Annotated in this window: 213 protein-coding genes, 2 tRNA genes, 1 pseudogene and 1 riboswitch (1 of these 217 running past the window's edge); of the genes and pseudogenes, 130 read left to right on the forward strand and 86 right to left on the reverse strand. The window is 71.2% G+C overall.

Annotation, left to right across the window (positions count from 1 at the left end; all coding sequences use genetic code 11):
• The 3 genes from purF to ACT26F_RS15435 all read left to right on the forward strand — a co-directional run.
• Positions 1-587 carry the 3' end of an amidophosphoribosyltransferase gene (gene purF / locus ACT26F_RS15425; protein ID WP_471671432.1) on the forward strand. It extends 910 nt beyond the left edge of the window, so 587 of the gene's 1,497 nt are visible here — the last part of the coding sequence; its start codon lies off the left edge, out of view; its stop codon occupies positions 585-587.
• Positions 584-1,627 carry a phosphoribosylformylglycinamidine cyclo-ligase gene (purM, locus tag ACT26F_RS15430; protein ID WP_471671433.1) on the forward strand — a complete coding sequence of 348 codons (1,044 nt, stop codon included), beginning with the start codon at positions 584-586 and terminating at the stop codon, positions 1,625-1,627. The genes purF and purM overlap by 4 nt, the downstream gene beginning before the upstream one ends.
• A 128-nt stretch (positions 1,628-1,755) precedes the next feature.
• Positions 1,756-1,932 carry a DUF3073 domain-containing protein gene (locus ACT26F_RS15435; RefSeq protein WP_471671434.1) on the forward strand — a complete coding sequence of 59 codons (177 nt, stop codon included), beginning with the start codon at positions 1,756-1,758 and terminating at the stop codon, positions 1,930-1,932.
• 93 nt (positions 1,933-2,025) lie between these two features.
• Here ACT26F_RS15435 and ACT26F_RS15440 read toward each other — a convergent pair whose 3' ends face one another.
• Together ACT26F_RS15440 and ACT26F_RS15445 are read right to left on the reverse strand one after the other, a co-directional pair.
• The gene (locus tag ACT26F_RS15440) at positions 2,026-3,105 is read right to left on the reverse strand and encodes a Glu/Leu/Phe/Val dehydrogenase dimerization domain-containing protein (RefSeq protein WP_471671435.1); all 1,080 of its coding nucleotides are present in this window, start codon (positions 3,103-3,105) and stop codon (positions 2,026-2,028) included.
• Positions 3,106-3,193: 88 nt separating this feature from the next.
• Entirely contained in the window at positions 3,194-5,275 is a 2,082-nt protein-coding gene (locus tag ACT26F_RS15445; RefSeq protein ID WP_471671436.1) for an MMPL family transporter, read from the reverse strand.
• Between the two features lie 23 nt (positions 5,276-5,298).
• On the opposite strand from ACT26F_RS15445, the gene ACT26F_RS15450 reads away from it, so the two are divergent.
• Positions 5,299-5,763 (forward strand): MarR family winged helix-turn-helix transcriptional regulator, encoded by a 465-nt coding sequence (locus tag ACT26F_RS15450; protein WP_471671437.1) that lies wholly within the window; start codon positions 5,299-5,301, stop codon positions 5,761-5,763.
• A 9-nt stretch (positions 5,764-5,772) separates the two neighbouring features.
• On the opposite strand, the gene ACT26F_RS15455 is transcribed toward ACT26F_RS15450, so the two are convergent.
• Entirely contained in the window at positions 5,773-6,606 is an 834-nt protein-coding gene (locus ACT26F_RS15455; protein WP_471671438.1) for an SDR family NAD(P)-dependent oxidoreductase, read from the reverse strand.
• A gap of 42 nt (positions 6,607-6,648) precedes the next feature.
• Here ACT26F_RS15455 and ACT26F_RS15460 point away from each other — a divergent pair, with 42 nt between their 5' ends.
• A complete protein-coding gene (locus tag ACT26F_RS15460; RefSeq protein WP_471671439.1) occupies positions 6,649-7,542 on the forward strand; it encodes a sterol desaturase family protein in 894 nt (297 codons plus the stop codon).
• Position 7,543: 1 nt separating this feature from the next.
• Here ACT26F_RS15460 and ACT26F_RS15465 read toward each other — a convergent pair whose 3' ends face one another.
• Complete coding sequence (locus ACT26F_RS15465) at positions 7,544-8,299, reverse strand: SDR family oxidoreductase (protein ID WP_471671440.1); 756 nt, start codon at positions 8,297-8,299, stop codon at positions 7,544-7,546.
• Between the two features lie 72 nt (positions 8,300-8,371).
• Here ACT26F_RS15465 and ACT26F_RS15470 point away from each other — a divergent pair, with 72 nt between their 5' ends.
• Complete coding sequence (locus ACT26F_RS15470) at positions 8,372-9,007, forward strand: hypothetical protein (protein ID WP_471671441.1); 636 nt, start codon at positions 8,372-8,374, stop codon at positions 9,005-9,007.
• Positions 9,008-9,062: 55 nt separating this feature from the next.
• Here ACT26F_RS15470 and ACT26F_RS15475 read toward each other — a convergent pair whose 3' ends face one another.
• Entirely contained in the window at positions 9,063-9,803 is a 741-nt protein-coding gene (locus ACT26F_RS15475; protein ID WP_471671442.1) for an SDR family NAD(P)-dependent oxidoreductase, read from the reverse strand.
• Between the two features lie 26 nt (positions 9,804-9,829).
• On the opposite strand from ACT26F_RS15475, the gene mshA reads away from it, so the two are divergent.
• From mshA to ACT26F_RS15495, 4 genes are read left to right on the forward strand one after another with little or no spacing between them, the layout of a single operon-like run.
• Positions 9,830-11,056: a D-inositol-3-phosphate glycosyltransferase gene (mshA, locus tag ACT26F_RS15480; RefSeq protein ID WP_471671443.1), complete on the forward strand. Its 1,227-nt coding sequence runs from the start codon at positions 9,830-9,832 to the stop codon at positions 11,054-11,056.
• Entirely contained in the window at positions 11,053-11,538 is a 486-nt protein-coding gene (locus tag ACT26F_RS15485; RefSeq protein ID WP_471671444.1) for a type III secretion system chaperone family protein, read from the forward strand. The genes mshA and ACT26F_RS15485 overlap by 4 nt, the downstream gene beginning before the upstream one ends.
• 21 nt (positions 11,539-11,559) lie before the next feature.
• The gene (locus ACT26F_RS15490) at positions 11,560-12,132 is read left to right on the forward strand and encodes a DsbA family oxidoreductase (protein ID WP_471671445.1); all 573 of its coding nucleotides are present in this window, start codon (positions 11,560-11,562) and stop codon (positions 12,130-12,132) included.
• Positions 12,133-12,141: 9 nt separating this feature from the next.
• On the forward strand, positions 12,142-12,885 hold the full coding sequence (locus ACT26F_RS15495) for a phosphoglyceromutase (RefSeq protein WP_471671446.1): 744 nt from the start codon (positions 12,142-12,144) through the stop codon (positions 12,883-12,885).
• A gap of 22 nt (positions 12,886-12,907) precedes the next feature.
• Here ACT26F_RS15495 and ACT26F_RS15500 read toward each other — a convergent pair whose 3' ends face one another.
• Positions 12,908-13,585, reverse strand: a complete 678-nt coding sequence (locus tag ACT26F_RS15500; protein WP_471671447.1) for a response regulator — start codon at positions 13,583-13,585, stop codon at positions 12,908-12,910.
• Entirely contained in the window at positions 13,582-14,712 is a 1,131-nt protein-coding gene (locus ACT26F_RS15505; protein ID WP_471671448.1) for a sensor histidine kinase, read from the reverse strand. Before ACT26F_RS15505 ends, ACT26F_RS15500 begins: the two co-directional genes overlap by 4 nt.
• A 133-nt stretch (positions 14,713-14,845) precedes the next feature.
• Between ACT26F_RS15505 and phoU the strand changes: the two genes are divergently transcribed.
• Entirely contained in the window at positions 14,846-15,493 is a 648-nt protein-coding gene (phoU, locus tag ACT26F_RS15510; RefSeq protein ID WP_471671449.1) for a phosphate signaling complex protein PhoU, read from the forward strand.
• A gap of 58 nt (positions 15,494-15,551) precedes the next feature.
• Here the strand turns inward: phoU and ACT26F_RS15515 are convergent, their stop codons facing one another.
• Positions 15,552-16,079: a hypothetical protein gene (locus ACT26F_RS15515; protein WP_471671450.1), complete on the reverse strand. Its 528-nt coding sequence runs from the start codon at positions 16,077-16,079 to the stop codon at positions 15,552-15,554.
• Positions 16,080-16,175: 96 nt separating this feature from the next.
• Here ACT26F_RS15515 and ACT26F_RS15520 point away from each other — a divergent pair, with 96 nt between their 5' ends.
• On the forward strand, positions 16,176-16,661 hold the full coding sequence (locus tag ACT26F_RS15520; protein WP_471671451.1) for a CarD family transcriptional regulator: 486 nt from the start codon (positions 16,176-16,178) through the stop codon (positions 16,659-16,661).
• A 48-nt stretch (positions 16,662-16,709) separates the two neighbouring features.
• Here the strand turns inward: ACT26F_RS15520 and ACT26F_RS15525 are convergent, their stop codons facing one another.
• A complete protein-coding gene (locus tag ACT26F_RS15525; RefSeq protein ID WP_471671452.1) occupies positions 16,710-17,321 on the reverse strand; it encodes a TetR/AcrR family transcriptional regulator in 612 nt (203 codons plus the stop codon).
• 44 nt (positions 17,322-17,365) lie between these two features.
• On the opposite strand from ACT26F_RS15525, the gene ACT26F_RS15530 reads away from it, so the two are divergent.
• Positions 17,366-18,556 carry an oxygenase MpaB family protein gene (locus ACT26F_RS15530; protein ID WP_471671453.1) on the forward strand — a complete coding sequence of 397 codons (1,191 nt, stop codon included), beginning with the start codon at positions 17,366-17,368 and terminating at the stop codon, positions 18,554-18,556.
• Positions 18,557-18,563: 7 nt separating this feature from the next.
• Here the strand turns inward: ACT26F_RS15530 and ispF are convergent, their stop codons facing one another.
• The 3 genes from ispF to ACT26F_RS15545 all read right to left on the reverse strand — a co-directional run bounded on the left by ispF (position 18,564) and on the right by ACT26F_RS15545 (position 20,815).
• A complete protein-coding gene (ispF, locus tag ACT26F_RS15535; protein ID WP_471671454.1) occupies positions 18,564-19,034 on the reverse strand; it encodes a 2-C-methyl-D-erythritol 2,4-cyclodiphosphate synthase in 471 nt (156 codons plus the stop codon).
• 2 nt (positions 19,035-19,036) lie between these two features.
• Positions 19,037-20,185: a C39 family peptidase gene (locus ACT26F_RS15540; protein ID WP_471671455.1), complete on the reverse strand. Its 1,149-nt coding sequence runs from the start codon at positions 20,183-20,185 to the stop codon at positions 19,037-19,039.
• Between the two features lie 63 nt (positions 20,186-20,248).
• Positions 20,249-20,815, reverse strand: coding sequence for a TetR/AcrR family transcriptional regulator (locus ACT26F_RS15545; RefSeq protein WP_471671456.1), 567 nt, complete (start codon positions 20,813-20,815; stop codon positions 20,249-20,251).
• Positions 20,816-20,867: 52 nt separating this feature from the next.
• Between ACT26F_RS15545 and ACT26F_RS15550 the strand changes: the two genes are divergently transcribed.
• The 3 genes from ACT26F_RS15550 to rlmB are packed head-to-tail and all read left to right on the forward strand — an operon-like array spanning position 20,868 to position 23,783.
• Positions 20,868-21,362 carry an FBP domain-containing protein gene (locus ACT26F_RS15550; protein ID WP_471671457.1) on the forward strand — a complete coding sequence of 165 codons (495 nt, stop codon included), beginning with the start codon at positions 20,868-20,870 and terminating at the stop codon, positions 21,360-21,362.
• Positions 21,363-21,417: 55 nt separating this feature from the next.
• Positions 21,418-22,827: a cysteine--tRNA ligase gene (gene cysS / locus ACT26F_RS15555; RefSeq protein ID WP_471671458.1), complete on the forward strand. Its 1,410-nt coding sequence runs from the start codon at positions 21,418-21,420 to the stop codon at positions 22,825-22,827.
• A complete protein-coding gene (rlmB, locus tag ACT26F_RS15560) occupies positions 22,827-23,783 on the forward strand; it encodes a 23S rRNA (guanosine(2251)-2'-O)-methyltransferase RlmB (protein ID WP_471671459.1) in 957 nt (318 codons plus the stop codon). Before cysS ends, rlmB begins: the two co-directional genes overlap by 1 nt.
• Before the next feature lie 69 nt (positions 23,784-23,852).
• On the opposite strand, the gene ACT26F_RS15565 is transcribed toward rlmB, so the two are convergent.
• Complete coding sequence (locus tag ACT26F_RS15565) at positions 23,853-25,133, reverse strand: D-arabinono-1,4-lactone oxidase (protein WP_471671460.1); 1,281 nt, start codon at positions 25,131-25,133, stop codon at positions 23,853-23,855.
• Positions 25,130-26,308: an amino acid deaminase/aldolase gene (locus ACT26F_RS15570; RefSeq protein WP_471671461.1), complete on the reverse strand. Its 1,179-nt coding sequence runs from the start codon at positions 26,306-26,308 to the stop codon at positions 25,130-25,132. Before ACT26F_RS15570 ends, ACT26F_RS15565 begins: the two co-directional genes overlap by 4 nt.
• Before the next feature lie 24 nt (positions 26,309-26,332).
• On the opposite strand from ACT26F_RS15570, the gene ACT26F_RS15575 reads away from it, so the two are divergent.
• The 6 genes from ACT26F_RS15575 (at position 26,333) to purU (ending at position 29,797) form a co-directional block, all read left to right on the forward strand.
• Positions 26,333-27,106, forward strand: coding sequence for a hypothetical protein (locus ACT26F_RS15575; protein WP_471671462.1), 774 nt, complete (start codon positions 26,333-26,335; stop codon positions 27,104-27,106).
• Positions 27,107-27,131: 25 nt separating this feature from the next.
• Positions 27,132-27,204: transfer RNA gene (locus ACT26F_RS15580), tRNA-Thr, on the forward strand.
• 47 nt (positions 27,205-27,251) lie between these two features.
• Entirely contained in the window at positions 27,252-27,587 is a 336-nt protein-coding gene (locus ACT26F_RS15585; protein ID WP_471671463.1) for a cupin domain-containing protein, read from the forward strand.
• Complete coding sequence (locus ACT26F_RS15590) at positions 27,584-27,946, forward strand: DUF488 domain-containing protein (RefSeq protein ID WP_471671464.1); 363 nt, start codon at positions 27,584-27,586, stop codon at positions 27,944-27,946. The genes ACT26F_RS15585 and ACT26F_RS15590 overlap by 4 nt, the downstream gene beginning before the upstream one ends.
• A 10-nt stretch (positions 27,947-27,956) precedes the next feature.
• On the forward strand, positions 27,957-28,895 hold the full coding sequence (locus tag ACT26F_RS15595) for a calcium/sodium antiporter (RefSeq protein ID WP_471671465.1): 939 nt from the start codon (positions 27,957-27,959) through the stop codon (positions 28,893-28,895).
• Positions 28,896-28,930: 35 nt separating this feature from the next.
• Positions 28,931-29,797: a formyltetrahydrofolate deformylase gene (purU, locus tag ACT26F_RS15600; protein WP_471671466.1), complete on the forward strand. Its 867-nt coding sequence runs from the start codon at positions 28,931-28,933 to the stop codon at positions 29,795-29,797.
• Between the two features lie 5 nt (positions 29,798-29,802).
• Here purU and ACT26F_RS15605 read toward each other — a convergent pair whose 3' ends face one another.
• From ACT26F_RS15605 to ACT26F_RS15615, 3 genes are read right to left on the reverse strand one after another with little or no spacing between them, the layout of a single operon-like run.
• Entirely contained in the window at positions 29,803-30,975 is a 1,173-nt protein-coding gene (locus tag ACT26F_RS15605; protein ID WP_471671467.1) for an AI-2E family transporter, read from the reverse strand.
• Positions 30,976-30,984: 9 nt separating this feature from the next.
• A complete protein-coding gene (locus ACT26F_RS15610) occupies positions 30,985-31,656 on the reverse strand; it encodes a uracil-DNA glycosylase (RefSeq protein WP_471671468.1) in 672 nt (223 codons plus the stop codon).
• Positions 31,653-32,798, reverse strand: a complete 1,146-nt coding sequence (locus ACT26F_RS15615) for an MFS transporter (RefSeq protein WP_471671469.1) — start codon at positions 32,796-32,798, stop codon at positions 31,653-31,655. The genes ACT26F_RS15610 and ACT26F_RS15615 overlap by 4 nt, the downstream gene beginning before the upstream one ends.
• A gap of 262 nt (positions 32,799-33,060) precedes the next feature.
• Between ACT26F_RS15615 and ACT26F_RS15620 the strand changes: the two genes are divergently transcribed.
• Entirely contained in the window at positions 33,061-34,311 is a 1,251-nt protein-coding gene (locus ACT26F_RS15620) for an MFS transporter (RefSeq protein ID WP_471671470.1), read from the forward strand.
• A 7-nt stretch (positions 34,312-34,318) separates the two neighbouring features.
• On the opposite strand, the gene ACT26F_RS15625 is transcribed toward ACT26F_RS15620, so the two are convergent.
• The 5 genes from ACT26F_RS15625 to ACT26F_RS15645 all read right to left on the reverse strand — a co-directional run bounded on the left by ACT26F_RS15625 (position 34,319) and on the right by ACT26F_RS15645 (position 39,625).
• Entirely contained in the window at positions 34,319-34,915 is a 597-nt protein-coding gene (locus tag ACT26F_RS15625) for a GNAT family N-acetyltransferase (protein WP_471671698.1), read from the reverse strand.
• Between the two features lie 5 nt (positions 34,916-34,920).
• Positions 34,921-35,415, reverse strand: a complete 495-nt coding sequence (locus ACT26F_RS15630; protein ID WP_471671471.1) for an ASCH domain-containing protein — start codon at positions 35,413-35,415, stop codon at positions 34,921-34,923.
• 9 nt (positions 35,416-35,424) lie between these two features.
• Positions 35,425-36,834, reverse strand: coding sequence for a pyridoxal phosphate-dependent decarboxylase family protein (locus ACT26F_RS15635; protein WP_471671472.1), 1,410 nt, complete (start codon positions 36,832-36,834; stop codon positions 35,425-35,427).
• A 67-nt stretch (positions 36,835-36,901) separates the two neighbouring features.
• The gene (locus ACT26F_RS15640; protein ID WP_471671473.1) at positions 36,902-38,200 is read right to left on the reverse strand and encodes an MFS transporter; all 1,299 of its coding nucleotides are present in this window, start codon (positions 38,198-38,200) and stop codon (positions 36,902-36,904) included.
• A 24-nt stretch (positions 38,201-38,224) separates the two neighbouring features.
• On the reverse strand, positions 38,225-39,625 hold the full coding sequence (locus tag ACT26F_RS15645) for an alpha,alpha-trehalose-phosphate synthase (UDP-forming) (RefSeq protein ID WP_471671474.1): 1,401 nt from the start codon (positions 39,623-39,625) through the stop codon (positions 38,225-38,227).
• A gap of 176 nt (positions 39,626-39,801) precedes the next feature.
• On the opposite strand from ACT26F_RS15645, the gene ACT26F_RS15650 reads away from it, so the two are divergent.
• The 14 genes from ACT26F_RS15650 to ACT26F_RS15715 all read left to right on the forward strand — a co-directional run bounded on the left by ACT26F_RS15650 (position 39,802) and on the right by ACT26F_RS15715 (position 52,022).
• Positions 39,802-40,026 (forward strand): DUF3263 domain-containing protein, encoded by a 225-nt coding sequence (locus ACT26F_RS15650; RefSeq protein WP_471671699.1) that lies wholly within the window; start codon positions 39,802-39,804, stop codon positions 40,024-40,026.
• A gap of 1 nt (position 40,027) precedes the next feature.
• The gene (locus tag ACT26F_RS15655) at positions 40,028-40,594 is read left to right on the forward strand and encodes a LytR C-terminal domain-containing protein (protein ID WP_471671475.1); all 567 of its coding nucleotides are present in this window, start codon (positions 40,028-40,030) and stop codon (positions 40,592-40,594) included.
• A 55-nt stretch (positions 40,595-40,649) separates the two neighbouring features.
• Positions 40,650-41,420, forward strand: coding sequence for a trehalose-phosphatase (otsB, locus tag ACT26F_RS15660; RefSeq protein WP_471671476.1), 771 nt, complete (start codon positions 40,650-40,652; stop codon positions 41,418-41,420).
• A gap of 79 nt (positions 41,421-41,499) precedes the next feature.
• Positions 41,500-41,612, forward strand: a riboswitch (SAM riboswitch).
• A gap of 8 nt (positions 41,613-41,620) precedes the next feature.
• A complete protein-coding gene (gene thrC / locus ACT26F_RS15665; protein WP_471671477.1) occupies positions 41,621-42,892 on the forward strand; it encodes a threonine synthase in 1,272 nt (423 codons plus the stop codon).
• Positions 42,893-42,926: 34 nt separating this feature from the next.
• The gene (locus ACT26F_RS15670; protein WP_471671478.1) at positions 42,927-43,208 is read left to right on the forward strand and encodes a MoaD/ThiS family protein; all 282 of its coding nucleotides are present in this window, start codon (positions 42,927-42,929) and stop codon (positions 43,206-43,208) included.
• A gap of 133 nt (positions 43,209-43,341) precedes the next feature.
• The gene (locus ACT26F_RS15675) at positions 43,342-43,545 is read left to right on the forward strand and encodes a cold-shock protein (RefSeq protein ID WP_471671479.1); all 204 of its coding nucleotides are present in this window, start codon (positions 43,342-43,344) and stop codon (positions 43,543-43,545) included.
• Between the two features lie 90 nt (positions 43,546-43,635).
• Positions 43,636-45,465: a hypothetical protein gene (locus ACT26F_RS15680; RefSeq protein ID WP_471671480.1), complete on the forward strand. Its 1,830-nt coding sequence runs from the start codon at positions 43,636-43,638 to the stop codon at positions 45,463-45,465.
• Positions 45,462-45,815, forward strand: coding sequence for a hypothetical protein (locus tag ACT26F_RS15685; protein WP_471671481.1), 354 nt, complete (start codon positions 45,462-45,464; stop codon positions 45,813-45,815). The genes ACT26F_RS15680 and ACT26F_RS15685 overlap by 4 nt, the downstream gene beginning before the upstream one ends.
• Before the next feature lie 4 nt (positions 45,816-45,819).
• Positions 45,820-46,977: a hypothetical protein gene (locus ACT26F_RS15690; protein WP_471671482.1), complete on the forward strand. Its 1,158-nt coding sequence runs from the start codon at positions 45,820-45,822 to the stop codon at positions 46,975-46,977.
• A 9-nt stretch (positions 46,978-46,986) separates the two neighbouring features.
• Entirely contained in the window at positions 46,987-47,148 is a 162-nt protein-coding gene (locus tag ACT26F_RS15695) for a hypothetical protein (protein ID WP_471671483.1), read from the forward strand.
• Positions 47,149-47,225: 77 nt separating this feature from the next.
• The gene (gene groL / locus ACT26F_RS15700) at positions 47,226-48,854 is read left to right on the forward strand and encodes a chaperonin GroEL (protein WP_471671484.1); all 1,629 of its coding nucleotides are present in this window, start codon (positions 47,226-47,228) and stop codon (positions 48,852-48,854) included.
• 115 nt (positions 48,855-48,969) lie between these two features.
• Entirely contained in the window at positions 48,970-49,716 is a 747-nt protein-coding gene (locus tag ACT26F_RS15705) for an acyltransferase (protein WP_471671485.1), read from the forward strand.
• Between the two features lie 414 nt (positions 49,717-50,130).
• Positions 50,131-51,579: an exopolysaccharide biosynthesis polyprenyl glycosylphosphotransferase gene (locus ACT26F_RS15710; RefSeq protein ID WP_471671486.1), complete on the forward strand. Its 1,449-nt coding sequence runs from the start codon at positions 50,131-50,133 to the stop codon at positions 51,577-51,579.
• Entirely contained in the window at positions 51,579-52,022 is a 444-nt protein-coding gene (locus ACT26F_RS15715) for an FAD synthase family protein (protein ID WP_471671487.1), read from the forward strand. Before ACT26F_RS15710 ends, ACT26F_RS15715 begins: the two co-directional genes overlap by 1 nt.
• 177 nt (positions 52,023-52,199) lie before the next feature.
• On the opposite strand, the gene cysN is transcribed toward ACT26F_RS15715, so the two are convergent.
• The gene (gene cysN / locus ACT26F_RS15720) at positions 52,200-53,444 is read right to left on the reverse strand and encodes a sulfate adenylyltransferase subunit CysN (RefSeq protein ID WP_471671488.1); all 1,245 of its coding nucleotides are present in this window, start codon (positions 53,442-53,444) and stop codon (positions 52,200-52,202) included.
• On the reverse strand, positions 53,444-54,364 hold the full coding sequence (gene cysD, locus ACT26F_RS15725; protein WP_471671489.1) for a sulfate adenylyltransferase subunit CysD: 921 nt from the start codon (positions 54,362-54,364) through the stop codon (positions 53,444-53,446). The genes cysN and cysD overlap by 1 nt, the downstream gene beginning before the upstream one ends.
• Positions 54,365-54,508: 144 nt before the next feature.
• Here cysD and cysC point away from each other — a divergent pair, with 144 nt between their 5' ends.
• The 9 genes from cysC to ACT26F_RS15770 all read left to right on the forward strand — a co-directional run bounded on the left by cysC (position 54,509) and on the right by ACT26F_RS15770 (position 63,613).
• Positions 54,509-55,702, forward strand: coding sequence for an adenylyl-sulfate kinase (gene cysC, locus ACT26F_RS15730; protein ID WP_471671490.1), 1,194 nt, complete (start codon positions 54,509-54,511; stop codon positions 55,700-55,702).
• A gap of 54 nt (positions 55,703-55,756) precedes the next feature.
• Entirely contained in the window at positions 55,757-57,055 is a 1,299-nt protein-coding gene (locus tag ACT26F_RS15735; RefSeq protein WP_471671491.1) for a transcriptional regulator, read from the forward strand.
• A gap of 224 nt (positions 57,056-57,279) precedes the next feature.
• Positions 57,280-58,803 (forward strand): acetaldehyde dehydrogenase ExaC, encoded by a 1,524-nt coding sequence (exaC, locus tag ACT26F_RS15740; protein ID WP_471671492.1) that lies wholly within the window; start codon positions 57,280-57,282, stop codon positions 58,801-58,803.
• A 5-nt stretch (positions 58,804-58,808) separates the two neighbouring features.
• Entirely contained in the window at positions 58,809-59,252 is a 444-nt protein-coding gene (locus ACT26F_RS15745; RefSeq protein WP_471671493.1) for a DUF779 domain-containing protein, read from the forward strand.
• 33 nt (positions 59,253-59,285) lie between these two features.
• On the forward strand, positions 59,286-60,890 hold the full coding sequence (locus ACT26F_RS15750; protein WP_471671494.1) for an AMP-binding protein: 1,605 nt from the start codon (positions 59,286-59,288) through the stop codon (positions 60,888-60,890).
• Between the two features lie 10 nt (positions 60,891-60,900).
• Entirely contained in the window at positions 60,901-61,377 is a 477-nt protein-coding gene (locus tag ACT26F_RS15755) for a type II toxin-antitoxin system PemK/MazF family toxin (RefSeq protein ID WP_471671495.1), read from the forward strand.
• Complete coding sequence (locus ACT26F_RS15760) at positions 61,374-62,348, forward strand: YihY/virulence factor BrkB family protein (RefSeq protein WP_471671496.1); 975 nt, start codon at positions 61,374-61,376, stop codon at positions 62,346-62,348. The genes ACT26F_RS15755 and ACT26F_RS15760 overlap by 4 nt, the downstream gene beginning before the upstream one ends.
• Positions 62,349-62,427: 79 nt before the next feature.
• Complete coding sequence (locus tag ACT26F_RS15765) at positions 62,428-62,823, forward strand: cold-shock protein (RefSeq protein WP_471671497.1); 396 nt, start codon at positions 62,428-62,430, stop codon at positions 62,821-62,823.
• A gap of 64 nt (positions 62,824-62,887) precedes the next feature.
• Positions 62,888-63,613 (forward strand): DUF3027 domain-containing protein, encoded by a 726-nt coding sequence (locus tag ACT26F_RS15770; RefSeq protein WP_471671498.1) that lies wholly within the window; start codon positions 62,888-62,890, stop codon positions 63,611-63,613.
• A 35-nt stretch (positions 63,614-63,648) separates the two neighbouring features.
• On the opposite strand, the gene ACT26F_RS15775 is transcribed toward ACT26F_RS15770, so the two are convergent.
• On the reverse strand, positions 63,649-64,005 hold the full coding sequence (locus ACT26F_RS15775) for a DUF2530 domain-containing protein (RefSeq protein WP_471671499.1): 357 nt from the start codon (positions 64,003-64,005) through the stop codon (positions 63,649-63,651).
• Positions 64,006-64,046: 41 nt separating this feature from the next.
• On the opposite strand from ACT26F_RS15775, the gene ACT26F_RS15780 reads away from it, so the two are divergent.
• Together ACT26F_RS15780 and ACT26F_RS15785 are read left to right on the forward strand one after the other, a co-directional pair.
• Complete coding sequence (locus tag ACT26F_RS15780) at positions 64,047-65,057, forward strand: hypothetical protein (RefSeq protein ID WP_471671500.1); 1,011 nt, start codon at positions 64,047-64,049, stop codon at positions 65,055-65,057.
• A 25-nt stretch (positions 65,058-65,082) separates the two neighbouring features.
• Positions 65,083-65,601: a gamma carbonic anhydrase family protein gene (locus ACT26F_RS15785; protein WP_471671501.1), complete on the forward strand. Its 519-nt coding sequence runs from the start codon at positions 65,083-65,085 to the stop codon at positions 65,599-65,601.
• Between the two features lie 27 nt (positions 65,602-65,628).
• Here the strand turns inward: ACT26F_RS15785 and serC are convergent, their stop codons facing one another.
• Positions 65,629-66,741, reverse strand: a complete 1,113-nt coding sequence (gene serC, locus ACT26F_RS15790; RefSeq protein ID WP_471671502.1) for a phosphoserine transaminase — start codon at positions 66,739-66,741, stop codon at positions 65,629-65,631.
• Between the two features lie 155 nt (positions 66,742-66,896).
• Here serC and ACT26F_RS15795 point away from each other — a divergent pair, with 155 nt between their 5' ends.
• The 3 genes and pseudogenes from ACT26F_RS15795 (at position 66,897) to ACT26F_RS15805 (ending at position 72,177) form a co-directional block, all read left to right on the forward strand.
• Positions 66,897-68,684 (forward strand): methylmalonyl-CoA mutase family protein, encoded by a 1,788-nt coding sequence (locus ACT26F_RS15795; RefSeq protein ID WP_471671503.1) that lies wholly within the window; start codon positions 66,897-66,899, stop codon positions 68,682-68,684.
• Between the two features lie 23 nt (positions 68,685-68,707).
• Positions 68,708-70,804: pseudogene (scpA, locus tag ACT26F_RS15800) on the forward strand (methylmalonyl-CoA mutase); the annotation flags it as partial.
• 32 nt (positions 70,805-70,836) lie between these two features.
• Positions 70,837-72,177: a hypothetical protein gene (locus ACT26F_RS15805; RefSeq protein WP_471671504.1), complete on the forward strand. Its 1,341-nt coding sequence runs from the start codon at positions 70,837-70,839 to the stop codon at positions 72,175-72,177.
• A gap of 4 nt (positions 72,178-72,181) precedes the next feature.
• Here ACT26F_RS15805 and ACT26F_RS15810 read toward each other — a convergent pair whose 3' ends face one another.
• Positions 72,182-73,177: a class I SAM-dependent methyltransferase gene (locus ACT26F_RS15810; RefSeq protein WP_471671505.1), complete on the reverse strand. Its 996-nt coding sequence runs from the start codon at positions 73,175-73,177 to the stop codon at positions 72,182-72,184.
• A 70-nt stretch (positions 73,178-73,247) separates the two neighbouring features.
• Between ACT26F_RS15810 and meaB the strand changes: the two genes are divergently transcribed.
• Together meaB and ACT26F_RS15820 are read left to right on the forward strand one after the other, a co-directional pair.
• A complete protein-coding gene (meaB, locus tag ACT26F_RS15815) occupies positions 73,248-74,231 on the forward strand; it encodes a methylmalonyl Co-A mutase-associated GTPase MeaB (protein ID WP_471671506.1) in 984 nt (327 codons plus the stop codon).
• 46 nt (positions 74,232-74,277) lie between these two features.
• Positions 74,278-75,072, forward strand: a complete 795-nt coding sequence (locus ACT26F_RS15820; protein ID WP_471671507.1) for a transglutaminase-like domain-containing protein — start codon at positions 74,278-74,280, stop codon at positions 75,070-75,072.
• 164 nt (positions 75,073-75,236) lie between these two features.
• On the opposite strand, the gene ACT26F_RS15825 is transcribed toward ACT26F_RS15820, so the two are convergent.
• A complete protein-coding gene (locus ACT26F_RS15825; RefSeq protein ID WP_471671508.1) occupies positions 75,237-77,306 on the reverse strand; it encodes an acyltransferase family protein in 2,070 nt (689 codons plus the stop codon).
• A gap of 83 nt (positions 77,307-77,389) precedes the next feature.
• Between ACT26F_RS15825 and ACT26F_RS15830 the strand changes: the two genes are divergently transcribed.
• The 3 genes from ACT26F_RS15830 to ACT26F_RS15840 all read left to right on the forward strand — a co-directional run bounded on the left by ACT26F_RS15830 (position 77,390) and on the right by ACT26F_RS15840 (position 85,228).
• Positions 77,390-79,561: a CDP-glycerol glycerophosphotransferase family protein gene (locus ACT26F_RS15830; RefSeq protein ID WP_471671509.1), complete on the forward strand. Its 2,172-nt coding sequence runs from the start codon at positions 77,390-77,392 to the stop codon at positions 79,559-79,561.
• 178 nt (positions 79,562-79,739) lie between these two features.
• A complete protein-coding gene (locus tag ACT26F_RS15835; protein ID WP_471671510.1) occupies positions 79,740-81,779 on the forward strand; it encodes a hypothetical protein in 2,040 nt (679 codons plus the stop codon).
• Between the two features lie 110 nt (positions 81,780-81,889).
• Complete coding sequence (locus ACT26F_RS15840; protein ID WP_471671511.1) at positions 81,890-85,228, forward strand: CDP-glycerol glycerophosphotransferase family protein; 3,339 nt, start codon at positions 81,890-81,892, stop codon at positions 85,226-85,228.
• 102 nt (positions 85,229-85,330) lie between these two features.
• Here the strand turns inward: ACT26F_RS15840 and ACT26F_RS15845 are convergent, their stop codons facing one another.
• Positions 85,331-86,440 carry a citrate synthase 2 gene (locus ACT26F_RS15845; RefSeq protein WP_471671512.1) on the reverse strand — a complete coding sequence of 370 codons (1,110 nt, stop codon included), beginning with the start codon at positions 86,438-86,440 and terminating at the stop codon, positions 85,331-85,333.
• Between the two features lie 71 nt (positions 86,441-86,511).
• On the opposite strand from ACT26F_RS15845, the gene pdxH reads away from it, so the two are divergent.
• Positions 86,512-87,150: a pyridoxamine 5'-phosphate oxidase gene (gene pdxH / locus ACT26F_RS15850; protein WP_471671513.1), complete on the forward strand. Its 639-nt coding sequence runs from the start codon at positions 86,512-86,514 to the stop codon at positions 87,148-87,150.
• A gap of 66 nt (positions 87,151-87,216) precedes the next feature.
• Positions 87,217-88,482, forward strand: coding sequence for an MFS transporter (locus ACT26F_RS15855; RefSeq protein ID WP_471671514.1), 1,266 nt, complete (start codon positions 87,217-87,219; stop codon positions 88,480-88,482).
• Here the strand turns inward: ACT26F_RS15855 and ACT26F_RS15860 are convergent, their stop codons facing one another.
• Together ACT26F_RS15860 and ACT26F_RS15865 are read right to left on the reverse strand one after the other, a co-directional pair.
• A complete protein-coding gene (locus tag ACT26F_RS15860) occupies positions 88,483-89,202 on the reverse strand; it encodes a hypothetical protein (RefSeq protein ID WP_471671515.1) in 720 nt (239 codons plus the stop codon).
• 10 nt (positions 89,203-89,212) lie between these two features.
• On the reverse strand, positions 89,213-90,559 hold the full coding sequence (locus tag ACT26F_RS15865; RefSeq protein WP_471671516.1) for a cryptochrome/photolyase family protein: 1,347 nt from the start codon (positions 90,557-90,559) through the stop codon (positions 89,213-89,215).
• 112 nt (positions 90,560-90,671) lie between these two features.
• On the opposite strand from ACT26F_RS15865, the gene ACT26F_RS15870 reads away from it, so the two are divergent.
• Entirely contained in the window at positions 90,672-91,361 is a 690-nt protein-coding gene (locus ACT26F_RS15870) for a metal-dependent transcriptional regulator (protein ID WP_471671517.1), read from the forward strand.
• 1 nt (position 91,362) lies between these two features.
• Here ACT26F_RS15870 and ACT26F_RS15875 read toward each other — a convergent pair whose 3' ends face one another.
• Positions 91,363-92,664, reverse strand: a complete 1,302-nt coding sequence (locus tag ACT26F_RS15875; protein ID WP_471671518.1) for a condensation domain-containing protein — start codon at positions 92,662-92,664, stop codon at positions 91,363-91,365.
• A 46-nt stretch (positions 92,665-92,710) separates the two neighbouring features.
• On the opposite strand from ACT26F_RS15875, the gene ACT26F_RS15880 reads away from it, so the two are divergent.
• The 5 genes from ACT26F_RS15880 to ACT26F_RS15900 are packed head-to-tail and all read left to right on the forward strand — an operon-like array spanning position 92,711 to position 97,312.
• Positions 92,711-93,529 carry an alpha/beta fold hydrolase gene (locus ACT26F_RS15880; RefSeq protein WP_471671519.1) on the forward strand — a complete coding sequence of 273 codons (819 nt, stop codon included), beginning with the start codon at positions 92,711-92,713 and terminating at the stop codon, positions 93,527-93,529.
• 45 nt (positions 93,530-93,574) lie between these two features.
• The gene (locus tag ACT26F_RS15885) at positions 93,575-94,018 is read left to right on the forward strand and encodes a PGPGW domain-containing protein (protein WP_471671520.1); all 444 of its coding nucleotides are present in this window, start codon (positions 93,575-93,577) and stop codon (positions 94,016-94,018) included.
• 36 nt (positions 94,019-94,054) lie between these two features.
• Positions 94,055-95,104, forward strand: a complete 1,050-nt coding sequence (locus ACT26F_RS15890) for an LLM class flavin-dependent oxidoreductase (RefSeq protein WP_471671521.1) — start codon at positions 94,055-94,057, stop codon at positions 95,102-95,104.
• The gene (locus tag ACT26F_RS15895; RefSeq protein ID WP_471671522.1) at positions 95,104-95,595 is read left to right on the forward strand and encodes a GNAT family N-acetyltransferase; all 492 of its coding nucleotides are present in this window, start codon (positions 95,104-95,106) and stop codon (positions 95,593-95,595) included. The genes ACT26F_RS15890 and ACT26F_RS15895 overlap by 1 nt, the downstream gene beginning before the upstream one ends.
• Positions 95,596-95,635: 40 nt before the next feature.
• Positions 95,636-97,312 (forward strand): cation:proton antiporter, encoded by a 1,677-nt coding sequence (locus tag ACT26F_RS15900; protein ID WP_471671523.1) that lies wholly within the window; start codon positions 95,636-95,638, stop codon positions 97,310-97,312.
• Between the two features lie 80 nt (positions 97,313-97,392).
• Here ACT26F_RS15900 and ACT26F_RS15905 read toward each other — a convergent pair whose 3' ends face one another.
• The 6 genes from ACT26F_RS15905 to ACT26F_RS15930 all read right to left on the reverse strand — a co-directional run bounded on the left by ACT26F_RS15905 (position 97,393) and on the right by ACT26F_RS15930 (position 102,775).
• Positions 97,393-97,770 carry an SHOCT domain-containing protein gene (locus tag ACT26F_RS15905; RefSeq protein WP_471671524.1) on the reverse strand — a complete coding sequence of 126 codons (378 nt, stop codon included), beginning with the start codon at positions 97,768-97,770 and terminating at the stop codon, positions 97,393-97,395.
• A 135-nt stretch (positions 97,771-97,905) separates the two neighbouring features.
• A complete protein-coding gene (locus ACT26F_RS15910; protein WP_471671525.1) occupies positions 97,906-98,166 on the reverse strand; it encodes a GlsB/YeaQ/YmgE family stress response membrane protein in 261 nt (86 codons plus the stop codon).
• A 269-nt stretch (positions 98,167-98,435) separates the two neighbouring features.
• Complete coding sequence (locus ACT26F_RS15915) at positions 98,436-99,257, reverse strand: alpha/beta fold hydrolase (protein ID WP_471671526.1); 822 nt, start codon at positions 99,255-99,257, stop codon at positions 98,436-98,438.
• 61 nt (positions 99,258-99,318) lie between these two features.
• The gene (locus ACT26F_RS15920; RefSeq protein WP_471671527.1) at positions 99,319-99,981 is read right to left on the reverse strand and encodes a response regulator transcription factor; all 663 of its coding nucleotides are present in this window, start codon (positions 99,979-99,981) and stop codon (positions 99,319-99,321) included.
• A complete protein-coding gene (locus ACT26F_RS15925) occupies positions 99,978-102,008 on the reverse strand; it encodes a sensor histidine kinase (RefSeq protein ID WP_471671528.1) in 2,031 nt (676 codons plus the stop codon). Before ACT26F_RS15925 ends, ACT26F_RS15920 begins: the two co-directional genes overlap by 4 nt.
• 71 nt (positions 102,009-102,079) lie before the next feature.
• On the reverse strand, positions 102,080-102,775 hold the full coding sequence (locus ACT26F_RS15930; protein ID WP_471671529.1) for a hypothetical protein: 696 nt from the start codon (positions 102,773-102,775) through the stop codon (positions 102,080-102,082).
• 197 nt (positions 102,776-102,972) lie between these two features.
• On the opposite strand from ACT26F_RS15930, the gene ACT26F_RS15935 reads away from it, so the two are divergent.
• From ACT26F_RS15935 to ACT26F_RS15950, 4 genes are read left to right on the forward strand one after another with little or no spacing between them, the layout of a single operon-like run.
• Complete coding sequence (locus tag ACT26F_RS15935; protein ID WP_471671530.1) at positions 102,973-104,022, forward strand: ABC transporter substrate-binding protein; 1,050 nt, start codon at positions 102,973-102,975, stop codon at positions 104,020-104,022.
• Entirely contained in the window at positions 104,019-105,062 is a 1,044-nt protein-coding gene (locus ACT26F_RS15940; RefSeq protein WP_471671531.1) for a FecCD family ABC transporter permease, read from the forward strand. Before ACT26F_RS15935 ends, ACT26F_RS15940 begins: the two co-directional genes overlap by 4 nt.
• Positions 105,059-106,084 (forward strand): FecCD family ABC transporter permease, encoded by a 1,026-nt coding sequence (locus ACT26F_RS15945; protein WP_471671532.1) that lies wholly within the window; start codon positions 105,059-105,061, stop codon positions 106,082-106,084. The genes ACT26F_RS15940 and ACT26F_RS15945 overlap by 4 nt, the downstream gene beginning before the upstream one ends.
• Complete coding sequence (locus tag ACT26F_RS15950; protein WP_471671533.1) at positions 106,081-106,860, forward strand: ABC transporter ATP-binding protein; 780 nt, start codon at positions 106,081-106,083, stop codon at positions 106,858-106,860. The genes ACT26F_RS15945 and ACT26F_RS15950 overlap by 4 nt, the downstream gene beginning before the upstream one ends.
• Here the strand turns inward: ACT26F_RS15950 and ACT26F_RS15955 are convergent.
• Positions 106,853-107,413 carry a dihydrofolate reductase family protein gene (locus ACT26F_RS15955; protein WP_471671534.1) on the reverse strand — a complete coding sequence of 187 codons (561 nt, stop codon included), beginning with the start codon at positions 107,411-107,413 and terminating at the stop codon, positions 106,853-106,855. The two genes, ACT26F_RS15950 and ACT26F_RS15955, sit on opposite strands and share 8 nt — an antisense overlap.
• A gap of 35 nt (positions 107,414-107,448) precedes the next feature.
• A tRNA-Arg gene (locus tag ACT26F_RS15960) sits at positions 107,449-107,521 on the reverse strand.
• 113 nt (positions 107,522-107,634) lie between these two features.
• Here ACT26F_RS15960 and ACT26F_RS15965 point away from each other — a divergent pair.
• The gene (locus ACT26F_RS15965; protein WP_471671535.1) at positions 107,635-108,528 is read left to right on the forward strand and encodes an NAD-dependent epimerase/dehydratase family protein; all 894 of its coding nucleotides are present in this window, start codon (positions 107,635-107,637) and stop codon (positions 108,526-108,528) included.
• Positions 108,518-108,733, forward strand: a complete 216-nt coding sequence (locus tag ACT26F_RS15970) for a hypothetical protein (RefSeq protein ID WP_471671536.1) — start codon at positions 108,518-108,520, stop codon at positions 108,731-108,733. The genes ACT26F_RS15965 and ACT26F_RS15970 overlap by 11 nt, the downstream gene beginning before the upstream one ends.
• A 1-nt stretch (position 108,734) precedes the next feature.
• Here the strand turns inward: ACT26F_RS15970 and mscL are convergent, their stop codons facing one another.
• Genes mscL through ACT26F_RS15985 form a run of 3 tightly spaced genes read right to left on the reverse strand, consistent with a single transcriptional unit; the run spans position 108,735 to position 110,146 of the window.
• On the reverse strand, positions 108,735-109,169 hold the full coding sequence (gene mscL, locus ACT26F_RS15975; protein WP_471671537.1) for a large conductance mechanosensitive channel protein MscL: 435 nt from the start codon (positions 109,167-109,169) through the stop codon (positions 108,735-108,737).
• A gap of 56 nt (positions 109,170-109,225) precedes the next feature.
• Positions 109,226-109,804, reverse strand: a complete 579-nt coding sequence (locus ACT26F_RS15980; RefSeq protein ID WP_471671538.1) for an SAF domain-containing protein — start codon at positions 109,802-109,804, stop codon at positions 109,226-109,228.
• Positions 109,805-109,855: 51 nt separating this feature from the next.
• Positions 109,856-110,146: an FmdB family zinc ribbon protein gene (locus ACT26F_RS15985; RefSeq protein WP_471671539.1), complete on the reverse strand. Its 291-nt coding sequence runs from the start codon at positions 110,144-110,146 to the stop codon at positions 109,856-109,858.
• A 75-nt stretch (positions 110,147-110,221) separates the two neighbouring features.
• Between ACT26F_RS15985 and ACT26F_RS15990 the strand changes: the two genes are divergently transcribed.
• The 8 genes from ACT26F_RS15990 (at position 110,222) to ACT26F_RS16025 (ending at position 118,233) form a co-directional block, all read left to right on the forward strand.
• A complete protein-coding gene (locus ACT26F_RS15990; protein ID WP_471671540.1) occupies positions 110,222-111,586 on the forward strand; it encodes a hemolysin family protein in 1,365 nt (454 codons plus the stop codon).
• The gene (locus ACT26F_RS15995) at positions 111,583-112,614 is read left to right on the forward strand and encodes a hemolysin family protein (protein ID WP_471671541.1); all 1,032 of its coding nucleotides are present in this window, start codon (positions 111,583-111,585) and stop codon (positions 112,612-112,614) included. Before ACT26F_RS15990 ends, ACT26F_RS15995 begins: the two co-directional genes overlap by 4 nt.
• Positions 112,615-112,729: 115 nt before the next feature.
• The gene (guaA, locus tag ACT26F_RS16000; protein ID WP_471671542.1) at positions 112,730-114,316 is read left to right on the forward strand and encodes a glutamine-hydrolyzing GMP synthase; all 1,587 of its coding nucleotides are present in this window, start codon (positions 112,730-112,732) and stop codon (positions 114,314-114,316) included.
• Positions 114,317-114,419: 103 nt separating this feature from the next.
• Complete coding sequence (locus ACT26F_RS16005; RefSeq protein ID WP_471671543.1) at positions 114,420-114,839, forward strand: DoxX family protein; 420 nt, start codon at positions 114,420-114,422, stop codon at positions 114,837-114,839.
• Positions 114,840-114,896: 57 nt separating this feature from the next.
• The gene (locus ACT26F_RS16010; protein WP_471671544.1) at positions 114,897-115,265 is read left to right on the forward strand and encodes a YciI family protein; all 369 of its coding nucleotides are present in this window, start codon (positions 114,897-114,899) and stop codon (positions 115,263-115,265) included.
• A gap of 2 nt (positions 115,266-115,267) precedes the next feature.
• Positions 115,268-116,518, forward strand: coding sequence for an RNA polymerase sigma factor (locus ACT26F_RS16015; RefSeq protein ID WP_471671545.1), 1,251 nt, complete (start codon positions 115,268-115,270; stop codon positions 116,516-116,518).
• Positions 116,519-116,527: 9 nt separating this feature from the next.
• Positions 116,528-117,172 carry a hypothetical protein gene (locus ACT26F_RS16020; RefSeq protein WP_471671546.1) on the forward strand — a complete coding sequence of 215 codons (645 nt, stop codon included), beginning with the start codon at positions 116,528-116,530 and terminating at the stop codon, positions 117,170-117,172.
• A 71-nt stretch (positions 117,173-117,243) separates the two neighbouring features.
• The gene (locus ACT26F_RS16025; protein WP_471671547.1) at positions 117,244-118,233 is read left to right on the forward strand and encodes a malate dehydrogenase; all 990 of its coding nucleotides are present in this window, start codon (positions 117,244-117,246) and stop codon (positions 118,231-118,233) included.
• A gap of 62 nt (positions 118,234-118,295) precedes the next feature.
• On the opposite strand, the gene ACT26F_RS16030 is transcribed toward ACT26F_RS16025, so the two are convergent.
• Both ACT26F_RS16030 and ACT26F_RS16035 read right to left on the reverse strand, forming a co-directional pair.
• Positions 118,296-118,571: a DUF3017 domain-containing protein gene (locus ACT26F_RS16030; protein ID WP_471671548.1), complete on the reverse strand. Its 276-nt coding sequence runs from the start codon at positions 118,569-118,571 to the stop codon at positions 118,296-118,298.
• Complete coding sequence (locus ACT26F_RS16035; protein WP_471671549.1) at positions 118,568-119,422, reverse strand: bifunctional methylenetetrahydrofolate dehydrogenase/methenyltetrahydrofolate cyclohydrolase; 855 nt, start codon at positions 119,420-119,422, stop codon at positions 118,568-118,570. Before ACT26F_RS16035 ends, ACT26F_RS16030 begins: the two co-directional genes overlap by 4 nt.
• Positions 119,423-119,488: 66 nt before the next feature.
• Here ACT26F_RS16035 and ACT26F_RS16040 point away from each other — a divergent pair, with 66 nt between their 5' ends.
• Positions 119,489-120,169: a TetR/AcrR family transcriptional regulator gene (locus tag ACT26F_RS16040; RefSeq protein WP_471671550.1), complete on the forward strand. Its 681-nt coding sequence runs from the start codon at positions 119,489-119,491 to the stop codon at positions 120,167-120,169.
• Here ACT26F_RS16040 and purH read toward each other — a convergent pair.
• From purH to ACT26F_RS16055, 3 genes are read right to left on the reverse strand one after another with little or no spacing between them, the layout of a single operon-like run.
• A complete protein-coding gene (purH, locus tag ACT26F_RS16045) occupies positions 120,141-121,697 on the reverse strand; it encodes a bifunctional phosphoribosylaminoimidazolecarboxamide formyltransferase/IMP cyclohydrolase (protein WP_471671551.1) in 1,557 nt (518 codons plus the stop codon). The two genes, ACT26F_RS16040 and purH, sit on opposite strands and share 29 nt — an antisense overlap.
• The gene (purN, locus tag ACT26F_RS16050) at positions 121,694-122,332 is read right to left on the reverse strand and encodes a phosphoribosylglycinamide formyltransferase (RefSeq protein ID WP_471671552.1); all 639 of its coding nucleotides are present in this window, start codon (positions 122,330-122,332) and stop codon (positions 121,694-121,696) included. The genes purH and purN overlap by 4 nt, the downstream gene beginning before the upstream one ends.
• Positions 122,313-123,437: a cell division protein PerM gene (locus tag ACT26F_RS16055; RefSeq protein WP_471671553.1), complete on the reverse strand. Its 1,125-nt coding sequence runs from the start codon at positions 123,435-123,437 to the stop codon at positions 122,313-122,315. Before ACT26F_RS16055 ends, purN begins: the two co-directional genes overlap by 20 nt.
• A 79-nt stretch (positions 123,438-123,516) precedes the next feature.
• Between ACT26F_RS16055 and ACT26F_RS16060 the strand changes: the two genes are divergently transcribed.
• On the forward strand, positions 123,517-125,331 hold the full coding sequence (locus ACT26F_RS16060) for a SigE family RNA polymerase sigma factor (RefSeq protein ID WP_471671554.1): 1,815 nt from the start codon (positions 123,517-123,519) through the stop codon (positions 125,329-125,331).
• 311 nt (positions 125,332-125,642) lie between these two features.
• On the opposite strand, the gene sucD is transcribed toward ACT26F_RS16060, so the two are convergent.
• Complete coding sequence (sucD, locus tag ACT26F_RS16065) at positions 125,643-126,539, reverse strand: succinate--CoA ligase subunit alpha (RefSeq protein WP_471671555.1); 897 nt, start codon at positions 126,537-126,539, stop codon at positions 125,643-125,645.
• 9 nt (positions 126,540-126,548) lie between these two features.
• Complete coding sequence (gene sucC / locus ACT26F_RS16070; RefSeq protein WP_471671556.1) at positions 126,549-127,712, reverse strand: ADP-forming succinate--CoA ligase subunit beta; 1,164 nt, start codon at positions 127,710-127,712, stop codon at positions 126,549-126,551.
• 413 nt (positions 127,713-128,125) lie between these two features.
• Here sucC and ACT26F_RS16075 point away from each other — a divergent pair, with 413 nt between their 5' ends.
• Positions 128,126-129,085, forward strand: coding sequence for a M23 family metallopeptidase (locus ACT26F_RS16075; protein WP_471671557.1), 960 nt, complete (start codon positions 128,126-128,128; stop codon positions 129,083-129,085).
• A 112-nt stretch (positions 129,086-129,197) separates the two neighbouring features.
• Here the strand turns inward: ACT26F_RS16075 and pcrA are convergent, their stop codons facing one another.
• Entirely contained in the window at positions 129,198-131,543 is a 2,346-nt protein-coding gene (gene pcrA, locus ACT26F_RS16080; RefSeq protein ID WP_471671558.1) for a DNA helicase PcrA, read from the reverse strand.
• A 104-nt stretch (positions 131,544-131,647) separates the two neighbouring features.
• Positions 131,648-133,084, reverse strand: coding sequence for a glucose-6-phosphate dehydrogenase (gene zwf, locus ACT26F_RS16085; protein WP_471671559.1), 1,437 nt, complete (start codon positions 133,082-133,084; stop codon positions 131,648-131,650).
• Between the two features lie 179 nt (positions 133,085-133,263).
• On the opposite strand from zwf, the gene ACT26F_RS16090 reads away from it, so the two are divergent.
• Complete coding sequence (locus ACT26F_RS16090; protein ID WP_471671560.1) at positions 133,264-135,408, forward strand: hypothetical protein; 2,145 nt, start codon at positions 133,264-133,266, stop codon at positions 135,406-135,408.
• A gap of 169 nt (positions 135,409-135,577) precedes the next feature.
• The gene (locus tag ACT26F_RS16095; protein ID WP_471671561.1) at positions 135,578-136,729 is read left to right on the forward strand and encodes a N(5)-(carboxyethyl)ornithine synthase; all 1,152 of its coding nucleotides are present in this window, start codon (positions 135,578-135,580) and stop codon (positions 136,727-136,729) included.
• 23 nt (positions 136,730-136,752) lie between these two features.
• On the opposite strand, the gene ACT26F_RS16100 is transcribed toward ACT26F_RS16095, so the two are convergent.
• Both ACT26F_RS16100 and ACT26F_RS16105 read right to left on the reverse strand, forming a co-directional pair.
• Positions 136,753-137,400 carry a LuxR C-terminal-related transcriptional regulator gene (locus ACT26F_RS16100; protein WP_471671562.1) on the reverse strand — a complete coding sequence of 216 codons (648 nt, stop codon included), beginning with the start codon at positions 137,398-137,400 and terminating at the stop codon, positions 136,753-136,755.
• A complete protein-coding gene (locus ACT26F_RS16105; RefSeq protein ID WP_471671563.1) occupies positions 137,397-138,689 on the reverse strand; it encodes an ATP-binding protein in 1,293 nt (430 codons plus the stop codon). Before ACT26F_RS16105 ends, ACT26F_RS16100 begins: the two co-directional genes overlap by 4 nt.
• A gap of 132 nt (positions 138,690-138,821) precedes the next feature.
• Here ACT26F_RS16105 and ACT26F_RS16110 point away from each other — a divergent pair, with 132 nt between their 5' ends.
• The 3 genes from ACT26F_RS16110 to ACT26F_RS16120 are packed head-to-tail and all read left to right on the forward strand — an operon-like array spanning position 138,822 to position 140,496.
• Positions 138,822-140,033: a PspC domain-containing protein gene (locus ACT26F_RS16110; protein ID WP_471671564.1), complete on the forward strand. Its 1,212-nt coding sequence runs from the start codon at positions 138,822-138,824 to the stop codon at positions 140,031-140,033.
• Positions 140,030-140,215 (forward strand): hypothetical protein, encoded by a 186-nt coding sequence (locus ACT26F_RS16115; RefSeq protein WP_471671565.1) that lies wholly within the window; start codon positions 140,030-140,032, stop codon positions 140,213-140,215. The genes ACT26F_RS16110 and ACT26F_RS16115 overlap by 4 nt, the downstream gene beginning before the upstream one ends.
• Positions 140,212-140,496: a PspC domain-containing protein gene (locus ACT26F_RS16120; protein ID WP_471671566.1), complete on the forward strand. Its 285-nt coding sequence runs from the start codon at positions 140,212-140,214 to the stop codon at positions 140,494-140,496. Before ACT26F_RS16115 ends, ACT26F_RS16120 begins: the two co-directional genes overlap by 4 nt.
• Here the strand turns inward: ACT26F_RS16120 and ACT26F_RS16125 are convergent.
• Positions 140,426-141,481, reverse strand: coding sequence for a glycerophosphodiester phosphodiesterase family protein (locus tag ACT26F_RS16125; RefSeq protein ID WP_471671567.1), 1,056 nt, complete (start codon positions 141,479-141,481; stop codon positions 140,426-140,428). The genes ACT26F_RS16120 and ACT26F_RS16125 overlap by 71 nt on opposite strands.
• A 4-nt stretch (positions 141,482-141,485) precedes the next feature.
• Positions 141,486-142,955, reverse strand: coding sequence for a gamma-glutamyltransferase (locus ACT26F_RS16130; RefSeq protein ID WP_471671568.1), 1,470 nt, complete (start codon positions 142,953-142,955; stop codon positions 141,486-141,488).
• A 100-nt stretch (positions 142,956-143,055) separates the two neighbouring features.
• On the opposite strand from ACT26F_RS16130, the gene ACT26F_RS16135 reads away from it, so the two are divergent.
• Both ACT26F_RS16135 and ACT26F_RS16140 read left to right on the forward strand, forming a co-directional pair.
• On the forward strand, positions 143,056-144,249 hold the full coding sequence (locus tag ACT26F_RS16135) for an MFS transporter (RefSeq protein WP_471671569.1): 1,194 nt from the start codon (positions 143,056-143,058) through the stop codon (positions 144,247-144,249).
• Positions 144,250-144,325: 76 nt separating this feature from the next.
• Positions 144,326-146,644 (forward strand): glycoside hydrolase family 31 protein, encoded by a 2,319-nt coding sequence (locus ACT26F_RS16140; protein ID WP_471671570.1) that lies wholly within the window; start codon positions 144,326-144,328, stop codon positions 146,642-146,644.
• On the opposite strand, the gene ACT26F_RS16145 is transcribed toward ACT26F_RS16140, so the two are convergent.
• From ACT26F_RS16145 to ACT26F_RS16165, 5 genes are all read right to left on the reverse strand, one after another.
• Positions 146,645-147,649 carry an esterase/lipase family protein gene (locus ACT26F_RS16145; protein ID WP_471671571.1) on the reverse strand — a complete coding sequence of 335 codons (1,005 nt, stop codon included), beginning with the start codon at positions 147,647-147,649 and terminating at the stop codon, positions 146,645-146,647.
• 140 nt (positions 147,650-147,789) lie between these two features.
• Positions 147,790-148,761 (reverse strand): sulfate/molybdate ABC transporter ATP-binding protein, encoded by a 972-nt coding sequence (locus ACT26F_RS16150; RefSeq protein WP_471671572.1) that lies wholly within the window; start codon positions 148,759-148,761, stop codon positions 147,790-147,792.
• 1 nt (position 148,762) lies between these two features.
• The gene (locus ACT26F_RS16155) at positions 148,763-149,596 is read right to left on the reverse strand and encodes a sulfate ABC transporter permease (protein ID WP_471671573.1); all 834 of its coding nucleotides are present in this window, start codon (positions 149,594-149,596) and stop codon (positions 148,763-148,765) included.
• Positions 149,589-150,437, reverse strand: a complete 849-nt coding sequence (gene cysT, locus ACT26F_RS16160; RefSeq protein ID WP_471671574.1) for a sulfate ABC transporter permease subunit CysT — start codon at positions 150,435-150,437, stop codon at positions 149,589-149,591. Before cysT ends, ACT26F_RS16155 begins: the two co-directional genes overlap by 8 nt.
• Positions 150,434-151,471, reverse strand: a complete 1,038-nt coding sequence (locus tag ACT26F_RS16165; protein ID WP_471671575.1) for a sulfate ABC transporter substrate-binding protein — start codon at positions 151,469-151,471, stop codon at positions 150,434-150,436. Before ACT26F_RS16165 ends, cysT begins: the two co-directional genes overlap by 4 nt.
• Positions 151,472-151,648: 177 nt before the next feature.
• On the opposite strand from ACT26F_RS16165, the gene ACT26F_RS16170 reads away from it, so the two are divergent.
• Positions 151,649-153,880, forward strand: coding sequence for an NADP-dependent isocitrate dehydrogenase (locus tag ACT26F_RS16170; protein WP_471671576.1), 2,232 nt, complete (start codon positions 151,649-151,651; stop codon positions 153,878-153,880).
• A 138-nt stretch (positions 153,881-154,018) separates the two neighbouring features.
• Here the strand turns inward: ACT26F_RS16170 and ACT26F_RS16175 are convergent, their stop codons facing one another.
• The 3 genes from ACT26F_RS16175 to ACT26F_RS16185 all read right to left on the reverse strand — a co-directional run bounded on the left by ACT26F_RS16175 (position 154,019) and on the right by ACT26F_RS16185 (position 157,351).
• Positions 154,019-154,909, reverse strand: a complete 891-nt coding sequence (locus tag ACT26F_RS16175) for a hypothetical protein (RefSeq protein ID WP_471671577.1) — start codon at positions 154,907-154,909, stop codon at positions 154,019-154,021.
• Positions 154,910-155,330: 421 nt separating this feature from the next.
• Positions 155,331-156,806, reverse strand: a complete 1,476-nt coding sequence (locus tag ACT26F_RS16180; protein ID WP_471671578.1) for a DHA2 family efflux MFS transporter permease subunit — start codon at positions 156,804-156,806, stop codon at positions 155,331-155,333.
• A complete protein-coding gene (locus tag ACT26F_RS16185) occupies positions 156,797-157,351 on the reverse strand; it encodes a PadR family transcriptional regulator (RefSeq protein ID WP_471671579.1) in 555 nt (184 codons plus the stop codon). Before ACT26F_RS16185 ends, ACT26F_RS16180 begins: the two co-directional genes overlap by 10 nt.
• A 131-nt stretch (positions 157,352-157,482) precedes the next feature.
• Between ACT26F_RS16185 and ACT26F_RS16190 the strand changes: the two genes are divergently transcribed.
• Positions 157,483-158,226 carry a hypothetical protein gene (locus ACT26F_RS16190; protein ID WP_471671580.1) on the forward strand — a complete coding sequence of 248 codons (744 nt, stop codon included), beginning with the start codon at positions 157,483-157,485 and terminating at the stop codon, positions 158,224-158,226.
• A 4-nt stretch (positions 158,227-158,230) separates the two neighbouring features.
• Here ACT26F_RS16190 and lepB read toward each other — a convergent pair whose 3' ends face one another.
• Positions 158,231-158,863 (reverse strand): signal peptidase I, encoded by a 633-nt coding sequence (gene lepB / locus ACT26F_RS16195; protein WP_471671581.1) that lies wholly within the window; start codon positions 158,861-158,863, stop codon positions 158,231-158,233.
• Between the two features lie 230 nt (positions 158,864-159,093).
• On the opposite strand from lepB, the gene ACT26F_RS16200 reads away from it, so the two are divergent.
• The 10 genes from ACT26F_RS16200 to ACT26F_RS16245 all read left to right on the forward strand — a co-directional run bounded on the left by ACT26F_RS16200 (position 159,094) and on the right by ACT26F_RS16245 (position 167,859).
• Positions 159,094-159,720: a DUF6230 family protein gene (locus ACT26F_RS16200; RefSeq protein ID WP_471671582.1), complete on the forward strand. Its 627-nt coding sequence runs from the start codon at positions 159,094-159,096 to the stop codon at positions 159,718-159,720.
• A gap of 93 nt (positions 159,721-159,813) precedes the next feature.
• Positions 159,814-160,407: a DUF6114 domain-containing protein gene (locus ACT26F_RS16205; RefSeq protein WP_471671583.1), complete on the forward strand. Its 594-nt coding sequence runs from the start codon at positions 159,814-159,816 to the stop codon at positions 160,405-160,407.
• A 59-nt stretch (positions 160,408-160,466) separates the two neighbouring features.
• Positions 160,467-161,372, forward strand: coding sequence for a DUF6230 family protein (locus tag ACT26F_RS16210; RefSeq protein WP_471671584.1), 906 nt, complete (start codon positions 160,467-160,469; stop codon positions 161,370-161,372).
• A 15-nt stretch (positions 161,373-161,387) separates the two neighbouring features.
• Positions 161,388-162,200, forward strand: a complete 813-nt coding sequence (locus ACT26F_RS16215; protein ID WP_471671585.1) for a DUF6230 family protein — start codon at positions 161,388-161,390, stop codon at positions 162,198-162,200.
• A 17-nt stretch (positions 162,201-162,217) separates the two neighbouring features.
• Positions 162,218-162,754: a DUF6114 domain-containing protein gene (locus tag ACT26F_RS16220; RefSeq protein ID WP_471671586.1), complete on the forward strand. Its 537-nt coding sequence runs from the start codon at positions 162,218-162,220 to the stop codon at positions 162,752-162,754.
• 1 nt (position 162,755) lies between these two features.
• Positions 162,756-163,250 carry a DUF6114 domain-containing protein gene (locus tag ACT26F_RS16225; RefSeq protein WP_471671587.1) on the forward strand — a complete coding sequence of 165 codons (495 nt, stop codon included), beginning with the start codon at positions 162,756-162,758 and terminating at the stop codon, positions 163,248-163,250.
• Positions 163,210-164,196: a hypothetical protein gene (locus tag ACT26F_RS16230; protein ID WP_471671588.1), complete on the forward strand. Its 987-nt coding sequence runs from the start codon at positions 163,210-163,212 to the stop codon at positions 164,194-164,196. Before ACT26F_RS16225 ends, ACT26F_RS16230 begins: the two co-directional genes overlap by 41 nt.
• Complete coding sequence (locus ACT26F_RS16235) at positions 164,193-165,020, forward strand: DUF6230 family protein (protein WP_471671589.1); 828 nt, start codon at positions 164,193-164,195, stop codon at positions 165,018-165,020. The genes ACT26F_RS16230 and ACT26F_RS16235 overlap by 4 nt, the downstream gene beginning before the upstream one ends.
• 29 nt (positions 165,021-165,049) lie before the next feature.
• Complete coding sequence (locus tag ACT26F_RS16240) at positions 165,050-166,483, forward strand: hypothetical protein (protein WP_471671590.1); 1,434 nt, start codon at positions 165,050-165,052, stop codon at positions 166,481-166,483.
• On the forward strand, positions 166,480-167,859 hold the full coding sequence (locus tag ACT26F_RS16245; protein WP_471671591.1) for a hypothetical protein: 1,380 nt from the start codon (positions 166,480-166,482) through the stop codon (positions 167,857-167,859). The genes ACT26F_RS16240 and ACT26F_RS16245 overlap by 4 nt, the downstream gene beginning before the upstream one ends.
• On the opposite strand, the gene ACT26F_RS16250 is transcribed toward ACT26F_RS16245, so the two are convergent.
• The 6 genes from ACT26F_RS16250 to ACT26F_RS16275 all read right to left on the reverse strand — a co-directional run bounded on the left by ACT26F_RS16250 (position 167,853) and on the right by ACT26F_RS16275 (position 176,135).
• A complete protein-coding gene (locus tag ACT26F_RS16250; RefSeq protein WP_471671592.1) occupies positions 167,853-170,120 on the reverse strand; it encodes an acyltransferase family protein in 2,268 nt (755 codons plus the stop codon). The genes ACT26F_RS16245 and ACT26F_RS16250 overlap by 7 nt on opposite strands.
• Entirely contained in the window at positions 170,117-172,372 is a 2,256-nt protein-coding gene (locus tag ACT26F_RS16255; RefSeq protein WP_471671593.1) for an acyltransferase family protein, read from the reverse strand. Before ACT26F_RS16255 ends, ACT26F_RS16250 begins: the two co-directional genes overlap by 4 nt.
• 3 nt (positions 172,373-172,375) lie before the next feature.
• Positions 172,376-173,059, reverse strand: a complete 684-nt coding sequence (locus tag ACT26F_RS16260; protein ID WP_471671594.1) for a glycosyltransferase family 2 protein — start codon at positions 173,057-173,059, stop codon at positions 172,376-172,378.
• 157 nt (positions 173,060-173,216) lie between these two features.
• Positions 173,217-174,341 (reverse strand): GNAT family N-acetyltransferase, encoded by a 1,125-nt coding sequence (locus ACT26F_RS16265; protein WP_471671595.1) that lies wholly within the window; start codon positions 174,339-174,341, stop codon positions 173,217-173,219.
• A gap of 7 nt (positions 174,342-174,348) precedes the next feature.
• Positions 174,349-175,179, reverse strand: coding sequence for a prephenate dehydratase (locus ACT26F_RS16270; RefSeq protein WP_471671700.1), 831 nt, complete (start codon positions 175,177-175,179; stop codon positions 174,349-174,351).
• Between the two features lie 95 nt (positions 175,180-175,274).
• Positions 175,275-176,135, reverse strand: coding sequence for a hypothetical protein (locus tag ACT26F_RS16275; RefSeq protein WP_471671596.1), 861 nt, complete (start codon positions 176,133-176,135; stop codon positions 175,275-175,277).
• A 209-nt stretch (positions 176,136-176,344) separates the two neighbouring features.
• On the opposite strand from ACT26F_RS16275, the gene ACT26F_RS16280 reads away from it, so the two are divergent.
• Entirely contained in the window at positions 176,345-179,521 is a 3,177-nt protein-coding gene (locus tag ACT26F_RS16280) for a M4 family metallopeptidase (RefSeq protein WP_471671597.1), read from the forward strand.
• Positions 179,522-179,524: 3 nt separating this feature from the next.
• On the opposite strand, the gene galK is transcribed toward ACT26F_RS16280, so the two are convergent.
• A complete protein-coding gene (gene galK, locus ACT26F_RS16285; RefSeq protein WP_471671598.1) occupies positions 179,525-180,610 on the reverse strand; it encodes a galactokinase in 1,086 nt (361 codons plus the stop codon).
• Between the two features lie 43 nt (positions 180,611-180,653).
• On the opposite strand from galK, the gene trpS reads away from it, so the two are divergent.
• Positions 180,654-181,679 (forward strand): tryptophan--tRNA ligase, encoded by a 1,026-nt coding sequence (gene trpS, locus ACT26F_RS16290; protein WP_471671599.1) that lies wholly within the window; start codon positions 180,654-180,656, stop codon positions 181,677-181,679.
• Positions 181,680-181,692: 13 nt separating this feature from the next.
• Complete coding sequence (locus tag ACT26F_RS16295) at positions 181,693-182,208, forward strand: 2'-5' RNA ligase family protein (RefSeq protein ID WP_471671600.1); 516 nt, start codon at positions 181,693-181,695, stop codon at positions 182,206-182,208.
• A gap of 16 nt (positions 182,209-182,224) precedes the next feature.
• Here ACT26F_RS16295 and ACT26F_RS16300 read toward each other — a convergent pair whose 3' ends face one another.
• A complete protein-coding gene (locus tag ACT26F_RS16300) occupies positions 182,225-183,103 on the reverse strand; it encodes a LysR substrate-binding domain-containing protein (protein ID WP_471671601.1) in 879 nt (292 codons plus the stop codon).
• A gap of 81 nt (positions 183,104-183,184) precedes the next feature.
• Between ACT26F_RS16300 and ACT26F_RS16305 the strand changes: the two genes are divergently transcribed.
• The 6 genes from ACT26F_RS16305 (at position 183,185) to ACT26F_RS16330 (ending at position 190,082) form a co-directional block, all read left to right on the forward strand.
• Positions 183,185-183,901, forward strand: a complete 717-nt coding sequence (locus ACT26F_RS16305) for a succinate dehydrogenase cytochrome b subunit (protein ID WP_471671602.1) — start codon at positions 183,185-183,187, stop codon at positions 183,899-183,901.
• Positions 183,902-183,915: 14 nt separating this feature from the next.
• Positions 183,916-185,868, forward strand: a complete 1,953-nt coding sequence (locus ACT26F_RS16310; RefSeq protein WP_471671603.1) for a fumarate reductase/succinate dehydrogenase flavoprotein subunit — start codon at positions 183,916-183,918, stop codon at positions 185,866-185,868.
• A complete protein-coding gene (locus tag ACT26F_RS16315; RefSeq protein WP_471671604.1) occupies positions 185,865-186,605 on the forward strand; it encodes a succinate dehydrogenase/fumarate reductase iron-sulfur subunit in 741 nt (246 codons plus the stop codon). The genes ACT26F_RS16310 and ACT26F_RS16315 overlap by 4 nt, the downstream gene beginning before the upstream one ends.
• A 203-nt stretch (positions 186,606-186,808) precedes the next feature.
• The gene (locus ACT26F_RS16320) at positions 186,809-188,323 is read left to right on the forward strand and encodes a hypothetical protein (RefSeq protein WP_471671605.1); all 1,515 of its coding nucleotides are present in this window, start codon (positions 186,809-186,811) and stop codon (positions 188,321-188,323) included.
• A 53-nt stretch (positions 188,324-188,376) separates the two neighbouring features.
• Entirely contained in the window at positions 188,377-188,790 is a 414-nt protein-coding gene (locus ACT26F_RS16325; RefSeq protein WP_471671606.1) for a MarR family winged helix-turn-helix transcriptional regulator, read from the forward strand.
• Positions 188,787-190,082, forward strand: a complete 1,296-nt coding sequence (locus ACT26F_RS16330) for an MFS transporter (protein ID WP_471671607.1) — start codon at positions 188,787-188,789, stop codon at positions 190,080-190,082. Before ACT26F_RS16325 ends, ACT26F_RS16330 begins: the two co-directional genes overlap by 4 nt.
• Here ACT26F_RS16330 and ACT26F_RS16335 read toward each other — a convergent pair.
• Positions 190,014-191,027, reverse strand: coding sequence for an EamA family transporter (locus ACT26F_RS16335; protein WP_471671608.1), 1,014 nt, complete (start codon positions 191,025-191,027; stop codon positions 190,014-190,016). The genes ACT26F_RS16330 and ACT26F_RS16335 overlap by 69 nt on opposite strands.
• Positions 191,028-191,066: 39 nt before the next feature.
• Between ACT26F_RS16335 and ACT26F_RS16340 the strand changes: the two genes are divergently transcribed.
• A complete protein-coding gene (locus tag ACT26F_RS16340) occupies positions 191,067-191,597 on the forward strand; it encodes a CGNR zinc finger domain-containing protein (RefSeq protein ID WP_471671609.1) in 531 nt (176 codons plus the stop codon).
• A 58-nt stretch (positions 191,598-191,655) separates the two neighbouring features.
• Positions 191,656-192,822: an amidohydrolase gene (locus tag ACT26F_RS16345; RefSeq protein ID WP_471671610.1), complete on the forward strand. Its 1,167-nt coding sequence runs from the start codon at positions 191,656-191,658 to the stop codon at positions 192,820-192,822.
• Positions 192,823-192,829: 7 nt separating this feature from the next.
• On the opposite strand, the gene ACT26F_RS16350 is transcribed toward ACT26F_RS16345, so the two are convergent.
• Positions 192,830-193,300 carry a universal stress protein gene (locus ACT26F_RS16350; RefSeq protein ID WP_471671611.1) on the reverse strand — a complete coding sequence of 157 codons (471 nt, stop codon included), beginning with the start codon at positions 193,298-193,300 and terminating at the stop codon, positions 192,830-192,832.
• 162 nt (positions 193,301-193,462) lie between these two features.
• Between ACT26F_RS16350 and ACT26F_RS16355 the strand changes: the two genes are divergently transcribed.
• The 9 genes from ACT26F_RS16355 to ACT26F_RS16395 all read left to right on the forward strand — a co-directional run bounded on the left by ACT26F_RS16355 (position 193,463) and on the right by ACT26F_RS16395 (position 202,987).
• Entirely contained in the window at positions 193,463-194,506 is a 1,044-nt protein-coding gene (locus ACT26F_RS16355) for a BMP family lipoprotein (protein ID WP_471671612.1), read from the forward strand.
• A gap of 102 nt (positions 194,507-194,608) precedes the next feature.
• Positions 194,609-196,165: an ABC transporter ATP-binding protein gene (locus ACT26F_RS16360; RefSeq protein WP_471671613.1), complete on the forward strand. Its 1,557-nt coding sequence runs from the start codon at positions 194,609-194,611 to the stop codon at positions 196,163-196,165.
• Positions 196,162-197,262 (forward strand): ABC transporter permease, encoded by a 1,101-nt coding sequence (locus tag ACT26F_RS16365; RefSeq protein ID WP_471671614.1) that lies wholly within the window; start codon positions 196,162-196,164, stop codon positions 197,260-197,262. Before ACT26F_RS16360 ends, ACT26F_RS16365 begins: the two co-directional genes overlap by 4 nt.
• The gene (locus tag ACT26F_RS16370; protein ID WP_471671615.1) at positions 197,259-198,515 is read left to right on the forward strand and encodes an ABC transporter permease; all 1,257 of its coding nucleotides are present in this window, start codon (positions 197,259-197,261) and stop codon (positions 198,513-198,515) included. Before ACT26F_RS16365 ends, ACT26F_RS16370 begins: the two co-directional genes overlap by 4 nt.
• Positions 198,512-198,925: a cytidine deaminase gene (locus tag ACT26F_RS16375; protein ID WP_471671616.1), complete on the forward strand. Its 414-nt coding sequence runs from the start codon at positions 198,512-198,514 to the stop codon at positions 198,923-198,925. The genes ACT26F_RS16370 and ACT26F_RS16375 overlap by 4 nt, the downstream gene beginning before the upstream one ends.
• Complete coding sequence (locus ACT26F_RS16380) at positions 198,922-200,118, forward strand: cytochrome P450 (RefSeq protein ID WP_471671617.1); 1,197 nt, start codon at positions 198,922-198,924, stop codon at positions 200,116-200,118. Before ACT26F_RS16375 ends, ACT26F_RS16380 begins: the two co-directional genes overlap by 4 nt.
• Entirely contained in the window at positions 200,115-201,407 is a 1,293-nt protein-coding gene (locus ACT26F_RS16385; RefSeq protein WP_471671618.1) for a thymidine phosphorylase, read from the forward strand. The genes ACT26F_RS16380 and ACT26F_RS16385 overlap by 4 nt, the downstream gene beginning before the upstream one ends.
• 36 nt (positions 201,408-201,443) lie before the next feature.
• Complete coding sequence (locus ACT26F_RS16390; protein ID WP_471671619.1) at positions 201,444-201,905, forward strand: MaoC family dehydratase; 462 nt, start codon at positions 201,444-201,446, stop codon at positions 201,903-201,905.
• Positions 201,902-202,987 carry an adenosine deaminase gene (locus ACT26F_RS16395; protein WP_471671620.1) on the forward strand — a complete coding sequence of 362 codons (1,086 nt, stop codon included), beginning with the start codon at positions 201,902-201,904 and terminating at the stop codon, positions 202,985-202,987. Before ACT26F_RS16390 ends, ACT26F_RS16395 begins: the two co-directional genes overlap by 4 nt.
• 158 nt (positions 202,988-203,145) lie before the next feature.
• Here ACT26F_RS16395 and ACT26F_RS16400 read toward each other — a convergent pair whose 3' ends face one another.
• The 7 genes from ACT26F_RS16400 to ACT26F_RS16430 all read right to left on the reverse strand — a co-directional run bounded on the left by ACT26F_RS16400 (position 203,146) and on the right by ACT26F_RS16430 (position 211,535).
• Positions 203,146-203,724 carry an ATP-binding protein gene (locus ACT26F_RS16400; RefSeq protein WP_471671621.1) on the reverse strand — a complete coding sequence of 193 codons (579 nt, stop codon included), beginning with the start codon at positions 203,722-203,724 and terminating at the stop codon, positions 203,146-203,148.
• A 90-nt stretch (positions 203,725-203,814) separates the two neighbouring features.
• Entirely contained in the window at positions 203,815-204,669 is an 855-nt protein-coding gene (locus ACT26F_RS16405; RefSeq protein ID WP_471671622.1) for an aldehyde dehydrogenase family protein, read from the reverse strand.
• On the reverse strand, positions 204,666-206,105 hold the full coding sequence (locus tag ACT26F_RS16410; RefSeq protein WP_471671623.1) for an aldehyde dehydrogenase family protein: 1,440 nt from the start codon (positions 206,103-206,105) through the stop codon (positions 204,666-204,668). The genes ACT26F_RS16405 and ACT26F_RS16410 overlap by 4 nt, the downstream gene beginning before the upstream one ends.
• A gap of 5 nt (positions 206,106-206,110) precedes the next feature.
• A complete protein-coding gene (deoC, locus tag ACT26F_RS16415; RefSeq protein ID WP_471671624.1) occupies positions 206,111-207,016 on the reverse strand; it encodes a deoxyribose-phosphate aldolase in 906 nt (301 codons plus the stop codon).
• Positions 207,013-209,094 carry a transketolase family protein gene (locus ACT26F_RS16420; RefSeq protein WP_471671625.1) on the reverse strand — a complete coding sequence of 694 codons (2,082 nt, stop codon included), beginning with the start codon at positions 209,092-209,094 and terminating at the stop codon, positions 207,013-207,015. The genes deoC and ACT26F_RS16420 overlap by 4 nt, the downstream gene beginning before the upstream one ends.
• Positions 209,095-209,127: 33 nt before the next feature.
• Complete coding sequence (locus tag ACT26F_RS16425) at positions 209,128-210,294, reverse strand: ROK family protein (RefSeq protein WP_471671626.1); 1,167 nt, start codon at positions 210,292-210,294, stop codon at positions 209,128-209,130.
• A 56-nt stretch (positions 210,295-210,350) separates the two neighbouring features.
• Positions 210,351-211,535, reverse strand: a complete 1,185-nt coding sequence (locus ACT26F_RS16430) for an ROK family protein (RefSeq protein ID WP_471671627.1) — start codon at positions 211,533-211,535, stop codon at positions 210,351-210,353.
• Positions 211,536-211,702: 167 nt separating this feature from the next.
• On the opposite strand from ACT26F_RS16430, the gene ACT26F_RS16435 reads away from it, so the two are divergent.
• The 6 genes from ACT26F_RS16435 to ACT26F_RS16460 all read left to right on the forward strand — a co-directional run bounded on the left by ACT26F_RS16435 (position 211,703) and on the right by ACT26F_RS16460 (position 217,979).
• Positions 211,703-212,746, forward strand: coding sequence for a substrate-binding domain-containing protein (locus tag ACT26F_RS16435; RefSeq protein WP_471671628.1), 1,044 nt, complete (start codon positions 211,703-211,705; stop codon positions 212,744-212,746).
• Between the two features lie 71 nt (positions 212,747-212,817).
• Entirely contained in the window at positions 212,818-213,795 is a 978-nt protein-coding gene (locus tag ACT26F_RS16440; protein ID WP_471671629.1) for an ABC transporter permease, read from the forward strand.
• Complete coding sequence (locus ACT26F_RS16445; RefSeq protein ID WP_471671630.1) at positions 213,792-214,574, forward strand: ATP-binding cassette domain-containing protein; 783 nt, start codon at positions 213,792-213,794, stop codon at positions 214,572-214,574. The genes ACT26F_RS16440 and ACT26F_RS16445 overlap by 4 nt, the downstream gene beginning before the upstream one ends.
• Complete coding sequence (locus ACT26F_RS16450) at positions 214,571-215,485, forward strand: sugar phosphate isomerase/epimerase family protein (protein ID WP_471671631.1); 915 nt, start codon at positions 214,571-214,573, stop codon at positions 215,483-215,485. Before ACT26F_RS16445 ends, ACT26F_RS16450 begins: the two co-directional genes overlap by 4 nt.
• Positions 215,486-215,490: 5 nt before the next feature.
• A complete protein-coding gene (locus ACT26F_RS16455; protein WP_471671632.1) occupies positions 215,491-216,894 on the forward strand; it encodes a xylulokinase in 1,404 nt (467 codons plus the stop codon).
• Positions 216,891-217,979: a Gfo/Idh/MocA family protein gene (locus tag ACT26F_RS16460; RefSeq protein WP_471671633.1), complete on the forward strand. Its 1,089-nt coding sequence runs from the start codon at positions 216,891-216,893 to the stop codon at positions 217,977-217,979. The genes ACT26F_RS16455 and ACT26F_RS16460 overlap by 4 nt, the downstream gene beginning before the upstream one ends.
• Before the next feature lie 183 nt (positions 217,980-218,162).
• On the opposite strand, the gene ACT26F_RS16465 is transcribed toward ACT26F_RS16460, so the two are convergent.
• Both ACT26F_RS16465 and ACT26F_RS16470 read right to left on the reverse strand, forming a co-directional pair.
• Positions 218,163-219,782, reverse strand: a complete 1,620-nt coding sequence (locus ACT26F_RS16465) for a phospho-sugar mutase (RefSeq protein WP_471671634.1) — start codon at positions 219,780-219,782, stop codon at positions 218,163-218,165.
• Between the two features lie 36 nt (positions 219,783-219,818).
• Positions 219,819-220,610 (reverse strand): purine-nucleoside phosphorylase, encoded by a 792-nt coding sequence (locus ACT26F_RS16470; protein ID WP_471671635.1) that lies wholly within the window; start codon positions 220,608-220,610, stop codon positions 219,819-219,821.
• Positions 220,611-220,689: 79 nt separating this feature from the next.
• Here ACT26F_RS16470 and ACT26F_RS16475 point away from each other — a divergent pair, with 79 nt between their 5' ends.
• From ACT26F_RS16475 to ACT26F_RS16485, 3 genes are read left to right on the forward strand one after another with little or no spacing between them, the layout of a single operon-like run.
• Positions 220,690-221,805: a WD40/YVTN/BNR-like repeat-containing protein gene (locus ACT26F_RS16475; RefSeq protein ID WP_471671636.1), complete on the forward strand. Its 1,116-nt coding sequence runs from the start codon at positions 220,690-220,692 to the stop codon at positions 221,803-221,805.
• Positions 221,802-222,101, forward strand: a complete 300-nt coding sequence (locus tag ACT26F_RS16480; protein ID WP_471671637.1) for a MoaD/ThiS family protein — start codon at positions 221,802-221,804, stop codon at positions 222,099-222,101. The genes ACT26F_RS16475 and ACT26F_RS16480 overlap by 4 nt, the downstream gene beginning before the upstream one ends.
• A 48-nt stretch (positions 222,102-222,149) precedes the next feature.
• A complete protein-coding gene (locus ACT26F_RS16485; RefSeq protein ID WP_471671638.1) occupies positions 222,150-222,713 on the forward strand; it encodes a TetR/AcrR family transcriptional regulator in 564 nt (187 codons plus the stop codon).
• Between the two features lie 18 nt (positions 222,714-222,731).
• Here ACT26F_RS16485 and ACT26F_RS16490 read toward each other — a convergent pair whose 3' ends face one another.
• Complete coding sequence (locus ACT26F_RS16490; protein WP_471671639.1) at positions 222,732-222,884, reverse strand: hypothetical protein; 153 nt, start codon at positions 222,882-222,884, stop codon at positions 222,732-222,734.
• A 12-nt stretch (positions 222,885-222,896) separates the two neighbouring features.
• On the opposite strand from ACT26F_RS16490, the gene ACT26F_RS16495 reads away from it, so the two are divergent.
• Positions 222,897-223,637, forward strand: coding sequence for a hypothetical protein (locus ACT26F_RS16495; RefSeq protein ID WP_471671640.1), 741 nt, complete (start codon positions 222,897-222,899; stop codon positions 223,635-223,637).
• Between the two features lie 56 nt (positions 223,638-223,693).
• Here ACT26F_RS16495 and ACT26F_RS16500 read toward each other — a convergent pair.
• Positions 223,694-224,390: Ig-like domain repeat protein (locus ACT26F_RS16500; RefSeq protein ID WP_471671641.1), on the reverse strand; the 697-nt coding region annotated here is incomplete at its 5' end.

A 224,390-nucleotide genomic window follows, 5' to 3' on the forward strand; every position in this document is an offset into this window, starting at 1 on the left:
TCGTGATCCCGGTCCCGGAGTCCGGGACGCCGGCCGCGATCGGGTACGCCGAGGAGAGCGGCATCCCGTTCGGGCACGGGCTCGTGAAGAACTCCTACGTCGGCCGCACGTTCATCCAGCCGTCGCAGACGATCCGTCAGCTCGGCATCCGGCTCAAGCTCAACCCGCTGCGGGACGTCATCGCGGGCAAGCGACTCGTCGTCGTCGACGACTCGATCGTGCGCGGCAACACCCAGCGCGCGCTCGTGCGGATGCTGCGCGAGTTCGGCGCCGCCGAGGTGCACGTGCGGATCTCCAGTCCGCCGGTCAAGTGGCCCTGCTTCTACGGCATCGACTTCGCCTCGCGCGCCGAGTTGATCGCCAACGGCATCAGCGTCGAGGAGATCTGCCGCTCGATCGGCGCGGACAGCCTGCACTACGTCGAGCTCGACGATCTCGTCGCGGCGACGAACCTGCCGAAGGACAACCTGTGCCGGGCCTGCTTCGACGGCATCTACCCGGTGGCCCTGCCCGAGGACGACCTCATCGGCAAGCATCTGCTGGAGGCGCCCGCCAACGGCACGACACCCCTGAAGGTGGTCCAGTGACGTCCTACGCGTCCGCCGGCGTCTCCATCGAGGAGGGCGACCGCGCCGTCGAGCTCATGAAGCAGTGGGTGGCCAAGGCCTCCCGCCCCGAGGTCGTGGGCGGCATCGGCGGCTTCGCCGGACTCTTCGACGCCTCGGCGCTCAAGGGCTACACGCGGCCGCTGCTCGCGACCAGCGCCGACGGCGTCGGCACCAAGGTCCAGATCGCGCAGCGCATGGACGTGCACGACACGATCGGCTTCGACCTCGTCGGCATGCTCGTCGACGATCTCGTGGTGTGCGGTGCCGAGCCGCTGTTCATGACCGACTACATCGCCACCGGCAAGGTCGTGCCCGAGCGGATCGCCGACATCGTCAAGGGGATCGCCGCAGCGTGCGCCGAGACCGGCACGGCGCTGCTGGGCGGCGAGACCGCCGAGCACCCGGGCCTGCTCGGACCCGACGAGTACGACATCGCCGGCTCGACCACGGGCGTCGTCGAGGCCGATCGCCTGCTCGGCGCCGACCTCGTCCGCGAGGGCGACGTCGTGATCGCGATGGCCTCCTCGGGCCTGCACTCGAACGGCTACTCGCTCGTGCGCAAGGTCTTCTTCGACATCGCCGGCTGGCAGCTCGACCGCGACGTGCCCGAGTTCGGCCGCACGCTCGGCGAGGAGCTGCTCACGCCGACCCGGCTCTACACGAAGCCGTGCCTCGCGCTGGCCGACGCCGTCGAGGTGCACGCCATGTCCCATGTCACCGGCGGTGGCCTGGCGGCGAACCTCGAGCGCGTCGTGCCGGACTCGGTGTCCGTGCGCCTCGACCGCTCGTCCTGGACGCCGGGTCCGGTGTTCTCCCTCGTCGGCGAGCTGGGCGGTGTCGCGCAGGCCGATCTGGACCAGGCCCTCAACATGGGCGTCGGCATGGTGGCGATCGTCGCGGCGGACGCGGTCGATGCCGCGACGGCGCTGCTGACCGCTCAGGGTGTCGACGCGTGGGTGCTCGGCGAGGTCGGTGCCGCGGAGATCTTCGGACCGGGTGGTTCCGTCACCCTCGTCTGACGCGGAAATCTGCTGCGATTCCGGCTCGGTCACACGCCGTGCCGGGGTCGCTTCGCGATTTCTGTGGGCGTTTCGGTAGTCTTGTGGGCACGACATATTGACTACTGAGTGCGAGGGGGTCGAGCCTCATGGGCCGCGGCCGTGCTAAAGCGAAGCAGACCAAGGTTGCTCGCGACTTGAAGTACCGGACCTTAGATACCGACTTCGGCGACCTGGAGCGTGAGCTCCACGGGCCCGAGACGGGTCATGTCCCGGACCAGTACGCAGATCTCGCCGAGAATTTCGAGGATCCCGCCGCCAGTTGAGGCCGGCGGATCCCCCTTCGCGCTGAGTTTCACGTTCCAGCCCAGGCATGGGCCGATTTCGTGTCGGAACGTGAAACCCAGCGAGGGCCGGGGTCAGGGGATCAGGATCTGGCCGAGTCGGCCGATCTCGCGCATACGCTGCTCGGCCTGACGGTCGGCGGCCTCGGCCGTCGTGATGCCGTCGCGCGCGGCGCGCTCGAGCACCGCGAGGGTGGTGTCGAAGATGCCCTCGGCGCGGGCTGCGGCGCGCTCGAACGAGAAGCCGCTCGGATCGAGCTCGTCGGCGACCTGGATCACCCCACCGGAGTTCACGCAGTAGTCGGGCGCGTAGACGATCCCGTGATCGGCGACCAGCTTGGCGATGCCCTCGTGGGCGAGCTGGTTGTTCGCCGCGCCCGCGACGACCTTGGCGCTGAGCGCCTCGACGCTGCGCTCGTCCAGCGCTCCGCCGAGCGCGCACGGGGCGTAGACGTCCAGGTCGGCGGTGATCAGGGACTCGGTCGATGAAGCGACCTCGATGCCCGGGTACTGCTCGACGAGGCGGGCGACGGCCGCGGTGTCGACGTCCGTGACGACGACCTGCGCGTCCTCCTCGACGAGGTGGCCGACGAGGTGCCGGCCGACCTTGCCGACGCCCGCGACGCCCACGCGTCGACCCGCGAGGTCGGGGGAGCCCCACGTGAACTGGGCGGCCGCCCGCATTCCGCGGTGGACGCCCAGCGCCGTCAGGACGCTCGAGTCGCCCGCGCCGCCGTGCTCGACCGTCCGGCCGGTCACGAAGTCGCACTCGCGCGCGATGACGTCCATGTCGACCGAGTACGTGCCGACGTCGCACGCCGTGAAGTAGCGACCGGCGAGCGACTGGACGAAGCGGCCGTACGCGCGCAGCAGCGCCTCGGACTTGTCGGTGTGCGGATCGCCGATGATGACGGCCTTGCCGCCGCCGAGGTCGAGCCCCGCGAGGGCGTTCTTGTAGGCCATCCCCTGGCTGAGGTTGAGCACGTCCGCCAGGGCGTCGGACTCGCTCGCGTACGGGAAGAAGCGGGTGCCGCCGAGGCCGGGACCGAGAGCCGTCGAGTAGAGGGCGATGATCGCCTTGAGGCCGGAGGCCTCGTCGTGACAGAACACGACCTGCTCGTGGTGGGTGCCGAACGGGCTGGGGGCGCTGTCCATGATTCCTGCTCTCCGGCCGTGACGGGGGTGGTGCCGCGACCTGTGCTGGTGTGGGGCCGGCCGGGGGTGGTGGCCGATGCGGCCGATGCTACTCGCGCGGCGCCCCCGATGCGGGCTGCATGCGGCTCAAGCGGCTGGGCCACCAGAATCGGCGCCCGCACACGGCCACCAGCGCCGGGGTGACGACGCCGCGCACGACGACGGTGTCGAGCAGGACGCCGAACCCGACGAGCACCCCCAGTTGCGCCAGCAGGACCAGCGGCAGCACGCCCAGGACCGTGAAGACGGCCGCGAGCAGGACGCCGGCGCTCGTGATGACGCCGCCGGTGACGGCCAGCGCCCTGACGATCGACCCGGTCGCGTCGCCCGTGCGCGCCATCTCCTCGCGCGCCCTGGCGATCAGGAAGATGTTGTAGTCCACCCCCAGTGCGACGAGGAAGATGAACGCCAGCAGGGGCGTGCTGACGTCCATCGCCGACCAGCCCAGCACCTGGTTGAACAGCAGCCAGCCGGCACCCAGCGCCGCGAGGTACGACAGCACGGTCGTGGCGCACAGCACGACGGCGGCGACGACCGACCTGAGCAGGACCAGCAGCATCACGAGCACGATCGCCAGCACGATCGGGACGACCCGCTGGCGGTCCTCGGCCGCTGCCGAGGACTCGTCGAGCGCGCGGGCGTCCGTGCCGCCGACCAGCGCGTCGGGGTCCGCTCCGTGCACGGCCGTCCGGAGCTCGGTGACCGTCGCCAGCGCCGCGTCGCTCTCCGGCTCGGCGGTCAGGACGACCCGGATCTCGGCGACGTCGCCCGCGGCGCCCGCCGCGGTCGCGGACTCGACGCCGTCGACGGCGGACGCGGCCTCGGTGACCTCGGGAGCCTGGTCCGGTGAGGTCGCGATGACCGTGGGTGACGACGTGCCGGCGGGGAACGACGCCTGGAGCGTCTGCTGGGCGCGGATCGACTCGGGGGTGTCGAGGAACTGCTCGCTCTGGCCCAGGCCGGTCTGGATGCCCAGGCAGCCGGCGGCCATGATCGTCAGGGCCAGGAGACCGGCCGTCGCGACCGTGCGCGGCCGCGTGGTGACGGCGCGCCCGACGCGGAACCACCAGCCGCGCTCGCTCGGGTCCGCGTCGCCGACGCGCGGGACGAACGGCCAGAACAGCCAGCGGCCGGGCAGCACCATGGCCGAGGGCAGCACCACGAGGGCGAAGATCACCGCGACGACGATGCCGATCGCGCCGGCCAGGCCGATGCCGCTCACGAACGAGGACTGGGCGATCAGCAGCGACAGGAGGGCCAGCACGACGGTGCCGGAGCTGGACAGGATCGCCGGTGCCGCGGCGCCGACGGCCGCACGCATCGCATCGTGGCGGGAGTCGTGACGCCGCAGCTCCTCGCGGTACCGGGTGATGAGGAGCAGGGCGTAGTTCGTGCCCGCGCCGAACACGAGGACCGACGTGATGCCCGTGATGGACCCGTCGATCGCGAACCCGAACAGCCCGGACGCGCCCTCGAGCACCTTCGCGGCGACCCGGTCGCCGATGCCGATCACGGTGAGCGGGACGATCCAGAGCCACGGGCTGCGGTACGTCACGATGAGCAGCACCGCGACGACGGCCGCGGTGACCAGGAGCAGACGCGTGTCGGCGCCGCTGAACACCGCGCCGAGGTCGGCCTGCACGGCGGGTGCCCCCGTGACCTCGGCGGTGATGCCGTCGGGGAGGTCCTCGTCCGCGGTCGCGCGGATCTGGTCGACGAGGTCGCTGTTCTCGTCGCCCATCAGGTCCGTGGAGACGGGCACGGCGACGATCGCGACGGAGCCGTCCTGCGAGGTGACCGGCGGGCTGACGTCGACGTCGAACTGCGTCGCGAACGCCGTCGAGCGCTCCTCGAGGGCGGTCAGGTCGTCGGCCGTGAGCCCGCCGTCGCGGGAGTAGACGACGATCGCCGGCGCCTCGTCGGCCTTCGGGAGCTCGGCCAGCGCCGCGTCGGCGCGAGCAGACTCCGCCGAGTCCGGCAGGTTCGACCCGGCCTCGGCGCCGGTCGTCGCCTGGGGCGCGAAGGCCAGCACGAGCCCGGAGAGCACGAGCGCGAGCAGCACGACCACGATCGAGCGGCGGTGCCCGACGAGCCGCGCGAGGAAAAAGGTTCGATTATCGAAAGGTTCCACAAGAGAAATGTATGCTGTGGGGTGTGACGACGCACGACCGCCCCCTCCGCGGCCGGCTGGTCAGGCTCGTGCAGGAGCTGTCGACGGCGTCCCTGCACTTCAGCGACCGGGCCGCGGCAGCCCATGGCCTGCACCGCTCGGACCTGCAGGCCCTCCGCGTGCTCGCCTCGGCGAGCGAGGCCGGAGACCCGCCCGTGACGCCATCGGTGCTGGCGCGGGCCCTCACGCTGAGTCCCTCGGCCACGACGGCCCTGGCGGACCGGCTGGAACGAGCCGGCCACGTGAGCCGGGTCCAGGACGTCCACGACCGCCGCCGCGTCGGGCTGGAGATGACGGCGTCCGCCGGGCAGGAGGCCCGGGCCATGTTCGGGCCGTTGGCCGCGCAGCTGGCGACGATGATGGAGGACTTCGACGACGACGAGCTGGCCGTGGTCGAGCGGTTCCTCCTCGCGGCCGTCCGTACCGTGGACGACCAGCCCGGCTCGTAGGAGCGCGGCTCACGGGGTCGAGCGATCGCGCCCTTCCCGGTCGGCCGTCCGCTGGGCCAGCCGGCGGTCCATGTGCCGGAAGAACGGCGCCGTGGCCCGGGTGACGACGCCGGGCAGCAGCGCCATCGAGGTCTCACCCGCGACGCCGAACGCGCTCGTCACGCGCGACGGGCGCGACACGACGGCGCGCTCGATCCAGTGCCCGGCCCGGTCGGCGTCCATCATCGGCATCGCCGCGTAGATCTCGGTGCCGCCGGACATCTCGGTGCGCACCATCGGGAAGTGCACGGTCGTGGCGGTGATGCCGCGGTGGCCGAGCTCGGCCGCGAGCGACCGGACGTACGACTCGAGGGCACTCTTGCTCGCCAGGTACGCCGAGAACAGCGGGATCGGGACCTGCGTCGACATCGTCGAGCTGATGACGACGTGACCGCTGCCGCGCGCGAGCATCGACGGCAGCACGAGCTGGGTCAGCCGGACCGCGGCGAAGTAGTTGATGGCCATGACCCGCTCGTGGTCGTGCAGCCGGTCCAGCGAGTCGGTGATCGACCGCCGGATCGACCGGGCCGCGTTGTTCACGAGGACGTCGACGCGGCCGTGGGTGGCGAGGACCTGCTCGACGACGGCGCGCGTCGCCGCCTCGTCGGTCAGGTCGACGGGGTAGGCCCAGGCGCGGCCGCCCTCGGCGCCGATCTCGTCGACGACCGTCGCGAGCTCGTCGGCGCGCCGGGCGAGCAGGCACACGATCGCCCCGCGGGCGGCGAGCCGTCGGGCCGCGGCGGCACCGATGCCACTCGACGACCCGGTGAGGATGATGACCTGACCGCGCGGATCGACTCCCATGAAGGGTGATCGTAGTCACGGGTCGCGGCGTATCGTTGCAAGGTGCTTGCCGATCTCCTCGACCCCATGAAGAACCCGCTCACGTACGCGGTGCCCTTCTTCGTGCTCAGCATCGCGATCGAGCTGGCCGCCCTGAAATGGCTCGACCACGACGACAACGTCACCGGCTACGCCTTCAAGGACGCGCGGGCGTCGATCTCGATGGGGATCGGCTCGATCTTCTTCCTCACGGTCTTCAAGATCCTCACCTTCTTCGCGTTCGTGTTCGTCTTCGCCCACTTCGCGCTGTTCGAGCTGCCGACCACCGCGTGGTGGTACTGGCCGGCCCTCATCATCGGGCTCGACTTCTGCTACTACTGGCACCACCGGTTCAGCCACCGCGTGCGGATCGGCTGGGCGGGCCACCAGTCGCACCACTCGAGCGAGTTCATGAACTTCGGGACGGCGCTGCGGCAGAAGTGGAACCCGTGGTTCGAGTTCTTCTTCTGGCTGCCGCTGCCGCTCCTGGGCTTCGCACCCTGGACGCTGTTCGCGGCGTTCGCGCTCAACCTGATCTACCAGTTCTTCGTGCACACCGAGATCATCGGGAGGCTGCCCCGACCGATCGAGCTGGTCTTCAACACGCCCTCGCACCACCGCGTGCACCACGGCTCCGACCCGGAGTACCTCGACAAGAACTACGGCGGCATCCTGATCGTCTGGGACCGCATGTTCGGCACGTTCCAGCCCGAGGTGCGCCATCCCACGTACGGGCTCACGCACCACGTCGAGACGTACAACCTGTTGACGCTGCAGTACGGCGACTACAAGCAGATGGTGCGCGACGTGCGCTCGGCGACCTCGTGGCGCGACCGGCTCGGCTACGTCGTGGGTCCGCCCGGGTGGAAGCCGGACGGCACGATCGACCGCGGTCGCACCGAGGCCGGCACGCACTGACTCACAGGCCGCGCCCGATCCCGCCGTCGACGGGCAGCATGACGCCCGTGAGGTAGCCCGCCGCGGGTGAGAGCAGGAACGCGGCGGCGCGACCGAACTCCTCCGGCCGCCCGTAGCGGCGGAGCGGGATCGTCGCCTCGGTTGTCGCCCGTGAGGCCTCGGCGTCCCCGCCGAGGGCATCGAGCTCGCGCACCCGCTCGGTGTCGACGCGACCGGGCAGGAGGCCGTTGACCCGGATGCCACGCGGACCGAGCTCGTCCGCGAGGGTCTTGGCGACCATCGCCAGACCGGGCCGCAGGCCGTTCGAGATCGCGAGCGCGCCGATCGGCTGTCGGACCGACGTCGACAGGACGAAGGCGATCGAGCCGTCGCCCTCGACCGCCGTGGCGACCGCGCGGGCGAGCCGGACGGCACCCAGGAAGACCGTGTCGAAGGAGGCGCGCCACTGCTCGTCGGTCGTGTCCATCACGCTGCCGGCAGGCGGGCCCCCGACGCTGATCAGAGCGCCGTCGAGTCCGCCGAAGGCCTCGCGCGCCGCCGCGATGAGCCGCGACGGCGCCTCGGGATCGCCGTTGTCGACGGTGATCCCGGTGGCGCCGCGACCCAGGTCGCCGACGGTCGCGGTCACCGCAGCCTCGTCGCGCGACGAGACGACGACGTTCGCGCCCTCGGCGACCAAGGCCTCGGCCGTCGCGCGGCCCAGTCCACGCGTGCCGCCGGTGACGAGATATGTCCTGCCCCGCAGCCCCAGATCCATGTCGCCACGATAGGCCGCGCACTCGCCGTAGGCTGATCGCGTCGACGTCGACTCAACGGAGAGGTTCGGACCATGGGCAGGAGCAAGTCCCAGAAGAAGCTCGAGGCGAAGGTCGCCGAACTCAAGACCGAGCTCAAGAAGGCACGCAAGCACGCGCAGAAACAGGTCGGCAAGGCGGAGAAGAAGGCCCGCAAGGCCGCCGAGAAGGCATCGGCCCGCGACATCGAGAAGGCGGCGAAGCAGGCCGGGAAGCAGTTGCGCAAGATCGAGGCGAAGGCCGCGGCCGAGCTGTCCGACCTGCGCGCGTCCGTGTCGCGGCTCGAGTCCGAGCTCGCCGAGCAGCTCCGGGCCGTCAAGCGGACCGCGACGAAGGAGCCGGTCGCCGAGGCGACGCCCGCCCCGAAGGCGCCCGCACCGGTCACGACCGCACCGGCTGCGCCCGCGGCGAGTACGGCACCGGCCACGCCCGCGGCGGCGAAGAAGACGGCCGTGAAGAAGACGCCGGCGAAGAAGACGCCGACGAGGAAGGCGCCCGCCAAGCGCACCACGACGGCCGCGGGCACGGCCGCGAAGAAGGCCCCGGCGAAGCGCACGGCCTCGACCGGCGCCGCTCGTGCGACCACGTCGCGCCGGCCGGCGGCGAAGAAGGCGACCCCGCCCGCCACGCCGCAGAGCCCGGCCGAGGCGGACACCCCCGTCGAGGGCTGACCCGGCTCAGGCGGAGGCGTGGCGCGTCACGGCGCGCGCCTTCGCCGCACGGGCCTCAGCGCGGGTTGCGGTGCACCTTCCACTGCGCCGCCTGCGCGACGGGCTTGATGACCATGAGGTCGATGTCGACGTGCTTCGGCCGGGTGGCGACCCAGCAGATCGCGTCGGCGATGTCCTCGGCGACCAGCGGCTCGTCGACGCCCGCGTAGACCGCCTCGGCCCGCTCGCGGTCGCCGTCGAAGCGGGTCAGGCCGAACTCCTCGGTCTTGACCATGCCCGGAGCGATCTCGGTGACCCGTACGGGCAGGCCGTTGAGCTCGAGGCGCAGCGTCTCGGACACCGCGGCCAGGGCGTGCTTGGCGGCGGTGTAGCCACCGCCTCCCTCGTACGTGATCCGGCCCGCGGTCGAGCCGACGTTGATGATGGCGCCGGCGCCCGAGGCGACGAGGGCCGGGGCGAGGGCCTTCGTGACCGCCACCGTGCCGATCACGTTGGTCTCGAACATCCAGCGCCAGTCGTTCAGGTCGGCCTCGGTGACCGGCTCCATCCCGCGGGCACCGCCGGCGTTGTTGACCAGCACGTCGAGCCGCTCGCCGACCGTGTCGGCCAGCCGCCGCACGTCCTCGGGGACGGTGATGTCGCAGCGCACGGCCGTGCCGCCGATCTCCTGGACGAGGCGTTCGATGCGGTCGGCGCGGCGCGCCGCGACGATGACGGTGAATCCCGCGGCGGCGAGGGCGCGGGCGGTGGCCTCGCCGATCCCGCTGGAGGCTCCGGTGACGACTGCGGTGGGCATGGGACCAGCGTGCCATGATGGGAAACATGGCTGCTCGAGGGATCCGTCGGATCGCGATGCTGTCGGCACACACGTCACCACTCGACCAGCCCGGCACCGGCGACGCCGGCGGCATGAACGTCTACGTGCTCGAGTTGTCGCGCCGGCTCGCCCGGCTCGGCGCCGAGGTCGAGGTCTTCACCCGTGCGACGTCGCGGCACCTCCCGCCCGTCGTCGATGCCGAGCCCGGCATCCGCGTCCACCACGTCGCCGCCGGTCCGTTCGAGGGCCTGGAGAAGGGCGACATGCCGAGCCAGATGTGCTCGTTCGTGCGCGACGTCCTGCGCGTCGAGGCGGCCCACGAGCCGGGCTACTTCGACCTCGTGCACTCGCACTACTGGCTGTCCGGGCAGGTCGGCACCGTCCTGGGCGAGCGCTGGGGCGTGCCGCTCGTGCACTCGATGCACACGATGGCCAAGGTCAAGAACGCCTTCCTCGCCGACGGCGACCGGCCCGAGCCCATCGGTCGCGTCGCCGGCGAGGAGGAGATCGTGCGGTTCGCCGACCGGCTCATCGCCAACACCGACGAGGAGCGGCGCGAGCTGATCGACCTCTACGCGGCGGACCCGCACGCGGTCGAGGTCGTGCACCCCGGCGTCGACCTCGCCGTCTTCGGCGACCGCGCTCCCGACGACGAGCCGCCGCTGATCGTGTTCGCGGGGCGCATCCAGCCGCTCAAGGCCCCCGACGTCGTGCTGCGCGCCTCGGCCCTCATCGACGTGCCGCACCGCGTCGCCGTGATCGGCGGGCCGTCGGGCAGCGGTCTGGACCGGCCCACCGAGCTCGTCGACCTCGCCGCCGAACTCGGCATCGCGGACCGGGTCGACTTCGTGCCCACCGTGACGCAGGCCGAGCTCGCCGAGTGGTACTCGCGGGCCGCCGTCGTGTGCGTCCCCTCGTTCAACGAGTCGTTCGGCCTGGTCGCGATCGAGGCCCAGGCGTGCGGCACGCCGGTCGTCGCGGCCGCGGTCGGCGGCCTCACCACCGCCGTCGCCGACGGTGTCTCCGGCACGCTCGTGGAGGGCCACGACCCGGCCGAGTACGCCCATGCGCTGGAGCGCTACCTCGTCGACCGGCCGTTGCGCGCCGCGACGGGCGCCAAGGCGATCCGCCATGCCGAGTCGTTCGGGTGGGACGCCACCGCCGAGCGCACGCTCGAGGTCTACGAGGACGCCCTGCGCGACCATGCCGCGCGCCAGGAGGAGGCGGGATGACGCAGGTGCACGAGATCGTCGCCGACACGCTGGCCGACTCGGGTCTGGACTACGTGCGGCACGGCGACGACGTGTTCGAGGTCGAGCTGCCCGGCGAGCGCAAGCTCAAGACCACGTGCCGGCTCGAGATCGGCCGCCATGCACTCAGCGTGCACGCGTTCGTCGCCCGCAACCCCGACGAGAACCACGAGACCGTCTACCGCTGGCTGCTCGAACGCAACCTCAAGCTGTTCGGCGTCGCGTTCGCGGTCGACTCGGCGGGCGACATCTACCTCGACGGGCGGCTGCCGCTCGCCTCGGTGTCCCCCGAGGAGCTGGACCGCCTGCTGGGCTCGGTGCTGTCGTACGCGGACGAGTCGTTCAACCCGATCCTCGAGATGGGGTTCGCGTCGTCCATCCGCAAGGAGTGGAGCTGGCGCGAGTCGCGTGGCGAGCCGACGCACAATCTCGAGGCGTTCCGGCACCTTCGCCCCACCGACTGACCTGCCGCTAGCGTGGGCATCGTGAAGGCCATCGTGTTCGCCGACGTCGTGGACGCGTGGTCGTACGTCGGCGCCGTCCGCTTCGAGCGGGCTGCCGCGCTGTTCTCGATCCTGACCGGCGAGGCCGTCGAGATCTCGTACCGTGCCGCGTCGTTCGCGCACCTCGCGCTCGCCGAGGACGCGGTCGCCGCCGCCCGGATCAGCGGCATCGACCTCAACGTGGACGAGATCGTCGAGGCGGACTCGACCGACGCCTGGCGGATGCTGACGTGGGCCGGCGCGGAGGGGGCCGAGACGCAGCGCGACCTGCTGAACCAGCTGTGGCGGGCCCACTTCCTCGAGGGCGCCGACATCGCCGACCCCTTCGTGCTCGCGAGTCGGGCGGCGCTGGTCGGTCTCGACCTCGAGAGCGCGGAGGCGCTGCTCGCGAGCCGGGAGTTCGTCGAGGAGGTCGAGTCCCAGCGTGAGACGGCCGCCTCGGTGGGCGCGAGGACGGCCCCGTTCGTCGTCGTGGAGGCCCTGCACACGATCGCCGGGATGCACTCGCAGGACGACTACCTGCAGGCCCTGCACTCGATCGCCCGGCGGCACTAGGGTGAAGTCATGAGCACCTTGGTCCTGCTGCGGCACGGTCACAGCGAGTGGAACGCCGCCAACCTCTTCACCGGCTGGGTCGACGTCGACCTCAACGAGCAGGGCGTCGAGGAGGCGAACCGCGCTCCCGAGCTGCTGCGCGACGCGGGCGTCCTGCCCGACGTCCTCTACACGTCGCTGCTGCGTCGTGCGATCCGCACCGCCGAGATCGCCCTCAACGGCATCGACCGGCACTGGATCCCCGTCAAGCGCTCGTGGCGGCTCAACGAGCGGCACTACGGGGCGCTGCAGGGCAAGGACAAGAAGGCCACGCTGGAGGAGTTCGGCGAGGAGCAGTTCATGACGTGGCGCCGTTCGTACTCGACGCCGCCGCCGGCGCTGGCCGACGACTCGGAGTTCAGCCAGTCCGCGGACGTCCGCTACGCCGCCCTGCCCAGCGAGCTGCTGCCGCGCACCGAGTGCCTCGCCGACGTCGTCGACCGGCTGCTGCCGTACTGGTACGACGAGATCGTGCCCGACCTGCGCGCCGGCAAGACGGTGCTCGTCACGGCGCACGGCAACTCGCTGCGCGCCCTGGTCAAGCACCTCGACGACATGGACGAGGACTCCATCGTCAGCCTGAACATCCCCACCGGCATCCCGCTCGTCTACGAGCTGGACGACGACCTGAAGCCGACGGTCCGCGGCGGGCAGTACCTCGATCCCGAGGCGGCCGCCGAGGCCATCGCCGCGGTCGCCAACCAGGGCCGCTGACCAGCTGGTCGCTCGCCGGCGCTCAGGCGTACTTGTAGCCCAGGCCGCGGACGGTCGTGAGGATCCGCGGGTTCGCCGGATCGACCTCGACCTTGGCGCGCAGGCGCTTGACGTGCACGTCGAGGGTCTTCGTGTCGCCGACGTAGTCCGATCCCCACACGCGGTCGATGAGCTGACCGCGGGTCAGCACCCGGCCGGGGTTGCGCAGGAAGAACGCGAGCAGCTCGAACTCCTTGAGCGGCAGCTTGACCTCGTCGCCGTCGACCGTCACGAGGTGGCGGTCGACGTCCATGCGCACGCCCATGACCACCAGCACGGAGTCGACCTCGTCGACCTCGGGCACCCCGCGGCGCAGGACCGCCCGGATGCGGGCGACGAGCTCGCGCGGCGAGTAGGGCTTCGTCACGTAGTCGTCGGCGCCCAGCTCGAGGCCCACGACCTTGTCGACCTCGGTGTCCTTCGCGCTGACCATGATGATCGGCACGGAGGAGGTCTGGCGGATCGTGCGGCACACCTCGGTGCCGGACAGGCCCGGCAGCATGAGGTCCAGCAGGACGATGTCGGCACCGCCCCGGTCGAACGCGATGAGCGCGTCCGGACCGGTCTCGGCGACCGCCACGTCGTAGCCCTCCTTGCGCAGGACGTACGACAGGGCCTCGCTGTAGCTGGCCTCGTCCTCGACGATCAGGACCTTGGTCACTCGTTCTCTCCTTCATCGATGTCCCACGCCGGCAGCACCAGCGTGAAGGACGAGCCGAGGCCCGGCTTGCTCCAGACCTCGACGGAGCCGCCGTTGCTGGCGGCGACGTGCTTGACGATCGACAGTCCCAGGCCCGTGCCGCCCGTCGCGCGGGCGCGCGCCGGGTCGACGCGGTAGAACCGCTCGAAGATCCGCTCCTGCTCGTCGTCGGGGATGCCGACGCCGTGGTCCGAGACGGTGATCCGGATGTCGTCGCCGTCGCGCGACGCCGTGACGGCGACCGGGGAGTCCTCGGGGCTGTACGTGACGGCGTTCTCGACGAGATTGCTCACGGCGGCGTGCAGCTGCGCGCGGTCACCCTGGATGTACAGGTCGGGCTCGACGTCGTGCGTGAGGGCGATGGCCCTGGACTCGGCGTCCGTCTGCGAGTGCTCGATCGCCTCGGCCACGAGCTCGCCGACCTTGATGGCCGTGAGGTCGTCGCTCGCGACGTCGGCCTGCAGTCGCGACAGGTCGATGATCTGCTGGACGAGTCGCGTGAGCCGGTCGCTCTCGGTCCGCATGCGCTGCGAGAACCGCACGACCGCCTCCGGGTCGTCCTTCGCCTCGCCGACGGCCTCGGCCAGCAGGTTGATCGCGCCGATCGGGGTCTTGAGCTCGTGGCTGACGTTCGCCACGAAGTCGCGTCGCAGGGTCTCGACCTTCTGCTCGCTCGTGCGATCCTCCACGAGGGCCAGGATCAGGCCGTGCGAGAGCGGGGCGACGCGCGCGCGGACGAAGATCGGTGGGCGCCGACGGATCCGGATCTCGAACTCGGCCTCGCGGACCTCCCCGTCGCGCCGCACCTGCCGGACGAGCTCGAGCAGTCGGTCGCTGCGCAGGTGGTCGGCCGCGACGAGACCGAGCGCGACCGCGGGAGCGGACGCGCGCAGCACCTTCTCCTCCTGGTCCATCACGACGGCGGACGAGCGCAGCACCGACAGGACGGTGTCGATGTCGGGCGGGACGGCGGGCTCGGGGCTCGGCGGGATCACGCTCTGGCTGCGCTCGGAAAAGCCCCACACATAGGTGATGAGCGCCCCGAGCACGATGCCCGCGGCGCCGGCCAGGATCTGGGATACCTCCACGACCCCGATCGTAGGCCGCCGTACGCCGTCTACCGTCATCGCAGGCGTCCTCACGGTCACCCTTTCCGCAGCCGTTCATCCCCCGTTCACCGCAGGTCGCCGGGCATTCATGCGGCACGCCTAGGGTCGGAGCATGCGCGACCAGTACTACGAGCAGCTCGACCAGATCGTCGACGAGCTCGTCATCATCATCGACCGGGTCAGGGCGGCCGTGGCCGGTTCGACCACCGCCCTCCTCGACGCCGACGCCGCGATGGCCGAGCGCGTGATCGCCGCCGAGCCCGGCATCGAGGAGACGATCGACGAGGTCGAGGAGCGAGCGCTCGTGCTGCTCGCGACCCAGCAACCGGTCGCGACCGACCTGCGCCAGCTCGTCTCGACGCTGCGCATGGTCGCCGACCTGCAGCGGATGAGCCACCTGGCCGTCCACGTCTCCAAGATCGCCCGACGCCGGGTGCCCGAGTCGGCCGTCCCGCCGCCCGTGCAGCCGCTCGTCCGCGACATGGCGCAGGTCGCCGACTCGATGATCGGCTCGGCCTCGCGCATCGTCGCCGAGCGCGACCTGGGCGCCGCGGCCCAGCTGGAGATCGAGGACGACGAGATGGACCGGCTGCGCAAGGAGCTGTTCCGGGTCCTGCTCGACGGCGAGTGGGACCACGGCGTCGACACGGCCATCGACCTCGCGCTGCTCGGCCGCTACTACGAGCGCGTCGGCGACCACGCCGTGAACATGGCCCGCCGGGTCGTGTACCTCGTGACGGGCGAGCTGCCCGTCGCCTGACCCTGACGACGACGAACGGCCCGGGCGATCTCGCCCGGGCCGTTCGATGTCTGGGGGACTACTCGCCGGCGGTGTCCTGCTCGGCCGCCTCGGACTCCGACTCGGCCTGGCCACCGGACTTCTTCGCCGAGGTGGCGACGTCGTCGTACTGGGCCGTGCGGGCGACGACGGGCACCTCGACGCTGATGTCGCCGGCGGGGCTGGCTGCGAAGCTGATCGTGACGTACGCACCCTCGGTCACGTCGTCGCTCTCGACGACGATCTCGCCGGCGGGGCCGAGCGTCAGCAGTTCGCCGCCGGTCAGCGCGATCGGCTTGGCGAGCTTGAGCGCGGAGCCGTCGATCGAGACCGACTCGATCGTCTGGTCCTCGTCGGAGAGCAGGGCGCCGGAGAAGGTCGCGGAGCCGTTGCCGTTATCCACGAAGAGGCCGTTGTAGACGTCGACGGGGCCGGTGCGCAGGTTCGAGCCGACACCGGCCTGGTACTGCTGATTGGTCTGGGCGCCGAAACTCGTGCCGCATGCGGACAGCGCGAACGGGGCGGTGACGGCCAGGGCGACGGCGGCGATCGTACGTCGTGTGCTCACGGACGCATCGTATCGGGCTCGTCCACCGCAGTTCCAAGGCGGGAGCGGGCTCGTGTGCTTCTGTTATTCTGGTCACCTAGGAAAGGTGCATTCTCCATGACTTTCAAGGTCGGCGAAACCGTCGTGTACCCCAATCACGGCGCGGCGGTCATCGAAGACATCGAGGTCCGAGCGATCAAGGGCGTGGACCGCTCCTACCTCGTTCTTCGGATCATCGCCCAGAACGATTTGGTCGTCCGCGTGCCGGCCGACAACGTGGACTTGGTGGGGGTGCGGGACGTCGTCGACGAGGCTGGCCTCGAGCGCGTCTTCAGCGTGCTGCGTGCCGAGCACGTCGAGGAGCCGACGAACTGGTCCCGTCGCTACAAGGCCAACCTCGAGAAGCTGCACTCCGGTGACGTGCTCAAGGTGGCCGAGGTAGTCCGCGACCTGTGGCGCCGCGACCACGAGCGTGGCCTCTCGGCCGGTGAGAAGCGGATGCTGGCCAAGGCGCGCCAGATCCTCGTCTCCGAGCTCGCGCTCGCCGAGAACACGAACGAGGACAAGGCCGAGACCCGTCTCGACGAGGTCCTCGCCTCCTGATCCTCGCTGATCGCCCACGACGAACGCCCGGCCCACGCCGGGCGTTCGTCATCTCCGGACGGGTTCGAGCAGCGCGAGGCTGAGCGTGACGAGGTCGTCGACGAGCTCCTCGCGGGTCGCGGGCGGATCGGGATCGAGGACGAAGCGCACCGCGATGTGCTCGACCGCCAGCACGATCAGCCAGGCCGTCCGTGCGGGATCGCGGCGGTGTCGATCGGCCGGCAGCCGACCGCCGAGGTAGGCGCGCAGCACGTCGCGGACCCGGCGCTCGAGCCCGAGCCGGTCGTCGAGGTGCCGGGACGCGGGCAGCTCCTCCCACACGACCCGCAGCAGGGCGGCGTCCTGTTCGAGCGCCCCGAGCAGCGCCTCGGCCGTCGCCCGGCCCATCGCCAGCGCGTCGTCGTGCACGTGGTCGACGAGGGAGGCGACGACCGCCTCGCTCATCGCGTCGACGTAGCGCGTCGTGACCTCGTCGACGAGGGCCGCCTTGTCCGGGAAGTACTGGTAGAGCGAGCCCGGGCTGACGTCCGCGCGGTCCGCGACGCGATTGGTCGTGAAGGCGTCGTAGCCGTCCTGCACGAGCACCTCGCGAGCGGCGTCGACGATCCGCTCCACCATCGCGCGGGAGCGCTGCTGCCGCGGTTGCTTGCGCAGGACCATGACGCGAATTGTATGCGAGTAAATGCTCGTGTCACGCTCGTGGCATGACGACAGCCGTGACCTTCCCGCGCCGCTACCGCGCGGCTCCGGACCGCAACGCGCGACTCGGCCGGGTGCTGCGGCTCGTCGCGGGCGTCGACCGGGTCGACGAGGCGCTCCTGCAGCGGATCGGCGCCGGCTTCGGCGAGCGGGACGAGCTCGGGGCCCGGCTCGCCGAGGCGATGCGGCGGCGCGGCGACGATCCCGAGCGCGTGACGATGGCGCAGTTCCGGACGGCGCTCGACCACGGGGTGGACGCCGTCCCCGCGGCACCGCGCGTCCTGCGCGACTTCTTCGACGTGGTCGAGCAGGAGCCGCCGTGGTTGGACCGCGCGCTCGTCGAGGAGGGGGTGCGGGTCTTCCGCCGCTTCGGCCGCAACGCCGCGGACGTGCTGCTGCAGTTGTCGCTCATCGGCGGCTACCGCTTCGGAGGGCCGCCCGACCTGCTGGTCGCGACGGGAGGGCTCTCCGGCGACAGCACCCGCCGCCGGCTCGCCGAGACCCAGTCGTGGGCCGTCGCGGTGACGACGCCGGGCGGGCTGGAGCGCAGTGGCGAGGGCTGGCGCGCGACCGTGCACGTGCGGGCCATGCACGCCCTCGTGAACCACACGTTCACCCCGCGCTGGGACGTCGAGCGGTGGGGGCTGCCGATCAACCAGGCCGACCAGGCCGGAACGCTCGGCCTGTTCGACGGCACGCTGCTGCTGGGGGTCAGGGCGCTCGGCGTGCCCGTGAGCCGACGCGAGTCCGACGCCGTGATGCACCTGTGGAAGTACGCGGGCTGGCTCATGGGGGTCGGCGACGAGTGGCTCGTCGACACCGAACGCGAGCGACACCGGATCAACTACCACGTCGTGCTGGCCCAGGAGAGCATCACGGACGCCGGTCCGCGGCTGGCCCAGGACATCGTGGCGGTGCTCGGCACGCTGCCGCACGGACGGTGGAAGCGCGAGCGGAACCTCAGCATGCTGAGCACGTTCCTGGGCCGGGAGAGCATGCGCGAGCTCGGTCTGCCGTGGCGGCCGCCGTGGGCCCACGTGATGCTGTGGGCGTCCAACACCGGACGTCATCGGATCCTGCGGCGGCTGCCGGGCGGCCGGGACCGGCTCGAGCGTCGTGGCGCGGCCGAGGCCGACCGCATCCTCGCCGAGTACTACGGCTCCGCCGAGCGCGGCGTCGCGGACCTGCCGCACTGACCCCGCGTCAGGACACGAGGGCGACGGCGATCGCGGCGATGCCCTCGCCACGGCCGGTGAGGCCCAGACCGTCGGTGGTGGTGCCCGAGAGCGAGACGGGTGCCCCGATCGCCTCGGAGAGCACAGCGGTCGCCTCGTCGCGGCGCGTCGACAGCCGCGGCTCGTTGCCGATCAGCTGGACGCTCACGTTGCCGACGGCGAGCCCCGCCTCACGGACGAGGTCCGCGGCGGCGCGCAGGAACTCGGTGCCCGAGGCGCCGGCGTACCGGGGATCGTCGGTGCCGAAGCGGCTGCCGATGTCGCCCAGGCCGGCGGCGGCCAGGACGGCGTCGACGATGGCGTGCGCGACGCAGTCGCCGTCGGAATGACCCTCGAGGCCGCGCTCGGCGTCCGGCCAGTGCAGGCCGGCGACCCACAGGGGACGGCCGGGAACCAGGTGGTGGACGTCGGTGCCGATGCCGACCCGGGGTGCGGTCACGGTCAGAACGCTAGCGCCTTGCTCGTGGGCGCGATGACGTAGGAGACGCCGCCGCTGCCCTTGAGCCAGGCTCGCTCGAACTGCGCGCGATCGTACGTGCGCTTGACCATCGCGTCGTTCCGGCCGGCCGGGTCGTTGACGATGACGTTGCCGGCGGCGGTGAATCCGCGCACGACGATCAGGTGACCCGGCGTCGAGCTGATCGGTGCTCCCGACAGCTCGCCGCGGCCGAACGCCACCGAGACGACCACGGGAACGCCCTTCTTGACGTACGCCTCGACCGAGCGCAGGTCCTTGAGCCGGTGCACGACAGCGTCGGTGCCGTAGCGCGACGCGTACGCCGTGTTGAACGGCCACGTCCCCGTGCCCTCGTAGGCGGTGTCGTACGTGTAGCGGGCGGCGTGGTCGACCCACGGGTCGGCGCCCTTGGCCCACGCGTAGCTCTTCGCCGACGGGCCCAGGCCCCAGTAGCGCAGCACCATGATCGTCGAGGTCGGCGAGCACCACGCCTCCCCGCCTCCGCCGTACTGCGGGTAGTGACCCCGGTGGATCATCTGCGAGTACGCGGGGACCGCGAGGTCGACGGCCTTGCTCATCGTCGTCTTCGACGTGGCGACGGACTTCGTGACGTACGAGGAGACGACCGCCGAGACGCCGGTGACGACGGGACTCTTGACCTTCGCGGTCTTGCGGTACATGCCGACCTGGATCTGCCACGACGAGAAGGTCTTGCCGGTGCGCGTGCGGACGGTGTCCGTGTCGACCCACGCGAGCGAGTCGGTCTGCTTGCCGAACGTCGTCCGCTTGCCGCCGGCCAGTCCGTGGCGCCACATGGCGATCCGCTTCCAGCCGGTCGTGGTCTTCCCGTCCGAGAGCCGCACCCACACCTTGAGCCAGGACCCGTCCGGGATCTTCGAGACGTTCCACGACGGGACCAGGGTCCGGCCCGTCGAGGCCTTCACCCACGGCGAGCGCCACGCCTTGCCGGTCCTGCCGGCCGGGATCGAGGCGTTCGGCTCCCAGCGCGAGAGCTGGGGCGTGGGGTAGGTGGCCGCCTGGGCGGCGGTGGGCGAGACCAGGACGGAGGCGAGCAGGACTGACGCGACGAGACCACTCAGCAGGCCTCCGACGGGGAAGAGTCGGCGGTTCACCGCCTCAGGCTAGGTGAAATGTGAGGCAGAAGATAGGCAAGTGACGCGGTTGCCTGACGGTGATCAGTGCGGCCAGTGCCGCACCACCGTGTCGAGGGCGTCGAGCATGCGCTCCCACGACTCGGCCGGGGGCGGTGCGCTGTGGTCGAAGGCGCCGGCGGCCTCCAGTTCGAGGAATCCGTGCACGGTGCTGCTCACGATCCGCACGGCGTGGACCCGTTCGGTCTCGGGGATCGCGTAGCCGCGCAGCATGGCGGAGGTCAGCGTTCCGATGCGCGGACCGGCGCTCGATCGGGCGGCCGCGGTGTCGACGCGGCGACGCGACGCCGCGTATCGACCAGGATGCTGCGCGGCGTACACGCGGTACGTCGCCGCCCAGGCGCCCAGCGCATCGCGTCCGGCCCGCCCGGACATCGCCTCCGACAGGGCGTCTGCCAGCTCGGCCAGGGCGAGCAGCGTGACGCGGCGCAGCAGGTCCTCGGAGCCGACGACGTGGCCGTAGAGGCTGGCCGGCCTCACGCCGAACTGCCGCGCGACCGCCGAGACGGTCACCGCCTCGAGCCCGCCGCGATCGGCGAGGTCGGCGGCGGCGCGTGTCACGAGGTCGACGGTCAGTCCGGCGCGGGGCATGGCCCCATCCTACGACATGTAGTCCATTTCCTATGGGGCGTAGGATGGACGCATGGAATCCTTCGGCCACGACGCCATCCGGCGTGCCTTCGTGAACTCGTCCAAGAGTCGGGCCGCGGCCATGAACCTGCCCCGGCCCTGGCCCCTGGAGCGCCTCGATGACCTCGACTACCTCGGCTGGGCCGACCCGAAGGCACCCCAGCGCGCCTACCTCGTCGTCGGTCCGCCCGTCGCCGATCGACTCGTGGCGATCGAGCTGCGACTGGGCGAGACGGCCGGCCCGCGGCGGCGCACGATGTGCGACTGGTGCCACACGCAGGACGCCGACGGGGGATCGCGACTCGTGGTGGCACCCCGCGCCGGATCGCGAGGGCGGGCCGGCAACAGCGTCGGCGTCTACGTGTGTGCCGATTTCGGCTGTTCGCTCCGGGCGCGGCAGCCGCTGAAGGCTCACCAGCGTTCAGTCTCGGGCTCGCCGGACCGCCGGGTCGACGACCTGCGCGCGCAGGTGGCGGAGTTCGTCGGGCGCGTCCTCGAGGTCGGCTGAGCGGGGCGCGCTCGCGCGACACCGGCGGTGACGTCCGGGCCGATAGGCTTGGCGGGTGACGCTGCACCTCTACGACTCGGCCACCCGGCAGTCGCGAGCCCTCGACCCGGTCGTCCCCGGCAAGGTCGGCATCTACCACTGCGGCCTCACCGTGCAGGGCCCGCCGCACATCGGCCACATCCGCAAGGAGGTCGTCTTCGACGTCCTGCGTCGCTGGCTGGAGCGCTCGGGACTCGAGGTCACGATCGTCGCGAACGTCACCGACATCGACGACAAGATCCTTGCGAAGGGCGTGGAGAACGACGAGCCGTGGTTCGCCGTCGCGTACCGCAACGAGCGCGCGCTGCACTCGGCCTACGAGGTGCTGGGCTGCCGGCCGCCGACGTACGAGCCGCGCGCGACGGGCCACGTCCCCGAGATGATCGAGATGATGCAGACGCTCATCGAGCGCGGCCACGCCTACGCCGCCGACAACGGCTCGGGCGACGTGTACTTCGACGTGCGGTCGTGGCCCGACTACGGCGAGCTCTCGAACCAGCGCGTCGATGCGATGGAGCCGGCGGCCGACGCTCCCGCCGAGGGCAAGCGCGATCCGCGCGACTTCGCGCTGTGGAAGGGCCACAAGCCCGGCGAGCCCGAGTCCGCGTCGTGGCCGACCCCGTGGGGCCGCGGCCGACCCGGCTGGCACCTCGAGTGCTCGGCGATGGCCGCGAAGTACCTCGGCACCGAGTTCGACATCCACGGCGGCGGCCTCGACCTGCGCTTCCCGCACCACGAGAACGAACTGGCGCAGTCGCGCGCCGCGGGCCAGCAGTTCGCGCGGATCTGGATGCACAACGCGATGCTCAACCTCGGCAACTCCAAGATGAGCAAGAGCGTCGGCAACACGCTCATGGTCAGCGAGGTCGTCAAGCGGGTCCCCGCGATCGCCCTGCGCTACTACCTCGTCGCCGCGCACTACCGCTCGATCATCGAGTTCAGCGAGGAGTCGCTGGCCGAGGCCGCGACGGCCTTCGAGCGCATCGAGGGCTTCTGCCTTCGCGCCGCGGAGCTCGTCGGCGCCGGCGAGCCGGGCGACGTGCCCGCGGCCTTCGCCGCCGCGATGGACGACGACCTGTCCGCACCGGCCGCGCTGGCCGTCCTGCAGGGCACGGTCGGTGAGGGCAACAAGCTGCTCGCGGACGGCGCATCGGAGTCCTTGGCCGAGGTGCTGGCCGCGGTGCGCGGCATGCTCGACGTGCTCGGCCTCGACCCGTTCACCTGGCATCGGGCGGACGGCGCCGTGTCGGGGGCGGCCGAGGCGCTGTCACAACTCGTGGACGTGCTGCTCGCCGAACGCGCGGAGGCCAAGGCCGCGAAGGACTGGGGTCGCGCCGATGCACTGCGCGACCAGCTCACCGCCGTGGGCATCGAGCTCGAGGACACCTCCTCGGGTACCCGTTGGAATCTGAAGGGTGGCCGCTGATGGCCGGGAACAGCCAGCGCCGAGGCGCGATCAAGAAGACCGGGAAGGGCAACCCGACCGCCGGGTCGGGCGGTCGTCGCCGTCAGGGCCTCGAGGGCAAGGGACCCACGCCACGCGCCGAGGACCGCCCGAACCACAAGAAGTACAAGATGGCCAAGGCTGCCGACAAGCGTCAGAGCGGCCGGCCGAAGCGGCGCTCCGAGGACGGTCCCGAGCTCGTCGTCGGGCGCAACTCCGTCGTCGAGCTGCTGCGCGCCAAGGTGCCCGTCGTGGCGCTGCAGGTCGCCGAGGGCATCGACCGCGACGACCGTGTGCGCGAGATCTTCCAACTGGCCGCGGACCATCACGTGCCGCTGCTCGAGGTCGCCCGCGCCGAGCTGGACCGCATCACGTCCGGCGCGGTCCACCAGGGCATCGCCGCCAAGCTCGAGGCCTACGACTACGCCGATCCCGAGGAGCTGCTCGAGCGGGCGGCCGAGCTGGGCCAGCCCCCGCTCATCGTGATCCTCGACTCGATCACCGACCCGCGGAACCTCGGCGCGATCGTGCGCTCGGCCTCCGGCTTCGGGGTGCACGGCGTCGTGATCCCCGAGCGCCGCGCGGCGCACATGACCGCCGCGGCCTGGAAGACCTCGGCCGGCGCGGCGGCCCGCGTGCCCGTGGCCCGGGCCACGAACCTGACGCGGCTGATCAAGTCGTACCAGGAGTCGGGCCTCATGGTGATCGGTCTGGCCGCCGACGGCGATGCCGAGCTGCCGGACGTCGCCGGGTCGCTCGACCTCGCGACGGGTCCGCTCGCGGTCGTCATCGGCAGCGAGGGCAAGGGCCTGTCCCGCCTCGTCGGCGAGAACTGCGACCACCTGGTCTCGATCCCGATGTCCTCCGAGCTGGAGTCGCTCAACGCCTCCGTCGCCGCCAGCATCACGCTCTACGAGATCAGTCGCGCCCGCGCCTGAGCGCTGAGCGTGACGTTCGAGGGCCCGAATCGGTGATTTCGGCCCTCGAACGTCACTGCCAGCGGCCCCTCAGCCCAGGACGCGGTCGAGGTACGCGTTCGTGAACTTGCGCTCGGGATCGAGGCTGTCACGGACCTGCACGAAGTCGTCGAACCTGTCGTAGACCGTGCGGAAGTAGTCGGCCCCGAGGGTGTGCATCTTGCCCCAGTGTGGCCGGCCCTCGTGCGCCGTGAAGATGTCCTGCATCGCCGCGAAGTACGAGGCCGGGTCCGTGCGGTGGTACTGGTGCACCGCGAGATAGACGTTGTCGCGCTCGTGGCCGGTCGAGAGCCAGATGTCGTCGGCCGCCGTGAACCGCACCTCGATCGGGAACGACACGAGCTCGCTGCGCCGGGCGAACCACTTCTGCATCTCACCGATCGCCTCGACGGCGGCGGCCCGCGGCAGCGCGAACTCCGACTCACGGAACCGGACGCGACGCGGCGAGATGAAGACCTCGTGCGACGTGTCGGTGTACTCGCGGGCGCTCAGCATCGATCCGGAGATGCCGTTGATGCGCGGGATGAGGCTCGGTCGCCCCGCGGCCACGCGCTGCACGCGCTCGTAGACCGTGTTCGAGAGGAACTCGTCATCGAGTCGGTGCCGCCACGCCGGGAGCGGCGCCCGGGACGTCCCCTCCGGGACCCGGTTGTTCCGCTTCGTCAGCGCCTTGTCGGTGTGCGGGAAGAAGTAGAACTCGAAGTGGTCGTTGTCGTCCACGAGCGGACCGAGGTCGGCCAGCACGGCCGACAGGGCCATCGGCTCCTCGCGCGCGTGCAGCAGGAACGCCGGGACGCACTGCAGCGTCACCTCGGTGACGATGCCCAGGGCGCCGAGGCCGACGCGCGCCGCGCCGAACAGGTCGTGGTGCTCGTCGATCTCGTGGACCTGACCGTCCGCGGTCACGAGCTGCAGCGCGACGACCGCCTTGGCGATCCCGAACAGCTGTGCGCCCGTGCCGTGGGTGCCCGTGGAGGTGGCGCCGGCGACGGACTGCGGATCGACGTCACCGAGGTTGGGCAGGGCCAGCCCGAGCGCGTCGAGTCGGCGGTTGAGGTCGTGCAGGCTGATGCCGGCCTGCACGCGCACGCGACCCGTGGCGGTGTCGGCCGTCATCACGTGGTTCATCCGGTCGAGGCGCAGCAGGACGCCCTCGGTGGCCGCGATCGGGGTGAACGAGTGGCCCGCACCGACGGCCTTCACGCTGGGATGCGCTGTGACGAGCGCGACGACCTCCTCGGTCGAGGCCGGGTGGGCGACGAGATCCGGTGTCGTGCTGACGTTGCCCGCCCAGTTGGTCCAACTGCTCATCCGAAGTTCTTTCCCTCTCCTCGATACGTGGGCACCAGCGTCGCGTTGCCGCTCGCGTCGACGAGCGCGACCCGGTCGAAGCGCTCGCACATCTCACCGGCCTTGGCGTGCCGGAACAGTACCCTGTCGCCGATCGCCAGCGTCTTGGCGGCCTTGCCGCGCAGCGGCGTCTGCACCTCGCCGGCACCCTCGGCACCGTACAGCTCGAGGCCCTCGGGCCAGACGGGGGCGGGCACGCGCGAGTCGCCGGCGGGGCCGGAGGCGATGTAGCCGCCGCCGAAGCACGTCGCACCGTCGCGCGACGGCTTGCGGACGACCGAGAGCGCGAAGAACGCGGCGGGACGCGGCGTGAAGGAGCGGTAGCCGTCGAACAGGGTCGGCACGAACAGGCCCGATCCGGCCGTGAGCTCCGTGATGTTGCGGTCGTCGCGCCACACGTCGAGGCTGCCGGTGCCGCCCGCGTTGACGATCTCGAGATCGGTGAGCTGGCGGACCGCCTTGACGATCCGCTTGCGCCGGCTCCGCAGCTCGTTCGCGGAGCGGCGCTTGACCAGGCGGATCGCCGGTCCGCTGTCGGGCATTCCCGCGATCTGCGCGTCGTAGAACATCAGGCCGACGAGGCGATACCCGGGCCGATCGGCGAGCTGTGCCGCGATCCGCTTCGTCTCGCGACTCGTGTGGACGGGCGAGCGGTGCGCACCCAGGTGGGCACCGAGGACGCGCAACGACGAGTCGACGTCCAGGCACAGCCGGATCGGCGGGTGGTCGGTGCCGACGAAGGAGTCGATCAGGTCGAGCGCCTCGACCGAGTCGACCATGACCGTGATCGCCGCGAGTCGGCGCTCGTCCTTGACGAGCTCGGCGTAGGCCGCGCGGTCGACGCTGGGGTAGGCCAGCAGGATGTCCTCGACGCCCTGGTCGGCGAGCCAGATCGACTCGGCCAGCGAGTACGTCATGACACCGCGGAAGCCGCCGAGCGTCAGGGCGTTCTTGATGATCGACCGCACCCGGACCGATTTCGTGGCGAGCCGGACCGGGACGCCGCCCGCGCGGCGCGTCAGGTCGGCGGCGTTGGCCCAGAGCGCCTCCTCGTCGATCAGCGCGAAGGGCGTGTCGAGCGAGGCGGTCGCGGTGAGGAGTCGGGGGAACGGGGGTGTCGGAACGGCGGGAGGCACGGGCCAAGTATGTATCGTGACCGGGTGCGCCGGCCGGTCCTGTTCCTCGTGTTGGCCGTTCTCGCGCTCGCCGGCTGCACCCGTGGCGACGACGGCGCGACGCCGACCCCCGATCCCCAGCCCACGCCGACCGTGGAGATCACGTTGGCCGACCTGGGCATCGACGACTGGCCGATGGCGACGTCAGCGCAGTTCCCGCCCGCCCCCGCCCGCCCGGCCGAGGTGACGAGCGCCGAGTACGCCCGGATGGTCGCCGCGATCGAGACGTGGGCCCAGCAGGCCGCGACCGCTCCCACGACGGTCGGCGAGGGCCTCCCGGTGGCGCTCGCGGACATGATCGACTCCGTCGCCGACCAGCAGCCGGCGCCGGGGCTCGCCCGGGGCAACGTGCTCGACCCGGCGCTCGAGGTGCTCGGATCGCGCATGACGGCGGCGTGGCAGGTCCATTCGGCCGACGACACGACGACCGTCTCGCTGCAGACCCGCGCCGCCTACGAGGTGCGCGCACCCGACGGCCTCGTCCGGGTGATCGGGGTGCTGCGGACGCAGGGCCTCTTGGCCGGCCAGGACGGCGGCGACTGGGGGACCCAGATGGGCTGGCAGGAGTTCGGCGCCGCGGACTGCGCGACCGCCCTCGACGACTTCCTCACCCCCGGTGGCGACGCCGACGACCAGGAGTCGGACCTCTCGGTCTTCGTCGAGATCGGCGACGGCTCCGAGGCGGTCACGCCCGCGCTCGACGACGACGACCTCGTCGACGACGACTTCGTCCAGCGTTGCCGGGCAGGCCGCGTCTGAGCCTCGCTAGGATGAGGCGGTCCGCGCCCCCGTAGCTCAGTCGGTAGAGCGCCTCTCTTGTAAAGAGGATGTCGCGGGTTCGAATCCTGTCGGGGGCTCCGCGGCGGCGGTGCGGGTGACCGCGGCCCGGGCGTACGGTCGGGGCATGGACTCCACGGACCTCGCCCGACTCGGCCGTGACGAGCTCGCCTCGGCACGCACCGCCCCCAGTGGCCGCAGCGCGGTCGCGCTGCACCGGGGCCGGTACCACCGCCTGCGCCAGACGCTCATCGCGCTCGCGGCCGACCGGCTGCTCGGCGAGCACGACGCGCCCCCCGAGGCGACGCTGCAGGTGCTCCAGGGCCGCGTGCGCCTCTCCGCCGGCAAGGACGTCTGGGAGGGCGGCGTGGGGGAGCTGCTCGTGATTCCCGGCGAGCGGCACGACCTGCAGGCGCTCGAGGACGCCGTCGTGCTGCTGACGACGGTCGTCGAGGCGAGATGACGATCCGGGTCCGGCGCGTCCACGGGGAGCCGGACCCCGACGACGGCCACCGGGTCCTGGTCGACCGGCTGTGGCCGCGAGGCGTGTCCAAGGAGCGCGCCGCGCTCGACGTGTGGCTCAAGGACGTGGCGCCGAGCGACGGTCTGCGCCGCCGGTTCCACGGAGCGGAGATCGGCTTCGAGGAGTTCGTCGACGCGTACCGGGCCGAGCTCGACGCGAACCCGCACGTGGACGAGCTGCGCGCCGTCCTCGCCGCGAACGACGTCGTGACCTTCCTCTACGCCGCGCGGGACGAGGAGCACAACCACGCCCTCGTGCTGCGCGACTGGATCGAGGAGCACCCGGCCGACGGGCGTTAGGCTCCGCGACATGCCGGTGCTGCTCGTGGTCGTCGGGCTGGTCGCCCTCGTCCTGGGTGCCGAGCTGCTCGTTCGCGGCGGCTCGACGCTCGCCAGCCGGCTCGGCATCCCGCCGATCGTCGTGGGCCTCACGGTCGTCTCGATCGGCACGAGCCTGCCGGAGCTGGCGATCGGCATCGACGCGGCGTCTCGCGGCGCCGGACCGCTCGCGGTCGGCAACATCGCCGGGACGAACATCGTCAACCTGCTGCTGATCCTGGGGCTGTCCGCGGCGATGGTGCCGCTGACGATCGCGCTGCGCACGATCCGATTCGAGCTGCCCGTCGTGGCCGTCGTGTCGGTGCTGCTCGTGATCCTGTGCCTCGACGGGCTGCTCTCGCGCACCGAGGGGGTGCTGCTGCTCGTCGTGGCGATCGCCTACACGCTCGCGGTGGTCCTGATGGCGGTGCGCGATCCGGCTCGCGACGACATCGAGGCGCCGGCCCCGGTCGCCGGCAGCCTGGGTCGCGACCTGCTGCTGATCGGTGGAGGACTCGCGGTCGTGGTGGTCGGCGCCGACTGGCTCGTCGTCGGCGCGGTCGACCTCGCGACGCAGCTCGGCGTGAGCGAGGTGGTCATCGGCCTGACCGTCGTCGCGATCGGCTCGTCGGCGCCCGAGCTCGTGACGACGGTGCTCTCGACCCTGCGCGGGGAGCGGGACATCGCCGTCGGAAACCTGATCGGGTCGAGCGTCTACAACATCGCGCTCATCCTGGGCATCACCGCGATCACCGCTCCGCTGGAGGTGACGAGCGAGCTGATCCGGGTCGACCTGCCGGTCATGGCCTTCGTCGCCGTGGTGCTGATCCCCGTCTTCATGACGGGGCGCCGGGTCTCGCGCGCCGAGGGCATCGCCTTCGTGCTGGCGTACGCGGCGTACCTCACCGTGATCCTCACGACGCGTACCTGACACGTCGAACGGCCCGGCCTGAGAGGATTCGACTCATGGAGAACCCCTCGGCGCACAGCGACTTCATCCTGACGTTCGTGTGCCCCGACCGGGTCGGCATCGTCGCGACGATCGCGTCGACCCTCGCCGCGGACGACTGGACGATCACCGAGAGCCAGCAGTACGCCGATCCCGACACCCTGCGCTTCTTCATGCGGGTGCGGTTCGCCGCCGACCGCGACGTGCCGATCGAGGCCGTGCGCGCCGTCCTCGAGCCCGCCCTCGAGCCGTTCGACATGGACTGGGAGCTGCACGATGCGAGCGCCCCGCTGCGGGTCGTCGTCATGGTGTCGAAGCAGGGCCACGTCCTCAACAACCTGCTCTTCCGCACGCGCGAGGGCCAGTTGCCGATCGAGATCGTGGCGGTCGTGTCGAACCACCCCGACTGGCGCGACGTCGTCGAGTGGCACGGCATCGACTTCCACCAGGTCGAGGTCACGGCCGAGACGAAGGCGGACGCCGAGCAGTTCGTGCTCGACCTGATGGAGCGCACCGGCGCCGAGTCGCTCATCCTCGCGCGGTACATGCAGATCCTGTCGGACCGGATGTGCCGGGCGGTGCACGGCCGCGCGATCAACATCCACCACTCGCTGCTGCCCAGCTTCAAGGGAGCCCGTCCGTACGAGCAGGCACACCGGCACGGCGTGAAGGTCATCGGCGCGACGGCCCACTACGTGACGGCCGACCTCGACGAGGGGCCGATCATCGAGCAGGACTTCCGCCGCGTCGACCACCGCTCCTCGGCCGCGCAGCTGGCCGCGATGGGTCAGGACCTCGAGGCCGGAGCCCTCGTCCACGCGGTGCGCGCCCACGCCGAGCACCGCGTGCTGCTCAACGGGATGAAGACGGTCGTCTTCGACTGAGCCCGTCAGGCGTCGTCCGGCTCCTCGGTTCCGGCGACGGCCCGGACGTCCAGCTCCCGGTCGGCTGGTGTCGGTGAGAAGCCCGCGTCGTCGGCGTCGGTCAGCAGCGCCTCGTCGATGCGCTCGTTGGCGTACCGCAGGATCGACGCGACGGTGGCGGCGACCGGCACCGCCAGGAACGCGCCCGTGATGCCGAACATCGCGCCGCCGGCCGTGACGGACATCAGCACGATCGCGGGGTGCAGGTCCATGCTCTTGCCCTGGAGCATCGGCGAGAGCACGTTCCCCTCGAGCTGCTGCACCACGATGATCACGATCAGGACGATGAGCGCGTCCTTCGGCGAGTTCGTCACGAGCGTCACGAGCACGGCGATGGCACCCGAGGCGAAGGCGCCCACGATCGGGATGAACCCGCCGAGGAACGTGATGACGGCCAGCGGCACCCACAGCGGCTGGCCCACGATCGCGAGCGCGGCACCGATGAGCGCGGCGTCGATGAAGGCGACGAGCGCCTGCGTGCGGATGAAGCCGCCGAGTGTCGTCCAGGCCCGGCTGAGCATCTCGCGCAGGTGACCGCCGGCGCGGTGGCCACCCAGCTTCTCGACCCACGGCAGGAAGCGGTGGCCGTCCTTGATGAACAGGAACGTGAGGATCAGCACGAGGACCGTGTTGACGAGGACGCCGGTCGCGGCGCCCACGACTCCGATGGCGCCGGTGCTGATGTCCAGGGCGCTGTCCTTGAGCCACTGCTCGACGTTGTTCAGGGCGTTCGTGATCTGGCCCTGCTCGATGTTCAGGGGGCCGCTGATGAGCCAGTCCTGGATCTCGGCCACGCCGCTGGCGGCGCGGTTGGCGATCTCGGGGGACTGCTCGACGAGCTGCGGGATCAGGATCGAGAACAGGAACACGAGGGCGGCCAGGAAGGCGAGCATGACGATGCCGGCCGAGGCGGCGGCCGGCAGACCGGCCTTGCGCAGGCGCTGGGCCGGCGGTCCGAGGACGGTGGCGAACAGCAGCGCGAGGCAGACCGGGAACCAGACCACCCACGTGTGGCCGATGAACCAGCCCAGGACGAACAGTCCGGCGGCCAGGACGACGAGCCGCAGCCCCCACTTCTGGGCGACCGCGAAGCCGCGGTCGATGACGGCCGCGCGGTCGCGGATTCGAGTCTCGCTCACGCGTTCACCCTAGCCCGGCAACCGCCAGTCGACTGGCTCAGCGCCCTGGGCTCGCAGCGCGTCGTCGGCACGGCTGAAGGGCCGCGATCCGAAGAACCCGCGCGAGGCCGAGAGCGGGCTGGGATGCGCCGACTCGATCCGCGGCACCGCCCCGAGTCGCGGGGCCAGCGACTGCGCATCGCGCCCCCACAGGATCGCGACGAGCGGGCCGCCCCGCTCGACGAGGGCGGCGATCGCGCGGTCGGTCACGGTCTCCCAGCCCTTGCCGCGGTGACTGGCGGGCTGTCCCGGGCGCACGGTGAGGCACCGGTTGAGCAGCATCACCCCGCGGTCGGCCCAGGCCGACAGGTCGCCGTGCGCGGCCGGCGCGATACCGAGGTCGGCCTGCAGCTCGGTGTAGATGTTGACGAGGCTGCGCGGGAGCGGTCGGACGTCGGGCCGCACCGAGAAGGACAGCCCCATCGGGTGGCCGGGCGTCGGGTAGGGGTCCTGGCCGGTGATGAGCACGCGGACCTCCGCCATCGGGGTCCGGAAGGCGCGGAAGATCGCGTCGGGCTCGGGCAGGTAGCTGTTCCCGGCGGCGATCTCCTGCCGGAGGAACTCGCCCATCGCGTGGACAGCGTCCTCGACGGGCGCCATCGCCTCGGCCCAGTCCGGCGCCATCAGGCCCTCGAGGGTCATCGGTCCGCCTCGAGGGCGCGCGGGGCGAGGGCGCTGGCGACGAGGCACAGCGCGAACGGGACGAGGAAGGCCGTCGTGAGCGACACCCAGTGCGTCAGCAGGCCGATGATCGACGGACCGCTGAGCAGGGCGACGTAGCCCATGCCCGTGACGCGGGCGATGATCGCCGCGCCGTGCCGGGGATCGACGTTGCCGGCCGCGCTGAAGAACTGGGGCACGCACCCCGCGAGACCGAATCCGACGACCGCCCAGCCGACGATCGCGACCGGCGGTGTCGGAGCGACGATCGCGATCGCGAGGCCGAGGGCGCCGACGAGCGCGGCCCAACGGACGAACCGGCCCGGTCCGGTGCGCTCCACGACCCGGTCGACGACGAGTCGCGTCGTGAACATCGTGAGGCTGAACGCGCCGTAGGCGACCGCGGCGACGGCCGCGGTCGTGCCGAGCTCGTCGCGCAGGTGCACCGTGCTCCAGTCGTACGCGACGCCCTCGGCGAGCATGAGCGCGAACGCGAGCGCGCCGAGCAGGACGATGCGGCCGGTCCAGGGCGGCCGTGCACCGCGCTCGTGCTCCTCCTGCACGTCGTGGTCGAGCAGGTGCGGCCGGACCACGACGACGAGCACGAGCCCGATCACGGCGAAGACGACGAAGTCCACGGGCACGGGCCATCCGGCGGCGAGCATGAGGCCGCCGATCGTCGAGGCCGCGAAGCCGCCGGCGGAGAACCACGCGTGGACCGACGACATGATCGGCCGGCCGTACGCGCGCTCGACCGTGACCGCCTGGGCGTTCTGCGCGACGTCGACGATGCCGTTGGACGCGCCCAGGAGTGCGAGGGCGGCGGCGAGGGCCCACACGTTCGTGGCGACTCCCGGCAGCACGACCGCACCGCACATCGCGAGCAGGGCGGCGGTGACCGCCCGCGCGCTACCGGTGCGATCGACGAAGAAGCCGGCGGCCTGCATGCCGAGCCACGCGCACACGCCCATCCAGAGCAACAGGGTGCCGAGGGTCGCCGCCGAGATGTCCGTGCGGTCCATGATCACGGGGATGTGGACGATCCAGGCGCCGAGCAGGAAGCCGTTCGTGAACAGCAGCGACGAGGTCGCCATGCGTGCGCGCTTGAGCCCGGCGTCGATCACGCATCGAGCCTAGGGCCCCGGCGTGGGCGGTGCCTGACGCACCCTCGCGAGGCTGGTCGGGTGCGTAACTCACCGCTCCCCGGGGTGGGCGGTGTCTGGCGAACCCTCCGGGGCGGTCAGAGGTGCGTAGCTCACCGCTCCTCGGGGTGGGCGGTGTCTGGCGAACCCTCCGGGGCGGTCAGAGGTGCGTAACTCACCGCCCACGGGCACCGAGCGTTCTTGACCCACCGCTTCACGACCGCCCCGGTAGGCTGGGCCGGTTGTGTCTTCCGCTCTCTCCTCGTACCGCAGCCTCTGGGGCGCCGCCGGCGCCTCGTTCGTCGTGGTCGCCTTCCTCGGGCGCATTCCGCTCGCGATGAGCCAGATGGGCGTGCTCCTGCTCATCGCCCAGACCACGGGCTCGTACGGGACCGCCGGAGCCACCGCCGGAGCGCTGGCCGTTGCGAACGCGCTCGGCTCCCCGGTCTTCGGCGCGGCCGCCGACCAGATCGGCCAGCGTGCCGTCGTCCTGGTCCAGTCGGTCGCGGGTGCGATCGGTCTGGCCGCGATCGTCCTGCTGGCCCGGCAGGACGCCGCGACCTCCAACCTGCTCGCGATGGCCGCGATCACTGGGCTGGCGCTGCCCCAGGTCGGCCCGCTCGCCCGGGTGCGCTGGCGACCCGTGCTGCGCCGCCGCGTCGACGAGGGCCGACTGTCCACCGGCGAGGTGGACCGCTACGTCGATCTCGCCTTCTCCTACGAGGGCGCCGCCGACGAGGCCTCGTTCGTCCTCGGACCGGCGCTCGTCGGCGTGATCGGCGTGCTCGTGGGAGCCGACGGGGCGCTGCTCGCGGCCGCGGGTCTGCTCGTGGTGTTCGGCTCGGCGTTCGCGCTGCACCCCACCTCCGAGCTCGTGCCGCGGCGCAGCGAGCACGAGGACACGCACGGCGTGAAGCTGTGGACCGCGGCCTTCCTCGTGCTGGCCCTCGCGGTGTTCCTCATGGGAATGCTGTTCGGCAGCATCCAGACCGGCACGACCGCGCTCGCGACGGCGCAGGGCCACCCGGACGTGGCCGGCCTGATCCACGCCGTGCTCGGCATCGGCAGCATGGTCGCCGGTCTCTCGATGGCAGCCGTGCCCGCCCGAGTGCTCTACGCGACCCGGATGGCGTGGTCCGCGGGGGCGATGATCGTGCTCGCGCTGCCGCTGCTGTTCGTGCACACGATCCCGCAGCTCGTCGCGACGATCGCCCTGATGGGCTTCGCCGTCGCTCCCTACCTGATCAGCGCGTTCGCGCTCGCCGGGCTGATCGTGCCGCCCGCGCGCATCGGCACGGCGATGACGTTCATGGCCGGTGGCACCGGGCTCGGCTACGCCGCCGGCGCCTCGGTGGCCGGACGCGCCGCCGACGGCGCCTTCGGTCCGTCGGGCCCGACCCCGGCGTTCGTCGTCACGATCGTCTCGATGGTGGCGGCCTTCGTGCTGGCGCTCGCCGCCCAACGAACCCTGCGGGCGGCCAAGATCGCCGCGTGACAGCGGGTCAGCGGCCCCGGGCCAGCGACTCCTCGAGCGCGGCCTTCGACGCGGGCCACTCGTCGTCGAGCATCGAGAAGGTCACGGTGTCGCGCCAGGAGCCGTCGTCGCGCCGCTTGTGCTTGCGCATGACGCCCTCCTCCGCGGCACCGAGCCGTGCGATCGCGGCCTGGGAGCGGGTGTTGCGGATGTCGGTGTGCCACACGACGCGCACGCAGCCGAGGTCCTCGAACGCCCGCGTCATGAGCAGCAGCTTGAGCTCGGTGTTGAGCCCGGTGCGCCAGAACCTGCGGCCCAGCCACGTGTGACCGATCGCGACGGTCCGCAGGCCGGGACTGACGTCGTAGAAGGTCGTCATGCCCGCGACCTCGCCCGTGCGCAGGTCGACCTGCGCCCACGGCACGAGCTCGGGGTTGGCGAGGTACCACGCGATCCGCTTGGCGGCGACCTCCTCGGTCATGACGTCCCAGCCGATCAGGTGCTCGAAGACGGCCGGGTCGTCGCCGGCGGCCGCGAGACCGGCGGCGTGGTCGAGCGTGAGTGGCTCGAGTCGCGCGATCGTGCCGGTCAGCACGACCGGGGTGCGCCACGTGTCGTCGGGCATGGCCGTCACACCGGGTAGACGAGGTCGAAGCGCTCGAGCACGACCGGCATCCCCGGCTCGAACTCCCGGTCGTGCTCGCGATGTTCCGTGAAGAACTGCTCGTGGTCGGCGCGCCACGTCTCCAGCGTGCGGTCGCCCTCGCCCTCGAGCCACGCATGCTCCGCGGTGACCTCGTCGAAGGGGACGACCTCGACCGCGGTGGTCTTGATGAGCGCCCGCGGGTGGCCCGTGCCGTCGAGCACGATGCTCAGATCGCCGACCTGCGGGATCTGCTCGTTCGCGGCCTCGTAGTCCCACAGCGAGCCGGCCGTGGCCGTCTTCGTGCCAGCGAGGACGAGTTGGAGCAGTGCCTCGGCGACATCGGGAGTCGCGCCGAACGACCACGCGGGCGGCGGCAGGACCTCGCCGGCGACCGTGCCGAGGTATCCGGGCACGGGGTTGATCCGCAGTTGGTGCCGCGCGGCGGCCCAGAACCGGTCGATCTCCTCGCCCTCGCTCATCGCTCCAACCTACCGGCTGAGCCGGTCGAGGAACGCGATCATGAGCGCCTCCCGCACGCGCGGGGGCGCGACGTCGACGAGGGCATTGACCGGGCCGAGCCGCGCGGGGATCGCCACCTCGCCACCGGCGCCGGCCAGACCCGCGAGGGCGAGCAGTCCGTCGAACGCCTCGTCGTCGAGCGTGTCCGGGTCGAGGCCGGCGGCGGCCTCGGCGAGGAACGGGTCGATCGGGACGGGGCCGGCCGTCGCCGCCTCGGCGGTCGCCTCGGCCAGCGCCGTGAGGAACTCGGGCACGGACGCGGCCGTGGCGGCGCAGATCGTGAGGTGCAGCGTCGGCGGCTGCTCGCCGAACCGCATCTGCGGCTGGACGAACCAGCCCCGATCGAGCATGAGGTCGCTGATCGTGAACACGTCGACGGCGTCGTCGGTGCCGAGGGCGATGAGCGAGGAGTCCGGCTCGACCACGACGTGCAGGTGCTCGATCCCGGCGATCCCCTCGACGAGTGCGCGGGTGCCTTCGAGCGTGCGCGCCACGAGGTCGCGGTAACCGGCGTCGCCGATGAGGCTCACGACCGCCCACGCGGCCGCGAGCGGTCCGCCCGACTTCGTCGACTGCATCGTGGCGTTGAGCATCGTGTAGCCGGGCCAGTCGGCGTGGGCGAAGTACTGCGCCCGCCGCAGGGCGGGCGAGGCGTGCAGCAGGAGCGAGACGCCCTTCGGCGTGTACGCGTACTTGTGCAGGTCGACCGACAGGCTCGTGACTCCCTCGACGGCGAAGTCCCACACCGCGTCGGTGCCGGACCACGGCAGCACCCAGCCGCCGATGCAGGCGTCGACGTGCAGTCGCAGTCCGCGCTCGCGGGTCACGGCGGCGATCTGCTCGACGGGGTCGATCACCCCGTGCGCGTAGGAGGGCGCCGAGACCGCGACGAGCACGCACCGCTCGCCCAGCCGGTCGATCGCGGCCGTCATCGCCGGGACGTCGGCGCGGAAGTCCGGACCCACCGGGACCGCGACCAGCTCGACGCCGAAGTAGTGGGCGGCCTTCGCGAACGCGGCGTGGATCGTGGTCGGCACGACCATCGCCGGGCGCTCGACCGGGTGGGCGTCGCGGGCCGTCTGGACCGCCAGCAGGATCGACTCGGTGCCGCCGCTCGTGACGGTGCCGACGACCTCGTCGCTCGCGTGCAGGATCGACCGCGCGAACGCCACGAGGTCGGCCTCCATCGACAGCAGGCTCGGGAACGCGGTCGGGTCGAGGCCGTTCGTCGAGGCGTACATCGCGAGCGCCTTCTTGGCCACCTCGTCCGCCTCGGCGATGCCGGAGTCGTAGACGTAGGCGAGCGTGCGACCGCCGTGCGTGGGCAGGTCGCCCGCCGCGCGGGCGCGCAGCTCGGCGAGGATCTCATCGGGGGTCACGTCCCGAACCTATCCGCGTGTCCACCGGGGGCGGTGCGCTGGGTCCGACCGCCCCAGCGGCGGGGTCTCAGGCCAGGAGGCGGTCGTCGAGGCGGTAGCCCCGCAGCAGCAGCAGGCTCGCGCCGGCCAGCACGGCGGGGACGATGGAGAAGCCCAGGGCGATGGCGAGGCGCGCGCTGTCGGGCTGGGCGACGTCGTCGCCGGAGGACGACACGTACCCGCCGAGCGCCAGCACGACCGCGTAGATCCCGGGGCCGAGGGCCAGGCCGAGGGTCTCGCCCGCGGTCCACACGCCGGTGAAGACGCCGATCCGGTTCGTGCCGCTGCGCGCCGAGTCGTCGGCGGCCACGTCCGGCAGCATCGCCATCGGGAAGACCTGGGCGCCCGCGTACCCGACTCCGACGATCGCCGCCGCGGTGTACGTGAGGCCGAGCCAGCCGGAGTGGGCGGCCAGCAGGACGAGCATGCCGACGACGAGGAAGACCGTGGAGACGGCGTACCCGGACCGCTTGCCGCGGGTCGCTGCGAAGCGCTCCCACAGTGGCGTGACGAGCAGGGCGGGCGCGACGAAGGCGACGAACAGGAAGGTGCTCGCGGCGCTGCTGTCCAGGAGGTCCTTCGCGACGTAGGCGACGCCAGCCAGCACTGTGCCGATCGCCGCGGCCTGCATGACGAAGGTCGCCAGCACCGCGCGGAAGTCGGGGTTCGCCGCGACGAGTCGCAACTGGTCGCGGAACGAGCCCGGAGCGCTCGCCGTCGGGTGCTCGGGCGCACCCTTCGTGCCCCACCAGGCACCGAGGACGCCGAGCGCGATGATCAGTCCGACGTAGCAGCCCATCGCCGCGTGGCCGAACGCGTCCGCGACGATCGGCGCCGTGGCCCCCGACAGCAGGATCGTCAGCGCGAGGATCGCGACCCGCCACGTCATGAGCCGCGTCCGCTCGGCGTAGTCGAGCGTCAGCTCGGCCGGCATCGCGACGTACGGCACCTGGAAGAACGCGTAGGCGCTGGCGCACCCGAGGAACCCGATCGCGACCCACGCGGCGCCGAGCGCCTTCGGGTCGGTCGGGCCGGCGAACATCACCGCGAAGAGCACCGCGAGCGTCAGCCCGCCGCGCAGCAGGAACGGCCGACGCCGTCCGCCGGGATTCGTCGAGCGGTCGCTGATCCGGCCCGCGATCGGGTTGAGCACGACGTCCCACGCCTTGGGCGCGAAGACCAGGAACCCCGCGAGGGCGGCCGCGATCCCGATCTCGTCGGTGAGGTACGGCAGCAGCAGGAGGCCGGGGACGGTGCCGAACGTGCCGGTCGCGACGCTGCCGAGGGCGTAGCCGCGGCGGACGCGGGGGGACAGCTCAGACGTCATGCGCACATGCTGCCAGTCCGCGCGTCAGGTACGGACCGACGCGAGCTCGGCGAGGTACGTGTTCGCCCAGCGCTCGATGTCGTTCTCCATGACCTGCTTGCGCAGGGCCCGCATCCGCTTGCGCAGGTCGACGGGACTGGCGCGCATCGCCTCGAGCATCACGGCCTTCATCCCGTTGATGTCGTGCGGGTTGACCTGGAAGGCCTGGCGCAGCTCGCCGGCCGCTCCCGCGAACTCGCTCAGCACGAGTCCGCCGCGGTCGTCCCAGCGCGTCGCGATGTACTCCTTGGCCACGAGGTTCATGCCGTCGCGCAGCGGGGTGACGACCATGACGTCGGCCGCGCGGTACATCGCGGCCATCTCCTCGCGCGGGAACGAGGCGTGCAGGTACTGGATCGGCTGCTGCCCGATGCGACCGAGGTCGCCGTTGATCCGGCCGACGAGTCGGTTGATGTCGTCGCGCAGCACCTTGTACTGCTTGACGCGCTCTCGCGAGGGCGTGGCGACCTGGACGAAGACGGCCTCGCCGACGTCGATGACGCCGTCGCTGACGAGCTCGCCGAACGCCCGCAGGCGCTGCGGCAGGCCCTTCGTGTAGTCGAGCCGGTCGATGCCGATCAGCACGTGGCGCGGGTTGCCGATGCTGTCGCGGATCTCCTGCGCGCGGGCGATCACGTCGGGGGTGCGCGACAGCTGCTCGAAGCCCTTCGCGTCGATCGAGATCGGATAGGCCTTGGCCAGCACCGTGCGGCCGTCGGGCAGGAACACCGTCTCCTTCGCCGTGCGGTGACCGACGAAGCGTCGGACGAGGCGGACGAAGTTCTGCGATGCGCCCGGCATCTGGAAGCCGACGAGATCGGCGCCGAGCAGGCCCTCGAGGATCTGCTTGCGCCACGGCAGCTGCTGGAACAGCTCGGTGGGCGGGAACGGGATGTGCAGGAAGAAGCCGATCAGCAGGTCGGGTCGCAGCTCGCGCAGCATCTGCGGGACGAGCTGCAGCTGGTAGTCCTGCACCCACACGACGGCGCCCTGGGCGGCGACCTCGGCGGCCTTGCGGGCGAACCGCTGGTTGACCTCGACGTACGCGTCCCACCACTCGCGGTGGTACTCCGGAGTGACGACGACGTCGTGGTAGAGCGGCCAGAGGGTGCCGTTGGAGAAGCCCTCGTAGTAGTCCTCGACCTCCTGCTCGGAGAGCGGGACCGGCACGAGCCGCAGGCCGTCGTTGGTGAACTCGCCCATCTGCTCGTCGGAGGCGCCGTGCCAGCCGATCCAGGCACCACCCTGACGCTTCATCACGGGCTCGAGGGCGGTGACCAGTCCGCCGGGGGAGGTCCGCCACATCACCTCGCCGTCGGGCCCGATCAGCCGGTCGACGGGTAGGCGGTTGGCGATCACCACGAATTCGGCCGGGTTCGTCGCCATGACCCCCAGCCTAGGCCAGATCGGTCCGGGGCGGGCGATTCGCGCTAGCCGAATGACAACCATGTGATTCCGCCGGTACGATGCGAGACATGGCAGCGGTGGAGAAGCACGACCAGTCGGTTCGCGGCGAGTTGAGCGACCGCGATGGCACGGCCTTGTCTGCTCGCGACGGCGAGATGCTCGAGCTGGAGCGCCTGTGGTGGAAGTACGCCGGCGCCAAGGAGCAGGCGATCCGCGACAAGTTCGACCTGTCGCCGACGCACTACTACCAGGCCCTCAACGCGCTGATCGACTCCGAGGCCGCCCTCGCGCACGATCCGTTGCTGGTCAAGCGACTGCGTCGCCTGCGGGCCCAGCGCCAGCGCCAGCGTCAGGCGCGTCGCTCGGGAACCGACGCCTGAGGTGGACGAGTCGCCGGATGAGATTCCCGGCGGCGACCGACCGCCGAGCCGGCGTCGACGCAGCTGGGGCCTCGTCGCCCTCCCCGTGCTCTGGCTCGTCCTGGGCGTGACCGGCGGACTGGCGATCGTCAAGCACGTCCGCGCCGACGATCCGCCCCCGGCGGACGTCACGACGGCGGGTCCGACCGCGACCACCGCGACCCCGAAGCCGAAGAAGACCGAGAAGGCGACCAAGCCGACCGCGAAGCCGTCCCCTGAACCGACCACCGAGCCGACGACGCAGCAGACCGTGGCGGCGACCCGGTCGATCGGCGTCGTCATCTACAACCAGGCCGGCATCGGCGGCCTCGCCGCCCGCGCCTCCGCGCAGGCGCAGGCCGCGGGCTGGACCGTCGTCGACACCGGCAACTGGCGCGGCTCGGTGCCCCAGGACACCGTCTACTACCCGCCCGGCAAGCAGGCCGAGGCCGAGCTGCTGGGCGGCGACCTCGCGATCACGCGTCTCATGCCGGCCGTCTCGAACATGTCCGGCACCTACCTCACGGTCGTCCTGACGAGCGCTCGCTGACCGCTCGGGTCGCGCGGCCTCGTGGGCGACCCGCGGTCGGCGGCATACTCGTCCCATGACCGATCCGGGCCGGACCCTGCTCGCGCTCGACTTCGACGGGACGCTGTCGCCGATCGTCGAGGACCCCACCGCCGCGTACATCCACCCCGGGTCGCTCGCGGCGCTGCGGCGCCTCGGCCCCGTGCTCGCGGGAATCGCGATCATCACGGGTCGCCCCGTCGAGCAGGTGCGCCGGCTCGGCCGGTTCGAGGAGGGATCGGGTCTCGAGCGGCTCGTCGTGTGCGGCCAGTACGGCGCCGAGCGCTGGGACGCGGCGACCGGCGAGATGCACCTGCCCGAGCGCCCGGCCCCGATCGAGGAACTGGCGACGATGCTCCCGGACTGGCTCGCGGAGCACGGTGCGCAGGCCGTCCGGATCGAGGACAAGGGCCTGGCGCTCGCGCTGCACACCCGCGGCGTCGCTCCGGGCCTGCTCGACCAGTTGAGGCCCGAGATCGATGCCCTGGCGACGCAGTTGGGTTTGCACGTCGAGCCGGGCCGGCAGGTCATCGAGCTGCGTCCTCCGGGCAGTGACAAGGGCCAGACGCTGCGCCGGCTCGTCGAGTCGCTCGAGCTCGAGGCGGTGATGTTCGCGGGGGACGACCTCGGCGACCTGCCGGCGTTCCACGAGGGCATCGCGCTGCGCGAGGGCGGACTGGAGGTCACTCTCGTGTGCTCGGCGTCGGCGGAGCAGGACGCGCTCGTGCCGTTGGCGGACGTCGTGCTCGACGGGCCCGGCGAACTGGCGGCCTGGCTCACCGGGCTGGCGGACGCCTTCGGCGCCTGATCTCACAATACGATACTGCGTCTCAACTATTGAGACTCAGATTTCTGCGGCACCGGCCCGGCTGCCTACGCTGAGCGGGCACTCATCATGAGGGGCAGAGGGACACGGCCCGACGAAGCCCCAGCAACCAGCCGACAGGCGGCCAGGTGCTAATTCCGTCCGCGGTCGAACGTCGACCCGGAGAGATGAATGGAGTCCTCGTGAGCGTCACGCTTCCCGACCGCACCGCCACCACCCTGCGCGAGGGTGCCTTCGGCAACGCGACCTGCCTCAAGTGCCGCGAGTGCGGCGCCACCCGCGAGCTCGGCCCGCACTACGCGTGCTTCGAGTGTTTCGGCCCGCTGGAGATCGGCTACGACTTCGGCACCGTCACGCGCGAGCAGATCGAGTCCGGACCGGCGAACATCTGGCGCTACAAGGCGCTGCTGCCCGTGCCCGACGACATCGAGTCGAGCCCCAACCTCGAGCCCGGCTTCACGCGCCTGCTCGACGCCCGCAACCTCGCCGCCGAGCTGGGCCTGACCAAGCTCTGGGTCAAGGACGACAGCACCAACCCGACGAACTCCTTCAAGGACCGCGTCGTCGCGTGCGCCCTGAGCGCCGCCCGCGAGTTCGGCAGCAAGGTGTTCGCGTGCCCCTCCACCGGCAACCTCGCCAACGCCGTGGCTGCCGCCGGCGCCCGGGCGGGGATCCGCACGGTCGTGTTCATCCCCAGCAACCTCGAGACGCCCAAGCAGGTGAACTCGGCGATCTTCACCGAGAACCTCGTCGCCGTCGAGGGCAACTACGACGACGTCAACAAGCTCGCCAGTGAGATCGCGGGCGAGGAGGACGGCTGGGCGTTCGTGAACGTCAACGTCCGTCCGTTCTACGCCGAGGGCTCCAAGACGCTCGGCTACGAGATCGCCGAGCAGCTCGGCTGGCGCCTGCCCGACCAGATCGTCATCCCCGTGGCCTCCGGCTCCCAGCTGACCAAGGTGCACAAGGCGTTCACCGAGCTGATCGCGCTGGGCCTGGTCGAGGACAAGCCGTTCCGGGTCTTCGGTGCGCAGGCCGAGGGCTGCAACCCCGTCGCGACCGCCTACAAGGACGGCGTCGACGCGATCCGCCCGGTCAAGCCCGACACGATCGCGAAGTCGCTCGCGATCGGCAACCCCGCCGACGGCATCTACGTCCTCGACATCGCCCGCCAGAGCGGGGGTGCGGTCGAGGAGGTCAGCGACGACGAGATCCGCGAGGGCATCGTGCTGCTGGCGCGCACCGAGGGCATCTTCACCGAGACCGCCGGCGGCACGACCGTCGCGGTGCTGAAGAAGCTCGTCGCGACCGGCCAGCTCGACCCGTCCCTCGAGACCGTCGTCATCAACACCGGCCACGGGCTCAAGACGCTCGATGCCGTGTCGGGCTCCGTCGGGCCCGCCGCGACGATCGCGCCGACCTACGCAGCGTTCACCGCGGCCGGCATCGCCTGAGCCCGCGCCCCTTCGAATCGTCAGGAGCTTCACCATGGCCGTGTCCGTCCGCATTCCCACGATCCTGCGCACCTACACCGACGACGAGTCCCAGGTCAGCGCCGAGGGCGGGACCCTCACCGCCGTCCTGGACTCGCTCGAGGGTGCCTACCCCGGCATTCGTGCGCGGATCGTCGACGAGGACGGCAAGCTGCGCCGCTTCGTGAACGTGTACGTGGCCGAGGAGGACGTCCGTTTCGCCGACGGCCTCGACACCAAGACCCCCGAGGGCACCCAGATTTCGATCATCCCCGCCGTGGCGGGCGGTTCCTGCTGAGCCGCCACCCGGTGGCGGGGCGGAGCCCCGCCGTGGCGGGCGGCTGAGCGGGCGCTGAACGAATTCCGGCACTGCCGATACCCTTGCTCGAAGGAGGCCCGGCCGGGGGTCTCCCCGCACGACAGGTGGTCTCATGGTGCACGGCACCGTCAAGTGGTTCAACGCCGACAAGGGCTATGGATTCATCGCCGTCGACGGTCAGGACGACGTGTTCGTCCACTGGTCCAAGATCGCGATCAACGGGTTCAAGACGCTCGAGGACGGCCAGACGGTCGAGCTCGAGGTCGTCGACGGGCCCAAGGGTCGCGAGGCGGAGAACGTCCAGCCACTGCGCTGAGACCCCTGTGGTCACACCCGTCACGACACGGTGTGAGACGAATCACGCGAAACGCTATGTGACATCGAAGATGTCACATACAGTGACGCTGTGTTCACCTTGCTCGTCACGGCCAACGACGCCGGCTACGCCCCCGCGGGCGGTGCTGCGCTGGACCAGGTCATCGGACTGTCCATCGCCGCCGCCATCATCACGACCTTCCTGTTCGGGGTCGGCTGGGCGCACCGCACCCACCGGATCGAGTGGCTGCAGCGCAGCGGCGACTGGCTGAAGGGCCGCACGGGCCACCCCGGCTGGGCGGCGATCTGCGCGCTGTTCATCGCAGCCGCGCTCATGATCGCGCTGCTGGGCTTCATGTGGGACGTCAGCCTGCACGCGGGCCGCGGGCGTGACGAGGGCCCGCTGGCCAACCCGGCCCACTACCTGATCCTGATCGGCCTGTTCGCCCTGTTCGTCGGGGGCCTGACGGCGGTCGCGTGGACGCGCGACGGCCGCAAGCCCTCGCTCGCCTCCGTCCGGATCACGCGCTCGTGGTACGCCCCGGTCAGTGCGCTGTTCATCGCCGGCTGCGGGCTCTACGCGCTGATCGGATTCCCGCTCGACGACATCTGGCACCGGCTGTTCGGCCAGGACGTGACGCTGTGGGGCCCGACGCACCTCATGCTCATCGGCGGCGCCGGCCTGTCCACCGCGGGCATCGTCCTCATGCACCGTGAGGCCCAGCTGAGCGACGACTACGACGACTCGTCGCGCAACGTGGCCCTCGTCCACCGGATCACGCTGACCGTCGCCTTCGGCGCGATGCTGATCGGCCTCTCGGTGTTCCAGGCCGAGTTCGACTTCGGGATCGCGCAGTACCGCATGGTCTTCGCGCCGCTCATGATCGCGCTCGCGGCCGCGGTCACCCTCGTCGCCGCGCGGCTGTACGGCGGTCCGGGGACGGCCATCATGGCCGCGCTCTTCTTCCTCCTCATGCGCGGGTTGGTCTCGTACACGGTCGAGGAGGTGTTCGGCCAGGCCCACCACGTCTTCCCGCTCTACCTCGGCAGCGCCGTCCTGGTCGAGCTGCTCGCGCTGACGGCCCTGCGGCGCCGTCCGCTGCTGTTCGGAGCGGTCGCGGGCCTCGTGATCGGCACGCTCGGCTCGGCGATCGAGAAAGTCTGGAACGACCAGCTGTTCGCGTTCGCCTGGGCGCGCGACATGTGGGTCGAGGGACTGCTCATGACCGTCCCCGTCGCGATCGGTGCCGGTCTGTGCGGGGCCCTGTTCGCGATGGGCATGGAGGGCACCCTGCCGCGGCCGCGGATCGCCCGCACGATCATGACCGCCTCGGTCCTCGTGCTGGCCATCGCGGTCGCCAACGGACTGTCGTACTCCGTCCCGAAGGAGGCAACGGCGACGGTCGCCGCGACGCAGTCCGAGGACGGCGTCGAGATCGAGCTGACCGTCGAGCCGGCCGACCTCGTTGACGACGACTACACGTGGGTCCAGCTGATGGCCTGGCAGGGCGGAGCGCCCGGGGTCGCGATCGACCAGCTCGAGCGCACGGGCGAGAACACGTGGCGCTCGACGAAGCCGATCCCCGTCGGCGGCAACTGGAAGACGCTCGTGCGCGTGCAGGACGGCCGGACGCTCACCGCAGTCCCGGTGTACCTGCCCGAGGACCCCGCGCTCGGTGCCCCCGAGCTGGCGGTCACCTCGACGTTCACGCGCGACTTCGTGCCCGAGATCCAGATCCTGCAGCGTGAGCGCAAGCTCGACACCCCCGGCTGGCTGTGGGGCGCGGGCAACCTCCTGGTGCTGGTCTGCAGCCTGCTGATGCTCATCGGCATCGGCGTCTCGACCTCGCGGGTCAGTCGCGCGATCGCCGACGAGGACGCCCGTCGGCGGGCCGCGTCGGCGCACGAGGCGCGGGCGTGAGGCGCGCCCTCGCGGCCGGCGTCCTCGCGTTGCTCTTGGTCTCGGCCTGCTCCGACGACCAGCCCGAGGCGTCGTCGCAGCCGGTCTCGGTCGAGGTGACGTTCGCCGGCGGCGACGTCAGTCCGCACGGCGAGAAGGTCGACGTCCCGGTCGGCGAGGAGGTCACCTTCGTCGTCACGAGCGACACCGAGGAGGAGCTGCACGTCCACGGCGAGCCGGAGCTGGAGATCGAGGTCGAGCCGGGAATGCAGGCCGAGGAGTTCACGTACACGCCGACGGTGCCCGGTCAGATCGCGGTCGAGGCCCATCGCGCCGACGTCACGGTCGTGACCCTCGTCGTGACGAAGTAGCGGCGTGCTGGGAACCCACGGGCTCGGTGGCCAGACGGACCTGCCGATCCCGTTCGAGTACGCCGCGATCGGCGGGGCCTGGGCGCTGACCGCCTCGTTCGCCGTCGTGGCGTTCGCGTGGAAGCAGCCGCGCTACTCCGGTCCGGGTCCGGTCGGCGTCGACGTGGCCCTGCCGCACCGCCGGGCGTGGCTCGCGGTCGTCGGCCTCGTCGTCGCGGCCCTGCTCGGCGCGGCGCTGTTCCTCGGCGACGACCAGCGCGTCGCGGGCGCCGTCGCCTTCGTCTACACGTGGTGGTGGGTCGGGCTGGTCCCGCTGGCGCTCGCCTTCGGTCCGGTGTGGCGCGACCTCTCGCCGTGGCGCACGGTCGCCGGCTGGATCTCGGCGGGCGGCCTGCGGGCGTACCCGGCGGGCTGGGGCTACTGGCCGGCCGCGGTCGGGCTCCTCTCCTTCGTGTGGCTCGAGCTGGCGTCGCCCGATCCGGGGTCCGTCGCCGCCGTCCGCACGTGGCTCGTCGCGTACTCGGTCGTCACGATCGTCGGCGGGGTCGTGTTCGGTCCGCGCTGGTTCGATCGGGCCGATCCGTTCGACGTCTACTCCGCCGTCGTCGCGAGGCTGCACGGCGGCCTGCGCACGCTGCCCGGCATCCCCGTCGACCGCGGGCTCGTCGCCGTCGTGGCCGTGCTGCTCGGCTCGACGGCGTTCGACTCCTTCAGCGCCTCCTCGACGTGGCAGCGGCGCGAGCCCTCGACCGCGGCCGACACGGCGATGCTGCTGGCCTTCGCTCTCGTGGTCGGCCTGGCGTTCTGTGTCGCCGTCCGCCCCGGGACGCCCGCCGACTTCGTCCACACGCTCGTGCCGATCGTCGTGGGCTACGTCGTCGCGCACTATGCGACCTACCTCGTCGAGAAGGGCCAGCGCGCCCTGATCGACCTGCTCGGTCTGGACGCCGACCCGAACCTGTGGCTGTCGTTGCACCCGTCGGTCGTCGCGACGATCAAGGTCGTGGCGGTCGTCGGCGGGCACGTCGTGGCGGTCGTCGCGGCCCACGACCGGGCGCTCGCGGTGCTGCCGCGCGAGAAGCGGCTGACCGGTCAGATCCCGCTCATGCTGCTGATGGTCGCGTACACGTTCGCCGGCCTCTACCTGCTGCTGTCGGTCTAGGATCGAACGATGGTCGTGCAGCACGCGATCGCCCTCCTCGCGATCCCGGCATTCCTGCCGGCGTTCGCGCTCGTCGGCGCGATCGTGTGGATCGCGCGCAAGGACCGCGTCGACGAGCGACGCGAGCGCGAGGCCGACGATGCGGATGCGGGCCCGCTTGAGGATGGTTGATTAGCACTCGTATAGTGAGAGTGCCAGATCTCGATCTGGGACCACCCACAGTCCACGACAGTTGGAGCAACGCACCCATGGCCAAGTCCATCGCATTCAACGAAGAAGCCCGGCGCGGGCTCGAGCGGGGCATGAACCAGCTCGCCGACGCCGTCAAGGTCACCCTCGGCCCCAAGGGCCGCAACGTCGTCCTCGAGAAGAAGTGGGGCGCGCCCACCATCACGAACGACGGTGTGAGCATCGCCAAGGAGATCGAGCTCGAGGATCCCTACGAGAAGATCGGCGCCGAGCTCGTCAAGGAGGTCGCCAAGAAGACCGACGACGTCGCGGGCGACGGCACGACGACCGCCACCGTCCTGGCCCAGGCACTCGTGCGCGAGGGCCTGCGCAACGTGGCCGCCGGCGCCAACCCGATGGGCCTGAAGAAGGGCATCGAGATCGCCGTCGAGGCCATCAGCAGCCAGCTGCTCGGCATGGCCAAGGACGTCGAGACCAAGGAGCAGATCGCCTCCACCGCGTCCATCTCGGCCGCCGACACCACGGTCGGCGAGATCATCGCCGAGGCGATGGACAAGGTCGGCAAGGAGGGCGTCATCACCGTCGAGGAGTCGAACACGTTCGGCCTCGACCTCGAGCTCACCGAGGGCATGCGCTTCGACAAGGGTCACCTGTCGGGCTACTTCGTCACGGACCCCGAGCGCATGGAGACGGTCCTCGAGGACCCGTACATCCTCATCGTCAACAGCAAGATCAGCACCGTGAAGGACATGGTCCCGGTGCTGGAGAAGGTCATGCAGACCGGCAAGCCGCTGGCCATCATCGCCGAGGACGTCGAGGGCGAGGCGCTGGCCACCCTGATCGTCAACAAGCTCAAGGGCACGTTCAAGTCGGTCGCCATCAAGGCCCCCGGCTTCGGCGACCGTCGCAAGGCCATGCTGACCGACATCGCGATCCTCACCGGTGGTGAGGTCATCAGCGAGGAGGTCGGCCTCAAGCTCGAGAACGCCGATCTCACGCTGCTCGGCACCGCTCGCAAGGTCGTCACGTCCAAGGACGAGACGACGATCGTCGAGGGTGGCGGCGACGAGGCCCAGATCCAGGGCCGCGTCGCCCAGATCAAGGCCGAGATCGAGAACAGCGACTCGGACTACGACCGCGAGAAGCTGCAGGAGCGCCTCGCCAAGCTGGCCGGCGGCGTGGCCGTCATCAAGGTCGGCGCGGCCACCGAGGTCGAGCTCAAGGAGCGCAAGCACCGCATCGAGGACGCCGTCCGCAACGCGAAGGCGGCCGTCGAGGAGGGCATCGTCCCCGGCGGCGGCGTCGCGCTGGTCCAGGCCACCGCGGCGGCGTTCGAGAAGCTCGAGCTGACCGGCGACGAGGCCACGGGCGCGAACATCGTGCGTCTGGCCGCTTCGGCCCCGCTCAAGCAGATCGCGATCAACGCCGGCCTCGAGGGCGGCGTCGTGGCGGAGAAGGTCGCCAACATCGAGGCCGGCTTCGGTCTCAACGCGGCGACCGGTGAGTACGTCGACATGATCGCCACCGGCATCATCGACCCGGCGAAGGTGACCCGCTCGGCGCTGCAGAACGCCGCGTCGATCGCCGCGCTGTTCCTCACCACCGAGGCCGTCGTGGCCGACAAGCCGGAGCCCGCGGCCCCGGCCGGCGCTCCCGACATGGGTGACATGGGCGGCATGGGCTTCTGAGTCCAGCCCCACCACCGCGAGGCCCCGGCACCGACAGGTGCCGGGGCCTCGTGCCGTCAGGCGGGCCCGCGGGAATCGCGTGGCTCGTGATCTCCCCGCCGTCGGGGATGGGAGGATGTCCGGCGTGACGAACTGGGACCTGGCGCGCATGGACGAGCCCTTGACGCCGGCACACCGGGCGCGGCTGCTCGAGGCGGGGGTCGATCCCGAGCGCCTCGACGCGGTCGCCTGGCGCCGTGCGACCGGCCCGTTCCCCTCGTGGTGGGCCGACTCGGGCAACGCGCTGTACCTCGCCCCCGGCGCCTCGCTGCCCGACCAGGTCCTCGACGTCCTCACGACCTTCTGGTTCCGCAACGCCCTGCTGGTCGTCGGCAGCCCGATGGTGCACCTGACGTCCCTGCTGCTCGGGGGCGACGGGGCCACGGTGTTCCTCGACGAGCGGGTCGTGCTCACGGCGGGCGAGGTGTACTGCGGGCCGGACTCGTCGATCGTGCTGCACGGTCCGGTCGTGGCGACGCGATCGCCCGTCGTCGATGCGCGCAACGGGGGCAGGATCGTCGCGGCGGGCGACCAGCTGTGGGCCGCCGGCGTCTACGTCGCGACCGACGACATGCACCGGCTCGAGGACGCCGCCACGGGGGAGCGACTCAATCCCTTCGGCGCGACGATCCGGATCGGGCGCCACGTGTGGCTGTGCCGTGAGGCGGTCGTGACGGGTCATGTCGAGATCGCCGACCACGTCTGCGTGGGCCTCCGAGCGGTGGTCAGGGGCCAGAAAGTGCCCCCCAACGTGGTCGTCGCGGGAGCCCCCGCGCGGGTCGTGCGCGAGGGCACGACGTGGTCCTTCGACGACGTCCCCTGATCGACCGACAGGACCACTGACCTCTGCCAACGCCCGTGAAACTTGGGGTTACACGGTTCGCAGGTACGGAATCGATGGTCTGAGGCCATCGAACGCACGAATCCAGTGGCCTATCAGATGTGACTTGCGCTACACCATCGAATTTGCCGAATAGCCGGACATGGGACTCGGTCATGGCCTAACTTCGAGGAAGCGAGAGGCGTTTGTGGCCATCGGTGGCCGTCGGAGGGGGATCCGGCGAGGGAGAGCACCGAAGGACACTGGGAGCCAGGGGGCGCGAGGAGAGTTCCTCATGCCCGTGTATCGACGGCGACCGGGCGCGCTCTTGCACCAATAGCAAGACACAGACGGTGGGTCGAACGGTCTTCGCGGAGGGGTTCCGCACAGTACCGAGGCTCGCATTGGGGAGTAAGTATGACTTCAGCGATCGACGGACGTGATGACGCCGTCCTTCCGCTGCGGCTCGTCGAGCCGATCGCCCGTGACGCCGTGGTGGGATCTCCTTCCGTCCACCGCGAGTTCACGGGGATCCCGACGGGTCGTTCGTCGATCGAGGCTCTGGTCCGCCAGGGCTTGATCGGCCATGTGGCCGTCCTGTTCGGGACGGTCTTCGCCGGACTCGTGATCGGCATGGCGCCCGGAGCGCTCGCGCTGCTGGCGGCCACGGTCGTCGGCTGGCTCGGCTTCAGCCTCGCCGCGCTGCCGGCGTACGAGCGTGCCGGGTCCTTGCGCCCGGCCAAGCGACTCGTCGCCGCCCTCGCGATCGGTGCCCTCGTGGTCCTGGTCGTCGACGACGCGATCTCGAACGAGGTCCGCAACGCGGCCACGGTGCTGACCGTCACGGCCGGACTGATCGTCGCCTCGGCGCTCGTCCACCGCACGGTCATGCGTCGGGTCCCGACCCTGCTGGTCGGACCGACGGACGCGGTCAACCGTCTCGCGGCGCGCTGGGACGACCGGCCCGACCTCGTCGTGGTCGGCCGCTGCACGTGGGACTCGAGCCTGCCGGTCGGCAGCGCGACGGTGAACTCCGTGGTGCGCGACGTCCCCAAGCTGCTCCGCACGGTGCGCGGCGCCCGCGTCGTCATCACCGCCGATCGGGCACTCGGAGATCCGTCGCTGCGGCACCTCGCGTGGGGCCTGCAGCGTGCCGAGATCGAGTGCCTCGTGCTCACCGACATGAACGAGTACGTCGAGTTCGTGCGGCCCACGCGGGTCGGCGACCAGCTCGCGCTCGCACTCGACCCCCCGAACAGCCACCTCGTCTCGCAGGCGATCAAGGCGTTCTTCGACCGCAGCTTCGCGGTGTTCGCACTGCTGCTCGGTGCGCCGCTGCTCGCCCTCATCGCGCTCGCGATCAAGTTCGACACGCGCGGCTCGGTGATCTACAAGCAGGAGCGCACCGGCAAGGACGGCGTGCCGTTCGTGATCTACAAGTTCCGCACGATGGTCGAGGACGCCGACGCCAAGGTCGAGGAGCTCCGCGAGCTGAACGAGGGCGCAGGCCCGCTGTTCAAGATGACGCAGGACCCCCGCGTCACCCGCGTCGGCCGGCTGCTGCGCCAGACCTCGCTCGACGAGCTGCCCCAGCTGTTCAACGTGCTGCTCGGCGACATGGCGCTCGTCGGACCCCGTCCGGCGCTCGAGAGCGAGACGTCGCAGTACAGCCAGTGGGTCTGGCGCCGGCTGCACGTCAAGCCGGGCATGACCGGCCTCTGGCAGGTCAGCGGCCGCTCGAACCTGTCGTGGGACGAGTCGATCCGCCTGGACCTGATGTACGTCAACAACTGGAACCTGCGGATGGACCTGTCGATCCTGTTCCGCACCATCGGCGTCGTGTTCAACCGCAAGGGAGCCTGGTGATGACGGTCGAGGTCGGCGTCGGCTACGCCAGTGGCGTCTTCGACATGTTCCACGTCGGGCACCTCAACCTGCTGCGCCGCGCGCGTGAGCATTGCGAGACGCTCGTCGTGGGCGTCGCGAGCGACGAGTACGTGCTGGCGCTCAAGGGCCGCGAGCCCGTCGTGCCGCTGGCCGAGCGCCTCGACATCGTCTCGTCGCTGCGCTTCGTCGACGAGGTCGTGGTCGATCGCAGCGAGGACAAGCGGGTCGCGTGGCGCGACCGGGCCTTCGACGCGATCTTCAAGGGCGACGACTGGCGCGGCTCGGCCAAGGGCGACCGGCTCGAGCAGGCGATGGCCGAGGTCGGCGCACGCGTCGTCTACTTCCCCTACACGCTGCACACGTCCAGCTCTCGCCTGCGCGGGTTCATCGAGCGCAGCGAGGCCGAGAGCTACGGCTCGTAGCCTTCCGGTGGTCGACTGCCGCGAGGAACGAGCGGTGTATCGAGACCAGCAGGTTCCGCGGGGCGGACGACCCGTGGCTCTGTGCGGCTGACCGGGTTTCGAGGCTTCGGGCGCTGAGCGCCCTCGCACCTCAACCTCCTCGGGCGATCGGCCGCGGAGCGGCCTCATGCCCTCGGACTAGTGCTCGGTGATGACGCCGGCGCCGACGGTGCGGTTGGTGGCCTCGTCGATCAGGATGAACGAGCCGGCCTGCCGGTTGCGCTGGTAGGGGTCGACCATGAGCGGCTGGGTCGTCCGCAGGGTGACCCGGCCGATCGCGTTGAGCCCGAGCAGACCGGGCGCCTGGTGCCGGTGCAGCGTGTTGACGTCCAGTTCGTACTGGATGTCCTTGACCATCGCGCGCGCAGAGCGGGTCGTGTGCTTGATCGCGTACTTGCCGCCGACGCTCATCGGCGAGGCGTCCATCCAGCTGACCATCGCGTCGATGTCCTGCGACACGTGCGGCTGGTTGTTCGGGCGGACGATCATGTCGCCGCGCGACACGTCGACCTCGTCCTCGAGCCGGACCGTGACCGACATGGGCGGGAACGCCTCGGCGAGCTCGCCCTTCGCGGTGTCGATCGCCTTGATCTTCGTCGGCAGGCCGCTGGGCAGGACGAGCACGTCGTCGCCCGGGCGGATCACGCCGCTGATGACCTGGCCGGCGAAGGCGCGGTAGTCGCCCTGGCCGTTCTGCGGCCGGATCACGTACTGGACCGGGAAGCGCACGTCCTGCAGGTTGCGATCGCTCGCGATGTAGACGTTCTCGAGGTGGTGCAGCAGCGACGGGCCCTCGTACCAGGGCATGTTCTGCGTGCGGCCCACGACGTTGTCGCCGGTCAGCGCCGACAGCGGGATCGTCGTGACGTCGGTGAAGTCGAGCCGGGCCGCGAAGTCGTTGAACGCATCGCTGATGCCCTGGTAGACCTCCTCGGACCAGTCGACGAGGTCCATCTTGTTGATCGCGAGCACGATGTGCGGGACGCGCAGCAGCGAGACGAGCGTCGCGTGACGCCGGCTCTGCTCCTGCAGGCCCTTGCGGGCGTCGACGAGGATGATCGCGAGGTCGGCCGTCGAGGCGCCCGTGACCATGTTGCGCGTGTACTGGGTGTGCCCCGGCGTGTCCGCGATGATGAACTTGCGCTTCGGCGTGGAGAAGTAGCGGTACGCGACGTCGATCGTGATGCCCTGCTCGCGCTCGGCGCGCAGGCCGTCGGTCAGCAGGGCGAGGTCGGTGTACTCGTCACCGCGCTGGGCGCTGGTCGCCTCGACCGCCTCGAGCTGGTCGGTGAAGATCGACTTCGAGTCGTACAGCAGCCGGCCGATGAGCGTGCTCTTGCCGTCGTCGACCGAGCCGGCGGTGGCGAATCGCAGGATGTCCATCAGAAGTAGCCCTCCTTCTTGCGATCCTCCATGGCGGCCTCGCTGACCTTGTCGTCGCCGCGGGTCGCACCACGCTCGGTGATGCGCGTCGCCGCGACCTCGGCCACGACGTCGTCGGGCGTCGCCGCCGTCGACTGGACCGCGGCGGTCAGCGTGGCGTCGCCCACCGTGCGGTAGCGGACGGACTCGGTGAAGACGTCCTCGCCCTCACGCGGCTGGCAGTGCTGGTTGATCGTGAAGTACATGCCGCCGCGCAGGAAGACCTCGCGCTCGCGGGCGTAGTAGATGTCGGGCAGTTCGATCCCCTCGCGGGCGATGTACTGCCAGATGTCGAGCTCGGTCCAGTTCGACAGCGGGAAGCAGCGGATGCTCTCGCCGGAGTGGATCCGGGCGTTGTACAGGCCCCACAGCTCGGGGCGCTGGTCCTTGGGGTCCCACTGGCCGAAGTCGTCGCGGAAGGAGAAGACGCGCTCCTTGGCGCGGGCCTTCTCCTCGTCGCGGCGCGCGCCGCCGAAGAGGGCCTGCAGGCCGTTGCGCTCGGCCGTGCGCAGCAGCACGGGGGTCTGGATGCGGTTGCGCGAGCCGTTCGGCTCCTCGCGGACGAAGCCCTCGTCGATCGCGTCCTGGACCGAGCCCACGATGAGGCGCACGCCGAGCTGCTCGACGACGCGGTCGCGGAACGCCAGGACCTCGTCGAAGTTGTGGCCCGTGTCGATGTGCACCACCGGGAACGGGATCGGTCCCGGGGCGAAGGCCTTGACCGCGAGATTGAGCATCACCACGGAGTCCTTGCCACCCGAGAAGAGCAGTCCGGGCTTCTCGACCTCGGCCGCGAGCTCGCGAATGATGAAGATCGCCTCGGCCTCGAGGTGGTCGAGTTGACTCATGCCGTAGCGGCGCGCGTCGCTCGTTTCGGTCATTGAAGATTTCCTCCCCATGGGGTGGGCCGGGGCAGCGATTTTGAACCCTAACACCGGGCTCTGAGTGCCCGCGGGCCGGTGCGTTTCCGTGAGACGATCCGTGCCACAATCGGGAGCCATGGACGGGACCACGAAGGACCAACCGTGAGTGCGACCGCGGTGCTCCGTGGTGCGGAGTTGGACGGTCTCGAACTGATCCTCGGACGATTCCTCGCGCCGGTCGACGGCTACTGCCTGCCCGGTGCCCCGCCACGTGACTGGCCCGTCGAGGCGAACCTCGCGGTGCCGACGAAGGCCGCGGGCGAGGCGGTCGACCAGGGATCGCTGACCCTGACCGACGCCGACAACACCCCGCTGGCCGCCCTCGTGCTGTCCGGGACGCTGCGTCGCGACGACGAGACGACGTGGGTCGCGGGACGACTGCGCGCCCTGAAGGCCGCCGAGCACCCGCCCGCGCGGGCCGTGCGGCTCGTGGTTCCGGTCGACCTGAGCGAGTACGTCGTCGCGTTGTTCGGCGGCCACGTCAGTGCCGCCGACGTGCTGGAGGCCGTCACCGCCGCCGACGGCCGACCGTTGGCGCTGATCGGCGTGGCGTCGCACGACGGCACCGGCGCCGACGTCGCCGTGATGGACGAGTTGCGTCGCTGCTCGCGGCAGATCTTCCGGGCGCGGCCCTGGTACCTCTCCGCTCCCGAGGTCGGGCAGGACGCCTCCGCGGAGGACATCCTGACCCGGTCGCTGCAGTCGATGGGCGTGACCGAGCGGATCGACCTGCGTCGACCCAGTGCCCGTCCCGACCGCGGTGCGGTGCTGCTCTTCACGGGGCTGTCGGGTGCCGGCAAGTCGACCGTCGCCCGAGCCGTCGTCGAGACGATCGAGGCCCGCGGCCTGCGCCGGACGGCCCTGCTCGACGGCGACGACGTGCGCCAGGAGCTCTCCTCCGGCCTCGGGTACAGCGAGGAGGACCGGGTCCGGAACCTCACCCGGATCGCGTGGGTCGCCGCGCGGCTGGCCAGCGTCGGTGCGGTGGCGGTGTGTGCGCCGATCGCTCCGTTCGCCTCCGCTCGCGAGGCCATGCGGCAACGGGTCGAGCCGGAGTCGCCGTTCCTCGTGATCCACGTCGCGACGCCCCTCAAGGTGGCCGAGGCGCGCGATCGCAAGGGTCTGTACGCGAAGGCGCGGGCCGGGCTGATCAAGGACTTCACGGGCATCGACTCGCCGTACGAGGCACCCGTCGACCCCGACCTCGTGATCGACACGTCCCAATCCGGGATCGGCGAGTGCGTCGAGGCGGTGCTCGCCATGCTGAGCGAGCGCGGCGTGATCGCGAAGGGCTGAAACCGCCCGGAAGAGTGGTGTGACCGGCTTCACACCCTTGGGTACGCTGCCTCCATGGCGCCGAGGCCCTCGGAATCTCCCTTCGCCGTGCCCCCGGGTGTCGATCCCGATGAGTTGGCGCGGGCCTTGCACGACGCGCACGACTCCTTCCTCTCGACCGGATCGGTCGAGGCCCCCGTGCGTGCCGTCGTGCGTGACTCGTGGCGACGCAGCCTGCAGGGCGGACTCGACCCCGAGCGCGACCTCGCGGCGATCACGCTCGACTCCCAGCACCTCGAGGAGATCCGCCGCGAGCACCCGCTCGCCGCGGGCATGCCGGTCGTCCGGCGGCTGCTCGTCGAGAGCGCGGCGGACGCGGGCCTGCTCGTGGCCGTGAGCGACGCGGCCGGCCAGCTGCTGTGGGTCGAGGGTGCGGCCCGGCTGCGCCGCATGGCCGAGCAGATGAACTTCGTGCCCGGCGCGGACTGGAGCGAGGCCAGCGCGGGGACCAACGCCCCCGGGACCGCCCTCGCGCTCGACCGGGCGATCTCGTTGCTCGGGCCCGAGCACCTCGCGCGGCCCGTCACGCCGTGGAGCTGTTCGGCCGCGCCCGTGCACGACCCCGACACCGGCGCCGTGCTCGGCGTCATCGACCTCACCGGCGGAGTGGAGGTCGCCGGCGCGACGAGCCTGGGCCTCGTGCGGGCGACCGCGGCGGCCGTCGAGGCCGAGCTGCGACTCGAGCGGGTCCGCGGGGCCGCGGCCGCGCGCACGAGCTGGACCCCGGGCGTCGAACGCCCCCGCATCGACGTGCTCGGGGTGCGCGGTGCCCTGATGCACCACGCGACGACCACCACGCGGCTGAGCGCCCGGCACAGCGAGATCACGCTGCTCGTCGCGTCGGCCGGTCGCGGGCTCACGACCGCCGAGCTGGCCGTGGCGCTGAGCGACGACGAGCTGCCCGAGGTCACGATCCGCGCGGAGCTGTCGCGACTGCGCCAGGTGCTCGGCGGGCTGCGGATGGAGTCGCGGCCCTACCGCTTCGCCGAGGGCGTCGACACCGACGCGCACCAGGTCCGTGAGGACCTCGCCGCCGGACGCCTGCGCCAGGCCGTCGCCCGCTACCGCGGGCCGGTCCTGCCCGACTCGCAGGCGCCCGCGATCGTGCAGGCCCGCGACGACCTGCACCAGCTCGTGCGGTCGCACCTGCTCGCGAGCGACGATCCCGACGCGCTGCTCTCGTTCGCCGACACGGCGCACGGGCGCGACGACTACGAGGTGTGGTCGCGCATCGCCGCGGTGCTCCCGGCCTCCTCGCCGCGCCACGCCCAGGTCGTCGACCACCTCGAGAGGCTCGACGCCGAGCTGCGCTGACCCGCGACGGTGGTCTCGATACGCGGCTCGCTGCGCTCGCCTGCTACTCGACCGCCGGGCGCTCGCCTGCTGCTCGACCATCGGTGATCGAGTAGCCGCGGCGAGCTCTGCGAGCTCGCGGCGTATCGAGATCCGCGACGTACGTTCGTGCAACGTTGCGGTGCCTACCTTCGGAACATGGGTGTGAGCCCCCTCACATCCACGGATTGACGAAGGAGTCACGCATGGCCGTCTACGCAGCACCAGGGACCGAGGGAAGCGTCGTTTCCTACAAGACCCGCTACGACCACTGGATCGGCGGCGAGTACGTCGCGCCGGTCAAGGGCCAGTACTTCGAGAACCCCTCGCCGGTCAACGGCAAGATCTTCTGCGAGGTCGCCCGGGGGACCGCCGAGGACATCGAGGCCGCGCTCGACGCCGCGCACGCGGCAGCCCCGGCCTGGGGCAAGACCTCGACCACCGAGCGGGCGAACATCCTCAACAAGATCGCCGACCGCATCGAGGCGAACCTCGAGATGCTCGCCGTCGGGGAGACGTGGGAGAACGGCAAGCCCGTCCGCGAGACGCTGGCCGCCGACCTGCCGCTCGCCGTCGACCACTTCCGCTACTTCGCGGGCTGCATCCGCGCGCAGGAGGGCTCGCTCAGCCAGATCGACGACGACACCGTCGCGTACCACTTCCACGAGCCGCTGGGCGTCGTCGGCCAGATCATCCCGTGGAACTTCCCGCTGCTCATGGCCGTGTGGAAGCTGGCGCCCGCGCTGGCCGCCGGCAACGCCGTCGTCCTGAAGCCGGCGGAGCAGACGCCCGCGTCGATCATGCTGCTGATGGAGCTCATCGCCGACCTGCTCCCGCCGGGCGTCGTCAACGTCGTCAACGGCTTCGGCGCCGAGGCCGGAGCGCCGCTCGCCGCGAGCAGCCGCATCCGCAAGATCGCCTTCACGGGCGAGACCACGACCGGCCGGCTCATCATGCAGAACGCGAGCCAGAACCTCATCCCGGTCACGCTCGAGCTCGGTGGCAAGAGCCCGAACATCTTCTTCGAGGACGTCACGGCCCAGGACGACGCGTTCTACGACAAGGCCCTCGAGGGCTTCACGATGTTCGCGCTCAACCAGGGCGAGGTCTGCACGTGTCCGTCGCGGGCGCTGATCCAGAACTCGATCCTCGAGCAGTTCCTGCCCGCCGCGACGGAGCGCACGAAGCTCATCAAGCAGGGCAACCCGCTCGACACCGATACGATGATCGGGGCGCAGGCCAGCAACGACCAGCTCGAGAAGATCCTGTCCTACTTCGAGATCGGCACGCAGGAGGGCGCCCGCATCATCACCGGTGGTGAGCGCGTCGACCTCGGCGGGGACCTGTCCGGCGGCTACTACGTGGCGCCGACGATCTTCCAGGGCCACAACAAGATGCGCATCTTCCAGGAGGAGATCTTCGGACCCGTCGTCTCGGTCACCGGGTTCGACGACTTCGACGACGCGATGAGCATCGCCAACGACACGTTGTACGGCCTCGGTGCCGGCGTGTGGAGCCGCGACACCAACACCGCCTACCGCGCGGGTCGCACGATCCAGGCCGGTCGCGTGTGGACGAACTGCTACCACGCGTACCCGGCGCACGCGGCCTTCGGTGGCTACAAGAGCTCGGGCATCGGTCGGGAGAACCACCGGCAGATGCTCGACCACTACCAGCAGACCAAGAACCTGCTGGTGAGCTACTCACCCAACGCCCTCGGATTCTTCTGATCCCCATGGAGTCCGAGGAGTCACCCACGGCAGACGGTCAACTCTCCCTCCCGACTGCCCGGGTGGCCGTGACCCCGGAGGCGGCGGATCTGCTTCGCCGTCTCCGGGTGGACCACGACAAGCCGCTCATGTTCCACCAGTCCGGCGGCTGCTGCGACGGGTCCGCGCCGATGTGCTACACCCAGGGCACGTTCATCACGGGGGCCGCGGACGTGCTGCTCGGCGAGCTCGACGCCGGCACTCCCGAGCCGATCCCCGTGTGGATCTCGAAGGAGCAGTTCGCCTACTGGTCGCACACCCACATCACGATCGACGTCGTCCCGGGACGGGGTGCGGGCTTCTCCATCGAGGGTCCGACGGGTCATCGATTCATCATCCGGTCGCGTGTCTTCACGGAGGAAGAGGTGTTACGGATGATTCCTGTGTTGTCTGGTGGGGAAATCGCCTGATTCTCCGGAGGGCAACTGTTACGATTCCGGGCCATGGGAGACCTGGGTTACAAGTTGAAGGTTCTGCGTCGGATCGGCGTCATCAAGGCGCTGCCCCCGAACAGGCTGATCGGGGCCGCGCGCCAACTCAAGAAGTGGGGTCCGGGCCTTCCGTCCGGCCTGAACGCCGCCGCGAAGCGGTACCCCAAGCAGATCGCGATCATCGACGACGCCGGTGAGATCTCCTACGCCGACCTCGTGACGCAGGTCAACCAGTACACCGAGGTGCTGCGCGAGCGTGGCCTCAAGCCCGGTGACTCGGTGGCCGTGCTCTCGCGCAACCACCGCTACCTCGTGATCGCTCTCATCGCCATCATGCAGATCGGCGGCCGCGTCCTGCTGCTCAACACGATGGCCAGCCGCGCGCAGCTGACCGACCTCGCCGAGCGCGAGGGTGCCGAGCTGCTCATCCTCGACCAGGAGTTCCTGCCGCTCGTCGAGGACGTCCGCCGCAGCCGGCTGTGCCTGGCCTGGGCCGACGCCGACGCGCCCGTGGACCTGCCCTCGATCGAGTCCTCGGTCGTCGGCAAGCCGTCCGGCGACCAGCCGGTCCCGCCGAAGCACGGCGAGATCATCATCTTCACCTCCGGCACGACCGGACTGCCCAAGGGCGCCAAGCGCAAGGAGCCGGACGACCTCAAGCCGGTCCTGGCGTACTTCGGCTCGATCCCCTACACGAGCAACTCGGTCGTCGCGATCGCCGCGCCGCTGTTCCACTCGTGGGGCCTGATCAACCTCGGCTTCGGTCTGTCGACGTGCCCCACGATCGTCCTGCGCCGCAAGTTCAGCCCCGAGCAGACGCTCAAGGACATCGACCGCCACAAGGTCAAGGTCCTGGTCGTCGTGCCGCTCATGCTGCAGCGCATGGTCAAGGCCGATCCCGACGTCGTCAAGAACACCGACGTGTCCTCGCTCGAGATCACCGCGTCCAGCGGTTCGGCCCTGGCCGGCGACCTCGCGCTGCACTTCATGGACATGTACACCGACTCGATCTACAACTTCTACGGCGCGACCGAGACCGGTTGGATCACGATCGCCAGCCCGTCCGACCTGCGCGCCGCGCCCGGCACGGCCGGCCGCATCCCGTGGCGCACCGACGTCAAGGTCCTCGACCACGACGGCAACGAGGTCCCGCCGGGCGACATCGGCGTCATCCACGTCGCGAACGACATGCCCTTCGGCGGCTACACCGACGGCCGCAACAAGGCGTTCCACTCCGGTCTCATGGACTCCGGCGACCTCGGGTACTTCGACGAGGAGGGCCGGCTGTTCGTCGCCGGCCGCGACGACGACATGATCATCTCCGGCGGTGAGAACGTGTTCCCGCGCGAGCTCGAGGACTGCCTCATCGAGCACCCCGCCGTGGCCGACGTCGTCGTCACCGGCGTCGCCGATCCCGACTGGGGCCAGCGGCTCGCGGCCTACGTCGTGCGCACCGAGGACAAGGACGTGTCCGAGAGCGACCTCATCGAGTTCGCGAAGGACAACGTGGCACGCTTCGCCGTCCCGAGCGGCGTCATGTTCATCGACGAGCTGCCGCGCAACCCCACCGGCAAGGTCATGAAGCGTCAGCTGCCGACCTTCGAGACGACGGCCTGACACCAGCGTCGTGCGGGGGAACGTCGCAGCGGTCCTGAGGCGGCTCGCCCACGTCGGGCGAGCCCTCACGGGAGGTGCCGGTCCGGCCGGGTCCGCCCGGGACGAGCTCGACCTGTCGTGGTCGGCCGCCCAGGACGGTCGACCCGATCCCGGGGAGATCGTCTGGACCTGGGTGCCCTACGAGGACGACCCGACGCAGGGCAAGGACCGTCCCGTCCTGCTGATCGGACGACGCGACGCGTCGACGCTCGTGGCCCTGCAGCTGACCTCGAAGGACCACGACCGCGACGAGCAGCAGGAGGCGAGCGCCGGCCGGTTCTGGATGGACATCGGCACCGGCGGCTGGGACGCGCGCGGGCGATCCAGCGAGGTCCGGCTCAACCGCTTCATCGACATCCGCGAGGCCGACATCCGCCGCGAGGGCGCGATCCTGGACCGCGCGGTGTACGAGCGGGTCGTCGCGGCTGCGAGACAATACCTGCCATGAGCATCGTCGCCCGGGTGGATCGCTTCCAGCGCCGCCACCCGGTCTTCGGCTTCCCGATCGCCGTCATCTACAAGTTCTTCGACGACCAGGGCCCGTATCTCGCGGCGATCATGACGTACTACTCGTTCATCGCGATCTTCCCGCTGCTGCTGATCGCCAGCTCGATCCTGGGCTTCGTCCTGCAGGACGACTACGAGCTGCAGGAGCGACTGCTGGACACCGCCCTGGGACAGTTCCCGATCATCGGCGACCAGCTCGGCCGGCCGGGCGAGATCTCCGGCAGCACGTCCGCGATCGTGTTCGGCTCGCTCGCGGCGCTCTACGGCTCGCTCGGCGTGGGCCAGTCGACCCAGAACGCGGCGAACGTCGCGTGGGGCGTCCCGCGCAACAGCCGCCCCAATCCGATCCTCATGCGCCTGCGCAGCGTCGTGGTGCTCGCCATCGGCGGCCTGGGCATCCTCACGATCGCGGTCGCCCAGTCGCTCGTCGACAACCCCCAGCTGGTCGGCATCGACCACCTGCCCGACCTCGGCTGGGTCATGCGCCTCGTCGGCCTGCTCGTGACGTGGGGCATCTTCATCGTGATCTTCAAGCTGCTGAGCCTGCGCCGCGCGACGTGGCGATCGGTCCTGCCCGGCTCGCTGTTCTGTGCGCTCGGCTGGCAGGTGCTGCAGTACTCCGGCGACACGTACGTGCAGCGCGTCATCGTCCGGGCCTCGTCGATGAACCAGACGTTCGCGCTCGTGCTCGGCCTCGTCGCGTTCCTGTTCCTGCTCGCGTCGATCATCGTGATCGGACTGGAGATCAACGTCGTGCGCCGCCGGCACCTGTACCCGCGGGCGCTGCTGACGCCGTTCACCGACAACGTCGAACTGACGGCCGGCGATCGCCGTGCCTACGCCCAGTACGCGAGGATGCAGCGGCACAAGGGGTTCCAGACCATCTCGGTCGACTTCGAGAACGACGCCTAGCCGGGAACGCCCTCGAGCCACCTGTGGCGGCCCACTAGACTGGTGGGGTTGCATTTCTCTGACGAACGAAGGATCGGTCATGCCCACCGGCAAGGTGAAGTGGTACGACCCCGAGAAGGGGTTCGGGTTCCTCAGCCGTGAGGACGGTGAGGACGTCTACGTGCGCTCGGACGCGCTGCCCCAGGGCGTCACCACGCTCAAGGCCGGCACGCGCGTCGAGTTCGGCATCGCGGCCGGACGGCGCGGCGACCAGGCCCTGCAGGTGCGGGTCCTCGACGCGACGCCGTCGGTCGCCCAGGCGCAGGCCCACGCCCGTCGCACGCCGCCCGAGGACATGGTCGTGATCGTCGAGGACCTCGTGAACCTGCTCGACGGGCTCGGCGAGGGTTACCGCCACGGGCGTCACCCCGATGCCAAGCGCGCCCGCCAGGTCGCGCAGCTGCTGCGCCGGCTGGCCTCCGACCTCGACGCCTGATCCCGGCGTGGACGGTCGCGCCCCCGACTTGGTGGGTGCTGGGGTGGTGGGGGAGAATCGGGGCATGAGCCCGTCGATCACCGAGTCCGCGCGCGCCGCCCTCGTCCTGGCGGCCGATGCCGACACGATCGGCGACCACCTGGGCAGCGGCGAGGATGCGCCCGGACTGGTCACCGAACGGTTCGCGTGCCTGCTGCCGGGCTACGTCGGCTGGTACTGGGCCGTCAGCGTCTCGGTCCTGGAGGACGACGTCACGATCAACGACGTCGTGCTGCTGCCCGGCGACGAGGCGATCGTCGCGCCCGCCTGGACCCCCTACCGCGAGCGCATCCGGCCCGGTGACCTCGGTCCGGGCGACGTCCTGCCCCCCGACGAGGACGACATCCGGCTCGTCCCGGCCTGGTCGGCCGGCGACGGCGACGACACGGGTGTCGTCGACCGCCACTTCGCCCGCGAGATCGGCCTGGGCCGCGAGTGGGTGCTGTCGCTGGAGGGTCGTGAGGACGCGGCCGATCGCTGGTACGACGGCGACTCCGGTCCCGACACCCCCATCGCGAAGCAGGCGCCCGGCATCTGCGGCACGTGCGGCTTCCTCGTCTCGCTCGCCGGCGACCTCGCCGACCGGTTCGGCGTGTGCGCGAACAAGATGGCCAACTCCGACGGCCGCGTCGTCGCGCTGACCCACGGCTGTGGTGCCCACTCGGGCTCGCGTCCGAAGCGGTCCGCCTCCGCGACGACGCTGCCCGACCCGGTGCTGGACTCCGTGCGCGACGAGCTCGACGAGTTCTGAGTCGCGCGTTGTCCGCTCCGAGGGGCCCGCGCCGGTCAGGCCCGGCGCCGGCGACCGACCTGCAGGTTCGCCTCGGCGGCCGCGGCCTCGGCGGCCTGACGCAGCGCATCGCGACGCCGCTTGCAGAACTCGATGCCCATGAGGCCCAGTCCCAGGCCCGCGATCGCGGCCCACAGCCACCACGTGCGGCCGGTGTCCTGCAGGGTTCCCCAGAACGGCAGCAGCGCCAGCGTGGCGACGCCCCACAGCAGCGTGCCGACCGTCATCGTGCGGACGCCGTCGACGTCCATCGGCTCGACCGCGGCGATCTTGTGCGTCGTGCGACCGATCCCCAGCTCCGTCACCTCGGGACGTTCGAGTTCGGGGATGCGCGGGCGCTTCGACAGGGCCATGACTCCACGATAGCCCGCCGCCGCACGACGGAGGTCGCGCCGTGAACCCCCGGCACCGGCGGCTGCTGATCCCGGGGCTGCTCGTCGCCCTGCTCGTCGTCGTCGTCATCGCGTCGATCGCCGGTCGGTCCGACGCCGCCACGAGCGGACCCCAGGTCGTGCTGGGAGATCCCCGGATCACCGAGTCGAGCGGCCTCGCGGTCAGTCCCGCCCATCCCGACCTCGCGTACACGATCAACGACTCGGGGAACGCGCCGATCGTCTTCGCGATCGACCTGACGTCGGGTGACACCGTCGGCGTGACGCACCTCGACGCCGCCCCGATCGACACCGAGGCGCTCGCCGTCGTCGACGGGACGCTCTGGATCGCCGACACGGGCGACAACGCGGCCGCCCGCGACGACATCGCGCTCTACTCGATCGACGAGCCCGGCCGGACGACGGCGACCGTCACGCCGGCCCGCTACCCGATCGCCATGCCCGGCGGCCCGGCCGACGCCGAGGCGCTGCTCGCGGACCCTTCGACCGGTCGGCTGTTCGTGGTCACCAAGTCGTTGTCGGGCGGAGACGTCCTCGCGGTGCCCGACCTCGACCAGGGCCGCACGACCACGCTGCGCGAGGTCGCCGAGGGCATGCCCGCCCTCGTCACCGACGGCGCCTTCTCGCCCGACGGCTCACGGGTCGCCCTGCTGACGTACGGGTCGCTGTGGACGGTCGACCCGGGGACGTGGACCGTCGTCGGCTCGCAGTCGCTGCCCGCTCTGCGACAGGGCGAGACCGTCGCGTTCGTCGCCCCCGACGCGGTTCTCGTCGGCAGCGAGGGTGCCGATTCGCCGCTGTACCGGGTGACGCTCACGCCGGACGGGGAGTCGCCGGCCACGCTGGACACGATCGCGACGGCGCCGACGAGTGCGCCCGCCTCCGCGACGGCCGACCCCGCGCAGTCCGCCGCCGCCACGGACGGCGAGGGACGCTGGACGCTCGTCCTCGCCGGTGTCGGCGTGGTCGCCCTCGGCGCGGTCGCGGCGGTGCTGCGGCGCCGCACTCGCTGACCGGCGCCGGCGGTACGGTGGCGCCATGCGCATCGCTCTGGGAGACAGGTCGCCACAGGTCGACGACACCGCCTTCGTGGCCGAGACCGCGACCCTCGTCGGATCGGTCGTCATCGCCGAGGGCGCGAGCGTCTGGTACGGCGCGGTGCTGCGCGCCGACAACGAGCCGATCACGATCGGTCCGCGCAGCAACGTCCAGGACAACTGCGCGTTCCACGTCGACAAGGGCAAGCCGGTGACCCTCGGTGAGGGAGTCTCGGTCGGTCACGGTGCGATCGTGCACGGCGCGACCGTCGAGGACCACGTGCTCATCGGGATGGGCGCCATCGTCCTCAACGGCGCCGTGATCGGTGCGGAGTCCCTCATCGCCGCGGGCGCCCTCGTCTCGCAGGGCGCCGTGATCCCGCCGCGGTCGCTCGTCGCCGGCGTGCCCGGGAAGGTGCGTCGCGAGCTGACCGACGAGGAGGTCGCCGGTCTGCACCGCAACGCCGGGATCTACGAGGAGCACCGCGAGCTGCACCGCGGCGCCTCGGTGATCGAGTAGGCGCGGCGAGCCCCGCCTGCTACGCGCTCACGGCCGGAGTTCGGCGACGACGAAGTCGATGCAGCGGGTCAGGGCCGTGATGTCGTCGGGGTCGATCGCGGGGTACATCGCGATGCGCAGCTGGTTGCGGCCGAGGCCGCGGTAGCCGTTGACGTCGACGATGCCGTTCTCCCGCAGCGCGTCCTCGACCGCCTGCGCCGGGACGCCCTCGATGTCGATCGTGCCGACCACGAGGGAGCGCTCCGCGGGGTCGGTGACGAAGCACGTGGCGTACTCGCTGGCCTCGGCCCAGGCGTAGAGCCGCGAGGACGAGTCGGTCGTGCGCGACACCGCGAAGTCCAGACCGCCCTGCGCGTTGAGCCAGTCCAGCTGGTGCGCCATCAGGAAGAGCGTCGCGATCGCGGGCGTGTTGTAGGTCTGGTCCTTGCGGGAGTTGGCGATCGCGGTCGGCAGGTCGAGGAAGCCCGGGACGTACCGGCCGCCGGCCGCGATGCGCTCGGCGCGCTCGATCGCCGCTGGCGACATGATCGCGATCCACAGGCCGCCGTCGGACGCGAAGCCCTTCTGCGGGGCGAAGTAGTAGACGTCGGTCTCGCTGAGGTCGACCGGCAGCCCGGCCGCGCCGCTCGTCGCGTCGGTCAGCACGATCGCGCCGTCGTCGATCCCGGTGGGCCGGACGACGGGGACCATGACGCCCGTGGAGGTCTCGTTGTGGGCCCACGCGTACGTGTCGACGCCCGCCGTCGCATGCGCGACGGGGTGCGTGTGCGGCGCCGACTCGACCACCTCGGGGTCCTCGAGGAAGGGCGCGCGGGTCGTGGCGGTGGCGAACTTCCGCGTGAACTCGCCGTGCACGAGGTGCTGGGCCCGCCGCTCGACCAGGCCGAAGGTCGCCGCGTCGAAGAAGGCGTGCGAGCCGCCGACGCCGTAGACCACCTCGTAGCCGTCGGGCAGCGAGAAGAAGGAGTGCAGTCCCTGCGTGACGTGCCCGACCAGGTTCTTGACCGGGGCGGAGCGATGCGACGTGCCCATCAGCGTCGTGCCGGTGGCGGCGAGCGCGGCGAGCGCGGCCGGGTCGACCTTGGACGGGCCCGACGCGAATCGGCCGTCGGCGGGCAGGAGCTCGGTGGGGATCTGCACGCGCCCATTGTGGCGCAGGGGGCGACTCAGCCGAACGCGCGACCGAGCATCATGGCGCCGAGGAAGGTCAGGACGCACACGGCCGCGAGCAGGAGCAACTGCTTGGAGGACATGCGGAGGATTCTCCCAGATCCCGTGCGGCTACCATGCCAGCCATGGCAGGAGACCAGCCCACGGTGCCGCTCGCAGAGGGCATCGAGCACGATCAGGCGGAGTGGGAGCAGGCGACGGCGGCGGTCCTGCGCAAGTCCCGTCGGCTCGCCGAGGACGCCCCCGACGCCGACGTGTGGTCGGTCCTCGGGACCACGACGCTCGACGAGTTGACGATCACACCGTTGGGTACCGCGGCCCTCGTCGCGGACCTGCCCGAGATCGGCCTGCCGGGCCAGGCCCCGTACACGCGCGGCTCCGGGACGGCCGACCCCGACCTCGTCGGCTGGGACGTCCGCGGCTGGTTCACCGATCCCGCGACCGGTCCCGACGACGTGGTCGCCGAGCTGGAGAACGGCGCGAACTCGCTGTGGCTCACGGTGGGCGAGCGGGGCATCCCCGCCGACCGGCTCGCCGACGTGCTCGAGCCCGTCTTCCTCGACCTCGCACCGGTCGTGCTGGACGCTCCGTCCGATCCGATCGGCGCCGCCGAGACGTTCCTCGCGGTGTGCCGCGACAAGGGCACCGCGCCGCATCCGCTCACGAACCTGGGCGTCGCCGGGACGGACCTCTCGGCCGTCGTGCGCGGTGCGACCCTCGCGAGGGAGGCCGGCGTCCGCGGTGTCGTCGTCGATGCCGCCCGCCTGCACGACCGCGGCGCGTCCGACGTCCAGGAGCTAGCGTGGTCGATGATGGTCGCGACGACGTACCTGCGCGCCCTCGAGGCCGAGGGATTCACGACGGACGAGGCGGCCGCGCAGCTGGAGTTCCGCTACGCGGCGACCGACGAGCAGTTCCCCACGATCGCCAAGCTCCGCGCCGCCCGTGCCCTGTGGAACCGGGTCGGCGAGATCAGCGGCATCGGTGAGGACGCGCGCGCCCAGCGCCAGCACGTCGTCACCTCGCGGCCGATGATGGCGCGCTACGACTCCTACGCGAACATGCTGCGCACGACCGTCGCCGGATTCGCCGCGGGTGTCGGCGGCGCCGACGCCGTCACGGTCCTGCCGTTCGACGAGCCGCTCGGCCTGCCGACGCCGTTCAGCCGCCGGATCGCGCGCAACACCTCGAGCCTGCTGATCCACGAGTCGCACGTCGCCAAGGTCATCGACCCGGCCGGCGGCGCGTACGCCGTCGAGAAGCTGACGGACGACCTCGCGATGGTCGCGTGGGAGCTCTTCGTCGAGCTCGACGGCCTCGACGAGCTCGAGGGCGTCAACGACCTGGCCGTGGCCGCCGAGCGGATGGAGCCGCTGATCGAGGCCGTGCGGTCCGACCGCGCGCGGCAGATCGCCGAGCGCAGCCGCCCCATCACGGGCGTCAGCGAGTTCCCGAACCTCGCCGAGACGCTGCCCGACCGCGCTCCGTACCCGGTCACGCCGGAGGTGTTCCGCTACGCCGGCGAGTACGAGGCGCTGCGCGACGCGCCGGCCGCCCAGCCGGTGTTCCTCGCCACGATGGGCCCGATCTCGGCCCACACGGCGCGAGCCACGTTCGCGACGAACCTGCTCGCCGCCGGGGGCATCGCGGTCGGTGTCGCCGGGGCCACGAGCGGCGTCGACGACCTCGTCGAGGCGTACCGCGAGGCCGGCCAGCCCGGTGTCGTCTGCCTCGCCGGGACCGACGCCGTCTACGCCGAGTGGGGCGCCGACGCGGTGACCGCGCTGCGTGCCGAGGGAGCCTCGCACGTCGTCGTGGCGGGCAGGACCGATCTCGGCCAGGACGTGTCGGCCGCGATGGGCCTCGATGCGCTGGCCTTCCTGCGCGCGATCCGAGAGGAGCTGGACCGATGAGCACGCCCAGGAGCTTCGCCGGCGAGCCGTGGCAGTCGCCCGAGGGCATCGCCGTCAAGCGTCTCTACACCGCCGAGGACCTCGACGGCCTCGACGCGCTGGACACGTACCCGGGTCTGACCCCGTTCCTGCGCGGGCCGTACCCGGCGATGTACACGACCCAGCCGTGGACGATCCGCCAGTACGCCGGCTTCTCGACGGCCGAGGAGTCCAACGCGTTCTACCGCCGCAACCTCGCGGCCGGCCAGAAGGGCCTTTCGGTCGCGTTCGACCTCGCGACCCACCGTGGCTACGACTCCGACAACCCGCGCGTCGTCGGCGACGTCGGCATGGCGGGCGTCGCGATCGACTCGATCTACGACACGCGCACGCTCTTCGAGGGCATCCCGCTGGACCAGATGAGCGTCTCGATGACGATGAACGGCGCCGTGCTGCCGGTCCTCGCGCTCTACATCGTGGCGGCCGAGGAGCAGGGCGTGAAGCCCGAGCAGCTGGCCGGGACCATCCAGAACGACATCCTCAAGGAGTTCATGGTCCGCAACACGTACATCTACCCGCCGTCGCCGTCGATGCGGATCATCTCCGACATCTTCGCCTACACGGCGCAGCGGATGCCGCGGTTCAACTCCATCTCGATTTCCGGCTACCACATCCAGGAGGCCGGGGCGACGAACGACCTCGAGCTGGCGTACACGCTGGCCGACGGTGTCGAGTACATCCGCGCGGGCCTCGACGTGGGCCTGGACATCGACGCGTTCGCGCCGCGGCTGAGCTTCTTCTGGGCGATCGGCATGAACTTCTTCATGGAGGTCGCGAAGCTGCGTGCGGCCCGGGCGCTGTGGGCCCGGCTCGTGAGCGACTTCGACCCGAAGAACCCCAAGTCGCTCTCGCTGCGCACGCACTCGCAGACCTCGGGCTGGAGCCTGACGGCGCAGGACGTCTTCAACAACGTCCAGCGCACCGCGATCGAGGCGATGGCGGCGACGCAGGGCCACACCCAGTCGCTGCACACGAACGCGCTCGACGAGGCGATCGCCCTGCCGACCGACTTCAGCGCCCGCATCGCCCGCAACACCCAGCTGCTGCTGCAGCAGGAGTCGGGCACGACGCGCACGATCGACCCGTGGGCCGGCTCGTACTACGTCGAGAAGCTGACGCACGACCTCGCGAACCGCGCGTGGGCGCACATCCAGGAGGTCGAGGCGGCCGGCGGCATGGCCAAGGCGATCGACGAGGGCATCCCGAAGATGCGCGTCGAGGAGGCCGCGGCCCGCACGCAGGCCCGGATCGACTCGGGCCAGCAGGTCGTCGTCGGCGTCAACACCTACCGGCTCGCCGAGGAGGACCCGCTGGACGTCCTCAAGGTCGACAACAAGGCCGTGCTGGCCTCGCAGATCGCGAAGCTCGAACGCCTGCGGGCCGAGCGCAACGACGACGACGTCCAGTCCGCCCTGCAGGCGCTCACGGTCTCGGCCGAGCGCGGCGCGCAGCGTCAGTCCGGCGGTGACGGGTCGCTCGACGGCAACCTGCTCAAGCTCGCGATCGACGCGGCCCGGGCGAAGGCCACGGTCGGCGAGATCAGCGACGCGCTCGAGAAGGTCTACGGGCGCCACCAGGCCGTGATCCGTACGATCTCGGGTGTGTACCGCACCGAAGCCGGTCAGTCGGGCAACATCGCCCGCGTCATCGAGGCGACCGACGAGTTCGAGCGCGCCGAGGGCCGCCGTCCGCGCATCCTCGTCGCGAAGATGGGCCAGGACGGTCACGACCGTGGCCAGAAGGTCATCGTGACGGCCTTCGCCGACATGGGCTTCGACGTCGACGTGGGCCCGCTGTTCTCGACGCCGGAGGAGGTCGCCCAGCAGGCGGTCGACGCCGACGTCCACGTCGTGGGGGTCTCGTCCCTCGCGGCGGGGCACCTCACCCTGCTGCCCGCGCTCAAGCAGGCGCTCGAGGAGCAGGGCCGGCCGGACATCATGGTCGTGATCGGTGGCGTCATCCCGCCGGACGACGTCGAGACGCTCAAGCAGATGGGCGCGGCCGAGGTCTTCCTGCCGGGCACCGTGATCGCCGACTCGGCGCTCGAGCTGCTGGAGAAGCTGCGCGACGCGGAGTCCTGAGCCGCAACTGCGAGTTGCACTAGCATGCGGGAGTGGACGACCGGCTTGCACTGATGGACCAGGGCTCGTTCCTCGGCCTGCGCGCGCTGGGGTACCAGCCGTGCACGCTGCTCACCTGGACGTACGAGCGCCCCGTCGACCTCGAGGCACTCGCGCGATTCGCCGAGAACCTCGCCGGCACGCTGCTCGGGCGACTTGTCGAGCCCTCCCCGCTGCCCGGCGGACGGCATCGGTGGGTCGCGCTGGAGCACCCGCCGACGCTCGAGGTCGAGTCCGCGGCGCGTCCGCGCGATGCGATCCACGCGTGGACCGACGAGCTGGCGGACCGCGGCGTCGACCCCGAGCGCGGACCGGGCTGGCGCATCGGCGTGCTGCCGCTGACCGACGGCGGCACCGCGGTGGCGATGGTCGGCTCGCACACGCTGGGCGACGGGATGTGCAAGCTCGGTGCCATCGCGGACGCCGTCAACGGTGTCGCGCGGCGGCCTGACTACCCCGTGCGCGGTCAGCGCAGCCGGTGGCGCGTCCTGTGGGCCGACGTCGCCGGCCTCGTCCGTGGGATCCCGGCCGTGCTGCGTGCCGTCGCCGCCGGGGTGCGGGTGGCCCGATCACAGCCACGCCCGCAGCTGCCGACGCCCCGGCCGCCGGCGCGTGCGGCCGTGACCGCGGGGGCGGGATCCCCGTTCCACGCGCCGGCCGCGTGCGTGCGGGTCGCGCAGGCCGACTGGGACGCCGCCGCGGCCCGGCTCGGCGGCACGAGCAACTCCCTGGCCTCCGCCGTCGCGGCGCGGCTGGGCCTGCGGTTCGGCCGGGTCGGGTCCGACGGCACGGTCAGCCTCGCGGTGCCGGTCAGCGTGCGGGTCGAGGGCGACACCAGTGCGAACGCCCTCGACTCGGTGGTCGTGCCGGCCGACCCGGACGGCCTCGACCGCGACCTGACGCCGCTGCGGGCGGCCACCAAGGACGCCCTGCGGGAGCGGGCCGAACAGGCCCACGACCTCGCGGCGGTGCTTCCGCTGGTCCCGCTGACCCCGCCGGCCGTGATCCGGCGCGCCGAGCCGTTGGCGATGGGCTCGGCCTCCTCACCGGTCGGCTGCTCCAACCACGGGCACATCGATCCGGCCGTCCTGCGCATCGACGGCGCCGACGCGGACGACTTCTGGGTGCGGCTCAGCGAACCGGGCCGGACGCCCGCAGGGCTCGACCGGATCGGCGGTCAGCTGTACGTCCTGAGCGGTCGCGCGCTCGACCTCGTCTACGTCTCGGTGCTCGCGCAACCGGTCGGCGGTGGGCTCGATCGGCCGGGCCTGCACGCGATGCTCGCCGACACGCTCGCCGAGTTCGGCCTCACGGCGGCGGTCACCACCGCGTGACGGCTCAGGCGGTCGTGCGGCCGTAGCGGGGCAGCTCGGCCAGCCGCGCGTAGAGCCCTGCGAAGTCGGCGTGGTCGCCGCCGGCCTCACGCAGCGCGACCGCCTCGGCCCACACGTCACTGCCCAGCAGCGCCACCGGATCGACGGACTCGCTGCGGTCGAGACGCGCCTGCGGCACGACCTGGGGATCCTCGGCCAGCAGCCGGGACTCGAACTGCGCGTACGCGTCGTCCAGGACGGTGTTCGACGGATCGAGTCCCGCGATCACGGTCGTTCCGGTCGGGCGGGTGTTGACGTCGATGATCGTGAGATCGGGGCGGTAGTCGCGCAGCACCTCGATCGCCTTGTAGACGTCGCCCGTCCACTTGCGGGTGCGGCGCACGCGGTAGGCCTCGAGGTGGGTCCGCGGGAGCATGTCGTCGAGCACCACGATCGCGCCCGGCGCGGCGTGCTTCTCGGTGTTCATGAAGTCGCGCACGACGAACTCCGACAGGTGCATGCCGTCGATGAACGCCAGGTCGATGCCCGTGCCGCCGAAGTGGTCGAACGCGTCCGGGCGGACGAAGAACTCGTCGCTCGTCGTGCGGAACGAGCGCAGGTCGCACGCGATCTCGGACGTGAGGTGGTAGTCGGGGTCGACCGCGATCGTCCGGGCGCGCGACAGGGTGAGACTCTCGCCGTTGCGCATGCCGATCTCGAAGTACGTCCGGGGCGCGAGCGCGGTGTGCAGGCCGCCGAGCAGCTCGTGCCGGCTCATCGGCGCGGCGGGGCGCTGCACGAGCTTGGCGTCCGCGTTGAGCCGGCGCTCCTCGGCCGTCAACGGCGCCGGAGCGGCCTCGGCCTGCTGCGTCGCCGTGGCGGGGCCGGCGTTGCGCCCCTCGACGTCCAGGACGGAGATCGCGGCCCGGCGTGCCTTGGCCTCGGCTCGCTTGAGCTTCGCGAGGGTCTCGTCGCCGGCGACGTTGCGGACGGCGTCGGCCGCCGTACTGCGGAATCCCATGGTGCTCCTCGAGAGGCTCGGGGGAGGTCGGGTTCAGGCTACCGGGCACGGGACTGACTACGATGCTCGCGTGGTGGACGTGTCAGAACTGGTGACCGGGGTCCGGGAGGGCCGCCGTGCGGCGATCTCGCGGGCGATCACCCTCGTGGAGTCCCGCCGCGACGACCACCGCTCCGCGGCGCGCGAGCTGCTGACCGAGCTCGCCGCGGCGCCCGACTCGGCCGTCGGCGGAGCCGTGCGCGTGGGCATCTCCGGTGTCCCGGGGGTCGGCAAGTCCACGTTCATCGAGGCGCTCGGCACCCACCTCACCGGCCGTGGCCACCGCGTCGGCGTGCTCGCCGTCGATCCGTCGAGCGTGCGCACGCGCGGCTCGGTCCTGGGCGACAAGACGCGCATGGCCCGACTGTCCGTCGACCCCGACGCCTACATCCGGCCGTCGCCCAGCGCGGGCAGCCTCGGTGGCGTCGCGCGCGCGACCAGCCAGGCGCTGACGGTCCTCGAGGCCGCCGGCTACGACGTCGTCCTGGTCGAGACCGTCGGTGTCGGCCAGTCCGAGATCACGGTGGCCGGCATGGTGGACACCTTCCTGTTCCTCACCCTCGCCCGCACGGGCGACCAGCTGCAGGGCATCAAGAAGGGCATCCTCGAGATCGCCGACGTGATCACGGTCAACAAGGCCGACGGCGAGCGCGTGCGGGAGGCCGAGGTCACCGCCAAGGACCTCGCGGGCGCGTTGCGACTCGTCCACGCAGGCATGCACGACTGGGTGCCGCCCGTCCTGACCTGCTCGGCCATGGAGGGCTCGGGGATCGACACCGTGTGGAGCCGGATCATCCGGCACCGCGAGTACCTTGGCCACCGCGGCCTCGACGAGAAGCGCGCCCAGCAGCGGCTCGAGTTCACGTGGACGCTCGTGCGCGACGAGATCGAGCAGCGGCTCGCGACCGACGAGCGGGTCGCGACGGTCCGCGCCCAGGTCCGCGCCCAGGTGCTGGCCGGCGAGCTCGCCCCGGCGGCGGCGGCCGACGAGATCCTGCGCGCCTTCGACTCCTGATCCCGCGCGAGGGGCGTCATTCGTGGTGGCGTGACACCCTAGGTCGGTGAAGCGCACCGTGACCGCCCTGCTGGAGCTCTACGCCTTCGGGCGCGTCGACCTGATCGTGTCCCTCGCGGTGGCGTCGAACGTCATCACGTCCAGTGAGCGGCTGACGGTCACGCAGGACGGCGAGGACCTGGACTTCCACGAGATCGAGGGTCGCCACGGCACCCGGCTGCACCGCATCGACGCTCCCGCGGGCCGCGTCCGGATCGAGTACGAGGCGGTCGTCCTGGGGCACGCCTCGCCGATCGCGACCGACGAGCTCGACGTCATCGAGTACCGCCGTCCGAGCCGCTACGCGGAGTCGGACCGGCTCCTGCCGATCGCGAAGGCCGAGTTCGCCGGCCTCACCGGCAAGGAGCTGCTCGACGCCGTCAGCTCGTGGGTCGGCACCCACCTGTCGTACGTGCCCGGCAGCAGCCTGCCGACGGACGGAGCCGTGCAGACGATGCTCCAGCGCCAGGGCGTGTGCCGCGACTACGCCCACCTGGTCATCGCGCTGATGCGCGCGCACGGCGTGCCCGCGCGGCTCGTGTCGGTCTACGCGCCCGGGCTCCAGCCGATGGACTTCCACGCCGTGGCCGAGGCGTACGTCGACGACGAATGGCACGTGGTCGACGCGACGGCGCTGGCGCCGCGCGAGACGATGCTGCGGATCGCGACCGGTGTCGACGCCTCCGAGACCGCCTTCCTGTCCCAGTACGGAGCGGCGGTCAACCTCAACAACCTGCGGGTCTCGGCGGTCGTCGACGACCTGCCCGACGACGACATGACCGAGCTCGTCGCGCTCGGCTGAGCGGGGGCAACTCCGCGCGACACGCCGAAAGAACCACGGAACTAGTTCCAAAGGACTAGTGCTTGGGGTAGGGTCTCCACATGCGAACGCCGCGGCGCCGCATCACCTCGGGGGGGTGATACGGCTCGCGGCATCGCTGTGTCCGGGCCCTGGTGCACCAACGCTCACGAGGGCTCGGGCAGTGCCCCCAGGCCCACGAGCGACCGATAGACGTACGGCGTCAGGGTCTGCACGAACGTCACGCTCAGGTGCGAGTTGTCCCGGTAGGCGTTGACGCCGCCGATGATCGCGGGGCACGTCGTCTCGTCGCAGTAGAAGTCGGTCAGGTCCAGCACCTGGGCGCCGGCGACCTGCTTGCCGGCGGCCAGGAACGGGTCGAAGTAGTCGAAGGCGTCCTCGCGGCTGATCGCGCACGCGTCCGGGGTGACCTGCTCGAGCGCGGACAGGCACTCCTGCGGGCTGGTGGACCGCCGGGGGTTGTCGCGCAGGGCCACGATCCTGACGTCCCGGTCGATGAGCGGCTGCCACACGGCGGCCATGCTGTCGACCTTCTCCTCGTCGGAGCCGCCGCCGAGCTGCTTGGCGTACCCGGTCGTGAGGATCAGGTCGGTCGTGTCGGCGCGGTCCTGCAGCCACGTCTGCAGCTTGGCCTTCCACTCCTGGCACGTGCTGACCCGCACGGGATCCTTGTGGTCGATCTCGTCGCGTGACCACGAGCAACTGCTGCGCAGTTGCGCCGTGACGGTGATGAGGCCCTGGTCGGCCATGCGCACGAGCGCGGGCAGGAACGAGCGCGCGTGCGAGTCGCCCACGAGGACGACGTGCGGCAGGGACGCGTCCGCGTCGTCGCCGAACGTGCAGTCGATGTTGAGCTCGGTGTCGTGCGGCTGGCCGAAGCAGCCGGGCAACTGGGCGTAGTCGGACGCGACCGCCTCCGGGGAGGGGATCAGCTGGTCGTCGAGCGCGGGGTTGTGACAGGGCTTCTCGGGATCGTGGGAGGCGGCGCCGAAGCAGCGGGGGGCGTTCTCGACGAGCGCCTCGGCGACGGTGGCGGCCCGCTTCTCGGAGGCCACGGCGGACTGGTGGCCGGCGAGGGACGCCCCCACCAGGACGGCCGCGCCGACGAGCGTGAACGCGCCCGTGACGGCGGGTCGGCGCAGGGAGAAGCGGTGCGTGAACCGGACGGGGTCCTCGACCCAGCGCTTCGTCGCCCACGAGGCCGCGATCGTGCCGACGAGGATCCCGACGCGAGGCCACAGTCCCAGCTCGTGACCGAGGACGAACGGCAGGATCACGATGGGCGGCCAGTGCCACAGGTACATCGAGTAGGAGATGTCGCCGAGCGTCGTCGTGGGCCGCCAGCGCATGAGTCGCGCCGGCGACAGCACTCCCGTCGGCTCGCCGGCCCAGATCACCGCGACCGTCGCGACGACCGGAACGATCGCGGCGGTGCCGGGGAACGGGGTCGACGCGTCGTACGTCACCCCGCACCACGCGAGGGTCAGGAAGCCGGTCCACGACAGGGGTGCGGCCCAGGACCGGTGGCTCACGGTGCTGGTCGTCGCGAGCGCGAGCAGGGCTCCGGCGCCGAACTGCCACGCGCGCGCCGGCGTGACGAAGTACGCGGCCGGAGGGTTCGCCTGCGTGATCCACAGCGAGTACGCGAGGCTCGCGACCGTCGCGGTGCCGAGTACGAGGCCCACGACGAGCCGGCGCGAGCGACCGAGGCGGATCGCGAGCACCGTGGCGAGCAGCACCAGCAGCGGCCACACGAGGTAGAACTGCTCCTCGATCGACAGCGTCCAGTAGTGCTGGACCGCGGTCGGGGCGTTGTCCGCGGCGAGGTAGTCGACCGAGTCGGCGGCCAGGGCCCAGTTCTGCACGTACAGCGCCGAGGCGATGACCTGCTTGAAGTTCTCGCTCCAGTACATGACCGGCAGCCACAGCCAGACCGCGACGGCCGACGTCGCCAGCACGAGGTAGGCCGCCGGCAGGAGGCGACGTGCGCGGCGCGCGTAGAACCGGGCGAGGTCGATGCGACCCGTCTCGGCCGTCTCGCGCAGGAGGTGGCCCGTGATGAGGAAGCCCGAGATGACGAAGAAGACGTCGACGCCGATGTAGCCACCGGACATCGGGCCGGGCCACAGGTGGTACAGCACGACCAGGAGGACCGCGACGGCGCGAAGTGCCGTGATCTCGGCCCGGAATCGGTGCTGGGGAAGGCTGGCGGGCACCGATCCACCATACTGAGCCACCCTGAGCCGGACCGCGCGTGGCTACAGTGGTCCCCGCTGGCCAGCCGACCGGAAGGAGCACCGTGGGAACCGTGCGCCGCCTCGTCGACCGACTGCGGCACCGCCGACCCACGGACGCGTCGGCACCGGCCGTGGCCGCGGACCTGCGCCGGCTCGTGGCCGATCTCGCGCTCGTGCCTCGCCGCGACGACGCCTTCTGGGACGACGTCCGGGCGCGCGCCGCCCGCGCCGTCGAGCAGGACTCGTGGCGGCAGCTGCGCGTGCACGACCGCCTCGCGGTCTGGGCGGCGGCCGAGGGTCGCCACGCCGCGTTGGTCAACGCGCTCGTCGACCGCAGCGAGCACGGTGCGACCTACGCGATCGACCGGGGGACCGGACTGGTCCGACCCGGGTACGCCACGAGCGCACCGGATGCCGTGCTCCAGCCCCTGCCCGTGGACGTGAAGCCCACGGTGCGCTGGGCACCCCACGTCGCCGACGGCCACACCGTCGTGCGCGGCCACATCTCCCTGAGCGGGCTCGGGTGCGCGCCGGACGACCTCGTGGAGGTCGCACTGCTGGTGGCCGGGCATGCCCCGGTCCCGCTCGCGCTGGAGCGACGCGACGACCCGCTCGCCCCGGGCCGCTCGGGGGAGCGCTGGGTCGACGTCACCTCGGGAGGGTGGTCGGTCGAGGTCCCCGATGAACTGCTGGGCACCGGTGCACCCGCCCTGCTCGCCGTGCGGATCGTGGCCGCGGGCCACGAGCGCGCGGTGGAGGTGGGACCGCTCGTGCGCGTGGCCGACCCTGCCGTCGTGGTGGCCTCCACGAGCATCGAGGGCGCCACCGTGCGGCTCGACGTGGCGGCCCCCGAGGGCACCCGCCTGCGGCTGACCGGTCGGCTCTCCTCGCACGAGGTCGAGGTCGCCGGCGGCACGGCCGTCCTCGATCTCGATCCCGTCCCCGAGATGGGCGAGTACGCGGTGGTGGCCACGGCGCCGGACGGCACGACCCTGCCGGTCGCGATCGCGGCCGACCACCCGGCGGAGGCGATGGGCGAGCGCTTCGCCATCGACTGGTCCCACGACCACGGCACGTGGGGACTCGTCCTGCGCACGCCCCTGTCGCCGGACCAGCGCGGCCGCTTCCACCAGCGCCTCGTCGTGGACGAGGTCGCGGCCGAGGATCCGCCGCTGGACGAGTCGCTCGTCGTCGCGGCCAGCTTCGCGGGCCGCGGTGGCTTCGACAACGTCGCACCGGTCGCGCTGGGCCTGGCCGAGCGCCGGCCCGGGACGCGCGTGCTGTGGTGCATCGCCGACTGGTCCGTGCCACATCCTGCGGGGACCGAGCCCGTCCTGCTGCATTCGCGTGAGTGGCATCGGGCCCTGCGCTCGGCGGGGGCGATCGTCAGCAACGCGGCGCTGCCGTACTACTACCGACCGCGGCCGGGCCAGCAGTACCTGCAGACGTGGCACGGCACGCCGCTCAAGCGGCTCGACCGCGACGTCACGGGCGACCACCTCTCCCTCGGCTACATGGAGCGGATGGGCCGTGAGGTCCAGGGCTGGACGGCCCTGCTCGCGCAGAACGACTTCTCGCACGACGTCCTGCCGCTGGCGTTCGGGTACGCCGGCCCGGTCCTGACGACCGGCTATCCGCGCAACGACCGGCTGAACGATCCGGACGTGCGCGATGCCGTGCGGGCCCGGTTCGGTGCCGGACCCGGCGACCGCGTCGTGCTCTACGCGCCGACGTGGCGCGAGACCCAGAAGTCCGGCGGCGGCTTCGGCTGGGTGATGCTGCTCGACGTCGCGCGGCTGCGCGACGAGCTGGGCGAGGACGTCGTGGTGTGGGTGCGCGGGCACGGCAACACCGCCGCGGACCAGCGCCCCGTCGCCTCGGGCGCGGTCGACGTGACCGACCACCCCGATGTCACCGAGCTGATGGCCGGCGCGGACGCGCTGGTCACGGACTACTCGTCGGTGATGTTCGACTTCGCCGGCACGGAGCGGCCCCTCGTCTTCCTGGCGCCCGACCTCGAGGACTACCGCGCCGACCGCGGCTTCTACCTCGACCTCGAGGAGCTGGGTGCCGGGCCGGTCGTCACCGACACCGATCAGGTCGCCGCCGCGCTGCGACCCGGCGAGACCGATCGCTGGACCGAGGGCCGCGCGGCGTTCCGCCAGCGCTTCGCCCGGCTCGACGACGGCGGGGCCACGGGCCGCGTGCTGGACGCCTGGCCTCCGGCGGGTTGAGCGCGTCCGGACGGGACCGGGCAGTGCCCTCCTGAGTCACGAGGGTCACGTCAGTACCTGCCGTCTCGACTGTCACGGCCGGAGCGCGGATTCCTCACGAATACCGGGGAAATGATGCTGTGCGCGGCCTGTGAGCCCTAGGGTTTCGGCCACCGGGGGGACACGCTGAGGAGCACACATGAAGCGTCCTGCCGTTCTGGTCGTGTCAGCCGCACTCGTCGGATCCGCGCTCGTGCTGGCCCCCGCGCCGGTGGCCTCCGCGGCGACGTGGGGCCCCGACGTCCGCATCGCGTACGCGTACCGGAACGACATCATGGTCGCCCACCCGAGCGGCTCTCCGTCCGTCAACATCACGGAGGACGTCGCCGGAGTGGCCACCACGCCGACGATCTCGCGCACGGGCCGCTACGTCAGCTACCGGCTGGGCGTCGACACGTGGATCTACGACTTCCAGACCCGCACGCACACGAAGGTCGGCACGTTCGAGTCCCGACCCGACTTCTCGCCGACCTCGGACGTCGTGACGTTCGGCAAGTACGCAAATGGGAAGCACGATCTCTTCACGCGGAACGTCGACGGCAGCGGACTCGTCAATCGGACGAACGAGACGACCGAGAGCCACAACCTGGGCCCGACGTGGGGAGCGGACGGGTCGTCGCTGCTCTACTCGCGCAGCCACGGGGTGCGCATGTGCCGGGTCGACCGGGGCGGATTCGACGAGCTGAACTACGCGAACCGGCTCTACCGGCTTCCCCTCGGCGGGGGTGCTCCGACACTCGTCGCAGGCAATGACGACCTCTACGTCGGAGCCGCGGGCGAGGGTGGGGGCACTCTCGCCTACGTCCAGCACGACGTCCCGGCCTCCGGGCCGGACGGCTACTGCCTTTCAGAGCCCGACGACAGCGGAGAGCTGGTGGTCAACGGGACCGTCGTCGGCCCGGCCTGGCACGTGCCGCCCTCGGTCGACGCCGCGGGCAACGTGCTCTACACCGACGCCAGCACGGTGAAGCTCGTGCCGTCGGGCACGACCACACCTGAGTCGCTCTTCCCGGGGACCGAGCCCGACTGGGGCGTGGCCTTCGTGCCCACCACCGACTGCACCATCACCGGCACGGCGAACGACGACCGGCTGAACGGCACGGCGGGCAACGACGTCATCTGTGGTCTCGCGGGCGACGACGTGATCTTCGGCCACGGCGGCAACGACGTGATCCGCGGCGGCGAGGGCGAGGACCAGCTGGTCGGCGGCGTGGGCAACGACCGACTGTTCGGAGAACTCGACAACGACGTCCTGCGCGGCGACGAGGGGAACGACCACCTCGACGGCGGCGCGGGGATCGACCTGATCACCTACTTCACCTCGCGCACGAGGCTCACGGCCGACCTGGGCCGACGGACCGCCGCGTCCTCGTCCCACGGGCGCGACTCGCTCGCCGCGATCGAGAGCGTGTTCGGGTCGAAGACCGGCGACCTCATCGTCGGTGACGCCCGGAGCAACGCCCTGTACGGAGGTCCGGGCAAGGACGTCCTCAAGGGTGGCGGCGGTTCCGACCTGCTGTGGGGCGGCGCGGGCAACGACGCCTCGTACGGCGGCGGTGGTCGCGACCTGATCGAGGACACGAGCGGCAAGGACCTGCTGAACGGCCAGGGTTCGCGCGACACGTGCGCGAAGGACCGTAAGAACGACCGCGTGACGTCGTGCGAGCGCGTCGACCGCAAGGACCCGCCGAAGACAAAGGGTCCGCGACCCGGGGCCGGCAGTGGCGTGGTCGCCGCCGTGGCCGGGCCTGCCGACGCGGCCCAGCCGGCCGCGGCGACCGGGACCCGGTACTGGTACCTCGGCGACAACGACTACCTGTTCGTCTACTCCCGTGACTTCACCCAGCGGATCGGCGCCATGCCCGACGCGGCCGGCCAGAAGTACGTCTGCCAGATCCTGCGCTACACGCCGGCCCGGACCGCGTGCTCGGCCGCGGGAGCACTCAACGCCGTGCAGAAGTACCAGATGGCGTGGTTCCTCTGGAACGCCAAGGCGAACGGAGGATGCGCGATCGGCATCCTCGACTGGGGCCGGCACGGGGTCAACCAGTTCGCGAAGCGTTGGAAGGTGCGTCCAGCCCAGTCGGCCCGCTACAACACGGCACTGCCTTGGGTGACCGGCGGCCGGTACAGCGACGTGAAGACCGGGAACGGCGTCCTGCGCGTGTACTGCTCCTGACCGCCCGTTCGCGCCGACGATGCGCGACGGCTGGTTCAGCCGGGTGGTTCTAGACTCGGAAGTCGCGTGTCGGGACGTCCGGCGTGCCACGAGACAGGAGCCGGAAGCGCATGCCAGACCCGAGACGCGTCGCGCGCCGTGTCGCGTCGGCGATGCCCCCGGCGGCCCAGGACCGACTCCGCCGGGTGCTCGGCCGTGGTCCGGCCGGTACCGAGCCCGAGCGCGTCGCGCTGACCGTCCGCCACGAGGGCGGCACGATCGCCTACACCGGTGAGTTCGGCGATCCCGTGCGCGTCGTCGCGCTCGTCGTACGACCGTCCACCAGCGCGGGCCGGGTCCTGATGCGGATCGCGCAGGAGCCGAGTGCCCGGTTCGACTTCTCGCTCGACGTCGGCACCCTGTGGGAGACCGTCGAGCACGCGGCCGGCCGCTACGACCTCTTCCTCGAGTGCGAGGGCACGGGCAGGAAGCCGGTCGAGTACCGGCTCGGGAGGTTCGCTCGCACGCAGACCGCCGACGCCATGAGCCGTGTCGAGCTCGCCGACCCCGTCTCGACCCTGGGGGAGGAGGTCGGCGCGTGGACGCACGTGACCGACCAGGGCAACGTCTCGATCCGGATCGCGCCCGAGCCGGCCCGCAAGTACGAGATCGAGGGGCGTCGTCTCGAGGCCGGGCCGAACGGCATCGCGGGCGACCTCGTGCTCAAGACCTTCAGCCGGCCCGCCGAGCTCATCGAGCTGCGGCTCGTGCAGCGGTTCTCCGGCCGCCACGAGGTGCTGCCGATCGACCTCGAGCCGCTCGACCCGACGACCCACCACGGCCTGCACTCCTACCGGATCTCGTTCAGCGGACGGCCCGGACCGGCCCATCCCGACGAGCGCGAGGGCATCGTCGACCCGTTCGTGTGGATGGAGCTGCCGGGGTTCGAGGACCCGATCCGCGGACTGCTCGCGGCCAAGGACTTCCCGAAGCCGCGGCTGAAGGACCTTCCCGTCCCCACGGCCGATGGTGAGCACGTCGACCTGTGGGTGCCCTACCTGACCTTCCGCGGCAAGCGGCTCGCGTTCTGGACCGAGCGCTTCACGGTGGACGCCCACGCCTACCTGCGCCGGCTCACCCGCTGGGCGTGGCTGCTCGCGCCGGTCCGACCGTTCACGGGCATCTGGCTCGTCGGCGAGGTCCGGTACAAGGCGCAGGACAACGGCTACCAGCTGTTCCGGTGGATCCGCGAGCACCAGCCGAAGCGCCGCGCCTACTACGTGATCGACGCCGACTCGCCCGACCGCGGCAAGATCGAGGCGCTCGGCAACGTCGTCCTGTCCCGGTCCCGCGAGCACATCCGGTACACGGTCCTGGCCTCGCGGTTCGTCGGCAGCCACCACTCCGAGTACCTGCACGCCTCACGCTCGGAGCGCCTCGCGAAGCGCGCGCAGGGCCTGCGGGTGTTCCTGCAGCACGGCGTCACGGGGATGAAGAACGTCCGGCTCAACTACGGACGCCTGCACATGCAGGAGATGCCCTTCGACCGGGTCGTGGTGAACTCCGCCGCCGAGCGGCAGATCTTCATCGAGGACCTCGACTTCTTCCCCTCGCAGGTCGCGGTCACCGGCTTCGCGCGGTACGACGCCCTGTTCGCCGGCGAGCCGCACGTGCGCCAGCGGATCGTCGTGATGCCGACGTGGCGCGACTGGCTGGCCAGCCGTCAGGGCGTGCTCGAGAGCAAGTACCTCGCCAGTTGGACCGAGTTCCTCACCCACCCGGACCTGCGCCGGCTCGCCGAGGAGCACGACGTCGAGATCCTGCTCGTGATGCACCCGAACCTGCGGGCTCACGTCGAGGACCTGCAGCTCGACGGCATCGAGATCGCGACCGCGGACGCCGACGTCCAGGAGCTCATCCGCACGAGCGCCGCGCTCGTGACCGACTACTCCAGCGTCGCGTGGGACGCGGCCTTCCTCCGGCACCCCGTGTTCTTCTTCCGGTTCGACGACGCCGTCCTCACCGGTGCGCGCACCCCGTTCATCGATGCCGTCACCGAGCTGCCCGGCGCCGTCGGACACCATGCCGACGAGCTGGTCGCCGAGGTCGTCAGGTCGTGGCAGGGCGGGTTCGCGATGGACGACGTGTACGCCCAGCGCGCCCAGAAGTACCTCGAGCTGCCGGCCGACGGCTACTGCGAGCGCAACTACGAGATGGTCCGCACGGCCGACGGCCCGCGGACCCGACTGCTGCGGCTGCGCAACCGCCGCTGGGTCCGTGAGGCGTTCCTGCGATTCCGGAACGGGCCGCACTACTACCGGGCGATGACCCTCATGTTCCGGTTCGGCAGCCTGCTCCCGCGCAAGGACACCGCGATCTTCGAGAGCGACCGCGGCGGCGCCTACGGCGGCAGCCCGCGCGCGCTGTTCGAGCGGATGCACGCACGCGGCAGCTCGCTCGACCTCTGGTACGTCAACAACTCGACGCTGCGAGTCCCGGCCGGCACCCACAAGGTCTTCCGGCTGACGCCGCGCTACTTCTGGGAGCTCTCCCGCGCCCGGTACTGGGTCTTCAACCAGAACGTCCACGACCTGTGCAAGCGCCCTCGCGGCACGCACTACCTGCAGACGTGGCACGGGACGCCGCTCAAGCGGATGCAGAACGACGTCAAGGTCATGTACGGGCGGGCCGAGGGCTACCACGACAAGGCGCAGGAGCTCGTCAACCGTTGGTCCTCACTCGTCTCGCCGAGTGAGTTCGCGACCGGCGCGTTCCGCAGCGCGTTCGGGTACGAGGGGCCGATCCTGCAGACCGGGTACCCCGGCAACGACGTGTTCCACACGCCCGAGGGCGTCCAGCGTGCCCTCGATGCGCGACGCCGGCTGGGCATCGCCCCCGACCGCAAGGTCGTCCTCTACGCGCCGACGTTCCGCGACGACGGTCGGGCTCCCGGTGCCTCGGGCGCCTGGGCGCACGACATGGCACTGGATCTGGCGAAGTTCGCCGAGCGGCTCGGCGACGACGTCACGCTGCTCGTGCGGCTCCACCCGCTCGTGCGGTTCCCGTGGCCGCGCGATCTCGCCGACAGTGTCGTCAACGCCTCGAAGTACCCCGATGCGCAGGACCTGCTACTGGCCGCCGACGCGCTCGTGACCGACTACTCGTCGATCATGTTCGACTACGCCCAGACCGGACGGCCGATCGTGCTGTTCGTCTACGACCTCGAGCACTACCGCGACGACCTCCGCGGGTTCTACCTCGACCTGGAGGAGATCGCCCCGGGTCCGGTCGTGCGCACGAGCGACGCGGTGATCGACGCGATCGCCCGCCTCGACGCGCTGGACACCGAGTACGGCGACCGGCTGGCGGCGTTCCGCGAGCAGTTCGGCAGCCTCGAGGACGGCGCGGCCTCCGACCGCGTCATCGACGACGTGTTCAGCCCGGCCGAGCGCGGCATCCCCCCGACCTGACGGTGGTCCCGGGACGCGTCCCGCTCCGCTCGCCGCCACTCGACCACCGGAAGGTGGTCGAGTGGCCGCGAGGAACGTGCGGCGTGTCGAGACCGGGCCGGCTCAGGCCTTCGACCACTCCGGGTTCCAGCCCTCGACCTCGTCGGCGCGGCGCGAGGCCGGGCCGGTGTAGATCGCCGACGGGCGGATCAGACGGCCCGTCTTGTACTGCTCGAGGATGTGCGCGCTCCAGCCGGCCGTGCGGGCCGACGTGAACATCGCCGTGAACATGTTCGCCGGGATCTCGGCGAAGTCCAGCACGATCGCGGCCCAGAACTCGACGTTCGTCTCGAGGACGCGGTCGGGGCGGCGCTCGCGCAGCTCCTTGAGGGCGGCCTGCTCGAGCGCCTCGGCGACCTCCGCGCGCGGGGCGTTGAGCTCCTTGGCGGTGCGACGCAGCGTGCGGGCGCGGGGATCCTCGGCGCGGTACACGCGGTGGCCGAAGCCCATGAGCCGCTCACCGTCGTCGAGCAGCTTCTTGACGTACGCCTCGGCGTTGCCGGTCTTCTCGACCTCCTCGATCATGCCCAGCACGCGCGACGGGGCGCCGCCGTGCAGCGGGCCGGACATCGCGCCCACGGCGCCGGAGAGCGCCGCGGCGACGTCGGCGCCGGTCGAGGAGATCACGCGCGCGGTGAACGTGGAGGCGTTCATGCCGTGCTCGGCGGCCGACACGAGGTACGCGTCGATGGCCTTGGCGTGGTCGGGGTTGACCTCGCCACGCCAGCGGGTGAGCATCCGCTCGACGATCGTGTCGCACTGGTCGATCTGGGCCTGGGGCACCATCGGCTTGCCGAGGCCACGGGCGGCCTGGGCGACGTACGACAGCACCATGACGGCGGTGCGGGCGAGATCGTGGCGGACCTCTTCGGGCGTCTCGATGTCGTAGAGCTGCCGGATGCCCCACACGGGAGCCATCTGGGCGATCGCGCTCTGGACGTCGGCGCGGATGTCGCCGGAGTGCACGGGGATCGGGTACGGCTCGGCCGGCGGCAGGCCGGGCTCGTAGGCGCCGTCGACCAGCAGGCCCCAGATCTTCTCGAACGGCACGCGGCCGACGAGGTCGTCGATGTCGACGCCGCGGTAGCGCAGCGCGGAGCCTTCCTTGTCGGGTTCGGCGATCTCGCTCTCGAACGCTACGACGCCTTCCAATCCGTGATGCACCTGAGTCATGGCTCAATTCTGCCCTGCCCTCGGTACGCGGTCGCCGCCGCGTCCCACCTGGCGGTGACTACCGTGGGTCCATGGGCAACCCGGACCTGGCGCGCATGCGCACCGAGTACGCGCGCATCGGCCTCGACGAGGCGACCGCGGGCGTCGATCCGCTCGCGCTCGCGGACCGCTGGCTCGCCGACGCGCTCGCCGCGGGGGTCCACGAGGCGAACGCGATGGCGTTGGCGACGGCCACCCCCGACGGGGCGCCCTCCGTGCGGATCGTCCTGCTCAAGGGACTCGACGAGCGCGGCGCCGTCTTCTACACGAACTACGACTCGCGCAAGGGCCGCGAGCTCGAGGCCAACCCGCGGGCGGCGGCGGTCCTGCTGTGGCACCCCCTCCAGCGCCAGCTGCGGCTGGAGGGCCCCGTGAGCCGGATCGATCCGGCCGATTCGGACGCCTACTTCCTGTCGCGGCCGGAGGGGGCGCGGATCGGCGCGGCCGCGTCGCCGCAGTCGCAGGTCGTCGCCGACCGGGCCGAGCTCGAGCGGCTCTGGGCGCAGGCCGAGACCGCCGGCGCGGCCGACCACCGGCCGTCGGGCTGGGGCGGCTACCGGATCCACGTCGACGTCGCCGAGTTCTGGCACGGCCGCGAGAACCGGTTCCACGACCGCATCCGGTTCCGCCGCAGCGACGACGGCTGGCTGCGCGAACGCCTCGCCCCGTAGGTCGCGTACAGCGGACCCGGGTTGCGAGGGCGCTGAGCGCCCTCGGGCCTCGGATAGCCTGCTCCGGTGCCCCGGCTGCTGACGGACGTCCGTCCTCTCCGCGCGTCGGCGGCGTATCGACGGTTGTGGATCGGCCAGGCGATCTCGGGCTTCGGCCAGCAGGTCACGGTCGTCGCGATCGCGTGGGAGGTCTGGCAGCTCACGCACTCCTCGTTCTCCGTGGGCCTCGTCGGCATCGCCGGCCTGCTGCCGCTCATCCTGGGCGGCCTGTACGGCGGAGCGCTCGTGGACGCGTTCGACCGACGCACGGTGGCCGTCGTGTCAGCCCTCGGCCTGTGGCTGTCGTCGATCACGCTCGTCGTGCACAGCGTGGCCGACCTGAGGACCGTCGGCTTCCTGTATGTCGTCGTGGCCTTCCAGGCGCTCTTCTACGCCGTGAACCAGCCCGCGCGGTCCGCGATGCTGCCGCAGCTGCTGCCGTCGAACCTGCTGCCCGCGGCGAACGCCCTGAGTATGGCCGCGACGAACCTGTCCCTCACGGTCGGTCCGCTGCTCGGCGGCGCGCTGATCGCGTGGCGCGGGGTCGAGGCCGCGTACGTCGCGGATGTCGTGCTGTACCTCGCGGCGCTCTACTCGGTGCTGCGACTGCCGGCGCTGCCGCCGGCCACGAAGCTGCCCGTGCCGGGTCTGAGCTCCGTCGTGGACGGGCTGCGGTTCCTGCGCACCGCCCCGAACATCGCGATGTCGTTCGTCGTGGACCTGTGCGCGATGGTGTTCGCCCAGCCGCGGTCGCTGTACCCCGCCCTCGCCGCGACCGTCTTCACGTCCGCGACGCTCGGCGGGTCCGACGCCGCGACACTCGGCCTGCTGCAGGCGTCGCCGGCGATCGGCTCGCTCATCGCGTTCGTGCTGTCCGGCTGGGTCAGCCGCGTCCACCGGCACGGCATCGCGGTCACGGTGGCGGTCGTCGTCTACGGCGCGAGCGTCGCCGCGGCGGGCTTCTCCGCGATCGGGGTGCCGGGGCTGCTGTGGCTGGCCGTGTCCTTCCTCGCGCTCTCGGGCGCGGCCGACATGGTCAGTGCCGCGTACCGCTCGACGATCCTGCAGACCGCCGCACCCGACGAGATGCGCGGCCGGATGCAGGGGCTGTTCATCGTCGTCGTCGCGGGCGGGCCGCGCCTGGGCGACTTCCTGCTCGGCTCGCTCGCCTCCGCGATCGGCGAGCAGTGGGCGATGGTCGTCGGCGGCGGTCTGTGCATCGGCGGCGTCCTGCTCGCGGTCGGCCTGAACCGACGCTTCCTCGCGTACGACGCCCGCCACCCGACGCCGTAGTCAGCCCCCGAAGTCGGCGAGGTCGATGTGGATCCAGACCTGCTCGGAGCGGCCGACGAGCTCGCCCTCGGGCGTGTAGAGGGCGGTGCCGGTGAGGAACTTGCGTCCCTCGCGGGCCGCGAGCTGTCCGACCGCGTGGTACGTCCGGCCCGCGACGGGAGCGGAGTACACCTCGGCGGTCATCGTGCCGAGCACCATCGGCTGGGCCGTGAAGTCGGCCGCCCAGCCCCCGGGGCAGTCGAGCGCGGCCCATGCCACCGGCACCCCGATCGTGCCGTCGTCGTCGGCGAACGCCGGATCGACGCGCCACGGCGCGGCCGTGAGGTCCTCGCCGATCGGCCCGCTGAAGATCCGCAGCCCGTCGCCCTCGCCGCGGGCCGTCCCGCACGTGAAGCACAGGTCGAACGGGTGGTACCTGAACCCGGGATAGGCCGCGAGACCCGCGGCGACCTCTGCCTCGTCGGCGAAGCGGGGCGGCTCGCGGGTGAACGCGCCGGGCGACGAGGAGCCCACGAGCGCGCCGCCGTGGGTCAGCAGCCGGCTGACGTCCCCGTCGTGCTCCCACGCGAGCGGCGTGTCCAGCGGCGGCGGCATCGAGAGGCGCGAGGCGACGGGACCGTCGTGGCCCTGCGCGAGGAGCGCCGCGGCGACCAGCCCACTGACCCAGCCGCCGTTGCCGGACGTGGGCGGGCCGTTGAACTGGCGGGGGATCGTCACCATGCACCCGACGTTAGTCGCGCAGCGCATCCCACCGGCGCAGGGCCTCACGCCGCTCCTCGGCGTGGTCGACGAGGGGAGGCGGGTAGTCCGCAGGCGGCTGGTCGAGCCGCCAGGGCTCGTGCACGGCGGGACCCTCGACGTGGGCCAGCTCGGGCACCCACCGCCGGACGTACGCCCCGTCCGGGTCGAAGCGCCGTCCCTGGCCCACGGGGTTGAAGACGCGGAACCACGGCGCCGCGTCCGTGCCGCAGCCGGCGACCCACTGCCAGCCGTGCTGGTTGCTGGCGAGGTCGGCGTCCAGCAGCCGCTCACGGAACCACCGGGCACCGTGCGTCCACTCCACGTGCAGGTCCTTGACGAGGAAGCTCGCGACGACCATCCGGACCCGGTTGTGCATCCAGCCCTCGGCCAGCAGCTGTCGCATGCCGGCGTCGACGAACGGGAAGCCCGTACGACCCTGCTGCCACGCCTCGACGTCGCCCGCGGGCTCGTCGTACTGCAGTGACTCGACCGCACGGTTCCAGTACCCGAACGCGGAGTCGGGACGGTCGGCGAGGACGTCGGCGTAGAAGTCGCGGAACGCCAGCTGGCGGGCGTACGCCGCGGCGCCGGGCGAGTCGTGATCGGCGAGGTCGGCCAGCAGCGTGCGCGGATGGACCGTGCCCCACTTGAGGTGGACGGACATCCTCGACGTCGTGTCGAGGTCCGGCCGGTCGCGCTCGTCCTCGTAGTCGTCGACGTGGCCGTGCAGCCAGCGGTGCCAGTGGGCGCGGGCGGCGCGCTCGCCGACCGGCGGAAGCCGCAGTCCGGGGAGCGCGGTGACGTCCGGCAGCGGCAGTGACGTCCCGGGCCGCAGCCACGGCACGGATCCGGCGCGGACGGCCGGAGCGGGAGGGGCGAGACCGTGCTCGCGCCACGTCCGGAACCACGGGGTGAACACGCGGTACGCGCCGCCGTCGGGCTTCGTGAGGGTGCCGGGGTCGACGGCATGGGCGGAGCCCGTGAGCACGAGCGGCACGTCCGCCAGGGCGCCGCGGACCGCGTGGTCCCGGGCCCTCCCGTAGGGCGTGTGCGACGCGGTCGCGTGCACCGACGCGGCGCCGACCTCCCGGGCGATCCGGGGCACCACGGTGCGCGGGTCGCCGGCGACGAGGTGCAGTCCGCCGAGCCGGTCGGCGAAGTTCGCCAGCAGTCGTGCGAGGTACGCGCGGCGCAGCGACGTGGTCGCGGTCGCGAACCGCTCGTCCAGGACGAAGAGCGGGACGACGCCCTCGTCCCCGGCCTCGACGGCGGCGCGCAGGGCGGGGTGGTCGTCCAGCCTCAGGTCCGCCCGGAACCACATCACGGAGACCGCCACGGGTGCATCGTCCCCCGGCGCGGAGGTCGCCGCACGTCCGCGGGTGAGGCGAGCCTCACTCCGGCGTGGTCCGCGTGGCTCGGCAGCGGGACCGGCATGGAACAATGGCCGCGTGAGCGAGCTCATCGACACCACCGAGATGTACCTGAGGACCATCTTCGAGCTGGAGGAGGAGGGAATCGTCCCGCTGCGGGCGCGCATCGCCGAGCGCCTGCACCAGAGCGGTCCCACCGTCAGCCAGACCGTGGCCCGGATGGAGCGCGACGGCCTGCTCTCGGTCGAGGGCGATCGCCACCTCGAGCTGTCGGAGAAGGGCCGTGCCCTCGCGACGCGCGTCATGCGCAAGCACCGTCTCGCCGAGCGACTGCTCACCGACGTGATCGGACTCGAGATCGAGTACGTCCACGAGGAGGCGTGCCGCTGGGAGCACGTCATGTCCGAGCAGGTCGAGCGTCGTCTCGTCGAACTGCTCGAGCACCCCACCGAGTCGCCCTACGGCAACCCCATCCCGGGTCTGGGCGAGCTGGGTGAGTCCGTCGAGGGGGCCGAGTTCCTCGACGGCGTCGAGCCGCTCCCGCGCGCCATCGGCACCTCCGAGACCCCCGTGCGGGTCGTCGTGCGCCGCATCGCCGAGGAGCTGCAGAAGGACACCGAGGTCATGTCGGTGCTGCGCCGCGTCGGCGCCCTGCCCGGCAACGACGTGCTGGCCTCGCGCGGTCACGACGGACTCGTCGTCGCCCGTCAGTCCGAGACGGCCGAGATCGACCTCGAGGCCGCGGGCCACATCTTCGTCTCGCGGTAGGTCACCGCGCGAGCTCGCGCAGACGGTGCTCGACGAGATCGAGCCAACGACCGACGTTCAGCCGCGCCTCCGGCGTGTCCGGATGCCGACAGCGCACGTGCATGCCCGCGTCGTTGACGACGAACCAGATCATCACGCCGTCGGTGCGGATCGCCGCCGAGACGAACTGGACCTCGAGCGCCGGGTCGACCGCGACGGGCAGCCGACGCACGTCGAGCCACGACATCGCGAACATGCCGGGACCCTCCGGCATGCCGCCGTACGGTGCCATGATCGGCGCGAGCGGCCACGAGCCGAGGCCGATCGCCTCCTGCACGGCCACGGAGCAGGCCTGCGGGTCGGGGTCGGCCGACTCCAGCACCGCGTTGGTGATGAACCAGCCCACCGCGTCCTGCCAGCGCTCCTCGTAGCGGCTGTGCACCGGGAAGACCGCGCGGAACGCCCGACCGGTCAGGCTCGCCGTGACCTCCGTCAGGACCGAGGTCGCCAGGGCGATCATCCGCACGCCCTGACCGTGCGCCCGGTCGGCGAACCGTGCGGTCGCGGCCGCATCGAGGACGTCGCGCGTGTCGTACACGCCGTCGGGGACCGGCTCGGCCGCGCCGAGAGGCAGCGGGAACCGTGGCATCCAGCCGTCCTCCGCGGCGAGGACCTCGGCCCAGCGGTCGACCACCTCGGCCGGGGCCGGGGGCCGGTCGAGCAGGGCCCGGGTGTGATCGGAGAACGGGGGTGCGGCCGGCAGCCCGGCGCCCACGGGCCGCCCGGCGGTCACGTCGTCGAGGCACACGGCGAGATCGCGGACCAGGACCAGCAGTGACCACATGTCGACGTGCGCGTGGTCCGAGGCGATGACGACGGCCGGCCGGATGTCGGGTTCGCCCGCGGCGGGCTCGACGAGGCACAACCGGTACGAGGGCCGCTCGAACGGGGCGCACGCCGTGTCGAGCAGGTCCCGCAGGGCCTCGCGGGTGGAGCCGGCGACGGGGTGCTCGTGCCACGCCCCGGGGCCCAGTTCGGCGTCGTGGAGTCGGACGTCGTCCGAGCCGGGGGAGAAGACGGTGCCGAGGGTCCCGTGGCGGCGGACCGTCGCGTCCCAGGCCCGCCCGAGGTCGTCCCGGACGACCGGTCCCGGCAGCCGGATCGCCATGGCCATCCACGAGCCGGGGCGCTGTCCGCGCGCGACGTGACGGTGCTGGTCGAAGGAGACGGGCACGACGCTGTCCTCGTCGACGGACGCGTCGATCCGGTACCCGAGAAGCCTGCCGTGGGGCAGCGACATGTGGGCGACGTTCGTCAGCCGCATGAGCCGTACTCTAGAGGCCTGACCCAGCCCGCCGACGGAGGTGCACGTGCCCAGGTTCGACGTCGCCGATGCCACCCTCGACTACGACGTGCGCGGTGACTCCGGGCCACTGGTCGTCCAGCTGCACGGCCTCACCTCGAGCCGACTGCGCGATGCGTCGATGGGGCTGGACCTGCCGCAGTACCTGCGCGGCTACCGGGTGCTGCGCTACGACGCGCGCGGCCACGGCGCCTCGACCGGGTCGGAGCGCCCCGACGACTACGTCTGGCCGCGACTCGCGCAGGACCTGCTCGCGCTGCTCGACCACGTCGCCCCGGGCGAGCGGGTGCACGGCGTCGGCCCCTCCATGGGCACGGCAACCCTGCTGCACGCCGCGGTGCGCGATCCCGGACGGTTCGCCAGCCTGACCCTCGTCGTCCCGCCGACGGCGTGGGAGTCGCGGCGCGCGCAGGCCACGACGTACGTCGCGAACGCCGACCTGATCGCCCGCGAGGGCCTCGACGCGTTCGTCGAGCTCGGCCGGACGGGCCCCGTCGTCCCCGCGCTGGCGGAGGCTCCCGTGACCCTGCCGTCGGTCACGGCGACCCTGCTGCCCTGCATCCTGCGCGGAGCCGCGTCGACCGACCTGCCCGAGCCCGAGCAGATCGGCGGCGTCACGGCGCCCACCCTCGTGCTCGCCTGGAGCGACGACCCGACGCATCCGATCAGCACCGCGAAGCGGCTGCGCGAGCTGATGCCGAACAGCCGACTCGTCGTCGCACGCACGCCCTACGGGATCATGGCCTGGCCGAACCTGTTCGCCGACCACGTCACGGGCAGCGCCGCGGAGGACGAGGCTCTCGAGCTGCCGGCCGAGGCCGTCTGACCTCACCGCACGAGCGGCTCACGGCCGGACTGGCATGCTTGCGCCATGACGTTCGGCCAACGACTGCGCGGGTGGTTCCAGCGCACCGGGTCGGAGACGTTGGGCTGGACCCTCGTCGTGCTGGGCGTGATCCTGATGCCGCTGCCGGGACCCGGCACGCTCATCGTCCTGGGCGGCGTGGCGCTGCTGGCCCGCCACTACACGTGGGCCGAGCGCATCGTCGGGCCGCTCGAGGAGAAGGCGGTCGAGGCCGCGCGGTACGGCGTCGCGACGATCCCGCGGATCCTGCTGAGCCTGCTCGGCATCGCGTGCGTCATCACGGTCGGCGCGATCTGGCTGGCCTCGCCGACGATCCCCGAGTTCACGATCGTGGGGATCGGGTTCGGTCCGGAACTGCCCGCGGCCGGGTGGGTCGGGGCGATCGGGATCTGGAGCGGCGCGGCCGCCGCGCTCGGTCTGCTGATCTACAGCATCCGCCGCTGGCGCTGACCGGCCGCGACGCGCGCACGCGGATACGGTGGACCCGTGACCTCCTCCATCGATCCCGCTGCGATCGAGCTGGGCCTCGACACGTTCGGTGACCGCACCCTCGGCCCCGACGGCACCCCGAAGCACCACGCGGCCGTCCTGCGCGACGTCGTCGAGCAGGGCGTCCTCGCCGACCGGGTCGGACTGGCGTTCCTCGGCGTCGGCGAGCACCACCGCGACGACTTCGCCGTCAGCGCACCCGAGGTCGTGCTCGCGGCGATCGCCGCGCGCACCGAGCACATCCGCCTCGGCACGGCCGTCACGGTGCTCAGCTCCGACGACCCGATCCGGGTCTTCGAGCGCTTCTCGACGCTCGACGCGATCTCGAACGGCCGGGCCGAGGTGATCCTCGGCCGCGGCTCGTTCACCGAGTCCTTCCCGCTCTTCGGCTTCGACCTCGACGACTACGAGGTGCTGTTCGCCGAGAAGCTCGACCTGTTCGCCCGCCTGCTGACCGAGGAGCCGGTGACGTGGTCGGGCTCGATCCGGCCGCCGCTGACCGACCAGCGCGTGTACCCGCCGACGGAGTCCGGTCGGCTCCGGGCGTGGATCGGGGTCGGTGGCACGCCCCAGTCCGTCGTGCGCGCCGCGCACTACCGGATCCCGCTCATGCTCGCGATCATCGGCGGGCCGCCGGCGCAGTTCGTGCCGCTCGCGAACTACTACCGCGAGCTGCTCGCGGCCGACGGCGTCGACCCGCTACCCGTGGGGATGCACTCCCCGGGCTACGTCGCCGAGACCGACGAGCAGGCCCGCGACGAGCTCTTCGGTCACTTCCAGGCCCAGCGGGACCGGATCGGTCGGGAGCGCGGCTGGCCGCCCACCACCCGGATCCAGTTCGAGCGCGACGCGAGCCCCGAGGGAGCCCTGTACGTCGGCTCGCCCGAGACCGTGGCCCGCAAGATCGCGACCAACCTGAAGCTGCTGGGCGTGACGCGCTTCGACCTCAAGTACGCCAACGGCGCGATGCCGCACGAGCAGCTGCTGCGCTGCATCGAGCTGTACGGCACGAAGGTCGCCCCGCTCGTGCGCGAGATGGTGGCCTGATGCTCGTCCGACCGGCGACCGACGCGGACTGGGAGCGCGTGTGGCCGTTCTGGCAGCAGGCGGTCGCCGAGGGCGAGACGCTCGCGTACGCCGACGACGTCACGTCGAAGCAGGCCAAGGCCGCCTGGCGTCCCGGTGAGCCGAGGCACACCGTCGTCGGAGTCGACTTCGACGGACGCGTGCTGGGCACCGCCGTGATGGGCCCGAGCCGGCCCGGCCGCGGTGACCACGTCGCCACCGCCACGCTCGTGGTCGACCCGGCCGAGCACGGTCAGCGCGTCGGCCGTCACCTGGCCGAGCACGTGCTCGAGTGGGCCGCCGATGCGGGCTTCGACGCCGTCGTGGTCGACGACGTCGTCGAGACCGACGAGGCGGCCGTCGCGCTGTGGCGCGACCTCGGGCTGTCGGTCGTCGGCACGGTCCCGGACGCCTTCCGCTCGGCGACGCACGGGCACGTCGGCAGGCTCGTCCTGTACCGCGCCCTGGGTTGACGGACGGCGCGCTCACAGGCTGCGTCCCTACGATGGCCGGGTGGAGTTGATCGTCGCAGCCGTCGTCGTGGTCGTGGTCATCGCGGGAGCCACGGTGTTCGCGCCGCGCCTCGGTCTCGCCGCGCCCCTGGTGCTCGTCGGCCTCGGGATCGGCTTCAGCCTCCTGCCCTTCACGCCGCAGTACGAGATCGATCCCCATCTGATCCTCGCCGGGCTACTGCCGCCCCTGCTCTACGCGGCGGCGGTGTCGATGCCGACGATGGACTTCCGGCGCGACTTCACGCTCATCAGCGGGATGTCCGTCGTGCTCGTCCTGATCAGCTCGCTGCTGCTGGGTCTGCTGTTCACGTGGGTGATCCCCGGCCTGGACTACCCGCTGGCCGTCGCGCTGGGCGCGATCGTCAGCCCGACCGATGCCGTGGCGACGAGGATCGTGAAGGACCTCGGGGTGTCACGGCGCATCGTCACGGTGCTCGAGGGCGAGAGCATGCTCAACGACGCGACGGCGCTCGTCCTGCTGCGCACCGCGGTCGCCGCGATCGCCACCTCGGTGCACTTCTGGGCGGTCCTGGGCCAGTTCGTGTGGGCGGTCGCCGGCGCCGTGGCGATCGGCTGGCTCGTCGGCGAGCTCAACCTGCGGATCCGGGCCCGGCTGAGCGACGCGGCCGTCAACACGGCGGTGTCGTTCACGGTCCCGTTCGTGGCGTACGTGCCGGCCGAGCACCTCAATGCGTCAGGCCTCGTGGCGGCCGTGACCGCGGGACTCGTCACGGGTCACGCCGCCGCGCAGTACCTCGCGCCGCAGCACCGCATCTCCGACGCCCAGAACTGGCGCACGGTCGAGTTCCTGCTCGAGGGCCTCGTGTTCCTCATCATGGGCCTGGAGATCTCGGCGCTCGTCGAGGACGTCGGCGACAGCGACGGCGGAGTGAGCCGGGCGGCGCTCATCGCCGCGATCGCCCTCGCCGCGGCGATGTTCGTGCGCCTGCTCTACGTCGCGGTGGTCGTGCTGATCGACAAGTCGAAGGCCAGGCGGGTGCCCGAGATGCGGGACGCCATCGAGCACTGGGGTGCCAAGGCCGACGGGATCGACTCGCCGCGCGCCGACCGGCTGCGGACCACGCTGCGCCGCAAGTCCGCCGACGTCGACTACCTCGACGCGCTCCCGCTCGGCCGGCGGGAGGGACTCGTGATCGCGTGGGCCGGACTGCGCGGCGCCGTCACGGTCGCGGCGGCCCAGACGCTGCCGCACGATGTCGAGCACCGCTCCCTGCTGATCCTGATCGCCTTCTTCGTCGCGCTGTTCTCGCTCATCGTCCAGGGCGGGACGCTCGGGGCCCTCGTGCGCTTCCTGGGCCTCTCGGGGCGCGACGGCGCCAGTACGCAGCAGGAGTGGGACCGGCTGCGCGACCTCATGAACGCGACCGCGCTGGAGGTCGTCCAGGCCGCCGAGCTGCCGCCGGAACTCGAGGAGCTGCGTACGCGGTTCGCCCGTACGCAGATCCCCGAGGAGGACGAGGGCGACCGCCGGGTCGGCGACCAGCACCGCGCCATCGTGCGAGGGCTGCGACTCGACATGATCGAGGCCCAGCGGTCGGCCCTGCTCCGCGAGCGTGACGACGGCACGTACAGCACCGAGGTGCTCAGCCACATGCTCGCGGTGCTCGACGCCGACCAGATCGGGATCGAGCTGCGCTCCCGTCCCGACACGGACTGAGCCGCGCCACCCGCCCGGACATGACACGGGCCGGAGTCCCGAAGGACTCCGGCCCGGATCGCACCCTCAGGGGCGAGGCGTCAGGCGAGTGCCTTGGCCTTGAGCTGGTCGTACTCGGCCTGCGTGATCGCGCCGGAGTCCAGCAGCGACTTCGCCGAGGCGATCTGGTCGGCCGGCGACTGGGCGGCCACGTCGCGGATGTACGCGTCGGTCTGCTGCTGGGCATCGCGCAGCTTGGCCTGCTGACGACGCGCCATGCCGCCGCCGCGGGCGATCAGGTAGACCAGCGCCGTCAGCGCGGGGACGAAGATGAGGAAGAAGACCCACACGGCCTTCCACCAGCCCGAGAGCTCGTCATCGCTGAAGAGATCGATGATGATGTTGAACAGGACGATGAGGTAGGCCATGAAGAAGAAGACCGAGATCGTCAACCACAGGAAGTCCCAGAAGCTGTCCACAGTTGATCCTTAGATGTGTCGGGGTCGCGAAACCGTGTGACGGAAGTCGCCACGGCATCATCGTTCCACCCGGTGCGCCGGCAGACCCCACCGGCACGGCAGACGACTCGCGTCCGCCCGGACCCGAGGGGTGGTTCAGGCCGCGCTGCGGTTGCTCCACCAGCGCCAGCCGGCGGTCACGATGACGGCGCCGAGCAGCGATCCGATGATCCCGCTCGGGTGGATCGCCAGGTCGCCGTCGACGAGCAGGCTGATGAGCAGTCCGCCCACGAAGGAGCCGACGAGGCCGGCGACGATCGCCAGGGTCCAGTCGATTCCGGCCCCGCCCTTGCCCAGGATCAACTGGGCCGCAGCGCCGACGAGCATGCCGAAGAGGATGATTGCGAGGATGAGCACGCACCGATCCTAGGGCGTCGGCGTGCGGGTGTGACCAGCGCAATGCGCGACACGCGCAACTCATCGCACCCCGGTGCGACTTCTTGCATGTGTCTGTTGGTACAAATGTGACGTCCAGACCGGGCCTGCTGCATCTCCCGTGGCCCGAGGACGGACAGGGCGGACGCGCCCGAGGGAACGCGCACATCCACCCCGAGAGTGCGTGTGGGCGCCGCGTTGGAGTACCCCTTTCCCCCCGATGGGACTCCGACGCGGCGCCGCTCCCGCCCTCAGCGCGCCAGGAACTCCAGCAGCACGCGGTTGAACTCCTCGGGGTGGCTCACGTTGAGACCGTGCGGTCCGCCGGCGACGACGTGCAGGGTCGCCCCCTCGACGTCCCGCGCGGTGCGCTGACCGGAGACCTCGAACGGCACGATCGCGTCACCGTCCCCGTGGATCACGAGCACCGGGACGTCGATCCGGGTGAGGTCGTCGCGGAAGTCCGTCCGCCCGAACGCGTCGACGCAGGCCAGCACGGCCTCGTCCCGCGCCGGCTCGGACAGCGCGAACGCGTCGCGCCGCTGCTGGTCGGTGACCTTCAGCTCGCCCCCGGCGGAGAAGAACTGGGTGCTGAAGTCCTCGAAGAAGCCGGCACGGTCCTGGCTGATGCCGTTCTTGAATCCCGCGATGGCCTCCTCGGTCAGACCGCCCTCGGGATTCTCGTCGGACTTGAGCAGGTAGGGCGGCACGGCGCCGGCGAAGACCGCCGAGGCGATCCGCTCCGAGCCGTGGGCACCCAGGTAGCGGGCGACCTCGCCGCCGCCCATGGAGAACCCGACGAGCGTGACGTCCCGCAGGTCCAGTGACTCCAGGAGCCCGGCGAGGTCGGCTGCGAACGTGTCGTAGTCGTAGCCCGACTCGGGCTTGTCCGAGGCGCCGAAGCCGCGGCGGTCGTACGTGATGACGCGATGGCCGGCGGCCGTGAGGGCAGGAACCTGGGACTGCCAGGAGGCGCCGCTGAGCGGCCACCCGTGGATCAGGACGACGGGTCGGCCGTCGCCTCCGGTGTCCTCGTAGGACAGTTCGATGCCGTTCGTGGTGAGCGTGCTCATGGAACTCCTTTCGTTCGACTCCCACCGTGGCCCGCTGCGGGGCGGTTCGCAATCCCGCAGGTCAGGCGTCGCGGCCCAGCCCGGCCTCGCGGGCCTTGATGATGGCCTCGGCGCGGTCGGCGGCATGCAGCTTCGCGTAGATCGTGGAGACGGCGTTGCGGACGGTCTTGTTGGAGACGAAGAGCTCCGCGGCGATCGCGTCGTTGCTGCGCCCGGCGGCCAGCAGGTCGAGCACGGCGCGCTCGCGCTCGGACAGCTCGGGGAAGGGGTGCTCGACCCGCTGCTGGGCGCGGCCGGCGAAGAGCCCTGCGACCCGGGCGGCGACCGACGCGCCGAAGACCATCCCGCCACCGGCGGTCGCGACGATCGCGCGGTGCACCTCGGCGGCGTCGGAGCCCTTGAGCAGGTAGCCCGAGGCGCCAGCGCGCAGCGCGCTGACGATCGTGTCGTCGTCCTCGTTCATCGTCAGCATGAGTACGCGGACGTCCCGGTGGCGACCGGTGATGTGCCGTGTGGCCTCGATCCCGTCGAGCACGGGCATCTGGATGTCCATCACGACGACGTCCGGCGGGTCGGCGTCCACGACGTGGATCGCCTCGCGACCGTCGCCCGCCGAGCCGACCACCTCGACGCCGCCGATCGCGCCGAGCAGGGCCACGAGTCCGTCGCGCAGGATCTGGTGGTCGTCCACGACGACGACCCGCACCGGCTCGCTCTCGCTCATGCCCGGCCCCTTCCGTCGTGCGGCAGCCATGCGGTCACGACCGTACCGCCGTCCGCGGGGCAGCGGATGTCCACGTCGCCGCCCAGCTCGGCGGCCCGCTCCCGCATCGACTGCAGGCCGACCCCGGCCTGGGCGTCGGCCGGGATCCCGGCCCCGTCGTCGCGGACCTCGACCACGAGGCGTGCGTCCTCCGACCGCAGCGCCACGGTGCAGGTGCGGGCGTCGGCGTGGCGCAGGACGTTCGTCATCGCCTCCGAGGCGATCCGGTAGGCGGCGACCTCGACGGCGGCGGGCAGCTCACCGTCGATGTCGGCGTCGACGCGGACGCGGGTCGCGGTGCCGGCGTGCTCGGCCAGCTGCCCCAGGGCGCCGACGAGGCCGCGATCGTCCAGCGCGGGCGGCCGGAGGTCGTGCACGAGCCGCCGCACGTCCTTCACGATCTGCTGGACGACGTCGCGGGTCTCGACGAGCTGCTCGTCGGCGGAGCCCGGGTCGGCCGCGATCGCGAGCCGTGCCGACTCGATCCGGAACACGACGGCCGACAGGGCGGGGCCGAGACCGTCGTGCAGGTCGCGGCGGATCCGGCGGCGCTCCTCCTCGCGCGCCAGCACGAGCCCCTCGCGGCTGCGCTGGACCTCGTCGGCGAGCTGGTTCGCGCGAACGGCGGTGGCGGCCTGCCGGACGACGTCGGCGAGCAACGCCTCGTCGCGGGCGCTGAGCCGGTTGCGCACGCCGCGCGCGGGCAGCGCGAGCCGCCCGATCGACTCGCCGCGGTAGGAGATCGGGAACGTCCGCACCCGCCCGGGACGGCTGCCGCGGGAGGCGACGAGCCGCTCGCCGCTCGCGCGCTCGACCTCGACCTCGACGAAGTCCACGGCGAACGCGTCGGCGACGGCGGTCGTCACGGCCGCCAACTGGGCCTCGTCGGCGTCGGCCTGCTCGAGCGTCGAGGCGAGGCTCGCGATGACGTCGTACGGGTCGTCGCGCTCGCCGAGCACGAGTCGGCGCACGAAGCGCTCGACGCGCGTGCGCAACGGCCCGTACAGCACGGCGGCCAGGACGAGCACGAGCAGCACGACCTCGCGCTCGCCGAGCGAGTCGCCCAGCAGCGCGGAGAGGACGGCGAGCACGAGCAGGTCGATCGCGACGATCGCCGCGGCGATGCCGCCGAACGCGATCGTGCGGACGAGCAGCGTCTCGACGTGGACGATCCGGGGGTTGACGACCGCGATCGTGATCGCGACCGGCGAGATCGTTAGGGCGGTCAGCACGAACAGCCAGCTCGGCACGGGGGCGTCGACGAGGATGCTCGCGGCCATCACGAGGACCATGACGACCGCCGCCCACGCGAGCCAGCGCATCCGCTCGCGCTCGAGGCCGCGGGAGCCGCGGTAGCGCAGCACGACCGCCACGAGCGCGAGGCAGAAGCCGGCCACGCCCGTCACCCGCACCGCCAGCTCGAGCTGGTCGACGTACGGGCGCATCGCCTCGACGGTGAAGGCGTCCGGGTCCGATCCCGGGGGAATCCGCTCCAGCACGTCCTCGGGCGACGGGCCGACGTACATCGTGAGCAGCGAGATGCCCATGAGGGCGAGGCTGCACATGCCCAGGGTCCGCAGCCGGCCGACGGGAAGCCGGCCGTCGGGGAACAGCAGCAGCATCGCCGCCGCCGCGACCGGCAGGATCGCGGTGAACCGCAGCAGGAACCACAGCGTGAACGTCGTCCCGGGCAGCGCCTCGTCGGTCGTGACGGCGAGTCGTGCGTACGCCTGGGCGAGGCCGTCGAGGCTCCACACGATCCCGAGGGCCGCCATGGCCCAGCCGATCGGGTGCCGCGGGTCGTGCCAGAAGATGACGCCCGCGAGCACGAGCAGGACGAGCCCCTGCACGGCGAAGGGCCAGCCCGGGTCGGCCAGGTACTGCGGCACGTCGGAGAGCTCGGTGCGCGCGTCGAGCGCGATCGTGGCGGCGAGCGCGAGGGCGCCCAGGAGCGTGCCGACGATCCCGGGGGCCCAGCGCGAGAGCATGCACCGATCATGACGCCGATCCGGCCCCGGTGGGGTCGGATCGGCGCCATGATGCGCGATGTCGCTGACGGTCACCGGCGGTTCCGTCCGGCGACCGCGAGGCCGACGGCGGTGACGACGACCATGATGCTGCCGGTCCAGCCGGCCATGTACTGCAGCGGCAGGAACGTCATCAGCAGCGACAGGGAGCCGAGCCCGAGCCCGACGATGCCGATCCAGCGGGCGACGGCCTGCTTCCGCGAGGCCGAGAACAGCGCCCAGCCGGTCAGGCCCGTGAGGCTCCAGACCCACGGCACGGTGCCGATCCAGTGGTTGTACATCGCGGCCGCCTCGGGCACGACCATGCCCTCCTCGGCGACGCCGAAGATGAACTCGGTGTCCAGGACGGTGCCCATCAGCACGACGAGGCTCGTACCGAGGATGCCGAAGGCGGCGACGGCCGGCACGAGGCTCTCGGAGCCGAGCCGCTCGCGCAGCTGGCGGTACAGGCCCAGCCCGAACGGGACGAGCAGCAGGGCGGCGAACGTGGCGGCGACGTGGAAGCCGAGCAGCACCGCGGTCTTGTCGCCGAGCGCCTCGGCGATGCCGGCCGGATCCTTCCCGGCGCCCTCGGCGTAGACCGCGCCGACGTTCATCGACAGGATCGTCGCGGCGAAGCCGGTGACGCCCGCGGCGATGCCGGCGAGGGCCCAGCCGTTGCGGCGGGTGGGGGCCTGCTCGGTGTCGAGGTCGTCGCGAGCGGGGTGGTGGGTGGAGATGGTGGTCATGGTGGATGTCCTTCCGGGGGTGGTTTCGATGGGTCCACAGTGGAAGGCCCGGAGTCCCGGCGAACAGGGACATCGCGGCACGATCCGGGGGACTGCGATGGGACGGACGTCACATGCCGGGGCCGAGCACCTTCCGCTACAGTGCCGTGTTGTTAGTACAGCCTCACCTAACCTCGCCGCCGACGAAAGGCCCTCCCGTGCGACTCCATCGCGTCCGACTCGCCGCCGCACTGCTCGCCGCGACCGCCGTGACCACCGCGTGCAGCAGCTCCGACACCGCCGCGTCCGCCGGTGACGGCCAGCAGCAGGAGACGCTCTTCTCCGAGCAGTGCGAGGGCACGACGATCCCGCAGTTCCCCGACCTGCAGCCCGTGTCGGAGGGCTCCGGGACGCACACCGTGGCGACCCAGTTCGGCGACGTCGAGCTGCCGGTCGCGCCGAAGGCGGCGCTCGGCATGTACACGACGGACGTCGACATGCTGGTCTGGCTGCGCTACCCGCTGGCCGCCGAGCAGCCGATCCGCGGCGACTCCGGCTACACGACATTCCCGTGCTTCTTCCCGTACGACCAGCTCGGGGAGACGGCGACGTTCGCGAACTATCCCGACTACGACTACGAGAGCATCCTTGGCGCCCAGCCCGACCTCATCCTCAACGGCCTGGGCTACGACGCGAAGGTCGTCAAGCGGCTGCCCGACATCGCCGCGACCTACAGCGTCGACGCGTTCGACGGCAGCAGCTGGCAGAAGCACTTCGAGCAGACCGCGAAGGCGCTCGGGCGCGAGCAGTACTACCGCGAGTGGAGGGACCTCTACGACGAGCGCGTCGCCGAGGTCAAGGCCGCGATCGGCGAGACCGCCGGCATCACCGTCGCCCCGGTCGGCTTCTGGGAGGGCAAGGCGAACACGGGCTGCTACTCCGGTGTCGAGTGCGAGGTCTTCGAGGACCTGGGCCTGACGATCGCCGAGACCGCGCTGAAGAACGACCGTCAGGGCGAGGCGCTCAGCGGCGAGCAGATCGGGCAGCTGTCCGACGTGGACTACGCCTTCACGACGAAGGGTCTGGGGGAGACCGGTCAGAAGGAGTACGACGCCGTGATGGCCGCGGCCGCCAAGAACGCGCTGTGGCGGGACCTCGCGTTCGTCCGGGACGACCACATCGTGACCTACGAGATGGAGATGACGTACGGCTCGCCCAGCGGCCAACTCGCCTTCCTCGACGTCGTGGAGAAGGCGCTCGCGGGTTGACCGGGATCCTGACCCAGGAGGCGACGTGGGAGGACTCGTCCTCCGTGCGTCGTCGCCGCCGCCGGCTCGGGCTGCTGGTCGTCGGCGCGGCACTCGTGGTCGTCTGCGTCCTGGGGGTCCTGCTCGGCTCGCGCATGTTCCCGCTCGGTGACACGGTGACCGCGTTGTGGCGCGACAACGGGGACGCGCACATCGTCGTCACGCAGCAGCGGCTGCCGCGCACCGTGCTGGGCGTCCTCTTCGGGATGGCCCTCGCCGCGGCCGGCGCGCTCATGCAGGGCCAGACCCGCAACCCGCTCGCCGATCCCGGCCTGTTCGGGGTGAGCGCCGGGGCGGCGTTCGCGATCGTCGCCGCCTCCCTCGCGTGGCCCGGAGCAGACCGCTTCACCCTCGTGTGGGCGTCGTTCGTCGGGGCTGTCGTCACGACCGTGGCGGTCTACCTGATCGGCACCGCCGGCGGACGCGGCAGCTCGCCGCTGACCCTCGTGCTGGCGGGCGTCGCGATGTCGGCCGTCCTGTCGGGTCTCACCACGACGATGGAGATCCTCGACCTCGGCGCGCTCATGGCGGGTCGGTCGTGGGCCGCCGGAGACCTCGACGGCCGCGGGTGGGGCACGGTCCTGCTGGTCGCCCCGTTCCTCGTGGCGGGCCTGGTCGTGGCCGCGATCGCCGGCCGAGGCCTCAACGCCGAATCGCTCGGCGACGACCTCGCCTCCTCGCTCGGCAGCAACCGGCGGCTGACCCGCGACCTCGTCGTCGTCGCCGTCACGATCCTGTGCGGCGCGGCGACGGCGGCGGTCGGCGTCGTCTGGTTCGTCGGCATGATGGTGCCGCACGTCGCCCGCTGGTTCACGGGCCCGGACCAGCGCTGGATCCTCGCGTACAGCTGCCTGCTCGGTCCGGTCCTGATGGTCGCGGCCGACATCGTGGGCCGCCTCGTGGTCTCGCCGGAGGAGATCCCCGCCGGGCTCGTCACGGCCTTCATCGGCGCGCCCGTCCTGATCGCGCTCGTCCGCCGTCGACGGGTGAGTGGACTGTGAGCGCCCTCGTCGTCCGGGTCGGGCGGCTCTCGGCCCGCGTGGGCGTCCGACCGGCCCTCGTCACCGTCGTGCTGGTGACGGTGGCGGTGCTGCTCGCGCTGGTCGCGCTGGGGCTGGGGGAGATCCGGGTCTCGGTCGTCGACGTCGTGCGCACCCTGGCCGGCCGGGCCGACCCCGTCTTCGAGACGGTCGTGACCCGGTGGCGGCTGCCGCGCATCGTGATCGCCCTGGTCTTCGGCGCGGCGCTCGGGCTCTCCGGAGCCGTCTTCCAGTCGCTCACGCGCAACCCGCTCGGCAGCCCCGACGTCATCGGCTTCGACGCCGGCGCCTACACGGGCGCCATCGTGACGATCGTCGCGGCGGGCTCGACGTCCTACGCGATCGCCGGGGCCCTCGTCGGCGGGATCGCCACGGCGCTCGTCGTCTACCTGTTGGCCTACCGGCAGGGCGTCCGCGGGTTCCGGCTCATCGTCGTGGGCATCGCCGTCACGGCGATGCTCGGATCGGTCAACGCGTGGCTGATCCTCAAGGCGGACCTGTGGACCGCGCAGATGGCCGCGATCTGGGGAGCCGGCAGCCTCAACGGGCTGGACTGGAGCGACGCGCGCCGTGCGGGAGTGGCGATCGTCGTGCTGACGCTGCCGATCCTGTGGGTCGCCCGTCGCCTGAAGGCGCTCGAGATCGGCGACGACGGCGCTCGCGCGTTCGGGGTCCGGGTCGAGACGACCCGACTGACGGCGGTCGTGTGCGGCGTCGGACTCAGTGCCGTCGTTACCGCCACCGCCGGACCGATCGCCTTCGTCGCCCTGTCGGCCCCGCAGTTGGCCCGCCGGCTGACCCGGTCCGCAGGACTGCCCCTGCTGGCCTCCGCGGCGATGGGCTCGGCGCTGCTGCTGGCGTGCGACATGGTCGCGCTGAACGCGTTCCCGGTGATCCTGCCCGTCGGCCTGGTCACGGTGGTGCTCGGTGGCAGCTACCTGATCTGGATCCTCATCGTCCAGTCACGAAAGGACGTCCGATGACGCTCACCGCCTGCGGGCTCACGTACGGCTACCACGGTGCGGTGGTCGGCCGCGCCCTCGACCTCGAGATCGCCGAGGGCGAGTTCGTCGCCGTCATCGGCCCCAATGCGTGCGGCAAGTCCACGATGTTGAGGGCCTTGGCGCGGCTGCTCAGGCCGATCGAGGGAACCGTGCTGCTCGACGGCTCCGACGTGTGGACCCAGTCGTCCAGGACGGTGGCGCGCCGGCTCGGCCTGCTGCCGCAGACGGCGATCGCCCCGGACGGGATCACCGTGATGGACCTCGTCGGCCGGGGCCGGTTCCCGCACCAGTCGGCCTTCCGGCAGTGGTCGCGCGAGGACGAGGCGGCGGTACGCGAGGCGATGGAGACCACCGGCGTCGACGACCTCGCCTCGCGACTCGTCGAGGAGCTCTCCGGCGGCCAGCGGCAACGCGTCTGGATCGCGATGGTGCTGGCCCAGGAGACGCCGCTGCTGCTGCTCGACGAGCCCACGACGTTCCTCGACATCGCCCACCAGATCGAGCTGATGGAGCTCCTGTCGCGGCTGCACCGCCAGGGCCGGACGGTCGTCGTGGTGCTGCACGACCTCAACCAGGCCGCGCGCTACGCCTCACGGATCGTCGCGATGCGCGACGGCTCGATCGTGGCTGAGGGCCCGCCGGCCGAGGTCATCACCGAGGACGTCGTCGCCAAGGTCTTCGACCTGCCCTGCCGGGTCGTGCCCGATCCCGTCTCCGGTGCCCCGCTCGTGCTGCCGCTCGGCAGCCTCAGCTGACGACGCGATGGCGCAGGAACACGGTGCCGCCGGCGAACCGTCGCTCGTCGAGGAGGTCGAGGTTCACCCGGGTGCCACCGGCGAAGGCAGGCTTCCCCGCACCGATCAGGACGGGTCGGACGAGCAGCTGGACCTCGTCCACGAGGCCCGCCGCCAGGGCCTGCCCGGCGACGTCGGCGCCGCCCACGACGAGATCGCCCGTGGTCGCGGCCTTCAGCTCGCGGATCGCCTCGGGGTCGAAGCTGGCCTGCACCGTGGTCCGGGCGGTCGACGGTGAGGGCAGGGTCGTGGAGTAGACGACCTTGTCGGAGTCCTGCCAGGTACGGGCGAAGTCGGCCATCAGGTCGGAGGCCTCGGCGTACGCGGGGTCGGTCTCCCAGACGGCCATCAGCTCGTAGAGGCGCCGCCCGTAGAGATGGGTGTCGACGGACCGGATGAGGTCCGTCGTGAAGGCGAACACCTCGTCGTCGGGATCGGTCCAGTTGAAGTCGCCGTGCTCGTCCTCGATGAAGCCGTCGAGGGACGTGTTCGTGAGGTACACCAATCGGCCCATGCTCATCACCTCGTCGCTCCGGGTCAGACCAGTCGTGCCCCCGAGAGGATTCGAACCTCCGACCTGTGGTTTAGGAAACCATCGCTCTATCCCCTGAGCTACGGGGGCGCACCGGATCATCTTCCCATGCCGTTCGAGCGAGGAACGGGCACCTCCGGGCCACGCGAGGATGGCTCCGACGACCGGGACCGCGATTCGCGGCGCGCACCTAGACTGAACCGGTGCGGATCCTGCTGACCGGCGCCAACGGCGTGATGGGACGGGCCACGATCCCCGCCCTGCAGAGCGCCGGGCACGAGGTCGTCGGACTCGTCCGGTCCTCGTCCGCGGCGCGCGTCGTCGAGGCCGCCGGGGCCGAGGCGGTGCACGGAGACGTCCTCGACCGCGCGAGCCTGCTGCGGGCGATGGACGGCTGCGACGCCGTCGTCAACTTCGCGACCCATGTGCCGGTGGGCCTGCGCGCGATGCTCCCCGGCTCGCTCACGCGGGTCAACCGCATCCGCACGGTCGGCTCGCAGCTCGTCGCCGAGGCGGCGATCGACTCCGGGGTCGGCCGAATCGTCCAGCAGAGCCTGAGCTTCATCTACGTCGCCCGCGGCGACGAGTGGATCGACGAGACGACGCCGATCGACGTCACGATGGTCACCGAGCCGCTCACGGTCGCCGAGCAGCACGCGCGACTCGTCGAGCAGGCCGGCGGCACCGCGGTGTGCCTGCGCTACGGCCTGATCAGCGGGAACGACCCCAACTCGCAGTTCCTCGTGCGCCGCGCGCGGCACCGCCGCCGGATCGGACTCGGCCTGCCCGACTCCTGGATGCACGTCATCCACCCGGACGACGTGGGCACGTCGGCCGTCGCCGCGCTGGAGGCTCCCGGTGGCGCCTACAACGTCGGAGCCGAGCCGCTGACCCGCCGCGAGTACGTCGACGCGATCGCCCGGGCCGCCGGGAACAGCGAGGGCCGGTTCTTCCGGCGCTGGCTGTTCAGCATCACGGCCGACAAGCTCGAGCTGCTGGCGCGCTCGCAGCGCGTCACGTCCCAGCTGTTCACCGACCGGACGGGCTGGAAGCCCGCGCATCCGGTCCTGACCCCCGAGTGGTTCCGTGTCGACTGAACCGGAGCCCGAGACCGACGACGCCCGCCGGGAACGGGCGCGGCGCGAGCGGGCGCGGCGCGAACGCGCGGCCCGGCTGCTCGGCGACCTCCTGCCCGAGACGACGCGCGACGAGTCACCCGAGGGGTGGGGCGACGAGCGCGGCGGCACGTCCCGCGACGACGAGCTGCGCCGGAACGTGCCCCCGCACCACGGCGGAGAATGACTCAGGCGGTCGGCGTGGCTCCGGGAGTGTCCGGGCCCCGCTCGGCGGAGCTGCCGCCGAGGGCGTCGCGGATCTCGCGCAACAGCAGGATGTCCTCGCTGGGACCCGCCGGCTCCTCCTCCTCGCCCTTCGCCAGTCGCTCCATGAGCGACTTCGACGGCAGCACGAAGACGAAGTAGACGACCGCCGCGGTGATGACGAAGGTGATGATCGCGTTGATGACCGCCGCGAAGTCGACGACGGTCTTCTCGTTGCCGTCGACGAGCTGGACCGACAGACCGTCCACGCTCGCACCGCCGAGCGCGTTGATGATCGGCTCGATGACCGCACCGGTGAACGTGGCGACGAGCGCGGTGAACGCCGTGCCGATGACGACGGCCACCGCCAGGTCGACGATGTTGCCGCGGAACAGGAAGTCCTTGAAGCCCTGAAGCATGGGCACTCCTCACGGGGAAGGGGTTCTGTCGGCTCGACCCTAGGCCAACTCCGTGGTTACCGCCGAGTCGTGACGACCGCGTTGAGGCGTGAGGTGACCGACACCCGGGCCAGCTCCGCGGCGGCGTCCGGCGCCGTGGCCAGGCCCAGCACCGCCGCGTCGCGCGAGTCGTCGGTGCGCACGGTCACCAGCTCGACGCCCTCGACGACCGTCCGGGCGGCGCCGTCGTCGCCGACCGCGAGCACGTCGACCGCGTCACCCGCACGGAGCAGCTCGCCCGTGGCGGCCGCGACCTCGACGACCGCGAGCACCCGTCCGTCATCGAGGTCGCGCGGGTCGACGACCCGGCGGTCGGTGAACACCTCGCCCGCCCGCATCGCACCCGAGAGGGACCTGCCGGTCACGTCGGCCGCGGTGACGGTGCCGTCCGGCACGGCGGACGCGGGCAGCCGCCGGGTCTGCACGTCCGTGGCTCGCACGTTCGCGCCGCTCGCCAGGTCGTGCGCGGCGACGAGCACCGTGCGGGTGGCGGGGGAGCGGTCGAGTGCCGTCAGTCCCGCCCACACCGACAGGCCCACGAGGCCGGCCGCGATCAGGCGGCGATGGGTGAGGACGAACCGCAGAGCCTGTTCCATGGACGCAGGCTAGGCAGGATCGACGGGCCGGGAGCCCGTCGTCCACAGGTCTCAGGCGGCGCCGGTGCCGGCGGAGCCCGACGAGCTGGTCGAGGAGCCGGTCGAGGACGAGCTCGACGAGGATGTCGAGGTCGAGGACGAGCCGGAGGTCGACGTCGAGGACGTCGAACGGCTGTCGTTGCGGTAGAAGCCCGAGCCCTTGAACACCACGCCCGCGGCGCCGAACACCTTGCGCAGCTCACCGCCGCACGAGGGGCAATCGGTCAGCGCGGCGTCGGAGAAGCTCTGCTTGGCCTCGAGCTCCTCGCCGCATGCGAGACAGCGGTACTGGTACGTGGGCACGGAGAGAAGCCTACCTTTGGTCGCCCAACGGTAGTGTTGGCCGTCCCACGTTCCCGAATCGAGGACCACACCACAGTGACCGAATGGCTACTGCTGTTCACGTCTTTCCTGCTCATGCTCGCGTGCGGTGTGTTCGTCGCCGCGGAGTTCTCGTTCGTCACGGTCGACCGGGCCACGATCGACCGCGCGGCCGAGGCCGGTGACCGTGGTGCCCAGGGCACCCTCAAGGCCCTGCGCAGCCTCTCGACGCAGCTCAGTGGCGCTCAGCTCGGGATCACGATCACGAACCTGGCGATCGGCTTCCTGGCCGAGCCGGCGATCGGCGCCCTGCTGCACGACCCGCTCACCGATCTCGGACTGTCCGGCGGTGGGCTGAGCGCGGCCTCGTACGCCATCGCCCTGCTGCTCAGCACCTTCGTCACGATGCTCGTCGGCGAGTTGATCCCCAAGAACCTCGCGCTCGCGCTGCCGCAGCGGACCGCGGCGGTCACGCAGCTGCCGCAGCGCGCCTTCACGAAGGCCATGGCCTGGCCGATCCGCGGCCTCAACGCGATGGCGAACCGCACGCTGGAGTGGCTCGGCGTCGAGCCGCAGGAGGAGCTGCGCTCGGCGCGCTCCCCGCTCGAGCTGCGGTCGCTCGTGCTGAGGTCGGCGTCCGAGGGTGCGATCGACGACGAGACCGCCGACCTGGTCGCTCGCTCGATCGCGTTCGGCGACCGGACCGCGGCCGACGTGCGGACGCCCCGCGTGCGGGTGCACTTCCTCGAGGAGCGCGACACGGCGCTCGACGTCATCGAGGCCGCACGGCAGACGGGGCACTCGAAGTTCCCCGTCGTGGGCCGCTCGCCCGACGACGTCGTCGGCGTCGTCCACGTCAAGCAGGCCGTCGCGGTCGCGCCGGACCGACGCCGCTCGGTGCGACTTTCCGAGATCGCCGAGCCGGCCGCCACGGTCCCCGACACGCTCGAGCTCGACCCGCTGCTCGTGCTGCTGCGCGAGCAGAACAACCAGCTGGCGGTCGTCGTCGACGAATACGGGGGCACCGACGGCATCGTGACGCTCGAGGACCTCGTCGAGGAGATCGTCGGTGACATCGCCGACGAGCACGATCGCGTCGCCGACCGCAGCCGTCACCGCCGTGACGGCACGTGGTCGCTGTCGGGCCTGCTGCGCCCCGACGAGGTGTTGGAGCAGACCGGCATCGGCCTGCCCGAGAGCGAGGACTACGAGACGATCGCCGGACTCGTCCTGGAGCGGCTCGGCCGGCTCGCGGTGCGCGGCGACGTCGTCACGCTGCGGGTCGACTCGACCCCCGACGACGACGAGGACGACGCCGAGCCGCTGACCGTGCACCTCACGGTCGAACGCCTCGAGGGCCGTCGCATCGACCGGGTGGCGCTCACCGTCGACCCGGCCGCCTCGAAGGAGGACGAGCGATGAGTGGGTGGCCGGCGCTCGGCCTCACGGTCGTCCTGCTGCTGCTGAACGCGCTGTTCGTGGCCGCCGAGTTCGCGTTGATCTCGGCCCGCCGGACGCAGCTCGAGCCCGAGGCCCAGGCCGGCAAGCGCAGTGCCAAGCTCGCGCTCAAGGCGATGGAGAACGTCACGCTGGCGATGGCCGCGGCCCAGTTGGGCATCACGATCTGCTCGCTGGGCCTGGGTGCCATCAGCGAGCCCGCGATCGCCCACCTGCTCGAGCCGCTGTTCGAGTCGTTCGACCTGCCGGACGCGCTCGTGCACCCGGTCTCGTTCGCGATCGCGCTGTCGTTCGTGGTGTTCCTGCACGTCGTGTACGGCGAGATGGTGCCCAAGAACCTCGCACTCGCTGCCCCCGACCGAGCCACCTTGATCCTCGGTCCGTTCATGCTCGCGGTGATCGCGGTGCTCAAGCCGGTCGTCGTCGCGCTCAACGCGACGGCCAACGGCGCCGTCCGGCTCATGGGCATCGAGCCGAAGGACGAGGTCGCGTCGACGTTCACGCACGACGAGGTCGCCGGACTCGTCGAGGAGTCGCGCCGTGAGGGCCTGCTCGACGAGGACGAGTACGGCCTCGTGACGGGCGCGCTCGACTTCCACGAGGGCACCGTCGCGCAGGTGCTGCTGCCGCGCGACGGGCTCGTGACGATCGCGCAGGGCTCCACCTCCGTCGAGGTCGAGGACGCGTGCGCGCGGACGGGCTTCTCGCGGTTCCCGGTCGCGGGCCCCGACGGGGAGTTCACGGGCTACCTGCACATCAAGGACGTGCTGGAGACCGATGACTCGAACCGGGTCCGGCCGATCGCCGACAAGTGGCTGCGGCCGTTGAGCACGATCGCCGTCACGAGCGGGCTGTACGACGCGCTGCGCACGATGCAGGCGAAGGGCTCGCACATGGCCCGGGTCGCCGACGAGACCGGCACGATCATCGGCGTCGTCATGCTCGAGGACGTCCTCGAGGAGCTCGTCGGCGAGATCCGCCAGCAGACCTGACCCACCTGGGGCGCTGGCAGTGACGTTCGAGGGGTGATTCCGCCGATTTCACCCCTCGAACGTCACTGCCAGCGGCCTCGGTTCGCTCTGCGGGGCCGCACCCTAGGATTGCGCCGTGGCCTCCGAGACCCCCGAAACCGTTGCCGAGACCTTGCACGACACCGTCCTCGTGGTCGACTTCGGCGCCCAGTACGCCCAGTTGATCGCGCGCCGCGTGCGCGAGGCGAAGGTCTACTCCGAGATCGTCCCGCACACGGCGACGGCCGAGGAGATCCTGGCCAAGCGACCGAAGGCCGTGATCCTGTCCGGTGGTCCGGCGTCGGTGTACGAGCCGGGGGCGCCTCAGCTCTCGCCCGGTCTGGTCGAGTCCGGGACCCCCGTCTTCGGCATCTGCTACGGCTTCATGGCGATGGCCCAGGCCCTCGGCGGCGAGGTCGCCCGCACGGGCCAGCGCGAGTACGGCCGCACGTCCGTCTCGGTGCTCGAGCCGGGCACGCTGCTGGCGGGCCTGCCCGACACCCTCACCAGCTGGATGTCGCACGGCGACGAGGTCGTGCGCCAGCCCGAGGGCTTCACGCTCAGTGCCCGCAGCCCGCGGGCGACGGTCGCCGCGTTCGAGCACGTCGAGCGCGGTCTGGCCGGCGTGCAGTGGCACCCCGAGGTGCTGCACTCCGAGCACGGCCAGCAGATCCTCGAGCACTTCCTGTTCGACATCGCCGGCTGCACCCCCACGTGGACCAGCGCCAACATCGTCGAGGAGCAGGTCGCCCTCATCCGTGAGCAGGTCGGCGGCGCGCGCGTCATCTCGGCGCTGTCCGGAGGCGTCGACTCGGCGGTCTCCACGGCGCTCGTCCAGCGCGCGATCGGCGAGCAGCTGACGGCGGTCTTCGTCGACCACGGGCTGCTCCGCGAGGGCGAGGCCGAGCAGGTCGAGCGCGACTACGTCGCCGCCACGGGCGTCAACCTCAAGGTCGTCGACGCGAGCGAGACGTTCCTGGGCTTCCTCGACGGCGTCACGGATCCGGAGACGAAGCGCAAGATCATCGGCCGCGAGTTCATCCGCACGTTCGAGGCCGCCGAGCGCGAGATCATGGCCACGCCGGGTGAGCCCGTGAAGTTCCTCGTGCAGGGCACGCTGTACCCCGACGTCGTCGAGTCCGGCGGCGGAGAAGGTGCGGCCAACATCAAGAGCCACCACAACGTGGGCGGGCTGCCCGAGGACCTCGACTTCAGCCTGATCGAGCCGCTGCGGACGCTGTTCAAGGACGAGGTCCGCGAGGTCGGTCGCCAGCTGGGTATCCCCGAGGCCATCGTCGCGCGGCACCCGTTCCCGGGTCCCGGCCTCGCGATCCGCATCGTCGGCGCCGTCTCGCGTGACCGCCTCGCGATCCTGCGCCGCGCCGACGCGATCGTCCGCGAGGAGACCACGGCGGCCGGACTGGACTCGACGATCTGGCAGTTCCCGGTCGTCCTGCTGGCCGACGTCCGCTCGGTCGGCGTCCAGGGTGACGGCCGCACGTACGGCCACCCGATCGTGCTGCGCCCGGTCTCGAGCGAGGACGCGATGACCGCGGACTGGAGCCGCGTGCCGTACGAGGTGCTCGAGCGGATCTCCACCCGCATCACGAACGAGGTCGACGAGGTCAACCGCGTCGTCCTCGACGTCACGAGCAAGCCGCCGGGCACGATCGAATGGGAGTGAGCTCGCGTCGTCCGTGAAGAAAGTTCGCGAGGCGATGTCGAGAACGGTCGGCGCCGGTCGACGTAGGGATGAGAGCACGTTCCATCCCTGAACGGAGACCGACATGACCACCATCGACCCCACCACCGTCACCACCTCGCGTCCCGAGGCGTTCGGCACGACCGCCCACCGGGCCGGCGTCGCCGTGACCGGACTCGTCACGGCGTTCCTCGGCTTCGACGCCGCGACCCACCTGTTGCGCGTCGAGCAGGTGCGCGAGGCGAGCGCCGAGCTCGGGATCCCCGAGCACGTCATCGTGATCTGCGGCGCGGTCCTCGCGACCCTGCTCGTGGCCTACCTCGTGCCCGCCACCCGCGCGATGGGCACGGTCCTGATCACCGCCTACCTCGGCGGCGCCGTCGCCGTGAACCTCGTCGCCGAGCAGCCGCTCGCCAACTCCGGCTTCGCGATCGCCACCGCCGTCCTCGTGTGGGCCGGTGCGTGGCCGCGCGACGCCCGGCTGCGCGCCCTCGTGCGGCGCTGACCCTTGCCGAGCCCACCCGCAACCCACCACGATCGAACCCGAGACAGGAGCACCGAGATGAAGTTCATGACCATGGTCCACGAGACCCACCGACCCAGCCCCGAGCCGCCGATGGAGCTGTTCGCCGCGATCGGCGGACTGCAGGCGTCGACGACCGCCGACGGCAGCCTCGTCGAGACCGGCGGCCTCATGCCGATCGAGCACGGTGGCGCGATCGTCACGCTCTCCGGCGGCTCCGTCACGACGACGGACGGCCCGTTCGTCGAGGCGAGGGAGCTCGTCGGCGGCTACGCCGTCTACGACGTCCCCGACCTCGCCGCCGCGGTCGCGAAGTCGGAGGCCTTCCTGCAGGTGCACCGCGACGCCTGGCCGGGCTGGGAGGGCTGGGTCGAGATCCGCGCCCTCTTCGAGGCGCCGCCGGCCTGACGATGGACCCGAACGAGGCGGTGGAGCAGGCGTGGCGGCAGGAGTCGCCACGCCTGCTCGGCGCGCTGCTGCGGATCACGCGCAGCGTCGACCGCGCGGAGGATCTCGCGCAGGAGGCGCTCGCACAGGCGCTCGAGGCGTGGCCGAGGACCGGCGTGCCCGACAACCCGGGAGCCTGGCTCATGACGGCGGCGAAGCGGCGCGCGATCGACCAGTTCCGGGCGGGCGAGCGGCAGGTCCGGGCGTACGCCGAGGCCGCCGCCGGGGTCCGCGAGTCGTACGAGGCCGAGTTCGACGCCGCCCTCGCCGACGAGCACGTGCGCGACGACGTCCTGCGGCTCATGTTCACGTGCTGCCACCCCGCGCTCACCCCGGACAGCCGCACTGCGCTGACCCTGCGCCTCGTGTCGGGGCTCAGCACGCGCGAGATCGCCCGCGCGCTCCTCGCCTCGGAGTCGACGGTCGCGTCGCGCATCTCGCGCGCCAAGCGCACGCTCGCCGACTCCCGGGCCACGATCGAGGAGCCGGCGGGCGCCGAGCGCGTCGAGCGGCTCGCCTCCGTGATGGCCGCGATCTACCTGCTGTTCAACGAGGGGTACGTCGCGACCGAGGGCACGGACTGGACCCGGCCCGACGTGTGCCGCGAGGCTGTCCGGCTCGCGGCGATCCTGGCCTCGGTCGTGCCCGCCGAGAGCGAGGCGCACGGCCTGCTCGCGCTCGTCGAGCTGCAGTCCTCGCGGCTCGAGGCCCGCGTGGACGCGGAGGGTGCGCCCGTGCTGCTCGCCGATCAGGACCGCAGCCGTTGGGACGCCCACGCGATCGCGCGGGGGACCGCCGCGCTCGACGTGGCCGTGCGGCTCGGTGGCTCGGGACCGTACGTCCTGCAGGCCGCGATCGCCGCCGAGCACGCCCGCGCGCGCTCGGTCGACGACACCGACTGGGAGCGCGTCGCAGGACTCTACGAGCGGCTCGCCCGGGCGACCGACTCGGTCGTCGTCGAGCTCAACCGCGCCGTCGCGCTCGCGCGGGCGCGCGGACCCGAGGCCGGACTCGCCGTCGCCGACGACCTCATGGCGGCACCGGCGCTCGCGACCTACCACCTGCTGCCGAGCGTGCGCGGTGACCTTCTCGCCCAGCTCGGCCGCCATGACGAGGCCGCGGCCGAGTTCCGTCGCGCGGCCGGCCTCGCGACGAACGAACGCGAACGCGCCCTGCTGGCGGCGCGGGCCGACGCGCTCGGGTCCGGTCGTTAGGCTGAAGCGGTGAACTGGGGACCTGTCCGCCTCGTGGCGGTGACGCTGGCCGCCGTGGTCACGCTCGGGGCCTTCGGCTACTTCCTGCTCTTCGCGGGCGGGTCCGATGACGACCGCGCGGCGACCCCGGCCACCTCGGCCACGCCGTCGACGACCCCCACCACCGCGGCGCCGTCGACGACCCCGACCACCGAGGCGACGACGCCGACCGCCACCGCGACGCCCACGTGCGAGGACGCGACCACGCGCTTCAACGAGAGCGGCGAGCAGAACGACAGCCTGCTGCCCGACTGCGGCCAGGTGGCCGCGACGAAGGTCGAGCAGAAGACCGCGGGCCTGGGCCTGGCCTGCGGCGGCGACTACCCGGTGATCCTCTACAAGTCCACGACCACGGGCGCGAAGACGTCCGTGTGCGGCAGGACCGCGGTCGGCGACGACTTCCGTGTCGTGGTCGAGCCGACGGGGCAGGACCCGATCGACATGGACGGCACGTACGCGTGGCAGCAGGACGCCTTCGTCGGCACGCACGACGGGACGCGGTACGCCCTGCACGGGGTCGACGGCTCGCTGCACATCACGAAGGCCGGGACGACGACCGTGCAGACCTCGAGCGACTGGATCTCACTGGACAACGAGGTCGACGACGGCGACTGACAGGCGGTGCTCGCTCGCGATTTGCGCTGCGCTACCTTGTTGAAGACACCCCACACAAGGAGCACATCGACGTGAGCACCTCCCCCGTCAAGGTGGCCGTCACCGGCGCCGCCGGTCAGATCGGCTACAGCCTTCTCTTCCGTCTCGCCAGCGGCGCGCTGCTCGGCCCGGACACCCCGATCCAGCTGCGACTGCTCGAGATCACGCCTGCGCTGAAGGCACTCGAGGGCGTCGTCATGGAGCTGGACGACTGCGCGTTCTCCACGCTCGACTCGGTCGAGATCGGTGACGACCCGAACCACATCTTCGACGGCGCCAACCTGGCCCTGCTCGTCGGCGCGCGCCCGCGCACGAAGGGCATGGAGCGCGGCGACCTGCTCGAGGCCAACGGCGCGATCTTCACCGCGCAGGGCAAGGCCCTCAACGCGGTCGCGGCCGACGACATCCGCATCGGCGTCACCGGCAACCCGGCCAACACGAACGCGCTCATCGCGTCGAAGAACGCGCCGGACATCCCGAACGAGCGCTTCAGCGCGCTGACCCGCCTCGACCACAACCGCGCGATCAGCCAGCTCGCCGCGAAGGCCGGCGTCGCGGTGTCGGAGATCTCGAAGATGACGATCTGGGGCAACCACTCGGCCACCCAGTACCCCGACGTGTTCCACGCCGAGATCGGCGGCCGCAACGCCGCCGAGGTCGTCAACGACCAGGCCTGGATCGAGAGCGACTTCATCCCGACGGTCGCCAAGCGCGGTGCCGCGATCATCGAGGCGCGCGGCGCCTCGTCCGCCGCCTCCGCCGCCTCGGCCACGATCGACGCCGCCCGCGACTGGCTGACCGGTTCGGCCGAGGGCGACTGGGTCTCGATGGCCGTGGCCTCCGACGGCTCCTACGGTGTGCCCGAGGGCATCATCAGCTCGTTCCCGGTCACGACCAAGAACGGGGACTGGGAGATCGTCCAGGGCCTCGAGATCGACGAGTTCAGCCGGGCGCGGATCGACGCCTCGGTCGCCGAGCTCGCCGAGGAGCGCGACGCCGTGACCGAGCTCGGCCTCATCTGAGCCGACCTCACACCGCAAGGGCCGCCCGGGATCCCCGGGCGGCTCTTTGCCGTGTGGGTGAGTCAGTCGATCGCCGGAACGAGCAGCGCGAGGACGACGAGCGAGATGCCCAGGAAGCCCATCCACGCGACGTCGAACGCCTTGCCGCGGACGCGGAGCATGCCGGTGTGCTCGGGCGGGACCATCGTGCGGGCCACCGCGGCGAGGATGAACGAGGCGCCGATCACGACGACGCCGGTGCGCCACCAGCCGAGCACGATCACGACGAGTCCGGCCGCCACCACCAGCAGGTGGAGCAGGTAGATCCGGGACCCGTTGCTGCGGGGCAGACCGGTCACCCGACCGCCAGCTCGCAGAAGTCGACGACGTTGCTGAGCAGCATCGCGCGGGTCATCGGGCCCACGCCGCCGGGGTTGGGGGTGACCCAGCCGGCCACGTCCCACACGTCGGGAGCGAGGTCGCCGACGATCTTTCCGGCCTCGTCGCGGCTCACGCCGACGTCGAGCAGCGCGGCACCGGGCTTGACCATGTCGGCGGTGATCATGCCGGGCACGCCGGCGGCGGCGATCACGATGTCGGCGCGGCGCACCTCCGCGGCGAGGTCCTGCGTGCCGGTGTGGCACAGCGTGACGGTCGCGTTCTCACTGCGCCGGGTCAGCAGCAGGCCCATCGGGCGGCCGACCGTGATGCCGCGGCCGACGACGACGGCGTGCTTGCCGGCGATCTCGACGTCGTGGCGGCGCAGCAGCTCGACCATCCCGCGCGGCGTGCACGGCAGGGGAGCGGGCTCACCGAGCACGAGCCAGCCGAGGTTCGTCGGGTGCAGGCCGTCGGCGTCCTTGGCGGGGTCGATCCGGCCGATCACGGCGTTCTCGTCGAGGCCCTTGGGCAGCGGCAGCTGCACGATGTAGAGCGTGCAGGCCGGGTCGGCGTTGAGCTGGTCGACGGCCGCCTCGACCTCGGCCTGCGTCGCGTTCGCGGGCAGGTCGATCCGGATCGACTCGATGCCGATCTCGGCACAGTCCTTGTGCTTGGCGCCGACGTACCACTGGCTGGCCGGGTCGTCACCGACGAGGATCGTGCCCAGCCCGGGCATGATCCCGCGCTCGCGCAGGGCCGTCACGCGCTCGCGCAGCTCGGACTTGATCGTGGCGGCGACGGCCTTGCCGTCGAGGATCTGGGCGCTCACGGAGCGAGTCTTTCACGCCGCCCGTTCCGCGAGAACTCCGGGCAGAACCCACCTACACTCAGGCGCATGGCATCTCGGGCGCAACTCTCGCAGGAGCGCAGTCGGCTGCGGCGGGACGCGCTGCTGAACGCTGCGATCGAACTGTTCGTCGAGGGCGGATCGCGGGCGGTGACCCACCGCGCCGTCGCCGCCGCGGCCGGTCTGCCCGCCGCCACCACGACCTACTACTTCGCGACGATCGACGACCTCTTGCGCGAGGCCCTGAACCACCACATCGACCAGTGGCTCGCGGCGATGGAGGGCTTCGCCGCGGTCGACTGGGCGGCCCTGCTGGCCCGGGTCGACGGCAAGACCGCCGTCGAGATGGCCGCCGACGTCTTCGCCCGCCGGCCGGCGTCGGTGGCGACGCGCGAGCTGACCGTGATCCTCGGCGCCGCCCGCGACCCGCACCTGCGCGATGCGGCCGTGCTGGCGCTGACGGCCTCGGTCGACGTGCTCGAGAAGGTCTTCACCGCCCTGGGCCTGCCCGATCCGCACGGCCTGGCCGAGGACGTCGAGTCGCTCATCGGCGGTGTCGCGATCCGGCGCGCGGCCGGTGTGCACACCGAGGCTGAGGAGGCCCAGAAGGTCATCCGCGCGATCCGTCACCTCGTCGCCGGGCACCTGCTCGACGACGAGACCGTCGACGCCACGCTGGCGTCGGCCCGCGAGCGCGCGCTCAGTGGAAGAAGTGCCGCGTCCCCGTGACGTACATCGTGACGCCGGCCGCCTGCGCCGCTGCCACGGTCTCCTCGTCGCGCACCGAGCCACCCGGCTGCACGATCGCCTTCACGCCCGCGTCGATGAGGATCTGGGGCCCGTCGGAGAACGGGAAGAAGGCGTCCGACGCCGCGACGGAGCCCGCGGCCCGCTCGGCTCCGGCCCGCTCGACCGCGAGGCGGCACGAGTCGACCCGGTTGACCTGACCCATGCCGATGCCGACGGACGCGCCGTCCTTCGCCAGCAGGATCGCGTTCGACTTCACGGCGCGGCACGCGCGCCAGGCGAAGACGAGGTTCGCGAACGTGTCGGGGTCGGCCGGCTCGCCGGCGACGAGGGTCCACGAGACCGGCTCGTCGCCCTCGGCGTCGACGTGGTCGGCGCGCTGCATCAGCAGACCGCCGCTGATCTGGCGGAACTCGGCCGACGGGCCTTGGGCGGGCTCGGGGCACACGAGGATCCGGATGTTCTTCTTGCCCTGCAGGATCTCGACGGCACCATCCTCGTAGGCGGGCGCGACGATGACCTCGGTGAAGACCTCGGCGACCTGCCGGGCCATCTCGACCGAGACGGGGCGGTTCGCCGCGATGACGCCGCCGAACGCGGAGACCGGGTCGCAGGCGTGCGCGCGGGCGTGCGCGGTCGCGATGTCGGTGGCGACGGCGATGCCGCACGGGTTCGCATGCTTGATGATCGCCACGGCCGGGGCCACGTGCTGGTAGGCCGCGCGACGGGCCGCGTCGGTGTCGACGTAGTTGTTGTACGACATCTCCTTGCCGTGCAGCTGCTCGGCGCCCGCGAGGCCGCCCGTGCCGTCGGTGTAGATCGCGGCCGGCTGGTGCGGGTTCTCGCCGTAGCGCAGCACCGCCGAGCGGTCCCACGTCGCGCCGACGAACGCCGGGAACGGCTCCTCGTCGGCCGGGGCGTACACGGAGGAGAACCACGAGGCGACGGCGACGTCGTAGGCGGCGGTGTGCGCGAACGCCAGCGCCGCGAGCCGCTTGCGCTGGGCGAGCGTGAACCCGCCGGCGGCGAGCGCCTCGGTGACCTCGCCGTAGCCGTCGGGGGAGACCACGACCGCGACGCTGGGATGGTTCTTCGCGGCGGCGCGCACCATCGACGGGCCGCCGATGTCGATCTGCTCGACGACCTGGTCCGGCGTCGCGCCGGACGCGACGGTCTCGCGGAAGGGATAGAGGTTCACGACCACGAGGTCGAACGGCTCGATGCCGAGCTCCTCGAGCTGATGGGCGTGGTCGGGCAGGCGCAGGTCGGCGAGGATTCCGGCGTGCACGCGCGGGTGCAGCGTCTTGACCCGGCCGTCGAGGCACTCGGGGAAGCCGGTCAGCTCCTCGACGGGCGTGACGGGGACGCCGGCGTCCTCGATCGTCTTCGCGGTCGAGCCGGTCGACACGATCGCGACGCCGGCGGAGTTGAGCGCCTGGGCCAGCTCGGCGAGTCCGGTCTTGTCGTAGACCGAGACGAGGGCGCGCTTGATGGGTCGGGTGTCAGTCATGACGGATCCTTCGGGTCGAAACGGATGCGGCGGCCGTCGATCGTGAACGGTTCGCGAGCCAGGCGGCCCACCCATTCGACGAGCATGGCGCGCTCGCGGGTCTTGATGCGCTCGTGGAGACTCTCGACGTCGTCGTCGTCCTCGACCGGCACGGTCACCTGGGCGACGATCGGTCCGGTGTCGACGCCCGCGTCGACGACGAAGAGCGTGGCTCCGGTGACCTTGACGCCGTACTCGAGGGCGTCCTGCGGGCCGTGCATCCCCGGAAACGCGGGAGACAGCGCCGGATGGGTGTTGACCGTGCGGCCGCCGAACCGGGCCAGGAAGGCCGGTCCCGTCAACTTCATGAACCCGGCGAGGACGACCAGGTCGGGTTCGTGGGACGCCACCTCGGCGGCGAGGGACGCGTCCCAGGCGGCACGGTCGGCGTGGTCGGCGACCCGGTCTACGAACGTGGGGATCGCGTGGCGTTCCGCGCGGCGCAGGCCCTCGATGTCGGGTCGATCGGATCCGACGGCGACGATCGTCGCGCCGTAGGCGGGGTCCTCGGCGGCGTCGATCAGGGCCTGCAGGTTCGTGCCGGATCCGGACACCAGCACCACGAGGCGGGCGGGGTCAGGAAGCGGACCGGTCACGACCAGAACGATAGTGGGCGGCCGTCGCACCGAGCGCGGCGCCCGCCGCCATGACCGGCACCGCGACGAGCAGGGACTCCCAGGCGGGAGGGCCCACCGAGCCCATCAGGCCCGACCCGATGGCACCGCGCGCCGTCTCGACCAGCAGCCCGACGACGAGGCCCGAGACGGCTCCCGCGGCGGCACCGTCGAGGGCCGCACGCGCCCAGGTCCGCTCGCCCGCGGGAGTGCGGGCATGCGACACGAGCCCGGCCGCGACGCCGGCGAGCAGCGGGATCAGCGGCAGCAGCACGACGATCGACGAGAACGGTCCCGGATCGGGCAGCCCCGCGAGCGGGGGAAAGCCGGGCACGGCGCCCAGGGCGCTGCCGGCGAGGTCGACGGACGTGTCCGGTCCGATCGTGAACCCGGGGCCGAGGATCACGGAGGTCGTCCACAGCACGAGCGTCGGGAACGCCAGGACGCACAGCAGCCCGAGCACGCCGACGCCGCCGGGGTCGAGGGTGGCCCACAGGTTGGCTGCCCGTTCGAGATGCGTGAGGAGCAGCAGGAGGGTGACGACGGTGGCGCCGCCGAGCAGGCCGGTGACGCCCGTGGCGGCGCCGTTCGCGACGGGCGTCCACCGCGGGGAGAGGCCGAGCCACGCCAGCCGGGAGCGACGCGTAGCACCGAAGGCTGCCGGCAGTCCGACCACGACGAACGCGCCGAAGGTCGCACGCACGAAGGACGTGGAGTGGGCATCGGTCGAGGTGAGCGCCGAGCAGATGCCGGCCAGGAGGCCGGCGATGCCACCGGTCATGGCTCCGAACGCGCCGGGGTCGACGATCGGTGTGCGCAGGGCGAGTCGCGTGATGACGAAGACGACGGCGACGACCACGATCGTGGCGCCGATGGGAACCAGGTCGAGGTGCGTGTCGCCGTCGGTCACGGTCGCGCCGACCGCGACGAGCCAGATCCGGACGGCCGTGCGGATCGTGTCGAGGGTCGAGCCCGCGATCCCGGTGGTGGAGACCGCCAGGGCCGCCAGCGCGACGCACGCGACCGCCGATCCGACGGCGGTGACGATCGCCGGGCGCCACTGGTCGGCAGCACGTGACTCAGGCACCTGACCATCCAACAGGTAATGTGGTGAGGTTCCTGACAGCACACGCCGTGACCGTCCGCACGCAGGGAGGTGGCCGAAGATGACTCGGGTCGACGAGTTCGATGCGTTCTACGCCTCGACCCAGCGGGTGACACTCGCCACCACGTACGCCCAGTGCGGCAACCTCGAGGTCGCGCGCGACGCCACCGCCGACGCCTATCAGCACGCGTGGCGCCAGTGGTCGCGCGTCACCTCGACCAACGTCGCCCGATTCGTGCGCGACGAGGCGTGGAAGGGCACCGCGCTCAGCCGCACGACCCACCCGCTGCGCCGGCGGCGCGCCCGCGGCCAGGACGGCCGGCTGCTCGATGCGCTCGCCGACCTCGACCAGGACTCCCGCCGGCTCATCTGCCTCATGACGATCGCCGATCTCGACATCGACGACGCGGCCCAGGAGGTGGGCGTCGACGACGAGCTCGCGCTCGAGCAGGCCTCGCGCGGGTTCAGCCGGCTCGAGGAGGCGCTCGGCACGACGATCGACGACGTCGTCGTGCGGTTGCGTGAGTTGACCCGACCGGCCGCGGGCGTCGACCTGCCGGCCGCCGCCGCCCTGCGTCGCACCGCCAGCCGGGGCGCGCGCCGCAACACGATCCTGCTGATCGCCACCGCGATCGTCGTGGCCCTGGTCGGCGGCGCGTTCGTGGCCGACGGCGATGCGACGGCTCGTCAGAGCACCTTGCCCGACCGCGAGAAGATCGGCGCCGAGTCGCGCGACATCGTGCTGGACTCGCACAACATCGGCACCGACGACCTACTCACGGTCGAGGCGGTCTCGAAGCTCAATCCGGACGCGACGTGGACGATCGAGGGCACGGACACCGACCCCTCGAACACGACGCCGTACGCCACGTGTCCGACGACGCGCTTCGCCGATCCCGATCCGTTGAAGGTGTTCGTCCGCGCCTACACCGACGACGCCGACGATCGCGTCGCCCAGTCGATCGAGGTCTCCCGGTCGCAGGAGGCCTCCGAGGCGGCATATCAGCGCCTCGTCTCCTTCTACGCCGAGTGCGAGCACCCGCGCACCCGCCTCGTCGACGCCTATCGGGTCGAGCGACCCTTCGGCGACTTCCAGATCCTGCGCCTGCAGTCCTACCGGTCGCCGGCCCGCTTCATCACGGTCGGGCTCGCCCAGTCCGGCGCCCTGACCTCGACCCTCGTGCACGAGTCGCCGGGCACCGAGCCCACCGACGTGAACGTGTTCGCCAGCGTGCTGAACGACTCCATCAGCCGGGTGTGCGCCGATTCCGGCGGCGACTGCACGAAGGAGTTCGACGTCGTCGAGACGCTGCCCCCGCCGGCCGCGGAGAACCCCGAGTTCCTCGGCGTTGTCGACCTGCCGCCGGTCGACACGATCGACAGCGTGTGGAGCGCGAGCGACCCGGTGCCCGTCACGTCGCAGAACCCGGCCGCCACCTCGTGCGACAACGCCTCGTTCACCGGCAAGGGCTTCATCGACGCCAAGTCGCGGGTGTTCGCGATCCCCGAGGCCACGGTCCTGCCCGACCAGTTCGCGCTCACCCAGACCACCTCCCGGATGACCAGCGAGCGCGCCGTGAACAACTTCGTCCGCGACGTCTCGAAGAAGGTCGACGCGTGTCCCGACGGCGACCTGCCCACGACGGTCGACCAGAAGACCAAGATCAGCGGCGACGGGTTCCGCGGCAACTCGTGGCGGATCGGCTTCGAGGTCGACAAGGACGAGTACGTCTACTACCGGATGGGCATCGTCCGCCGCGGCGACGCCGTCACCCAGGTCCTCTTCCCGCCCGCCGGCAAGTACGCGATCTCCGGCAGCGAGTTCAACGCCGTCCTGCAGCGCGCCGGCGAACGCCTCGCCTACGCCGAGGAGTGACCCCCTCGCCCGCCGCCCCTCGCTGCCGTCGGCTGGCGTGGGCGGTGACGTACGAACCTGTGGAGCGGGTTTGAGGTGCGTAACTCACCGGTGGCTGGCGTGGGCGGTGACTTACGAACCTGTGGAGCGGGTTTGAGGTGCGTAACTCACCGCCCCCGGGCGTGGGCGGTGACTTACGAACCTGTGGAGCGGGTTTGAGGTACCTAGCTCACCGCCCCGGGCGGCGGAGGTACGTGACTCACCGCCCACCTACGCCCCGACGACGAGGCCCCCGCAACCGAGCGGTTGCGGGGGCCTCGTGCTGACGTGGGTCAGAGGTTCTGCAGGATCTCGCGCATCAGGGCGGCGGTCTCGGACGGCGTCTTGCCGACCTTGACGCCGGCGGCCTCGAGGGCCTCCTTCTTGGCCTGCGCGGTGCCCGACGAGCCCGAGACGATGGCGCCGGCGTGGCCCATCGTCTTGCCCTCGGGAGCCGTGAAGCCCGCGACGTAGCCGACGACCGGCTTGGTCACGTGGGCCTTGATGTACTCGGCCGCACGCTCCTCGGCGTCGCCGCCGATCTCGCCGATCATCACGATCGCCTTGGTGTCCGGGTCGTTCTCGAACGCCTCGAGCGCATCGATGTGCGTCGTGCCGATGACCGGGTCGCCGCCGATGCCGATCGCGGTGGTGAAGCCGAAGTCGCGCAGCTCGAACATCATCTGGTAGGTCAGGGTGCCCGACTTGGACACGAGACCGACCGGTCCCGGGCCGGCGATGGTCGCCGGCGTGATGCCGGCCAGCGCCTGCCCGGGGCTGATGATGCCGGGGCAGTTCGGGCCGATGACGCGGGTCTTCTTGCCCTGGGCGTACGCCCAGAACTCGGCGGTGTCCTGGACGGGCACACCCTCCGTGATGACCACGAGCAGCCCGATCTCGGCGTCGATCGCCTCGACGACGGCGTCCTTCGTGAACGCCGGCGGGACGAACGCGACCGACACGTCGGCACCGGTCTTCTCGATCGCCTCGGCGACCGAGGCGAAGACGGGGAGCTCGACGTCGTTGCCGTCGGCATCGACGTGCGTGACGGTCGTGCCGGCCTTGCGGGCGTTGACGCCGCCCACGACGTTCGTGCCGGACTTCAGCATGAGTGCCGTGTGCTTGGTGCCCTCGCCGCCGGTGATGCCCTGGACGATGACCTTGGAATCGGAGTTGAGATAGATCGCCATGTGTCGTCCTTATGCGTTCGCGAGCTCGGCGGCCTTGTCGGCGGCACCATCCATGGTGTCGACGAGCGTGACCAGCGGGTGGTTCAGTTCGTTGAGGATCGCGCGGCCTTCGTCGACCTTGTTGCCGTCGAGGCGCACGACGAGCGGCTTGGAGGCCTCGTCGCCGAGGATCTCCAGCGCGCCCTTGATGCCGTTGGCCACCGCGTCACACGACGTGATGCCGCCGAACACGTTGACGAAGACGCTCTTGACCTGCGAGTCGTTCAGGATCACGTCGAGTCCATCGGCCATGACCTGCGCCGAGGCGCCGCCGCCGATGTCGAGGAAGTTCGCCGGCTTGACGCCGCCGTGGGCCTCGCCGGCGTACGCGACGACGTCGAGCGTGCTCATGACCAGTCCCGCGCCGTTGCCGATGATGCCGACCTCGCCGTCGAGCTTGACGTAGTTCAGGCCCTTGCTCTTGGCCTTGACCTCGAGCGGGTCGGTGGCGTCGTTGTCCACGAACTGCTCGTGGTCGGGGTGGCGGAAGTCGGCGTTCTCGTCGAGCGAGACCTTGCCGTCGAGCGCCTCGAGCTTGTCGCCCTCGAGCCGGGCGAGCGGGTTGACCTCGACGAGCGTGGCGTCCTCCTCGACGAAGACCTTCCACAGCGCCTGGATCATCTCGACCGCCTGGTCGGCCAGCTCGGCCGGGAACTTGGCGTCCGCGACGATCTCGCGGGCCTTCGCCTCGTCGACGCCGGTGCCGGCGTCCACGGGGATCTGGCGCACGGCCTCGGGGTTGGTCTTGGCGACCTCCTCGATCTCGACGCCGCCCTCGACGCTCGCGATGCACAGGTAGCTGCGGTTCGCGCGATCGAGCAGGAACGAGAAGTAGTACTCCTCGACCGGGGGCGTGGCCGGCGTGACGAGCACGCGGTTGACCGTGAGGCCCTTGATCTCCATGCCGAGGATGTTCGACGCGTGCTCGAAGGCCTCGTCGGGCGTCTTGGCCAGCTTGACACCGCCGGCCTTGCCGCGGCCGCCGGCCTTGACCTGCGCCTTGATGACGGTCACGCCACCGAGCTGCTCGGCAGCTGCCTTGGCCTCCTCGGCCGTGGTGACCACGGTGCCGAGGGTCGTCGCAACGTTGTGCTTGGCGAAGAGCTCCTTCGCCTGGTACTCCATCAGATCCACAATGAGGTCCTTCGTGGGTTGGGATTCGCTGAGGGCCTGGCAGGCGCCGTCGAATGGGCGGTGTCGCCGAAGCGCTCGCGACTCTACCCGCCATCGCAGGGGTGGTTCGGCACGGGTTGCGTAAACGTGAGTTGAATCACCGTCTCGGAATGCGGACGGATGGCCGTGACTTTCGTCTGTGATCACTGGAGTAACACAGGTTTGACATGTAGGCGACTTGGAATGGCCCCCGCCTGTTCGCCTAGACTCGACAAGTCCGTCCCCCACCCCCCGGAGGCATTATCCGTATGGCCGAAGACGATCGCTCCCTCGAGAGCGGTCGGTCGACCCCGAATGCGGTTGACGGACCCCGGACGGTGGGCGCGCGCCGCGCGCCCCGTCCCGTGGACGCCGATTCTGAGTCCACGGTCCTGATGCAGGCGGTGACGGCCGACGGCCCCGCGCCCGTGACCTCCCCCGGATCGACGCAGACCTACACGACCGGTCGACGCGCCAAGGCGCCCACGCCGGTGGCCGGCCGTCGTCGTGACGCCGCCGAGACCCCGGTCGCCGCCAGGGACGACTTCCTCACGAACGCCATCGCGAACGAGGACACGATCGTGTTCCCCGCGATCGGCAGCCTGCCCGAGGGTCGGATGCCCGGCGCCCGCCGTGCCCGCGTCCGCGCCGCTCGGGCCTCGCGCGCCCGCAGCCGCGCCACCGTGCTCGCTGGTGTCGCGACCGTCGCCGTCGCCGCGATCGGCTCGCTCACGATCGCCTCGCCGGCATCGGTGTTCGCCGGTCAGGACGCCGCGCTCGCCAAGAGCTACGTCGGCGCGAACGCCACGAACGCCACCGACGTGTCCCGCAACTTCGACCGCGAGCTGGCGGTCCAGAAGCCGATGCAGGCCAAGCAGGTCCAGAAGGCCATCGCCGACTACAAGGCCAGTGTCGCCAAGCAGAACGAGAAGCGCGGCGAGGAGATCATCAAGAACCAGTGGGTTCTTCCGGTCGTCGGCTATCGACTCACGGCGCGCTTCGGCCAGGGCGGCGGCCTGTGGAGCAGTGGTCGCCACACCGGCCTGGACTTCGCCGGTCCGTCCGGCACCCCGATCGTCGCGGTCGCCGGTGGCACCGTCACGTCGGCCGGCTACGAGGGCTCGTACGGCAACCGCACGGTCATCACGCTCGTCGACGGCACCGAGCTCTGGTACTGCCACCAGAGCGCCATCCACGTCACGGTCGGCGAGGAGGTCGCCCCCGGCGACGCGATCGGCCTGACCGGTGCGACCGGCAACGTGACCGGCCCGCACCTGCACCTCGAGGTGCACCCCGGCGGCGGCGGCGCCGTCGACCCGTACGCCGCGCTCGTCGCGCACGGCGTCACGCCGTAGTCGTCACCGCCTCGCGTGGGTGATCTCGATACGCGGCTCGTTCCTCGCCTGCTACTCGATCACCGGCAGGCCGGTGATCGAGTAGTCGCGGTGAGCGGAGCGAGCGCGTCGGTCACAGCTTTTCGAGCGGCGCGTAGCGCAGCAGCAGGCGCTTGACGCCCGCCGAGCCGAAGTCGACGCTGGCGACCGACTTCTGGCCCGAACCCTCGACCGCGACGACCGTGCCCAGTCCGAAGCTGTCGTGGGTGACCCGGTCGCCCGCGGCGAGCGAGACGACGTCCTGCGTCGTGCGCTTCGTCGCGCGGGCGGCGACGGTCGACGAGCGGAAGGTCGCCGACGGGGTGCGCGGAGCCCACTGCGTCGGGGCGGATGCCTGACGCTTCCAGTCCACGAGCGTGGGCGGGATCTCGTCGAGGAACCGCGACGGCGGGTTGTACGCCGGGGCGCCCCACGCCGAGCGGACACTGGCCCGGGTCAGGTACAGCCGCTGCCGCGCTCGCGTGATGCCCACGTACGCGAGCCGCCGCTCCTCCTCGAGCTCCTTCGGGTCACCGATCGACCGCAGGTGCGGGAAGACGCCGTCCTCCAGCCCCGTCAGGAACACGACCGGGAACTCCAGTCCCTTCGCCGTGTGCAGGGTCATCAGGGTGACGACGCCGTCGTCGAAGTCAGGGATCGCGTCGGCGTCGGCGACGAGCGCGACCTGCTCGAGGAAGGCGTCGAGGGAGCCGGGGGTGAGGTCGACGGCCGCGTCCGCCTCGTCGACGGGGCTGTCCTCCGCGGTGACGTCGGAGGCGCCGGCGACGAACTCGCGGGCGACGGCGACGAGCTCGGCGAGGTTCTCGACCCGGGTCTCGTCCTGCGGGTCGTTGCTCTGTTCGAGTGTGGTGAGGTAGCCCGACCGCGTGAGGGCCGCCTCGAGGACGGCGTCGGCCGGTGCCCCGGACGCGGCCAGGTCCCTGAGTGTCCCCATCATCTCGGCGAACGCGGCGACGGCCGTGCGTGACCGGGTGGCCAGCTCGTCGATCTCGTCGACGCGGGTCATCGCGTCCCAGAAGCCGATGTCGTGCCGGGCGGCGAATCGCTCGAGGGCACTCTCGGCGCGGGCCCCGATGCCGCGCTTGGGCTCGTTGAGGATCCGTCGCAGCGACACCGTGTCGCGGGGATTGACCAACGACCGCACGTACGCGAGCGCGTCCTTGACCTCCTTGCGCTCGTAGAAGCGCACGCCGCCGACGACGCGGTAGGGCAGGCCGACGCGGATGAACACCTCCTCGAACACACGGGACTGCGCGTTGGTGCGGTAGAAGACGGCCACGTCGCGTGGTGCGGCCACGCCCTCGTCGGAGAGCCGGTCGATCTCGTCGGCGATGTACTGGGCCTCGTCGCGTTCGTCATCACCGACGTAGCCGACGAGCTGCTCACCGTCGCCCTCGGCCGACCACAGCTTCTTCTCCTGGCGGCCGGGGTTGCGGCTGATCACGCCGTTGGCGGCCGCGAGGATGTTCTGCGTCGAGCGGTAGTTCTGCTCGAGCAGGACGGTGGTCGCGTTGGGGAAGTCGGACTCGAACTCCAGGATGTTGCGGATGCTGGCGCCGCGGAACGCGTAGATCGACTGGTCGGAGTCACCCACGACCATGAGGTCGGACTCGGGGTCGCACAGCTCCTTCACGAGCGTGTACTGGGCGTGGTTCGTGTCCTGGTACTCGTCGACCAGCACGTGACGGAACCGCCGACGGTACGTCTCGCGGACCTCGGGAAACGCCTGGAACAGGTGGACCGTGGTCATGATGAGGTCGTCGAAGTCCATCGCGTTCGCGGCCCGGAGGCGGCGCTGGTACTCCGCGTAGCAGGTCGCGTAGGTCTCCTCGGTCGGATTGGCCGCCTTGCGCGCGGCCTCCTCGTGGTCGACCAGCTCGTTCTTGTGGTTCGAGACCCAGTGCAGGACGGCGCGCGGGTTGACCTTCTTGGGATCGAGGTCGAGGTCGCGGCAGACCAGCGTCATGAGCCGGCGCGAGTCGGCGGCGTCGTAGATCGAGAACGACGAGGTGTACCCGAAGGCGTCCGCCTCGCGTCGCAGGATCCGCACGCACGCGGAGTGGAACGTGGAGACCCACATCATCCGGGCCCGCCCACCGACGAGCTCGGCGACGCGCTCGCGCATCTCGGCGGCGGCCTTGTTCGTGAACGTGATCGCCAGGATCGAGCCGGGGTGCGCTCCGCGGGCCGCGATGAGCCACGCGATGCGCCGGGTCAGGACGCGGGTCTTGCCCGAGCCGGCGCCGGCCACGACGAGCAGCGGGCCGCCCCAGTGCGAGACGGCCGTGCGCTGGGCGTCGTTGAGGCCGTCGAGCAACGCGTCGGACCTGGCCTTGCGCTGCTCGGCGGACGGCTTCTCGGGCGTGGCCGCGGAGGGCTTCGCGGGGCGGGCGGAGGGCACGGGAAATGGCAGGGTCATCGCACGCACCAGCCTAGTCGTGGCGTCCGACACCCCTCGCGCAGACCGCGCCGGGTCGACGGTCGCCTTCGGTCGCGCAGGACCTCGTGCGGGCCAGCCCGCGGCTACTCGGCGTTGGGGTTCGGGGCCCGCCACTTGCGCTCGAACGGCAGTCGCCAGCTGCTGGGGGCGATCAGCTGGTGGACGCTGTTCGGTCCGTACGTGCCCGGGTCGTACGGGCGGACCGGCGGCGGATCGTCCAGCAGCGGCTGGCTGAGCTCCCACAACCGCTCGATGCCCTCGGCCGTCGTGAACAGCGTGCGCTCGCCGCGCATCGCGTCGTAGATGAGGCGCTCGTAGGCCTCCAGCACGGCACCCGTGTGCTCGCTCTCGCGCATCGCGAACTGCATCGAGAGCTTGTCCAGGCGCATGCCCGGTCCCGGGCGCTTGCCGTAGAACGACAGCGACATGCGCGACGAGTCCGCGAGGTCGAACGTGAGGTGGTCGGGACCGGCGAGGCCGACCCCCGATCCGTGCGGGAACATGCTCTGGGGTGGCTCACGGAACGCGATCGAGATGATCCGCGCGCCCTCGGCCATCTTCTTGCCGGTGCGCAGGTAGAACGGCACGCCCGCCCAGCGCCAGTTGTCGATCTCGGCGCGCAGCGCCACGAAGGTCTCGGTCTCCGAGTCGGGCGCGACGCCCTTCTCCAGCCGGTAGCCCTGGTACTGCCCGCGCACGACGTGGTGCGGCTCGACCATCCGCATGGAGCGGAAGACCTTGTTCTTCTCCTCGCTGATGGAGGAGCCGTCGAGGGTCGTCGGCGGCTCCATCGCCATGAACGCCAGCACCTGGAACAGGTGCGTGACGACCATGTCCTTGTAGGCGCCCGTGCCCTCGTAGAAGCCGCTGCGACCCTCGAGCGACAGCACCTCCGGCACGTCGATCTGCACGTGGTCGATGAAGTTGCGGTTCCAGATCGGCTCGAACAGGCCGTTCGCGAAGCGGAACGCGAGGATGTTGAGCGCCGCCTCCTTGCCCAGGAAGTGGTCGATGCGGAAGATCTGGTCCTCGTCGAACACCTCGTGCAGCGCGGCGTTGAGTGATCGCGCCGAGACCAGGTCGGTGCCGAACGGCTTCTCCATGATGATGCGCGACCGGTCGACGAGGCGGGCCGCGTCGAGGGTGTGCACGACGTCGAGGGCCGACTTCGGCGGCACGCTCAGATAGTGCAGGCGGCGGCCCGGTCCGCCGAGCTCGTCCTCCAGTCGTCCGGCCAGCGCGGCGAGCGCCTCGGGCCCGTCCGCGACGTTGACGTAGTGCAGCTTCGGCGCGAACGCGTCCCACTGGTCCTCGTCGAAGGTCCTCGAGCCGAACTCGCGGACGGAGTCCGCGGCGAACCGGCGGAACCCGTCGTCGTCGAAGTCGTCCATCGACACGCCGATGATGCGTGACTCGCCGGCCAGTCCGGTCTGCAGCAGGTGGAGCATCCCGGGCAGCAACTTGCGCCGGGCCAGGTCTCCCGTGGCGCCGAACAGCACGATCAGATGAGGCTCACTCATGCCGGCACCGCCGGGAAGGGCAACGACGATGGCGGACCGGCATTCGGGTGCCGTTGTTCGCTCGCTGGCGCTCACTCATGTCGACTCCTTCGACAAGGGCAGCGTAGGCCGAGTCCGTTGCGAACGCATGAACGCGAGCGGACGCGGCAGGGCAGGAGCGCCTCGCTACGGTGAAGCCCATGCGTGACGTGCGTGGGGTGTGGCGGACCGTGCTCGGTTTCGTCCTCGCGATGCTCGCGGTCACGCTGTTGATCCAGATCGACCCGGACGTGCCGGGGTTGGATCGGGAGCCGCCGCGCGAGATCCCCGTCGCGGTCGTGGGCGCGAACCCGGACGCGACCACGATGCGCGATGCGCTGAACGGTCCGGCTGACCATCCGCTGGCCGCCGCCGTCCGGTCGTCCGAGGAGCTGGCGGACCACCAGCTGCACGAGCGGGTGGTCAGCGCCGTCCTCGTGATGGGCCCGAAGGGACGCCACGAGCTGCGCGTGACGTCGGCCGCGAACGAGGCCGAGGCCGAGCAGGCCGGCAAGGTCGTCGCGCAGATCCTCGCCGTGAGCAACCAGACCGCGTCCGTCGAGGACGTCGTGCCCAACGACCCGCGCGACCCGGGCGGCATCGGGTCGTTCCGGCTCGCCGCCGGCTGGTCGGTCCTGGGCGTCGTCTTCGCCGGTCTGCTCGGACTCGTGTTCGGGGCGCGCTCGACGGCACTGCGGCTCGTGACGCTGAGGTTCGCCGGGCTGGCCGCGGGAGCCGCGGTGGCCGGACTGGGCGGAGCCGTCCTCGACGACCTCGTGCTGCGCCGCTTCGACGCGCCGTTCTGGGAGCTGGCCGGGTTCGGGGCGCTGCTCGTGCTGGGAGTCGGTGCCGTGACGTTGGCACTGCTCTCGTGGTTCGGCGCGTGGGGCCTGCTCGTGTCCACGCTCGTGATCGTCGTGCTCGGGTTCCCCGGTGCGATCGGCGCGTGGCCGCTCACGGGCCTCGACGAGGTGTGGCCCACGATGCTGGCCTGGCTGCCACCGGGTGCGGGCACGTGGGCGATCCGCGGGTTGGCGTACTTCGGCGGAGCGGGCGTCCTGCGGGTCGTGCTGATGATGGTCGGCTGGACGATCGTGGGCTACCTGCTGTGCCTGCTGGCGGCGACCGACCACGACGACGACCGCCGGCTCCGTCGGTTCCACCCGCGGTTGCGGCGCAGCCCGGCGCTGTCGGCGTTCGGCGGCATCCTGATGGTCGGCGTGCTCGTCGCGCTGCCCGCCTCGCCCTCGTTCACCCGCACCGACCTGAGCCCGGCGCTGCAGGTCGCGTGCGAGCCCTACACGCGCCCCACGACGGTCGACCAGCTCAACGAGGAGATCGAGACCAACCCGGGCCTGGAGGGTTTCGTCGGCGGCGACATCGGCGCCAGCACGAAGGTCGCGGACGGCCGGATGCTGTTCGTCTTCGGCGACACGATCCGCCAGCCCGACTATGGATCTCTGCAACTCGTACGCAACTCGATGCTCGTGTTCGACGACGACTGCGCGGGCGCCCTGCAGCGACGCGACCGGGGCGCCGTGATCCCCGACCGCGCCGACGGGGTCGGCTACTGGCCGATGTCGATCGCGTCGGTCGAGCTGGACGGCTACAACCTCGTCGGCGTGATGGCGCAGCGGGTCCAGCGCACGGGCAACACCGCCTTCGACTTCCAGAACCTCGGACCGTCGCTCGCGGTGTTCCGGGTCGACCGGGACCGGCCTCCCGTGCTGCAGCGCGTGGTCGACCTCGGCGAGGACGACCCGTCGACCGCGAGGCCGGCCTGGGGCGCCGCCGCGGCGGTCGACGGCACGACGGTCTACCTCTATGGCACGAGCCGGCCGACCGACGAGGGCTTCGGCTGGGCGCTCTCGGTGGCACGGGTCGAGCTGGCCGACATCGGCACGCCCGGGAAGTGGCGATTCTGGGACGGCTCGACGTGGCAGCGGGACGCGGACCGGGCGGCCGTGCTGATCCCCGAGGACGACGGTGTGTCCCAGACGCTCTCGGTGTTCGAGCAGGACGGCACGTGGTACGCGATCAGCAAGCAGGCCGACTTCATCGGGACCCACCTCGTGGCGTGGACGGCGCCGACGCCGCAGGGACCGTTCACCGCCAACCCGCCACTGGCCGAGATCCCCTCGACCGACGACATCCTGCGCTACGACCCGCTGGCCCACCCCGACCTGCTGCCGCAGGACGGCACGATGGTGGTCTCGGTGAGCCGCAACACGACGACGAAGGCCGACGAGATCGTGACCGACCCGAGCCTGTACCGCCCGGAGTTCCTGCGCGTGACCCTGCCCTGACGCGCCGGGGCGGTCCGGGATTTGGGGCCTGGAACTACGGTGGAACATCGGCACCTTTCAGGTTCCGCCACCCAGGGATCACCCATGACCGACAGGTCGCGCCACCCCGTTCCGTCCACCGCGCCCGACCGATCAGGTCCGTCCCGCCGCCACGACGTGGAGCGCTGAGGTGGCCACGCTCACGGTCGGGGTCCTCGCGCACTCCGGCAAGGAGAACGAGCACCGCCTGCCGATCCACCCGAGCCACTTCGTGGACATCGAGCCGCACCTGCGGCCGTTCCTGCAGCTCGAGCACGGCTACGGGGAGCGCTTCGGCGTCACCGACGCGGAGCTGCTCCCGTGGGTGGGCAGGATCGCCTCACGGGCCGAGCTGATCGCCGACTGCGACGTCATCCTGCTTCCCAAGGTCCAGGCCGACGACCTCCTGGACCTGCGGGTCGGGCAGACGGTGTGGGGCTGGCCGCACTGCGTCCAGGACGCCGCGCTCACCCAGATCGCCATCCAGCGACGACTGACGCTCATCGCGTTCGAGGCGATGAACCACTGGACCGCCGACGGGCGCTTCGCCCTGCACGTCTTCCACAAGAACAACGAGCTGGCCGGCTACTGCTCGGTGCTGCACGCCCTCGAGCTCGCGGGCAGGACCGGCGACTACGGCCGTCGGCTGAGGGCCACCGTCGTCGGGTTCGGGGCCACGGCCCGCGGCGCGGTGACGGCCCTCAACGCCCACGGCGTGAGCGAGGTGCACGTCCTGACGCACCGCGACGTCGCCGCGGTCGGCTCACCGATCCACGGAACCCAGATCGTCCAGCTCGAGCGTGGCCCGGACGATCCGACCACCATGTGGGCGCAGACGCCGGACGGGCTCGTGCCGGTCGCCGAGTTCCTCGCCTCCGCCGACATCGTCGTCAACTGCGTCCTGCAGAACCCCGACGCGCCGCTGACGTTCCTCGACGAGGGCGACCTCAAGGCCTTCGAGCCGGGAAGCATCATCGTGGACGTCTCGTGCGACGAGGGCATGGGCTTCAGCTGGGCGCGCCCGACCACGTTCGCCGATCCGTCGTTCGTCGTCGGTGACAACGTGCTCTACTACGCCGTCGACCACAGCCCCTCCTACCTGTGGGACTCGGCCACGTGGGAGATCAGCTCGGCGCTGCTCCCGCACCTCGCGATGGTCATGGAGGGCCCGTCGGGCTGGGACCGCGCCTCCGTCATCTCCCGGGCGATCGAGATCCGCGACGGCGTCGTCGTGAACCCCGCGATCCTGTCCTTCCAGCAGCGTGCCGAGGCGTATCCGCATCCGGTGCTCGCGGCCGGGTGATCCTCGCCGCGTGGCGGTGGCGGTCAGATCAGCCGGCGGTCGTTGGCCCAGCGGGTCAGTTCGTGGCGGCTCGACAGCTGCAGCTTGCGCAGGACGCTCGAGACATGGGTCTCGACGGTCTTGACGGAGATGAACAGCTCCTTCGCGACCTCCTTGTACGCGTAGCCGCGGGCGATCAGGCGCATGACCTCGCGCTCGCGCTCGGTCAGCCGGTCGAGGTCCTCGTCGACCTGCGCGACCTCGATCGTGCCGGCGAAGGCGTCCAGCACGAACCCGGCCAGCCGAGGGCTGAACACCGCGTCGCCCGCCGCGACGCGATCGATCGCGTCGAGCAGCTCCTCGGCGGAGATGTTCTTCGTGACGTAGCCGCGGGCGCCGGCGCGGATCACGCCGATGACGTCCTCGGCGGCATCGCTGACGGAGAGGGCCAGGAACGTCGTGCCCGCGGCCGTGGAGCGGCGGATCACCTCGGGCCCGCCCCCGCCGGGCAGGTGGACGTCGAGCAGGACGACGTCGGGCCGGGCCTGCGCGATCGCGGCGACGGCCGTGTCGACGTCCTCGGCCTCGGCGACGACCTCGACCCGGCCGCTGCCGAGCCGCTCCAGCTCGGCGCGGACCCCGGTGCGGAACATCGCGTGGTCGTCGACGACCACGACGGACAGGACGGTCATGACGGCGTCTCCCTCTCGGTGGTGGGGCACGCGTTCGGCTCCAGGTTCGGGTCCATGCTCGGTCCCGCGGTGGTCCCGACCACGGGCATCGTGAGGGCGACCTCGGTGCCCTCGTCGGCTCCGCTGCGCAGCCGGACCGTGCCGCGGTGGCGGTGCACGCGGCCGATGATCGAGTTGCGGATGCCGAGGCGGTCGTCGGGGACCGTGGAGAGGTCGAAGCCGACCCCGCGGTCGCGCACGAAGACCTCGAGCCGGTCGTCGATCCGCTCCGCGTAGACGTCGACGCGCGAGGCGCCCGAGTGCTTCGCGGCGTTGACGACGGCCTCGCGGGTCGCGGCGAGCAGGGCACGCACGCCGTCGTCGACCGCGGCGTCGCCGACGGTCACCACCTCGACCGGGACCCGGTGGTCGGTCTCGACGTCGGTGGCGACGTCGCGCAGGCCCGTCGCGAACGTGGCGGTCGCGTCCTGGCGGCCGTACAGCCACTCGCGCAGCTCACGCTCCTGGCGGCGGGCGAGCGTCGCGACGGTCGCCGGGTCGCTGGCGTTCTTCTGCAGGAGTGCGAGCGTCTGCAGCACCGAGTCGTGCAGGTGCGCGGCCACGTCGGCGCGCTCCTGCGACCGGATCCGCTCGCGCCGCTCCGCGCCGAGGTCGGACGACAGCCGCACGATCCACGGGCCGAGGATCAGCCCGACGCCGACGAACGCGATGACCATCGCGGCGGCGAAGTCGAGCGCGGCCGACCAGCCGCGGTTGACCGTGAGCACGTAGAGGACGCCGAGCCCGATCAGCACGACTCCGACGACGAGTCGCAGCAGGAAGCCCGGCCCGCTGGTCTGCCGCAGCCACGAGTTCCAGGCGGCGTCGTCGAACAGCCGCCACACGACGGCGATGCCGGTCACGACCAGCAGCAGCGGCACCATCCAGCCCTCGAACCAGCCGCCGGTGAGCCCGAGCAGGCCGAGCACGCCCAGCCCGACGGCGACGATCGCCGCGCTCTGCAGGACCTCGCGGCGGGAGGGCCCCGGCGACGACGTGCGCAGTCCGCGGCGCTCGGCGGACTGCAGCCCCGGGGACTCCTCGGTGGCCTGCAGCGGCAGGAACCGCCACAGCAGCAGATAGGCCAGGACGCCGATCCCGTTCAGCAGCGTCGCGACGACGAAGCCGACGCGAACCCACAGGACCGGGACGCCGAGGTGCTCGGCCAGTCCGGCGCCGACCCCGCCGACGATCCGCCCGCCGACCGGGCGGTACGCACGGCGGAAGCCGTCGGGGGCAGCGGTGGTCATGCTCCCAAGCCTCACACGCGGGCGCGCGTGGACGCCATGGGGCACGACCCCGGTCCCTCGCCGAGGGACACCGGGGTGCAGTCAGGGTCGATCCCGATGGTCTTCTCCCGGCGCGCTGGGCAGGCTGGAGCCATGAGCACTCCCGACACCGGCTCCAGGCTCGATGCCCTGCGGCGCACGACCGGCGACCAGAAGATGGTCGGCGGCGTCGCGGGCGGCATCGCCAAGGCGCTGAACATCGACCCCGTCATCGTCCGCATCGCGTTCGTCGTGCTCGTCTTCGTCGGCTTCGCCGGGCCGCTGCTGTACGTCGCGTTCTGGCTGCTCGTGCCGGTCGAGGGGGACGACCGCAGTCCGCTCGGTGCCGCCTTCGACCTCAAGTCCGAGTCGCAGCTGCGCACGATCGGCCTCGTGGTCGCTGCAGCCCTCGCGCTCGCCGCCGTCCTCGGTGACTCGGCGTGGGGGCCGGGACCGTGGATCTGGGGCCCGGTCTGGGCGCTGTTCTGGCTCGGCCTGCTGATCGGCGGCCCGTACTGGTTCTTCTTCGTGCGTCCCCGCCAGAAGGCCCAGGCGGTCCGACCGATGTACGCCCCGCCGCCGCCCTACGACCCGAAGGAGACCACCATGAACGCCACCGTCGAGAGCACCGAGGGCACCGTCGTCCTCGATGCGCCGACCGCAGGAGGTGTCGTCCCGCCGCCGGCCGATCCCGTCGCGCCCGTGCCCGGCCCGGTGCCCCCGCGTCCACCGCGCGAGCGCTGGTCGCCCGCCCTGCTCCTGCTCACCCTGTCCGCGATCCTCGCGGCGATGGGAGGCCTGGCACTGTGGTCGCTCGTGCAGGACCCCGTGCCGCTCGCTCTCTATCCCGCCGTCTCGCTCGGCATCGTCGCCGGCGGCCTGCTGATCGGCACGAAGGTCGGTCATCCCGGCGCGCTGATCCCCGTCGGCCTGCTGCTCCTGCCGGTGCTGGCCGTGACGAGCGTCATCCCCAACCTCGACGGCGGCAACCTCGACCTGCATCCGACCACCGCGGCCCAGATCGCCGCACCCATCGAGCAGGGCTTCGGCCGCATCCACGTCGACCTGACCTCGATCTCGGACCCCTCGACGCTCGGCGGTCGCACGCTCGAGATCGAGCACGGCCTCGGCCAGACCGTCGTGATCGTCCCGGACGACATGGACGTCGAGGTCGACGCCCAGCTCTCCGGAGGCGGTCGGATCGACGTGTTCGGCGAGGTCAGCGACGGCGACTCGCCGCGGATCCAGAAGGCCCCCGACGCCCCCGGGGCCTACCGGATCCTGATCACCGGAACGGCGGGCGAGATTCAGGTGGTGCGCTCGTGAAGACCCATCCGCTGCGCTGGGACGCCCTCGTCTTCGGCGTCCTGTTCGCCCTCGTCGTCGCCTGCTGGGCCCTGCTGTCCACCGACGCCGTCACCGCCGACGACCTGCGCGTCGCCGGCCCGATCGCCCTCATCCTCGCCGGACTCGCCGGCATCGCATTCACCCTCAGGAGGTCCTCATGACCAGCCCGACCCCCGGCCCGATCCCCGGCCCGAAGCGGCTGACCCGCAGCACGACGGACTCGTGGCTCGGAGGCGTGTGCGGCGGTCTCGCCACGTACACCGGCGTCGACGCGAACCTCATCCGGATCGCGACACTCGTGCTCGCGGTGCTGGGCTTCGGACTCGTGATCGTGGTCTACATCGTCGCGTGGATCATCGTGCCCCAGGACGTCACGGTGCCGCCGGCGCCGCCGGTGTACCCGAGCGATGGGCCGACCGCGCCGCCACCGCCGTCTGCGTGAAGTCGCTGAAGACCCCGTCGACCCCGGCGGCGTAGAAGGCCAGCAACTCGGCCCGAGCGTCGCCGGGGTCGGCCTTGTCCGCTCCGCTGCGCAGGTTGACGGGCAGGAAGGCGTTCTCGTCCCGCATCGTCCACACGTGCACGAGCAGCCCGGCCGCGTGGGCGTGCTCGACCAGGCCCGTCCCGCCGGCGAGGGCCCCCGCCGCGTCGCGGGCGATCACGAGGCCCTTGTGCGGGCCGATCCCGTTCGCGTAGCCGGCGATCCACGCGAGCTGCTCGGGGGCCGTGAGGGCACGGTAGTCGCGCGGGTCGTAGGTCGAGACGAGGTCGTACGGACCGCCCTGGTGCTCCAGGAGCTGGATCAGCGGCAGCGGGGTCCGGTCGCGCAGGGCGCGCAGGTTGGCGGTCTCCATCGACTGGATCACGACCTTCGCGCCCGCCTCGTTCAGGCCGCGCCGCTCGAGCGTCGCGATGAGGAGGTCGTTGAGGTCCAGGCCGATGCCGCGGAAGTACGTCGGGTGCTTCGTCTCGACGTAGACCCCGATCGGCTCCACCCCCGGGCCGCGGCGCAGGTTCTCGGCCTCGGCGATGTCGAGTACCTCGTCGAACGTGAGGATCTGCTCGGTCCCGGCCAGCGGGAGGTTCTGCGGCCTCAGGTCGGGCAGCCGCTCGCGCGTGCGCAGGGTCTTGATCTCGTCGAGCGTGAAGTCCTCGGCGAACCAGCCCGTGACCGCGAGGCCGTCGACGAACTTCGTCGTGCGGCGGTCGGCGAACACGCGGCGCTCGGCGACGTCGGTGGTACCACCGATCTCGTTCTCGTGCCGGACGACGAGCGCGCCGTCCTTCGTCGCCACGAGGTCGGGCTCGATGTAGTCGGCGCCCTGCTCGATGCCCAGCAGGTACGAGGGCCGGGTGTGCTCCAGCCGATGGCCCGGGACCCCGCGGTGCGCGATGACGACGGGCTCGGGCACGAGCGATGCGGTCACGGCGTCAGCGTAGTGAATCGGTCACCCGCACGGCACCGTCGCGGCGCGGGTCCGCCGCCGCGACGAGGGCGCGTTCGGCGGTGCACATGGCGCCCGCGACACCGCCGAAGTACATCGTCAGGTCGTCGGGGTCCTCGACCTTGATCTCCTCGTCGGCGGTGGCGGCGCGGTGCACGTGGACGCGCGGGTGGTCGATCGCCTCCTGCAGGCTCAACCCGTCCTCGACGAGGCCCGTCAGCGCCTGCACGATCGCCGTCGTGATCCGGTCGGCGCCGGGCGAGCCGATCGCGAGCACGCCGCCGTCGCGGTGGCGGCCGACCGTCGGTGCCATGTTCGACAGCAGCCGCGTCCCGGGCGGCAGTCCGTGCAGACCGCGGGGGTTCAGCTCCTGCTCGCCGAGGCAGTTGTTGAGCCAGATGCCGGTACCCCTCGCGATCATCCCCGAGCTGTAGCCCGACGAGATCGTGACGGCGCACGCGGTGCCGTCGGCATCGGTCGTCGACACGTGCGCGGTCGAGCCGGACTCCAGCAGCGCGAGCCCGTCGCGGTCGACGAGGTCGAGGAACGCCGCCGCATCGCGCTCGAGGTCGTCCGTGTGGTCGAACACCCGGAGACGTTCGCCCAGGACGCGTCGCTGGACGCGCACGAGGTGGTCGCGGTCGTCGAGGCCGTGGCCCGCCATGAGGCGCAGCATCGCCGCGACGGTCACCCCGCCGACGGCGGGCGGAGGATTCGTGCCGAGCGTCCAGTCGCCCATCCGCGCCGTCAACGACGGCCGGGTGACCGGGGCATAGGCGGCGAGGTCCTCGACCCCGAGGACGCCGCCGCGCTCCTGCACGTCCGCGGCGATCACGCGCCCCAGCTCTCCGGTGTAGAGCTCCTGCGGGCCGTGGTCGGCGATGCGGCCGAGCGAGTCGGCCAGTCCGGGGACGACGAGGTCGTGCTCGGCGATCGTGCCGTCCGGACCGTGCACCGCGATCCGGCTCGCGGGGTCCCAGCCGAAGATCGACTCGTGCACGTAGTCGAGGTAGAAGCGCGACGCGGCGCTGAGCCGGAACCCGCGCCGTGCGACGTCGATCGCCGGCGCGACCAGCTCGGCCCACGGCAACCGGCCCCAACGGCGATGCACCTCGCCGAACGCGGCGATCGCCCCGTGCACCGCGACCGAGCCCGCGCCGATCGTCACGTCGACGCCTCCGCCGTACGAGGTGTGCACGTCCCACGTGCCCCCGCCGAGGTTCCGGCCGGATCGGCCGGGCATGTCCATCCAGCCGTCGACCGTGACCGGTCCGCTGCCGTCGGGCGGCTGGATCGTCAGGAAGCCGCCCGCACTGGGCGACACGATGCCGACCTCGTTGACCATCGTCACGAACGCGGCCGCCAGCGCGGCGTCGATCGCGTTGCCGCCGGCGGCGACGACGGCCTGACCGGCATCGGCGGCCGCCGAGTTCGGAGCGGCGATCGCGACCTTCACGGGCTCAGGCTACGAGGAATCGGTCACCCCCGCCCGGAGGTGACCGGGATCGCGCTGCGCACCGGGAATGCCGAGTGGTCCGGCCGGCTTGCACCTTGTCGTGACCGCGACCCGACTCGAGACCCCGACCCGCGCCCGCCACATCACGTTGGCCCTGCTGGCGCTCGGCCTGGGCGGCTTCGCGATCGGCACGACGGAGTTCGTGACGATGGGCCTGCTGCCCGACGTCGCCGCCAGCATCGGCAAGGACATCCCGACGACCGGCCACATCATCACGGCGTACGCGTTCGGTGTCGTGGTGGGCGCTCCGCTCATCGTGTCGCTGGGGGCTCGCCTACCGAAGCGCGGGCTCCTGCTGGGCCTGCTCGCGGCGGTCGCCGTCGGCAATGCGCTGACCTCGCTCGCGAGCGGCTACCTGCCGGTGCTGCTGTCGCGATTCGTCGCGGGTCTGCCGCACGGCGCCTACTTCGGCGTCGCGTCCCTCGTGGCCGCCTCCCTCGTGCCGGTCGGGCAGAAGGGCCGCGCCGTCAGCATGGTCATGATGGGACTCTCGGCCGCCACCGTCGCGGGGGTGCCGGTGAGCACGTGGCTGGGCCAGCTGTCGTCCTGGCGCGCCGCGTACGCCCTGGTCGTGCTCATCGCGATCGCCGCGGCCGCCATGGTCGTGCTGTTCGTGCCCCGGATCGACGGTGACCCGGGCGCGAGCGTGCGCGGCGAGCTCGCGGCGCTGCGCGAGCCGGCCGTGATCGTCGCCTTCCTGACCGGGATGGTCGGCTTCGGCGGACTGTTCGCGATGTACAGCTACGTCGCGCCGATCGTGACGGAGGTCGTCGGGCTGCCGGAGGGCGCGATCCCGGTCTTCCTGCTCGCCTTCGGGACGGGGTCGGTCTTCGGCACGTGGCTGGCCGGCCGTCTAGCCGACTGGGACAACGTGCGCCAGGTGGTCGGCGGTCTCGCGGCCACGATCGTGGTGCTCGTGCTGTTCTTCGCGTTCGCCGAGCACGCCACCGTGGCCCTGCTGGGCGTCTTCGCGGTGGGATCGCTCGGCAGCGTCGTCGCGATCGGCCTGCAGATCCGGCTCATGGCGGCGGCCGGCGACGCGCAGATGCTCGGCGCCGCGCTCAACCACTCGAGCCTCAACATCGCGAACGGCCTCGGCGCCTGGCTCGGCGGCCTCGTGATCGCGGCCGGCGCCGGCTACGCCGCCCCTGCCCTCGTCGGCGCCGCCCTCGCCGGCGCCGGACTGACGATCTTCCTCGTCGGCCTCAGGAGCGCGCCCGTCCCGTCCCGCTGAGTGGCACGTCTCGACATGGAAATGCGCCGTTTTCGTGTCGAAACGCGAAACTCGGCGAGTGTGCCACGATCGGGACATGCGCGCTTACGGCGACCTCGAGCCCCTCGCCGATCCTGATGCGGTCGTCATCGGGGATCGGTTCCGGATCACGGTCCTGACCGAGGGGCTGCTGCGGCTGGAGTACGCCGAGGACGGCACGTTCGAGGACCGCCCCAGCGCGTTCGCCCTCCACCGCCGGCACAGCGTGCCCGAGTTCTCGGTGACCGTCGAGGACGGCTGGCTCGTGCTCGACACCGCGCGGGTCCGGCTGACGTACGACCGTGGTCCGTTCACGGCGAACGGCCTGTCCGCGCAGGTCAAGGGCAATGTCAGCTCCTACCACTCGGTCTGGCGGTTCGGGGCCGCGCTGGAGACGCTCGGCGGCACCGCCCGCACGCTCGACGAGGTCGACGGCTCGCTGCCGCTCGACCCGGGTGTCGTCTCCCGGCAGGGCTTCGCCGTGATCGACGACTCGACCTCGCCCGTCCTCGACGGGGACTGGTTCGCACCACGGACGCCCGAGTCCGGCCGGAGCGACCTCTACCTCTTCGCGTACGGCCTCGACCACGCCGAGGCCGTGCGTGCGCTGTACGCCGTCAGCGGTCGTCAGCCCGTGCTGCCGCGGTGGGCGCTCGGCAACTGGTGGAGCCGGTACCACGCGTACAGCGACACCGAGTACCGCGACCTCGTGGAGCGCTTCGAGGCCGAGGACCTGCCGTTCTCGGTCGCGGTCCTCGACATGGACTGGCACCGCGTCGCCGACGTCGACCCCCGGTACGGCAGCGGGTGGACGGGCTACAGCTGGAACCGCGAGCTCTTCCCCGACCCGCCGGCCTTCCTCGCGTGGCTGCACGAGCGCGGGCTGCGCGTGACGCTCAACGTCCACCCCGCCGACGGCGTGCGCGCCTACGAGGACGCGTACCCCGCGATGTGCAGGGCGCTCGGTCGCGACCCGTCCGCCGGCGAGCCGATCGCCTTCGACGTCACCGACCGGCGATTCATGGATGCCTACTTCGACGTGCTCCACCGTGGACTCGAGGCCGACGGCGTCGACTTCTGGTGGCTCGACTGGCAGCAGGGGCCCTACTCGCGGCTGGCCGGCATCGATCCGCTGTGGGTGCTGAACCACCTGCACTTCCTGGACAACCGGCACGACGGACGCCGACCGCTGACCTTCTCGCGCTACGCGGGTCCCGGCAGCCACCGGTATCCCGTCGGCTTCTCGGGCGACTCGGTCGTGTCGTGGGCCTCGCTGGACTTCCAGGCGGAGTTCACGGCCTCGGCGTCCAACATCGGCTACGGCTGGTGGAGCCACGACGTCGGCGGCCACTTCCGCGGGTACCGCGACGACGAGCTCATGACCCGGTGGGTGCAGCTCGGCGTGTTCTCACCGATCCTTCGGCTGCACTCGAGCGACAACCCGTTCCTGGGCAAGGAGCCGTGGCGCTACCCGGGCGACGTCCGCGCGGTGATCGGCGAGCAGCTGCGGTGGCGGAACCGACTCGTGCCGTACCTGCACGCCATGAACCATCGGTCGGCGCGCGTGGGCGAGCCGCTCGTCCGGCCGATGTACTGGACCCACCCGCAGGCGGACGAGGCCTACGCGGTCCCGAACCAGTTCTGGTTCGGGACCGAGTTCGTCGTCGCACCGGTCACCACCCCGGCCGACCCCGCCTCGACCCTTGGGGCGGTCGAGGCCTGGTTGCCGCCGGGACGCTGGGTCGACCTGGTGACCGAGGCGGTCTACGACGGCGATCGCACGGCCGTCCTGCACCGGCCGCTCGCCTCGATACCGGTCCTGGCGAAGGCGGGGGCGATCGTGCCCCTCGCACTGGACGGGGAACGGGCGGAGACGGCCGCCCCCGAGGAGCTCGACCTCGTCGTGGTCGTCGGTTTGGACGGTGCGTTCGACCTCGTCGAGGACGACGGCACGGGCGACGGGCTCGACGACTCCCACGTCGCGACGACGCCGCTGCGCTGGGACCAGGCGTCCGGGACGCTGCGGATCGGCCCCGCGACCGGCGGCACGGCACTGCTGCCCGCGCGCCGTCGTTGGCGCGTCAGGTTCCCCGCCGCAGGTCACGAGCCCGTCGCGACCGAGGGGCCCGTGGACGAGGTCCTCGAGGTCGAGATCGGCCCGGGCGCGACCGCGACCACGGCGGACGTGCGAGACCGGATGTTCGACCTGCTGGACCGCGCACAGCTGCCCTTCGCCGACAAGACGGCCGCGTGGGCCGTGGTCTCGGCGGACAAGTCGAGGGCGACCAGGCTCGCGAGCCTGGCCGCCCTCGGTCTCCACCGTCCCGTGGAGTCGATGCTCGTCGAGCTGCTGGGCTGCGACGAGGGACTGGACTGATCAGCCGATCAGTTGGGTGTTCCCGAACAGCGGCGTCTGGGCGTAGCACCAGATGGCGCGCTGGTCGCTCGGGTCGAGCTTGTTCAGCACGATCTGCGCGACGTTCTTGCTGTACGGCAGGCTCACGTGCTCGGACTTGTCGTTGCTGCAGACCTTCTGGATCGTGATGTTGTCGACGGTGGCGCCCGGCCCGGCCTTGATCTCGCCCTGCGTGTAGGGCGTCACGACCTCGTCCTGCGTCGTGTTGATCGTCGTGTAGACCTCGCCCGCGACGGTCTCGCCGTTGCCGTTGAGGTTCTGGTAGAACGGCGCCTGCGGATTCGGGCTCTGGTCGGCCTGCTGGACCGCGGCCGGCATCCCGATGAGGTCGAGCAGGCCCATCGCCACCCCGAAGAGCTGGATCGTCTTGCCGAACTCCGTGATGCCCGAGAGCGTCGTCGGGTGGTTCGACGGCGCGAGGGCGATCGTCTGGTTCACCTTCGGGGCGCCGCCGAGCAGGTTCGTGTAGTAGCGGATCAGCGCGCCGCCCTGCGAGTGGCCGATCAGGTCGACCTTCGTGGCGCCGGAGCTGGCGAGCACCTTGTCGACGAACGGACCGAGCTCCTTCGCGCTCGCGATCATGTCGCCCGTGCCGTTGAGGAACGGCAGCCCCGTGGTGTTGCCGTAGTTGAGGGCGTAGACGCAGTAGCCCTTGTCCTTGACGATCGGCGACAGGCCGTTCCAGTTGTCGTACGCGTTCTCCCACGTGCCGTGGACGAGCACGACCGGGTTCGGGTGCTTCCGGCTCGGCTTGCAGGACCAGTCGTTCGCGCCGCTCGGGTTCTTCTCGGCGTTGAGGATCGAGGTGCCGAGCGCGGCCGGGAACGAGTTGTCCTGGCCGAGCGCTCCGTACTTGATGCTGTGGGGGATCGGGTTGACCCAGGCGGCCTGGGCGGGTGCCTGGAGCACGAGGGTCGCGGTGGCGAGGGCGGCGGCGACGAGGGCCAACCGGCGGGTGTGGCGCATGGAGACTCCTGTGTGACCTGCGTCTCACTTCCCGTGAGGCGTAGGTCACAGAGTAACCACGAGTTACCCCGTCGTCGAGGCCTCCCCGCGCCCGAATCCGGGCCTACTTCGCGAGGGTGTGACGCCTGTGACGCGAGGGTCTACTGGTGAGTCACTTGGAGGGCGCCGGCAGCCGGGCGGAGCCAGACGTGCAGGCCCTCGCGCAGGCCGAGGGACGCGGCCTCGCTGCGGGTGAGCGAGACCTGCACGGGCTGGGGGAAGCGAGGATCGGTCGGCGTGACCTCGATCCGCACCTCGAAGCCCACGCGCGTCCAGCGCGTGATCGGTCCGTCGACCTCCGAGGGCACCGCGACCGTCGAGACCTCGATGTCGTGCGGCCGGATCTGCCGGCCGGCCAACTGGGTGACCGGGCCGAGGAAGCTCAGCACGAAGTCGTTCGCGGGCGTGTCGTAGAGGTCGTCGGGGCTGCCGATCTGCTCGATGCGACCCTCGTTGATCACGACGATCGAGTCGGCGACCTCGAGCGCCTCCTCCTGGTCGTGCGTCACGAACACCGTCGTCACGTGGACCTCGTCGTGCAGGCGGCGCAGCCAGTCGCGCAACTCCTTGCGGACCTTCGCGTCGAGGGCTCCGAAGGGCTCGTCGAGCAGCAGGACGCTCGGCTCGATCGCGAGGGCGCGGGCGAGGGCCATGCGCTGGCGCTGGCCGCCGGACAGCTGCGAGGGGAGCCGGTCGCGGAACTGCGACAGGTGCACGAGCTCGAGCAGCTCGTCGACCTTCGCGGCGATCTCGGCCTTCGGGCGCTTGCGGATCTCGAGCCCGAACGCGACGTTCTTCGCGACGGTCATGTGCTTGAACGCCGCGTAGTGCTGGAACACGAAGCCCACGTTGCGCTTCTGCGCCGGGATGTGTGTCGTGTCGCGGCCCTCGATCACGACGGTGCCGGAGTCGGCGGTGTCGAGGCCGGCGATGATCCGCAGCAGGGTCGACTTGCCGCCGCCGCTGGGACCGAGCAGCGCGGTCAGCTGGCCCGTGGGGATCTTGAGGTCGATGTCCTCCAGGGCGACGAAGTCGCCGAAGCGCTTCGTGACGCCGGTGATCTCGATACTCATCTCAGGACTCCTGGTCGGTGGAGTGGGAGGGACGGAGGATGGCCACCACGACGATCGCGGCGACCGCGATGAGGGCCAGCAGGAAGCTCGTGGCGTAGGCCGCGCCCTGCTCGAAGTCCTGGTACTTCTGCTCGACGACGAGGGTCGCGGTCTGCGTCTGGCCGATCAGGTTGCCCGAGATGATCTTGACCGCGCCGAACTCGCCGAGGGCGCGAGCCAGGCTCAGGACGACGCCGTAGACGAGTGCCCACTTGATCGAGGGGAGCGTGATGCGCCGGAAGGTCTGCCATGCGCCGGCGCCCAGGCTGCGGGCCGCGACCTCCTGGTCGGTGCCAATCTCCTGCAGCACCGGCACCACCTCGCGGATGACGAGCGGCAGGCTGATGAACGACGTGGCGAGGATCATGCCCGCCGGGGCGAACGCGATCTGCAGGCCGGCGTTCTCCAGGGTCGGGCCGAACAGGCCCTCCGTGCCGCCGTACGCGAGCAGCAGGGCGAGGCCGACGACGACGGGGGAGACCGCCAGCGGCAGGTCGACGAGGGCCGAGAGCAGGCGTCGTCCGGGGAACTCGTACCGCACGAGCAGCAGCGAGATGCCGACGCCGAACACGGTGTTGATGGCGACCGCCCACACGGCGACGTAGACCGTCATCTGCAGGGCGAACACGACATTGGGGTCGGCCAGCGCGTCCTGCAGGTTGACGAGTCCCCCGTCGAACGTGTGCCGCACGACGAGCGCGAGCGGCCACACGACGAGCAGGAACAGGTACGCGGTCACGATGGCCCGGCGCACGTACGTGCCGGTGGTCCGCGGCTCGAGGGTGCGCCTACTCACGGTTCGCGACCTTCCGGGACAGGATCTCCAGCAGGACGATCGCGGCCAGCGCGACCACGAGCATGATCACCGCGACGGAGGCTGCCGCCGCCTCGTTGCCGTTCTCGATGTAGGTCAGGATGCGCACGGAGGCGACCTCGGTCTTCATGGGCAGGTTGCCCGAGAGGAGCACGAGCGAGCCGTACTCGCTGATGCCGCGCGCGAACGACAGCGCCGCGCCCGCGGTGATGGCCGGCGCGAGGGCCGGCAGGATGATCCGGCGCACGGTGGTGGCGCGGCTCGCGCCGAGCGAGGCGGCGGCCTGCTCGACCTCGGGATCGAGCTCGAGCAGCACGGGCTCGACGGTGCGCACGATGAACGGCAGCGTCACGAACAGCAGGGCGAGGAAGACCGACCAGCGGGTGTTCGCCGCGTCGAGACCGAGCGGGCTGGCCGGACCGTAGAGGCTCAGCAGCACGAGCCCGGCGACGATCGTGGGCAGCGCGAAGGGGATGTCGATGATGACCTCCAGGGCGCGCTTGCCCCAGAAGTCGTCCCGCACGAGCACCCACGCGATGAGGGTGCCCATGACGATGTTGACGAGTGTCACCGCGAGCGACTCCAGCACCGTGAGCCGCAGCGCCGCGGCCGTCTGCGGGTTCGTCAGGACGGACCAGAAGGTCTCCCAGCCACCCTCGGCGGCGGTGATGACGACGAGGCTCAGCGGGATCAGCACGAGCACGCTGAACCAGACCATCGCGAGGCCCAGTCCGATCCCCGAGGCGCGGGTCAGAGTGCTGCTCCGGCCGGACCGTCGCCCCCGCGCCGGTCCGGCCGGAGTGGAGAGCAGATCGGCGGTCATGACTTCCCGGAGGCCGCCAGCAGCTTCGTGATGATGCCGTTGTCCTCGTCGAAGAACGTCGTGTTGATGGAGTCCCAGCCACCGAAGTCGTCGTCGATCGTGAAGAGCTTCTCCGGCTCGGGGAACGGGTTGGACGGGTCGTTGGCGCCCTCGACCTCGCCCACCTCGACGCCGTCGACCGTCCGGAGCGGGCGGAAGCCCTTCGCGACGTACTCCTGCTGGCCCTCGGGCGTCAGCACGAAGTCGAGGAAGTCCTGGGCCTTCGGATCGGCGTCCTTCAGCACGGCCGCCGGGTTCTCGATCAGGAGCGTGTCGTCGGGCACCACGTAGTCGATCTTCTCACCGTTCTGGCGGGCCAGGATCGCCTCGTTCTCGTAGGAGATCAGCACGTCGCCCGTGCCGCCCTGGAAGGCGGTGGTGGCGTCGCGACCCGAGCCGGGCAGCGCGTCGACGTTGGCGAACAGCTTCCCGAGGAACTTCGTGGCGTCGGCCTTGCTGCCGCCGGCCGCGATGACGTGCTGCCACGCGGCGAGGATGTTCCAGCGGGCGGCGCCGGACGAACCGGGGTTCGGCGTGACGATGCCGACGCCGGGCCTGATGAGGTCGTTCCAGCCCTTGATGTTCTTGGGGTTGCCCTCGCGTACGACCAGCACGACGACCGAGTCGGTCACGATGCCCTTGTTGGCGCCGTCGTCCCACGACTCGTCGACGAGCTTGGCGTCGACGAGGCGGGTCACGTCGGGAGTGATCGAGAAGTGCACGTAGTCGGCATCGAGTCCGCCGGCGACGGCGCGGCTCTGGTCGCCGGACGCGCCGTACGACTCCTTCCACGTGACTCCCTTGCCCTCGGGGGTCTTGGCGAACGCGGCCTGGGCGGCGTTGTTGCCGGCCTTCGGCACGGCGAATCCGACGAGGTTGAGGGTCGTCGTCGAGTCGGAGTCGGCGTCGCCCGACGGGGCGCAGCTCGCGATCAGGGCGGTCGAGAGGAGCAGACCCGCGGCGGCGAGGAAGCGGGGGCGGCGGAGCCGAGTCATCGGCGTCTCCTTGTCGTGGGGTGGATGAGGGAGAAGCCAACGTAAGCGCTGGGAGCGGGGCTTCTACACCATGTTCATATAGTGAACCGGCCAACTGGACAATGAGATGCGATCGTACCCCGCACGCCGCGGAACCCACGAATCGTGCCGGAACGCGAGGCAGGTAGATTCGAGACCGTGACGGACTCGACGATCATCTACACCCACACCGACGAAGCCCCCGCACTCGCGACGTACTCGCTGCTGCCGATCATCGAGGCGTTCGCCTCCGCAGCCGGTGTCGACGTCGAGACCCGGGACATCTCCCTCTCCGGCCGCATCATCGCCACGTTCAGCGACCTGCTCCCCGAGGACCAGCGCGCCGCCGACGACCTGGCCGAGCTCGGTGCGCTCGCCAAGACGCCCGTGGCCAACATCATCAAGCTGCCGAACATCTCGGCCTCGATCCCGCAGCTCAAGGCCGCGATCGCCGAGCTGCAGGCGCAGGGCTACGCCCTGCCGGAGTACCCGGACGAGCCCACGACCGACGAGCAGCGCGACGCCAAGGCCCGCTACGACAAGGTCAAGGGCAGCGCCGTCAACCCGGTCCTGCGCGAGGGCAACTCCGACCGCCGGGCGCCCGCGTCCGTCAAGAGCTACGCGCGCAAGCACCCGCACTCGATGGGCGCCTGGAGCTCCGACTCGGCGACCAAGGTCGCGACGATGGGCGCGCACGACTTCCGCAGCAACGAGAAGTCCGTCGTGCTCGACGCCGACGACACCCTGCAGATCGTCTTCGAGGCCACCGACGGGGCCACCACGGTGCTCAAGGAGTCGATCCCGGTCCTGGCCGGCGAGGTCGTCGACGGCAGCGTCCTGCAGGTCGCGCACCTGCAGGCCTTCCTGCGCAACGCCATCGCCGAGGCCAAGGCCTCCGGCGTGCTGTTCAGCGTGCACCTGAAGGCCACGATGATGAAGGTCTCCGACCCGATCATCTTCGGCCACGTCGTGAAGGCGTTCTTCGCGCCCGTCTTCGAGCAGTACGGCGACGACCTCCGGGCCGCCGGCCTGTCGGCCAACAACGGGCTCGGCGGCATCCTGGCCGGGCTCGACGCGCTGCCCAACGGGGCCGAGATCAAGGCCGCGTTCGACGCGGCGCTCGCGGACGGACCCGCGCTCGCGATGGTCGACTCCGACAAGGGCATCACCAACCTGCACGTGCCGAGCGACGTCATCGTCGACGCCTCCATGCCGGCCATGATCCGCACGTCGGGCCACATGTGGGGTCCCGACGGCCAGGAGGCCGACACCCTCGCGGTGCTGCCCGACAGCTCGTACGCCGGCGTCTACCAGACGGTCGTCGACGACTGCCGCCGCAACGGTGCGCTCGATCCCTCGACGATGGGCTCGGTCCCGAACGTGGGCCTCATGGCGCAGGCCGCCGAGGAGTACGGCAGCCACGACAAGACGTTCGAGGTCCCCGCCGACGGCACCGTCCGCGTCGTGAACGCCGCGGGCGACGTGCTGATCGAGCACGACGTCGAGGCGGGCGACATCTGGCGCGCCTGCCAGACCAAGGACGTGCCGATCCGCGACTGGGTGAAGCTGGCCGTCACGCGCGCCCGCGCCACCGGCTCGCCGGCCGTCTTCTGGCTCGACGAGTCGCGCGCCCACGACGCCAACCTGATCGCGAAGGTCAACGCCTACCTGCCCGACCCGGCCGTCGTCGGCGGTGACCTCGAGGGCCTCGACATCAAGATCCTGTCGCCCGAGCTCGCCACGGCGTACTCGCTCGAGCGCATCCGCAAGGGCGAGGACACGATCAGCGTCACCGGCAACGTGCTGCGCGACTACCTGACCGACCTGTTCCCGATCCTCGAGCTGGGCACGAGCGCCAAGATGCTCTCGGTCGTCCCGCTGATCAACGGTGGCGGTCTGTTCGAGACCGGCGCCGGCGGCTCGGCGCCCAAGCACGTGCAGCAGCTCGTCAAGGAGGACTACCTGCGGTGGGACTCCCTCGGCGAGTTCTTCGCGCTGGTCCCCAGCCTCGAGCACTACGCGACGACGACGGGCAACGCGAAGGCGCAGGTGCTGGCCGACGCGCTCGACCGCGCGACCGGCGCGTTCCTCGACGAGAACCGCTCGCCGGGTCGCCGCCTCGGCACGATCGACAACCGCGGATCGCACTTCTACCTCGCGCTCTACTGGGCCCGTGAGCTGGCGAACCAGACCGACGACGCCGACCTGGCCGCCGCGTTCGGTCCGCTCGCCGACAAGTTGACCGCCGACGAGGAGACGATCACGGGCGAGCTGCTCGCGGTCCAGGGCAACAGCGTCGACCTCGGCGGCTACTACAAGCCGGACCCCGCGAAGGCCGAGAAGATCATGCGCCCCTCGGCGACCTTCAACGAGGCCCTCGCCTCGCTCTGAGCCGCCCTGGGCGGTGACTTACGTACCGCTGGCGGGTTGGGGCGGTGACTTGCGTACCGCTGGTGGTCGGGGCGGTGACCTACGAACCTCTGGAGTCGATCCGAGGTACGTAAGTCACCGCTCCGGCGGCCGCCGCGCTCACGCGCCGCGGGTGCGGAAGGCCGCGCCCCGGGCGAGGTCGGTCAGCGGGCGGAAGAGCGTCTGCCAATGCGCCCCGAAGTCCGGCGGGGGACCGTCGTATCCGCGGGCGAGCAGATGCGCGTGGATGCTCAGCACCATCGTCTTCGGCGACGACGCCATCTCCTTGGTGATCTGCAGGTACGACGGCCCCAGCTCGCGGAAGATCGCATAGCGCTCGATGTCGGACAGGTACTGGGCGCGGTCCGTCTGGTGGTGTGATCCCTCGTACTCGACCACCGTCGTCCACTCGAGGTAGGTCAGGTCGCCGACCGCGACCACCTCGGTGCCGCGCAGGATCCCCTCGTTGATGCCTGGTTCGGCCAGGCCGGAGAACGTGAGGTGGGCACGCACGTGCGACTCGGGCAGCGACCTCGAGCCCGGCCTCAGATGGGCGGTGATCCACCGCGCCTCGGCGGCACCCCAGCGCCAGTGGTCGTGGTGGGCGAACGCGTGCAGCTCCTCGACCGTCATGTGCTCGTGGAACAGGAGCCACTCGCCCACGGCGATCGCCTCGATGACGGTGGCGTCGGCGCACCACGCGACGTAAGCCGCCGTCGCCGTGACGCGACCGTCCTCGGCGAGGGGCGGCCTCTTCGGGGTGCGATGCAGGAAGATCTCCTCGGTGGCGAGGTGCAGATCGCCCTGGACCACGAGATGCAGCGGCCGCCGGGGCCCGTGATCCAGCCCTAGTTGCTGGATTCGGGTGATGCCGGTGAGGTGCGCCCGACCGGGCATCGTGAGCTCGGCCGCGGTGATCCAGTCCGCGTGAGTCATCGTGTGGCCGCTCGCGCGCCAGACCCGGGGGAAGATCCGCGCGTACCCGGGCCCGGTCAGCATGCGTGAGGTCACGCCGGCGTCCTGCGCCTCGCGGCGGGTGAAGGGTCGACCCCGGAGTGGTTCGGGAACGGGGCGTGTGGGTCGCATCCCGCCAGCACATCGTCGGATGGGCGGGCGAGTCACCGGGTCACGAGTGCCGTGTGGATCGCCGACGACCCGGCCCCGCGCCTGTGGACGGAGCTCCCGGTGGCTGCGGGCGGCGCGTGGGGCGGTGAGTTACGTACCTCTGCGGCCCTCGTGAGGTACGTAAGTCACCGCCCACCGCGGCCCGGCCGGGTGGGGGCGGTGAGATAGGTACCTCAACGCGGCGGTTGAGGTTCGTAAGTCACCGCCCCACGCACCCGCCGGGCGGTTGAGGTTCGTAAGTCACCGCCCAACCACCCCGCCGGGCAGCGGAGGTTCGTAAGTCACCGCCCACGCACCCGCCGGGCGGTCAGTGGGTGTGGGTGGGGCGGGCGAAGAACTGGATCACGACCAGGCCGACGATGAAGGCGGCGGCCGGGACGAGGAGGGACTCGGCCATCGCCTGGGTGAAGGGGTCGGCGAACTGCGCGGGCAGGGCACCGCCGCCGCTGCCGCCCTGGGCGGCCAGGTCGGCTGCCTGCGGCAGGTGGGCGGAGAGTCGGCTCGAGATCGCGGCGGCGATCGCGGCCGAGCCCAGCACGGCACCGACCTGGCGCGTCGTGTTGTAGACGCCGGAGCCGGCGCCGGCCGAGGCCAGCGGCAGGTTGCGGGTCGCCGTGGAGGCCAGCGGTGCCCACAGGAAGGCGTTGCCCAGACCGAGCAGGGCGTTGAGCACGAGCAGCTGCCACAGCGGGGTGTCGGTCGCCATGATCAGGGACGTCCCGAGGATCGCGACGGCGGCACACGTGAAGCCGATCGAGGTGAGCAGTCGCGGGTGCACCCGGTCGCTGAGCCGGCCCACGACCGGCGCCAGCGCCGCCGTGGCGACGGCCATCGGCACGAACAGCAGGCCCGACTGGGTCGCGTCGTAGCCGCGCACCGTCTGGGTCCACAGCATGAACGGGAACGCCATCGCGGTGATCGCGAACGAGACCGTCGAGATGCCGAGGTTGGACACCGAGAAGTTGCGGTCACGGAACAGGCTCAGCGGCACGAGCGGCTCGCGACGGTTCTTGGCCTGCCACGTCACGAACACGGCCAGGACGACGAGTCCCGCGGCGATCAGCAGCGGCACCGAGATCCAGCCCGAGATCGTGCCCCAGTCGTACTTCTCGCCCTCCTGGATGCCGAAGACGATGAGGAACATCGCGACGGCGCTCAGCGCGACGCCGAGCCAGTCGAACGAGTGGCTGTGCGTCTCCAGGTGCGGAACGAGTCGCGCGGCGAACACGAGGCCGATGATGCCGATCGGCACGTTGATGATGAAGATCCACTCCCAGCCGGCGTGGTCGACCAGGACGCCGCCGAGCACGGGGCCGACGAGCGTCGCGACACCGGCCGTGGCTCCCCACAGGGCCATCGCCTTGCCGCGACTGTTGGCCGGGAAGGTGCGCGTGATGACCGCCATCGTCTGAGGTGTCATGAGGGATGCGCCCAGGCCCTGCACGACGCGCGCCGCGATGAGCCACTCGACGCTGTCGGTCAGACCGCACCACAGCGACGACAGCGTGAACACGGTCAGGCCGACCATGTAGACGTTCTTCGGTCCGAACCGGTCGCCGAGCCGGCCCGTGATGAGCAGCGGCACCGCGTAGGCGAGCAGGTAGGCGCTCGTGACCCAGATGACCGAGTTGTAGTCGGTGGCCAGGTCCTCGCGGATCGCGGGCGTCGCCACCGACACGATCGTCGAGTCGACGAGGATCATGAAGAAGCCGATGACCATGGCCCACAGCGCGGGCCAGGGGTTGGCCGGCAGGGCGGTCGGCCGGGTCGTTGTCACGTCCATGGATCCCATGGGAAGTCCTTTCGTTCGATCCGCGCGACCAGGTCGCGGGTGAGGTCGAGTTCGGCGCGCAGCATCGCGAGCCGGTGGTGGGCGCCGATCCGGTAGACCTCGGCCTTGACCGCCTTGGCGGCCAGCAGGGTCTCCACTCTCGTCACCTCGTCCGACAGTTCCGAGCACCGCGTCCGCAGGGCGGCGACGGCATCGTCGGCAGTGAGGTTGTGCGCCTCGGTGAGTGCATAGGGGTAGACGGGGTGCTCCTGCACGGGGTGCGAGAGCCGCTCACGTACCCAGCGGTCGACGGCGGCATGGCCGTCCTCGGTGACCTGGTAGGTCGTGCGCTCGGGTCGGTTGCCCTCGCGGTCGGTGCCGACCTGGGCGACCAGTCCGTCACGGTCGAGCCGGTCGACCGTGTGGTAGAGCGAGCCGGCCTTGACCTTGATCACCTCGTCGAGGTGCCGCTCGCGCATCAGCTGGTGCATCTCGTACGGATGCATCGGCCGCTCACGCAGCAGCGCCAGTACGGCGACGGCCAAGGGGGTCAGCACGCTCGATCCTTCACAAGTCCATTCCGAATATTCCAAGTGGACTATACGCCCGATTCCGGCTGCTGGTCCACCCGGGTGGTTTGAGTGAAGAATGTGACATGGGTCATGTCATGTGGTCTAAACTCCCCGGCGTGGCAAAGACCAAGGTCGAGCGCGTGGACGCCGAGGGCCAGATCATCCCGATGACCGACGAGGAGCTCGACGCGCTCGACGCGAAGCGGCGCAAGCTGCTGCTCGTGTGGGCCGGGGTCGGTCTCGCGGGCGGCATCGCCATCGTGCTGGCGCTGAGCCTCTTCCTGCGGGTCGGCGTCGGGGCGGCGAGCCCGCTGGAGGACGTCACGACCTTCTCGAAGGGCTCACCCGTGCAGGTCAACGCCGCCACCGCGGAGTACCGCCTCGACCAGGCGAGCGGCTTCGAATGGGGGCTGACCAGCTGGGGCCGCGACTTCGGCAAGGGCGACATCGACGGCACGCTGCAGGAGGGCCTCGACCGCATCGGCGACGAGGTCACGCTGCCCACCGATGCGCGCATCACGACGGTGTACACGAACCTCGGCGACGAGTCGTCGGTCGAGCAGAACGGCCGGTTCGTGATGGTCCGGTTCGAGCTGCCGGCGGCCGCGAGCGACTTCCTCATCGACGAGCCGACGATCTTCACCGACCAGTCCGTCGAGAAGCTGCGCGACACGTACTGGTCGGGCGCCGTCGCGATCTTCTACTCGCCGGCCGGCGCCGTGGACGACCGGACCTACCAGGTCCGCAAGTTCCTGCCCGAGTTCGCCTCGTGCCCGAAGAACACCGATCCGTGCGAGGCGTCCCCGGCGTTCCGCACGTTCGACGACTGGGCGCCGCGCGCACCGCTGTCGAAGGACTGAGTCCTCACGCCTCGGGGACGAGGCCGAGATCCTCGGGCACCGGGACCTGCCCGAACCGCGAGAGCGGCAGCACGCGGAAGTTGAGCGTCGCCTTGATCTCGTCCGCCGAGACCCAGCCGAAGGCCCGCGAGTCCGTCGACCCGCCCCAGTTGTCGCCGATCACCCAGTAGTGGCCGTCCGGGACCGTGACGCGCTGCGGCTTCTGCGATGCCGCGCCGTTGTCGTCGCAGCACTGCGTCAGCGAACTAGCCACCTGGGCGGGCCACGTCGGGTTCTTGACCCGGTACGTGCCGTCCTCGCCGGCGGGGATCACGTGGACGACCGGCTGGTCGCCCGCGAGGTCGACCCACAGCGTGTCGCCGGGCATGCCGATGACCCGTTTGACGATGTGCGTGCCGTTGCCCGGCTCGGCCGCCTCGACGAGGTCGAACCGCTCGACGTCGTTCTTCGCGAAGACGTTGGTGCTCAGTCGGTCGCCGGTCTTGAGGGTCGGGTCCATGCTGTGGCCGTCGACCGTCACGGCGAAGGTGAACACGGCGATCGCGCCGACGGCGGCGACGAAGAAGAGGGTCAGGGCGCCGATGCCCGCGACGTGGTACGCGGAGCTTCCGCGCTCGGATTTCAGGGGACGCTTCATGGCGCGGATCACAGTACTGGAGCAGGCCCGTGATTCCGCATACCGAGGGTCTTCCGAATGTTTCGCAAATGTGACCTAAACCGGTGTTACACCCTGGACACTTGTGTAACACTCGTCACAGCCGTTCGGTCGTGACACGTGACACGTCGCATGTCACATCCGATAGGCACTGTCAGCCCGTTGAGGGACGGGCACGAACTCTGAGGGAGTTACACATGAAGGAAAAGGGAATGGGTCGCACCCGTCTCGGTCGTTTCGCGGCCGTCACGGTTCCGGCCACGGTCGCTTCGGTCGGCCTCGGTGCGGCGATGCTGAACGGCATGGTCGGCGCGGCTCTCGCCTCGTCCACGTCGTTCCAGGTCACCGGCTCGCAGGCGACCGGCGACGGCATGGAGCTGACCGCCAACTACGTCTCGGCGGCCACCTCCGAGACCGACGACACGGCTGACGAGAAGTCCGACGCGCTCGTCTCGCTGAAGAACGGCACCGTCACGGACATGTGCCTCGCCGCCGACACGACCGTCCCGCTCGTCGGTGTCCTCGGCATCAAGATCGAGTCCTCGGGCGACGTCAGCCTCGGCTCGGACTGGACCGACCTCGCTGCGAACACCCTCGGCGGCGACACCGCCGACCTCGGTGAGACCCGCATCGGCTTCGCCCAGAGCGATCTGACGCATCAGGACGCCGCGTCGTCCTCCGGCTACACCGAGGGCGGCTTCGGCATGGAGACCGTCGGTGACGGCTCGGTCGACATCGGCAACCTGGACGCCGACCTGTACGCGCTGACGCTCGACGGCCTCTCGCTGCAGAACCTCGCGATCGGTGCCACCCCCGGCACGGTCGAGGGCTCCTGCTGATCTGATCGGCATCGGTTTGGTGGTCCCGGTCACACTGTGGGCCGGGACCACCACACCACCCCCATCTCGACTGCTGCAATGAAAGGTCAGAACGTGAGCGACTCCACGACTTCGTTCGACGCCGGAACCGAGATCTTCGGCGACGGTGCGGGCTCGCGCGTCAAGCCGACCGAGCTCGACCTGCGCACGACCGAGCCGGACGAGCCCACCGAAGCGCCCGAGGGCGGTGGCGTGCTGCACGCCATCAACAAGTGGCGCTCCAGCCGTCCGTTCTGGGGCAGTCTGATCCTCGCCTTCGCCGGCTACCAGGTGATGTCGCCGATGCTCGGCGCGAGCCTGCAGATGGTCGTCGGAGCCGGCATCCGTGCCGCGAACCCGCTGATCATCGGCGGACTCATGGTGCTGTGCGCCGTACTGGCCGTCTTCATCCCGTCGAACCGCTACTTCCTCGGCATCATGGGCATGGTGCTGAGCATCGCCTCGCTGCCGTTCGCGAACCTCGGCGGCTGGCTGATCGGCCTGGTCCTGGGCATCATCGGCTCGGGCCTGATCTTCGCCTGGACGCCCTACAGCGAGGCCCAGCTGGCCGAGTTCGCGGGCCGCAAGCGCCGCAAGGCCGCGAAGAAGGCCGAGCGGGACGCCCGGCGCGACATCGCCGCCGACCAGCGCAACGCCCAGAAGGCCTGACCGACCCGCACCACCGCTGCACTTCTCATTCTCGGGAAAGTCCTTGAGGGAGGACACACGTGAAGTTCCACCTGCCCGGCCGCAACGCCGGTTCGTCTCCTGACGCCCCCGGCCGTCGCGCCGCGAGGCGCGGCCTGTCCGACCGCGTCGCCGGCCTGCGTGCCGATCTGACCGGCAAGCGCGACGAGCTCCGCGGCGACCTGCTGGACCGCAATGGCGCGATGCTCGACTCGGCTGCCGACGGCACGCGCCGCGGCACCCGCAAGCGCGGCGCCGTCATGGCCGGTGTCGGTCTCGGCGCCACCGCCGTCATGCTCGGCATGGTCAGCGCGAACATCCTGGCGGTCAACTTCACGACCTCCAACAACGAGTTCAAGCTCTACTCGAACTACCTCGACGCCGAGCAGGCGGCCGCCTTCCTCTCGCCCAGCACGAAGGCCAGCGGCACGCAGCAGGGCCTGTCCGACCTCGGCATCAAGACGGCCAAGCTCTCGGGCCTGTGCATCATCCAGCAGGAGTCGATCGGCGCCCTCGGCACGTGGTCCTTCGTGCTGACCGCCGGCGACTCCGTGCCCGACACGTACACGCAGGCGGAGGTGCCCGCGGGCGTCAGCGTCGATGCGAACACGGGCAAGCTGACCGGCGCCTCCTCCACCGGCGCGGTCTCGGCCAACAACCTCTACATCAACACCGACACCATCACGGGCTACGGCAACAAGATCTCCGGCCTCAACCTCGGCCAGTCGGCCAACACGGTGGGCACGTCGGCCGGCATCACGTGGCCTGCGCTCGCCCAGGGCCAGACCCAGCCGGTCGCGGGCAACTTCGGTCTCTACGCCCAGCAGCTCAACGTGGCAGGCCTGGGCGGCGAGTCCTTCGGCCTCAACCTGCAGGGCGCCATCACCCTGCCGAAGTTGAGCATCAAGCTCCAGCCAGGTGCCAAGACCCAGACCGACTGTTCCTGAGGCGGCGCCGACTTCATGGTGAATCCACTCACTGTGGTCGCGCAGCGGAACCAGCAGATGCTGGCCGATGCCGACCGCGATCTCGGGACCCGCTGGTGGGGCACGCCGCTCATGGCGGCTGGCCTGGTGTCCCTGTTCTGGCTGTACCACCTGGTCAGCTCCGGGGTGCTGGCCGTGAACTTCACGACGTCGGACAAGCAGTTCGACGTGTACTCGAACTACGTCGAGGGCATCGCGTCGGCCGGCATGCTGTCGGCGAACACGGGCTTCAGCTCGGCCAGCTCGACCGGCGTCGCCGAGATCGGCATCAAGGAGGCCCGGCTCGCGGGCATGTGCGCGATCTCGCACCAGACGCTCCCGGTCATCGGTGACGTCTCGCTCATGATCGTCTCCGGCGTGCCCGTCCGGAGCAGCTTCGACAGCTCGACGCTGAACATGAACGACGGCAACGGCAGCACCATCACGGTCGACGGGAACGGCGCCCTGTCCGGCGCGAGCCTGACGCAGGCCGTCAAGATCACCGACCTGTTCGTCAACGCGACGAGCCTCAAGGGCTACGGCAACAAGCTCAGCGGCCTCAACCTCGGCCGCGCCGCCGAGGGCGTCGTCGGCGACGCGAACGTGAACTCGGGCCAGTGGGCCGCCGGTCAGACGGCGCCCAAGCAGGGCGGCTTCGGCCTCACCGCCGATCACCTGAACGTGGCCGGGTACGACAGCGATTCGTACGGTCTCAACCTGCACGGAAGCGTCTCGCTGCCGGGCATCAAGGTCCGCACGCTTCCGGGCACCAAGACACAGAGTGACTGCCAAGGGGTGGCGAACTCATGACGCATAGGGTCGAGACCATGACCGATCCCATCGAGGGCTACGACGACCTCTTCGTGCCCGAGGAGGCGGCCCAGGACCTGCCCCGGCGCTCGGCGCCGCGGCGCGTGCTCGCCGCCCTCGGATCGGCCCGCCGCTGGTTCCGCGCCTTCCGCCGGACGCGCCCCTTCTGGGGAGGCCTGTGGACGCTCCTGGGCGGCCTCTGGATCGTCAACTCCATGAACTTCGGCTTCGAGGTCGCGGTGACGGGCGGCTGGAACTACGCCGCCGGCTACATCCTCGGCGGTGGCCTGGCGCTGTTCGGCCTCGTCGCGTGGTTCGCGCCCCACTACCGCACCCTCGTGGGCGTGCTCGCCTTCCTGTTCGCGCTCGCGGCGTTCGTCTCGGCGAACCTCGGCGGGTACCTCGTCGGCACGGTCCTCGGCGTCGTCGGTGGCTCGATGATCTGGGCCTGGGGCGAGAAGAAGCCCAAGGGATCCCGCCGCTCCCGGCGCGCGCACCGCGAGGCGGCCACGCTGGAGGAGGTGGGCGGCGATGGGGCCGACCACGACTCCTGACGTGCGCGAACCGGTCGAGGACTCCGGGCGACTCCAGGTCGTCGGGGACGTGCGACGGTGGTTCCGGGCGTTCCGCGAGACCCGTCCGTTCTGGGGCGGCCTGTGGACGATGCTCGCCGGCGTGTGGATCATCCGCGTGATGGGCTCCGCGATCGGTCTGGCCGTCACCGGAGGATTCAACTCCTCGGCCGGGTACATTCTGGGCGGTGCACTCGTCGGATTCGGGCTCGTGGCGTGGTTCGCCCCCTTCTACAAGTCACTCGTCGGCATCCTGGCGTTCCTCACGTCACTGGCTGCCTTCGTCGCCGCGAACCTCGGCGGCTATCTCGTCGGCACGCTCCTGGGCCTCCTGGGTGGCTCGATGATCTGGGCCTGGGGCGAGAAGAAGCCCAAGGGCTCCCGGCGCACCGGAGAGGTCGACTCCCACGAGGATCCGCACGCCATGGAGGTGAACGATGCGTCTGCCGCAGGCACCGACGATCAAGGCCGCAACTGAGGCAACACTGTTCCAGCGACTCTTCGGCCTGGCCGTGATGACGCTGTTCGTCTCGGCAGTGCTGCTGTGGCCGCAGATCCGTGACAACACGGGCGCGGCGATCGCGCAGACGCAGGACAACAACTACCAGCCGTTCCAGTGCGGTCAGCAGAACAGCACCAACGTCCAGGTGCGCCGACAGAACCTGCAGATGTACAACAACGCGTGGGACAACTTCACCAACGGCCGGGCCTACCCGTGCGTCTCCGGCGTGGCGTGGAAGCTCGAGGTCGGTGACACCAAGCGGAACATCAACACGGCCGGCACCTACTACCGCAGCAACAGCGTCGTCGCCCTGGTCTCGAAGATCTACCCGCGCGACTTCGGCACGTTGTCCTTCGCCGGAGCGGGCAGCGCGAACGTGGCGCACCTGTCGCTGGCATCGCTGCAGGTCTGCAGTGGCACGGGGAGCGAGCCCGCGAACTACGTGAACGGCTACGGCTGCACGCGCAAGGCCGAGAACCTCAAGATGTACGCCGACTCCGCCACGTCCGCGGGCTTCAAGCCCAGTACGCCCTACGTCCTCAACATCGTGCCCAACGGAGCCGTCACGATCGGCGGCGCCGGCGTGCTCACCGACATGTGGATGACGTCCAACAGCGTCATGACCGTGCCGATGAACGCCATGCCGCTGGGCACCCTGGGCTGCGGGTCCGCGGGCGTCGCGGGCAACACCTACGGCTCCGGCGCCGGAGCGACGTGCGAGTTCGCGGTCAGCTCGCTGACCGGTGGTCTGGCCCAGAACCTCTCCTCGGGCGGCAACTTCGCGCTCACGGGAGCCAACATCACGTTCTACTACCTGATGTCGCACGCGCAGGGCTCCACGAACCCGTACAACGGCAACGAGCTGGACGCCAACTCGATTCGCCTGCCGAACACCCGCATCAAGGTCGGTGATGGTTCGTGACGGACACCACGGCGCGTCACGGCACTCGCTGGCGCCGGGCGGCGGCTCTCTACACGGTGGGCCTGGCGCTGACGGCAGGCATGGTGACGGCCACCATGAACAGCGTGCTCGGGTTCGACGGCACCCTGAAGATCATCAACGAGGGAACCGGCGACGGCCACGGCATGTCCTTCGCCACGAACCGCCTCCAGGCCGTGGACGCCGGCTTCGGCATGGCGCCCGTCCAGCTGAGCAACGGCACGTGGAAGAACGTCCTGCGGGCGGGCTTCGCGGGAGCGACGATGAACGGGATGTGCCTGTCGAAGACCGAGCCCATCGGCGTCCTGGGCAGCTACACGATCAGGGTCTACTCGCCGTCGGCCGCGGTCACCGCCAAGAACGGCGTGTTCGACCTGACCGACCTCGTGGGTGATGCGAGCGGAACCGGCATCGACCTGAAGGGATCGACCCAGATCGGCCTGTCGACCGCCGACATCACGACGATCTCGACCTCCGGCGGTGTCGGCACGCCCTACATGGCCAACCCGTTCGGCCAGTCGACCGGCAGCGATCCGCTGACCACCTGGAACTCCGCCATCTACGCGGGCAGCGCCCCGGCCAACTGGGTGGTCGACGGGACGCCGCGCACCTTCGGCTCCGGCTGGACCGGCATCGACGCCGCCCGCGCCGACCTGTCGAAGGTCGTCGGGCGGTTGTGGCAGGTGCAGTTGAGCGGTGACATCACGCTGCCCAACCTGAGCATCACGGTGACGCCGGGCAGCTCGAACCTGTGCGCCAAGTGGCCCACCGAGCCGAACTACACGAACGACAAACCCTGGCCGTGAGCAGGCTGACATCGGGGTGGCATCGGCTGATGAAGCCGATGTCGATGCCTGCGCTCACGCTCGTCCTGCTGGCCGCGGCGATCATCGTCGTCGCCGTGCGCACCACCACGGTGCAGCCCGACACGTGGTGGGCGCTGCGGGCGGGCAAGGACATGTGGGAGTCGCACCAGTTCATCCGGACCGACACCTACTCGTACACGGCCCACGGTGACCCGTGGCCCAACCACTCCTGGCTCTACCAGGTGCTGCTCTACGGGCTGTACACCGTCGGCGGGTTCGCGCTCGTGACGGTCGTCCACGCCGCGGCCGCCACGGCCGCGGTGTTCGTGGCGAGGCCTCCCGGCAGGGTCACGTGGGCCGACGTCGTGGTCATCACGCCCGTCATCGCCCTGGTCTCGGTCGGCTGGTCCATCCGGCCGATGATGATCAGCCTCCTGCTGCTGGCCGTCATGATCCGCCTCATCCACGCCGAGCGATGGCGCACGATCGTGGTGGTCATGCTCGTGTGGGCGAACCTGCACGGCGAGGTCGTGCTGGGTGGGCTGCTGCTGGTGGCCGCCACGGTCGCCAGCCTCCTGTCCTGCGTGCTCTTCCGCGGTCGGCGCGACGCCGCGGCGAATCACGTGCGCTTCAGGCGCTTCCGGGCCTACGCACTGACGACGGCCGCATCGGCGCTGGCCACCCTGGTCAACCCGATGGGCTGGGGTCTGTGGCACTACATCGTCACCTCGCCCTCCCGGCCGGGTCAGGAGTGGATCGCCGAGTGGCAGCCGAGTTGGACCGCCCCGTGGCTGACCGGGTGGTTCTGGGCCTGGTGCTCGGTGCTCGTGCTGGTGCTCGTGTTCCGTCTGAAGCGGATCCGGCAGTGGCCGATCTTCCTCGACCTGTGCATGGTCCTGGTGATCGCCCCGCTGGCGTGGTCGTCGATCCGCAACATCAGCGTCTTCGGCATCGTCTCGCTCCCGTTGCTCATCCGCCTGCTGCGTCGTGAACGGCCCCATGGCCCGGTGAATCCGGGGTCACTGCTGCCGGGTGCCCGCGTGCTCGTGGCCGTCGCGGTCGTGGCGATGTGCATCAGCGTGGGCCGCACCCTGAAGGAGCCCAACGACCTCGGGTGGACGCCCATGTCGCCGGAGGCGGCCGCGGCGATCGAGCAGTGCCCCGGGAACGTCTACACGACGTACAACACCGGCGCCTACCTCATCTGGTTCACCCCGGACGTCAAGGTGTTCGTCGACAATCGCCAGGATCCCTACAGCCGCGAGATCATCGACTACAGCACCCTGGAGCCGGGCATGGACTTCGGTCCGATCTTCCAGAAGTACGGCATCACGTGCGCCGCGTTGACGATCGACGACGCGTCGAGCCTGGTCGCCCTCGGGGCGGTCGCGCAGTGGCAGGCGCAGTGGACGGACGGCACGTGGGTGGTCCTCACGCCTCCTGCCGAGGGCGCGGATGAGTGACGACGTCGGCCGATCCCGTCGAGGCCGCTGACGTGCGCACCGACCGCAGGAGCGGGGCCCGGATCTTCGAGTGGAACGAGCTGCTGGGACTGGGCCTCCTCGGGCTCGTCTGGGGACTGGCGCCGGCGCTGCTGACGTACAACGTCTTCTACAAGCCCGGCAGCGACCACTACTTCGTGCACGGGTGGGGCCGCATGCTGCGCGGACTCCCGCTCCAGGAGTTCTACACGACGAAGCTGAGCACCTTCCTGCAGTTCTCCGGCGACCTCGGCCCCTACGCCGGTCTCTACTCGTATCCCGATCACCTCCCCGGCGACATCGCCGTGCTCAAGCTTCTCGAGACGACGTACGGAGCCCTCGGCGGCGACTCGTTCGGGGCGGCGTGGTTCCTGCTGTTCTCGGGGTTCCACGTCGTCAGTGCCGTCGCGATGTCCTTCGGCCTGTACGTCCTGATCCTGCAGCTCTTCGGCCGTGGGCACGGAGAGAACGTGCTGCTGGTCGTGTGCCTGCTCAACCCGGTGGTGCCGATCTCGGCCTACATGCTGCGGTGGGACTGGTGGTCGGCGAACCTCGCCGTGTGGTTCCTCGTCGTCCTGCTGAAGAGCAGGAGCCATGTTGCGTGGTGGCTTCCCGTGGGCGTGCTCGGGGCCGTCGAGGCGATGAGCAAGCCGCAGTACGCGCTGGTCCTGCTCCCGATCCTGGCGTGGGAGCTGCTCAGGCCCGGACGCCGCCTGCGCCCGACCCTTGCCGGCCTGGCCCTGGGCCTGCTGAGCGCCGTCGTCACGGTCGCCGCGGTGATGCGCCTCTTCGGACTGGACCCGGCGGCGCTCGCCGGACTCTACGAGCGTGCCTTCGACGCGTGGCCTTACGTCACGAACTCCGCCGGGAACCTGTGGTCGATCCTCCAGCCCCAGGCGGTCATCGACGGTGCCTACCTGTCGGTGACCCCCGACAGCACCGTGGCGGCCGGACTGAGCCACCAGTCGTGGGGACTGATCGGGTTCGCCGTCCTCGCGGTGCTCTCGGTCGCGGTCCTCGTGCGGTGGAAGGGCGATCCCGCGGTGAAGGTGCTGTGGTTCTCCACCGCGCTGTACCTCGCCTACTGGTGGGCCACGACGAGGCAGAGCGGCAAGTTCATCGTGCCCGCGATGGTCGTCGCGGTGCTCCTGCTCGCAGCCGTCTGGAAGTCACCGCACAGGACCGGGTGGCTCGTCGTGGTCGGAGCCTTCTGGGCCGCCGCGATCGCGCAGGTGGCGATCGCCAACTGGTGGATCGCCGCGCTGCCGTGGGCGGCATGGGCGTTGACGCTGACCTTGGCGGGACTGCTGGTCCTCCCGCTGTTCGTGCAGCGCCGGTCAACCGGCCCGGATCACTGAAGAAGACGCTGCGCGACGAGCCACTGCTCGAACGAGGGCGTCATCAGCTCGGCGTACTCCGGCGTGATGTGGTCCTTGTCCGCGTGCACCACGAGGTCGTCGACCGAGCCGGGGCACACCAACGAGACGCACAGGAGCGGGACCAGGTCTCCGTAGACGGCACCCGAGCGCTCGGTCACGTCGCGGTCGAGCCCGTTCTGGGTGAACCACGCGTCGGCCGGCGTGGAGACGCAGTTCGAGGGTGACGAACCGCGGACGAGGCACTGGGCCGGCGTGCGTTCGAGCTCGAGCGACGGTGGGGGCGACAGGACGACCGGCTGCGCGCCGTGGCGCTGGGCGAGGGCGATCGTGTCGGTCAGCCCCCGTGCGTAGGGACCGGTGCGCGTGGTGTCCTCGGCCGTCAGCGGGGTCGCGCGTTCGCCCGTGCTCATCAGGACGAGGGACGGCTGCCAGCGCTCGAAGACCTGCTCGAAGGCGTCGTGGTACTCCCGGCACCCGTCGTCCGCGTCGTCCGCCTCCGGTGACATGGCCGCGGCACAGTCGACGCGTGCGACGGTGACGACCGTCCACCCGAGCGGCACGAGGGCCTTCTCGAGCATGGGCCGGTAGGCGAGCATCGTGGAGTCGCCCAGGGCGACCACGACCTTCGACGGATCGACACCCGTCGAGGGCGTCGCGACGCACGGCGGGTCCAGGGCGTCCTCGGTGTTGCATTTGCCCAGGTACGCCGAGATGTTCTCGATGCGATCGCTGTTGCTCAGCGGCGGCCACGACTCGAGGCGCAGGGAGGCGTTCAAGGCCTCGTGCAGGTCCGCCGTGGGCGCCACCTGGTGGGGATCGTCGAAGTCGCGGACCACGGGAGGTGCGGGCGTCGGTGCCGTGGCCGACGCCGTGGCGGCGGCGCTGGGGCCCGAGAGCCACGGGGCCCCTTGGGCGGTCCAGGCCGCCGGGCTCATGGGCGCCGTGGCGAACAGGATCGTGGCGGCGGTGACGCACACGAGGACGGCCTGGACGACGGGCCGGTGCCCGCCGGCCCGGAACCACGCGCGAGTCGCCGCGACGCCCCGGCGGGCCGGCTCCTCGATGAAGTAGAACATCAGCAGCGCCGCCGCCACCGTGACCACGATGTCGAACAGGTAGAGGTGGGGCTTGCTGTTCGACAGGTAGCTGGCGGCGAAGATCATCACCGGGAAGTGCACGAGGTAGATCGAGTACGACAGGTCGCCGGCCCAGGCCGAGAACCGGTTGCTGAGCAACCAGTTGTCGGGGCTGCCGTCGATGCCGGCGAAGATCACGAGACTGGCTCCCAGGACGCCGAGGGCGCCCCACGGCACGGGGAAGCCGTACTCCGTCGGCGTGATGAACATCGCCACGAAGAAGATCAGCGTTCCCGTCCAGGAGACCAGGGAGGGATGGCGGTTCAGGAGGTCCCGCAGGCCCGCGGCAGCGGCCTTGACGCCCGCCGTGACGAGCTTCCTGCCGCCGCGCAGTGAGCCACGCACCGGGTGCGACAGGCGGTCGCGCGTGGCGTAGACGGCCAGCAACGAGCCCACCGCGAACGTCCAGGTGCGCGACAGCGTGTCGTAGTAGGCCGGGACCGAATGGGCCGAGGTGAACCAGAAGCCGTAGCTGAACGACAGCACCATGAAGCCGCCGAACACGCAGAGCAGGGCCATGCGTGCGCGGAAGCGGCGTGCGGCCCACCCCATGACCAGGAGGATCAGCAGCGGCCACACGACGTAGAACTGCTCCTCCATCGACAACGACCAGAAGGGCAGCAGCGGGGTCGTCGTGTGGCCGTGGTGCATGTAGTCGGTGCCTTGCACGGCGTACCGGATGTTGGAGTAGAAGAGCAGCGACGAGATCCCGTCGCCGGTGATGCTGCGGGATCGCGTGGGCACGAACAGCAGCCAGGCCAGCGCGACCGTGATGAGGATCGTCGCGGCGGCCGCGGGCAGCAGGCGCTTGATGCGGAACTTGTAGAAGTCGTAGAAGAAGCCGCGCTTCGTGCGCGTCTGCGTCAGGTGGATGATGCGTCCCGTGATCAGGTAGCCCGAGACGGCGAAGAACATGTCGATGAAGATGACGGCGCCCGGCAGCAGGCCGGTCATGTGGAACGTGAAGCCCGGGATGATCGCCAGACCGCGCAGGCCCTGGATGTCGAGTCGCCGTTTCGTGGACTGGTGCGCGGCGAGGTCCTCGGGGCCGCCGGCACCGCCGACGCCGTCGACGTCGCTCCGGGTCTCCTGGTCGATGCTCATCGGACCAGGCCCGTGTCGAGGAGGTACTGCTGGAACGACGGCGCGAGGACGGCGGCGTACTCGGGCGTGAGGTGGGCGGCATCGGCCCGCACGGCCAGGTCGCCGACGACGCTGGGGCACACCGTGCCGTGGCAGAAGAACGACAGCAGGTCGGCGTAGGTCGACTTCGTCGCGGTCGCCACCGTGCGGTGGATGCCGTTCATCGTCAGCCAGTACTCCGAGGGCTCTCGCAGGCAGGAGCGCGGCGTCGAGCCGGCGACGAGGCACGCGCTCAGGTCGGCACCCGCGGGCGGCGAGGAGAGCAGCACGACCCGGGCGTCGTCGGCGGACATCAGCTCGATGACGTCGGTCAGCCCGCGCGCGTAGGCGTCCAGCGATGCCTGCCCCTGCAGCGTCGTGCCGTGGCCGTCGTTCACCGTGGTCGGGACGTTCTCGCCCTCCGACACCAGGACCAGCGACGGTCGCCAGCGGTCGAGCAGTCGCTCGTAGGCGGCGTGGTGCTCCTGGCACCCCTCGACGTCACGGGCCCCGTAGTCGGCCGTGACCAAGGAGGCCGGACAGCCTCCGCGGGCGAACAGGACGACGGTCCAGCCGCGCGGCACGAGGGACTCGCGCAGCATCGGCCAGTACGACAGCATCGCGGAGTCGCCGATCGCGACGGCGACCTTGTCGGGATCGACCCCGGAGGCGGGCGTGCCCACGCACGGCGGCTCCACGTCGTTCGCGGCGCTGCACGGCTCGGTGAAGTCGTCGGCGGCTCCGATGCGGTCCGCGTTCTCCAGGTCGGGCCACGTGGTGAGCCCGACCGCCGCGGCCAGGGCGTGGGCCACGTCGTCGGCGGGCCGGACGAGATGGGGGTCGTCGAACGTTCCCCCCTCGGGCGCGGGACTCGGGTCCGCGGTCGCCTCCGCACTTCCGGACGCGGAGCTGGAGGACCGGCCGAGGGAGTCGACGCTCACGGACGTGTCGGCCACGGCGCCCTTGGGGGCCACCACGAAGATCACCACGGCCGCCACGGAGCACGCCAGGATCTTCGCGAGCTCCGGACGGTGCCGGCCGTCGGCGAACCATGCCTTGGTCCGGGTGATGCCGCGTCGTCCGGGCTCCTCGACGAAGTGGAACATCAGCATGCTCAACGCGAGGGTCGCGACGACGTCGAACCCGTACAGGAACGCCCGGTTGGCGGCGAGGTAGCTGCTGGCGAAGATGATGACGGGGAAGTGGACGAGGTAGAGCGAGTACGAGATGTCGCCGAGCCACACGACGAGCCGGTTCGTGACGACCCACTGCGTGGCGGTCCTGAGGGTGTTGGCGTAGAGCATGATGACGGAGCCGCCCACGCCGACGATGGCGACCGGGACGGGGTACCGCGAGCCGGTGGGTACGACGAACAGGGCCGCGAGGAAGACGGCGAATCCGGCCCAGGCCAACCCGTAGGCATGCCGGGTGAAGAACTCGTGGACGGGATCGAGGAACCGCCGCTCGACCGGTCGGCCCTGCACGGCGGCGGTCTTCGCGCGCGCGTGTCGCATCGCGAAATCGGCCACGATCGCGCCTGCGGCGAAGTCCCACGCCCTGGTCAGGGTGGAGAAGTGCGCCGCCAGCGGGTCTGCGGTGGTCAGGTGCCAGCCGTACGGAAAGGACACCGCGAGGACGATCAGCGCCATCGCCGTCACGCCGGAGCCGGGGAGCCGCTTGCGCGCCGCGAGCCACAGGCCGGCCAGCATGATGACGGGCCACAGGAGGTAGAACTGCTCCTCGACCGACAGCGACCAGAAGTGCATGAGCGGGCTGGCCGAGAACCCCTGGGCGAAGTAGTCCGTGCCGACCGCGGCGAAGTGGACGTTGGACAGGAACACCAGCGCCCACAGTCCGTCGACGGTCACGCTGTGCGCCCGGGCCGGAAGGTAGACCAGCTGCGCCACGAGGACGGTCAGCACGATCGTGAGGATCCCCGCGGGCAGGATGCGCCGGAACCGGAACTCGTAGAACGTGAGGAAGAACTGGCGAAGGCTGCCGGCCTGGGCCAGGGCCATCAGCCGCATCGTGATCAGGTAGCCCGAGACCACGAAGAACATGTCGAATGCCGCGACGGCGCCGGACAGCAGGCCCGTCATGTGGTGGATGATCACACCGGTCGCGGCGAGTCCCCGGAGCCCTTGGATGGCCAGCTGCTTGCGGAAGAGCTGCTTCTCCGCCTCGCCGGCCTGGCGTGCGGGATCGAGGGCCGGCTCGTGGGCCTGGACGGCCACCGATCAGTCCCTTCTCGCGCGCAGGCGTGCGGCGGTCACGAGCCCCGCCCATCCCAACGTGACCATCTGCAGCACGGTGTAGTGACTCGCGCCCGCGACTCGCGGGGCGCGGGCGTACTCGACGGTCGTGCTCGGCAGCCCCAGCCAGGGCAGAACCACCCGGTACAGGTGCAGGTCCTCCGGCAGTTCGGCGAGCGCATCGACCGCACGACGCGACATGAGCCGGAAGTCGGCTGCCTGGGCGACGACCCGGACGCTGAGCACCCGCGCGATCAGCCAGTAGAAGGTGGTGGCGGACCAGCGCTTGAACACCGAGTCGGGCGCACGGTCCGAGCGCCGGGCGTAGACGATGTCGGCATGGGGGGCCTTCGCCACGAGCTCGGGGATGACCTCCGGCGGGTCCTGCAGGTCGGCGTCCATCGTGATGACGTGGGCCCCGCGCGCGTGCGAGAGTCCCGTCGAGATGGCCGACTGCTGACCGCGATTCGTGTCGTGCGGGACGACGACGACCTCATGCCACCCCGAGGCGGCCTGTGCGAGGACCTCAGGCGTCGCGTCGGTGGAGCCGTCGTCGACGAACACCACCTCGTACGGCATGCCGAGTCCGTCGAGGACCGGCCGGAGTTCGGCCACGAGCGGCCTGATCGCCAGTTCCTCGTTGAAGCAGGGCACCACCACCGAGATCATCGGCGGGCTCCGCACCCGGACAGCGGGCCCGTGGCCGGGAGTCGGCGAGGGTCCCGCGGTGTCCGGCGCACGACCGCGCACGGCGGCATGCCAGCGAGCGTTCGATGCGGGGACACAAGAGGAAATCGTATGTTACAGGCGGAAGCGGTGGGGCAGTTTAGGCTTCCTGGGGCGGCTGGGGGGTGGCCTTCCGCGCGGCGCATCGCTCGTACGCCACCAGGTCGGCGAACGTGCCGTCACCGACCGGCTCGATGGCCGACCGCCTGCCGCACTCGACGAAGCCCGCGGCCGTGGCCACGGCGCGACTCGCGGTGTTCTCCGCCGCACAGTACAGATCGAGACGGCGCAGGTCGAGGCCGGCCGGGTCGAAGGCGTGATCGGTCGCAGCCCGCACGGCGCGCGTCATGACACCGCGCCCACGCGCGTCGGGGTGCAGGAGGTAGCCGACCTCGCCGGAGCCGTGCTCGATCGCGAAGATGCTGAGGGTGCCCAGGTAGGCGTCGGTGGCCCGGTCGGCGACGGTCCAGCTGGCGCGGACCCCGCGGGCGCACGACCACAGCGACTGGTGCCAGGCCGCGCGAACCTTCTCGACCGTCATGTCGGACTGGTCGAACCAGTGGCCCGTGACCGGATCGGACTCCGCCTCGGCCCAGCGGTCCAGGTCCGCCTCGTGAGGTGGCCGCAGCACGAGGTCGCCGGTCTCGATCGTGGACGCGTGCCACCGCGTCCGAGGGGCGGGCGGGTCCCCGAAGCGCCGCGACCCGAACCACATTCGCTGGGGTCGGCCGCGGTCGAGGGCGCGGTCGGGGATCGTCGTGTGCAGGCGGAACCCGGTGGCATGGGCGACGCGCAGACTGGCCACGTTCCCCACGATGGCCTCCCACTGCACGACCTCCTTGCCCGCCTCGACGAAGGCGTGGTCGATCGCCAGGTCGACCGCCGCCGTCATGACGCCGTGGCCGCGACAGTCCGGGTGCAGCGCGAAGCCGACGTTCGCGAGGACGTCCTTGCCGCGGATGTCCACGTTGCCGGCGTACCGGCCCTCGAACTCGATCGCCCAGGCCAGGTGGCTGCCGTCGTTCCAGCCGTCCGGGATGAACCCGTTCACGAAGCCCTCGGCGTCCTCGCGCCGGTACGGGGAGGGCACCGTCGTCCAGCGCTGCATCACGGGGTCGGAGCCCATCTGGAACACCCGGTCGATGTCGGCGGGCGTGTGCGCACGCAGCGTGACCACGCCGTCGGTCAGGACCGGGACGTCGAGAGGCCAGCCGAGGTCGCTCACGCGGGACTCACTGCGACGCGGCGCGGAACGGATCGGCGGGATAGACGCCCAGGACCTTGACCTCGGTCGTGAAGAACGCCAGCTCCTCGAGCGCGCGGGCCAGGCCGGGCTCGTCGGGGTGCCCGTCGACCTCGGCGAGGAACATCGTGGCGGTGAACTCACCGTCGACCATGTAGCTCTCGAGCTTGGTCATGTTGATGCCGTTGGTCGCGAATCCGCCGAGTGCCTTGTAGAGCGCCGCCGGCAGGTTGCGGACGTTGAAGATGAAACTCGTCACGACGGGCCCGTTGCCGACCGGAGCGCGGGCGTCGTCGCGCGAGAGCAGCACGAAGCGGGTCGTGTTGTGCGCCTCGTCCTCGATGTCGGTCGCGAGCAGGTCGAGGCCGTAGATGCCGGCCGCCAGCGGCGGGGCGATCGCGGCCTGGGTCGCGTCGTTCGCCTCGGCGATCTCGCGCGCCGCGCCGGCCGTGTCGCCGGAGATCATCGCGGTCCAGCCGTGCTTGCGGATGATGCGTCGGCACTGACCCAGCGCATGGACGTGGCTGTGCACGGTCTTGATCGAGTCGAGGGTCGTGCCGGGCGTGCCCATGAGCGCGAACTGGATCCGCAGGAAGTGCTCGCCGATGATGTGCAGGCCGCTCGTCGGCAGGAAGTGGTGGATGTCGGCCACGCGCCCCGCGAGCGAGTTGTCGATCGGGATCATCGCCAGGTCGCAGTCGCCGGACTTCACGGCGGCGAACGCGTCCTCGAAGGAGGCACAGGCCACCGGCTCGGCGTCGGGATGGTTCTGCAGGATCACCTGGTGCGAGTTCGCGCCCGGCTCACCTTGGTAGGCAATGCGCACCGGCCAAGACTACCGAGGGTCCGCGGGTGGGACGCAGGATGAGGCATTCGGCCCCGCTGGGCTACCCGAAAGCCTCATCGTCGGTCCGATCAGGCGGCCGCCGGAGCCATCGCGCGACGCAGTTGGTCGATGATCACCTCGCGCTGGTGGCGGATGGCGAAGGAGGAGAAGACCAGGACGCGGCGGCCGTCGATGACGAGCTCGTTCGTCCGATGCAGATCGTTGCTCCACTGCTCGACCGCCAGGTGGGGGATCCCGTGGATCTCGACCGCGAGGTTGAACTCCCGCCACCACACGTCGAGGTAGTAGCGCCCGTCCTTGCCCTTGACCCGCTCCTGGCGCGTGGGCACGGGCAGCTCCGCCAGAACCCGGATCTGCTCGAAGTCGCGCTCGGGCAGGGACTGGATCCCGCCGTGCGCGTCGAGGATCGACTGCGTGATCAGCGCCCGGTGCCGGCAGGTGCCACGCCTGGCCAGCGTCTTCCTCATCCGCGGGACGTTCGTGAGTCGCTGTTGGAAGGCGGCGATCACGAGGGCGCGGACGCGCCGTGGGCTCGTCGTCCAGCTGGCCGCATCGACGATGCTCCGCTCGAAGCTCGTCATCCGGGGCTGTTTGTGCGGCGGCACGTCGTCGGGGCCGAGCTGGGTGCTCCAGTGGACCGCCAGGTTGCCGGGAGTCCTGCGGCCACCCTCGGGCAGGACCACGGTGATGCGCTCGGGGTCGAAGCCCTTGAAGCCCCATTGTCGCGCAGCAGTGAGCCCGCCGAGCGCGGCGCCGGAGGGGCTGGCGGCGAGGGCGACGCGTTCCTCCTGATCCTCGGTGAGTGGGCCGTTGTGGGTGACGACCACGCCACGCGCCGGCCGTTGCCACGTGCCGGCGCGGATTCGCTGGCGCATGACGCCTCGGCCGTGGAGCGCGATGGCCTGGGCGGTCGTGAGGACATCGGTCATCGTCCGACGGTGGACGTGCGGGCCAGGTCCCGGCGACCCCCGCGCGGGAGGTTGTGGACGGCCCCGCCCTGTCCGACCGGGCTGTGGATGATGACGAGGGATGAGGCATTGCGCCCCGCTGGGCTACCCGAAAGCCTCATCCTGCGTCGGTCGCCCCAGCCACCCGATAACGTCAGGCGCACTGTCCCCTCCAGTCACAGGAGAACTCTGTGCGTCTTCCTCTCGCGCTGGCCGGCGTGCTCGTCTCGGCCGGGCTCACGGTCCCGTTCGTCGAAGCGTCCGCGGCGCCCGCGCCGACCGCCGAGCAGCAGGCCCGCGATGCCGCCGAGGGGTCCGTGAAGGTGAGCCGTGACGCGGTCTCCGGTCGGGTCGGGTTCGTGCGGACGACCGGGGACGGCGACCTCGCTCCGGATCTGTCCGCCCGGTCGGCCACGCCGGGTGCGAAGGCCGACCACTGGCTCGCGGACCACGCCGACCTCTTCGACGTCGAGGCCGACCAACTCGTCGAGACGCGTCAGACCAGCTCGGGTCAGGGCCGCACGGTCACGTACGCCCAGGAGTACCGCGGGCTGCCCGTGTGGGGCGCCGCCCTCAAGGCGAACCTCGACACGGACGGCGACCTGCGCAGCGTCAACGGACACGTCGTGCCGGCGCTCGACCTCGACACGACGGCACGCACGACGCAGGCCGGGGCGGAGGCCGCCGCCATCGCCCTCGTCCGCAGCGACCCGCCGACCGGCGACGACGGCTCGGCCGCGAGGATCACCGACCCCGAGGCCGACGCGACCCTCGTGGTCTACGAGACCGGCTCCGCGCTCGGTCGCGCAGGCCATGCGCGGCTCGCATGGGACGTCACGGTCTCGGCAGGTGAGTCGGTGCGCGAGCGCCTCGTCCTCGACGCGCAGCAGTTCAAGCCGCTCAACCGGTACAGCGAGGCCCACGCCGCCCTCGACCGCACGATGTCCAGCATCGACGACCAGGGCACGGCGTCCACGGCCGACGACACCACGTCCCGGGTCTGGACCGAGGGCCAGTCGACCGACGCCCTCGCCGCCGACCAGCGCCGCCTGCTCGCCGCGACGGGGGAGACGTACCGGTTCTTCCAGAACGCGTTCGGGCTCGACTCCTTCGACGACGCCGGCGCCACGATGGACCTGCTGCACAACCGGGTCGAAGCCTGCCCGAACGCGTCGTGGAACGGGTCGCAGGCCAGCTTCTGTCCCGGCCTCGACAGTGACGACGTCGTCGCGCACGAGTGGGGCCACGCGTACACCGAGTACTCCTCCAACCTCATCTACCAGTGGCAGTCCGGTGCGCTGAACGAGTCCTACTCCGACGTGTGGGGCGAGACCGTCGACCTGATCAACGCACGCGAGGACGAGGGCGAGGACGACTCGGTCCGCGCTGACGACACGTGCTCGGGCCGGGTGAGCGACGTCGACGACTCGACGCTCGACCGGACGGTCCAGCTGACGGTGAACGGCTACACGTGTGTCGCGGTCGAGGCCCAGTTCGGCCTGCGCCTGCCCCAGGCCGCGCAGCAGTTCACGCTCGTTCCCGGTGTCGATGCCGCCAATGCCGCCGGGCCGCTCACGACCGACGGCTGCACCGCGCTGACGAATGCCGCCAACGTCGCCGGGAAGTGGGTCCTGCTCGACCGCGGCACGTGCCAGTTCGCCCGCAAGTCGCGCATGGCCGCCGCCGCGGGAGCGCTGGGTGTCGTGGTGGCGCAGAACGCCGCCGACGCCCCCTACAGCATCCCCGCCGGTCCGGGCGTGACCCCGATGGTGATGGTCCGTCAGAGCGACGGCGCCGCGATCCGCGCCCTGACGGGCACGGTCACCGCGACCCTGAGCAGCCCGCGCGCGAACGACACGACGCACGACCGGTGGCTGAACGGCGAGCGGGCGGCCGGCATGGGCGGCGCGATCCGCGACATGTGGAACCCGAACTGCCTGGGCGACCCCGCCAAGGTCAGCGACGCGCAGTACGTGTGCGACGCGACGGCGACCTCGCAGAACGACTACGGCCGTGTCCACTCCCACTCGGGCGTGCCGAACCGGGCGTACTCGCTGTTCGTCGACGGAGGCACGTTCAACGGGCGGAACGTCACGGGCGTGGGTCTGGACAAGGCCGCGCAGGTCTGGTGGCGGGCCAACGCGTCCTACCTGACGCAGACGTCCGACTTCGCGGACTTCGCGGACGCGCTCACCGAGTCGTGCCGGACGCTCGAGGGCCAGCCGATCCCCGCGCTCAGCACCGGGGCGGCGGCCGGCCCGGCAGGCGCGGTGACCAGCGCCGACTGCGCCGAGCTCGCGAAGGTGGTCGCGGCGACCGAGCTGCGCACCAACATGGCCGAGCGCTGCCAGTTCGCGCCCTACTTCACGTCGGGGGAGCCCGCGGGCTGCGGTGGCACGTACGAGTCGGTCGACCTGCTCGAGCAGGACTTCGAGGACGGGTGGGACGGCTGGACCACGGCGACCCAGGCGAGCCCCGCGAACGCCACTCCCGGGCCGACCGCGTGGGCGATCAGCGACAAGGTCTCCGGCAACGCCGGGCAGGCGGCGGTCGCGGCCAACCCGCTCGACTGCGGTGTCGCGGGACTGTCCTCCCTCACGAGCCCCGAGGTGACGCTGACCGAGGGGATGTCGCCGCGGCTGCGGTTCCGGCACAGCGTGTACCTCGAGGACGGCTACGACGGCGGACGGGTCGCGATCCGGGTCAACGGCGGAGCGTGGGCGCCGATCCCGCAGGACGCCTACCTGGCCAACGCGCCGTTCGACGTCGTCGTGGACTGGCCCGCGGGGAGTGAGGCCACGGCCAACCCGCTGCTGGGCCAGGCCGTCTGGAGCGGCGGCGAGGCGCAGACCGGCGGCTCCCGATGGGGTGTCTCGGTCGTCGACCTCGAGTCCGCCGGGGCCCTGGCCGGCGACACGGTGCAGGTCCGCTTCGACCTCGGCACCGACCAGTGTGGCGGCGAGGCCGGCTGGTTCGTCGACGACGTGACGATCAGCCACTGCGTCCGGCCGGTCGTCGTGCCCACGACGGTGCCGACGAGCCAGCCGACGACGGCGCCCACGAAGCCGCCCATCGTCAAGAAGGCGACCAGGACGTCGGTGAAGGTCGGTCCGGCGACGCCGCGCAAGGGCAAGAAGTTCCGGCTGACCGCGACGATCTCACCGGCTGCCACGGGTACGATCACCTTCACGCTCGACGGCCGGCGCCTGAAGGCCGTCAAGGTCTCGCGCGGGACGGCGTCGGTCCTCGTCACCGCGAAGCAGTCGAAGAAGCTCCGGAAGGGCCGGCACGTCGTGCGGGTCGTGTACTCCGGGAGCAGCACCCACACGACCAGCTCCGGGAAGCGGACCTTCACGATCCGGCGGTGAGGATCAGTCCTCGCGCGCGGCGCCGGGGGAGGGGTGGACCGTGAACACGCGGGGCACCGCCCAGTCGCGCGCCGCGAAGGCGGCCTCGGTCCGAACCCGGAAACCGTCGACCTTCTCGGGCGGTAGCAGGGCGATGGCGCTGCCGCCGAACCCGCCTCCCGTCATGCGGGCGCCCAACGCTCCGGAGGTCAGCGCGACGTCGACGACGGTGTCGAGCTCCTCGCACGAGACGTCGTAGTCGTCGCGCAGGGACTCGTGCGAGGCGGTCAGCATCGTGCCGAAGGCGGTCCAGTCGCGGCGACGCAAGGCCGTCACGGCGGCGCGGACCCGCGCGGCCTCGGTGAGCACATGCCGGGCGCGTCGGCGCAGCGGGTCGTCGAGGGTCAGCAGCCCGTCCAGCCCGATCGCCGCGAGCCGGTCGAGGCCCAGCGTCTCGGCGGCGACGGCGCACTCCGCCCGGCGGGCGGCGTACTCGCCGGAGGCCAGCGCATGGCTGATCCCGGTGTCGACGACGGCCAGCGTGAGACCGTCCTCGGTCCATGAGACGGGCACCTGCGCGGTGCTCGGCGGCGAGGCCGAAAAGTCGACGTGCAGCGCGTGACCGGGCTCGGCGAGCAGCACCGCGTACTGGTCCATGAGGCCCGTCGGCGCGCCGACGAAGTCGTTCTCCGCTGCCGCGGCGACCCGGGCGAGCGCGACCCGGTCCAGCCCCGTTCCGGCGAGGTCGTCGAGCGCGAGCGCGACCCCGCACGTGAGCGCGGCCGAGGAGGAGAGGCCCGCCCCGACCGGCAGTGAGGTCTCGAGCACGAGGTCGGCGCCGGCCACGGGGATCGAGGCCGCGCGCGCGGCCCACACCGCCCCCGCCACGTACGCGGCCCAGCCCTCGACCGAGCCCGGCGCGGCCTCGACCGGGAAGGTCGCGCGGTCGCCGCGGCTCCACACGTTGACGATGCCGTCGCTGCGGGACCGGGCCTTCACGAGCAGGGAGCGGTCGATCGCGATCGGCAGGACGGAGCCGCCGTTGTAGTCGAGGTGCTCGCCGATCAGGTTGACCCGACCGGGCACCCGCCACTGCCGCACTCCCTCCACGCCGATCACCCTAGTCACAGGAACGGCTGGCACAATCGACCCCATGCCCGCCACCCCTGCCTCCTCGAGGAAGCGCGCGCTCTCCGGTGCGCAGCCGTCGGCCGACTCGTACCACCTCGGCAACCACATCGGCGCATTCACGAACTGGGTGGCCCTGCAGGACGAGTTCGAGGCGTTCTACTTCATCCCCGACCTGCATGCGATCACGGTCGACTACGACCCCGCGCGACTGCGCGAGCGCACCTACATCGCCGCCGCGCAGCTGCTGGCGGCCGGCGTCGACCCCGCGCGCAGCGCGCTGTTCGTCCAGAGCCAGGTCCCCGAGCACGCCCAGCTGGCGTGGATCCTCAACGGCATCACCGGCTTCGGCGAGGCCAGCCGGATGACCCAGTTCAAGGACAAGAGCGCGAAGTCCGGTGCGGACAAGGCGAGCGTCGGGCTGTTCACGTACCCGATCCTGATGGCGGCCGACATCCTGATCTACCAGGCCGACGTCGTCCCGGTCGGCGAGGACCAGCGCCAGCACGTCGAGCTCACGCGCGACCTCGCGCAGCGCTTCAACCACCGCTTCGGCGAGACGTTCACCGTCCCCGAGGCGTACATCGTGAAGTCGAGCGCGAAGATCTACGACCTGCAGGAGCCCACGACCAAGATGAGCGGGTCGAACCCCACGCACGCGGGCGTGATCGACCTGTCCGACCCGGTCAAGACGGTGCAGAAGAAGATCAAGAGCGCCGTGACCGACTCCGAGACCGAGATCCGGTTCGACCCCGCGAGCAAGCCCGGCGTCTCGAACCTGCTCACGATCTACTCGGTCATGACGGGGCAGGACGTCGACGCGATCGTCAAGGAGTACGAGGGCAAGCAGTACGGGCACCTCAAGGTCGATCTCGCCGAGATCGTCGGCCAGTTCGTCGGGGAGTTCTCCGCGCGGGTCGACGGGTTCCTGGCCGATCGCGGCGAGCTCGACCGGATCTTCGCGGCCGGTGCCGAGCAGGCGCGTGCAGTCGCCGCTCCGACGCTCGACCTCGTCTACGAGCGCTCCGGTTTCGTCACGGCGGCGAAGTGAAGGCCCCGCTGTCGTGACCATCACCGTCGGAGTCTCCATCGCGATCCCCGAGCCGCACGGCGAGCTCCTGCGGGACCGACGGAGGGCGTTCGGCGATCCGATGGCCGATCGCATCCCCAGCCACATCACACTCGCGCCGCCGCTCGAGATCGAGCCCGACGAGGTCGACGCGCTCGTGTCCCGCCTCGGCGAGGTCGCGGCGACCAGCAGCGCCTTCGGGGTCGCGCTGCTGGGGACGGGCTCCTTCCGCCCGGTCTCGCCCGTCGTGTTCGTCGCGGTGAGCGAGGGGATCGCCCAGATCGAGCTCCTGGCCCGGTCGGTGCAGGAGACCCTCGACGCGCCCGAGCCGTTGTTCCCGTTCCACCCGCACGTCACGGTCGCCCACAACGTGCCGCAGGAGGCCCTCGACCGCGCGCTGGAGGACCTCAAGGGCTTCGAGTCGCGCTTCCGCGTCGTGGCGTTCCACCTCTACGTCGACGATCCCGACGCGGGTTGGGTGCCCACTCACAGCTTCCCGCTGCTGGGCTGAGGGTCACTCCCGGCGGTCACCCGTCGAGCGTCTCCACGAGTGCGGCGCGGAAGGCGCGGGCCGCGAGCGGCAGGGTCTCCAGTGGCCGGTGCGCCACCGCGATGCTGCGCGACAGCGGCGGGTTGTCCAGCTGGGTGCTGCGCAGGCCCGTGCGGGCCCGCATGACGATGTCGGGCACGACGGCGTGACCGAGGCCGGACTCGACGAACCGCAGCACGGATCCCATCTCGCCGCCCTCCACCGAGAAGCGCGGCTCGAATCCCGCGGCGGCGCACGCGCGGAGCGTGACGTCGCGCAGGTCGTAGCCCTCGCGGAACATCACGAGCGGCACGTTCTCGAGGTCGGCGACGTCCATCCGGTCGGGCATGTCGGCATCGGCCGGGCTGGCCAGGACGAGCCGCTCGCTGAACACCACCGCGGTCTCGAGGTCGGGGATGCTGGAGACGAGCGGCACGATCAGCAGCGCGAGATCGATCCGCCCGGCCGAGAGCTCGGCGGTGAGGTCACGGGAGCCGGCCTCGTGGATCTCGATGTCGATCGCCGGGTGGTCGGCGCGGAAGCGGGTGAGGACGGGCGCCAGCAGACCCTCGACCATCGAGGGGGTGGCGCCCATGCGCACACGACCTCGACGCAGGGCGGCGACCTCGTGGACCGACCGGGTCGCGTTCTCGGCCTCGATCAGGATGCGCTGGGCGTGCGGCAGCAGTGCCTCGCCCGCGCTGGTCAGCTCGACCCCGGCGCGATCGCGGTCGAGCAGGCGGGTCCCCAGCGAGTTCTCCAGCGCCCGGATCTGCTTCGACAGCGTGGGCTGCGAGACGCCGAGGGCATCGGCGGCGCGGGTGAAGCTGCCCTCGTCGGCGACGGCGACGAAATAGGTCAGATGGCGCAGCTGCACGAGGCCATCATAGCCAACGGCTATGAAAGTCCGCCTTACTTCGACTTAGCGTGAATCGTCGATCACGCCTAACCTGCTGCCGTGGCCACTTCCCAGATGACGCGCGTACCGGCCTCACGGTCGACGGTCGCGTTGAAGTTCCTGATGGCGGTGTCCGGCCTGATCATGGTCGGCTTCCTGCTCATGCACATGTACGGCAACCTCAAGGTCTTCTCCGGCCAGGTGGCGTTCGACGACTACTCGCACCACCTGCGGACCCTCGGTGAGCCCTACCTGCCGTACGGCGGCGCCCTGTGGATCATCCGGATCGTGCTGCTGGGCGCGATCATCGGTCACGTCTTCAGCGCGGCGACCCTGTGGCGACGCAACAAGAAGGCGGCCGGCTTCGTCGGCGGCAAGCGGTACCACTCGCCGCGCGGCACGAAGGGCATCCAGCGCAGCTACGCGTCGTTCACGATGCGCTGGGGCGGCGTCGTCGTGCTGCTGTTCGTCATCTACCACCTGCTGCACCTGACCGGGAACCAGATCCACCCCGGTGGCGCGAGCGACAGCCCCTACGACCGGGTCGTCAACGGCTTCCAGATCTGGTGGGTCGTCCTGTCGTACACGATCGCGCTGCTCGCGGTCGGCTTCCACCTGTGGCACGGCGTCTGGAGCGCACTGACGACGCTCGGTGCCAACCACAGCGCCACCCGGTCGGGCTCGCGACTCACGCCGCTGGCGTGGATCATCGCGGCCATCGTCACGATCGGCTTCCTGATTCCGCCGTGGGCGATTCTGCTCGGATTCGTCGACTGAGAGGGCACGGACACATGACCTTGGAGTACTACGTCGAAGGCGACGAGATCCGCGACGAGGCCGCCCCCGGCGGTCCGATCGAGAAGCGCTGGGACGAGCATCGTGCACACATGCTGCTGGTCAACCCGGCCAACCGGCGCAAGCTGAGCGTCATCGTGGTCGGCACCGGCCTGGCCGGCGGCGCCGCCGCGGCCACCCTGGGCGAGGCCGGCTACCAGGTGAAGGCGTTCTGCTATCAGGACAGCCCGCGCCGCGCCCACTCGATCGCCGCCCAGGGCGGCATCAACGCCGCCAAGAACTACCGCAACGACGGCGACTCGATCTACCGGCTCTTCTACGACACCGTCAAGGGCGGCGACTTCCGCGCCCGCGAGTCGAACGTCTACCGGCTCGCGCAGGTGTCGGTGAACATCATCGACCAGTGCGTCGCGCAGGGCGTCCCGTTCGCCCGCGAGTACGGCGGCCTGCTCGACAACCGCTCGTTCGGCGGCGTGCAGGTCTCGCGTACGTTCTACGCGCGCGGCCAGACCGGCCAGCAGCTGCTGATCGGCGCCTACCAGGCCCTCGAGCGCCAGATCGGCCTCGGCACGGTCGAGATGAACACCCGCCACGAGATGCTCGAGCTGATCATGGTCCCCGATGCCGACGGCACCGAGCGGGCCCGCGGCATCGTCGTGCGCGACATGCTCACCGGCGAGATCGAGACGCACACCGCCGACGCGGTCGTGCTGGCCTCGGGTGGCTACGGCAACGTGTTCTTCCTGTCGACCAACGCGATGGGCTGCAACGTCACGGCGACGTGGCGCGCGCACCGCAAGGGCGCCTACTTCGCGAACCCCTGCTACACGCAGATCCACCCGACCTGCATCCCGGTCTCGGGCGACTACCAGTCCAAGCTCACGCTCATGAGCGAGTCGCTGCGCAACGACGGCCGCATCTGGGTGCCGAAGAAGATGGGCGACGAGCGTCACCCCAGCGACATCCCCGAGGACGAGCGCGACTACTACCTCGAGCGGATCTACCCGGCGTTCGGCAACCTCGTCCCGCGCGACATCGCGTCGCGGGCGGCGAAGTACCAGTGCGACGCGGGCAAGGGCGTCGGACCCGGCGGACTGGGCGTGTACCTGGACTTCGCCGACGCGATCGACCGTCTCGGTCGCCCCGCCGTCGAGGCCAAGTACGGCAACCTCTTCGACATGTACGCCCGGATCACCGGCGAGGACCCGTACTCCCAGCCGATGCGCATCTACCCGGCCGTGCACTACACGATGGGCGGCCTGTGGGTCGACTACAACCTGCAGAGCAACCTGACCGGGCTGTTCGTGACCGGTGAGGCGAACTTCTCCGACCACGGCGCGAACCGGCTCGGTGCCTCGGCGCTCATGCAGGGTCTGGCCGACGGCTACTTCGTCCTGCCGTACACGATCGCGAACTACCTCGCGCACGCTCCGTACGAGAAGGTCCCCGACGACCACCCGCGCGTCGTCGAGGCCCGCCAGCTCGTCGAGGACCGCGTCGCCACGCTGCTGTCGATCAACGGCACCCGCACGGTCGACTCGTTCCACAAGGAGCTCGGCCACATCATGTGGGACTACTGCGGCATGGAGCGGACCGAGGAGGGCCTCACGAAGGCCATCCAGATGATCCGCGACCTCAAGGCAGAGTTCTGGAGCAACGTCAAGGTGACCGGCGAGGCCGAGGAGCTCAACCAGACCCTCGAGCGGGCCGGTCGCGTCGCCGACTTCTTCGAGCTCGGCGAGCTGATGTGCATCGACGCCCTGGCTCGCAACGAGTCGTGCGGCGGTCACTTCCGGGCCGAGAGCCAGACCGAGGACGGCGAGGCGCTGCGCCACGACGACCAGTACGCCCACGTCTCGGCGTGGGAGTACGGCGAGACCCAGCCGACCTTGCACAAGGAGCCGCTGGAGTACGAGTACGTCGAGATGAAGTCCAGGAGCTACAAGTGAAGATCACCGTTCGGATCTGGCGCCAGAAGAGCGCCGACGACAAGGGCAAGATGGTCAGCTACGGTCTCGACGACGTCAGCGAGCACATGTCCTTCCTCGAGATGCTCGACGTGCTCAACGAGAAGCTCACGCTCGAGGGCGAGGAGCCGGTGGCGTTCGACTCCGACTGTCGCGAGGGCATCTGCGGCATGTGCGGCGTCGTCATCAACGGCATCCCGCACGGCCCCGAGGTCACGACGACGTGCCAGCTGCACATGCGCACGTTCCACGACGGCGACGTGATCGACATCGAGCCGTGGCGGGCGGGCGCGTTCCCGGTCGTCAAGGACCTCGTCGTCGACCGCGGCGCGTTCGACCGGATCATCGCGGCCGGTGGCTACATCACCGCGCCGACCGGCTCGGCGCCCGAGGCCAACAACCTGCCGGTCCCGAAGGACGACGCGGACCACGCCTTCGAGGCGGCCACGTGCATCGGCTGCGGCGCCTGCGTCGCGGCGTGCCCCAACGGCTCGGCGATGCTCTTCACGGCGGCCAAGATCACGCACCTGGGCCTGCTTCCGCAGGGCCAGCCCGAGCGTGACAAGCGCGTCCTGAGCATGGTCGAGCAGATGGACTTCGAGGGCTTCGGCGGGTGCACCAACATCGGTGAGTGCACGGCCGCATGCCCGAAGGGCATCCCGCTCGACGTCATCAGCCGCCTCAACCGCGATTTGATGCACGCGCTCGCCAAGCCGTGATCCACGTTCCGCGGGTGTGAGCAACGGCCCGCGGACGTGGAGGGCGCACGTGGCGCCGGCGACCAAAGTTGGACATCTGTGGTAACTCATGGTTACTCTCTGGTCCATCGAGTTCCCGGGGGGCGGGGACTCCTGCTCCGGGGGCACTGCTCATGCGATTCCACGCCCGTACTCTCTCCGTCATCGCTGCCGTTGCGGTGGTGATGGCGAGTCTGCTGTCGACCACGGCGGCGCAGTCCGTCGAGGTCGCGTCGGTCTCCGGCACCGTCACGGGCCCCGGCGGGTCACCGCTCGAAGGCGTCGACTCGCTGCACGTCGAGTTGATTCCGCGCCCGGTCAGGGACGGTATGGACTACGACTACTGGGATCAGGTGGACGTTGCGCCCGGTGAGGGCTTCACCCTGTCGGCCGTCGACGACGCCGGGACCTACTACCTGCGCGTGACGCCCGACGGTGGGCACTACCTCCAGACCGAGTCGGCGGTGTTCGCGGTGGCCGCCGGTGAGGTCAGGACGGGGTTCTCCCTCGAGTTGGACCCCGCGGGCGTCGTCTCGGGAACCGTGCGCGCCGCGGATGGTTCCTACCCTGACGACGCGACCCTGGGGATGGTGACCCTGGAGCGGCAGCAGCCCGACGGGTCCTGGAGTTTTACCGACTACACGCACGTGGATGCCGCAGGCAGGTATGAGGTCCTGGTGCCAGCCGGCGGTACCTACCGGCTGAAGTTCACGGCGACCAAGGGCAAGTACTGGGCCACGAGCGCACCGCTCGAGCTCACGCAGGCGAGTGCCGCGACCGAGGACCTCGTCCTGGCGCTGAGCGCCTCCGTCAGCGGAGTCGTCGAGTTCGAGGGGCCCCATGAGCCGGCGGGCACGCTGTACGTCTCGGTGTACGAGTTCCGGAGCGGCGCCTGGGAGCAGGTCGACGAAGCCTTCTTCGAGGACGAGCCCGGACCGTACACGGCGTACGTGTGGGGCCCCGGGACGCGCGAGGTCCGCCTGGGCGTCTCGCGGGACGTCTACCCGTACCGGAGCACCTACTGGGACGGTACCGCGCGCGGGACGCGCCGCATCGAGGACGCGGTGTCCTTCACGATCTCGCCGGGTCAGGCGGTGACGGGCAGGAACTTCACGCTGCGTGACACCGATGCGGACCCCGAGCCGATCGTGAACTCAGCGCCTCCGCAGATCTCCGGAACCGCGACGGTCGGTCAGACGCTGACGGCGACGACCGGCTCGTGGAGCGTGCCGGATGCGGACGTCGCGCTGCAGTGGCGCCGCGGGGGCGTCGCCATCGCTGACGCGACGGGGGCGTCCTACCTCCTGACCCAGGCCGACCTGGGTCAGGTGATCACCGTGACCGCGACGGCGTCCAGCAGCGGCTACGCCTCGGCCGATGCGGTGTCCCCGCCGGTCGGACCCGTGGCTGCGGCCGCGACCCGGGTGGCTCCGACCGTGTGGGCGATCGCCAGTGGAGGCAAGGCGAAGGTCACGGTGGCGGTGCTCGTCTGGGCCTGGGGAGTGTCGCCGGCGAAGGTCGACGGCGACGTCCGGCTGTCCCTCGGCGGCACGGTGCTCACGACCAGGGCAGCGAAGAACGGCGTGGCCCTGATCGAGCTCACGGGTCAGCCGAAGGGCAACCGCTCCTACACGGTCGAGTACGGCGGCGACTCCAGGCTCAAGCCCGGTGTCACCACCGTCAACGCCACGATCAGGTGACGGCGTGATCGGCGACACCTTGCTTAGCATGGTTAATGAACTATGCTAAGGACATGCCCACCGACTCCCAGCGCCTCGCCCAGGCGGTCGCCCGGCTGAACCGCAGGCTGCGGCAGGAGCGCGAGTCCGACATGACCGCGACCCAGCTCTCGGTGCTCGGCTCCGTCCGCGTCCTGGGCCCCGCGACGCCCAGCCAGATCGCCGCCCGCGAGCGCGTCTCGCAGCCCTCCGTCACCCGCACGCTGAACTGCCTGCTCGCCGACTCGCTCATCACGAAGCGACCTCATCCCGACGACGGCCGGCAGGTGCTCGTCACGATCTCCGACCTCGGCGAGAAGACGCTCGCCGAGGAGCGGCACCGCCGCGACCGGTGGCTCGACGAGCGCCTCGCCACCCTGACCCACGACGAACGCGCACTCCTGGGAGAGGCCACGGGGCTGCTGGTCCGGCTCGCGGAAGATTCATGAACGCGACGTTCCGCAGCCTCGCGATCCGCAACTACCGCGTCTACGCGATGGGCGCGCTGATCTCGAACGTCGGAACCTGGATGCAGCGCGTCGCGCAGGACTGGCTGATCCTCGTCCTGACCGGCAGCGGCACGGCGCTCGGCTTCACGACCGGTCTGCAGCTGCTGCCGGCGCTGCTGTTCAGCCCTGTCGCGGGGCTGGTCGCCGATCGCTTCCCGAAGCAGAAGGTCCTCAAGGTCACCCAGATCGCGATGGCCGTCCCGGCGGCCGTCCTCGGCGTCCTCGCGGTCACCGGAACGGTCCAGCCGTGGCACGTCTACGTCATCGCGTTCGTCTTCGGCGTCGGCACGGCGTTCGACGCACCCGCACGCCAGTCCTTCGTCGTCGAGATGGTCGGCCAGGACGACCTGCCGAACGCCGTGGGACTGAACTCCGCCTCCTTCAACGTCGCCCGCATGATCGGGCCGGCCGTCGCCGGGCTGTTCATCGCATGGCTGGGCAGCGGCGCGCAGGCGACCGGCTGGGTCATCCTGTTCAACGCCGTCAGCTACCTCGCGGTGCTCACGTCGCTGTCGGCGCTCGACCTGCGCAAGCTGCGGCCCTCGCCCGTCGCGCGGCGCGGCCGGGGAGCCGTTCGCGACGGCTTCCGGTACGTCCGCTCGCGGCCCGACCTGATGCTGCTCATGACCGGCGTGTTCTTCGTCGGCACGTTCGGCATGAACTTCCAGATGACCTCCGCGCTCATGGCCACGCAGGTCTACGGCAAGGGCGCGGGCGAGTACGGCCTGCTCGCCTCGATCATGGCGATCGGCTCGCTCGCCGGTGCCCTGCTGGCGGCCCGCCGTACGCGGCCTCGGCTCGGCTTCGTCGTCGGCGCGGGGATCGTGTTCGGCCTCATCGAGATGGTCGCCGGGCTGATGCCCAGCTACCTCACGTATGCGGCCCTGCTCCCGTTCCTGGGCCTCGCCGCGCTCACGATGATCACGTCGGCCAACGGGCTGATCCAGCTGACGTCGAGCCCTGCGATGCGCGGCCGCGTCGCGGCGCTCTACCTCATGGTGTTCATGGGCGGCACGCCGATCGGCTCACCCCTGATCGGCTGGATCGGCGAGACGTTCGGCGCGCGCTGGACGCTCCTGGTCGGTGGGGGAGTCTCGACGATCGGGATCCTCGTCGCGACGGGCCTGTACGCGCGGCACCACGAGCTGCGGCTGAGCGCCTACTCACCGTCCTGGCGACGGATGCTGCACCGGGACGACGTCGACGAGGAGACCCTCGTCGTGGCCGACTGACCGGACGTCACGCTCGCCGAGCTTGACCACCACGACGCCGGCGAGCACGAGCAGGGCGCCGGCCAGCTGCACCGGGCGGGGCACCTGCCCGATGAGCAGCCACGCCCACGCGATGCCCGCCGCCACCTCGGTCAGGGCGACGAAGGATGCCAGCCGGGAGCCCAGGCGCCGTGCGGCGGCGATCCCGGTGACGTAGCCGACGGCGGCCGTCACGATGCCCAGCACGAGGACCGGGCCCCACCACGGCACCGTGCCGAAGTCGAACGTCACGTCGGAGGTCGAGGTGGCCAGCGGCAGGATGCCGACGGCACCGGCGACCCAGAGCGTGACCGCCGCGATCACGAGGCCTCCGGCGGCGAGCGTGATCGGCGGCAGGCCGCTCGAGTCGTCGGCCGAGATCACGAAGTAGGACGCGCAGCCGATCATCGCGGTGAGTGACAGCAGGAGCCCGATGACGTCGACGGACGCGCCGCCGAGCACGTCGAGCAGCAGCACGAGCCCGACGGCGGCCACGCCCGCGCCGACGAACGTGAGCGGCCCCGGACGCTGGCCGTGGGCGATCCACATCCAGGCCACGACCGCGACCGGTGCCGTGTACTCGACGAGCAGGGCCACGCCGACGTCGAGCCGGGCGACGGCCATGAAGTAGAAGAGTTGGGCCGCGGCGACCGCGAGCAGTCCGTAGACGGCCACGAGGCGCAGGTTCGCCCGCAGCAGGTCGAAGCGTCCGCGCAGGGCGAGCACGCCCGGAACGACGAGCACCACGGCGGCGATCGTGACGCGCACCGCGACGGCGGCCCCGGCGGACCAGCCGGAGTCCATGAGGGCGCGGGCGAGCGAGCCCGACATGCCGAACGTCACGGCGGAGGTGAGCGCCAAGGCGACGCCGACCGAGGTCGTGCGGACCCGTCCAGTGGTCTCGGTGTCAGGAGTGTCGACGCTCATGAGTCCTGACTCTATGGCCGGATGGCGTAAGGTGTCAACATGGTCTTCACTCCTGACGTCTCGGACGCCCTCGGCGCCGCCGCCGTGCTGGCGAACTCGGCGGGGGAGCCGGACACGCTCGAGACCCTCGACGACCTCCGGGACTTCTACGACCAGTGGCGCTACACGGGCTCACGGCCGCGCACCCGCGCCGATCTCGAGGCCGTCCGGGCGATCCGCCCACGCCTGCGCGAGTTGCTGCGGGCCGACCGTGACGGTGCCGTCGACCTCATCAACGCCGTCCTCGTGGAGCAGCAGGCGATCCCCAGGCTCGTGCGGCACGACCACCTCGACTGGCACGTGCACGCGATCGCCGACGACCGGCCCTTCCACGAGCGGGTCCTGGTGGAGACCGCGATGGCGATGATCGACGTCGTCCGCGCCGACGAGATGAGCCGGCTCGGCACGTGCGCCGCCTCCGACTGCGACTCCGCCGTGGTCGACTTCTCCCGCAACCGCTCACGCAAGTTCTGCAGCACGACGTGCGGGAACCGCGAGGCCCAGGCCGCCTTCCGCGCCCGCCAGGCATGACGCCCGACTCGCGGACACGGTCGGGCGCCGCGAGCCGCGGGCGTAGAATCGACAGGTCATGAATCTGCAGGAAGTGATCGCGCGCGCCGTCGAGGTGGCGACTCCGGACCTCATCGAGTTGCGCCGCGACCTGCACGCGTTCCCCGAACTGTCCTGGCAGGAGGAGCGCACGACCGACGTCGTCGTCTCGTGGATGGACAAGCTCGGCCTCATCCCCCAGCGGTTCGATGGCACCGGCCTCTCGGTCGACATCGGTCCGGCCGGCGGGCCCATCGTGGCGCTGCGCGCCGACCTCGACGCCCTGCCGATCCTCGACACGACGCAGGACCCGTGGCGCTCGAAGAACCCCGGCGTCGCCCATGCGTGCGGTCACGACGTCCACGTCGCCGCCCTCGTCGGCGCCGCCACCGCGCTGGCCGAGGCGGACCGGCGGGTCGGCCTGGCCACCCGCGTCCGGCTCATCTTCCAGCCGGCCGAGGAGGTCATGCCCGGCGGCGCCCTGCGGCTGCTGTCCGACGGCGTCCTGGCCGGGGTCAGCCGGATCTTCGCGCTGCACTGCGATCCCTCGCTCGACGTGGGCCGGATCGGGATCCGCGAGGGCGCGATCACCGGTGCGTCCGACCAGATCCACCTCGTGCTGTCCGGCCGCGGCGGTCACACGTCACGTCCGCACCTGACCGAGGACCTCACGTTCGCGCTCGGTGCGCTCATCACGCAGCTGCCCGCGGTGCTCTCCCGACGCTTCGACCCGCGCGCGGGGGCCAGCCTCGTGTGGGGGCAGGTCAGCGCGGGCAACGCCGCCAACGTCATCCCCGCCGTCGGCGAGCTCAAGGGCACGCTGCGCATGCTCGACGCCGCGGCCTGGCACGATGCCGAGCACCTCGTGCGCGGGATCATCTCCGACATCGTCGAGCCCTACGGCGTCGGCGTCGACCTCACCTACACGCGCGGGGTGCCGCCGGTCGTCAACGACTTCGGTGCCACCGAGAAGCTGCGCCAGGCGGTCATGAGCGCCATCGGGCCGCAGGGCGTCGCGACGACGGCCCAGAGCCTCGGCGGCGAGGACTTCGCGTGGTACGTCGAGACGCTGCCCGGCACGATGGCCCGCCTCGGCACCCGCACGCCCGGTGGCCCGACGTACGACATCCACCAGGGCAACCTGCGCATCGACGAGCGCGCGATCGCCGTCGGCGCCCTCGTGCTGGCCAACGCCGCGATCGCCTGACAACGAGTCAGACCTCCGGCGAGGCCTGGGCCGGGTCGTCCTCGCCGCGCACGACGACGACGGGGCACGAGGCGGTCTCGACGGCGTGCTCGCTGACCGAGCCCAGGACGAGCCCCTTGAAGCCGCCCAGACCGCGGGGGCCGACCACGAGCAGGGAGGCCCCCTGCGCCGCCTCGACGACCACGTTCGCGGGCTGGCCGCGCTCGACGAGCAGCGTCACCGTGACGTCGGGGTACTTCGCGAGCAGCTCGTGCGTCGACTCCTCGAGGCGTTCGCGCACGGCGGCCGCGTAGTCCTCGGCCGGCGGCACGTAGCCGAACTCCTGCGTCTTCGGTTTGGGCGCCGTGCGCATCGTCCACGCGCGGACGACCGTGACGGGCATGTGCGCTCGGTGCGCCAGCTCCATCGCCCAGCGCAACGCCGTGTCGGCGAACTCTGAACCGTCGTGGCCGACGACGATCGGACCGGAGAAGGGCATGGCCCGATCCTAGGTGAGATCGGTGGCACGAGCCTTTGATTACGGTTCGGTGACAGTTGCCCCGGCAGAGGCCCGAGGCGCTGCCCGAGGGGCCCCTGTGCACCTAGGGTCAGGGTGACATCGCGTGCGCCCTCGCCGGGGCGCTGCCCCCGAGGAGGAAAAGTGCGTCGATTGAACAAGCTCACCGCCGCGGCCGCCGTGGCCGCGCTGGTCTTCGCCGGTGCCGGGTGCTCGAAGAAGAGCACCGACGACACGGCCAGTGGCGACGACTGCGTCGAGAAGGGTGACGTCAAGGTCGGTATGGCCTACGACGTCGGTGGTCGTGGTGACCAGTCCTTCAACGACTCGGCCGCCAAGGGCCTCGACAAGGCCGCGTGCGAGCTCGGCTTCGAGGTCAAGGAGGCCGAGGCCCAGAACGACGAGCCCGAGTCCGCTCGCGAGGAGCGCCTGCAGCAGCTCGTCGACGCCGGCTACAACCCCGTCGTCGCGGTCGGCTTCGCCTACTCCGCGTCGGTCGGCAAGATCGCCAAGGCCAACCCCGACGTGAACTTCGCGATCGTCGACGACGCCGTCGCCGGTGACAACATCGCGAACCTCGTCTTCGCCGAGGAGCAGGGCTCGTTCCTGGTCGGCGCGGCCGCCGCGCTCAAGTCCAAGTCGGGCAACATCGGCTTCGTCGGCGGCGTCGACACCGAGCTGATCCACAAGTTCGAGGCCGGCTACGACGCGGGCGCCAAGGCCGTCAACCCCGACATCAAGATCCAGTCGGTCTACCTGACCACCCCGCCGGACTTCAGCGGCTTCGGTGACCCGGCCAAGGGCAACACGGCCGCCACCGGCATGTTCGACAAGGGCGCGGACGTCGTCTACCACGCGGCCGGCGGTTCCGGCGGCGGCGTGTTCGAGGCTGCCAAGGCTGCCGACGGCTGGGCCATCGGCGTCGACTCCGACCAGGCCCTCACGGCCGACGAGTCGGTGCGCGACAGCATCCTGACCTCGATGCTCAAGAACGTCGACGTCGCGGTGTTCGACTTCCTCAAGAGCGTCGCCGACGGCTCCCCGAAGACGGGCATCCAGACCTACGACCTCGCGGTCGACGGTGTGGGCTACTCGACGACCGGCGGCAACGTCGACGACATCGAGGACAAGCTGAACGACTACAAGCAGCAGATCATCGACGGCAAGATCACCGTTCCGACCAAGTGATCGTGTCCAAGTTCGCCTGAGGCACCCTGGCCCGGCCCCGCGCGATAGCGTGGGGCCGGGCCGCTTCCATCCCGGCTCGAACCACCACCGAAGGGTGAGAACGTGAGCTCCACTTCGACCGCTCCGGCCGCGACCACCGACGCCGACGTCGTCGTCCGGTTGCGCGACATCGGCAAGACCTTCCCCGGCGTGATCGCCAACCACGACATCAACATCGACGTCGCGCGCGGGACGATCCACGCGATCGTCGGCGAGAACGGCGCCGGCAAGTCGACGCTCATGAAGATCCTGTACGGCGTGCAGAAGCCGGACTCGGGCACGATCACGATCAACGGCGAGGAGGTCTCGTTCGCGTCGCCGTCCGATGCCATCTCGCACGGTGTCGGCATGGTCTTCCAGCACTTCATGCTGGCCGACAACCTCACCGTCCTGGAGAACGTCGTGCTGGGCGCCGAGAAGCTGCACGGCATCGGTGCCAAGGCGCGCGCGCGAATCCGCGAGCTCTCCGACACCTACGGTCTGGGGATCGATCCGGACGTCCTGGTCGAGCGGCTCGGCGTCGGCGCCCGCCAGCGCATCGAGATCCTCAAGGTGCTCTACCGCGGCGCCCGCATCATCATCCTCGACGAGCCCACCGCGGTCCTCGTGCCGCAGGAGGTCGACGAGCTCTTCGACAACCTGCGCGAGCTCAAGTCCGAGGGCCTCGCGGTCCTCTTCATCTCCCACAAGCTCGACGAGGTGCTCGCGGTCGCCGACACCGTCACGGTCATCCGCCGCGGCACCACCGTCCAGACCCTCCCGGGGCGCAGCGTCACGTCGCGCCAGCTCGCCGAGCTCATGGTTGGCTCCGAGTTGCCGAGCCCGAGCACCGAGGCGACCACCGTCACCGACGTCGAGGTCCTCGAGGTCGTCGACCTGGGCCTGCCCAGCCCCGACGGCGCCAGGCCGCTGCTGGAGGCCATCTCGTTCGCGATCCACCGCGGCGAGATCCTCGGCATCGCCGGCGTCGAGGGCAACGGCCAGGCCGAGCTCGTCGAGGCGATCATGGGCATGCGCCCCGACGCCACCGGCCGCGTCGAGCTCAACGACGGCGACATCGCCGGCTGGTCCACGCGGCGCCGCCGCGAGGCCGGGATCGGCTACATCCCCGAGGACCGGCACCGCCAGGGCCTGCTGCTCGACTCGCCGCTGTGGGAGAACCGCGTGCTCGGCCACCAGACCCTCAAGCCGAACGTCAAGGGCATGATGATCGACCGCGGCGGGGCCCGCCGCGACACCGAGCGCATCGTCGCCGAGTACGACGTCCGCACCCCCGGCATCGACACGCTCGCCCGGGCGCTGTCCGGCGGCAACCAGCAGAAGCTCATCGTCGGCCGCGAGATGAGCAGCGAGCCCAGCCTCCTGATCGCCTCGCACCCCACCCGCGGCGTCGACGTCGGCGCCCAGGCGGCGATCTGGGACCACATCAAACGCGCGCGTCGCGAAGGCCTCGCGGTGCTGCTGATCTCGGCCGACCTCGACGAGCTGATCGGCCTGTCCGACACGATCGCGGTCCTGTTGCGCGGCCGGATCGTCGGCACGTTCGATCCCGGCAGCGTCACCCCCCAGCAGCTCGGCGCCGCGATGACCGGTGCCACCGACGAGGAGGAGGCGTCATGAACGAGTCGAGGCTGACCCGGGTGGGGCTGGCGCTCGCCGCCCCCGTACTCGCGCTCGTGGCGGCGTTCCTCATCACGAGCCTCGTCCTGATCCTGGCCGGCGACGACTGGATCGGCGTGTGGAGCCAGATCCTCAGCTGGCCCACCGACCGCACGATGGTCAACATCATCAACTCCGCGACCGTCTACTACCTGTCGGCCGTGGCGGTGGCGATCGGCTTCCGGATGAACCTGTTCAACATCGGCGTCGACGGCCAGTACCGGATCGCCTCGTTCGCGGCGGCCTGGGTCGCCGGCGAGGCGTGGCTCCCGGGCTGGCTCAACATCGGCCTCGCCGTCGCCGCGGGCATGCTCGTGGGCGCGATGTGGGCCGGGATCGCCGGCCTGCTGCGCGTCACGCGCGGCGTCTCGGAGGTCATCTCCACGATCATGCTGAACGCGATCGCGACGGCGATCGTGGCATGGCTGCTGCGCAAGGTCGCCGTGCGCGAGGAGGGCAGCAACATCATCTCGACCAAGCCCATCCCCGAGGGCAGCCGCGTGCCGGGCATCCCGTTCCTGGGCGGTGAGGTCTACGGTTTCGTGATCGTCGCGGTGATCGTCGGCTTCCTGTACTGGTTCGTCATCAACCGCACCCGGTTCGGCTTCGACCTGCGCGCCGCGGGCCAGTCCGAGAGCGCGGCCATCGCCTCCGGCATCAACGTCAAGAAGATGATCCTCGTGACGATGCTGATGTCCGGCGCCGTCGCCGGCCTGGTCGGCATGCCGCTGCTGTTCGGCCAGGACTACGCCTACGGATCGACGTTCCAGTCCGGCCTCGGCTTCGCGGGCATCGCGATCGCGCTGCTCGGCCGCAACCACCCGATCGGCATCGCGCTCGGCGCCCTGTTGTTCGCGTGGCTCGACCAGCAGTCCAACCCGCTGCAGATCCTGCTCGACGTGTCGCCCGACATCGTCAAGGTGACGCAGGGCGTCATCGTGCTGGCCGTCGTCATCGCCTACGAGGTCGTCCGCCGCTACGGCGTCCGACTCGAGCAGCGTCAGGTGGCGGCCGCCCTGGACGGCCCGACCCCGAGGGAGGAGGTGGCCGCACGATGAGCGTCGTCACCGATCCCCTCACCGGGACCACCCCGGTCTCGCAGTCCCGACTGACCTGGCCGTGGCTCATGATCGGCCTCGCGGCCGTGCTCGCCGTCATCTCGTTGCTGCGCATCGTCACGGGCGTCGACGACCTGTCCTCGTCCGGAACGATCCGCGCGACGGTGATCGCGGCGATCCCGATCGGCCTGGCCGGACTCGGCGGCCTGTGGTCCGAGCGCTCCGGCGTCGTCAACATCGGCCTCGAGGGCATGATGATCCTCGGCACGTTCGGCGCGGGCTACTTCGGCTACTTCTACGGCCCGTGGCAGGGCGTGCTCGGTGCGATCCTGCTCGGCGCCTGCGGAGGCTTGCTGCACGCCGTCGCCACGGTGTACTTCGGGGTCGACCACATCGTCTCCGGTGTCGCGATCAACATCATCGCCGCGGGTGCGGTCCAGTACCTCGCGGGACTGGCGTTCACCGGTGTGCCCGGCGGCGGCCAGACCCAGTCGCCCCCGGTCGACCGGCTGCCGGCGATCACGATCTCGGGCCTGTCCGATCCGCTCGGCGAGGTCGAGGACAAGAACTGGTTCTTCGTGTCCGACCTCGCGGCGATGCTGCGCGCGTTCGTGACGAACATGTCCGTGCTGACGCTGATCTGCCTCGGCCTGTTCGTGCTGACGTGGTGGCTGCTGTGGCGTACCTCGTTCGGTCTGCGGCTGCGCTCGTGCGGTGAGTCGCCGGCGGCGGCCGAGTCGCTCGGCGTCAACGTCTACCGCTACAAGTTCATCGCCGTGATCACCTCGGGTGGCCTGGCCGGACTCGCCGGCGGCTTCCTGGCGCTCGTCGCCGCGAACGCGTTCCGGGACGGCCAGACCGGCGGCCGCGGGTACATCGGCCTCGCGGCGATGATCTTCGGCAACTGGCGACCCGGCGGACTGTTCGCCGGCGCGGCGCTGTTCGGCTACACCGACACGCTGCGCCTGCGCGGCGGTGGCGAGACGGTGCACGCCCTGCTGCTGCTCGTCGCGGTGTTCCTCGTCCTGCTCGCGATCTGGCAGTGGCGCCAGCACGGCCAGCGCTCCTCGCTGATCGCCGCGTTGCTGGGCATCGTCGTCGCCGGCATCTACGTCGCCACCGACGAGATCCCCAACGAGCTGGCCACGATGACGCCGTACGTCACGACCCTGCTGGTCCTCGCGGTGTTCAGCCAGAACCTGCGCATGCCCGCAGCGGACGGCAAGGTCTATCGGAAGGGGAGTGCCGGATGAGCTTCGGAATCACTCCGGCCCACGCGCCCGTCGACTGGGACGCGCTCAGGAAGTACGCCACCGAGGTCATGGGGCGTGCGTACGCGCCGTACTCGAACTACAAGGTCGGCGCGGCGGGCCTCGTCGAGGACGGCCGGGTCGTGCTCGGCTGCAACGTCGAGAACGCCGCCTACGGGGTGGCGCTGTGCGCCGAGTGCGGCATGGTCTCGGCCCTGCACTCCACCGGCGGTGGCCGCCTGCGCGCGGTCGTGTGCGTCGAGGGCAACGGCGAGCCGGTCATGCCGTGCGGACGCTGTCGCCAGCTGCTGTGGGAGAACGGCGGCCCGACGTGCGAGCTGCTCACGGCATCGGGCGTCAAGTCGATGGCCGAGGTGCTGCCGGACGCCTTCGACGCGACGGATCTCGGGTGAGCATCACGACCTCCGTGTTCGATCCCGCCGATCCGGCGTTCCTCGCCGATCCCTATCCGGCGCTCGCCGCGCTCCGCCGGCAGGGTCCGCTCGTGTGGCACGAGCCGTGGGGAGTGTGGCTGGCCACCGACCACGCGACCGTCAGCACGGTGCTGCGCACCCGCACGTTCGGTCGGATCTGGAGCGACAAGCAGCCGGCTGAGGCGATGGAGCCGTTCAACACGCTGCACCGCAACCAGCTCATGGAGAACGAGCCTCCCGAGCACACCCGCATGCGCCGGTTGCTGGCGGGCGCGTTCGGTCGCGGTCACGTCGAGCGCATGAGGCCCAGGATCGAGGCGCTGGCCGCCGACATGGTCGCGGCGCTGCCCGAGCGGTTCGACGTGCTCGCCGACTACGCCGAGCCGATGCCGGTCTTCGTCATCTGCGACCTGCTCGGCGTGCCGCGCGACGACCACGAGGACCTGCGCCGCTGGAGCCAGGCCATCGTGCACATGTACGAGCCCGGCGTCGACGAGGCCACGAAGGCCGCGGCGGTGCAGGCCAGTGCCGCCTTCGCCGCGTACGTCCGCGACGTGCTCGAGCTGCGGCGTCGTGCCCTGCGCGACGGGACGGGCGGCGAGGACCTCGTCAGCGATCTCATCGCGGAGACCGACGCCGGCAAGGGCTTCAGCGACGACGAGCTCGTCGCCACGATCGTGCTGCTGCTCAACGCCGGCCACGAGGCGAGCGTCAACACCTTCGGCAACGGAATCCACGCCCTGCTGACGCACCGCGACCAGCTCGCCCGCGTGACCTCCGGCGAGGTCTCGATCGAGACGGCGCTGGAGGAGCTGATCCGGTTCGACGCGCCGCTGCAGCTGTTCGAGCGGACCGCCACGAAGGACACCGAGGTCGCCGGCACGACCGTGCTCGCGGGTCAGAAGGTCGCGTGCCTCATGGGCTCGGCCAACCGGGACGCCGAGGTCTTCGAGGCGGCCGACACGTTCGACGTGGCCCGCGACCCGAACCCGCACCTGGGCTTCGGCGTGGGCATCCACTTCTGCCTCGGCGCGCCACTGGCCCGGCTCGAGCTGGGCATCACGCTGCGCGCGCTGCTGGACCTGTTCCCCGACCTCGTCCTCACCGGCGAGGCCCCGCGCCGCCCGACCTGGGTGCTGCGCGGCTACGAGAGCATCGAGGTGTCGTCATGACCGAGCGGTATGCCCCGACCGACGTGATCATCGCGAAGCGGGACGGCCACGAGCTGACCGACGACCAGATCGACTGGGTCGTCGACGCCTACACCCGCGGGGTCGTCGCCGACGAGCAGATGTCGGCGCTCGCGATGGCGATCCTGCTCAACGGGATGGACCGGCGCGAGATCGCGCGCTGGACCGCGGCCATGATCGCGACCGGTGAGCGCATGGACTTCTCCTCGCTGTCGCGTCCGACCGCCGACAAGCACAGCACCGGCGGCGTGGGCGACAAGATCACGCTGCCGCTCGCCCCGCTCGTCGCGGCGTGCGGCGTCGCGGTGCCGCAGCTGTCGGGCCGCGGGCTCGGCCACACCGGCGGCACGCTCGACAAGCTCGAGTCGATCCCCGGCTGGCGTGCGGCCCTCTCGAACGCCGAGATGATGGACCAGCTCGAGGGCGTCGGCGCGGTCATCTGCGCCGCCGGATCCGGACTCGCGCCCGCCGACAAGAAGCTCTACGCCCTGCGCGACATCACCGGCACCGTCGAGGCGATCCCGCTGATCGCCAGCTCGATCATGAGCAAGAAGATCGCCGAGGGCACGGGCGCCCTCGTGCTGGACGTGAAGGTCGGCTCCGGCGCGTTCATGAAGTCCGAGCAGGACGCCCGCGAGCTGGCCGAGACGATGGTCGCGCTCGGGACCGACGCAGGGGTGCACACGGTCGCGCTGTTGACCGACATGTCCACGCCGCTCGGCCTGACCGCCGGCAACGCCCTCGAGGTGCGCGAGTCGGTCGAGGTGCTGGCCGGTGGCGGGCCCGCGGACGTCGTCGAACTGACCCTCTCGCTGGCTCGCGAGATGCTCGCCGGTGCCGGGGTCACGGACGTCGATCCGGCCGAGGTGCTCGCGGACGGACGCGCCATGGACGCGTGGAACGCGATGATCCGCGCCCAGGGTGGCGACCCCGGTGCGACCCTGCCGACCGCGCGCGAGCATCACGTCGTCACGGCGGACGCGGACGGTGTGCTGACCTCGCTCGATGCCCTCGCGGTCGGCGTCGCGGCATGGCGTCTCGGTGCCGGCCGGTCGCGACCGGGCGAGGACGTCCAGGCCGGTGCCGGCATCGAACTGCACGCCAAGCCGGGCGACACGGTCACGGCGGGTGCTCCGCTGATGACCCTGCACACCGACACGCCCGAGCGCTTCGAGCGCGCACAGGAGGCCCTCTCCGGCGCCTGGGCGATTGGCACGGAGGCGGTCGCCCCGAGCCCGCTCGTGCTTGACCGGATCGGCCGGGACGGCTGAGCAGGGCGTGACCTACGACACGGTAAATTCGGACTCATGCGCATCCTGAACGACCGAGACGAGATCGCCGCGGCAGCCGGGACGGAGCTCGGCGTGAGTTCGTGGATCGAGATGAACCAGGACCGGATCGACATGTTCGCCGACGCCACGGGTGACCGGCAGTGGATCCACGTCGATCCCGAGCGTGCCGCCGACGGACCCTTCGGCGCGACGATCGCCCACGGCTACCTGACCCTCTCGATGCTGCCGTTCCTCGGCGCCCAGGTGTACGCCTTCGCCGGCGACCGGGCCCGCGTCAACTACGGCCTGAACCGGGTCCGCTTCATGGCGCCCGTGAAGGTAGGCTCGCGGATCCGCAACCGGGTCGAGATGCTCGAGGTCCGCGACATCGAGAAGGGCCAACAGGTGACGATCCAGCACACCGTCGAGATCGAGGGCGGCGACAAGCCCGCCTGCATCGCCGAGACCGTCACGCTGCTGATGGACTCCGCCGCATGAGAGCGACGCCCGAGCAGATCGCGGGTGTCCCCAAGGTCGCGCTGCACGAGCACCTCGACGGTGGCGTGCGGCCCGCGACGGTCGCCGAGATCGCGCTCGAGATCGGCCACGACCTGCCGGCCGCCCCACAGGACCTCGGCCGCTGGTTCGAGGAGGCCTCCTCCTCGGGCTCGCTCGTGCGGTACCTGGAGACCTTCCAGCACACCGTCGCGGTGATGCAGCGTCCCGAGGACCTCGCCCGCGTCGCGCGCGAGGCGGTCCTCGACCTCGCCGCGGAGGGCATCGTCTACGCCGAGCTGCGCTGGGCGCCCGAGCAGCACCAGGGCGCCGGCCTGTCGATCGAGGAGACGGTCGAGGCCGTCCAGCAGGGCATCGACGAGGGGGTGGCGCTCGTGCAGGACGGTGGCGCCACGATGGTCGTCGGTCAGCTGCTGACGGCGATGCGGCACGCGTCGCGCGGCCTCGAGATCGCCCACACCGTCGTGGAGTACCGCGACCGTGGCGTGTTCGGCTTCGACATCGCGGGCGCCGAGGACGGCTTCCCGCCGATCCTGCACCTCGAGGCGTTCGAGTACCTGCACGAGGAGAACGCCCACTTCACGATCCATGCCGGTGAGGCCTTCGGGCTGCCGTCGATCTGGCAGGCCGTGCAGCGCTGCGGCGCCGACCGGCTGGGCCATGGCGTCCGGATCGTCGACGACATCGACTTCACGTCCGCGCCTGAGGCGTGGCTCGGCCGGCTCGCCGCGTACATCCGCGACACCCGCATCCCGCTGGAGATGTGCCCGTCGTCGAATCTGCAGACCGGCGCGGTCGCCGGCATGCACTCGATCGCGGACCACCCGATCGGGCCGCTCGCCGAGCTGGGCTTCCGGGTCACGATCAACAGCGACAACCGGCTCATGAGCGGCACCTCGATCGGCCGCGAGATGAACCTGCTGACCGACGCCTTCGGCTACAGCCTCGGCGACCTGCAGTGGTTCACCGTCAACGCTATGAAGAGCGCCTTCCTGCCGTTCGACGAGCGGCTCGCCCTGATCAACGAGGTCATCAAGCCGGCGTACCAGGCTGCGGCGCTCTAGACCCCGGGGTGGGCGGTGACTTACGAACCTCTGCGGTCGGTTTGAGGTGCGTATCTCACCGCTCCGGCGGGCGGGCCGGGGTGGGCGGTGACTTGCGAACCTCTGGGGTCGGTTTGAGGTATCTATCTCACCGCCCCCGCGCCAGCCCCGGCCCGGGGTCAGCCGGCGGTGCGGGTGAGGGTGCGGTAGGCGCGGCGGGGGTGCATCGGCTGGCAGCCGGCGTCGACGGCCGCGGCGACGACGCGCGGCTGGTCCTGCATGAGTCGCCAGCCGCGGCGGACGAGGGTCATCGGGGGTTTGCGGCTCTCGCGCAGGTCGCGCACGAGGCGCAGCGCGAAGACGAGCAGCCGCGGTCGGGTCAGGCAGATCGCCGCGGAGAGCACGCCGGCGCGGCGGCAGTCCGAGACGATGTCGGGGGCGAACAAGCCCTCGGCGATGAAGCGGTCGCCGGTCACCTCGACGACGTGGGTGCCGACGATGTCGCTGATCGAGATGTCGTAGATCGGCACCTCGGCCCGGCCGTCGCGGCACAGCGCGGCGATGGCGGCCATCGCGCCGGCGAGATCCCAGGAACCGACGTCGTCCCAGTCGGCGATCCCGAGCGTGCTGCGCGGCAGGTCGGGGTGGTGGTGCGGGTGGTAGAAGTCGTCGAGTCGCAGGACAGTCCAGCCGAGTCGCTCGGCCAGATGCGACTTCCCCGAACCCGAGGGACCGGCCAGGACGACGACTTCGGGCACGATCGCGAGCGTAACAGCCCGAGATTTGCTCCAAAACTCACCATTCGCTCCGGCGAGCGGGTGAGTTTTGGAGCAAATCTCGGGGCCGGGTCAGACTCCGATCGGGTGCCAGACGGTCTTGGCCTCGAGGAAGGGCGTGATGCGCGACAGGGCCTGGTCGGTCGGGGTGCCCGGGCGGACGATGCGCTTGAGGTTCACCGCGCCCTCGGCCTCGAGGTCGCGACCGACCTCAGCGTCGTCGACGCCGGTCAGGTCGAGCGCGTCGACGTCGAGATGGCTCGCGAGCCACGGCCCGATCTCGGCGATGTCGCCGGTCAGGATGTTGACGACGCCACCGGGCACGTCGGACGTCGACAGGATCTCCGACAGCGTGATCGCGGGCAGGGGACGGGCGTACGACGAGACGACCACGGCCGTGTTGCCCGAGACGATCACGGGGGCGAGCACCTCGACCAGGCCCAGCAGGGACGACTGCTGGGGCGCGGCGACCGCGACGACACCGGTGGGCTCGGGCGACGTGAGGTTGAAGAACGGGCCGTTCACCTGGTTGGCGTTGCCCGTGACCTGGGCGAGCTTGTCGGCCCACCCGGCGTACCAGACCCACGTGTCGACGGCGGTGTCGACGATCGCGTTGGCGCGACGCTCCGTGACGCCCTCGGCCGCGCGGACCTCGGCGACGAGCTGGTCGCGACGGCCCTCGAGCACCTCGGCGACGCGGTACAGGATCTGTCCCCGGTTGTAGGCGGTGCGGCCGGACCAGCCGCCGAACGCCTTGCGGGCGGCACCCACCGCGTCGCGGCCGTCCTTGCGCGACGCCTTCGAGGCGTTCGCGAGGAACTTGCCGCGCGAGTTCAGCGCCTCGTAGGTGCGGCCGGACTCCGACCGCGGGAAGGCGCCGCCGATGTACAGCTTGTAGGTCTTGCGGACGTCGAGCCTCTCGCTCATCGTGCCCCCTCCAGGTAGCTGGCCAGTCCGTGCCGGCCGCCCTCGCGGCCGTAGCCGGACTCCTTGTAGCCGCCGAACGGCGACGCCGGGTCGAACTGGTTGAACGTGTTGGCCCACACGACGCCGGCCCGGAGCCGGTCCGCCATCGCGAGGATGCGCGAGCCCTTCTCGGTCCACACGCCCGCCGACAGGCCGTACGGCGTGTTGTTGGCCTTCTCGATCGCCTCCGCCGGCGTGCGGAAGGTCAGCACCGACAGCACGGGGCCGAAGATCTCCTCGCGCGCGATCCGGTGCGCCTGCGTGACGCCGGTGAAGATCGTCGGGGCGTACCAGTAGCCGCGCTCGGGCAGCTCGCACGGGGCGGTCCAGCGGTCGGCCCCCTCGTCGTCGCCGGTCGAGGCGAGATCGCGGATGCGAGCCAGCTGCTCGGCCGAGTTGATCGCGCCGACGTCGGTGTTCTTGTCGAGCGGGTCGCCCAGACGCAGCGTCGACATGCGGTCGCGCAGCTTGGCGAGCACCTCCTCGGCGACGCTCTCCTGCACGAGCAGGCGCGAGCCGGCGCAGCACACGTGGCCCTGGTTGAAGAAGATGCCGCGGACGATGCCCTCGACGGCCTGGTCGATCGGCGCGTCGTCGAACACGATGTTCGCGGCCTTGCCGCCCAGCTCGAGGCTCAGGCGCTTCGACGTGCCGGCCACCGCGCGGGCGATCTCACGACCGACCGGGGTCGAACCGGTGAAGGCGACCTTGTCGACGTCGGGATGCGACACCAGCAGGCGGCCGGTCTCGCCCGCGCCGGTGACGATGTTGACGACGCCGGGCGGCAACTCGGCCTGCTGGCACACCTGCGCGAACAGCAGTGCGGTCAGGGGAGTGGTCTCGGCCGGCTTGAGCACGACGGTGTTGCCCGCCGCGAGCGCGGGCGCGACCTTCCACGCGAGCATGAGCAGCGGGAAGTTCCACGGGATGACCTGGCCGGCCACGCCGAGCGAGCGGGGGTTGGGCCCCAGCCCCGCGTGCTCGAGCTTGTCGGCCCAGCCCGCGTGGTAGAAGAACCACTGCGCGACGAGCGGGACGTCGACGTCGCGCGACTCCTTGATCGGCTTGCCGTTGTCGAGGGACTCCAGCACCGCGAACTCGCGACTGCGCTCGGCCATGATGCGGGCGATCCGGAAGAGGAACTTGGCGCGCTCGCGGCCCGGCATGGGACCCCAGACGCGCTCGTGGGCGCGGCGGGCCGCGCGCACGGCGCGGTCGACGTCGGCCTCGTCGGCCTCGGCGACCTCGGACAGGACCTCCTCGGAGGCCGGGTTGAGCGTCTTGAAGGCGGTGCCGCCGCCGTCGATGAACTCGCCGTCGACGAACAGGCCGTAGCTGGAGGCGATGTCGACGATGGAGCGGGACTCCGGCGCCGGTGCGTATTCGAACGTGGGCATGGAAATCAGTCCAAGGTGACGTAGTCGGGGCCGCTGTATCGGCCGGTGAGCATCTTCTGGCGCTGCATCAGCAGGTCGTTGAGCAGTGACGAGGCGCCGAACCGGAACCAGTCCGGGTCGAGCCAGTCCTCGCCCGCGACCTCGTTGACGACGACGAGGTACTTGATCGCGTCCTTCGAGGTGCGGATGCCGCCGGCGGGCTTGACGCCCACCTGCCGGCCGGTCGCGATCCGGTAGTCGCGCACGGCCTCGAGCATGAGCAGGGTGACCGGCAGCGTGGCCGCCGGCTGCACCTTGCCGGTGCTGGTCTTGATGAAGTCCGCACCGGCGTCCATCGCGAGCCACGAGGCGCGGCGGACGTTGTCGTACGTCTGCAGCTCTCCGGTCTCGAGGATCACCTTGAGGTGCGCGGGGCCGCAGGCCTCCTTGACGGCCACGATCTGGTCGTGGACGGTGGCGAGGTCGCCGGCCAGGAAGGCGCCGCGGTCGATCACCATGTCGACCTCGTCGGCGCCGGCCGAGACGGCGGAGGCGACGTCGGCCAGCTTGATCTCCAGCGGGGCGCGACCCGACGGGAACGCGGTGGCGACCGAGGCGACGTGCAGGCGGTCGCCCACGACCTCGCGGACGAACCCGACCATGTCGGGGTAGACGCACACGGCGGCCGCCGACGGGCACGTCGGGTCGGTGGGATCGGGTCGCAGCGCCTTCGTGGCGAGGGCCCGCACCTTGCCGGGCGTGTCGGCGCCCTCGAGGGTCGTGAGGTCGACCATCGAGATGGCCAGGTCGATCGCCCACTGCTTGGACGTGGTCTTGATCGACCGGGTGGCCAGCTGGGCCGCGCGGGCCTCCAGGCCGACCTGGTCGACGCCGGGCAGGCGATCCAGCCCGGCGATCGCGGTTCTACTCATCGGATCGTCCCCTCCTCGTCCGGCTGCGTGGCGGCGATCGTACGGCGCACTGCCGACACGACCGCGTTGACCGTGATCCCGCGCTCGGCGAGCACGAGATCGCCGGCTCCGCTGGCGCCGAACTCCTCAACGCTCACCATCTCACCATGAGTGCCGACGTAGCGAGCCCAACCGGTGTCGGTGCCCGCCTCGACGCTCACGCGCGCCGTGATCGCGCGGGGCAGGACGGACTCGCGGTACGCGGCGTCCTGCTCGGCGAACCACTCCAGGCACGGCGCCGAGACGACCCGCAGGTGGACGTCCTCGGCGGCCAGCAGGTCGCGCGCCTGCAGGGCGAGCTCGACCTCGGAGCCGGTCGCGATCACGATCGCGTCCGGGGCGTCGTCGGGGTCGGCCAGGACGTAGGCGCCGCGGCGGGCGCCGTCCGAGGGCGCGACGGCGTCGCCGACGACCGCGACGCCCTGGCGGCTGAGCACGAGCGCCGTCGGTCGGTCGGCGCCCAGGATCCGGGTCCACGCGTCGACCGTCTCGACCCAGTCCGCGGGCCGGACGACGTCGAGGCCCGGGATCGCGCGGTGGGCCCACAGCTGCTCGACGGGCTGGTGCGTCGGGCCGTCCTCGCCGACGGCGACGGAGTCGTGGGTCCACACGTACGTGACGGGCAACCCCATGAGCGCCGCGAGCCGCACGGAGGGCCGCATGTAGTCCGAGAACACGAAGAACGTCGCGCCGAACGGGTGGGAGTACCCGCCGAGCGCCATGCCGTTGAGGATCGCGCCCATCGCGTGCTCGCGGACGCCGAAGTGGACGAGCGTGCCGTCGGGTCCGCCGGGCCACTCGTCGCCGGCATACGCGCGCGGGGTGAAGCTGCGGGCCCCGGCGATCGCGACGCCGTTGGACTCGGCGAGGTCGGCCGAGCCGCCCCACAGCCACGGCAGCTCGGGTGAGATCGCGTCGAGCACGGCTGCGCCGGCGATCCGGGTCGCGGCCTTCTGCGGTGCGGAGCGCAGCGAGGCGAGCCGCTCGGCGGCGACGTCGGTGACGGCGCGGTCGCGCATGAGTTCGTGCAGCGCCGCCCGCTCGGGATCGGCCGTGCGCCACTCGGCGTACCGCTGCTCCCACGCGCGGCGGGCGGCGGCACCGCGCTCGCCGACCTGGCGTGCGTGCGCGAGCGCCTCGGGCGGCATCGCGAAGTGCTCGTCGGGGTCGAGGCCGAGCGCGACCTTCGTGGCCCGGACCTCCTCCTCGCCGGGAGCGCCGGAGTGGGCTCCGGCGGTGCCGCCGACGGTGGGCATCGGGTGGCCGATGCGGGTCCGCAGGCGCACGAACACGGGGCGGTCGGTGACCGCGAGCGCCGCGTCGTAGCCGGCCCGCACGGCGTCGGGGTCCTCGGCGTCGTCGATCTCGACGACGGCCCAGCCGTACGCGGCGTAGCGCGCGGCGGTGTCCTCGGTGAACGCGATCGCGGTGTCGCCCTCGATGGAGATCTGGTTGTCGTCCCAGATCAGGATCAGTCCGTCGAGGCCCAGGGTGCCGGCCAGCGAGGACGCCTCGGCCGACACGCCCTCGGACAGGCAGCCGTCACCGGCGACGCACCACGTGCGGTACCGGAAGAGGCCCTCGTCGACGGGGACGTCGGGCTGCAGGAGGGCGTGCGTGCGGCGAGCCGACATGGCCAGCCCCACGGCGTTGCCGACTCCCTGGCCCAGCGGGCCCGTCGTGGTCTCGACGCCGGGGGTGTGGCGCCACTCGGGGTGGCCGGGCGTGAGGCTGCCGAGGACGCGCGCCTTCTTGAGGTCGTCCACCTCGAGGCCGTAGCCGCTCAGGTAGTGCTGCACGTACAGGGAGAGGCTCGTGTGGCCCGCGGACAGGACGAAGCGGTCGCGTCCCTCCCAGTCCGGCCGCGCCGGATCGTGGCGCAGGTACTCCTGGAACAGGACGTAGAGCGCGGGTGTGAGGCTCACGGCGGTGCCGGCGTGCCCGTTGCCCTTGGCCTGGACGGCGTCGAGCGGCAGGACGCGGGCATGGCGGACGGCCTCGAGGTCGAGGGGATGCTTCCAGTGCTGCGTGTCGGTCACGCACTCCACGGTAGGCGCTCGGAGGGCTTTTGTCTAACGTTGAACATAAGGGGTGACGAACGAGTCCACCCGCGCCGGCGCGAGCGCCGCGTCCGCCGCCATCTGCGCCGCGCCGAGCAGGCCCGCGTCGGGTCCGAGCGGCGAGGCGATCACCTGCAGATCCGTCGTCACGAGCGGGTGCGAGCGCTCCAGGACGCGCTCGCGAACGCCGTCGACGAGCAGGTCGCCCGCCTCGGCGAGGTCGCCGCCGACCACGACGATCGCCGGGTTCAGCACCCCGACCGCCTCGACGACCGACTCGCCGATCCGGCGTCCGGCGCCGCGCAGGAGGTCGATCGCGTCGGCGTCGCCCGAGGCGGCGAGGGCGACGACGTCGGCCGAGGTGCGGACGTCCTCGTGCCCGAGATCGCGCAGGCGTGCCGCGATCGCCCAGCCGCCGGCCGACGCCTCGGCGCAGCCGCGCTGGCCGCACCGGCACAGCGGGCCCTCGGGATGGGGGATGTGGCCGAGGTCGCCGGCGCCGCCGCGGGCACCGCGCAACGCCGCGCCGCGCGAGATGATCCCGGCCCCGACGCCCATGCCGACCTTGAGGACCAGCACGTCGTCGGCGCCGTCCACGCCGGAGGCCCGCAGGGAGCGGTGCACGCCGAGCGCCACGAGGTTCGCGTCCTTGTCGACGACGACGGGCACATCGAGGCTGCGGCGGAAGCGGTCCGCCACGTCGACCCCGTCCCAGCCGTGCATCGTGGGCGGGCTGACGAGGCGGCCCGTGCGTTGGTCGACGGGTCCGGGCACGCCGATCGCGACGCCCAGGACCGGCGGCGGGCCGTCGGCCAGGAGCCGCGCGAAGCCGGCCTCGACCCCGGCGAGGACGACCTCGGGGCCGTCGTCGATCGCGATGTCCTGGTCGAGCGCCGTCAGCACCCGGCCGTCGAGATCGGCCAGTCCGTAGCGGGCGTGGCTGCTGCCGATGTCGGCGACGAGCAGGGAGCCGTGGTCCTCCGCGAGGTCGAGCACCTCGGCTGGCCGGCCGCCCGTGGTCCGGTCGGTCGCCTCCGCACGCAGCAGTCCCGTGCGCACGAGCGCCTCGAGCCGGTGGGTCGCGGTCGCGCGGGCGAGACCCGACAGGTCGACGACCTGGGCGCGGGTGAGCGGGCCGTGGCGGCGGAACAGCGCCAGCAACTCGCCGTGACCGGACACGCTCGCTCCTCTCGCGGGCGCACGCGCACCCTGGGCGTCACCGTAGTACGTCGGAGTTACTCCTCGCCGTCGACCAGGCGTCCGATCTCGCCCGGTGCGAGGATCCCGTCGCTGACCAGGTGGGCCAGGCCGACGAGTCCCTCTCGCGGGTGCAGCGTGCTGGCGACGATCGACAGCTCGGAGGTCGCGAGGGGCAGGGAGCGGCTGTAGACGCGCTCGCGGATCGCGGGCAGCAGGTGGTCGCCGCCGGCGGCGACGAGGTGGCCGGCGAGCACGACGACCCGGGGGTTGAGCAGGTTCACGGCGGACGCGACCGCGGTGCCGATGACCTGGCCCGCCCGTCGGGCCAGCTGGACGGCCTCGGGATCGCCGGACGCGAGGGCGGCGGTGAGGTCGTCCTGCGTCCGTACCGAGGAGCCCGCCGCCTGCAGGTCGCGCAGGATCGCCCAGCCGCCGGCACGGGCCTCGAGGCAGCCCCGGTTGCCGCACTTGCACAGGGGCCCCTCGTCCTCGCCCGGCAGGGACATCGGGATGTGCCCCAGGTCGCCCGCGGCCCCGTCGGCGCCGCGGTAGAGGCGGCCCTCCTGGATGAGTCCGCTGCCGATGCCGGTGCCGATCTTCACGAGCAGCAGGTCGTCGGCCTCGGCGTGGGCGAAGCGGGCCTCGCCGTAGGCCATGGCGTTCGCGTCCTTCTCGAGGAACACGGGGCAGACGAAGCGCTGGCCGAACCATGCCGGCACGTCGAAGCGGTTCCACAGCGGCATGATCGGCGGGTTGACCGACATCCCCGAGCCGCGCTTGACCGGGGCGGGCAGGCTCAGCCCGATGCCGAGGATCTCGCCGGCGTCGGTGCCGGTGTCGAGGAGGAACTTCTCGAAGCACTCCAGGATCGCGCTCAGCAGGACCTCGGGGCCGGCGGAGACGTCCGACGGCAGCTCGATCTCGGACTCGACGTCGCCGCCGAGGTCGCACAGGCCGGCGCGGAACTTCGTCGCACCCACGTCGGCGGCAAGCAGCTTGCCGCGGCGACTGTTGAACGAGAAGACCTCGGCGGGGCGTCCCTTCGCCACGCCGTCGCGGGCCGAGCCCACGACGAGGCGTGCCTCCAGCAGGGCGTCGATGCGCAGGTTGACGCCGCTGCGCGACAGTCCCGTCTCGGTGACGATCTCGGCGCGCGTCATGCCGCCCTTGCGGCGCAGGAGGGAGAGGGTCTCGCTGATCCCCTCGTCGAAGGTGGCCATAGGAGCTCCATTCTGGCGACTTCCGTGCCGCGCGACGTGTTTTCCGGCAGATGCTTGCGGATTGCTCCGGGTGTGTCGTACATTACACGACAGAAAGTGTTGTATTAACAACACCAAACATCAAAAGTCCGCCGCCGCAGGGCGCGGGATGGTGAGAGGAACACACAATGGGCACCTTCCACGACAGGAAGAAGACGCGAGCCTCGCTCGCCGTCGCTGCGGTCGGCGCCAGCCTGCTGCTGGCCGCCTGCGGCTCGAGCGATGACAGCGGCAGCGCCGACGGCGGCAGCAAGGACGTCGCCGACACCAAGATCGGCATCGTCCTGAAGGGACTCGACAACCCGTTCTTCCAGCACATGGAGGACGGCGTCAACGCCGAGCAGAAGGAGTCCGGCGCCGAGGTCGAGATCCAGTCCGCCGCGTCCATCACGGACACCGCCGGCCAGGCCGACAAGCTCACGAGCATGGCGAACCAGGAGTTCGACTGCTACGTCGTCAACCCGATCAGCGGCACGAACCTGATCCAGGGCATCGCCCAGATCGCGGCCAAGGGCACCCCGATCGTCAACATCGACAACCCCGTCGACGCCGACGCCGCGAAGGCCGCCAGCGCGACGATCAGCACGTACATCGGCACCGACAACGTCGCCGCCGGCAAGATGGTCGCCGACCAGCTCGCCAAGCTCGACTCCGACGGCGGCGACGTGGCCACCGTCGGCGGCATCGCGGGCGACGTCACGAGCGGCCAGCGCATCGACGGCTTCAAGGACGGCCTCGCGGACAACTTCACGGTCGTCCAGGAGGTCGCCGCCAACTGGGACCGCCAGGAGGCGCAGACCCAGGCCGAGACGATCCTGCAGGCGCACCCCGACCTGGCCGCCTTCTTCGTCGCGAACGACGACATGGCAATGGGCGTCGCCCGCGCCGTCGCCGCCGCGGACAAGAAGGGCGCGACGCTCGTCGTCTCGGTCGACGGCATCGACGGCGTCGCCTCGGGCGACATCGACGCGGCCGTGGCCCAGTACCCGTACGTGGTCGGCAAGATGGGCCTGCAGGCCTGCGAGGCCGCCGCGATCGGCAAGGACCTCCCGGAGAAGGTCGACACCCCCATCGCCCTGATCACCCCTGACAACGCGAAGGAAGCGCAGGACGCGTTCCCTGAGCCCCCGGGTGACTACGACAACCCGTTCGCGGAGTTGCTGGGTCGCTGACGAGTCCCGGTGCGGGCGGGTTCTCCTCCCTCCCCGTCCGCACCGGGCTCCCGTCCCCACGGAGAGCTGACATGACCACCACCACCGCCACACCGCAGTCGACGTCGCCCAGCCTCGTCGACCGCCTGCGCCAACCGTCGTTCTGGGTCGAGTGGGCGTCCGTGATCGGACTGATCGTGCTCGTCGCGATCTTCACCGCGCTCGACCCGAAGTTCCTCAGCACGGGCAACATCAAGGCGATGCTGCTGGCCTCGGCGATCCTCACGATCCTCGCCGTCGGCCAGTCGTTCGTCATCCTCACGGCAGGCATCGACCTGTCGGTCGCCTCGACCATGACGTTCGCCGCCGTGATGTTCGGACTCGCGATGACCAGCGGCAAGGGCCTGCTCCTGTCGTGCGTCATCGCCGTGCTGTCCGGAGCCGCGATCGGCCTCGTCAACGGCGTCCTGATCGCCAAGGGCAAGATCACCGACTTCATCGTGACGCTGGGTGCGCTCTCGGCGGCCTCGGGACTGGCGCTCATCCTCGCCGACGGCAAGCCGATCACCGTCATCAGCGCGCCGCTGTTCAAGCTCTCGGCCGGCGGCATCGGCCTCGTGCCGTACACCTTCATGATCGCGATCGTCGTCGCGGTGCTCGCGCATCTCGTGCTGTTCTCGACGCCGTTCGGCACGCACATCCTCGCGACGGGCGGCTCGGTCGACGCCGCGGCCGCGACCGGCATCCGCACGTCGCGCGTCAAGATGGCCGTCTACCTGATCTCGGGCAGCCTGGCCGGCCTCGCGGCGATCCTGCTCGTCGCCCGCGTCGGCTCCGCCGAGCCCGCGGCGAACACGACGTTCCTGCTCAACTCCGTCGCGGCCGTCGTGCTCGGCGGCGTCAGCCTCTTCGGCGGCAAGGGATCGATCAAGGGCCCGGTGTTCGGCGCTCTGCTGCTCACGGCGCTCGCGAACGGGCTCACCCTGCTCGGCGTCTCCCAGTTCTACCAACCGCTCGCCGTCGGCGTCGTCGTCGTCGGTGCGGCCTTCCTCACGAGGTTCGAGAAATGACGACCACCAGCACCGAACAAGAGGTCCGGCCGAAGGGCGACGTCCTGCTCGACGTCCAGGGACTGTCGCTGTCCTTCGGCTCGGTCCGTGCGCTCGCCGACGTGAGCCTGGACCTGCGGGCCGGCGAGATCACCGCCCTCGTCGGCGACAACGGCGCCGGCAAGTCGACGCTCGTGCGCTGCATCGCGGGCGTGCACACCGCCGACTCGGGCACGATCCACTTCGACGGCGGCACCGTGGAGTTCACGGCACCCGACCAGGCCCGCAACGCCGGCATCGAGACCGTCCACCAGAACCTCGCACTCGTCGAGGACCTCACGGTGTGGCAGAACCTCTACCTCAACCGCGAGATCACCGGCGGCAGCGGACCGGTCAGCTGGCTCAAGAAGCGCCAGATGCGCAAGGGCGCGGAGGACATGGTCTCCAAGCTGGCCGTCAACGTGCCGGCCGTGACGTCCACCGTGCGCCGCCTCTCGGGCGGTCAGCGCCAGGCCGTCGCGATCTGCCGCGCCGCGGGATTCAGCTCGAAGCTCGTCATCATGGACGAGCCGACCGCGGCGCTGGGCGTCCAGGAGACGGCGCGGGTCGAGGAGCTCATCCTGCGCCTGCGCGACGAGGGCCACGCGGTCCTGCTGATCAGCCACAACTTCGACCAGGTCATGCGGCTGTCCGACCAGGTCTGGGTCATGCGCGCCGGTCGCTGCGTCGCCGGCCGCCGGACCGCCGCGACCACCGGTCAGGAGATCGTCGGCCTCATCACGGGCGCGGTCACCGAATGACCATCCACGACACCATCGACGAGAAGGACACCATGAACCAGCGCAACCCCATCGGCGTGCACGCCCTCGTCTGGGTCGGCGGCACCCGCCCGGCCGAGATCGCCCAGGCGGTCGAGCGGACGAAGGCGGCGGGCTTCGACCTGCTCGAGCTCTCCCTGCACGAGATGGAGGTGATCGACGTCGCGGACACGAAGGCCGCGCTCGAGACCGCCGGCCTGCAGGTCGCGTGCTCGCGCGGGCTGGCGTTCGACGCGGACGTCTCCAGCGACGATCCCGAGGTCGTGGGCCGTGGCGAGACGATCCTGCACGAGTCGCTCGACGTCGTCTCCGGACTCGGCGGCACGATCCTGACCGGCGCCCTCTACAGCGCGCTCGGCAAGTACGGCCGGCCGCTCACCGACGCCGGTCGCGCGAACGTCGTGACGGTCCTGCGCGAGCTCGCGAAGGAGGCCTCCGGCCGCGGCGTCCGACTCGGCCTGGAGATCTGCAACCGGTACGAGACGAACGTCGTCAACACGGCGCGTCAGGCGCTCCGGCTGGCCGACGACATCGGTGAGGACAATGTCTTCATCCACCTGGACACGTACCACATGAACATCGAGGAGGCGGACTTCGTGACGCCCGTCCTCGACGTCGCCGACCGGCTCGGCTACGTGCACATCGGCGAGAACCACCGCGGGTACCTGGGCTCGGGCTCGATCGACTTCCCGTCGTTCTTCCACGCCCTCGCCCGGGTCGGCTTCGACGGCCCGATCACGTTCGAGAGCTTCTCGTCCGCGGTCGTGAGCCCGACGCTGTCGAACGACCTCGCCGTGTGGCGGTCGCTGTGGACCGACGGCGACGACCTCGCCCGCCGGGCCCACACGTTCATCGAGACGCAGCTGGCCGCCTCGGCGACGATCGAGGTCTAGCGGCCATGGCCGTCCCGTGCGTCCTGGGCCTCGACCTGGGCACCAGCGGCATCAAGGTCGTGCTGGTCGGTCTCGACGGCACCGTCCTCGCCCGGGCCGACCGCGGCTACGACGTCGCCTCGCCGTCGCCGGGCTGGGCCGAGACCGATCCGCGGGCGTGGGAGGCGGCGGCTCGGGCCGGCGTCGCGGCGGTGCTCGCCGAGGTCGACGCCGATGTGCGGGCCGTGGGCCTCGACGGGCAGATGCACGGCACGGTCCTCGTCAACGACCGGGGTGAGCCGGTGCGCCCGGCCGTGCTCTGGCCCGACGCGAGGGCCGGCGACGAGCTCGACGCCTGGCGCGACCTGCCGCGTGCGCGCGCCCTCGCGAACCCGGTGACCTCCGGCATGACCGGTCCCGTGCTCGCGTGGCTCGGCCGGCACGAGCCCGACGTGGTCGCGCGCGCCGCGAAGGTGCTGCTGCCGAAGGACTGGCTGCGCAGCCGCCTCGTGCCCGGATCGTTCGTCACGGATCCGTCGGACGCGTCGGCGACGCTGCTGTGGGACCTCGAGCGCGAGCGCTGGAGCGACGAGGTCGCCGCCGCGGCCGGCATCGCGCCGCGGCTCCTGCCCGACGTCGTCGCCTCGGACGCGACGGCCGGGCTGCTGTCGACGCCGGTCGCCGCCTCGTGGGGACTGCCGGCCGGGATCCCCGTCGCGGTCGGGTGCGCCGACGCCGCCGCCACCCTCGTCGGCTCGCGGTCGACGCCCGGCCGGCTCGTGGTCACGATCGGCTCGGGGGCCCAGGTCGTGCTGTCGGGTGTCACCCCCGAGTTCGACGGGCCCGTCGTCCACCACACGTACCACTCGGCCGACGGCGGCGCCTACGCGATGGTCGCGGTGATGAACGCCGGGATCGCCCTGAACCGCGTCCTGGCGCTCCTCGGCGGGGAGTGGGACGACCTCTACCGCGAGTACGACCGCGCGCGTCGCATCCCGGGCTTCCTGCCCTTCCTGTCCGGCGAGCGGCTGCCGACGTCGCTGCCCGCCGGATCGGGGCAGTGGTACGGGATCGGCCTCGAGACCGAGCGGGCCGACCTGTTCGCCGCGGTCCTCGAGGGCCTGTGCTTCACGGTCCGGCGCGCCGTCGAGTCGATGCCCGGCGAGGTCGACGACGTCATCGACGTCGCCGGCGGGGGACTGCGGTCGCCCGTGTTCGCGCGCACCCTCGCCGACACGCTCGGGCGCCCCCTGCGGCGCATCGAGCTCACCGACGCGACCGCCGTCGGCGCGGCGTTCCTCGGCTTCCGGGCCGCCGGCATCGCCGTCCCCGATCCCGAGCCGGCCACCGGCGGGCTGGTTCAGCCGTCCGACGCGGGGCCCCTCGAGGACCGCTACGCCGAGTTCGTGCGACGGGTGGCATCGACGTGACGCCCGTGCGGTGGGGGATCGTCGGCTGGGGCGTCGGCGGCCGGGTGTTCCACGCACCCCTCGTCGCGGCGGCCGAGGGACTCGATCTCGTCGCGGTGGTCTCCAGCAACGCCGATCGGGCCGAGTCGGCGCGCGCGGCCGGTCACGCCGTGTACCCGGACCTGGCCGCCCTGCGCGCGGACGGGGTCGAGGGCGTGACGATCACGACGCCCGCCGGCACGCACGCCGACCTCGCGATCGAGGCGCTCTCGCTCAACCTGCACGTCGTCGTCGACAAGCCGTTCGCCACGACCGAGCTCGACGCCCGCCGGGTCGTCGCGTCCGCGGGCGCCGACACGGTGCTGAGCGTCTACCAGAACCGCCGCTGGGACGGCGACTTCCTCACCGTCAAGGCCCTGGTCGACGACGGCACGTTCGGCCGTGTCGACCGGTTCGAGTCGCGCATCGAGCGCTTTCGTCCGGACCTGCCCGCGTGGACCCGCGAGGCCGACTCGATCCACGGCGGCGGCGTGCTCGTCGACCTCGGGCCGCACCTGATCGACCAGGCCGTGCACCTGCTGGGTCCGGTCGAGTCGGTGCTCGCCGAGCTCTCGGTGCTCGGCGACGACCGGGTCAGCGAGGACGACGTCCTGCTGTTGCTGCGCCATGCCGGGGGAGCGCGCTCGACGATCCTGGCCTCGCTCCACGCCGCGGCCGAGGGCCCGCGCTTCCGGGTCTCCGGCAGTCGCGGCGGCGCCCGGATCGAGGGCTTCGACGTCCAGGAGGAGCAGCTGTTCGCCGGCGACGCGCCCGACTCGCTCGGGCCGGCCTGGGCGGTCGAGCCGCCGGAGCGGGCCGCTGCGCTCGAGATCGACGGCGAGGCGCGCTCGCGTCCACTCGAGCGTGGCCGCTGGGACACCTTCTACCCTGCGCTCGCGGCGGCGATCCGCGAGGGCGGGCCCGTGCCGGTCGACCCGGCGGACGCCGTCCACGTCGCCGCGGTGTTCGACGCGGCGCGCGCATCGGCCCGGGAGGAACGCTGGATTCGGGTCCCTCGAATTGACAGGCGCCACATCGTCACTGACGCTGGAGGAGTCGGGGGGTGACCCGACAACCCGGACGCCGCCGCCGGGGACTCCCTCGTCGTGAGCACGGCAAAGTCGCACTCCCTCGGCTCCTCTGCCGAAGCTCCGACGCCCTGGCGGCGGCCCGGTTCACGACGCCCGTGAGCGGGACGTTCGAGGGGTGTTTTCGCGGAAAAGTGCCCTCGAACGTCACGGCCAGCGGCCTCAGAACCCGAAGTAGGCGTTCAGGTCGGCGATGATCGCGGCGACCGTGGCCTCGGCGGCCGCATGGGCCTGCTCGAGCGAGTCCTCGACCGGCACGACGGCCTCGATGTAGCACTTGAGCTTGGGCTCGGTGCCGGACGGACGGCAGATGACGCGACTGCCTTCGGCCAGGCCCAGCCGGATCCCGTCGGTCGGCGGCAGGCCGTTGAAGCCCGCGGCGAGGTCGTCGACCGAGTCCACGTCGCGGCCCGCGAGGGTGCGCGGCGCGGCGGTCCGCAGGCGCTCCATCGCGGTGGCGATGATCGACAGGTCCTCGACGCGCACCGCGAGCTGACCCGTCGCATGCCAGCCGTGCCGGCGGTAGACGTCGTCGAGCAGCTCGGACAGGCTGCGCCCCTCGGCGCGCAGTGAGGCCGCGAGGGCCATCACGAGCATCGACGCCGAGATGCCGTCCTTGTCGCGCGCCAGCTGCGGCGCGACGCAGTAGCCGAGCGCCTCCTCGTACCCGTAGGCCAGACCGTCGACCTTGCCGATCCACTTGAACCCGGTGAGCGTCTGCCGCCAGGGCTGGTCGTGCGCCGCGGCCTGACGGCCGAGCAGGTCGGACGACACGATCGAGCACGCGTACGTGCCCGCGACACCGCGCTGCAGCATCGACTCGCCGAGCAGTGCGCCCACCTGGTCGCCCGTCAGCAGGTGGTGTCCGTGTCCCTCGCGGTCGCGCACGCCCACGGCGCAGCGGTCGGCGTCGGGGTCGTTCGCGATCACGACGTCCGCGTCCACCGCGGCGGCGAGGTCGAGGGCCAGGTCCATGGCCCCGGGCTCCTCGGGGTTGGGGAACGCGACGGTCGGGAAGGCCGGGTCGGGCTGCTCCTGCTCGGCCACGACGTGCGGGGCCGCGAACCCGGCGCGCTCGGCGGCCTCGAGGAACAGGCGTCCGCCGACCCCGTGCATCGGCGTGTAGGCGACGACGAGCTCACGCGGGCCCGGCGGTGCGAGCGCGGCGACCGCGTCGACGTACGCCTGGGCCACGTCGGGACCGAGCACCGTGAACCGGCTCTCGCGCGGCAGCTCGTCGACGCGGCCGACCGCGTCGATGCATGCGGAGATGTCGGCGTCCGCGGGCGGGACGATCTGGCTCGTGTCGGCCAGGTAGACCTTGTAGCCGTTGTCGCGCGGCGGATTGTGCGAGGCCGTCACCATGACGCCCGCGGAGGCGCCGAGGTGGCCGATCGCGAAGGCGAGGACGGGAGTCGGCAGGTGCTCCGGGAGCAGCATCGCGCGCACCCCGGCGGCCTGCATGATCTCGGCGGTGTCGCGGGCGAAGACGTCGGAGTTCGTGCGGGCGTCGTAGCCCACCACGATGCTCGGCTGCTCGGCCGTGCGGACCAGGTAGGCAGCCAGACCGGCGGCGGCGCGCGCCACGACGACCCGGTTCATCCGCATCGGGCCTGCGCCGAGCTCGCCGCGCAGACCGGCCGTGCCGAACTCGAGCCGACCGGCGAAGCGGGCTGCGAGCTCGGCCTCGTCACCGGCGTCGACCAGTGCCGTCAGCTCGGCGCGGGTCTGCGGGTCGGGGTCCTGCGCGATCCAGTCACGGGCGGCGGCGATGACGTCCATCCGCCCACGGTATCGGCCCTCAGGCAGGACGGTGCGTCAGACGCGAGGGAGGACTTCGGCGAGCAGCGCGCCCATGCGGGTGGCGGCCGCCTGGCCGGCCTCGAGCACCTCGGCATGGTTGAGCGGCTGGTCCGAGATGCCGGCGGCGAGGTTCGTGACGAGCGAGATGCCGAGCACCTCCATGCCGGCCTCGCGGGCCGCGATCGCCTCGAGCGCCGTGGACATGCCGACGAGCGTGCCGCCCAGGACGCCGGCCATCCGGACCTCGGCGGGCGTCTCGTAGTGCGGGCCGGGGAACTGCACGTAGACGCCCTCGTCGATGCCGGGGTCGACCTCGCGGACGAGGTCGCGCAGGCGCTGCGCGTACAGGTCGGTGAGGTCGACGAACGTCGCGCCGACGATCGGCGACGTGGCCGTCAGGTTGATGTGGTCGCTGATGAGCACCGGAGTGCCCGGTGCCCACGACGGGTCGAGGCCGCCGCAGCCGTTCGTCAGCACGAGCGTGCGCACGCCCGCTGCGGCAGCGGTGCGGACGCCGTGGACGACGGCGTCGACGCCCTTGCCCTCGTAGAAGTGCGTGCGACCCAGGAAGACGAGGGCGCGCAGGTCGCCCACGCGCACCGAGCGGATCGTGCCGCCGTGGCCGGCGACGGCCGGAGCGCTGAAGCCCGGCAGCTCGTGGGCGGGGATCTCGAACTCGGGCTCGCCCAGGGCGTCGGCGGCCGGCAGCCAGCCCGAGCCCATCACGAGGGCGACGTCGTGGTCGCCACCGCCCGTCCGGTCGCGCAGGGCGTCGGCGGCTTCGCGGGCGAGGTCGTAGGGGCTCACCCGGACACCCTATCGAGGCCGACGGGTTCCGGCCGAGACCCCGATCGGCGTAGCGTGGGAGGACCGAAAAGGGGGCGCCATGAGTGGCACACGAGTACTGGTCGGCACCCGCAAGGGTGCGTTCATCCTCACCTCGGACGACGATCGGACCGACTGGAAGGTCGACGGTCCTCACTTCGCCGGGTGGGAGGTCTACCACGTCAAGGCCTCGCCGCTGGATCCCGAACGGATCTACGCCGCACCCAGTGGCGGCTGGTTCGGCCAGGTCATCCAGCGGTCGGACGACGGCGGCCAGACGTGGGACGTCGTGTCCAACGACTTCACGTACGACGGCGTCCCCGGTCAGCACCAGTACTACGACGGCTCCCTCGTGCCGTGGACCTTCACGCGCGTGTGGCACCTCGAGCCGTCGGTCCACGACGCCGAGACGGTCTACGCCGGGATCGAGGACGCGGCGCTGTTCAAGTCGACCGACGGCGGCGGCTCGTGGACCGAGTTGTCGGCCCTGCGCCGTCACGACACCGGCCCGCAGTGGCAGCCGGGCGCCGGCGGCATGTGCCTGCACACCGTCCTGGAGCATCCGACCGACCCCGACGGCCTCTTCGTCGCGATCTCGGCGGCCGGGGCCTTCCGGAGCCGCGACGGCGGTGCCTCGTGGCAGCCGATCAACAAGGGCCTGAGGTCCGGTGAGATCCCCGACGACGACGCGGAGGTGGGTCACTGCGTCCACCGCATCGACTTCCACCCGTCGCGTCCCGACGTGCTCTACATGCAGAAGCACTGGGACGTCCTGCGCAGCGACGACGGGGGAGACTCGTGGCACGAGGTGAGCGGAGACCTGCCGTCCGACTTCGGCTTCCCGATCGCGGTCCACGCGCACGAGCCCGAGACGGTCTACGTCGTGCCGATCCTGAGCGACTCGCTGCACTACCCGCCGGACGGCAGGCTGCGGGTCTACCGCTCGCGCACGGGCGGCGACCAGTGGGAGGCGCTGACCGAGGGCCTGCCGCAGGAGAACTGCTACGTCAACGTCCTGCGCGATGCGATGGCGGTCGACCGGCATCCGTCGTGCGGGATCTACTTCGGCACGACCGGCGGCCAGGTCTACTGCTCGAGCGACTCCGGGGACTCGTGGGCGCCGATCGTCACCGACCTGCCGGCGGTGCTCTCGGTCGAGGTGCAGACGCTGCCATGAGCACCGTCCGCGTGATCCTGCCGGCGCACCTCAAGGCGCTCGCCGGCATCGAGGGCGAGATCCGGGTCGACGCCGACCCGGTCACCCAGCGCACGGTGCTCGACGCCGTCGAGGCGGCGCATCCGGGCCTGCTCGGCACGATGCGCGACCGCGGCACGGCGCGGCGTCGGGCCTTCGTCCGGTTCTACGTGGGCGAGGAGGACCTCTCGCACGCCGGGATCGACGAGCCGCTGCCCGATGCGGTGGCGTCCGGTGCCGAGCCGCTGCGCGTGATCGGGGCGATGGCCGGCGGCTGAGTCGCGCGGTGTCCGGCGCGCCCGTCCGGCGCGGCGTACTCTACGTCCGTGCCGAAGATCATCGGAGGCTCCCTGTCGGAGCACCGCGCCGCGACGCGTCGCCGGGTCTTCGACGCCCTCGTGGAGCTGCTCGCCGAGCGTCCGTTCGATGCGATCACGATGGCTGACATCGCCGCGCACGCCGACATGGGCCGGTCGGCGCTCTACAACCACTTCAAGGACAAGGAGGCGGTCGTCGTCGCGTTCGCGACCGACGAGACGGACCGCTACCTCGAGCAGCTCCAGGAGTCGCTCGCCAGCCAGGACAGCCCCACGCGCCGGCTCGAGACGTACGTCCGCCACCACGTCGACACGTCGGCCGACTTCCACATCGGGCTGGGGCCCGAGCTGCGGGCCATCCTGTCGCCGGAGTCCGCGATGGCGATGCGCGAGCACGTCGTCGCGGTCGAGCAGGTGCTGCGGCAGATCCTCTCCGACGGTGCGGCCTCGGGCGAGTTCGCCGTTCCCGACCTCGACGCGACGGTCTCGCTCGTCCACGCGACCCTCTCGGCGCGGCACGCCTCCGCCGACACGACTGTCCGCTTCGTCCTCGCCGCCGTCGCCGCCGGGTGACACGGTCGAAGGTTTCAGTCACCAGGTGACGGAAATCTTCGACCATCCTGCTGTGGACAACCGGAAAGACGGCGCCGGACCGGCGGCAGGCTCGGAGGCGTGCTGGAGATCGCCGATCAGGCCGGGGTCGTCGCCCGCCATCAACTGATCACGGCCGGCCTTGGTGACCACGACATTCGCCGATTGATCCGACGTCGCGAGCTCACGCCGATCCACCGGGGCATCTATGTCGACCACACCGGAGAGCCCACGTGGCTCCAGCGAGCCTGGGCGGGAGTGCTGGCAGTCGGGTCGGCCGCGTTGTGCGACGTGTCGGCGCTCCGGTCGTACGAAGGCCCCGGCCGGGGATGGGACGAGTCGGTCATCCACGTCGCGGTGGCGACCGGGCGGACGGTCGTCGCGCCGTCCGGGGTGGCGGTCCATCGCCATGGCGACCTGGTGGCACAGGTGGCGTGGCATGCGCGTCCTCCACGCCTGAACTTCGACGAGGCGGTCATCGATGTCGCCCAGCGCCAGGTGAGGGACGTCGAGGCCGTGGCGGTGCTGGCGACCGCGGTGGGCTCGCGCCGCACCACGGCCGAGCGGCTGAGGGCGACCCTCGGCCGGCGCGCGAAGGCACACCGCCGGGCCTGGCTCGACCGGGTGCTCGACGATGTCGCCTCCGGCACCTGGTCCGTGCTGGAGCACGGCTACCTCGACCGCGTCGAGCGTCCGCACGGACTTCCGTCCGGGATGCGACAGGTCCGACACGTCGGAGGGCCCGGCCCGCAATACCGCGACGTGCAGGTCGACAGCCTCGTCATCGAGCTCGACGTCGATCTGGAGCGCGACCTCGACTCCGCCGTCGTCGGCCTGTCCACGATCCGTCTCGGTTTCGGTCAGGTCTTCGACCATCCGTGCCGCACCGCGATCGCCTCGAAATGATCGAAGGTTCCAGTCACCGGGTGACTGGAACCTTCGATCATGTGCGCCTGCAGGTACTACTTGGTGACCTTGACCTTGCCCGCGGACACGTAGGCCCGAGCGGTGTAGCGGCTGTCACCGGCGTAGCGGACCGTGATCTTCCACGTGCCCTTCTTGAGCTTCGGCACGGCGACCGTACGGCTGCCCTTCGAGAGGGTGACCGTCTTGGTCTTCACGGTGCCGCCCTTCGCGAAGCGGATCGTGACCTTGCCGGTCGGGGCGGTGACCCCGGCGATGCCCTTGACCTTGACGACGACCTTGCCGGCCTTCCTGCTGGTCGGCTTCGTGGCGACCTTGACGGTCGGCTTGGCGGCCGTCGCCTTGGCCACCTTGACCGTGACGGCCACGTTCGCCGGAGCGAGCACGGTCGGGTCGGTCGGGGCGAAGGAGGCCGTGTAGGTCTTCGTGCCGACGGCCTGGGTCCGGGCGACGGCGAAGCTCACCGTGCCGGCGCCAGGGGCGACCTTCGTGCCCAGACCGGCCACCGTGACCGTGCCCGCCGACGGGACGACGACCGTGACGTTGCCGCCCTTGCCGTACGTCGTCGTCAGGCCCGTCGCCGAGATCGGATCGGACTGCGTCGGCTCGACCTGCGTGGCCGTGAAGGTGATCGGGGTGGCGGTCTCCCAGGCGGCGTTGGCTGCGCCGCTGCCGGGGTAGGTGTAGATGCCGTAGTTGGTGTGCTCGGCGCCGAGTCCGGAGATCGCGTCGGCG

It is taken from the genome of Aeromicrobium sp. SP1 (genome assembly GCF_055663785.1).

Excerpts from the sequence above, each read along its gene's own strand:
- ACT26F_RS16435 (WP_471671628.1), top strand. The coding sequence starts at position 211,703 with ATGGGCACCTTCCACGACAGGAAGAAGACGCGAGCCTCGCTCGCCGTC.
- ACT26F_RS15465 (WP_471671440.1), bottom strand. The coding sequence starts at position 8,299 with ATGGATCTGGGGCTGCGGGGCAGGACATATCTCGTCACCGGCGGCACG.
- ACT26F_RS16015 (WP_471671545.1), top strand. The coding sequence starts at position 115,268 with ATGGACCCGAACGAGGCGGTGGAGCAGGCGTGGCGGCAGGAGTCGCCA.
- ACT26F_RS16385 (WP_471671618.1), top strand. The coding sequence starts at position 200,115 with ATGACCGAGCGGTATGCCCCGACCGACGTGATCATCGCGAAGCGGGAC.
- ACT26F_RS16250 (WP_471671592.1), bottom strand. The coding sequence starts at position 170,120 with ATGAGCATCGACCAGGAGACCCGGAGCGACGTCGACGGCGTCGGCGGT.
- ACT26F_RS15495 (WP_471671446.1), top strand. The coding sequence starts at position 12,142 with ATGAGCACCTTGGTCCTGCTGCGGCACGGTCACAGCGAGTGGAACGCC.
- ACT26F_RS15525 (WP_471671452.1), bottom strand. The coding sequence starts at position 17,321 with ATGGTCCTGCGCAAGCAACCGCGGCAGCAGCGCTCCCGCGCGATGGTG.
- ACT26F_RS15735 (WP_471671491.1), top strand. The coding sequence starts at position 55,757 with ATGGCGCCGAGGCCCTCGGAATCTCCCTTCGCCGTGCCCCCGGGTGTC.
- ACT26F_RS16480 (WP_471671637.1), top strand. The coding sequence starts at position 221,802 with ATGAGCACCGTCCGCGTGATCCTGCCGGCGCACCTCAAGGCGCTCGCC.
- purH (WP_471671551.1), bottom strand. The coding sequence starts at position 121,697 with ATGACTGACACCCGACCCATCAAGCGCGCCCTCGTCTCGGTCTACGAC.
- ACT26F_RS16335 (WP_471671608.1), bottom strand. The coding sequence starts at position 191,027 with ATGAGCGTCGACACTCCTGACACCGAGACCACTGGACGGGTCCGCACG.
- ACT26F_RS16220 (WP_471671586.1), top strand. The coding sequence starts at position 162,218 with ATGACCGATCCCATCGAGGGCTACGACGACCTCTTCGTGCCCGAGGAG.
- rlmB (WP_471671459.1), top strand. The coding sequence starts at position 22,827 with ATGGCCGGGAACAGCCAGCGCCGAGGCGCGATCAAGAAGACCGGGAAG.
- ACT26F_RS15840 (WP_471671511.1), top strand. The coding sequence starts at position 81,890 with ATGCCAGACCCGAGACGCGTCGCGCGCCGTGTCGCGTCGGCGATGCCC.
- ACT26F_RS15675 (WP_471671479.1), top strand. The coding sequence starts at position 43,342 with ATGGTGCACGGCACCGTCAAGTGGTTCAACGCCGACAAGGGCTATGGA.
- ACT26F_RS16180 (WP_471671578.1), bottom strand. The coding sequence starts at position 156,806 with ATGGACGTGACAACGACCCGGCCGACCGCCCTGCCGGCCAACCCCTGG.
- ACT26F_RS15545 (WP_471671456.1), bottom strand. The coding sequence starts at position 20,815 with ATGCCCCGCGCCGGACTGACCGTCGACCTCGTGACACGCGCCGCCGCC.
- ACT26F_RS15435 (WP_471671434.1), top strand. The coding sequence starts at position 1,756 with ATGGGCCGCGGCCGTGCTAAAGCGAAGCAGACCAAGGTTGCTCGCGAC.
- ACT26F_RS15895 (WP_471671522.1), top strand. The coding sequence starts at position 95,104 with ATGCTCGTCCGACCGGCGACCGACGCGGACTGGGAGCGCGTGTGGCCG.
- ACT26F_RS15810 (WP_471671505.1), bottom strand. The coding sequence starts at position 73,177 with ATGGGATTCCGCAGTACGGCGGCCGACGCCGTCCGCAACGTCGCCGGC.
- ACT26F_RS15630 (WP_471671471.1), bottom strand. The coding sequence starts at position 35,415 with ATGAGCGAGGGCGAGGAGATCGACCGGTTCTGGGCCGCCGCGCGGCAC.
- ACT26F_RS15950 (WP_471671533.1), top strand. The coding sequence starts at position 106,081 with ATGACGCTCACCGCCTGCGGGCTCACGTACGGCTACCACGGTGCGGTG.
- ACT26F_RS16240 (WP_471671590.1), top strand. The coding sequence starts at position 165,050 with ATGAAGCCGATGTCGATGCCTGCGCTCACGCTCGTCCTGCTGGCCGCG.
- ACT26F_RS16375 (WP_471671616.1), top strand. The coding sequence starts at position 198,512 with ATGAGCTTCGGAATCACTCCGGCCCACGCGCCCGTCGACTGGGACGCG.
- ACT26F_RS16010 (WP_471671544.1), top strand. The coding sequence starts at position 114,897 with ATGAAGTTCATGACCATGGTCCACGAGACCCACCGACCCAGCCCCGAG.
- ACT26F_RS16410 (WP_471671623.1), bottom strand. The coding sequence starts at position 206,105 with ATGCCCACGTTCGAATACGCACCGGCGCCGGAGTCCCGCTCCATCGTC.
- lepB (WP_471671581.1), bottom strand. The coding sequence starts at position 158,863 with ATGAAGCGTCCCCTGAAATCCGAGCGCGGAAGCTCCGCGTACCACGTC.
- ACT26F_RS15520 (WP_471671451.1), top strand. The coding sequence starts at position 16,176 with ATGACTTTCAAGGTCGGCGAAACCGTCGTGTACCCCAATCACGGCGCG.
- groL (WP_471671484.1), top strand. The coding sequence starts at position 47,226 with ATGGCCAAGTCCATCGCATTCAACGAAGAAGCCCGGCGCGGGCTCGAG.
- ACT26F_RS15565 (WP_471671460.1), bottom strand. The coding sequence starts at position 25,133 with ATGAGCAGTTGGACCAACTGGGCGGGCAACGTCAGCACGACACCGGAT.
- ACT26F_RS16455 (WP_471671632.1), top strand. The coding sequence starts at position 215,491 with ATGGCCGTCCCGTGCGTCCTGGGCCTCGACCTGGGCACCAGCGGCATC.
- cysN (WP_471671488.1), bottom strand. The coding sequence starts at position 53,444 with ATGGACATCCTGCGATTCGCCACCGCCGGCTCGGTCGACGACGGCAAG.
- ACT26F_RS15795 (WP_471671503.1), top strand. The coding sequence starts at position 66,897 with ATGGCAGGAGACCAGCCCACGGTGCCGCTCGCAGAGGGCATCGAGCAC.
- otsB (WP_471671476.1), top strand. The coding sequence starts at position 40,650 with ATGACCGATCCGGGCCGGACCCTGCTCGCGCTCGACTTCGACGGGACG.
- ACT26F_RS16365 (WP_471671614.1), top strand. The coding sequence starts at position 196,162 with ATGAACGAGTCGAGGCTGACCCGGGTGGGGCTGGCGCTCGCCGCCCCC.
- ACT26F_RS15610 (WP_471671468.1), bottom strand. The coding sequence starts at position 31,656 with ATGACCCTCGAGGGCCTGATGGCGCCGGACTGGGCCGAGGCGATGGCG.
- ACT26F_RS15670 (WP_471671478.1), top strand. The coding sequence starts at position 42,927 with ATGGCCGTGTCCGTCCGCATTCCCACGATCCTGCGCACCTACACCGAC.
- ACT26F_RS15695 (WP_471671483.1), top strand. The coding sequence starts at position 46,987 with ATGGTCGTGCAGCACGCGATCGCCCTCCTCGCGATCCCGGCATTCCTG.
- ACT26F_RS16200 (WP_471671582.1), top strand. The coding sequence starts at position 159,094 with ATGGGTCGCACCCGTCTCGGTCGTTTCGCGGCCGTCACGGTTCCGGCC.
- ACT26F_RS16230 (WP_471671588.1), top strand. The coding sequence starts at position 163,210 with ATGCGTCTGCCGCAGGCACCGACGATCAAGGCCGCAACTGAGGCAACA.
- ACT26F_RS15860 (WP_471671515.1), bottom strand. The coding sequence starts at position 89,202 with ATGGTGACGATCCCCCGCCAGTTCAACGGCCCGCCCACGTCCGGCAAC.
- ACT26F_RS15485 (WP_471671444.1), top strand. The coding sequence starts at position 11,053 with ATGACGCAGGTGCACGAGATCGTCGCCGACACGCTGGCCGACTCGGGT.
- mshA (WP_471671443.1), top strand. The coding sequence starts at position 9,830 with ATGGCTGCTCGAGGGATCCGTCGGATCGCGATGCTGTCGGCACACACG.
- ACT26F_RS15915 (WP_471671526.1), bottom strand. The coding sequence starts at position 99,257 with ATGAGCACGCTCACCACGAACGGCATCGAACTGTCCTACGAGGACACC.
- ACT26F_RS15920 (WP_471671527.1), bottom strand. The coding sequence starts at position 99,981 with ATGAGCGAGAGCGAGCCGGTGCGGGTCGTCGTCGTGGACGACCACCAG.
- ACT26F_RS16040 (WP_471671550.1), top strand. The coding sequence starts at position 119,489 with ATGGCATCTCGGGCGCAACTCTCGCAGGAGCGCAGTCGGCTGCGGCGG.
- ACT26F_RS15470 (WP_471671441.1), top strand. The coding sequence starts at position 8,372 with ATGGGCAGGAGCAAGTCCCAGAAGAAGCTCGAGGCGAAGGTCGCCGAA.
- ACT26F_RS16465 (WP_471671634.1), bottom strand. The coding sequence starts at position 219,782 with ATGGACGTCATCGCCGCCGCCCGTGACTGGATCGCGCAGGACCCCGAC.
- ACT26F_RS15625 (WP_471671698.1), bottom strand. The coding sequence starts at position 34,915 with ATGCCCGACGACACGTGGCGCACCCCGGTCGTGCTGACCGGCACGATC.
- ACT26F_RS16165 (WP_471671575.1), bottom strand. The coding sequence starts at position 151,471 with ATGACTCGGCTCCGCCGCCCCCGCTTCCTCGCCGCCGCGGGTCTGCTC.
- ACT26F_RS16440 (WP_471671629.1), top strand. The coding sequence starts at position 212,818 with ATGACCACCACCACCGCCACACCGCAGTCGACGTCGCCCAGCCTCGTC.
- pdxH (WP_471671513.1), top strand. The coding sequence starts at position 86,512 with ATGGGCAACCCGGACCTGGCGCGCATGCGCACCGAGTACGCGCGCATC.
- ACT26F_RS15845 (WP_471671512.1), bottom strand. The coding sequence starts at position 86,440 with ATGACTCAGGTGCATCACGGATTGGAAGGCGTCGTAGCGTTCGAGAGC.
- ACT26F_RS16105 (WP_471671563.1), bottom strand. The coding sequence starts at position 138,689 with ATGACCACCGCTGCCCCCGACGGCTTCCGCCGTGCGTACCGCCCGGTC.
- ACT26F_RS16260 (WP_471671594.1), bottom strand. The coding sequence starts at position 173,059 with ATGATCTCGGTGGTGGTGCCCTGCTTCAACGAGGAACTGGCGATCAGG.
- ACT26F_RS15770 (WP_471671498.1), top strand. The coding sequence starts at position 62,888 with ATGAGCCCGTCGATCACCGAGTCCGCGCGCGCCGCCCTCGTCCTGGCG.
- ACT26F_RS15930 (WP_471671529.1), bottom strand. The coding sequence starts at position 102,775 with ATGACCACCATCTCCACCCACCACCCCGCTCGCGACGACCTCGACACC.
- ACT26F_RS15475 (WP_471671442.1), bottom strand. The coding sequence starts at position 9,803 with ATGCCCACCGCAGTCGTCACCGGAGCCTCCAGCGGGATCGGCGAGGCC.
- ACT26F_RS15980 (WP_471671538.1), bottom strand. The coding sequence starts at position 109,804 with ATGGAACAGGCTCTGCGGTTCGTCCTCACCCATCGCCGCCTGATCGCG.
- ACT26F_RS16325 (WP_471671606.1), top strand. The coding sequence starts at position 188,377 with ATGCCCACCGACTCCCAGCGCCTCGCCCAGGCGGTCGCCCGGCTGAAC.
- ACT26F_RS15925 (WP_471671528.1), bottom strand. The coding sequence starts at position 102,008 with ATGCTCTCGCGCTGGGCCCCCGGGATCGTCGGCACGCTCCTGGGCGCC.
- ACT26F_RS15585 (WP_471671463.1), top strand. The coding sequence starts at position 27,252 with ATGGACTCCACGGACCTCGCCCGACTCGGCCGTGACGAGCTCGCCTCG.
- ACT26F_RS16330 (WP_471671607.1), top strand. The coding sequence starts at position 188,787 with ATGAACGCGACGTTCCGCAGCCTCGCGATCCGCAACTACCGCGTCTAC.
- ACT26F_RS15650 (WP_471671699.1), top strand. The coding sequence starts at position 39,802 with ATGCTCGAGCTGGAGCGCCTGTGGTGGAAGTACGCCGGCGCCAAGGAG.
- ACT26F_RS15745 (WP_471671493.1), top strand. The coding sequence starts at position 58,809 with ATGGAGTCCGAGGAGTCACCCACGGCAGACGGTCAACTCTCCCTCCCG.
- pcrA (WP_471671558.1), bottom strand. The coding sequence starts at position 131,543 with ATGACCCTGCCATTTCCCGTGCCCTCCGCCCGCCCCGCGAAGCCCTCC.
- ACT26F_RS15440 (WP_471671435.1), bottom strand. The coding sequence starts at position 3,105 with ATGGACAGCGCCCCCAGCCCGTTCGGCACCCACCACGAGCAGGTCGTG.
- ACT26F_RS15705 (WP_471671485.1), top strand. The coding sequence starts at position 48,970 with ATGTCCGGCGTGACGAACTGGGACCTGGCGCGCATGGACGAGCCCTTG.
- mscL (WP_471671537.1), bottom strand. The coding sequence starts at position 109,169 with ATGCTTCAGGGCTTCAAGGACTTCCTGTTCCGCGGCAACATCGTCGAC.
- ACT26F_RS16350 (WP_471671611.1), bottom strand. The coding sequence starts at position 193,300 with ATGCCCTTCTCCGGTCCGATCGTCGTCGGCCACGACGGTTCAGAGTTC.
- ACT26F_RS15710 (WP_471671486.1), top strand. The coding sequence starts at position 50,131 with ATGACTTCAGCGATCGACGGACGTGATGACGCCGTCCTTCCGCTGCGG.
- trpS (WP_471671599.1), top strand. The coding sequence starts at position 180,654 with ATGCCCGCCACCCCTGCCTCCTCGAGGAAGCGCGCGCTCTCCGGTGCG.
- ACT26F_RS15835 (WP_471671510.1), top strand. The coding sequence starts at position 79,740 with ATGAAGCGTCCTGCCGTTCTGGTCGTGTCAGCCGCACTCGTCGGATCC.
- ACT26F_RS15750 (WP_471671494.1), top strand. The coding sequence starts at position 59,286 with ATGGGAGACCTGGGTTACAAGTTGAAGGTTCTGCGTCGGATCGGCGTC.
- exaC (WP_471671492.1), top strand. The coding sequence starts at position 57,280 with ATGGCCGTCTACGCAGCACCAGGGACCGAGGGAAGCGTCGTTTCCTAC.
- ACT26F_RS16110 (WP_471671564.1), top strand. The coding sequence starts at position 138,822 with ATGAGCACTCCCGACACCGGCTCCAGGCTCGATGCCCTGCGGCGCACG.
- ACT26F_RS15640 (WP_471671473.1), bottom strand. The coding sequence starts at position 38,200 with ATGACGTCTGAGCTGTCCCCCCGCGTCCGCCGCGGCTACGCCCTCGGC.
- ACT26F_RS15765 (WP_471671497.1), top strand. The coding sequence starts at position 62,428 with ATGCCCACCGGCAAGGTGAAGTGGTACGACCCCGAGAAGGGGTTCGGG.
- ACT26F_RS15590 (WP_471671464.1), top strand. The coding sequence starts at position 27,584 with ATGACGATCCGGGTCCGGCGCGTCCACGGGGAGCCGGACCCCGACGAC.
- ACT26F_RS16475 (WP_471671636.1), top strand. The coding sequence starts at position 220,690 with ATGAGTGGCACACGAGTACTGGTCGGCACCCGCAAGGGTGCGTTCATC.
- sucD (WP_471671555.1), bottom strand. The coding sequence starts at position 126,539 with ATGGCGATCTATCTCAACTCCGATTCCAAGGTCATCGTCCAGGGCATC.
- ACT26F_RS15955 (WP_471671534.1), bottom strand. The coding sequence starts at position 107,413 with ATGGGCCGATTGGTGTACCTCACGAACACGTCCCTCGACGGCTTCATC.
- ACT26F_RS16395 (WP_471671620.1), top strand. The coding sequence starts at position 201,902 with ATGAGAGCGACGCCCGAGCAGATCGCGGGTGTCCCCAAGGTCGCGCTG.
- ACT26F_RS16320 (WP_471671605.1), top strand. The coding sequence starts at position 186,809 with ATGGCGAGTCTGCTGTCGACCACGGCGGCGCAGTCCGTCGAGGTCGCG.
- ACT26F_RS15760 (WP_471671496.1), top strand. The coding sequence starts at position 61,374 with ATGAGCATCGTCGCCCGGGTGGATCGCTTCCAGCGCCGCCACCCGGTC.
- ACT26F_RS15775 (WP_471671499.1), bottom strand. The coding sequence starts at position 64,005 with ATGGCCCTGTCGAAGCGCCCGCGCATCCCCGAACTCGAACGTCCCGAG.
- ACT26F_RS16140 (WP_471671570.1), top strand. The coding sequence starts at position 144,326 with ATGCGCGCTTACGGCGACCTCGAGCCCCTCGCCGATCCTGATGCGGTC.
- ACT26F_RS16005 (WP_471671543.1), top strand. The coding sequence starts at position 114,420 with ATGACCACCATCGACCCCACCACCGTCACCACCTCGCGTCCCGAGGCG.
- ACT26F_RS16275 (WP_471671596.1), bottom strand. The coding sequence starts at position 176,135 with ATGACCGATGTCCTCACGACCGCCCAGGCCATCGCGCTCCACGGCCGA.
- ACT26F_RS16450 (WP_471671631.1), top strand. The coding sequence starts at position 214,571 with ATGACCATCCACGACACCATCGACGAGAAGGACACCATGAACCAGCGC.
- ACT26F_RS15885 (WP_471671520.1), top strand. The coding sequence starts at position 93,575 with ATGACGTTCGGCCAACGACTGCGCGGGTGGTTCCAGCGCACCGGGTCG.
- ACT26F_RS15550 (WP_471671457.1), top strand. The coding sequence starts at position 20,868 with ATGGAATCCTTCGGCCACGACGCCATCCGGCGTGCCTTCGTGAACTCG.
- ACT26F_RS16430 (WP_471671627.1), bottom strand. The coding sequence starts at position 211,535 with ATGGCCACCTTCGACGAGGGGATCAGCGAGACCCTCTCCCTCCTGCGC.
- ACT26F_RS16390 (WP_471671619.1), top strand. The coding sequence starts at position 201,444 with ATGCGCATCCTGAACGACCGAGACGAGATCGCCGCGGCAGCCGGGACG.
- cysD (WP_471671489.1), bottom strand. The coding sequence starts at position 54,364 with ATGACCGAAACGAGCGACGCGCGCCGCTACGGCATGAGTCAACTCGAC.
- ACT26F_RS15595 (WP_471671465.1), top strand. The coding sequence starts at position 27,957 with ATGCCGGTGCTGCTCGTGGTCGTCGGGCTGGTCGCCCTCGTCCTGGGT.
- zwf (WP_471671559.1), bottom strand. The coding sequence starts at position 133,084 with ATGAGTGAGCCTCATCTGATCGTGCTGTTCGGCGCCACGGGAGACCTG.
- ACT26F_RS16340 (WP_471671609.1), top strand. The coding sequence starts at position 191,067 with ATGGTCTTCACTCCTGACGTCTCGGACGCCCTCGGCGCCGCCGCCGTG.
- ACT26F_RS15645 (WP_471671474.1), bottom strand. The coding sequence starts at position 39,625 with ATGGCGACGAACCCGGCCGAATTCGTGGTGATCGCCAACCGCCTACCC.
- deoC (WP_471671624.1), bottom strand. The coding sequence starts at position 207,016 with ATGAGTAGAACCGCGATCGCCGGGCTGGATCGCCTGCCCGGCGTCGAC.
- ACT26F_RS16120 (WP_471671566.1), top strand. The coding sequence starts at position 140,212 with ATGACCAGCCCGACCCCCGGCCCGATCCCCGGCCCGAAGCGGCTGACC.
- ACT26F_RS16215 (WP_471671585.1), top strand. The coding sequence starts at position 161,388 with ATGGTGAATCCACTCACTGTGGTCGCGCAGCGGAACCAGCAGATGCTG.
- ACT26F_RS15785 (WP_471671501.1), top strand. The coding sequence starts at position 65,083 with ATGCGCATCGCTCTGGGAGACAGGTCGCCACAGGTCGACGACACCGCC.
- phoU (WP_471671449.1), top strand. The coding sequence starts at position 14,846 with ATGCGCGACCAGTACTACGAGCAGCTCGACCAGATCGTCGACGAGCTC.
- ACT26F_RS16405 (WP_471671622.1), bottom strand. The coding sequence starts at position 204,669 with ATGAGCGAGAGGCTCGACGTCCGCAAGACCTACAAGCTGTACATCGGC.
- ACT26F_RS15995 (WP_471671541.1), top strand. The coding sequence starts at position 111,583 with ATGAGTGGGTGGCCGGCGCTCGGCCTCACGGTCGTCCTGCTGCTGCTG.
- ACT26F_RS16075 (WP_471671557.1), top strand. The coding sequence starts at position 128,126 with ATGCAGGCGGTGACGGCCGACGGCCCCGCGCCCGTGACCTCCCCCGGA.
- ACT26F_RS16145 (WP_471671571.1), bottom strand. The coding sequence starts at position 147,649 with ATGCGCCACACCCGCCGGTTGGCCCTCGTCGCCGCCGCCCTCGCCACC.
- ACT26F_RS16310 (WP_471671603.1), top strand. The coding sequence starts at position 183,916 with ATGACCTTGGAGTACTACGTCGAAGGCGACGAGATCCGCGACGAGGCC.
- ACT26F_RS16345 (WP_471671610.1), top strand. The coding sequence starts at position 191,656 with ATGAATCTGCAGGAAGTGATCGCGCGCGCCGTCGAGGTGGCGACTCCG.
- ACT26F_RS16060 (WP_471671554.1), top strand. The coding sequence starts at position 123,517 with ATGACTCGGGTCGACGAGTTCGATGCGTTCTACGCCTCGACCCAGCGG.
- ACT26F_RS16370 (WP_471671615.1), top strand. The coding sequence starts at position 197,259 with ATGAGCGTCGTCACCGATCCCCTCACCGGGACCACCCCGGTCTCGCAG.
- ACT26F_RS15715 (WP_471671487.1), top strand. The coding sequence starts at position 51,579 with ATGACGGTCGAGGTCGGCGTCGGCTACGCCAGTGGCGTCTTCGACATG.
- ACT26F_RS16445 (WP_471671630.1), top strand. The coding sequence starts at position 213,792 with ATGACGACCACCAGCACCGAACAAGAGGTCCGGCCGAAGGGCGACGTC.
- ACT26F_RS16150 (WP_471671572.1), bottom strand. The coding sequence starts at position 148,761 with ATGAGTATCGAGATCACCGGCGTCACGAAGCGCTTCGGCGACTTCGTC.
- ACT26F_RS15530 (WP_471671453.1), top strand. The coding sequence starts at position 17,366 with ATGACGACAGCCGTGACCTTCCCGCGCCGCTACCGCGCGGCTCCGGAC.
- ACT26F_RS15455 (WP_471671438.1), bottom strand. The coding sequence starts at position 6,606 with ATGGGAGTCGATCCGCGCGGTCAGGTCATCATCCTCACCGGGTCGTCG.
- ACT26F_RS16090 (WP_471671560.1), top strand. The coding sequence starts at position 133,264 with ATGCGTGACGTGCGTGGGGTGTGGCGGACCGTGCTCGGTTTCGTCCTC.
- purU (WP_471671466.1), top strand. The coding sequence starts at position 28,931 with ATGGAGAACCCCTCGGCGCACAGCGACTTCATCCTGACGTTCGTGTGC.
- cysT (WP_471671574.1), bottom strand. The coding sequence starts at position 150,437 with ATGACCGCCGATCTGCTCTCCACTCCGGCCGGACCGGCGCGGGGGCGA.
- ACT26F_RS15875 (WP_471671518.1), bottom strand. The coding sequence starts at position 92,664 with ATGCGGCTGACGAACGTCGCCCACATGTCGCTGCCCCACGGCAGGCTT.
- ACT26F_RS16100 (WP_471671562.1), bottom strand. The coding sequence starts at position 137,400 with ATGACCGTCCTGTCCGTCGTGGTCGTCGACGACCACGCGATGTTCCGC.